The 197,336-nt window shown below is 41.2% G+C and carries 188 protein-coding genes, 4 pseudogenes, 1 CRISPR repeat array and 3 riboswitches; of the genes and pseudogenes, 159 read left to right on the top strand and 33 right to left on the bottom strand.

Translation table 11 applies throughout. From position 1 onward, the window contains the following. Positions 1 to 170 precede the first annotated feature (170 nt). Positions 171 to 1,034, bottom strand: a complete 864-nt coding sequence (locus tag V6C27_05180; GenBank protein MEG6615820.1) for an AraC family transcriptional regulator — start codon at positions 1,032 to 1,034, stop codon at positions 171 to 173. 139 nt (positions 1,035 to 1,173) lie between these two features. Here V6C27_05180 and V6C27_05185 point away from each other — a divergent pair, with 139 nt between their 5' ends. Further along, positions 1,174 to 1,398 (top strand): hypothetical protein, encoded by a 225-nt coding sequence (locus tag V6C27_05185; GenBank protein MEG6615821.1) that lies wholly within the window; start codon positions 1,174 to 1,176, stop codon positions 1,396 to 1,398. A 265-nt stretch (positions 1,399 to 1,663) separates the two neighbouring features. Here V6C27_05185 and V6C27_05190 read toward each other — a convergent pair. Both V6C27_05190 and V6C27_05195 read right to left on the bottom strand, forming a co-directional pair. Next, positions 1,664 to 2,077 (bottom strand): annotated as a pseudogene (locus V6C27_05190) (cupin domain-containing protein). Positions 2,078 to 2,133: 56 nt separating this feature from the next. Next, complete coding sequence (locus V6C27_05195) at positions 2,134 to 3,036, bottom strand: DUF2935 domain-containing protein (GenBank protein ID MEG6615822.1); 903 nt, start codon at positions 3,034 to 3,036, stop codon at positions 2,134 to 2,136. A gap of 173 nt (positions 3,037 to 3,209) precedes the next feature. Here V6C27_05195 and V6C27_05200 point away from each other — a divergent pair, with 173 nt between their 5' ends. The 12 genes from V6C27_05200 to cas2 all read left to right on the top strand — a co-directional run bounded on the left by V6C27_05200 (position 3,210) and on the right by cas2 (position 15,480). After that, on the top strand, positions 3,210 to 3,971 hold the full coding sequence (locus tag V6C27_05200; GenBank protein ID MEG6615823.1) for a sulfite exporter TauE/SafE family protein: 762 nt from the start codon (positions 3,210 to 3,212) through the stop codon (positions 3,969 to 3,971). 43 nt (positions 3,972 to 4,014) lie between these two features. Next, positions 4,015 to 4,686 carry a tRNA (N6-threonylcarbamoyladenosine(37)-N6)-methyltransferase TrmO gene (tsaA, locus tag V6C27_05205; GenBank protein ID MEG6615824.1) on the top strand — a complete coding sequence of 224 codons (672 nt, stop codon included), beginning with the start codon at positions 4,015 to 4,017 and terminating at the stop codon, positions 4,684 to 4,686. 275 nt (positions 4,687 to 4,961) lie between these two features. Further along, positions 4,962 to 5,354: a desulfoferrodoxin family protein gene (locus V6C27_05210; GenBank protein MEG6615825.1), complete on the top strand. Its 393-nt coding sequence runs from the start codon at positions 4,962 to 4,964 to the stop codon at positions 5,352 to 5,354. A 204-nt stretch (positions 5,355 to 5,558) separates the two neighbouring features. Further along, on the top strand, positions 5,559 to 6,317 hold the full coding sequence (locus V6C27_05215) for a DUF3298 and DUF4163 domain-containing protein (protein MEG6615826.1): 759 nt from the start codon (positions 5,559 to 5,561) through the stop codon (positions 6,315 to 6,317). Between the two features lie 63 nt (positions 6,318 to 6,380). Beyond that, positions 6,381 to 7,553, top strand: coding sequence for a TraB/GumN family protein (locus V6C27_05220; GenBank protein ID MEG6615827.1), 1,173 nt, complete (start codon positions 6,381 to 6,383; stop codon positions 7,551 to 7,553). 234 nt (positions 7,554 to 7,787) lie between these two features. Further along, complete coding sequence (gene cas3, locus V6C27_05225; GenBank protein MEG6615828.1) at positions 7,788 to 9,995, top strand: CRISPR-associated helicase Cas3'; 2,208 nt, start codon at positions 7,788 to 7,790, stop codon at positions 9,993 to 9,995. A 17-nt stretch (positions 9,996 to 10,012) separates the two neighbouring features. Beyond that, positions 10,013 to 10,750, top strand: coding sequence for a type I-C CRISPR-associated protein Cas5c (cas5c, locus tag V6C27_05230; protein ID MEG6615829.1), 738 nt, complete (start codon positions 10,013 to 10,015; stop codon positions 10,748 to 10,750). Then, the gene (gene cas8c, locus V6C27_05235; GenBank protein ID MEG6615830.1) at positions 10,747 to 12,489 is read left to right on the top strand and encodes a type I-C CRISPR-associated protein Cas8c/Csd1; all 1,743 of its coding nucleotides are present in this window, start codon (positions 10,747 to 10,749) and stop codon (positions 12,487 to 12,489) included. Before cas5c ends, cas8c begins: the two co-directional genes overlap by 4 nt. Positions 12,490 to 12,529: 40 nt before the next feature. Further along, entirely contained in the window at positions 12,530 to 13,438 is a 909-nt protein-coding gene (cas7c, locus tag V6C27_05240; protein ID MEG6615831.1) for a type I-C CRISPR-associated protein Cas7/Csd2, read from the top strand. A 5-nt stretch (positions 13,439 to 13,443) separates the two neighbouring features. After that, a complete protein-coding gene (gene cas4 / locus V6C27_05245) occupies positions 13,444 to 14,139 on the top strand; it encodes a CRISPR-associated protein Cas4 (protein ID MEG6615832.1) in 696 nt (231 codons plus the stop codon). After that, positions 14,136 to 15,167, top strand: a complete 1,032-nt coding sequence (gene cas1c, locus V6C27_05250) for a type I-C CRISPR-associated endonuclease Cas1c (GenBank protein ID MEG6615833.1) — start codon at positions 14,136 to 14,138, stop codon at positions 15,165 to 15,167. Before cas4 ends, cas1c begins: the two co-directional genes overlap by 4 nt. 10 nt (positions 15,168 to 15,177) lie before the next feature. Next, entirely contained in the window at positions 15,178 to 15,480 is a 303-nt protein-coding gene (cas2, locus tag V6C27_05255; GenBank protein MEG6615834.1) for a CRISPR-associated endonuclease Cas2, read from the top strand. Positions 15,481 to 15,634: 154 nt separating this feature from the next. After that, positions 15,635 to 17,121: a CRISPR direct-repeat array (repeat unit 32 nt; unit sequence GTCGCACCCCATGCGGGTGCGTGGATTGAAAC). A 43-nt stretch (positions 17,122 to 17,164) separates the two neighbouring features. On the opposite strand, the gene V6C27_05260 is transcribed toward cas2, so the two are convergent. Continuing rightward, the gene (locus V6C27_05260) at positions 17,165 to 18,679 is read right to left on the bottom strand and encodes a PLP-dependent aminotransferase family protein (protein MEG6615835.1); all 1,515 of its coding nucleotides are present in this window, start codon (positions 18,677 to 18,679) and stop codon (positions 17,165 to 17,167) included. 119 nt (positions 18,680 to 18,798) lie between these two features. On the opposite strand from V6C27_05260, the gene V6C27_05265 reads away from it, so the two are divergent. From V6C27_05265 to V6C27_05275, 3 genes are read left to right on the top strand one after another with little or no spacing between them, the layout of a single operon-like run. After that, positions 18,799 to 19,536 carry an AzlC family ABC transporter permease gene (locus V6C27_05265; GenBank protein ID MEG6615836.1) on the top strand — a complete coding sequence of 246 codons (738 nt, stop codon included), beginning with the start codon at positions 18,799 to 18,801 and terminating at the stop codon, positions 19,534 to 19,536. Next, on the top strand, positions 19,520 to 19,849 hold the full coding sequence (locus tag V6C27_05270) for an AzlD domain-containing protein (GenBank protein ID MEG6615837.1): 330 nt from the start codon (positions 19,520 to 19,522) through the stop codon (positions 19,847 to 19,849). Before V6C27_05265 ends, V6C27_05270 begins: the two co-directional genes overlap by 17 nt. Before the next feature lie 27 nt (positions 19,850 to 19,876). After that, a complete protein-coding gene (locus V6C27_05275; GenBank protein ID MEG6615838.1) occupies positions 19,877 to 20,701 on the top strand; it encodes a transcriptional regulator in 825 nt (274 codons plus the stop codon). Positions 20,702 to 20,717: 16 nt separating this feature from the next. On the opposite strand, the gene V6C27_05280 is transcribed toward V6C27_05275, so the two are convergent. Continuing rightward, positions 20,718 to 22,082, bottom strand: a complete 1,365-nt coding sequence (locus V6C27_05280; GenBank protein MEG6615839.1) for an RsmB/NOP family class I SAM-dependent RNA methyltransferase — start codon at positions 22,080 to 22,082, stop codon at positions 20,718 to 20,720. Between the two features lie 43 nt (positions 22,083 to 22,125). Further along, the gene (locus V6C27_05285) at positions 22,126 to 22,497 is read right to left on the bottom strand and encodes a DnaJ family domain-containing protein (protein MEG6615840.1); all 372 of its coding nucleotides are present in this window, start codon (positions 22,495 to 22,497) and stop codon (positions 22,126 to 22,128) included. Between the two features lie 213 nt (positions 22,498 to 22,710). Between V6C27_05285 and V6C27_05290 the strand changes: the two genes are divergently transcribed. Further along, positions 22,711 to 22,833, top strand: a complete 123-nt coding sequence (locus tag V6C27_05290; protein ID MEG6615841.1) for a hypothetical protein — start codon at positions 22,711 to 22,713, stop codon at positions 22,831 to 22,833. Between the two features lie 64 nt (positions 22,834 to 22,897). On the opposite strand, the gene V6C27_05295 is transcribed toward V6C27_05290, so the two are convergent. Beyond that, complete coding sequence (locus V6C27_05295) at positions 22,898 to 23,620, bottom strand: lysophospholipid acyltransferase family protein (GenBank protein MEG6615842.1); 723 nt, start codon at positions 23,618 to 23,620, stop codon at positions 22,898 to 22,900. 78 nt (positions 23,621 to 23,698) lie between these two features. After that, positions 23,699 to 24,442 carry a YkgJ family cysteine cluster protein gene (locus V6C27_05300; GenBank protein ID MEG6615843.1) on the bottom strand — a complete coding sequence of 248 codons (744 nt, stop codon included), beginning with the start codon at positions 24,440 to 24,442 and terminating at the stop codon, positions 23,699 to 23,701. Between the two features lie 167 nt (positions 24,443 to 24,609). Here V6C27_05300 and V6C27_05305 point away from each other — a divergent pair, with 167 nt between their 5' ends. Both V6C27_05305 and V6C27_05310 read left to right on the top strand, forming a co-directional pair. Next, positions 24,610 to 26,298, top strand: a complete 1,689-nt coding sequence (locus V6C27_05305; protein ID MEG6615844.1) for a Na/Pi cotransporter family protein — start codon at positions 24,610 to 24,612, stop codon at positions 26,296 to 26,298. A 99-nt stretch (positions 26,299 to 26,397) separates the two neighbouring features. Next, positions 26,398 to 26,952, top strand: coding sequence for a PsbP-related protein (locus V6C27_05310; protein ID MEG6615845.1), 555 nt, complete (start codon positions 26,398 to 26,400; stop codon positions 26,950 to 26,952). Positions 26,953 to 27,023: 71 nt separating this feature from the next. Here the strand turns inward: V6C27_05310 and V6C27_05315 are convergent, their stop codons facing one another. Continuing rightward, positions 27,024 to 29,015 (bottom strand): S-layer homology domain-containing protein, encoded by a 1,992-nt coding sequence (locus V6C27_05315; GenBank protein MEG6615846.1) that lies wholly within the window; start codon positions 29,013 to 29,015, stop codon positions 27,024 to 27,026. A 176-nt stretch (positions 29,016 to 29,191) separates the two neighbouring features. Here V6C27_05315 and V6C27_05320 point away from each other — a divergent pair, with 176 nt between their 5' ends. The 12 genes from V6C27_05320 to V6C27_05375 all read left to right on the top strand — a co-directional run bounded on the left by V6C27_05320 (position 29,192) and on the right by V6C27_05375 (position 40,382). Further along, positions 29,192 to 30,664 carry an S-layer homology domain-containing protein gene (locus V6C27_05320; protein ID MEG6615847.1) on the top strand — a complete coding sequence of 491 codons (1,473 nt, stop codon included), beginning with the start codon at positions 29,192 to 29,194 and terminating at the stop codon, positions 30,662 to 30,664. Between the two features lie 103 nt (positions 30,665 to 30,767). Further along, on the top strand, positions 30,768 to 31,505 hold the full coding sequence (locus V6C27_05325; protein ID MEG6615848.1) for a hypothetical protein: 738 nt from the start codon (positions 30,768 to 30,770) through the stop codon (positions 31,503 to 31,505). An 80-nt stretch (positions 31,506 to 31,585) separates the two neighbouring features. After that, positions 31,586 to 31,698: riboswitch (SAM riboswitch) on the top strand. Between the two features lie 86 nt (positions 31,699 to 31,784). Beyond that, positions 31,785 to 32,798: a methionine ABC transporter ATP-binding protein gene (locus tag V6C27_05330; GenBank protein MEG6615849.1), complete on the top strand. Its 1,014-nt coding sequence runs from the start codon at positions 31,785 to 31,787 to the stop codon at positions 32,796 to 32,798. 1 nt (position 32,799) lies between these two features. Further along, positions 32,800 to 33,471: a methionine ABC transporter permease gene (locus tag V6C27_05335; protein ID MEG6615850.1), complete on the top strand. Its 672-nt coding sequence runs from the start codon at positions 32,800 to 32,802 to the stop codon at positions 33,469 to 33,471. Positions 33,472 to 33,497: 26 nt separating this feature from the next. Further along, on the top strand, positions 33,498 to 34,310 hold the full coding sequence (locus V6C27_05340) for a MetQ/NlpA family ABC transporter substrate-binding protein (protein MEG6615851.1): 813 nt from the start codon (positions 33,498 to 33,500) through the stop codon (positions 34,308 to 34,310). Between the two features lie 137 nt (positions 34,311 to 34,447). Then, on the top strand, positions 34,448 to 35,479 hold the full coding sequence (mltG, locus tag V6C27_05345) for an endolytic transglycosylase MltG (protein ID MEG6615852.1): 1,032 nt from the start codon (positions 34,448 to 34,450) through the stop codon (positions 35,477 to 35,479). An 18-nt stretch (positions 35,480 to 35,497) separates the two neighbouring features. Next, complete coding sequence (locus tag V6C27_05350) at positions 35,498 to 36,721, top strand: U32 family peptidase (GenBank protein MEG6615853.1); 1,224 nt, start codon at positions 35,498 to 35,500, stop codon at positions 36,719 to 36,721. Between the two features lie 97 nt (positions 36,722 to 36,818). Further along, entirely contained in the window at positions 36,819 to 38,525 is a 1,707-nt protein-coding gene (locus V6C27_05355) for a penicillin-binding transpeptidase domain-containing protein (protein ID MEG6615854.1), read from the top strand. 66 nt (positions 38,526 to 38,591) lie between these two features. Beyond that, the gene (locus tag V6C27_05360; protein MEG6615855.1) at positions 38,592 to 39,359 is read left to right on the top strand and encodes a helix-turn-helix transcriptional regulator; all 768 of its coding nucleotides are present in this window, start codon (positions 38,592 to 38,594) and stop codon (positions 39,357 to 39,359) included. 164 nt (positions 39,360 to 39,523) lie between these two features. After that, positions 39,524 to 39,844, top strand: a complete 321-nt coding sequence (trxA, locus tag V6C27_05365; GenBank protein ID MEG6615856.1) for a thioredoxin — start codon at positions 39,524 to 39,526, stop codon at positions 39,842 to 39,844. A 94-nt stretch (positions 39,845 to 39,938) separates the two neighbouring features. After that, positions 39,939 to 40,196 carry a DUF3243 domain-containing protein gene (locus V6C27_05370; GenBank protein ID MEG6615857.1) on the top strand — a complete coding sequence of 86 codons (258 nt, stop codon included), beginning with the start codon at positions 39,939 to 39,941 and terminating at the stop codon, positions 40,194 to 40,196. Between the two features lie 24 nt (positions 40,197 to 40,220). Beyond that, positions 40,221 to 40,382 (top strand): DUF1540 domain-containing protein, encoded by a 162-nt coding sequence (locus V6C27_05375; GenBank protein ID MEG6615858.1) that lies wholly within the window; start codon positions 40,221 to 40,223, stop codon positions 40,380 to 40,382. 37 nt (positions 40,383 to 40,419) lie between these two features. On the opposite strand, the gene V6C27_05380 is transcribed toward V6C27_05375, so the two are convergent. Both V6C27_05380 and V6C27_05385 read right to left on the bottom strand, forming a co-directional pair. Beyond that, positions 40,420 to 40,779 (bottom strand): flagellar biosynthesis protein FliA, encoded by a 360-nt coding sequence (locus tag V6C27_05380; protein MEG6615859.1) that lies wholly within the window; start codon positions 40,777 to 40,779, stop codon positions 40,420 to 40,422. Positions 40,780 to 40,857: 78 nt separating this feature from the next. Beyond that, positions 40,858 to 41,964, bottom strand: coding sequence for an iron-containing alcohol dehydrogenase family protein (locus V6C27_05385; GenBank protein MEG6615860.1), 1,107 nt, complete (start codon positions 41,962 to 41,964; stop codon positions 40,858 to 40,860). A 154-nt stretch (positions 41,965 to 42,118) separates the two neighbouring features. On the opposite strand from V6C27_05385, the gene V6C27_05390 reads away from it, so the two are divergent. From V6C27_05390 to V6C27_05470, 17 genes and pseudogenes are all read left to right on the top strand, one after another. Next, positions 42,119 to 42,715 (top strand): molybdenum cofactor guanylyltransferase, encoded by a 597-nt coding sequence (locus V6C27_05390; protein ID MEG6615861.1) that lies wholly within the window; start codon positions 42,119 to 42,121, stop codon positions 42,713 to 42,715. 13 nt (positions 42,716 to 42,728) lie between these two features. Beyond that, on the top strand, positions 42,729 to 43,229 hold the full coding sequence (locus V6C27_05395) for a YqeG family HAD IIIA-type phosphatase (protein MEG6615862.1): 501 nt from the start codon (positions 42,729 to 42,731) through the stop codon (positions 43,227 to 43,229). Positions 43,230 to 43,238: 9 nt separating this feature from the next. Continuing rightward, complete coding sequence (locus V6C27_05400; GenBank protein MEG6615863.1) at positions 43,239 to 44,105, top strand: shikimate dehydrogenase; 867 nt, start codon at positions 43,239 to 43,241, stop codon at positions 44,103 to 44,105. A 70-nt stretch (positions 44,106 to 44,175) separates the two neighbouring features. Then, on the top strand, positions 44,176 to 44,694 hold the full coding sequence (locus V6C27_05405; GenBank protein ID MEG6615864.1) for a shikimate kinase: 519 nt from the start codon (positions 44,176 to 44,178) through the stop codon (positions 44,692 to 44,694). Between the two features lie 13 nt (positions 44,695 to 44,707). After that, positions 44,708 to 44,962, top strand: a pseudogene (locus V6C27_05410) (prepilin peptidase). Positions 44,963 to 44,965: 3 nt separating this feature from the next. Beyond that, positions 44,966 to 45,445: an A24 family peptidase gene (locus tag V6C27_05415; protein MEG6615865.1), complete on the top strand. Its 480-nt coding sequence runs from the start codon at positions 44,966 to 44,968 to the stop codon at positions 45,443 to 45,445. 36 nt (positions 45,446 to 45,481) lie between these two features. Next, positions 45,482 to 46,576 (top strand): type IV pilus twitching motility protein PilT, encoded by a 1,095-nt coding sequence (locus V6C27_05420; protein MEG6615866.1) that lies wholly within the window; start codon positions 45,482 to 45,484, stop codon positions 46,574 to 46,576. Between the two features lie 143 nt (positions 46,577 to 46,719). Continuing rightward, a complete protein-coding gene (locus V6C27_05425; GenBank protein ID MEG6615867.1) occupies positions 46,720 to 47,925 on the top strand; it encodes a type II secretion system F family protein in 1,206 nt (401 codons plus the stop codon). A gap of 17 nt (positions 47,926 to 47,942) precedes the next feature. Beyond that, on the top strand, positions 47,943 to 48,437 hold the full coding sequence (locus tag V6C27_05430) for a type II secretion system protein GspG (protein MEG6615868.1): 495 nt from the start codon (positions 47,943 to 47,945) through the stop codon (positions 48,435 to 48,437). 4 nt (positions 48,438 to 48,441) lie between these two features. Beyond that, positions 48,442 to 48,915 carry a prepilin-type N-terminal cleavage/methylation domain-containing protein gene (locus tag V6C27_05435; GenBank protein MEG6615869.1) on the top strand — a complete coding sequence of 158 codons (474 nt, stop codon included), beginning with the start codon at positions 48,442 to 48,444 and terminating at the stop codon, positions 48,913 to 48,915. Between the two features lie 18 nt (positions 48,916 to 48,933). Beyond that, positions 48,934 to 49,287 (top strand): hypothetical protein, encoded by a 354-nt coding sequence (locus V6C27_05440; protein MEG6615870.1) that lies wholly within the window; start codon positions 48,934 to 48,936, stop codon positions 49,285 to 49,287. Between the two features lie 4 nt (positions 49,288 to 49,291). Next, a complete protein-coding gene (locus V6C27_05445) occupies positions 49,292 to 49,822 on the top strand; it encodes a prepilin-type N-terminal cleavage/methylation domain-containing protein (protein ID MEG6615871.1) in 531 nt (176 codons plus the stop codon). 21 nt (positions 49,823 to 49,843) lie between these two features. Beyond that, positions 49,844 to 50,335: a hypothetical protein gene (locus tag V6C27_05450; protein ID MEG6615872.1), complete on the top strand. Its 492-nt coding sequence runs from the start codon at positions 49,844 to 49,846 to the stop codon at positions 50,333 to 50,335. Between the two features lie 11 nt (positions 50,336 to 50,346). Next, positions 50,347 to 51,246, top strand: a complete 900-nt coding sequence (gene pilM / locus V6C27_05455) for a pilus assembly protein PilM (GenBank protein MEG6615873.1) — start codon at positions 50,347 to 50,349, stop codon at positions 51,244 to 51,246. Further along, positions 51,246 to 51,830: a PilN domain-containing protein gene (locus V6C27_05460; GenBank protein MEG6615874.1), complete on the top strand. Its 585-nt coding sequence runs from the start codon at positions 51,246 to 51,248 to the stop codon at positions 51,828 to 51,830. The genes pilM and V6C27_05460 overlap by 1 nt, the downstream gene beginning before the upstream one ends. Then, on the top strand, positions 51,823 to 52,488 hold the full coding sequence (gene pilO / locus V6C27_05465) for a type 4a pilus biogenesis protein PilO (GenBank protein MEG6615875.1): 666 nt from the start codon (positions 51,823 to 51,825) through the stop codon (positions 52,486 to 52,488). The genes V6C27_05460 and pilO overlap by 8 nt, the downstream gene beginning before the upstream one ends. Positions 52,489 to 52,547: 59 nt before the next feature. Next, a complete protein-coding gene (locus tag V6C27_05470; GenBank protein MEG6615876.1) occupies positions 52,548 to 53,972 on the top strand; it encodes a TldD/PmbA family protein in 1,425 nt (474 codons plus the stop codon). 235 nt (positions 53,973 to 54,207) lie between these two features. On the opposite strand, the gene V6C27_05475 is transcribed toward V6C27_05470, so the two are convergent. Beyond that, positions 54,208 to 54,339, bottom strand: coding sequence for a hypothetical protein (locus tag V6C27_05475; GenBank protein MEG6615877.1), 132 nt, complete (start codon positions 54,337 to 54,339; stop codon positions 54,208 to 54,210). Positions 54,340 to 54,603: 264 nt separating this feature from the next. On the opposite strand from V6C27_05475, the gene V6C27_05480 reads away from it, so the two are divergent. The 8 genes from V6C27_05480 to V6C27_05515 all read left to right on the top strand — a co-directional run bounded on the left by V6C27_05480 (position 54,604) and on the right by V6C27_05515 (position 61,282). Then, a complete protein-coding gene (locus V6C27_05480; GenBank protein ID MEG6615878.1) occupies positions 54,604 to 54,816 on the top strand; it encodes a sporulation peptidase YabG in 213 nt (70 codons plus the stop codon). A 107-nt stretch (positions 54,817 to 54,923) separates the two neighbouring features. Beyond that, positions 54,924 to 56,267, top strand: a complete 1,344-nt coding sequence (locus V6C27_05485) for a TldD/PmbA family protein (protein MEG6615879.1) — start codon at positions 54,924 to 54,926, stop codon at positions 56,265 to 56,267. Positions 56,268 to 56,487: 220 nt separating this feature from the next. After that, positions 56,488 to 56,934 (top strand): type II 3-dehydroquinate dehydratase, encoded by a 447-nt coding sequence (gene aroQ, locus V6C27_05490; protein MEG6615880.1) that lies wholly within the window; start codon positions 56,488 to 56,490, stop codon positions 56,932 to 56,934. Then, the gene (locus tag V6C27_05495; protein MEG6615881.1) at positions 56,934 to 58,004 is read left to right on the top strand and encodes a Xaa-Pro peptidase family protein; all 1,071 of its coding nucleotides are present in this window, start codon (positions 56,934 to 56,936) and stop codon (positions 58,002 to 58,004) included. The genes aroQ and V6C27_05495 overlap by 1 nt, the downstream gene beginning before the upstream one ends. A 31-nt stretch (positions 58,005 to 58,035) precedes the next feature. Further along, complete coding sequence (gene efp, locus V6C27_05500; GenBank protein MEG6615882.1) at positions 58,036 to 58,593, top strand: elongation factor P; 558 nt, start codon at positions 58,036 to 58,038, stop codon at positions 58,591 to 58,593. 90 nt (positions 58,594 to 58,683) lie between these two features. After that, a complete protein-coding gene (locus tag V6C27_05505; GenBank protein MEG6615883.1) occupies positions 58,684 to 59,142 on the top strand; it encodes a CD1247 N-terminal domain-containing protein in 459 nt (152 codons plus the stop codon). A 225-nt stretch (positions 59,143 to 59,367) separates the two neighbouring features. After that, entirely contained in the window at positions 59,368 to 61,077 is a 1,710-nt protein-coding gene (locus V6C27_05510; protein ID MEG6615884.1) for an FAD-dependent oxidoreductase, read from the top strand. Positions 61,078 to 61,123: 46 nt separating this feature from the next. Beyond that, positions 61,124 to 61,282, top strand: coding sequence for a small, acid-soluble spore protein, alpha/beta type (locus V6C27_05515; protein ID MEG6615885.1), 159 nt, complete (start codon positions 61,124 to 61,126; stop codon positions 61,280 to 61,282). Positions 61,283 to 61,467: 185 nt separating this feature from the next. Here V6C27_05515 and V6C27_05520 read toward each other — a convergent pair whose 3' ends face one another. The 3 genes from V6C27_05520 to V6C27_05530 are packed head-to-tail and all read right to left on the bottom strand — an operon-like array spanning position 61,468 to position 63,337. After that, positions 61,468 to 62,166, bottom strand: coding sequence for an ABC transporter ATP-binding protein (locus V6C27_05520; protein ID MEG6615886.1), 699 nt, complete (start codon positions 62,164 to 62,166; stop codon positions 61,468 to 61,470). A gap of 16 nt (positions 62,167 to 62,182) precedes the next feature. Continuing rightward, entirely contained in the window at positions 62,183 to 62,548 is a 366-nt protein-coding gene (locus V6C27_05525; protein MEG6615887.1) for a GntR family transcriptional regulator, read from the bottom strand. Between the two features lie 3 nt (positions 62,549 to 62,551). After that, positions 62,552 to 63,337, bottom strand: coding sequence for a hypothetical protein (locus tag V6C27_05530; GenBank protein ID MEG6615888.1), 786 nt, complete (start codon positions 63,335 to 63,337; stop codon positions 62,552 to 62,554). A gap of 152 nt (positions 63,338 to 63,489) precedes the next feature. Between V6C27_05530 and spoIIIAA the strand changes: the two genes are divergently transcribed. The 8 genes from spoIIIAA to V6C27_05570 are packed head-to-tail and all read left to right on the top strand — an operon-like array spanning position 63,490 to position 68,653. Then, entirely contained in the window at positions 63,490 to 64,494 is a 1,005-nt protein-coding gene (gene spoIIIAA / locus V6C27_05535) for a stage III sporulation protein AA (protein MEG6615889.1), read from the top strand. Then, complete coding sequence (gene spoIIIAB, locus V6C27_05540) at positions 64,488 to 65,006, top strand: stage III sporulation protein SpoIIIAB (protein ID MEG6615890.1); 519 nt, start codon at positions 64,488 to 64,490, stop codon at positions 65,004 to 65,006. Before spoIIIAA ends, spoIIIAB begins: the two co-directional genes overlap by 7 nt. A gap of 13 nt (positions 65,007 to 65,019) precedes the next feature. After that, positions 65,020 to 65,220 (top strand): stage III sporulation protein AC, encoded by a 201-nt coding sequence (gene spoIIIAC / locus V6C27_05545; protein ID MEG6615891.1) that lies wholly within the window; start codon positions 65,020 to 65,022, stop codon positions 65,218 to 65,220. Positions 65,221 to 65,242: 22 nt separating this feature from the next. Further along, entirely contained in the window at positions 65,243 to 65,632 is a 390-nt protein-coding gene (spoIIIAD, locus tag V6C27_05550; GenBank protein MEG6615892.1) for a stage III sporulation protein AD, read from the top strand. Positions 65,633 to 65,641: 9 nt separating this feature from the next. Then, positions 65,642 to 66,811 carry a stage III sporulation protein AE gene (gene spoIIIAE, locus V6C27_05555; GenBank protein MEG6615893.1) on the top strand — a complete coding sequence of 390 codons (1,170 nt, stop codon included), beginning with the start codon at positions 65,642 to 65,644 and terminating at the stop codon, positions 66,809 to 66,811. Between the two features lie 14 nt (positions 66,812 to 66,825). After that, positions 66,826 to 67,446 carry a stage III sporulation protein AF gene (gene spoIIIAF, locus V6C27_05560; protein ID MEG6615894.1) on the top strand — a complete coding sequence of 207 codons (621 nt, stop codon included), beginning with the start codon at positions 66,826 to 66,828 and terminating at the stop codon, positions 67,444 to 67,446. 21 nt (positions 67,447 to 67,467) lie between these two features. Then, positions 67,468 to 68,082, top strand: coding sequence for a hypothetical protein (locus V6C27_05565; GenBank protein MEG6615895.1), 615 nt, complete (start codon positions 67,468 to 67,470; stop codon positions 68,080 to 68,082). 16 nt (positions 68,083 to 68,098) lie between these two features. Further along, a complete protein-coding gene (locus V6C27_05570) occupies positions 68,099 to 68,653 on the top strand; it encodes a SpoIIIAH-like family protein (GenBank protein MEG6615896.1) in 555 nt (184 codons plus the stop codon). Between the two features lie 76 nt (positions 68,654 to 68,729). Here V6C27_05570 and V6C27_05575 read toward each other — a convergent pair whose 3' ends face one another. Next, on the bottom strand, positions 68,730 to 68,873 hold the full coding sequence (locus tag V6C27_05575; protein MEG6615897.1) for a hypothetical protein: 144 nt from the start codon (positions 68,871 to 68,873) through the stop codon (positions 68,730 to 68,732). A 276-nt stretch (positions 68,874 to 69,149) separates the two neighbouring features. Here V6C27_05575 and V6C27_05580 point away from each other — a divergent pair, with 276 nt between their 5' ends. The 22 genes from V6C27_05580 (at position 69,150) to V6C27_05685 (ending at position 88,816) form a co-directional block, all read left to right on the top strand. After that, entirely contained in the window at positions 69,150 to 71,063 is a 1,914-nt protein-coding gene (locus V6C27_05580; protein MEG6615898.1) for an oxaloacetate decarboxylase subunit alpha, read from the top strand. Positions 71,064 to 71,072: 9 nt separating this feature from the next. Further along, entirely contained in the window at positions 71,073 to 72,416 is a 1,344-nt protein-coding gene (gene accC, locus V6C27_05585; protein MEG6615899.1) for an acetyl-CoA carboxylase biotin carboxylase subunit, read from the top strand. Between the two features lie 86 nt (positions 72,417 to 72,502). Continuing rightward, on the top strand, positions 72,503 to 72,916 hold the full coding sequence (locus V6C27_05590; protein ID MEG6615900.1) for an Asp23/Gls24 family envelope stress response protein: 414 nt from the start codon (positions 72,503 to 72,505) through the stop codon (positions 72,914 to 72,916). A 127-nt stretch (positions 72,917 to 73,043) separates the two neighbouring features. Beyond that, positions 73,044 to 73,586, top strand: a complete 543-nt coding sequence (gene amaP, locus V6C27_05595; protein ID MEG6615901.1) for an alkaline shock response membrane anchor protein AmaP — start codon at positions 73,044 to 73,046, stop codon at positions 73,584 to 73,586. 19 nt (positions 73,587 to 73,605) lie between these two features. Further along, positions 73,606 to 73,827 carry a DUF2273 domain-containing protein gene (locus V6C27_05600; GenBank protein MEG6615902.1) on the top strand — a complete coding sequence of 74 codons (222 nt, stop codon included), beginning with the start codon at positions 73,606 to 73,608 and terminating at the stop codon, positions 73,825 to 73,827. Between the two features lie 60 nt (positions 73,828 to 73,887). After that, positions 73,888 to 74,322, top strand: coding sequence for a transcription antitermination factor NusB (nusB, locus tag V6C27_05605; protein MEG6615903.1), 435 nt, complete (start codon positions 73,888 to 73,890; stop codon positions 74,320 to 74,322). 107 nt (positions 74,323 to 74,429) lie between these two features. Continuing rightward, positions 74,430 to 75,644 carry an exodeoxyribonuclease VII large subunit gene (xseA, locus tag V6C27_05610; GenBank protein ID MEG6615904.1) on the top strand — a complete coding sequence of 405 codons (1,215 nt, stop codon included), beginning with the start codon at positions 74,430 to 74,432 and terminating at the stop codon, positions 75,642 to 75,644. A gap of 11 nt (positions 75,645 to 75,655) precedes the next feature. Then, on the top strand, positions 75,656 to 76,525 hold the full coding sequence (locus tag V6C27_05615; GenBank protein MEG6615905.1) for a bifunctional 5,10-methylenetetrahydrofolate dehydrogenase/5,10-methenyltetrahydrofolate cyclohydrolase: 870 nt from the start codon (positions 75,656 to 75,658) through the stop codon (positions 76,523 to 76,525). A 35-nt stretch (positions 76,526 to 76,560) separates the two neighbouring features. Further along, positions 76,561 to 76,812, top strand: coding sequence for an exodeoxyribonuclease VII small subunit (gene xseB, locus V6C27_05620; protein ID MEG6615906.1), 252 nt, complete (start codon positions 76,561 to 76,563; stop codon positions 76,810 to 76,812). Next, on the top strand, positions 76,812 to 77,696 hold the full coding sequence (locus tag V6C27_05625; protein ID MEG6615907.1) for a farnesyl diphosphate synthase: 885 nt from the start codon (positions 76,812 to 76,814) through the stop codon (positions 77,694 to 77,696). The genes xseB and V6C27_05625 overlap by 1 nt, the downstream gene beginning before the upstream one ends. 159 nt (positions 77,697 to 77,855) lie before the next feature. Then, the gene (locus tag V6C27_05630) at positions 77,856 to 78,005 is read left to right on the top strand and encodes a hypothetical protein (GenBank protein MEG6615908.1); all 150 of its coding nucleotides are present in this window, start codon (positions 77,856 to 77,858) and stop codon (positions 78,003 to 78,005) included. 513 nt (positions 78,006 to 78,518) lie between these two features. Next, positions 78,519 to 79,115, top strand: a complete 597-nt coding sequence (locus tag V6C27_05635; protein MEG6615909.1) for a hypothetical protein — start codon at positions 78,519 to 78,521, stop codon at positions 79,113 to 79,115. 26 nt (positions 79,116 to 79,141) lie between these two features. Continuing rightward, positions 79,142 to 81,025 (top strand): 1-deoxy-D-xylulose-5-phosphate synthase, encoded by a 1,884-nt coding sequence (gene dxs / locus V6C27_05640; GenBank protein ID MEG6615910.1) that lies wholly within the window; start codon positions 79,142 to 79,144, stop codon positions 81,023 to 81,025. Between the two features lie 23 nt (positions 81,026 to 81,048). Then, on the top strand, positions 81,049 to 81,864 hold the full coding sequence (locus tag V6C27_05645) for a TlyA family RNA methyltransferase (GenBank protein ID MEG6615911.1): 816 nt from the start codon (positions 81,049 to 81,051) through the stop codon (positions 81,862 to 81,864). Next, positions 81,861 to 82,385, top strand: a complete 525-nt coding sequence (locus V6C27_05650) for a hypothetical protein (GenBank protein ID MEG6615912.1) — start codon at positions 81,861 to 81,863, stop codon at positions 82,383 to 82,385. Before V6C27_05645 ends, V6C27_05650 begins: the two co-directional genes overlap by 4 nt. Next, complete coding sequence (locus V6C27_05655; GenBank protein ID MEG6615913.1) at positions 82,382 to 83,254, top strand: NAD(+)/NADH kinase; 873 nt, start codon at positions 82,382 to 82,384, stop codon at positions 83,252 to 83,254. Before V6C27_05650 ends, V6C27_05655 begins: the two co-directional genes overlap by 4 nt. After that, positions 83,247 to 83,810: a class I SAM-dependent methyltransferase gene (locus V6C27_05660; GenBank protein MEG6615914.1), complete on the top strand. Its 564-nt coding sequence runs from the start codon at positions 83,247 to 83,249 to the stop codon at positions 83,808 to 83,810. The genes V6C27_05655 and V6C27_05660 overlap by 8 nt, the downstream gene beginning before the upstream one ends. Beyond that, positions 83,810 to 84,268, top strand: a complete 459-nt coding sequence (gene argR, locus V6C27_05665) for an arginine repressor (GenBank protein ID MEG6615915.1) — start codon at positions 83,810 to 83,812, stop codon at positions 84,266 to 84,268. Before V6C27_05660 ends, argR begins: the two co-directional genes overlap by 1 nt. A gap of 4 nt (positions 84,269 to 84,272) precedes the next feature. Next, positions 84,273 to 85,949, top strand: coding sequence for a DNA repair protein RecN (gene recN / locus V6C27_05670; protein MEG6615916.1), 1,677 nt, complete (start codon positions 84,273 to 84,275; stop codon positions 85,947 to 85,949). A gap of 267 nt (positions 85,950 to 86,216) precedes the next feature. Continuing rightward, positions 86,217 to 87,569: a SpoIVB peptidase gene (gene spoIVB, locus V6C27_05675; GenBank protein MEG6615917.1), complete on the top strand. Its 1,353-nt coding sequence runs from the start codon at positions 86,217 to 86,219 to the stop codon at positions 87,567 to 87,569. A 171-nt stretch (positions 87,570 to 87,740) separates the two neighbouring features. Further along, the gene (gene spo0A / locus V6C27_05680) at positions 87,741 to 88,508 is read left to right on the top strand and encodes a sporulation transcription factor Spo0A (protein ID MEG6615918.1); all 768 of its coding nucleotides are present in this window, start codon (positions 87,741 to 87,743) and stop codon (positions 88,506 to 88,508) included. 140 nt (positions 88,509 to 88,648) lie between these two features. After that, positions 88,649 to 88,816, top strand: coding sequence for a hypothetical protein (locus V6C27_05685; GenBank protein MEG6615919.1), 168 nt, complete (start codon positions 88,649 to 88,651; stop codon positions 88,814 to 88,816). A gap of 32 nt (positions 88,817 to 88,848) precedes the next feature. Here the strand turns inward: V6C27_05685 and V6C27_05690 are convergent, their stop codons facing one another. Both V6C27_05690 and dut read right to left on the bottom strand, forming a co-directional pair. After that, positions 88,849 to 89,277 carry a YaaR family protein gene (locus tag V6C27_05690; GenBank protein MEG6615920.1) on the bottom strand — a complete coding sequence of 143 codons (429 nt, stop codon included), beginning with the start codon at positions 89,275 to 89,277 and terminating at the stop codon, positions 88,849 to 88,851. A 30-nt stretch (positions 89,278 to 89,307) separates the two neighbouring features. Next, the gene (dut, locus tag V6C27_05695) at positions 89,308 to 89,748 is read right to left on the bottom strand and encodes a dUTP diphosphatase (GenBank protein ID MEG6615921.1); all 441 of its coding nucleotides are present in this window, start codon (positions 89,746 to 89,748) and stop codon (positions 89,308 to 89,310) included. 239 nt (positions 89,749 to 89,987) lie between these two features. Between dut and V6C27_05700 the strand changes: the two genes are divergently transcribed. Together V6C27_05700 and V6C27_05705 are read left to right on the top strand one after the other, a co-directional pair. After that, positions 89,988 to 90,680 (top strand): 4Fe-4S binding protein, encoded by a 693-nt coding sequence (locus tag V6C27_05700; protein ID MEG6615922.1) that lies wholly within the window; start codon positions 89,988 to 89,990, stop codon positions 90,678 to 90,680. Positions 90,681 to 90,738: 58 nt separating this feature from the next. After that, a complete protein-coding gene (locus tag V6C27_05705; GenBank protein MEG6615923.1) occupies positions 90,739 to 91,098 on the top strand; it encodes an arsenate reductase family protein in 360 nt (119 codons plus the stop codon). Between the two features lie 46 nt (positions 91,099 to 91,144). Here the strand turns inward: V6C27_05705 and V6C27_05710 are convergent, their stop codons facing one another. From V6C27_05710 to V6C27_05725, 4 genes are all read right to left on the bottom strand, one after another. Continuing rightward, entirely contained in the window at positions 91,145 to 91,732 is a 588-nt protein-coding gene (locus V6C27_05710) for a hypothetical protein (protein ID MEG6615924.1), read from the bottom strand. Positions 91,733 to 91,923: 191 nt separating this feature from the next. After that, on the bottom strand, positions 91,924 to 93,159 hold the full coding sequence (locus V6C27_05715; protein MEG6615925.1) for an NAD(P)-dependent oxidoreductase: 1,236 nt from the start codon (positions 93,157 to 93,159) through the stop codon (positions 91,924 to 91,926). Positions 93,160 to 93,243: 84 nt separating this feature from the next. After that, positions 93,244 to 94,656 (bottom strand): NAD-dependent malic enzyme, encoded by a 1,413-nt coding sequence (locus tag V6C27_05720; GenBank protein MEG6615926.1) that lies wholly within the window; start codon positions 94,654 to 94,656, stop codon positions 93,244 to 93,246. 313 nt (positions 94,657 to 94,969) lie between these two features. Continuing rightward, positions 94,970 to 96,364 (bottom strand): FAD-dependent oxidoreductase, encoded by a 1,395-nt coding sequence (locus V6C27_05725; protein ID MEG6615927.1) that lies wholly within the window; start codon positions 96,362 to 96,364, stop codon positions 94,970 to 94,972. A 186-nt stretch (positions 96,365 to 96,550) separates the two neighbouring features. On the opposite strand from V6C27_05725, the gene V6C27_05730 reads away from it, so the two are divergent. From V6C27_05730 to V6C27_05780, 11 genes are all read left to right on the top strand, one after another. Continuing rightward, complete coding sequence (locus V6C27_05730) at positions 96,551 to 98,158, top strand: MASE3 domain-containing protein (protein ID MEG6615928.1); 1,608 nt, start codon at positions 96,551 to 96,553, stop codon at positions 98,156 to 98,158. Between the two features lie 13 nt (positions 98,159 to 98,171). Beyond that, positions 98,172 to 98,873: a response regulator transcription factor gene (locus V6C27_05735; GenBank protein ID MEG6615929.1), complete on the top strand. Its 702-nt coding sequence runs from the start codon at positions 98,172 to 98,174 to the stop codon at positions 98,871 to 98,873. Positions 98,874 to 98,903: 30 nt separating this feature from the next. Beyond that, positions 98,904 to 99,821 (top strand): 1,4-dihydroxy-2-naphthoate polyprenyltransferase, encoded by a 918-nt coding sequence (locus V6C27_05740; GenBank protein ID MEG6615930.1) that lies wholly within the window; start codon positions 98,904 to 98,906, stop codon positions 99,819 to 99,821. Positions 99,822 to 99,941: 120 nt separating this feature from the next. Further along, positions 99,942 to 101,207: a hypothetical protein gene (locus tag V6C27_05745; protein MEG6615931.1), complete on the top strand. Its 1,266-nt coding sequence runs from the start codon at positions 99,942 to 99,944 to the stop codon at positions 101,205 to 101,207. Between the two features lie 471 nt (positions 101,208 to 101,678). Beyond that, positions 101,679 to 103,442 carry a methyl-accepting chemotaxis protein gene (locus V6C27_05750; GenBank protein ID MEG6615932.1) on the top strand — a complete coding sequence of 588 codons (1,764 nt, stop codon included), beginning with the start codon at positions 101,679 to 101,681 and terminating at the stop codon, positions 103,440 to 103,442. Positions 103,443 to 103,567: 125 nt separating this feature from the next. Then, positions 103,568 to 104,548: a peptide-methionine (R)-S-oxide reductase MsrB gene (msrB, locus tag V6C27_05755; protein ID MEG6615933.1), complete on the top strand. Its 981-nt coding sequence runs from the start codon at positions 103,568 to 103,570 to the stop codon at positions 104,546 to 104,548. Positions 104,549 to 104,735: 187 nt separating this feature from the next. After that, complete coding sequence (locus tag V6C27_05760) at positions 104,736 to 105,371, top strand: cyclodeaminase/cyclohydrolase family protein (GenBank protein ID MEG6615934.1); 636 nt, start codon at positions 104,736 to 104,738, stop codon at positions 105,369 to 105,371. Between the two features lie 18 nt (positions 105,372 to 105,389). Continuing rightward, the gene (locus tag V6C27_05765; GenBank protein ID MEG6615935.1) at positions 105,390 to 107,150 is read left to right on the top strand and encodes a formate--tetrahydrofolate ligase; all 1,761 of its coding nucleotides are present in this window, start codon (positions 105,390 to 105,392) and stop codon (positions 107,148 to 107,150) included. 187 nt (positions 107,151 to 107,337) lie between these two features. Further along, positions 107,338 to 107,925, top strand: coding sequence for an ANTAR domain-containing protein (locus V6C27_05770; GenBank protein ID MEG6615936.1), 588 nt, complete (start codon positions 107,338 to 107,340; stop codon positions 107,923 to 107,925). A gap of 127 nt (positions 107,926 to 108,052) precedes the next feature. Continuing rightward, positions 108,053 to 109,387: a type I glutamate--ammonia ligase gene (gene glnA, locus V6C27_05775; protein MEG6615937.1), complete on the top strand. Its 1,335-nt coding sequence runs from the start codon at positions 108,053 to 108,055 to the stop codon at positions 109,385 to 109,387. A 115-nt stretch (positions 109,388 to 109,502) separates the two neighbouring features. Beyond that, complete coding sequence (locus V6C27_05780; GenBank protein ID MEG6615938.1) at positions 109,503 to 111,398, top strand: ABC-F family ATP-binding cassette domain-containing protein; 1,896 nt, start codon at positions 109,503 to 109,505, stop codon at positions 111,396 to 111,398. A 130-nt stretch (positions 111,399 to 111,528) separates the two neighbouring features. Here V6C27_05780 and V6C27_05785 read toward each other — a convergent pair whose 3' ends face one another. Further along, on the bottom strand, positions 111,529 to 112,824 hold the full coding sequence (locus V6C27_05785) for a stalk domain-containing protein (protein MEG6615939.1): 1,296 nt from the start codon (positions 112,822 to 112,824) through the stop codon (positions 111,529 to 111,531). A 350-nt stretch (positions 112,825 to 113,174) separates the two neighbouring features. Between V6C27_05785 and V6C27_05790 the strand changes: the two genes are divergently transcribed. Beyond that, on the top strand, positions 113,175 to 114,503 hold the full coding sequence (locus V6C27_05790) for an N-acetylmuramoyl-L-alanine amidase family protein (GenBank protein MEG6615940.1): 1,329 nt from the start codon (positions 113,175 to 113,177) through the stop codon (positions 114,501 to 114,503). A 279-nt stretch (positions 114,504 to 114,782) separates the two neighbouring features. Then, a complete protein-coding gene (locus tag V6C27_05795; protein MEG6615941.1) occupies positions 114,783 to 115,778 on the top strand; it encodes a copper amine oxidase N-terminal domain-containing protein in 996 nt (331 codons plus the stop codon). A gap of 65 nt (positions 115,779 to 115,843) precedes the next feature. Here the strand turns inward: V6C27_05795 and V6C27_05800 are convergent, their stop codons facing one another. Further along, positions 115,844 to 117,430 (bottom strand): ABC-F family ATP-binding cassette domain-containing protein, encoded by a 1,587-nt coding sequence (locus tag V6C27_05800; GenBank protein MEG6615942.1) that lies wholly within the window; start codon positions 117,428 to 117,430, stop codon positions 115,844 to 115,846. A gap of 163 nt (positions 117,431 to 117,593) precedes the next feature. Continuing rightward, a riboswitch (purine riboswitch) is annotated at positions 117,594 to 117,695 on the top strand. A gap of 128 nt (positions 117,696 to 117,823) precedes the next feature. On the opposite strand from V6C27_05800, the gene V6C27_05805 reads away from it, so the two are divergent. From V6C27_05805 to V6C27_05825, 5 genes are all read left to right on the top strand, one after another. Continuing rightward, entirely contained in the window at positions 117,824 to 118,621 is a 798-nt protein-coding gene (locus tag V6C27_05805; protein MEG6615943.1) for an FAD binding domain-containing protein, read from the top strand. Further along, positions 118,612 to 119,061, top strand: a complete 450-nt coding sequence (locus tag V6C27_05810) for a (2Fe-2S)-binding protein (protein ID MEG6615944.1) — start codon at positions 118,612 to 118,614, stop codon at positions 119,059 to 119,061. Before V6C27_05805 ends, V6C27_05810 begins: the two co-directional genes overlap by 10 nt. Next, entirely contained in the window at positions 119,062 to 121,338 is a 2,277-nt protein-coding gene (locus V6C27_05815; GenBank protein ID MEG6615945.1) for a molybdopterin cofactor-binding domain-containing protein, read from the top strand. 46 nt (positions 121,339 to 121,384) lie between these two features. Then, the gene (gene yqeC, locus V6C27_05820; protein ID MEG6615946.1) at positions 121,385 to 122,731 is read left to right on the top strand and encodes a selenium cofactor biosynthesis protein YqeC; all 1,347 of its coding nucleotides are present in this window, start codon (positions 121,385 to 121,387) and stop codon (positions 122,729 to 122,731) included. 165 nt (positions 122,732 to 122,896) lie between these two features. Further along, positions 122,897 to 124,627 (top strand): hypothetical protein, encoded by a 1,731-nt coding sequence (locus V6C27_05825; protein MEG6615947.1) that lies wholly within the window; start codon positions 122,897 to 122,899, stop codon positions 124,625 to 124,627. Positions 124,628 to 124,817: 190 nt separating this feature from the next. Here V6C27_05825 and V6C27_05830 read toward each other — a convergent pair whose 3' ends face one another. After that, complete coding sequence (locus tag V6C27_05830) at positions 124,818 to 125,024, bottom strand: hypothetical protein (GenBank protein ID MEG6615948.1); 207 nt, start codon at positions 125,022 to 125,024, stop codon at positions 124,818 to 124,820. Between the two features lie 166 nt (positions 125,025 to 125,190). On the opposite strand from V6C27_05830, the gene V6C27_05835 reads away from it, so the two are divergent. The 12 genes from V6C27_05835 (at position 125,191) to xdh (ending at position 145,959) form a co-directional block, all read left to right on the top strand. Then, the gene (locus V6C27_05835; protein MEG6615949.1) at positions 125,191 to 126,543 is read left to right on the top strand and encodes a YjgB family protein; all 1,353 of its coding nucleotides are present in this window, start codon (positions 125,191 to 125,193) and stop codon (positions 126,541 to 126,543) included. A 69-nt stretch (positions 126,544 to 126,612) separates the two neighbouring features. Then, the gene (locus V6C27_05840) at positions 126,613 to 127,632 is read left to right on the top strand and encodes an acyltransferase family protein (protein ID MEG6615950.1); all 1,020 of its coding nucleotides are present in this window, start codon (positions 126,613 to 126,615) and stop codon (positions 127,630 to 127,632) included. A gap of 236 nt (positions 127,633 to 127,868) precedes the next feature. Further along, a complete protein-coding gene (gltB, locus tag V6C27_05845; protein ID MEG6615951.1) occupies positions 127,869 to 132,458 on the top strand; it encodes a glutamate synthase large subunit in 4,590 nt (1,529 codons plus the stop codon). Between the two features lie 28 nt (positions 132,459 to 132,486). Further along, positions 132,487 to 133,959, top strand: coding sequence for a glutamate synthase subunit beta (locus tag V6C27_05850; protein MEG6615952.1), 1,473 nt, complete (start codon positions 132,487 to 132,489; stop codon positions 133,957 to 133,959). A gap of 174 nt (positions 133,960 to 134,133) precedes the next feature. Continuing rightward, entirely contained in the window at positions 134,134 to 136,041 is a 1,908-nt protein-coding gene (gene nadE / locus V6C27_05855) for an NAD(+) synthase (protein MEG6615953.1), read from the top strand. Positions 136,042 to 136,044: 3 nt separating this feature from the next. After that, a complete protein-coding gene (locus V6C27_05860; GenBank protein MEG6615954.1) occupies positions 136,045 to 136,455 on the top strand; it encodes a PaaI family thioesterase in 411 nt (136 codons plus the stop codon). Between the two features lie 253 nt (positions 136,456 to 136,708). Continuing rightward, positions 136,709 to 137,920, top strand: coding sequence for a diaminopropionate ammonia-lyase (gene dpaL / locus V6C27_05865; protein ID MEG6615955.1), 1,212 nt, complete (start codon positions 136,709 to 136,711; stop codon positions 137,918 to 137,920). A gap of 20 nt (positions 137,921 to 137,940) precedes the next feature. Next, on the top strand, positions 137,941 to 139,128 hold the full coding sequence (locus V6C27_05870; protein ID MEG6615956.1) for a YgeY family selenium metabolism-linked hydrolase: 1,188 nt from the start codon (positions 137,941 to 137,943) through the stop codon (positions 139,126 to 139,128). A gap of 57 nt (positions 139,129 to 139,185) precedes the next feature. Next, complete coding sequence (ssnA, locus tag V6C27_05875; protein MEG6615957.1) at positions 139,186 to 140,514, top strand: putative aminohydrolase SsnA; 1,329 nt, start codon at positions 139,186 to 139,188, stop codon at positions 140,512 to 140,514. Between the two features lie 26 nt (positions 140,515 to 140,540). Next, complete coding sequence (locus tag V6C27_05880) at positions 140,541 to 141,899, top strand: nucleobase:cation symporter-2 family protein (protein MEG6615958.1); 1,359 nt, start codon at positions 140,541 to 140,543, stop codon at positions 141,897 to 141,899. 39 nt (positions 141,900 to 141,938) lie between these two features. After that, positions 141,939 to 143,390 carry a dihydropyrimidinase gene (hydA, locus tag V6C27_05885; GenBank protein MEG6615959.1) on the top strand — a complete coding sequence of 484 codons (1,452 nt, stop codon included), beginning with the start codon at positions 141,939 to 141,941 and terminating at the stop codon, positions 143,388 to 143,390. 1 nt (position 143,391) lies between these two features. Continuing rightward, positions 143,392 to 145,959: a selenium-dependent xanthine dehydrogenase gene (gene xdh / locus V6C27_05890; GenBank protein MEG6615960.1), complete on the top strand. Its 2,568-nt coding sequence runs from the start codon at positions 143,392 to 143,394 to the stop codon at positions 145,957 to 145,959. A gap of 57 nt (positions 145,960 to 146,016) precedes the next feature. Here xdh and V6C27_05895 read toward each other — a convergent pair whose 3' ends face one another. Beyond that, positions 146,017 to 147,231 carry a DUF438 domain-containing protein gene (locus V6C27_05895; protein MEG6615961.1) on the bottom strand — a complete coding sequence of 405 codons (1,215 nt, stop codon included), beginning with the start codon at positions 147,229 to 147,231 and terminating at the stop codon, positions 146,017 to 146,019. A 457-nt stretch (positions 147,232 to 147,688) separates the two neighbouring features. Between V6C27_05895 and V6C27_05900 the strand changes: the two genes are divergently transcribed. The 15 genes and pseudogenes from V6C27_05900 to V6C27_05970 all read left to right on the top strand — a co-directional run bounded on the left by V6C27_05900 (position 147,689) and on the right by V6C27_05970 (position 161,527). Then, entirely contained in the window at positions 147,689 to 149,059 is a 1,371-nt protein-coding gene (locus tag V6C27_05900) for a hypothetical protein (protein ID MEG6615962.1), read from the top strand. A 3-nt stretch (positions 149,060 to 149,062) separates the two neighbouring features. Beyond that, positions 149,063 to 151,174 (top strand): AAA family ATPase, encoded by a 2,112-nt coding sequence (locus tag V6C27_05905; GenBank protein MEG6615963.1) that lies wholly within the window; start codon positions 149,063 to 149,065, stop codon positions 151,172 to 151,174. After that, positions 151,158 to 153,065, top strand: coding sequence for a hypothetical protein (locus V6C27_05910; protein ID MEG6615964.1), 1,908 nt, complete (start codon positions 151,158 to 151,160; stop codon positions 153,063 to 153,065). The genes V6C27_05905 and V6C27_05910 overlap by 17 nt, the downstream gene beginning before the upstream one ends. Positions 153,066 to 153,135: 70 nt before the next feature. Further along, positions 153,136 to 153,378: pseudogene (locus tag V6C27_05915) on the top strand (transposase). 179 nt (positions 153,379 to 153,557) lie between these two features. Continuing rightward, positions 153,558 to 154,514 (top strand): NAD(P)-dependent oxidoreductase, encoded by a 957-nt coding sequence (locus V6C27_05920; GenBank protein MEG6615965.1) that lies wholly within the window; start codon positions 153,558 to 153,560, stop codon positions 154,512 to 154,514. Positions 154,515 to 154,674: 160 nt separating this feature from the next. Continuing rightward, positions 154,675 to 155,214 carry a TIGR01440 family protein gene (locus V6C27_05925; GenBank protein ID MEG6615966.1) on the top strand — a complete coding sequence of 180 codons (540 nt, stop codon included), beginning with the start codon at positions 154,675 to 154,677 and terminating at the stop codon, positions 155,212 to 155,214. 84 nt (positions 155,215 to 155,298) lie between these two features. Beyond that, a complete protein-coding gene (locus V6C27_05930) occupies positions 155,299 to 155,865 on the top strand; it encodes a pyruvate kinase alpha/beta domain-containing protein (GenBank protein ID MEG6615967.1) in 567 nt (188 codons plus the stop codon). A 279-nt stretch (positions 155,866 to 156,144) separates the two neighbouring features. Then, a complete protein-coding gene (locus V6C27_05935; GenBank protein MEG6615968.1) occupies positions 156,145 to 156,618 on the top strand; it encodes a hypothetical protein in 474 nt (157 codons plus the stop codon). Positions 156,619 to 156,622: 4 nt separating this feature from the next. After that, a complete protein-coding gene (locus tag V6C27_05940) occupies positions 156,623 to 157,465 on the top strand; it encodes a GHKL domain-containing protein (protein MEG6615969.1) in 843 nt (280 codons plus the stop codon). Next, positions 157,459 to 158,076, top strand: a complete 618-nt coding sequence (locus V6C27_05945) for an accessory gene regulator B family protein (GenBank protein MEG6615970.1) — start codon at positions 157,459 to 157,461, stop codon at positions 158,074 to 158,076. Before V6C27_05940 ends, V6C27_05945 begins: the two co-directional genes overlap by 7 nt. Before the next feature lie 3 nt (positions 158,077 to 158,079). Then, positions 158,080 to 158,214, top strand: a complete 135-nt coding sequence (locus tag V6C27_05950) for a cyclic lactone autoinducer peptide (GenBank protein ID MEG6615971.1) — start codon at positions 158,080 to 158,082, stop codon at positions 158,212 to 158,214. An 11-nt stretch (positions 158,215 to 158,225) separates the two neighbouring features. Continuing rightward, positions 158,226 to 158,951, top strand: a complete 726-nt coding sequence (locus V6C27_05955) for a LytTR family DNA-binding domain-containing protein (GenBank protein ID MEG6615972.1) — start codon at positions 158,226 to 158,228, stop codon at positions 158,949 to 158,951. A 164-nt stretch (positions 158,952 to 159,115) separates the two neighbouring features. Continuing rightward, entirely contained in the window at positions 159,116 to 159,712 is a 597-nt protein-coding gene (locus V6C27_05960; GenBank protein ID MEG6615973.1) for an HD domain-containing phosphohydrolase, read from the top strand. A 36-nt stretch (positions 159,713 to 159,748) separates the two neighbouring features. Next, positions 159,749 to 160,495 (top strand): HAMP domain-containing sensor histidine kinase, encoded by a 747-nt coding sequence (locus V6C27_05965; GenBank protein ID MEG6615974.1) that lies wholly within the window; start codon positions 159,749 to 159,751, stop codon positions 160,493 to 160,495. A 339-nt stretch (positions 160,496 to 160,834) separates the two neighbouring features. Beyond that, entirely contained in the window at positions 160,835 to 161,527 is a 693-nt protein-coding gene (locus V6C27_05970) for a hypothetical protein (protein MEG6615975.1), read from the top strand. A 47-nt stretch (positions 161,528 to 161,574) separates the two neighbouring features. Here V6C27_05970 and V6C27_05975 read toward each other — a convergent pair whose 3' ends face one another. Continuing rightward, positions 161,575 to 163,362, bottom strand: a complete 1,788-nt coding sequence (locus V6C27_05975) for a PrpR N-terminal domain-containing protein (protein MEG6615976.1) — start codon at positions 163,360 to 163,362, stop codon at positions 161,575 to 161,577. A 208-nt stretch (positions 163,363 to 163,570) separates the two neighbouring features. Here V6C27_05975 and V6C27_05980 point away from each other — a divergent pair, with 208 nt between their 5' ends. From V6C27_05980 to V6C27_06020, 9 genes are all read left to right on the top strand, one after another. Next, positions 163,571 to 164,599 carry an alcohol dehydrogenase catalytic domain-containing protein gene (locus V6C27_05980; protein MEG6615977.1) on the top strand — a complete coding sequence of 343 codons (1,029 nt, stop codon included), beginning with the start codon at positions 163,571 to 163,573 and terminating at the stop codon, positions 164,597 to 164,599. A 25-nt stretch (positions 164,600 to 164,624) separates the two neighbouring features. Then, positions 164,625 to 165,623, top strand: a complete 999-nt coding sequence (locus tag V6C27_05985; GenBank protein ID MEG6615978.1) for a TRAP transporter substrate-binding protein — start codon at positions 164,625 to 164,627, stop codon at positions 165,621 to 165,623. 140 nt (positions 165,624 to 165,763) lie between these two features. After that, on the top strand, positions 165,764 to 166,240 hold the full coding sequence (locus tag V6C27_05990; protein MEG6615979.1) for a TRAP transporter small permease: 477 nt from the start codon (positions 165,764 to 165,766) through the stop codon (positions 166,238 to 166,240). After that, entirely contained in the window at positions 166,240 to 167,502 is a 1,263-nt protein-coding gene (locus V6C27_05995) for a TRAP transporter large permease (GenBank protein MEG6615980.1), read from the top strand. The genes V6C27_05990 and V6C27_05995 overlap by 1 nt, the downstream gene beginning before the upstream one ends. 10 nt (positions 167,503 to 167,512) lie before the next feature. Next, entirely contained in the window at positions 167,513 to 168,796 is a 1,284-nt protein-coding gene (otnK, locus tag V6C27_06000) for a 3-oxo-tetronate kinase (protein MEG6615981.1), read from the top strand. Further along, the gene (locus V6C27_06005; GenBank protein ID MEG6615982.1) at positions 168,783 to 169,376 is read left to right on the top strand and encodes a class II aldolase/adducin family protein; all 594 of its coding nucleotides are present in this window, start codon (positions 168,783 to 168,785) and stop codon (positions 169,374 to 169,376) included. Before otnK ends, V6C27_06005 begins: the two co-directional genes overlap by 14 nt. Positions 169,377 to 169,517: 141 nt before the next feature. Further along, the gene (locus V6C27_06010) at positions 169,518 to 170,009 is read left to right on the top strand and encodes a hypothetical protein (protein MEG6615983.1); all 492 of its coding nucleotides are present in this window, start codon (positions 169,518 to 169,520) and stop codon (positions 170,007 to 170,009) included. Positions 170,010 to 170,041: 32 nt separating this feature from the next. Continuing rightward, positions 170,042 to 172,612 (top strand): hypothetical protein, encoded by a 2,571-nt coding sequence (locus V6C27_06015; GenBank protein MEG6615984.1) that lies wholly within the window; start codon positions 170,042 to 170,044, stop codon positions 172,610 to 172,612. Positions 172,613 to 172,717: 105 nt separating this feature from the next. Next, complete coding sequence (locus tag V6C27_06020; GenBank protein MEG6615985.1) at positions 172,718 to 174,301, top strand: D-aminoacylase; 1,584 nt, start codon at positions 172,718 to 172,720, stop codon at positions 174,299 to 174,301. A 95-nt stretch (positions 174,302 to 174,396) separates the two neighbouring features. Here V6C27_06020 and V6C27_06025 read toward each other — a convergent pair whose 3' ends face one another. Together V6C27_06025 and V6C27_06030 are read right to left on the bottom strand one after the other, a co-directional pair. Beyond that, positions 174,397 to 175,917 (bottom strand): UDP-N-acetylmuramoyl-L-alanyl-D-glutamate--2,6-diaminopimelate ligase, encoded by a 1,521-nt coding sequence (locus tag V6C27_06025; GenBank protein MEG6615986.1) that lies wholly within the window; start codon positions 175,915 to 175,917, stop codon positions 174,397 to 174,399. A gap of 102 nt (positions 175,918 to 176,019) precedes the next feature. After that, on the bottom strand, positions 176,020 to 176,196 hold the full coding sequence (locus tag V6C27_06030; protein MEG6615987.1) for a S1C family serine protease: 177 nt from the start codon (positions 176,194 to 176,196) through the stop codon (positions 176,020 to 176,022). Positions 176,197 to 176,512: 316 nt separating this feature from the next. Here V6C27_06030 and V6C27_06035 point away from each other — a divergent pair. The 6 genes and pseudogenes from V6C27_06035 to V6C27_06060 all read left to right on the top strand — a co-directional run bounded on the left by V6C27_06035 (position 176,513) and on the right by V6C27_06060 (position 180,510). Further along, positions 176,513 to 177,059, top strand: a pseudogene (locus V6C27_06035) (response regulator transcription factor). Beyond that, a complete protein-coding gene (locus tag V6C27_06040) occupies positions 177,056 to 178,792 on the top strand; it encodes a HAMP domain-containing sensor histidine kinase (protein MEG6615988.1) in 1,737 nt (578 codons plus the stop codon). The pseudogene V6C27_06035 and the gene V6C27_06040 overlap by 4 nt, the downstream one beginning before the upstream one ends. Positions 178,793 to 178,903: 111 nt before the next feature. Beyond that, the gene (locus tag V6C27_06045; protein ID MEG6615989.1) at positions 178,904 to 179,509 is read left to right on the top strand and encodes a GDSL-type esterase/lipase family protein; all 606 of its coding nucleotides are present in this window, start codon (positions 178,904 to 178,906) and stop codon (positions 179,507 to 179,509) included. 130 nt (positions 179,510 to 179,639) lie between these two features. Further along, positions 179,640 to 179,966 (top strand): hypothetical protein, encoded by a 327-nt coding sequence (locus V6C27_06050; GenBank protein MEG6615990.1) that lies wholly within the window; start codon positions 179,640 to 179,642, stop codon positions 179,964 to 179,966. Positions 179,967 to 179,980: 14 nt separating this feature from the next. Next, positions 179,981 to 180,265, top strand: coding sequence for a DHHW family protein (locus V6C27_06055; protein MEG6615991.1), 285 nt, complete (start codon positions 179,981 to 179,983; stop codon positions 180,263 to 180,265). After that, complete coding sequence (locus V6C27_06060) at positions 180,265 to 180,510, top strand: DUF86 domain-containing protein (GenBank protein MEG6615992.1); 246 nt, start codon at positions 180,265 to 180,267, stop codon at positions 180,508 to 180,510. The genes V6C27_06055 and V6C27_06060 overlap by 1 nt, the downstream gene beginning before the upstream one ends. Positions 180,511 to 180,927: 417 nt before the next feature. Here the strand turns inward: V6C27_06060 and V6C27_06065 are convergent, their stop codons facing one another. From V6C27_06065 to norA, 3 genes are all read right to left on the bottom strand, one after another. Next, positions 180,928 to 181,467 (bottom strand): class I SAM-dependent methyltransferase, encoded by a 540-nt coding sequence (locus tag V6C27_06065; protein ID MEG6615993.1) that lies wholly within the window; start codon positions 181,465 to 181,467, stop codon positions 180,928 to 180,930. Next, the gene (locus V6C27_06070; GenBank protein ID MEG6615994.1) at positions 181,416 to 181,592 is read right to left on the bottom strand and encodes a hypothetical protein; all 177 of its coding nucleotides are present in this window, start codon (positions 181,590 to 181,592) and stop codon (positions 181,416 to 181,418) included. The genes V6C27_06065 and V6C27_06070 overlap by 52 nt, the downstream gene beginning before the upstream one ends. A gap of 467 nt (positions 181,593 to 182,059) precedes the next feature. Further along, positions 182,060 to 183,250: a multidrug efflux MFS transporter NorA gene (gene norA / locus V6C27_06075; protein ID MEG6615995.1), complete on the bottom strand. Its 1,191-nt coding sequence runs from the start codon at positions 183,248 to 183,250 to the stop codon at positions 182,060 to 182,062. Positions 183,251 to 183,367: 117 nt separating this feature from the next. Between norA and V6C27_06080 the strand changes: the two genes are divergently transcribed. Continuing rightward, positions 183,368 to 184,219, top strand: a complete 852-nt coding sequence (locus tag V6C27_06080; protein MEG6615996.1) for a MerR family transcriptional regulator — start codon at positions 183,368 to 183,370, stop codon at positions 184,217 to 184,219. A 737-nt stretch (positions 184,220 to 184,956) separates the two neighbouring features. Here the strand turns inward: V6C27_06080 and V6C27_06085 are convergent. Beyond that, positions 184,957 to 185,343 carry an HIT family protein gene (locus V6C27_06085; GenBank protein ID MEG6615997.1) on the bottom strand — a complete coding sequence of 129 codons (387 nt, stop codon included), beginning with the start codon at positions 185,341 to 185,343 and terminating at the stop codon, positions 184,957 to 184,959. A gap of 682 nt (positions 185,344 to 186,025) precedes the next feature. Here V6C27_06085 and V6C27_06090 point away from each other — a divergent pair. From V6C27_06090 to V6C27_06135, 10 genes are all read left to right on the top strand, one after another. Then, the gene (locus V6C27_06090; GenBank protein MEG6615998.1) at positions 186,026 to 186,283 is read left to right on the top strand and encodes a hypothetical protein; all 258 of its coding nucleotides are present in this window, start codon (positions 186,026 to 186,028) and stop codon (positions 186,281 to 186,283) included. A 269-nt stretch (positions 186,284 to 186,552) separates the two neighbouring features. Next, positions 186,553 to 186,654: riboswitch (purine riboswitch) on the top strand. Positions 186,655 to 186,801: 147 nt separating this feature from the next. Beyond that, positions 186,802 to 188,562 (top strand): adenine deaminase, encoded by a 1,761-nt coding sequence (gene ade, locus V6C27_06095; protein MEG6615999.1) that lies wholly within the window; start codon positions 186,802 to 186,804, stop codon positions 188,560 to 188,562. A gap of 11 nt (positions 188,563 to 188,573) precedes the next feature. Beyond that, positions 188,574 to 190,694: a xanthine dehydrogenase family protein molybdopterin-binding subunit gene (locus V6C27_06100; GenBank protein MEG6616000.1), complete on the top strand. Its 2,121-nt coding sequence runs from the start codon at positions 188,574 to 188,576 to the stop codon at positions 190,692 to 190,694. A gap of 48 nt (positions 190,695 to 190,742) precedes the next feature. Next, on the top strand, positions 190,743 to 191,768 hold the full coding sequence (locus V6C27_06105) for a BMP family protein (protein ID MEG6616001.1): 1,026 nt from the start codon (positions 190,743 to 190,745) through the stop codon (positions 191,766 to 191,768). Between the two features lie 55 nt (positions 191,769 to 191,823). Then, entirely contained in the window at positions 191,824 to 193,365 is a 1,542-nt protein-coding gene (locus tag V6C27_06110; GenBank protein ID MEG6616002.1) for an ABC transporter ATP-binding protein, read from the top strand. After that, the gene (locus V6C27_06115; protein MEG6616003.1) at positions 193,343 to 194,377 is read left to right on the top strand and encodes an ABC transporter permease; all 1,035 of its coding nucleotides are present in this window, start codon (positions 193,343 to 193,345) and stop codon (positions 194,375 to 194,377) included. Before V6C27_06110 ends, V6C27_06115 begins: the two co-directional genes overlap by 23 nt. Further along, positions 194,371 to 195,315: an ABC transporter permease gene (locus V6C27_06120; protein MEG6616004.1), complete on the top strand. Its 945-nt coding sequence runs from the start codon at positions 194,371 to 194,373 to the stop codon at positions 195,313 to 195,315. The genes V6C27_06115 and V6C27_06120 overlap by 7 nt, the downstream gene beginning before the upstream one ends. 83 nt (positions 195,316 to 195,398) lie before the next feature. Further along, the gene (locus tag V6C27_06125) at positions 195,399 to 195,761 is read left to right on the top strand and encodes a hypothetical protein (protein MEG6616005.1); all 363 of its coding nucleotides are present in this window, start codon (positions 195,399 to 195,401) and stop codon (positions 195,759 to 195,761) included. An 18-nt stretch (positions 195,762 to 195,779) separates the two neighbouring features. Next, positions 195,780 to 196,256, top strand: coding sequence for a (2Fe-2S)-binding protein (locus V6C27_06130; protein MEG6616006.1), 477 nt, complete (start codon positions 195,780 to 195,782; stop codon positions 196,254 to 196,256). 2 nt (positions 196,257 to 196,258) lie between these two features. Further along, the gene (locus tag V6C27_06135) at positions 196,259 to 197,089 is read left to right on the top strand and encodes an FAD binding domain-containing protein (GenBank protein ID MEG6616007.1); all 831 of its coding nucleotides are present in this window, start codon (positions 196,259 to 196,261) and stop codon (positions 197,087 to 197,089) included. Positions 197,090 to 197,336 lie beyond the last annotated feature (247 nt).

The raw sequence follows: 197,336 nt of genomic DNA on the forward strand, positions 1-197,336 counted from the left end.
TTGAATTTCCTCAACTGAGCGGCAGCCTTTCGCCAGTTCCTTCGCTAATGAAGAAGAGTTTCGCATAAAATGATCATCCTCCCTTGTTGGTAAGTTTAACCATTTACACGAAACTCTTTACATTCTCCCACAAGATACCAAAACGGTTATCAGCCCCTGTATTTTAATTATTATTTTTTCCGAACTGGCACCCAAACCTCGCTATAAGCATAATCCTTTTTATGTTCATCCATTTTAGTAAAAGAAAAAGCAGGGGCATTGATTACTTCGTAATTGGAAGAAGGAAGCCATTCCGAATATATCCTTGCCATTGTTTGTTGTAACGTAGAAGGAAATGGTCCTTCATTTGGAAATACTGCCCAAGTATAGGCTGGGACAGGTACTTTGTCTAACCGATCGCTTACTTGATCTTTAGTCGTTAAAACACCTATCAAGTGCGTTAAATCTCCTTCTTCTTTTAAGAAATTAGCATCGGCATCATAAGAAGCATTGACAATCTCATAAGGCGCTATATTTTGCAAAGAATGCATCTCTTCTTTTTGTTCGTCAGTTATGCTTTGGGCAAGCTTTACAATCTCGTTATTAACACCTTCAAATTGCATAGGGACACGTTTACTTACACCAACTAAATTAAAGGCTGGTTTGTCTTCAATTCTAAATTCCATAGGAATTCCTCCCTTAACGGTTATTATAAATGAAAGCTTGGGAAACGATTTGCTGATTCCTTTTTTTATTACATCTGAGGGTAAAAAACCACCCCATTTTTTAAATGCTCGTGTAAAGCCGTCTATGGACTGGTAACCATATTTAAAAGCAACATCCGTTACCTTTTCTCCATTTAATAAATCCTTATTTGCTTCCGACAATTTTCTGTTTTTGATATATTCACTAAGAGTCAACCCTGAAAGATAAAAGAATATCTTTCTAAAGTGATAGTCAGAAACCCCAGCATATTGAGAAATTATTTCAAGGGATAGGTCATCGGTTAAATGATCTTCAATATAGTCAATCACATGATTTAGTTCCTTTAGCATTATTTCACCCCGTTTCACATTTACATAATACCAAAGCTACTTTAACGATGCTCGACTTTTTTAACTTAAAAATATCGAATCGTTGCCTACAAGGTTTGTTTGAAATATTGCCTTAAATTATGAACAAATTCAAGAATGAATGATAAGAATCATTCTCACAGCAGACCGCCCCATAAATGAGTTTAAAGATATCGTTACTTCAATAGTTAAAGAGGGGCAGGGAAAAGGAGAGTTTAAAACCGATATCCCTGTGGAAATAATTGTTGAAATGTTTAAAGGGTCACTTAAAACCGCTATGACAAGTAAAGCGGATATTCCCTTCCTCTTTAAGAGCGATAATTACTTTTACCCCAATAACCTTTGATATTTAGTGAACCTATTTCAAAAGATAATAATAAGGTGTTTATTAAGATCTAACACTTTGCCTAAACAAGAGAAAGGTAGCCTCAGTGAAGGCTACCTTTCTCAGATATATTTTTGCAATACTGTCATTAGTATTCTTCGCCACTTTAAATTGTGCCACTGCCAGTTGCATTTGGTTTATAAATTTTTAATTGAATTCGCTACCATGTCAGTAGAACTCGCGATGGCGTTTATTTTTGTTACCGTTTGTTTAACATGCTTTTTATCTACGGCAGCGATGGCATATGATTTATGGCATCCTCTTTAGTTTCGTGAACAGTGCCCCAGGGATGCTCGGGGGGCGCATAAATAGAGTATAATTTAAGCGGTTTAGAACCAGTATTGATTAGATTATGCCATTTACCAGCGGGTATAAATATTGCGTAGTTATCATATACTCTTCTTTGAAAATCTAAATTATATCTACTATCTCCCATCATAACAAGGCCTTCACCTTGCTCAATGCGTATAAACTGATCAACGTCGGTATGAAGTTCTAAACCGATGTCTTCTCCAACATCGATGCTCATCAAGGTAAGCTGCAGGTATCCCCCTGTCCATAAAGCAGTACGAAAAGTATTATTTTGTAGAGTGGCCTTCTCAATATTAACTACAAAGGGGCGTGCCCCATAATCCCTCAACGGAATATACTGTTGCAAATTTTTTTTGCAGTAGGGACATTTATAGGATATATTGCTCACTCCTTTCTCATTACTCTTAATAGTCTTAAATAATGATTCGCCTCACGCAATACATGGTCTGCCAATAGTGGAGGAATAATGGATTTAATTTCACATTTTAAGATACCTTCTGTGGAGGCTCTTTTAAAATCCCTAATTCTCTTGGTAGAATCTAAACTATTTTGGACAATTTGCCGTTCAGCCGTTTCAATACATTCTTCCACTAACCTTTCAAATCTCTCTGCAAAAGTTTCAGCGGTTTCTTTAAGTTGTTCCTCAGTTGGGTCCAACATTCCATCAATAAATTGGGCATGCTCTGCCATTATATTATTCCAGAAGTTAAGCTCTTCACATAGAGTTGTGTCTGGCAGTTCTCTATCTTGGAGGGATTCTAATAATTCTCGGTAATATTCTGCTTCACGGGTATCGTGCTCTAACATTTCGTGATATAAGGTAATAAATATCTCACAATCTAACGCCAGATCTAATAGTCTGTTTTGAAATGCAATTACTTCTAAAAGCAGATTATATGATCGATCATTTAAAGTACTTACCTCGTTCTCTAGCCATTCTCCATAATCACAATTGGGATTACTTACTAAATCAAGTTCAGCCTTGGTGATACCGATGTTAAGACTTGCTCCTGTTAACCTGGAGTTTACTTGCTCTGCTCTTAAAGTATAAGGCGTAACGATTTCGTTTGATCTAATTGCATCTTCAGATATAACCCCGTTAGCATAGCGTACAGTTTCTTCCAAAAGTTGTTCAAAACTATGTTTTAACACATTAGCTTCCTCAATCAAGTCAGCTTCAACTGGTTGTAAATTGGTTTGTATAAAAAATAAATGTTCCTTCATGATTCTTTGAAAAAAAAGATTTATTTCTAGTGAAACTCTAATAAATTCTTGTCTTGATAACAAAAAAGTTCACTCCTTTCAATACTATTTAATATATAATATTAAGAAAGAGGAAAAATGTACCTACTTTAGCACAACATTTGTTTATGTATGAAATTGCGTATATGAACAGGGTATAATATGGGTGTATTTTATCGGACAAGGTAAATTAATAACTATTATAGGAGAAAACGAAAATGAGATTTTTAATAGGTATTGTAGCAGGTTTCTTTGGTGGACTTGTTGGTATTGGTGGCGGAGTAATCATGATTCCGCTCATGGTTGGTGTTCTTAAAATGAATCAGCACATGGCCCATGGTACCAGCTTGGTGGCAGTGGTTTTCACAGGTATATCCGGGGCGATTACATATTCAATAAATGGTTCTGTTGATTTATTGGCTGCAGTAATTTTGGCGTCTACGGCAATTTTTACTGCCCGTGCCGGGGCCAAATTTGCTAATGCTCTTCCCGAATGGAAGCTTAAAAGGTATTTTGGTGGCTTTTTAATTTTTATGGCGGTGCTGCTACTTATTAAACCTTATTTGCCTCAGGCAGATGAAACTGTCGTTGGCTGGTTAAAGATACTGATCTTTTTATTGGCAGGCGGCTTTACTGGTTTTCTTTCTGGTATGATGGGAGTGGGAGGTGGCACCATAATGGTACCTGCAATGGTGCTGCTTGCAGGTTTTACCCAGTACACAGCCCAAGGATCCTCTCTTCTCGCCATGGTTCCGGTTGGAATAGTTGGAGCCTATACACATTGGAGTTTAGGAAATGTCAGCACTAACATTTTACCTGGCCTGATTTTAGGCATTCTTGTGGGTTCATATCTTGGCGGTTCCTTTGCTCATATGTTACCTGAAGTGGCTTTGCGGGTGATATTTGCAGTTGTACTGGTTAGAACAGGGGTGAAAAATTTGAGAACACCCAAGCCCGAACCCGAAGAGCAAGCTCAATAATTTAACATTAGATTGCCAGTACTTTGATAAGGAGCGTACTTTCATGAAAATCATTGCCCGTATCCGTACAGATTTCCCAACCAAGTTTGGTATTCCTCGTCAAAGTGGCATCATCGAGGCCTTGAAAGCGGTGATCGTGTTTGAGCCGGAATACCGCAATTCTGACGCTCTGCGCGGACTGGAAGAATTCTCGCACATCTGGCTCATCTGGGGATTCTCCGAAGCGAAGCGCGACAAATGGTCTCCGACGGTGCGACCTCCGCGTCTGGGCGGTAACAGGCGGATGGGGGTTTTTGCCACTCGTTCGCCCTTCCGTCCCAATGCCATTGGACTTTCCTCTGTTAAACTGGACTGCATTGAGATGCATCCCGACCTAGGCCCGGTGTTGCACGTTTTGGGAGCAGACCTGATGGATAACACTCCCATCTACGACATTAAGCCTTACCTTCCCTTTACCGACAGTCATCCGGATGCAGTGGGTGGGTTCGCCGACCCGCTCAAGGACTATGGACTGGAGGTGGACTTCCCTGAACAATGGCTCCGGCTTATTCCCGAGGAACAGCATCAAGCACTACTAGGTGTACTGGCTCATGACCCAAGGCCGTCATATCAGAACGACCCTAAGCGCATCTATGGCCTAAGGTTTGGGAAATTCGACATCAGGTTCACGGTGCAGGGCACCGTGCTTTCCGTTTGCGCCGTTGTGCCACTCTAGTATTGGGTTATAAGTAAATCCATTTTATGCTTTATTAATATTACCAGGGTTATATGCCTTGGAAGCAATAATCTTGTTTTACAGGAACAAAAAATTTGATTGTTTAATAATTAATTAATAATTTTATTAATACAGTTAAGGTTTATTCATGGTAATATATAAACTATAATTAAGAAAAATAAAAAAATATCCAGCATAGAAATAAAAATATTTTTAACATAGCATCCTTAGGAATAGCCTGGTGAAGCCAGGAGATGATAAAGGAGGTTTCAGAAATGAAACAAGAAAGACAAAAGTTTTATATTTGCAAGCACTGTGGTAATATTATCGGGCTGATCAACAATGCAGGGGTCCCTTTAATTTGTTGTGGGGAAGAAATGACCGAGCTGGTGGCTAACACAACCGATGCTGCAGCTGAAAAGCATGTACCTGTTATTACCGTTGAAGGAAATAAAGTAACTATCGACATTGGTTCAGCACCCCATCCAATGACAGAGCAACACAATATCAGTTGGGTATATATTCAGACTGAAAAAGGTGGCCAACGTAAAACACTTATGGCAAATGATGAGCCCACAGTTGAGTTTGCCCTTACAGATGATGATAAATTGGAAATTGCCTTTGCTTACTGCAATCTTCATGGACTTTGGAAAGCGGATTTAGCATAGGCAGAACTGAAGTCAAAGAGGGTTGCGCCATGAGGAAATTCGTATGCGCTAAGGCGCATCGAAAGCCGACTTAAACGATTGAAAAAGGTGATAATTTATTTCCTAAGGATATAAATTATCACCTTTTATTTTCTTTTGCAAAAAAGGGATAACCCTGTAAGTACCGAAAAGAATACTAGGAGATTTTAATAAAAGGGTGATTACATGAGAAAAATAGCGATGATAGTGTTATTAGCAGTTTTAATAACCACTGCTGGTTGTGGTGCTAAAGCAGGAGAAAATGTACAAAATGTAACCTCGGAAGAGGTAATAACGCAAAAGCAGCATCAAGTAACTATTGTGGCCAAGGAAGAAAACCTTAAGAACGAGTTTATCGAAGTGAAACTAAGAATACCACAAATTAGCGATATGCAAAATGAAGCCGCCCAAAAGCAGCTTAATAACCAATTTAACTCGGTGTACCAACTGAGGGATTCCATGCAAAAGGAAGCAGAACAAACTGCCGAAGATCTAAAACAAAGTGGTTTTCCCTTTAGGCCCTATGAATTGATTGCCGATTATGATATTTCTTATAATCAGCAAGGTATTTTAAGCTTGACCACAACTGTGTACACATATACCGGTGGTGCCCATGGTGGAACGGCCAAAACAACTTATAACGTGGACATAAATTCCGGAGAGCAAATTTCCCTCAAATCTATGTTTAAAGAGGGGGTTAATTATAAAGACTTAATTAACCAAGAAATTAGTAATCAAATTGCCAAAGAACCTGAAATTTATTTTTCTGGTGATATGGGCTTTAAAACCATTGCCGATGATCAAAATTTCTATATAACGGAAGGTAAAATTGTTGTCTATTTTTCACAGTATGAAATTGCACCCTATGCATCGGGAATTCCCGAATTCGAGCTGCAACTAAGTCAGTTTAAAGACAGCTTAAAACCTGAATATCAGGCGATTTAACCAAAGTGGCAAGGAATTAATTTTTAATAAAGATAGTTCAGTCAATGTAAAGGAAGGTAATAGATGTTCGCAGAAAATGAAAACATTACAAGAATAGCCCTAGATGATAAAGAATTTATACTAATTGGTACTGCCCATGTATCAAAGCGTAGTGCTGAATTGGTAAAGGAAGTTATTGAATATGAAAAGCCAGATTCTGTTTGCATAGAATTGGACGAACAACGCTATAAGACAGTAACCGAAGGAAACAAGTGGCAAGATACAGATATTTTTAAGATTATTAAAGAAAAAAAGGCCACGCTGCTATTAATTAATCTTGTGATGTCTTCATTTCAAAAGCGGATAGCAAAACAATTCGGTATTAATGCTGGACAAGAAATGATTCAGGGGATTAATTCAGCCAAAGAAATTGGTGCTAACTTGGTACTGGCCGACAGAAATATTCAAATAACCTTTGCTCGTATTTGGCATAGTGTAGGTTTTTGGGGAAAAGTAAAGCTCATGGTAGAAATCATTTTTAGTATTTTTAACGATGAAAGCATTACCGAAGAGGAATTGGAGAAACTGAAATCCCAAGATATGCTTAACTCAATACTTAATGATTTTACAAAATCCTTTCCTAAATTAAAGACCCCTTTAGTTGATGAGCGGGACCAATATTTAGCACAAAAGATCAGAGAGGCCCCAGGAAACAAAATTGTTGCTGTTCTGGGAGCGGCCCATGTTCCTGGTATTAAAGAAGAAATTAAAAAGGACCATGATTTAAGCCAGTTATCGCAAGTGCCTGTTAAATCAAATGCAACCAAAATCATTGGCTGGTCAATTCCCATCCTGATTATAGCGCTTATCGCTTACACCTTTATTACCAATCCCACAGTGGGTGCCCAGCAATCAATAAGTTGGGTGTTATGGACTGGTTCGCTGGCAGCCCTCGGCACTGCCATTGCCTTTGGACATCCCCTTGCTATACTTACCGCTTTTTTGGTGGCACCAATAACTACCCTACACCCTTTAATAGCGGCAGGGTGGTTTGCCGGGCTCGCCCAAGCCTATATTCGACGCCCCAGCGTAAGGGATTTTGAAAACCTGGCGGAGGATATTTTTAGTATTAAAGGCTTTTGGAATAACAAGGTGACCAGAATTTTGCTTATCGTTACGTTGGCAAACGTAGGCGGCTCAATAGGCACATTTATTGGTGGCGCCGATGTAATTCGTTTATTTATTGAAAACCTCTAGCAAAAAGCTAACAAGCTCTGGTATATAGAGCTTGTTAGCTTTTTTAATAGTTGTAATATATAGATATTTATAACTAATTAATTACACCGTTTTACAATAAATCTAGAAGGAAAAAGAAAACGCTTATGGAATATGCTATAAAATGAGAAAATTTGTATTATTAATTACTGGCTAAAGAAAATAACTAGAGGAAGGTAGATATAATAAAAAATGTGTAAGGAATTAATTGCACATGTGCGCAAGAAAGATGATGGCAGTTGGGCAACTCCTCATAAATTATCAGATCATTTAGAAAACACAGCTAAATTAGCAGAAATATATGCATCTAAATTCCAATCCGGAGCATGGGGAAAAGCAATTGGTTTAGCTCATGATGCTGGTAAAGGCAGGTTGATGTGGCAAAAATATCTGCAACTAAAAAGTGGCTATGATGAAGAGGCACATCTGGAAGGTAAAAAAGGTAAAGTTCCGCATGCTATACATGGTGCTGAATTAGCAGAGCGTTTGTATGGCAAAGGGATAGGAAGAATAATGAGCTACTGTATTGCTGGTCATCATACAGGACTACCGGATTGGTCCAGTTCAGAAGGGGCAGGACAAGGGTCGCTCCAATTCCAGAAAAGCCAAGTTAAAGATCTGGCAGATATAGATCCAACTATTATTAATAGTATCCGACAAGCAAAACCAACTTCTCCTCCATGGAAATTTGATAGAGGGTTAGATTTAGCTTTATGGATAAGAATGCTATATTCAAGTCTGGTGGATGCAGACTTTTTAGACACCGAACAGTATATGGATAGCGATAAAGCACTTATTAGAGGCGGTTATTGCTCCATGTCGGAACTGCTAGATCGATTTAACATGTTTAGAAAGCGGCTAGATGAGAAATCTGATGATACAAAAGTAAATAAAATCAGAAGGAATATTCAAGCTAAGTGTGTGCAAATGGCCAAAGAGGATCAAGGGGTCTTTTCACTTTCAGTACCAACTGGGGGTGGAAAAACATTATCCAGCCTTGCTTTTGCCCTTGAACATGCCAAAGTGCACCAACTTAAGCGCATTATCTATGTGATACCATACACCAGTATCATTGAACAAAATGCTGATGTTTTTCGTTCGGTGCTGGGAGAAAATCAAGTTGTCGAACACCATGCAAGTATAGATGAGGATGATATTAGCACCAAATTACGATTGGCTGCGGAAAATTGGGATGCCCCAGTAATTGTGACCACTTCTGTACAATTTTTTGAGTCGTTATTCGCAGCAAAACCTAGTCGTTGTCGCAAGTTACATAATATTGTGGGTTCTGTGATTATATTAGATGAAGCCCAATTAGTTCCGATCGAATTCCTAGCACCAATTCTTGAAACAATGCAATTACTAGTTGACCACTATCATGTGACTTTTGTAATTTCTACCGCAACCCAACCTGCATTTAAAGAGCGTGTTGTTGATGGGCAACCATTTAAAGGGTTAAAAAATATCAAAGAGATTATGGGTGATGAAGAAGAAGTTAAATTACTTTATCAATCACTAATTCGTTATCAAGTGCAATTCCCCAAGGATTCCCAAACCATATCAAGTTGGGAGCAAATTTCCGAAGAGTTAATACATTATGAACAAGTACTATGTATTGTTTCTGATCGAAAAAGCTGTCGCGAATTACACAAGTTGATGCCTAAAGGGACATATCATCTATCTGCTCTGATGTGTGGACAGCATCGCAGTGAAATAATCGAAGAAATCAAACAAAGGTTAAAGAGCGGTGAGCCGGTTCGGGTAATTAGCACGCAACTTGTTGAGGCCGGGGTGGATTTGGATTTTCCGGTAGTATATAGGGCCCTTGCTGGTCTAGATTCCATTGCACAAGCCGCGGGCCGTTGTAATAGAGAAGGCAAATTGTCCGAACTGGGCAAAGTAGTCGTTTTTAATCCCCCTAGAAAAGCACCCCAGGGAATTCTTCGTAAAGCTGCAGACACTACCAGTAGCATGGTTTTGTCAAATGATAAGGATCCATTAGGATATGATTATTTTGAGCCATATTTTGCTGAGTTGTATTGGAAGGCTAATTCATTGGATACTTACGAAATTGTTTCTCTGTTAAGTCCCCAAGATGACTGTAGTATTTATTTTCGCACTGCTGCTAAAAAATTTAAGATTATTGATGACACTATGCAAAAAACAATTTTTGTTCGCTACGGAGAAGGAGAAAAGCTTATCGATTTATTACACTCAATGGGACCTGATCGTTGGTTATTAAGAAAATTACAGAGATATACAGTCAACGTTTATAACCATGAATTTAATGAATTAAGGCATCGTGGCGCTATAGAAGAAGTATATCCCCAGATTTTTGCCTTATCATCAAATCTGGATTATTCAGAGGAAGTTGGCCTTATCATTGAAGAAACCGTGTATGATCCAGAGCAATTTATTTTCTAGAAAGGAGTTGTTAAGAAGTGCATAATTGGTGTTTGGAAGTATGGGGTGACTATGCCTGTTTTACTCGTCCAGAGATGAAAGTTGAACGCGTAAGCTATGATGTAATCACTCCATCCGCAGCCAGAGCAATTTTCGAGTCAATTCTATGGAAGCCTGCAATTCGCTGGAATATCACGAAAATAGAAGTGCTTAACCCAATCAAATGGATTTCTGTCCGCAGAAATGAGGTTGGTAAAGTAATGCCTATTCCTACAGCAAAACAAATGACAGGTGCGCTTGGAGCCCCGATGGGCATTTTCATCGAAGATGAACGTCAGCAACGGGCTGGGCTTTTTTTAAGAGATGTCAGGTACCGTATTCACGGGTATTTTGACTTTTTATCACCTCAACAACGAAAGAATAACCGTTCAATGCACCCAGTAGTTTGGGCAGACAAATATGAGAGTAATGATGTTTTAAGGCTAGATGAAACTGAGGCAAAATACGCGGCTATGTTTGAACGGCGAGCAAAAAAGGGTCAATGTTTCCACAGACCCTATTTGGGTTGTCGAGAATTCGCCTGTGATTTTCGGTTAATTAAGAATCCAGATAAAGAACCAGCGAAGACAATCAGTGATACGCGGGACTTAGGATTTATGTTGTATGATATGGATTTTGAACGTGACGAAAGAGAACCAATCCCTTTGTTTTTCCGTGCCCAAATGGATAAAGGGGTTGTGAATACCGACCGAAGGGTGGTGGAGGTGAGAGGATGATCTTACTCGCCTTGAAAGAGTACTATGATCGAAAGGCGGCTGAAGGTTTAATAGCACAGGATGGTTGGATAAAAGGAGGAATAGACTTTCTAATAGAGCTTGACTATGAAGGAACTCCACTAAATGTTATTGATTTACGAGAGCCTGTTGGAAGAAAGAAAATTCCACATCCATTTGATCTACCTAACATTGGTAATCAGGCATTGAAACATTCTAATAGTGGCAAAGACGCTAATTTGCTTTGGGATAATTCAGGATTTGTCTTCGGATTGGGTGATAAAGGAAATATAAGGCTTCAGAGCATGATTGAAGCAATTGACAAATGGATTGGTCAAACAACTGATATAGGTGTTAACGCAGTACGCAATTTTCTTCAAAAAGGTTTAGAGAATAGAGACCATTTTAATCCAGTTCTAAATCATTCTGAATATGGTGAGTTATTTAAAGAGGGCAAAGTAAAAGTTAGTTTTAGAGTGCTTCAAACAGATTATAAAATAATTTTTAATTCTCCAACTGTGGTAAATGCGTTGAAAAAAATGATTAATCAAAATGCACCAGATTCAGTGGTCGGAACATGTCTAGTTACAGGAGAAGAAAAGGTCGCCATTGAAGCGACACATCCGGTTACTAAAGGGGTTTGGGGAGCACAGACTGCGGGGGCATGTATTGTAAGCTTTAATAAAGATGCTTTTAATTCTTATGCCAAAACACAAAGCTACAATGCTCCTATTAGCAAAGTTGTAGCTTCCCAATATGGCAAAGCCCTTAATGCTTTACTTGATTCGTCAAGACAGTGTATACATATCGGCGATGCATCAACGGTTTTCTGGTCAAAGAAAGAGTCTGCTTTTGAATCCGATTTTTCCTTCTTTTTTAAAGAACCAGAAAAAGATAACCCAGACGCGGGAACTGAAAGAATAAAGGCTTTATTTGATTCGGTCAATACAGGATCTTATATGGAAGACGATGGAGATGATCAATTTTATATTCTAGGGCTGGCACCCAATGCTGCACGAATATCTATTCGTTTTTGGCAAGTGGGTACAATATCTGAGTTTGCCTCTCGCATAAGACAGTATTTCGATGACTTTACCATAGTTAAATCACAAAATGAACCAGAATATTACTCGATTTGGCGTATTTTGGTTAATATTGCCACTCAGGACAAAAGTGAAAACATTCCTCCTAATCTTGCTGGTGATTTTATGCGCTCAATCCTGAATGGTACACCCTACCCAACTACATTAATGCAGGCTGTCCTTCGACGTATTCGTAGCGATACTGAAAAAAGAGTAAAGCCTGTTCGTGCAGCCCTGATTAAAGCATATTTAAATCGCTATTATCGGTTTTATCCAAATAAAAATTATAAGGAGGTAAGGATGGAGTTGGATGCAAGTCAAACATCGGTTGGTTATCAATTAGGAAGGTTATTTGCTGCCCTGGAGAAAATACAAGAAGAGGCAAATCCTGGCATAAATGCTACCATTAGAGAACGCTTTTATGGGTCGGCCTGTGCGGCACCGGTAACTGTCTATCCCAATTTACTGCGACTTAAAAATCATCATTTGGCTAAAATTGAAAACAAAGGACGGGTGGTAAATTTTGAGCGTTTATTGGGTGAAATTATGGGTAATCTAAACGGTTTTCCTGCACACCTTAATTTACATGAACAAGGGCTCTTTGCAATTGGGTATTATCATCAGAGACAAGATTTTTTTGCCACAAAAAACAATGACTAGTTAAAAGAATAATAAATAATTAAGAAAGGGTGTAAAACTTATGGGAAATATTGAAAAACGTTATGATTTTATTATTTTGTTTGATGTTAAAGATGGCAACCCTAACGGTGATCCTGATGCAGGAAATTTACCACGGATTGATGCAGAAACTGGGCATGGGCTGATAACCGATGTTTGTTTGAAAAGGAAGGTAAGAAATTATATAGGGCTAAAAATGTCTGAACAACCCCCATATGGAATTTTTGTTAAAGAAAAAGCTATATTAAACAATACTATTGAACAAGCATACATTAGCTTAAACATTAATTTAAACGAACCTCCAACTGACCCGGCAGATGGGAAAAAACGAAATAAAGTTGGCCAGGGTCAAGGCAAAGAAATAGATCGTGCTAAGCAGTTCATGTGTCAGAACTTTTTTGACATAAGAACCTTTGGGGCAGTTTTAACAACAGGCGCAAACGCTGGCCAAGTTCGTGGTCCTGTACAGCTCACCTTTGGGCGCTCAATAGACCCAATTGTTTCGCTTGAGCATAGTATTACACGAATGGCTGTGACCACAGCAACGGAAGCGGAAAAACAAGGCGGTGATAATCGAACAATGGGTCGAAAATTTACTGTCCCTTACGGACTTTATCGCGCCCATGGTTTTGTTTCTGCACCACTGGCCAATCAGACTGGCTTTTCTGAAAATGATCTAGAACTCTTATGGGAAGCGTTGGAAAATATGTTTGAACATGATCGTTCAGCTGCTCGTGGACTTATGGGAACAAGAAAACTAATAATTTTTGAGCACTCGTCAAAGATGGGAGATATCTCTGTACAGAAACTCTTTGATGCCGTTACAGTTAATCGAATAGATGCAAATAAACCAGCTAGAGATTTTAGTGACTACATTGTATCAATAGACAAAGAAGAGATTCCCCCAAGCGTAAAGTTAATTGAGAGATAAAATATATGGAGAAACGTCACTTAGAAGAAGACTATCTTCTTCTTTCTGGAATCCAACATATGGCATTTTGCGAGCGGCAATGGGCACTTATTCATATTGAACAAGCCTGGGCAGAAAATGCCCGCACAATGGAAGGAAAGTACCTCCATGAGCGGGCCGATAATCCCTTTGAAAATGAAACTCGTAAAGACGTCAGGGTGGTTAGGGCGATGCCAGTGGTAAGCAAAAAACTTGGTCTTCGTGGTGTAGCAGATATTGTTGAATTTTACAGAACAGGCGATGTATTGGAAGAAGTTACAGTGCGTCTAAAAAATCGAAAAGGTTGGTGGCGTCCGTGCCCTGTGGAATACAAACGGGGACGCCCTAAACGGGACGATCGTGATGCGGTACAACTTTGCGCCCAAGCGATGGCATTGGAGGAAATGTTGGGGGTGAAGATTGAATTTGGGTTTCTATATTACGCTCAAACAAAACGTAGGGTAGAAATAGCCATTAACCAACAATTACGCACACGTGTTGAAGAACTTTCAAGCAAGATGCATCAGATGTTCGCAGACGGGAAGACACCTAAAGCCCAAAAAGGTAAACATTGTTCTCTATGTTCATTAAAAGAAATATGTCAACCCAGTCTCACCATTCGTCATCGTTCAGTTAAGGAGTATTTGGCTCAAATGGTTGATTTGGAGGTGAAGGATTATTGAGAAAACTTCTAAACACCCTTTATGTAACCATGCCAAATGCGTACTTAGCTCGTGACGGAGAAAATGTGTTAATTAAAATTGACAATGAGATTAGGTTTCGTATTCCAGTGCATAATTTGGAGGGGATAGTTTGTTTTGGTTTTGCTGGAGCAAGTCCCGGGCTGATGCATTTATGTTGTGAAAGGGGCGTGACACTTTCTTTCTTAACAGAGTACGGGAAATTCAAAGGGCGTGTAACCGGTAAAGTATCTGGCAATATTCTTTTGAGAAAAAATCAGTATCGCTGGACGGAAAATGAGATCATTACGCTTAGAATGGCAACCCGCTTTATTTCAGCTAAAATTATGAACAGCAGAGCAGTATTGCATCGTGCAGTGCGGGACCACCCCCAAGTTGTCGATACAACGCTACTTACCGATACGATGAAGAATTTAGCTAGTTTGGCAAAGCAATTACAAAAAGTAAAAGATCTACATACTCTAAGAGGGGTGGAGGGACAAGCTGCATACTTGTATTTTTCTGCTTTTAACCAGCTAATACTTAGCCAGAAAGAAGACTTCAGTATGAGTGAAAGAAATCGCCGTCCACCATTAGATCGAATAAATTGTTTGTTATCCTTTTTGTATACTTTGCTAACCCACGAGGTTGTGGCTGCACTTGAAAGTATTGGTCTTGACCCGCAGGCAGGTTTTTTACATCGGGATAGGCCTGGAAGACCAAGCCTTGCACTCGATGTAATGGAAGAATTAAGGCCCCATTTTGCAGATAGGCTTGCAGCGACACTTATAAACCGTAATCAAATTAACGCCAATGGATTTGTCGTTAAAGAAAATGGTGCAGTTATAATGGATGAAAAAACAAGAAAGGAAGTGCTTGTAGCCTGGCAAAAACGCAAGCAAGAAGAGATAATTCACCCTTTTTTAGAAGAAAAAGTTCCATTGGGGCTTGTACCTTACATTCAGGCTATGCTATTAGCCAGACATGTTAGGGGAGATATTGAAGACTACCCGCCGTTTTTCTGGAAATGAGGTGTTTGTTATGATGGTACTGATAACTTACGATGTTAATGTAACCACTGCCGCAGGTAAGAAACGTTTGCGCCAAGTTGCTAAACAATGTCAAAATTTTGGGCAAAGGGTACAAAATTCAGTATTTGAATGCCTAGTTGATCCAACACAATTTACCGATCTTAAACATCGTTTAGAAAGCATAGTAAATCCAGAAACCGATAGCTTGCGTTATTATTTTCTTGGGTCTAGTTGGAAAAGACGTGTTGAGCATTATGGAAATAAAGAAATTTATGATCCTGAAGGCATCCTTATAATTGATGCGAACCCATAGCTCTCATTAATTACCGTGTGCTTTCGCACTGCTGATATAATAAAGGGTAGCTGTGTTTTTGGTTCTACAATTCTAATAAAAAAGACATACCTAAAATAGTTTCGCAAAAGCAGTGCCTATAAAGCCTTTGTTAACAACGTTTTTTACTTTGACTGTCGCACCCCATGCGGGTGCGTGGATTGAAACCCGCTACCGATTGAGGCGGACAAAGAAGTAGGCTGTCGCACCCCATGCGGGTGCGTGGATTGAAACTTCTACCTGCATGTCAGTCGATACGCGGCGATACAGTCGCACCCCATGCGGGTGCGTGGATTGAAACTGTTAATTCTGCGCTTGTTAATCCATCAATATAGTCGCACCCCATGCGGGTGCGTGGATTGAAACCAACTAGGATTCCAATTGCCGTAACAACTGCAGGTCGCACCCCATGCGGGTGCGTGGATTGAAACATAGAGAGCTTTGTAGTCAGTTTCTGGTACCGGGTCGCACCCCATGCGGGTGCGTGGATTGAAACGTGGAAGTGGCCGGCCGTTTTACAGCTGCTAGGGTCGCACCCCATGCGGGTGCGTGGATTGAAACACCGAAACGGCAGGACACCAGCTTAAATATAACTGTCGCACCCCATGCGGGTGCGTGGATTGAAACCATTTATTAAAGGCCGGGCTAAGACCTTCGAAGAACGTCGCACCCCATGCGGGTGCGTGGATTGAAACCAGCATTATAAGGTTTAGCTGCCCGCCGGTTACGTCGCACCCCATGCGGGTGCGTGGATTGAAACTATTGTATTAAGACAAATAACTACCTATAATAGTGTCGCACCCCATGCGGGTGCGTGGATTGAAACAAGTGTAGTGTCCTGTACTGTCCCGCTAGAAGCTTGTCGCACCCCATGCGGGTGCGTGGATTGAAACATGCTTAGCCTGGTTAATAAAACATTCGGTCGTGTCGCACCCCATGCGGGTGCGTGGATTGAAACACTAGCTATGTGCGCCAATTGTTGCTCTACAGTGGTCGCACCCCATGCGGGTGCGTGGATTGAAACATCAGGTACCCTGGTTTCGTCTAGTATATAAACGTCGCACCCCATGCGGGTGCGTGGATTGAAACACACACAATCACAATTCAAGTCAGTGATAATGATGGTCGCACCCCATGCGGGTGCGTGGATTGAAACACCTGTACTGATAGTTCTAGTTATTGGTACATGACCGTCGCACCCCATGCGGGTGCGTGGATTGAAACCACCGCCACCGGATCTGACAGTATCTGAATGGGCGTCGCACCCCATGCGGGTGCGTGGATTGAAACTCGGTTATTGTCATTTGTTGCGTATATACTAGAGCGTCGCACCCCATGCGGGTGCGTGGATTGAAACACCAGTGTTTTTATTTAAGTGGTAGCATATCCAGTCGCACCCCATGCGGGTGCGTGGATTGAAACTGATATACTTCTTAGACCAAACACTCAGCCAGGATTGTCGCACCCCATGCGGGTGCGTGGATTGAAACACTCACAAATCGTAGCGGTACCATAGTGTTACCGTCGCACCCCATGCGGGTGCGTGGATTGAAACTCTCCCAAAGTATGTCCAAGGTGCTCATGTTCTCAAGTCGCACCCCATGTGGGGAAAGAATATCTTTGAAAACGTCAACATAGTTTTGTTTGGGTTTACTAGAAGCTGAAGTCATACAATCGGCCTTGTAACCCTGATGGAGTTTTGCTTTTGATAACTTTTGTTAACGGTCTCAAAGGCGCAGTAAAGTCTTTCTATACCCTCTATCAATATATTTTCCGGATGTGTTGCGAAACTTAGGCGGAATTCCTTGTTTTCATTGGGAAGTGTGTAAAAGGCTTCGCCGGGAACAAAGAAGACGCCTTTTTTTATTGCTTGCTGTAATAGCTTGGAGGTAGTCATAAAGTTTTCTAGTCTGCACCAAATATAAAAGCCACCCTCTGGCACTGTAAACTGCAGCTGGTTACCAAAGTGGTCTTTAATGGCGGTAATCATAGCATCTCTTCTTTTTTTATACTCTTGCCTTACAAGTGAAAGGTGGTCTTCTAAAAGTCCAGCATCTAGATACAATTGAATCAGTAGTTGTGAAAAGTTGCTGCTGTGAAGATCAATATACTGTTTTTCTAAAGCCAGGCGCTGAATTAAAGCCGGGTGTCCGGCAATATAACCCAGACGCAGACCGGGAGAAAGGATTTTTGAAAAGGTTCCCATATATATAACCACGTCATAATTGTCCAAAGACTTAAGGGCTAATGGGGGTTTTTCACCATAGTATAAATCTCCATAGGGGTCATCCTCAACAACAACTAAACGGTGCCGAGACGCCAAATTTAACAATTGGTGTCGGTCATACTCAGATAAAACACTGCCAGTGGGATTTTGAAAGGTAGGGATTGTATAAAACATTTTGGGGCGGTAGCGGATTAAGTAATCTTCCAAAATCTCCAATGGAAAGCTGTCTGCAACCGGCAACACTAATATTTTGGCACCAATTGCTTGAAAAATTTGAATGGCACCGATATAAGTTGGTGATTCCACAATGACATAATCACCAGGTTCTAACATAACCTTGCTAATTAAATATAATCCTTGTTGTGATCCTGAAAGGATCATTGTTTTGTCCCAGGTGCTATTAATACCTTTTGTTTTGAGCAAACTGGCAATTGAATGGCGTAATGGTGTATAGCCTTCGGTGGGAATATAACCAAAATCCGAAAGGTCCACTTGATCTATGTGTTTGGCCAGTAGGTTCTTAAAAGTGTTAATAGGATATAAAGTTGGGTCAGGCATACCGGTGGCTAAGGATATTAATTCACCAGAGCCAGTGGTTGATACCATTTCTTTTAATATTGAGGACATGGGATTTTGGGGGTAAGGAACAAATAATTGAGACCACGGTACCCGGGGTGAGATGCTATGGTTTGCAGTAATATCATTAACATAGGTTCCACTGCCCACTTTAGTAACTACTAATTCCTGTTGTTCTAACCACCGATAAGCATTTATTGCGGTGGTTCGACTAATGTTAAAAAGGGAAACAAGCTCGCGCTCTGGGGGTAATTTGGTTCCCGGCATCAGCGAGCGATCAATAATTTTATCTTTAATTGATTTTGCAATTTGTAAATATAGTGGCTCTTTACTGGTTGCAGATAATTTGCTGCTATGCAGATATTTGGATATATCCATTTATCAAAAACCCCCTATAATAATAGCCAATTAATTTATTATTATAGAAATTGGATATTTACGATATTTTTCCTGCAGGGTAATATGTTAAAAACAATAATTAGTTGGGTGGTTAGCAAATGAATCAAGTTAGATTATCTTTGGCAACTGATGAATGTTCAAAAATGTTAGAAGTGCGCCAGTCAATTCGAGATACTATACCGGTAATGTTGGGAGTAATACCCTTTGGAATTACCTGTGGCATTATGGGCAATACCGCTGGATTAACTAATCTAGAGACCATAATGATGTCTTTACTAGTGTTTGCCGGAGCATCGCAATTTGTTGCTATTACAATGTTGAGTGCGGGTATTACCGGTTGGGGCATTATTATTTTAACTACGTTGTTAATAAATTTAAGACACTTAATCATGGGAGCCTCTTTAGCACCTTATATGATGAAATTGCCCGTTCGCTTACAGGCTATATTGTCCTTCGGTTTGGTGGATGAATCCTATGCCCTTACAGCCAGTCGGATTAATAGTTCTGGTTATAGTGCCTATTATCAACTTGCTTGCAGTGTAGTTCTATACATAGCCTGGGCAATAAGCACCACTATTGGTGTGATAGCTGGAAGCTATATTAATGATCCCCTTCAGTGGGGGTTAGATATTGCCATGCCGGCTACTTTTTTAGTTTTATTGATGCCGCGCCTAGTGGATAAACAAAGTGTAGTTGTGTGTGTTATTGCTGCCGTTACTGCTGTTTTGGGGGCGCTGTATTTGCCTGGAAAATGGTATATCATTTTAGCATGCCTTTTGGGCACTGTTATAGGTGGTATGATGGAGAGGGGAGAGGCTAATGACCATGCGGAGTGAAGTGTTATTAATTATACTTGGTATGGCTGCGGTAACATACTTTACTAGGTTTGGTTGTTTAGTATTGTTTCGTTATACCGGGATACCGGCAGGTTTAAATAGGTGGCTAAAGCACATTCCCACAGCGATATTAACAGCTTTAATTGTGCCCAGTTTGTTGTTGCCAAAGGGCTACTTGGATATAACCATTCATAACCATTACTTGATAGCCGGTATTCTAGCTGCTTTAATTGCCTATAAGAGTAGAAGCATTACTGCAACGGTAGGACTAGGCATAATGGCTATGGTATCATTAAACTGGTTGTTTAATTAAATTGTATAGAATACAGGGGGTGCTAAGATGATAAATAAACATAATATTGCCATATTTTTGGGTGTGTTATTGATGATGGCCGCGGTTAGCTTTTTTTCAACCGTTGGCACTGACAGTGTGGTTAAAGGTCAGTTTGCAATTAATAATATAGATAACGCTGTGGGAGAGGCCATTAAGGATCAGGGAAATGGCTATGCCGATGGTGAGTGTATTGCCGAAGGCCATATCATTCTGGACATAGAAGATAAGGGTGAATGGGTTAAAGTTTATACAATCTCCAGTGTGGGCTGGTTTGGCTTTGAAAACGGTGTCTTTACTAAGATCAGTGGCAGTGGGGCAATTCCAACAGTGATCACATTTTCTATAAACAAAGATGGTGAATACTCATTGCATGAATATAAAGTGCCTATGGATGGAGCGGGTTATTTAGAATCAATCAAAAAGATGTTTCCCCGTAAACTACACAATAGTGTACTTAATGCCCAGGATTATTATGCAGATCTAGCAAAGCAGCAGGAAGCCCAGGCAACAGAGTACTTAAAAGTTATCGGCAGAACAGCCAAGGTTAGTGCAGATCATGTGGAAAAGCAATTGGCAAATATTAATGTAGAAGCTTCCAATAAGCTATTTGCAGAGTTTACTAAGTATGATTCGCTACTTAATAATTGTCCCTATTGGTTGGGAACTAAAGAAATGGTTGAGAACGGAGTTAGATATATTTATGAAACGGCACAGCGTAAATCAGAGGATGGTTATGATATTATTACTTTTAAAAAATCCAAAGAAGATGGAACCGTTGTGGAGGAAAGGTGCTATAAAATAGTGGGGAATGAAATCCAACTTATAAAATAAGGCTTACAATAAGGGGTTAACCCTTACGCAAGCCTTTGGGATAAAAGTTTTTTACCGTTCCCTTTACCTCTTTGCCCCAGCCAAGGCTAAAGCCTGCCATTGTCACCACTATCCAACCTCTGTCGTCGTCGGCTGGCAGGGTTTCACCCTTTATATATTTTTTCCACAAGTCTTCCTCCATTGAAAGATCAAAAGTATTTTTAATCTCCTGTTGCTTTAAGGCCATAGCCAATGCATGGTTTGGTTCAAAGCGATTTTTCTTTAATGTGCCCAAGTGCAGGCCACTGCGGACAATTTTTAACCCGACTAACGGTGGACAATCGTTGGGCAAAGCATAAAGTTGATCTTTAAAGGCAATAATTGGTTGGTCAATGGTTATATTTAAAAACTTAGTCTCAAATTCTTGGTAGAATTTTATTTGCTCTTTAGTGGCATTGGCTGTGGCTGGTTTTCCCTGCCATGTGGGGGTTGCGCCGGTTTTGAGCATTTTAGCCACAAAATGACCTTCACCCTTTAGCCTATGGGGCCACAGCCGTGCTGTATTAACAATTGTTTCGGTATGGTGTTTTGTCCATTGAACCATTCCTGGTTCAATGCCAAAATTTTTCTCTATTGGTAACAACTTAAAATCTGGGTGCCTTTCTAAGAAGGCTTCAATACTTTGCTCGTTTTCCTCAGGAGAAAATGTGCAAGTAGAATAAACCAAAATACCGCCTTCTTTTAGCATTAGGTAAGCAGATTCTAAAATATCCCTTTGCATGCTGGCGCAGTGACTGACATAGTCACAGTTCCAGTACTGCATGGCTTCTGGGTCCTTGCGGAACATACCCTCTCCAGAGCAGGGGGCATCCACTAGGATTTTGTCAAAGTACCCCGGAAATTTAACAGCTAACCGTTCAGGGGATTCGTTGGTGACAACGCAGTTGGTAACTCCTAAACGTTCAATGTTTTCTGAAAGGGCCTTTACCCTTTTAGGGTGAATTTCGTTTGATATTAGTAACCCACTGTTGTTCATTAAAGCGGCTAAATGGGTTGATTTGCCTCCTGGGGCGGCACATAGATCTAGCACCTTTTCATCGGATTTAGGAGCCACCACCTCAGCCACTAGCATAGCACTTGGTTCTTGAATATAATATAATCCGGCATGATGAAAGGGGTGTTTGCCTGGTTGATCCTCAGCGTGATAATAAAAACCAGTGGGGCAGAAGGGTACCGATTCGAGGTCCCAGGGGGCTATGTTAAGGAACTTATCTTTGAAGATTTTCAGCGGGTTAATTCGTAAACCGCTAACCTTCCCCTCTTTATATGATGAAAAAAATTTTTCTGCATCCTGTTGCAACAGATCATTTATTTTATTTACAAAGTCCAGTGGTAAGTTCACCAATTGTGCTCCTTTCAGAGAATATCTCTCATGGTTATATTAATTATTTATCTTCTAGCTTGTCATAAATCTTATCTTTATAATAATCAATGTTACAGTTTATTTGTCTCTTTTCCATTAACATATTAAACCGCAATACCTTTTCATTTAATCTTTTCTTTAGGCCATTCTTTTTTTCGTTATCATAACAGCAGTTAATGAGATCTTGCAGCGTTACTATATCTTTTTTTAATTGAATTTCTTCCGGCAAAACATTGGAGTTTTTTAGTATTTTATAGCCAGCTCGTAAATCTGCGGGTACATGGGATAAGTCTTCTAATATTAATGGTTGGCCTTTATTGGGCAGGTTGTCTAACTCACCTTTTTCCATCGCTTCACGAATTTTACTTTCCGCAATCATGGTAATTACGTCCACTTTAAATCACCTTCCAATTACTAATAAATATTCATTTGTTATGGACTAATTCCTCCTTAGTTTCGCTCAGTATAGTTATTATTTGTTATTAAGAAAATTTAGATTTCACTCAAAATTACTAATCGTGGAACTTTGGGTGAAAGTATTTACTTTCACAAGCCTAAGTAATATTATAAGTTTAATAAATAACTGATTAATCAAGGGGGTTATATTATGAATAAAAAGGGACTTTGGTATCCGATACAAACACTGCCACTGAAAAAAGAGCTTAATGCTAAGGACGACAACAAAACGGGAAAATGGTATCCCATACAAACCCTAGGTTCTAAGAAGTGATTATTATACAGATACCTCCTCTATAAATTACAGCCTTGGCAGATGCCAAGGCTGTAATTTTAGATTAAAGATCATGTTGTAAATTAGCAGCAATTTTATCTCTTATTATTGTAGATAAACCAGCTTGCTCCTCTTTGGATAGATTATATACATAAATTGGTTCACCAACCACAATTTTTACATGGGTTGGTTTCATAATGAAACCGTTTTGTTCTAAAATTTTATAAGAACCATTTATTGTTACTGGAACAATGGGCACTTGAGACTTCAGGGCTAGTTTCATGCTACCGGGCTTAAACTGTCCCATGGTGGGCCCTTTGCTTCTTGTTCCTTCGGGAAATAGTACCATGCTTTTACCATTTTTTAAGTGCTCAATCCCTTTTTGAATTGCTTTCATCGATTGGCGAACGTTACTGCGATCCATAAAAACGCAATTTATTTTATCCATCCAGAGGTTAACAATGGGTAATTTTTTCAATTCAACCTTGGCAATAAAACCTTTGGGTTTATTTATGTAACCAATTAATAAAGGAATATCGAAATTTCCCTGATGGTTGCTGATAAATAACACGTTGCGTTGGGGTATGTTCTCCAGGCCATGAATTTCTACTGTTGAACCTGTCAATTTAATTAATGATTTGGCCCAATGGGTGGCAATTTTTGTAGTCCTTTGTTCAGCCAGTTGATACTGGTTGGTTTTTATTAATCGGTTAACCCTTAACAGCGGTCCCAAAGAGTAGAGCATGTATAACACAAAATAAATAAACCAGATTACTGTGCGAAACATCCAATCAACTCCTTAAGCAGATAATTGTATTTTATCATAAAAAAACCTCCTTCAGCGAAGGAGGCGTTCACATTTTTATTAAAATTCGTAACTGCTGGCTTTGGTCACTATTGGGGCCAACAGTTCTTTAGTGCCTTGATCGGCAAATTCTTTCATAATTTTTAGCTTCCGTGCCCTTGAACCATCGCCCAAAACGGTATTCATCAAGTGAACGGGATAGGGCAACATGGTGCCTTCACTATCAACTAATTGTTCTGGAAAAAATCTAGCGTCAAGCTTACCCACTTGGCTGGCAACACCTGCCAAGGTGTCCTTTTTAATTCGTTTTCTGGTTTGGTTTCGTACGTTACCGCACCATGGCAAAACTCCATTGGCAATTTCTTCCGGGACCTTAATTTGATAATCGTCCCACAGTTTTTGGGCCAGAAGATTTAAGCCACGGTTGCGGTCGCCTATTTCAAATTCTTTTTTGCTTACTAAACCGTAAAAACGGCAGGTTAAAGGACGCACCTCATATATCATGCATTTATTGTCTTGTCCAATAAAGGGGCATGTTTGATTTTGGTCTACCAGTTCTAAATAAAAATATTCTGCAGAGCGGGTTAAAAATTCTGACCAATAATCTTTTAAATTGTCCCGAACATATTTGTACATATTTAAATATTCTATGAAAAAGGCCGGTGGACTGCCCCAATTACAACAGGAGGCACAATTTTTACAAGAGGTTTTAGGCAGTTGATCGTATGTTTTTTGCAATTCGGTAAATAAATTGTTTTGTTCAGCTACTCTGAGGGCGTTGTAAAGTTCTATTGTAGGTAGCATTGGTTTCAGCTCCTTTGTTAATATTTTCACTTGCCTTCATTATAACAAATAATACTAATAATGGCGATGGTTTCGGATGAGAATTGTTTTGTTTAGTATTGTTGGATTTAGTGAAATACATTACAATATACTATATCAACCTGGGTAGGAAAGAGGGGTGACATTTAATGTGGGGAAATATTGCCCTTAACTTGGTTGGCGGCATGGGCCTGTTGCTCTATGGTATGTACATTATGAGTGAAGGCCTACAAAAAATAGCAGGACTAAAACTGCGGACAGTATTAAGCACATTAACTCAAAACAGGTTAGTTGGTTTATTAATTGGTGCCATTGTGACTATTATATTTCAAAGTAGTACAGCAACCACTGTTATTTTAGTGGGTTTGACCAGTGCTTCTATTATTTCATTGCGACAAACATTACCAGTGATTCTTGGCTCAGATATCGGCACTACGGTAACAGCCCAGTTAATTGCGTTAAAGGTGACGGAGATTGCCTTGCCCATTGTTGGTATTGGTGCAACCATAATTTTCTTTTGTAAACGGGAAAAGTACAAAAGAATTGGTCAGGTATTAATTGGCTTTGGTTTGTTGTTTTTAGGTCTGAAAATTATGTCAGATACAATGTACCCGCTACGGGATGATCCTTTCTTTAAAGATATGTTAATGCAAATGAGTAATTGGCCACTGTTGGCAATGGTGCTGGCAGCTATTTTTACCTTTTTAATGCACAGCAGCGCCGCCACCATTGGTATCATTATGGTTTTGGCCATGCAGGGTTTAGTGTCGATACACTCAGCAGTTTATCTATTGTTTGGTGCCAATATCGGTACATCTTTTACTGCAGTACTCTCCAGCTTAGGCTCTACCAGAGAAGCCCAGCGGGTGGCTTTGGCCCACTTTATGTTTAAATTTGCCGGTGTATTGTTATTTTTACCCTTTGTGAGCTTATTTGCAGATTTGGTTACATGGATTACCCCTAATTCTCCGGGCTTTCAAGTGGCCAACGTGCACACAATTTTTAATATCAGTGTGGCGCTGATCTTTTTACCGTTCACTGCCAAATTTGCTAAGTTGCTGGAGTTTATTGTGCCAGAAAAACAAACAACTTCCCAGGAAATCAGGCCAAAGTACTTGGATGAGTCATTAATAACAACTCCATCAATAGCCATTGGTATGGCCCAGAAAGAAATAATGCGCATCACCGATCTAGTTACGGATATGGTAATGCGGTGTGACAATTTATTTAAGCAGTATACCGAAACCTTAGCCGAAGAGGTGTTAGATAAAGAGGACAAGGTAGATATGTTATCTGAGGCCACCAATGTTTATCTTACAAAATTAATGCGTCAACCGCTATCTAAAGAAGAATTTAACCAATGTATGGGTTTTGTCAACATTGTTAAAGATTACGAGCATATTGGTGATGTGATTGAGAAAAACATTATTTACTTGGCTGAAAGCAAGCATGCAAACAATAGCGAATTCTCACCGGATGGTCATCGCGAGATCACCGTCATGTTGCATAAATTGATTGAGATGTTACAGGTGGTAAATACAGCCATTGTTACTAACAATTGTTACTTAACAGAGCGGGCTAAAGAGCTGCACGAGGAAATTGTGGACATGGAATTTAGATTTAGAATGAGCCACTTTGCCAGGATGCAAATGGGTGGTAAAGAGAGTGAAAACACCAGCTCGATTTTTCTAGATTTAATTAACTCTTACCTAAGGATTGCTGATCACTTAAACAATGTAACCATTTCCCTTGCCGATGAAGTATCTTGTACTTGGCAAGATGAGGTAGAACTTATCTATGGTCCCAACAGTTGTCCAGTTAAACAACCTGAAGATTAAATTAGTTTTAAAAGGGCTGTTGCAAAACTTTGCAACAGCCCCTTTTCTTTGTACTTTTAACCAAGTCGTTGTCATAGTTTTTTACTGGAGGGATGAATTTTGATAAAAAGGTATAGTAGCGTATGCTTATTAATTTTGTTACTGGGTGGATTCCTTTGGTACTATCATTCACATAGCGCTTTAACAACCACAGCATACTATAATCTTTCCTTTACAAACCAAGAGCAATACAGTGATCACATGGTGGAGTTTACTTATCCTGCCAACTGGCAACTGGAACAGCAAAGGGTTGACGGGGATGAAATTTTGCATCATGTCAGTTATCGTGAACTTAATAAGCAGGTGATGGGGTATGTACAGGTATGGGCGGCAATAAAACCGCTGCCGCAATTTTTGCAAGAGAGTCGCCATAGCCCTGCTGACACCACAGACTACATTGATTTTTCAATGAAACAGTTAAAGGACAACCAATATCAAGGCTATTTGCTAGCTTACCAAAGAGATGGGGTGCAAAATAGTTTTGTGGCCCGCGAGTATTTTTTTGAGCATAACCAGCGAATTTATCGAATCAGTTTATTTGTGGCTAAAGATGCTTGGGGCGATTATTATCAACAGGTATTTGATCAAATGATTACATCTTTTAAAATCTATTAAGTTTTATATTAGTTTCCTATCTTTGATTAAAAAAATGGCTGTTGCGAAAAGCAACAGCCATTTTTAGTTCATTATTTATTGGTTACAATGATGTCTTCAACTACACCATCTTCCAGTTCCAGAATCACATCCCATCCCTTTTTAAGGTCATCGAAATCTAAATCGTCATCGTCTTCTTCATCATCGATGTTTACCTTTTTATCTACGTCAAAGGTAAACTTGTTACCACTGGCTTGTTTGATGGTAATTTCTAAATCGTCATCGTCGATGCTGTAAATTTCACCCGGAACTTCAATGCCGTCATAATCCTCGATCACTTCGATGGCCATAACTTCACCATCATGTATATATACCTTAACTTTACTACCAATGATATATTGGTCAATGTCGATGTCCAAATCGTAGTAATCACGATCCACTTTAATCTCATCGTCATCCAAGTCGTCTATAATGCCTTCTTTAACTTTCGCCAGTAGTATTTTTTCTACTCGCTCTTTTTTATCAAGGTAAAGTATAACCTCGTCGCGATCACTTTGGTCTAATTCGTAAAATTCCATTCTCTTGCCATCTTCATCATATACGTCCACATCTTCATCAACTTCATATTCAACCCGGTCACCGTAAACATTTAGTATTTCCAGCTCCCAGTCATCTTCATCTTTTTTGTTGTTGGACAATTTGTAAATGGTGCCGGTGATGGCACCGATTTTTTCACTTAGTAATTTAATTTTAAGTGCATCTTTGTCGGTATAGGTTACTTCAACGGTATAACCTATTTTTAAATCATCATAATCAATGGCATCGTCGTCTTCGTCTACCACTTTAATGGTATCTTCATCTACGTCAAAGTCTTTATCTGTTGAAATGCTTCTGGCCACGGTAATTTCATCATCATCTATGTCAATAATTGTGCCAGTATAGGTACTGATATCTTCCATAACTTCATATTTTGTTACCACGTTACCTTTTAATTTTAAGGTTACAAAATCGTCTTTAGTTATTTTCAATAACGAAATGTCATTTGATAACTCATACTTTTTAGTTTTGCCGTCTAAAGTTTTGATTTCAATTTGATTGGTGGTTAAGTCCTTAACATAGCCCACCACCTCTGAAACTTTATTATCATTTGTTTGATCGTTACTACCGGTGCTAGGGGCAGGGATATTATTGCCACTGTTAACTATGTTGCTGATGGTTTTAATGTAAGTGACTTTGTTGTTGTTGTCTAGATAAATCCGCACCGGATCAGTTGTTTTTATATCTGAAAGCGATGCAATGGCATCACCTTTATAAACCGGTGTATCGTCATTAAGTGGATAGGTATAGGTTAAGCCACCGTTCCCTTTGCGGACGATAATTTGCTTATAATTGGTCTCCACATCGGTAATGTACCCTTCAATTTTTTTATTGGGATTTGGGTTGGCTATACCTTGATCAACCATTCTGCTAAATACCGCAGCCAACTCTGAACGTTTTACCGGTGATTGTGGGTCAAAGGTGGTTGCAGTTCTGCCAGTCATAATGCCTTTTTCATAAACACCGGCAATATAGCTTAACAAACCCGGTGTAATTTCATTTTTATCGGTAAAGGGTAATTTGCTTTCATTGCCTCTGATATTAAATGCAATGGCTACTAAACTGGCCACTTCCTGCCGGGTGGCATTTGCTTTCGGTCCAAAAACCTTTAAACCATCGGCCAATAACCAACCTTCATCCACTGCCACAGCTAAATGCTTTTTCTGTGTTTCATCGGTGATTTCCGGTGGAAATGTATAGTTGCAGGAACTTAAGTCATAGGAGTTCACTTTACTTTCCAAGTTCTTAACCCTTACCAACATAAAAATTGTATGCAAGCGCGAGATGGAGTCATTTGGTTTAAAGGAGCCATCTGGATAACCACCAATAACCCCTGCCGCATTCATTTCTTCGATGCTTTGCCGTGCCCAATGATTTTCAGTTATATCGTTAAATTTTGGTTCTGATGCCCAAGCGGAGCTGATACTAGTCAGCAACACCAACGATGCTAAAATTATTATCGGTAACCATTTTTTTCTTTTAATCATAATTACCCCCCAGTGAAATTGTGATATTATCTAACTAAAATAATATTAGTCATTATGCATGGAAAATCCTGCGTGATATGGTAAATTTAATATTGGATATTTTGTCTTTAGCAATAAAGAAAAAGAGAAATAAGTCGATTATTAATTATGACAGATTATTTTAGGGGGTAAGTTTGATGTTGTTTTCAAGGAAGACCTTATTAACACTGACATTGTTGTTAGTATTCACTGCTTTTTTTGTACAACCATCATTAGCTGCCATGTTTGATAATGTTGACGCCAATGACATTGATATCAGTCCTGGTTATCAAAGAGACACTGATGATGAGGTAGAGAATGAATTTGTTACCACTGCCAATTTAGTTGATATAGAACTGGATAATGTTACTGCCGATAAAGTCACTTTTAATGGTCAAGCAGCCAAAGAAAAGGGACATGATTGGGAAATCGAAAACTTTGTTTTGAAACCTGGAAATAATGAAATTAGGGTTAGAATTGAAAAAACCGATGACACCACTGGAACCACCGAGAGCAAGGAATTTGTAATCATCATTAAATACATCGATGCCGGTGCTCCAGGAGCAAGTTATGTAGTTAATGACGTCACCGAAGTAACAGAAATAACCGCCTTTGAAGATGAAGTGGTGCTAAATTTAGGTGAGAAAAATGTTATTTTGGACAGAGGTCGTGTAGCGGAGGAACAAAACTTAGAAATTGAGGTCTATGATAGTGAAGTAAGATACCGCCATCCTTATGTGCAGGCCAGCAAGTTATATCGCATAACAGCAGAAGATGATGATTACAAGTTACTAAAGGATGGTACGTTAACACTAAAATATGATGCCGAAAGTTTTGGCCACGGGGTAGAAACCCTTACTGTATTGTGGTTTAAAGATTATTCCGGTGACCCCAACAGATCTGTTTTTCAAAATTTAGGGGGTAAAGTTGATACAGCAAATAAAACCATAACAGTGCCCTTTAGAGAAGATGGGTTTGGCTTTTATGGGGTATACAATGTCACTTCCAGCTTTAACGACATCTACTATGGTGGTCAAAATCGAAATTGGTCTAACACATATATTATGTCATTGTACGCCAAAGGAATTATGAACCCGCTAAATGCACAATCCGGGAGTTTTGGGTTAACCACTTGGAATGGCACTGAGCAGCCAATAACCCAGGGCGAACTGGCCACCATGTTGGCCAAAGCATTAGCTTTGCCGGTAAGTGAATTTAATGAATACAACTATGATTACAACTATGGCAATAACAACCGTTACCTTAATAATATTGATGATAATTATGTGGCTGCAGCGGCCCGACATGGATTGCTGGATGGAATTAACATATCACCGCTTAGTTATGTCAATCGCGAACAGGCGGCGGTTATGATTGCAAGGGCGGCAAATCTTAAATTGTATAATGACCCAGAAACCATTGAACGGATCGCCAGCAAATTGTTTATTGATGCCGATACCATTTCCCCTTGGATGCAGCCATACGTCTACGCTGCTTATCGCGCCAAATACATCAGCAGTATTAAAGCTGCCAATGAAAAGTATCGCTATGTATTTCAGCCCAAACAATATTTGACCAGGACCCAGGCTGCAGAAATGGTATATAAGCTGTTGGAGAACAGAGAGAGCTAAGAGAGGACATTTATAATGTTCTCTTTTTTTACCCATAAATAAGGAGATGGTGGCATATAAATTAGAAACAATACTGTGGATAAAGGGTTGAGGAGGGACCGCTTTGAAAAAGATAGTTATCGCGGGGAGAAATGATGCGGGGAAAAGTACACTGTTGGGAGAGATTTATAAAGGATTAAAGAATAGGGGTTATCAACCGTTAGCGGTTGGTTCTGGGGTGCAGGATGAAAAGCCGTATTTGCATAAAGGAATTGAACTTAATTATTTAACAATAGCGGTACCGGAGCCAGGATGGGACGTGGTGGAAGATATTCAACGGGTAATCAGCAACGCCATCAATAAATTGGAGGAGAAAAACAAACTTATTATCCATGCCCGTAAGGCGTTGGAAGAGCTGAACAAAGTGCGGTCAGTGTTGGAACTGGGACAGTTATCCCAGCGTGATATTCCCCAAACAGCAGAAATGCCTAATGTGGTACTGGTGGAAGCGGTGGGCATAAATGACGGTTATAAATCGGTGGAAACCAGAAAGCTGGCTGATATATTAGTGACAATTATTCCGGCTGGAATCAAAAATGAAATCATTATGGAATCAAGTAATGTATTGTTGGATGAAGCAGATGTGCTGGTAATCACTAAAATAGATGAAACCCCAAGGGATGTAACCACCACCACTGTGAAAATGTTGCAACGTATTTACCCATACAAACCAATTATTCCCGTGGTGGCCACCCAGGGGGTTCACGTTGATTTACTCATTGATGAAATTCTAAAACATATGATTGATCCACTAATACTAATAGAAAAAAGCGATCAACGATCGGATATTAAGAGACATTAATGGTTGTAATAAATAATTGTTGACATACCGAGAAATAAGTAGTACATTAATAGTGCTAAGTAAATATTGAGTACATAGTACTCTTATCCAGAGAGGTGGAGGGACTGGCCCAATGAAACCCGGCAACCTTCCTGTGTTTTCAGGAAAGGTGCCAATTCCTACAGGAGTTAATGAAACTTCTGAGAGATAAGAGAGGTGGTTATAAAAGTGTGCCTCTTCTGTCTGTCAGAAGGGGCTTAAGTTTTTTATAGGCATTTACTTGAAAGGCTGGTGGCATTAATGATTAAAATCGAGAACTTAAGAAAAGTATACAGCAGTGGAAACAAACCAGTGGTGGCATTGGATAATATCAGCCTACACATTCAAAAGGGAGAAATATTTGGCATTATTGGCTACAGTGGCGCTGGTAAAAGTAGCTTGGTGCGCTGTTTAAACATGTTGGAAAAGCCCACGTCAGGTACCATTAATATTGGTAATTTAGAAATAACCTCGTTAAGCGAGGATAAATTGATGCATGCCCGGCGGGAAATTGCTATGGTGTTTCAACACTTTAACTTACTTTCTTCCCGTACAGTATTTGGTAACGTGGCGTTTCCGTTGGAAATTGCCGGGGTGCCAAAGGATGAAATAAAAAGGCGTGTCAATGAATTACTGTCTTTGGTGGGTCTGGCAGATAAATCTGCAGTTTATCCGGCACAGCTTTCCGGGGGTCAAAAACAACGGGTGGGCATTGCCCGGGCGCTGGCCAATAATCCTAAGGTGTTGTTGTGTGATGAGGCCACTTCAGCCTTGGACCCAGAAACCACCAAGTCAATATTGAAATTATTAAAAGATATTAACCGCAAACTGGATTTAACTATTTTAATTATTACCCACGAGATGAAAGTGATTACTGAAATTTGTGATACGGTGGCAGTATTGGAAGCTGGAAACATTATAGAAATGGGTTCAGTGGTAGATGTATTTATTAAGCCGCAGCATCCCACCACCCGGGCCTTTGTCCAAACTGTAATCAACACCACCGTACCAGAAACGGTACAAAAGCGAATTGGTCAATCTACCAATTATGTTGCCCGGATATCCTTTATTGGTGATTGCACAGAACAACCCATTATTACTGCAATGGTGAGAAAATTTGACGTAGATGCTAACATTTTATACGGCAACATCGACCACCTGCAGGACACGCCCTTTGGTGTGCTAATTATTGAATTAAGTGGTCAGCAAGAAAATATAGCGGCGGCAGTAAAATATTTAGTATCCCAAGGGCTAAAAATAGAGGTGATCAAATAGTATGGAAAGTATTATCGCACATTTAATTGAAATGGCTCCAGAACTATGGAAGGCTACCTATCAAACAATCATTATGGTGGGCGCCACCATGATATTTGCGTCAATTATCGGCATCCCTTTGGGTGTGTTGTTGGTTACCACTGAGAAGGGAAGTATTTTAGAAAACCAACCTATCTGCAGCGTTTTGGGTTGGTTCACCAACGTCTTTCGCTCACTGCCATTTATTATTTTACTGATAGCTTTGTTTCCCTTTACCAGACTAATCGTTGGTACCACAGTGGGTACAGCGGCAGCCACAGTACCGCTGGTGGTAGGCTCGGCCCCTTTTGTAGCCCGAATAGTGGAAACGTCCCTTAAAGAGATTGATCGCGGGGTGATAGAAGCAGCCATATCCATGGGTGCAAGGCCTTGGCAAATTATCACCAAGGTGTTATTGCCCGAAGCACTGCCTGGCATTATTTTAGGTCTAACCATTACCACAGTGACCGTTATCGGTTATACAGCCATGGCAGGAGTTGTGGGCGGTGGCGGCTTGGGAGACTTAGCTTATCGTTATGGTTTCCAGCGATTTGATACAATCACCACTTGGGCTGTGGTGGTAATATTGGTGGTTATGGTGCAATTGGTGCAATCATTCGGTAGTTGGTTATCCAACACCGTTAATAAGAAATAAATATAAACAATAAAGGGGGAAAAACATTGAAAAAAATACTTGCTGTTGTAACTTTACTGTTGGCTCTAGTGTTGGCGGGTTGTGGTGGTAACACCGAAACACCTGCTGAGGAAGGCAAAACTGCCATCAAAGTAGGAGCTACACCGCTACCACACGCTGAGATCTTAAAAGTTGCTCAACCTATTTTGGCCGAAGATGGTATTGAGTTGGAAATTGTAGAGTTTACAGACTACACTACCCCAAACTTGAGCTTAAATGATGGTAGCATTGATGCTAACTTCTTTCAACATCAGCCATATTTAGATGACTTTAATGCTAAACAAGGTAGCAACTTAACTTCAATTGCAAAAATCCACTTTGAGCCAATGGGCTTATACTCCAAGAAGGTACAGAGCGTAGAAGAGCTTAAAGAGGGGGCTACCATTGGTATCCCTGGTGATGCTACCAACGGTGGTCGGGCGCTGGTGGTTTTAGAAAACGCTGGCTTAATTAAGCTAAAAGAAGGCGTAGGTATTACAGCAACGGTTCGCGATATTGTAGAAAAGAAAGTCGAAGTAATGGAAATGGAAGCTGCTCAGTTACCCCGTTCGCTAGAGGACTTGGATGGTGCTGTGATTAATGGCAACTATGCGGTGGAAGCTGATTTAACCCCAGCAGACGCTTTGGTGTCCGAGGATGCACAATCCGAAGCAGCTGAAACCTTTGGTAACGTGCTAGTGGTTAAAGAAGGTGGCGAAGAACGGGAAGAACTGAAGAAACTGGCAGAAGTACTGCAATCAGATGATGTTAAAAAGTTTATTGAAGAAACTTATCAAGGTGCAGTAATTCCTACATTTTAATTTAATCAATACTATAAGGGTACAGCCCATGGCGGCTGTACCCTTTTAACATTGCACCGGCTTATTCAAAAAGCCTTTTAATAATATGTAGTAAGGTGGTATAATGTAGCGATAAGTTGATATGGGAGAGGTTATCTTTGAATAAGTCGAGTTCTGTTATGAAACAAATACCAATCATCATTCTATTGGTGTTGTCACTGCTGGTGATGTCGGTGGTGGGAGTATTGATATATTTTAATACTCTATTAAATCCCGTGGCTAATAATGCCCAACCGCCGGTGATAGTTGAAGTGCCAGCCAACAGCACCAGTAGCTCAGTGGCGGCATTGTTGGAGAAAAAAGGTTTAATCAAAAGTGCAACGGCCTTTCGGGTTTATTCTCGTTATAAAGGGTTAGATTCCCAAATTCAAACCGGTGAATACCAACTAACTGCCAGCATGTCTACTCCAGAAATATTAAACACTATTATTGAAGGTAATCAAGTGTTTTACAGTTTTACCGTTCCCGAGGGCTATACCGTTGAAGAAATAGCGCAATTATTAGATAACAAAGGTTATGCCGACAAAGACGAGTTTTTAGAGCTATGCCAAAAAGGTGATTTTGACTATCCATTCCTTAAAGAACAAGCCAATACCAAATATGTTTTAGAGGGCTACTTGTTTCCGGACACATATAAAATAACTAAGCAAATGAACGAGCAAGACATTATATTAATGATGTTAAACCGTTTTGTGGCGGAAGCGGAAAAATTAAATCTTGCTGCAAAAGCAAAAAAACTTAACTTTAGCTTGCACCAAGCGGTTACAGTGGCGGCGATGATTGAACGGGAGGCCATTTTTGATAAAGAACGCCCCCGGATTTCTGGTGTTATTCAAAATCGATTAAAAATTGGCATGCCGTTGCAAATTGATGCCACAGTGTTGTATGCTTTAGGTCAACATAAAGAAGTTGTTCTTTATAAAGATTTGGAAGTGGATTCACCTTACAACACTTACCGCGTACAGCAGCTCCCTCCTGGGCCGATAGCCTGTCCGGGTTCAGCGTCGTTAAAAGCAGCTGTAGAACCGGAAGAAACCGATTATCTGTATTACTTGGCCAAGCCAGATGGTACCCATGTCTTTACCAATACATTGGCCGAACATCAGCATTATAAAGAAAAGTACTTGTAACTGGGAGTGAAAAAGTTAATGCAGAAACCAGAACTGCTTGCCCCGGCAGGGGATTTAGAAAAATTAAAATCAGCCATTATTTATGGTGCCGATGCGGTCTACCTTGGTGGTAAACAATTTGGATTGCGTGCCAGCGCCAACAATTTTGGCGCCGAGGATTTAGCCCTAGGGGTAGAGTTTGCTCACCAACATGGTGCCAAAGTTTACGTTACAGTAAATATATTTGCCCACAACCATGATCTTCAGTTGTTGCCCAATTATTTAAATTTTTTGCAAGACACCGGCGTTGACGCCATTATTGTCTCTGATCCCGGCGTAATCGCCACAGCCCGCAGTGTAACCCCCAAACTACCCATCCATTTAAGCACCCAAGCCAATACCACCAACTGGGCCAGTGTACAATTTTGGCAACAGCAAGGGGTGGAAAGGGTTGTGCTGGCAAGGGAATTGTCTTTGAACGAAATTAAAGATATATCTGATAAGGTGGATATTGAATTAGAAGCATTTATTCATGGGGCGATGTGCATGTCCTATTCGGGACGCTGCCTGCTTAGCAATCATTTAACGGGACGGGATGCCAACCGTGGTGACTGTGCCCAAGCCTGCCGCTGGAAGTATTACTTGATGGAGGAAAAGCGACCGGGGCAGTATTTCCCGGTGGAGGAGGACAATCGTGGCACCTATTTTATGAGTTCCCGGGATTTAAGCTTAATAGAATATGTGCCCCAACTAATTGAAGCTGGTGTAAAAAGTTTTAAGATTGAAGGCCGCATGAAAAGCGTTCATTATGTTGCCACAGTGGTAAAATGCTATCGCCAAGCTATAGATAATTACTTCAATAATCGAGAGCATTATCGTATTGACCCAAGGTGGCTTGATGAAATAGCTAAGGTCAGTCATCGCGAGTATACCACTGGTTTTCTGTTGGGGCAACCAGGTGGTGAGGCGCAATCAAAAAATGCTCCCCACGCTAACCGCAACTATCGATTTGTTGGTGTGGTCCGTGATTACGATGTAAACAGTGGCCTAGCTTTGGTGGAGCAACGCAACCACTTTGCAGTGGGTGATGCCGTTGAAATTTTTCAACCCCAGGGCGATAATATGACGATGACCATTGAGAAAATATATGATCAGAAGGGCAATTTGCAGCTCAATGCTCCCCATGCCCAGCAGTTGGTAAAATTGCCAATGCCAGAAATTAAACAATGGAGTATGCTCAGACAAGTGGTGAAGAAGGACTAAAGACCATTAATATACAGGGCACAGCCAGTGGCAGTGGCCTGTATATTTTTTTCTTCCAGTGTATAAGCTAAAGGTAATAACTGGAAGGTGGTTACCTGTGGAGTTTTTAAGGAAAAAACGCATTGTTCAAACCTTTTATTTGTTTTTAATCCTATTAATACCGATAATGGCTAAGTTGATTGATGTACAGATTTATCATGGATCAGAATATGCTCATAAAGCATTGGAACAAAGATCCATTAAAGTAGTGTTGGAGGACATACCCCGGGGGGATATTTTAGATCGCAATTTAAAATCGCTGACCGGCAGCGGGTTGCAAAATAAAATAGTTGTTTTTCCCACCATTATGGATAACCCACAACAGGTGGCAGATCAACTGGCTGCTGTGTTAAAGGTTAGTGCCAGTGAAGTGTTAAAGGAGTTTGCCAACGGCAGTGGCATTCTTCCATACAACCCCAACATCGAACAGATTAGTACAATTACAGCGCAACAGTGGGATGGTGTTATGGTACTGCCGGTACAGTATCGCTATCAAAGGGAACCTATGGCTGCGCATTTAATTGGTCATTTAGGGAGTATACCGTCCCAAGAAGTGCTGGAACAATTGGCGGTGGAGACAAATAAATCTTACCAATTGGGCGATTTAATTGGTAAAATGGGTTTAGAGAAGTATTATGAAACCGAGCTTAAGTCCACTAAACCTGAGCGTCTGATACGCACTTTCACAGACGCTGCTGGCACAATGTTAGCCGGTATGGGTATGAAATTGGAAATAAACCAACCGGACCCAGGCCGACAGCATTTAGTGACCACCATTGATTACAACATTCAAAGCACTGTGGAAAAAGTAATGGATAAGCATATCCAACAGGGTGCAGTGGTGGTGATGGACGTTAATACCGGGGATGTGGTGGCTATGGCCAGTAGGCCTAATTACAATCCAGCAAATGTATCCAACGTGTTGGCCACAGCCTCTGCCGATACATTTATTGATCACTGCACCTCCCTTTATCAACCGGGATCAATATTTAAGTTGGTGGTGGCGGCAGCGGCATTGGAGGAGGGCATCGTCAGTTTAGACAGTACCTTTGTTTGTTTAGGGGAACATGCAGAACTAGTTAATTGTTGGCACCATTCCGGTCACGGTCCCATAACCTTTGATCAAGCCTTTGCACAATCCTGTAACCCGGTTTTTGCCGAGCTGGCCTTAAAGTTAGGGCCAGAGAAAATTATTGAATATGCTAAAAAATTGGGATTAGATAAACAAATAATTATTGGTTACCCAATACCACCAGACAGAAGGCAAAATTTAAAATTAATTGCCGAACCATATAATCTGGTTAACAGTAGCATCGGCCAGGGCCCGGTTTTAGCAACACCAATGCAATTAACGGCCATGATGAATTGTATTGTGAACGATGGCGCATACATCCCCCCCAGAGTGGTGATAGGGCTGCAACAGACCGACGGCACCATCACAAAACGTTTTGCTCCTGGTAACAGTCATCGGGCTATTTCACCCCAAACTGTGGTGCAGATCAAACAACTTTTGACGCTGGTGGTTAAAGATGGAGTTGGCAAAAAAGCAGCGATTGCCGATATCGGCAGTGCTGGCAAAACCGGTTCCGCTGAAGTGGCGGGACAACAGCAGGTTAATGCTTGGTTTTGTGGCTATGCCCCGGTTAACAACCCACGTTATGTGGTAACGGTATTGGTGGAACATGGTGAGAGTGGGGGTGAAACGGCAGCCCCTGTGTTTAAAGAAATAATGGAGAAAACATTAGCGCCTGCTTCCGTTGACTAGATAGTAGGATTATTGTAGAATAATAGCATGACTTTAGAGAAAACTTTCACTAAATGAGGTGGGAAAATGATTGTTAAGGGAGAAAGTATTCGTGCGTTACGGGAAGAACGGGGATATACATTACAAGATTTGGCTAAACGGGCTAAGTTGTCGTTATCATACCTAAGCGAAATTGAAAGGGGATCAAAACGTCCATCACTAAAAACCATAGATAAACTTGCCACCGCCCTTAATGTACCCAAAACCCAGTTGATTGAAGGAGAAATCACTGACACCGGCTTGGCACTGGGCGAAAAAATCAGAATTATTCGCAACGAAAAGGCCATGTCCCTGCAGGATTTGGCAGATAAAGTAGGAATATCATTATCTTATTTGAGTGAAATTGAACGGGGCACAGTTTATCCGGCACTAAATACTTTAAAAAGGGTGGCTGATGGGCTAGGTGTGCCGGCTACATCTTTAATGGGACATGAAGGGACACTGGGACATAAATTGAAATCTCTACGGGAGGAATATGGTTTAACCCAAGCCCAGTTGGCAAACTTAGCTGGTGTAACCGCAGGTTTAATTGGTCAAATTGAACAAGGGAAAGTACAACCATCCTTAAAAACTCTGGAAAAATTAGCAGAGGTTATGGGGGTTTCTCCTTGTTACTTTATCATGGAACCTGGCGCTGTGGATCAAATGCTAAATTTAATGAGTCCTGAACTTCGTGAATTGCTGGTCCATCCCAATGTTCAGTCGGTGCTGAGCATGATTGGAAACCTAAGTGAAAAGGAATTGCAATTTGTTCTAAACTTTATTCAATTATTTAAACGCTCAGAAATTAGTTAGTATATGAATGTTAAAAATATAATCGACTGATTTAATTGATGTATTTGTATTTATTTTAAGAAAATTAAAAAATAACTTAATTTAACTGGCCTCTGGTAAAAAATTCTGCTAATATATTGCATATAGAAAATTAGTAAATAACATAATAGGAGGCTGGTTGTCGGATGGCACTAGAATTAAATGAAGTAGATTTTGAAGTGGAAGTACTGAAGTCTGATATACCTGTGTTAGTAGACTTTTGGGCACCATGGTGTGGTCCTTGTAAAAGCATGGCCCCAGTATTAGAAGAGTTATCCCAAGAATTTGCCGGTAAAGTAAAAATTGCCAAGGTAAATGTAGATAATAATCAGTCATTGGCCGGACAGTATCAAGTAATGAGTATACCTAACTTAGTCTTTTTTAAAGACGGTAAAAAGGTCGATCAGCAAATTGGTTTTACCCCCAAAGTTGAATTAACTAAAAAGCTAAATGAGTTGTTAAAGTAGTTTTTTAAACCCATCGAAAGGATGGGTTTTTTTGTTTTATTTATGTAGAATATCGTTGCAGATATCAGAAATAATATTTTTAGGAGGTGAGTAAATGGAGCTAGGCAGGAATTGGCATAAGTGGAAAGATGTATTAGGCTCTGCGGTACAACTTGGAGAAAGATTAGGTTTATCCCATGACAACATTGACGACACCGCCTATCGCTTGGGACAATTTTTTGCCAACACCTTAGATCCTGGCAACAAAGAACAGCGTTTGTTAAAGGAATTATGGGAAAATGGCACCGAAGAGGAACGACGGGATTTGGCTTCGATGATGGCTAAGATGAGTAAACGTGATTCCCTTAACTAAATATGAGCCAAAGGAGGTAATATTATGCAATGTTCCTCAGGGGTATCTAAATGTATGGTGGAAGAATGTAAATATAACAACAACCACCAATGTTATGCCGAAGGTATCGAAGTGAGATCCAGCGGCACCATGTCCGTTAGTGATAGCCAAAGCACCTGCTGTCAAACCTTTGAACCTAGAGAATAACTGCGTAAAGTGACAGGGGCAGAATAACTGCCCCTGTCTATAGTTTTTTCTTCAATTCTTTTTCAATACAATCTGATGCATATATGTTAAAAGGTAGTTCATTAATATCATAGGTTTGTATTGCTTTAATTAAACCAATGGTACCAACGGTAATTAAATCGTCTTCATCAAAATTATAAGCGGCAAATTTTTTGATTACCGAGTCAACGATAGCCAAATTTCGTTCCATTAATATGGAAAAGGCTTCTTCATTACCTTGTTTAAACAAGTAAAAGTATTTAAGTTCCTCTTGTTTTGATAGAGGTTGAGGTAGTGCACTGCTGGCAACACAAGAAACCAGCAAAAAGATTCCATTGAGAACAAAGAATGCTGTAATAGCTCCTAGGGCAGTGGACATAAATAATATACCCCCATAAATGTTTGTAGTACAATTTATGGGGGAGATTGTTTAAGTGTGAATGTAGAAATATTGTTTTTAAACCAAGTTACTGTTATTGAGAATATCATACAGATCTTGCTCAGATGGTGTGGCAGGACAATTAGCAATATTTTTAGTGGCTAATGTTTTTTGCACAAACAGTTGCTGTTCTTCAATGGTGAGTTTTAAATCACCTGCTGGTTGCACCTTTGTCAACAACTGGCCAAACTCTTCTATATTAGTGCAATCCATAGCATGTAACAAGCTTTCTACCTTCTCCGGGCTTTCCTTACTCATAAATATTAATGCGGCTTTTAAAAGGACACCGTTAGCCAATCCATGGGGTAGCTTTTTATAATAAGTTAGTGGGTACCCAAGGGAATGAATAACATTGGTGCCGGTTTGTGCAATGACAATTCCAGCCAGCATAGAGGCGTAAAGCAGTTCTTCACGCTCAGATAAAGATACGTTATCTTCATTCATTGTTTGTAGCAACTGGCCAATGATAGAGATGCTTTCCAGTGCCAATAGGTCTGAAAATACGGTGGCTCTTTTACTGATAAACCCTTCTATACTGTGGGAAAGGGCATCAATTGCAGTGTTAATGGTAATGTGCCACGGCAGATTAATGGTGTAACGAGGATCTAAAAATGCTATTGCCGGGAATAATTCATCACCACTGATGGACATTTTAGTTTCTGCCCAGTCTACAGTAAGCACTGCATAGGGAGTAACTTCACTGCCGGTACCGGCAGTGGTGGGCACTGCCACAATTGGCAGTGGTTGGGTTACCCATTTTTTGGCCATTAAATCCTGTTGGCTGAGGTCGTTAGTTGCCAATACCGCCACCGCTTTAGCGGCATCCAGCGGACTACCGCCACCAATACCAATGATAAAATCGGCACCAAATTCACTGGCTATTTTAGCGCCGGCATAAACCGTTGATAAACTAGGATTTTGCTCCACTTGATCGAATACTTTATAGTCTATTCCTTCACTGTTGAGGGCGGACATCATGTCCTCTAAAGACTTGTTAACCTTAGAGGACGAACCTCCAGTAACAATGATGGCTTTTTGCCCCATTTTTGATAGTGCACTTTTATTAGTATTTATTGCTCCGAGCCCGAAGAAAATTTTAGTTGGACAGTGAAAGTTAAATTGCAAAAGGAAAACCTCCCAAAACTATTTAAATTTTACCATAGTTATTTTACCACAGAATTTATTGTTACACACGCATAGAAAAAAAGCGGCTTTTGCAGGATAATAATAATATTAAAGGAATAATTTAAATAACTAACTAGGCACCAGGGGGATAATTATGATGAATTTATCTGCAGCAATTTTGGCTGGAGGCAAAAGTTCTCGTATGGGTACAACTAAAGCCTTTGTTGAAGTGCACAGTTGTCGGATTATTGATCATGCCATAGATGAACTAAAACAAGTTTCCAATGACATTATGATAGTAACTAATTCTGTGGAGGAATACAGTCACTTAGGGATCCGGTTGGTCAAGGATATAGTACCGGGATTAGGACCCCTTTCCGGTATTCATTCGGCACTGGTACATGCTGAAATGCCCCAGGTACTGATAGTAGCCTGTGATATGCCCTTTATTGAAGCGCAGTTGGCGAATTTGTTGGCTAAATACTCTTTACATTACGATGTGGTTATTCCCCGGGTAGAAGGGTATTTTGAGCCACTATTTGCGGTTTATAACAAGAGTTGTATTCAACACATAGAAAAGTGTATTGGTCAGGGAGGGAAGTTGCGGGTTGTTGACTTTTTTTCTTATGTAAAGGTAAAATATGTAAACGAGGATGAGATCAGTCAAGTGGCTGATTTAGAAAGGGTTTTCTACAATGTAAACACGCCAAAGGAATTGGCTTTAGCTAAAAAACTAGCAGAGGGAAAATAGGAGGCAAAATTTGTTGCGTATTTTTTATCCGAATATGTATGTAAGTTCATTAACAAACATAAATATAGACAAGCTAAAAAAAATAGGTATTAAAGCAATATTGTTTGATTTGGACAATACTTTGGTTCCTTGGAATAGCAATGATTTGGCCAAAGAAACTGCAGAATGGTTTGCGAGTTTGCAACGGGCAGGTTTTAAGACCTGTATTTTAAGTAATAACAGCCAACAAAGGGTTGCGGGGATGTGTGATGTGTTGGCAATACCCGGTTTGCACAAAGCCTCTAAGCCCCGTCGCAGAGCTTTTTGCCGGGCCATGCAGATGTTGAACGTAAAACCCGAAGAGACAGCGATGGTTGGGGACCAAGTTTTCACCGATGTGTTGGGCGGCAATCGGTTGGGGTTATTTACCATACTGGTAGTACCCATGAGCAGTCATGAATTTATTGGTACCCGAATTAATCGTCAATTTGAAAAAATAGTGTTGCGTCGCATAAAGCACCAACTGATACAGTAGAGGTGGATAATGGTTATTGATGGTAACACCATCCTTTGTGGATTATTTGGTCACCCGGTGGCCCATTCCTTTTCACCGGCTATGCATAATGCCGCCTTTAATGCATTAAAAATGAATTGGGTCTATTTGCCCTTTAATGTGGAGCCACAACACTTACAGCAGGCGGTGGCTGCTATAAAATCGCTGCATTTGGCGGGGGTTAACGTTACTATTCCCCACAAAGAAGCGGTAATATCCTTATTAGACGAATTAACCCCAGCGGCTCAGAATATTGGAGCTGTTAATACCATTGTTAATCAAAATGGGCGGTTGCTTGGCCACAACACTGATGGCGCTGGTTTTACTAAGGCATTGGTTGCAGAATTTCAATTTGCGGCGGCGGGAAAAAGCGTTGTTATTTTAGGGGCTGGCGGTGCAGCCAAGGCAGTGGCGGTGCAATTGGCTTTAGAAGGGGTAAAAAACATCACTATTGTTAACCGTGCCCTATCAAAGGCCGAAGCAATAGCCAGTAATTTAAGTAAGTTTCCTGTTAATGTTCAATTGTTAACTTGGGATCAGCAGGAGATTTTGGCGAGGAAAATGTCCAATGCCGATTTAATTGTGCAGACCACCAATATTGGTATGCACCCCCATGTTGACCAATGTGTTCCTGTGCCTAAAGGTGTTCTCCATAGCAATCAGGTTGTCTGTGACCTAATATATAATCCAGTAGAAACGGTTTTTCTAAAGCAAGCGATGATGGCAGGGGCAAAGGCAACCAATGGTTTAGGCATGTTATTATATCAAGGAGCAATGGCCTTTGAGGCTTGGACAGGGGCAACTGCCCCGGTAAATGTGATGCGCCAGGTATTGTTAAATAAATTGGGGGATTACTGATTATGTTAAGATTTCTTGACGCAGGTTTCCCGACGATGATTTACACGAGTTTAAAAAGGCAGGTGTAACGATGCGCAACATTGTATTAATTGGGTTTATGGGTTGCGGAAAAAGTGCTGTCGGTAGAAAACTTGCTTCCAGATTAAAATTGAAGCATTTAGATACTGATAATGAAATTGAGAAAGTTGCTGGTAAAACAGTGGCACAAATATTTGCTAAGGACGGGCCCATTAGGTTTAGATCGGAAGAGACTTTGTTATTAAAAAAACTGGTTGGCAAGCAAAATTTAGTAATTTCCACCGGCGGTGGAATAATGCTGGTACCAGAAAATGTAGAGTTATTACAGCGAGATGGTATTTTAATTCATTTATATGCTGATGAAGAGGTGATTTACAAACGGGTTAAAGGCAAGCGTAACCGGCCGTTATTAAATAAGGGAGACTTGAAACAAAGAATTAAAGAATTGCTGCAGGAACGACGGAATGCCTATGATGTCGCTGAATTGACCATTGATACCGGCAAATATACATTGGATGAGATAACAGAACAAATAGTTGAGTATCTAAAGGAAAGGAAATATTTGGGTTAATAATATGTACTTTATGTGCCTGTCCTTTATATTGGGATTAGTAATCGGTAGCTTTTTAAATGTCTGCATATTTAGGATACCCCAGGGTATTTCGATTGTTGCCCCACCATCCTACTGTCCCAAATGTAACCGTCGCCTGGGAGTACTTGACCTGGTGCCGTTACTGAGTTACTTATTTCTGAAAGGACAGTGTCGTTATTGTGGTGATAAAATTTCACCTCGCTATTTTCTGGTGGAATTATTTTGCGGGGTGGGGTTTTTTGTTTTATTTTTGCAGTTTGGTTTCACTCTCCAATATTTATTGGCAACCCTTTTGTTTAGTGGGTTGTTGGCGATTTCTCTCATTGACTATGACCATCAACTTATCCCTGATCAGATTAACTTGGTACTGTTATTGGCTGGCATTTCTCTGTTAGCTTTACAGTCTAGGGCGGTGTTGGTAAACGGGCTGTTAGGGGCGCTGGTTGGCTTTGGAGCACTGTTTGTTGTGGCGGTGGTTTCTAAAGGCGGCATGGGCGGCGGTGATGTAAAACTGGCCGGGGTATTGGGGCTATACTTGGGATGGCCCAATATTTTAATGGCGCTGTTTTTGTCCTTTATAATTGGTTCAGTTATTGGCTTGACATGGGCTGCCGTTAAACAAAAAAGCTTGAAAACAGCTTTACCCTTTGGGCCGTTCCTTAGTGTGGCTGCTATGCTGGTACTACTTTGGGGACAGGAAATTATTAGTTGGTACTGGAATTTGTTTTAACATGATCTTAAGTAGCAGAAGTGGGGGAATGAAAATATGTGGCAGATTGATGAATTGCTGACCCTGGCCATGAAAAACCAGGTTTCTGATGTGCACATTACTGTAGGTGTTGCCCCGATATTTAGGTTAAATGGGATATTAATGCCTTTGGATGGGCTGGAAATGGCCAACATGCTGGGCTTGGACACAAATAGTGTTGCTAAACTATCCCCAGAAGACACTGAACAGCTGGCTAAACAAATTATGAATCAGCATCAGTATAAAAAATTTATTGAAACCGGTGACATAGATTTTCCCTATGAGATCCCCGGTGGCGGTAGATTTCGCGTAAATGCTTTTAAACAGCGGGGCAGTGCCGCTTTGGCCATTAGATTGATAAATGCCGATATCCTTTCCTTTCAGCAGTTGGGGTTACCCGATACTTTGGCCCATTTATGCCAGAAACCACGGGGATTGGTGCTGGTGACCGGGCCCACCGGTAGCGGTAAATCCACCACATTGGCAACCATGATCGATTATATTAATAATCATTATTGTCAACACATCATCACACTGGAAGATCCAATTGAATATGTGCATACTCACAAAAGGAGCATCGTCAATCAGCGGGAGGTGGGGAGAGATACCAAGGGTTTTGCCCACGCCCTGCGGTCGGCAATGCGAGAAGATCCCGATGTTATTCTGGTGGGAGAAATGAGGGACTTGGAAACCATTAGCATTGCCATCACCGCGGCTGAAACCGGCCACTTGGTTTTTGGTACGTTGCACACATCCAGTGCAGCCCAGACCATCGACCGGATTATTGATGTGTTTCCACCGCATCAACAACCACAAATTCGCGCGCAGTTGGCCAATACCGTCCTAGGGGTGCTGGCACAACAACTAATTCCCCGCATAGATAAACCCGGTCGGGTGGCGGCGTTAGAAGTGATGGTGGCAACACCCGCCATACGCAATCTAATTAGAGAGGGAAAAACCTATCAAATAATTTCTCAAATCCAGACCGGAGCCAAACACGGCATGCAATCACTGGATGCTTGTTTGCGGCAGTTGGCTATAAACCAAATAATTTCCCGGGAAGAAGCGATTAATCGAGCTGCTGACCCAGGGTCGTTGGAAAAAATGTTGTAAAGGGGCCGCAGGGCCTCTTTTTATTTACCCAAGTCATTCAATTTCTGATTAAACAATTTTTTGAATAATTTCAAGATTAAAGGAAGGAATAACACGCAATAGATAGAATGTTAGCAATATTTATTTAACTGTGGTGTTGATAGATGAAACGGACTTTTATTTATCGAGCTAAGGATATTAACGGCAATGTCCATGAAGGTACCATAGAGGCCGATAAAATGACCACGGCAGTTAGTCAGTTGAGACAACAACAGTTATATATCACCAAGTTAAAGACTGTAACCCGGGGGATGTCACCGGCCGGTAAGGTATCCACCGGAGAGCTGGCGGCATTTTGTCGCCAATTGGCCACATTATTGCAGGCGGGAGTGCCGATTATCAGTGCTTTAAATGTCCTTGAAAGCCAGTTAATTAGTAAACCATTACAAAGGGGCATCAGCACAGTAAGGGACAGCATTAGTAACGGTCAGCCAATGGCCACCGCCATGAAGCATTTACCGGATATTTTCCCCAATATTGTGGTCAGCATGGTGCAGGCAGGGGAACACAGTGGCCGGTTAGATAATGTATTGTACAATTTGGCTGATTATTTGGATCGGGAACAGGAAATCAAAGGGAAAGTTAAATCAGCAATTGTTTACCCATTGTTTATTGTTGTGTTGGCCGCCATGATGGTGATGTTTGTGCTGACCTTTGTGCTGCCCAATTATGTGCACATGCTCAATCAATTTAATTTGGAATTGCCATTAATTACCCGGGTATTGATTAAAACCAGCAGTTTTATGGTGGGTTATTGGTACCTGTTGTTTTTGCTGATTGCTGCAGCACTATTATGCGGTTTCAAAGTCTATAATAATGGCCAGCTGCTAAAGGAAATCAAAGACAGGTACCTACTGCAATTGCCTATAGTTGGTAGGATTTACCACAAAATGTTGATTGCCAGATTTTGCCATACTCTGGCACTGTTGCTCCGTTCGGGAGTGCCACTTATACAGGCATTAACTTTGGTAAGGAATGTGGTGGACAATGTGATGTTTGCCCAAGCTGTGGATAGCGCCCTAATGGCACTGCAACGTGGTGACACGCTGGCAGGTTCGCTGGGCAAGAGTAATCTATTCCATCAAACGGTTGTTCAAATGATTGCCATTGGTGAACAGAGTGGTCAACTGGATCAACAGTTGGCCCTGATTGCCACGGTGGAGGAACGGGATGTCAGTGCCGCCATATCTAAAATTTCGCCATTAATGGAGCCAATTTTACTGCTCATTACCAGCGTGATTGTCGGCATTATTTTAATAGCTATCATGCTGCCAATATTTAAAAGTCTGGGAGCAGCGGCAAGTTTTTGATTTAGAGGTGAGGAGAGATGTTGGAAAAGCTACTGGGCATTAGAAAAAACCAACAGGGTTTTACTATGGTGGAATTGATGGTGGTAATAGTGATCATTGGCATTTTGTCCGCCATTGCCATTCCCAATTTTTCCGGACAAATTGAGCGGGCTAAAATTGGTAGAGCGGTGGCAGATTTAAAATCTGTTAAAAATTTGGTGGAACTTTATAAGTTGGAAAATGGTAAGTACCCCACAACCAATGATTTTAAAGAACTAATGGAGGATAATGGGCTAACGGGATGGGGTAATTCTGATAACCCTATGAAAGACCCTTGGGACAGAGCATATTATTACTGTGTAAATGAGGGTTTTAGCGAATATTATTTGTGGTCAGAGGGTCCAGAAGAAGGGGCTAATGATGCTGACAACATAGTGGCATCGGAGGCTAGTCAAGAGCCATTAAAGGATCAAGCTAAACCGGTCACAAACGGTATGAAGCAATCATCTTCGCTAACCGGCACAACACCATAAACTCATGAAAAGAATGATTAATTGCCACCAGGGCTTTTCACTGATCGAATTAACCACCACTATGGCCATCGTTGCTATTTTGTTGATGTTGGCGGCCCCCACTTATCATAATCACCTACATGAAAAGCGTTTAGAATCTGCGGCGGTTCAGATTGCCAGTGATATTAGGCATGTACAGCAATTGGCACTGGCAACCGAAAGCCCTTCATATCAAATTAGATTTTATCTCAATAATGGCTATTATCAAACGGTGTTGGGTACCAAAGTGTTGAACACAGGTTATGTGCCAAATGGGGTGAAAATTTCCTATGTCTATTTTAACAATGATTCTTCATATAGACATACATTGCGCATTAATGCCAGGGGACTTCCCACTCCCATAGGTGGTCACATCTTACTGTCTTCGGGTGATAAAATAAAGTATGTTATTGTGGCCAGTGTCACTGGTCGGGTGCGGGTTAGTGATAAACTTGAATAGCGAGGTGTTAATAATAAAGTGTTTGCTGACAAAAGGGGCATGACGCTGTTGGAAACAGTGGTGACAATGACAGTAATTATTGTGGTACTGGTGCCGTTAACTAACCTTTACTTGCAAACTAAACACCTATCAAAGGCCAGTTTATCCGAAACCCAGGGACTGTATAGGGCTCAAAGTATTTTAGAAGAGCAGAAGGCCGTGGATTTTAATGCGGTTACTGCCACCAATTGGATAGAGGTGGAGGACGGGCGGTATAGAATTTTGGTAACCGCTAATGACGATGTTCTTAAAGTAGTGACAATTAATTTTCAGTATCCCCCAGCGGTATATAACGAAGAAATTTTCCTAACTATGTACAAAGCAAACAGGTGATTGTATGAACAGGTATTGTCACCAGCAAGGTTTTACGTTATTAGAAATAATGACGGCAACCACCATCGCGGCGGTATTAATGGGTTGTATTCTTACCTTTATGATTCAAGGAAATATCATGCTACAAACCAGCAAGCAAGAAAATGAGCTACAGCAAAGTTTAGCCATTGGCATGGACAAGATTACCCGGGAGCTTTTAACCGGTGATCAACTAAGGTTTGCTGATAATCAGTTGGGGTATCAGCCCGATAAGGATGACAGAGTGCTCACCTTTATCTGTGATAAAAATTTGGTTCGGTACTATGTTGATCAACAACGTGAATTGAGCAGAAGTTATAGAGGGGTAGGTTTGCCCATTGCTAGCCATGTTAAATATTTAAGGATAGAATATTTTGATGTCAACGGCGAACAAATCAGCGCTGGCACACCTGCTGGGTCAGTGGTGAGAGTTAAAATACAGCTCATTGGCAGCATGCCGGGGATAAAGGATACAACTTTAACCAGTGCGGTGACGTTGCGTACTGCAAACCCTTAAAAATAGAATGTGGGTGGGATTATGTATGTAAATAACCAACGTGGTCATTTGTTGTTGTTAACCATGGTGGTAATGGCAGTTGTTTCTATATCCGCCACCACTGGTTTATATATATCCTTCAATGCTCGCACAGACAGTTTGTTAGTTAAAGAAAAAATACAAGCCTATTACATTGCCGATGGAGGAATTGAATTAGCATTGACAAAACTGCAACAGGATGTTGACTGGAGCAAGTGGGTGCCAGGAACCACCCAGTGGCTGATAACAGAACCAATGCTTTTTTCAGATAAAGTTAAAGATGGAGTTATAGAAAGTATAAAGATTAAAACGCTAACTAAAACAGAGATTGAAACTGAAGTAAAGCTTAGGGTAGAGATAACGTCCAAAGGAGTTTATCGACAAGCTCAAAAAACCTTGGTGGTGACGGCGGAACTGATAAGAGTAGGGCCATTAACCGAGGTTAAAATAACCGGTTGGAAAGAATTATATCCGGTTTTTGTTTCTAATACTTAGGGGTGAGTATTTTGAAACTTTCATGGCTTTTTAAGGGTGATAGCTTAATTGGAGTGGATATCGGGCTACATAGCGTTAAGATAACCCAACTAAAGTTAAAACGTGGGTATCCGGAAATTATTGGCTTAGCCAGCGTAACTGCTGATATAAATGAAATGGATACAGAAGCATTAGCGGTGGCACTGGCTGAGGTTTTTAGCCAAATTAACTATCAAGGCCAACCTGTTACTGCCACCTTAAATGGGGAACAACTGATTACCAGAATTGTGATGGTACCTCAAATGAGTGACAGTGAATTGCAAACCAACATGTTTTATGAAGCTGCCGAATTGTTACCGAATGAGACAGCGGATTGGGTTATTCGCCATACGGTTTTGAATAACCAGGCAGATAAGCAGGGCTTAATGCAAGTTTTATTAATTGCCGCACCTCGCCAGCAGGTGCTTTTATTTTATCAGGCCTTTAAAATGGCCGGTATAAAATTGACGGTCATTGATATCCCCTATTATGCCCTATGGCGCCTGTATGGTAATTTGCCAATCAACCCCAATGATAGTGTTCTTATTATCAACCTAGAAGTTGACCACGCCCAATTGGTTGTGGTGCGGCAGAACATTATTCAACATGTCCGTTCTATCCGGTTTAGTAAAGAAAACTTAATCAACGAACTGGAACGTTATTTAGCAATCTACCAGGTACAACAAAGTAACTATCCAATAAAACAGATTATTCTTACTGGCGAGATCAGTGGAATGTCAGACATAGCACAGGTTGTAAACCAAGGGTTGAACATCAAGGTTGAAATTGGCCGACCGAACTTACCGATGGGTGAACAAGCAAATAATAAAAATATCGACCTGGCCAGCTATTCCATTGCCATTGGCTCGGCATTGAGAGGGGTTGGGCATTGATGTATAAAACAAATTTACTGCCTCGAGATTTGCAACCCCAACCGGCAATTAATAAGCAGCGGCTGATGCGGATGCTAACGGTGGCTTTATTAGGGTGTTTCATTGCTGGTAGTTATATTTTTCTGGTCATTGACATTCACCTTAAGCAACAAATGCTAACTTCGTTGCGGCAGGAGGCCAGCACCGGGGAGCTGGCCACAAAAAAATTAGTCCAAATCCAAAAAGAGCGGCAGCAAAATGAAGAAGTTATCAATAAACTGCAGCAAATAATTAGCAATAATATTAACTGGCATGACTTGCTTAACGATGTCAACCAATGTTTGCCTACCGATACATGGTTTACGGCCATTAGCTTATCAACCATTGAAGCAAAGGATGATGAGTTGCCAAATCAGTTGCTGGTTTTTAACGGCAACAGTACCAATCTATCATCCATTGGAGTTTTTATCTATAATTTACAACAGCTAACCTATTTCAGCGGGGTTTACCTTGATTATGCTAAAGAATTGGATTCACCAGCAACACCCCCATTGTTAACCTTTAAGATCTCGGTTACTTTCTCTGGGGGTGATAACATTGAATAGGTTTACCACCAGAGAAAAATCACTATTGGCTATCCTTGGGGGTTTAATACTTTTAACATTGCTTTATTATCTATTAGTGCCTCAGATCAATGAGTATCGGCGACTTTGTGATGATATTGAACAGACTATCAAAAGGTGTGACCAACTAACAAAAATTAATGAAGAATTAATAGTGGAACAAAATAAACTGTTTGCAAGCCGATATCAATTGCAGAATTTGCAGCGGTCCTTTAATATGGAACTAATTGATGGCGGATTATATGTTAAATTGGCAGAGGGGGCCAACAACCACCGAGTGACAATCAAAGAAATAGTGGCCCAAAAGGTGATAGATTGTGATATTTACCTACAGTTACCGATAACCATCGGTGTGAGCGGTGATTTTTCTGATATATTGGCATACATACAGTGGTTAGAGAATATCAATGAATTGGCAAATTTCAGTGAAATAACTCAATTTACAATTGAACCGGACCAAAATATAGTAGAAAGTGGTGGGAGAGTAAACACTAGGCTGACACTCTCGCTATACTCTAATGTTAACCCCGAGGTTCGGATGCAGATTGAAACAAACGGACCGGTAGGCAGAAGTAATGGATTTGTTCCAGCAACGGAGTACCATTATTTGCATAATAACCAGCAAAACGGTGGACAATAAACTAGCATCGGTCTAATATATTAATTAAGGCTCCGAGAGGTAGGTGTTCATTTAAATATATGGATAAAAAAACAGTACAAGAAATTTTAGAAGCGGCTTTAGCCAATGGCGGTGACTTTGCTGATGTTTTTATCGAGTATAAAAGAGTAACTGGTGTCGGCATGGAAGCTGGACGGATTGAACGGGTACAGTCTGGTTACGAGGCGGGCGCAGGCATTAGAGTACTTTCCGGGGAGAACACATCATATGGTTACACCAATGATTTAAGCAAAGAAAGTTTACTGGCGGCAGCTCAGTTGGTCAGCCACGCTGCTAAGGGTGGAAAAAGAGACTATAATTTTGATTTAACTAAATTACAACCCACTGTGGATTTTAAGATTACTAAACGGCCTGAAGATGTAACCACCGATCAAAAGGTAGCGGTGGTAAAGGCTGCAGAGAAGGCTGCCCGCTCAGTGGATCAACAAAAGATCAAACAAGTCATTGTGGGGTATGGCGACACTGTACAACAAGTAATTATCGCCAATAGTAATGGTGACTATGTAGAGGATGAACGGATCCGGACTAGATTGATGATTAATGCGGTTGCTGCCGATGGTGACACCATTCAAACAGGTTATGATGCCGTGGGCAGCATGGCGGGTTTTGAGTTATTTGATAAATTTGATCCAGAAGAATTTGCCCAGACCGCTGCCAGTCGGGCGGTTAAAATGTTGGATGCCAAACCTGCCCCCGCAGGGAAAATGGCCTGTGTCATGGCCGGAGAAGCTGGAGGAACAATGGTGCACGAAGCCTGCGGCCATGGTTTAGAAGCGGACTTGGTGCAAAGGGGACTATCGGTCTATGGCGGTAAAAAGGGTCAACTGGTGGCTTCGCCAGTGGTGACGGTGAAGGATGATGCCACCATACCGGATAAATATGGTTCATACCGATTTGATGATGAAGGGGTAGCTTCTCGACCAGTGGAGCTAATTAAGGATGGTGTGTTGACAGATTTTATTTACGACCGCCTGACTGCCAGTAAAGAGGGCTGTAAGCCCAATGGCCACGGACGTAGACAGTCATATCAAGATAAGCCCATCCCCAGAATGGCCAATACATACATAGCTCCCGGCAAAGATGATCCCAATCAGATCATTAAAGAGACTCAGAGTGGTCTGCTGGTAAAAAAGATGGGTGGCGGTCAAGTTAACACCACCACCGGCGATTTTGTGTTCGATGTTGCCGAAGGTTATCTGATTCAAAATGGTGAAATTGGTGATATGGTACGGGGTGCCACGTTAACTGGTAACGGACCAGAAGTTTTAAAAATTGTAGACATGGTTGGCACAGACATTGGCTTTGCCATAGGCACCTGTGGCAAAGACGGTCAAGGTGTGCCGGTGTCGGATGCACAGCCAACCATGCGGATACCGGAAATAGTGGTGGGCGGCACCGCCCATGATGATGGCAATGCCCAAATAAAACGGATTCGGCGAATTTAAGTCCAATAAGCTCTTGGCCGCTGACTTATTTAGTGGCAAAGGGCTTATTCTTTGTTGTTGTTTATTCTGACTGCAAAAAAAAACTGGACCGTGGTCCAGTAAAATAAAGGGTGGATATGTTCAAGTGGGAAATTAATCTTGGTAAAATGATACCCCAAAACTCTTTTTTATATTCTCTGGTGTAAAAAGAAAAATCCCTCCGTAAATTTTGGAGGGATTTTAACTTAAGACATCATTAACCGCGCAATGTGCGACCTTCCCGTAGGCCGTCTGCACTGTTGCTGTAACCGTTTTTTGTCCAACCTAAAAAGAAAGCAAGTAGTCCTAGTCCACCAATGACACCGGAAAAAATAGCAAAACTTAACATTATCATTCACCTCTACAAACTATATTTTAATTATCATATCTTATTATAATTAAAGAGAGCAATATGCCGGTAATACCAAGATGAGTAAATATGTTCTAAATTAATGAATATAACTCATATAGCGCCAATAATCTCAATTATATATAAATTCCTCCAATTTCATCCCCGGGGAATTCAAAGTAATACCATACACACCTGCCTCTATTGGGGCATATTGTACATTAAAGACCAGATGGTGGCCGTCGCCATTTAGGGGGGTTATGGGTGAAGATAGGCGATATCGTAATGAAAAAATTGTACGGTGAAGATATGCAGTTTTGTGTTCTGGGTTTTTACACCAATCAGGATTCAGGCGAGCGGGTGGCGATTTTAGCCTTGTTGGATCCCAACTTAATTGTCGAGTCATCTGTTAAGGATTTATGCCCCGTCACTGCTCGTAAACTATTTGCTTTAACAACCGAAAAGATGGTTCATTAGTTCACCCGGCATTTTGGGTGAATTTTTTTATCTGATTAAAAAGGAATATTTTGTCTGCTATTGAATTATACTTATGTGTATACTGGGAAAGGAGAGGTACCAGCATAATGGAAGATAAATATTTAGCTATTGTAGAAAATGTAGTGTCAAATGCAGCAAAGCTAGGTGCAGCTATGGCTGAAGCTTATATGGTGCGCTCTAAAGAATTGTCAATTGAAGTTCGTGATGGTGCGGTTGAAACAATGAAGTTGGCAGAGGATAGGGGTATTGGATTAAGGTTAATTAATAACGGAAGAGTTGGATTTGCCTTTAGTACTGATTTGTCAGATAACGGTGTTGCAGAATTGACAAAGGAGGCCTTGGCAAATGCCAGCAATACTGAACAAGATGAGTATTATACACTGCCAGAGTTGGCCACCCAGTATCCCCAGCTAGATTTATATGATCCAGATATAAATAGCGCCACTGTGGAGCAAAAAATCCAACTGGCCATTGATATGGAGCAGGCAGCTAAAAACTATGATCCACGGGTTAAAATAATTGAAAGTTCATCTTATTCTGATGGCGAAGTTGAAGTTTCTATAGTAAATTCCAAGGGTTTATCAACATCCTATAGAGGGGCCTATAGTGGAATTTATGTGGCTCTGGTGGCCGGAGAGGGTGAAGACAGCCAAACTGGCTTCGCCATTGACTACAATCTAAAATATAAGGAGTTAGATCCGGTTAAAGTGGGTAAAAAGGCCGCGGAACGGGCGGTGCGCATGTTGGGTGCTAAACCTATTCCCACTCAACGGATGGCCGTCGTGCTTGACCCCTATGTGGCCACCAGCTTTCTGGGATTGTTAGCACCGGCATTAACCGGTGATGCTGTACAAAAGGGCAGGTCGTTGTTTGCTGGTAAAGTTGGTAAAGAAGTGGCTGCAAAACATATTACCATTACTGATGATGGTTCCCTACCGGGTGGGATTGCATCGGCTCCCTTTGATGGCGAAGGTGTGCCCACATCGAAAACAGTGCTTATCCAAAATGGAGTGCTGCAGGGTTATTTGCACAATACATATACCGCAGCCAAGGAAGGTGCTAAATCCACCGGCAACGGAGTGCGCAGTTCCTTTAAGTCTACACCGGAAGTGGGCACAACTAACTTTTTCATTGAGCCGGGCCAAACCAGTGCAGGCCAAATTATTCAAGAAATTAGCAAAGGGATATATATTACAGAAGTAATGGGTATGCATACTGCCAACCCCATTTCGGGAGATTTTTCCCTAGGGGCCGCTGGCATATTAATTGAAAATGGCGAACTTACTAAGCCAGTGCGTGGTGTAGCCATTGCCGGTAACGTCATGGAATTGCTCGGTGCCGTTGATGCTGTGGGCAGTGATCTACAATTTTTTGGTGGCAGAGGTGCACCCACAATACGCATAGCGCAAATGACGGTAAGCGGGAAATAAAGACAATTATGAATTAGGAATTTTGAATTGTTTTTTTAAAACTAGCCATGCAGAATTCATCATTCAGAATTCAAAATTTGAATTGCATTTTTTAAGTGGTAACATAAATTTACTACTAATTATAGCTTTGTGCTCAAACTAATATGAAAATGCCTTCAATAGTAATTGAAGGCATTTTCATATTATGGTAGAATAATTTCGGTTTAGGAAGGTGTAAAAAATGAAAGTATTGGTATTACATGGCCCAAATATGAATATGTTGGGCAAAAGAGAGCCAGATGTATACGGTTTACTGACGTTGGCAGATATTAATAAAAAACTGCAGCAATTGGCCGATGAACTTAACATTAAATTGGAATGCTTTCAATCCAATCATGAGGGAATACTAATAGACAAATTGCATCAAGCAATTGACGACTGTGATGCAGTGGTGTTTAACCCAGGTGCTTACACCCATTATAGTTACGCCATTAGAGATGCGGTGGCAGCCATAAAGTTGCCGGTAATTGAGGTTCACTTATCCAATGTTCACCGGCGGGAGGAATTTCGTAGTCATTCAGTCATTGCGCCAGTGGCATCCGGCCAAATAATGGGTCTGGGGGTAGATAGTTACTTACTGGGCTTAAGGGCGGCAGTGACCTTGGCACAACAATGGAGGCAAAATTAATGAACGACAAACTGATCAGATTGAGAGCTGCTTTTACACAGCATAATATTGATGCCCTGATTGTCAGCAGGCCTGAAAATCGCAGGTATTTAAGTGGCTTTACCGGTACTACCGCCAATTTGATGATTGATAACCAAAATGCTTACATTTATACAGATTTCCGCTATATAGAACAAGCCAAAGAGCAATGTCCGGATTTTAAAGTAATTCAAATTGGTAATGATTATTACCAAAAGTTGCTGCAATCCCTTCAACAGGCCGGTGCTACCCGGGTAGGTTTTGAAACAGATTTTGTTACCTACGAAAGTTATGCTAAACTGGCGGCCAAACTTGCTGGTATTAATCTAATTGCAGTAAAAAGTATTACCGAAGATTTAAGAATGATTAAAGACCAGAGTGAATTGCAGTTAATAGAAAGGGCTGTGGAAATTGCTGACCAAGGTTGGGCGCAACTTACGCAACAAGTTAAACCCGGCATGACCGAAGAACAAGTATCGTTGGAGTTGGAATTTGCCATGCGTCGACTGGGGGCTGAAAATAGAGCCTTTGATTTCATTGTGGCCTCTGGCCCGCGGGGAGCCTTACCCCATGGAGTGGCCACCGATAAAACCTTACAGCCGGGGGAAATGGTGACCATCGATTTTGGTGCGGTATATCAAGGTTATTATTCCGATATCACCAGAAACTTTGTTTTGGGTCAGCCCAATCAAAAACAATTGGACATATATAACATTGTACTGGAGGCACAATTAACAGCCCTGGATGCAGTTAAACCAGGAGTTCCCGCCTCGGTGGTGGATTTGGCTGCCAGAAATGTAATTGAGCACTATGGTTACGGGGAGTATTTTGGTCATGGCACTGGTCATGGTATCGGATTGGCCATCCACGAAGGGCCCAGAGTATCTTTTCAAAGCGAAGAAATCCTACAGCCCGGTATGATGATTACCATTGAACCAGGAATTTACTTACCGGGTTGGGGTGGTGTTAGAATTGAAGACAGTGTTTTGGTAACGGAGAACGGTTATCGTATATTAACCCAGACTCCTAAGGACCATTTACTAATTATATAAAAATACAATATTTCTAAAAGGAGGAGAACTCATGATTTCAACTAACGATTTTAAAACAGGTTTAACCGTTGAGATAGACGGTGATGTTTATCAAGTGGTGGAATTTCAACATGTAAAACCAGGTAAAGGGGCAGCTTTTGTGCGTTCAAAATTAAGAAATTTACGTACAGGTGCTGTAGTAGATAAAACCTTTAATGCTGGCGAAAAATTACCTAAGGCGCGGGTGGAACGCAAAGAGGTTCAATATATGTACAATGACGGTACAGACTATTACTTTATGGATATGGAAACCTATGATCAGTTCGGCATGTCTAAAGAACAATTGGGTGATGCCATTAAATACCTAAAGGAAAATATGACCATCACCAATCTAACATTTAAAGGGGAATCAATTGGTGTAGATCTGCCCAACTATGTGGAACTAGAGGTGGTGGAAACATCACCTGGTATTAAAGGTGACACCGCTTCTGGTGGTGGTAAGCCAGCAACTTTAGAAACAGGTGCAGTGGTAAACGTTCCTTTCTTTATTAATGTTGGCGATGTGCTACAAATTGACACCCGTTCCGGTCAATATATTAAGAGAGCTTAATATCAAAAGAATATTGTTTAAAAAGCCCCCCATGGAGGCATAATATACTAGCATTTGCTATAGATGGTATTAAATTAAGGGGGTTAAGCAATGAGTGATTTAAGGGCACGGGTGTCTTACCTTCAGGGCCTAGCTGATGGATTGGATTTACATGAGAACGGCAAAGAGGGTAAGTTGCTACAGGGAATTATTGATGTATTAACTGATTTTGCCGAAGAAATTGAAGAACTGCAAATTGGCCAAGATCAGTTGGAAGACTATATTGAAACAGTAGACGAAGATCTGTATGCACTGGAAGATGAGGTATATGAAGAGTATGACGACGAAGACGAGGGTTTCTGTGACTGTGGGGAAGAATGTGATGAATTTGTGGAGGTTGATTGCCCCAACTGTGGTGAAACGGTAATGTTTGATTCAGATATACTGGAAGATTCAGATACAATCGAAGTTATTTGCCCAAACTGTGATGACGTGGTTTTTATTAATGATGATTGCTATACATCGGCAGATGAGGGCGAAGAGTTAATCAGTGCTTACCAAGAGGACTAGTTTTTAAAATTAATTAAAGTTAAAGGGGTGGGAGATCAGTATCTTTCACCCCTTTTTGCTATGCATAAAGTATTACTAGTTTTTTAGTTCAGAAAATTATAAAGTATTTGTAGTAAAAGCTCTTGAATAAGTTGTGATGATCAAATAAAATAGTACATGTATTGGATATATGTTTAAATTTTGGGGTTATATCCAAATGTTATTAATAGAAATGGGGGAACAAAGATGAGTTCACAGCAAAAAATTGTTATTATCGGTGGCGTTGCTGCTGGTCCTAAGGCTGCTGCCCGTGCGCGTCGTCGTGATCCACATGCCGAAATTGTAATGTTAGAACGCGGTGAAGTTACCTCCTACGCTGGTTGTGGTATGCCGTTTTTTATTTCTGGTATGATCCAGGACTACAGTCATTTAGTTAGCACTGCATATGGTGTAAAACGTGATGCTCAATACTTTGGCAGAGAAAAGGGTGTAAAACTCTATACCAGCACAGAAGCAGTGGCCATTGACCGGACTAAAAAAGAAGTTAAAGCGGTTAATTTGAAAACCGGTGAAGAAATGGTATTTCCATACGATCAATTGGTGCTGGCCACCGGTGCCGAATCATTTGTGCCACCAATCGAAGGCCGTGATCTAAAGGGTGTATACAAGCTCAGTCATCCAAGCGATGCTGTAGCAATTCGGGATCTGGTGGATAAAGGTGAAATTGAAAAAGCAGTTTGCATTGGTGCCGGCCTTATCGGCTTGGAAGGTGCAGATGCACTATTTAATAAGATGGTGGATGTAACCATTGTAGAAGCACAACCACATATTTTGCCTGGTATGCTTGATGCTGACGTTGCTGAAAAAGTAGAGCAGCATATGAGAAGTGAAGATGTGGACCTGGCCCTTGGCGACAAAGTACTAAGAATTGAAGGCGATGAAGAAGGCAATGTTAAGGGTGTAGTTACCGAACAGCGGGGCTTAATCGAATGTCAAATGGTATTGATGGCGGTAGGTGTTCGCCCTAACGTTAAATTGGCTCAAGATGCTGGTTTGGAAATAGGCGAGACCCGGGCCATTGTAGTAAACGAATCCTTACAAACCAGTGATCCCTATATTTATGCTTGCGGTGACTGCGTAGAAAATACCCATCTGGTTTCCGGTAAAAAAGTATATACCCCAATGGCTACATATGCTAACCGTCAAGGCCGGGTGGTTGGTGACAACCTTACTGGCGGCACTAGTAAATTTAAAGGTGTATTGGGCACTGGCGTGGCAGAATTGTTTGAAATGAACGTTGCTCGCACTGGTCTGGGAGAAGTACAAGCTAAAAACCTAGGCTATAACGTAATTACTGCTTTACATGCCGCCTTTGACCGTACCCACTATCACCCAGCCCATGGCATGATGTTCATGAAGGTAATTGCCGATGCCGACAGCAAGCGTATTCTGGGTGCCCAAGCCATTGGTAAAGCGGAAGTTGCCAAACGTATTGATGTGGTGGCCACTGCCATTAACTTTGGTGCCAAAGTAGACGATCTGTTTGATTTAGACTTAGGCTATGCACCACCCTTTAACGCACCCATTGACCCAGTTGTGCATACCGCCAACTTTATCGGCAACAAGCTGGAAGGCTTGGCTGAAACCATCACAGCTAAAGAATTAAAAGATAGATTAGAAAATGGTGACGACCTGTTGTTATTGGATGTGCGTACTCCAGAACAGTATCAGGCTAAGCATTTTGAGGATGACCGGATAATGCAAGTGACCCTAGGGGATATCCGCGAACGGATTAGTGAGATTCCAAGGGATAAAGAAGTGATTTCTATTTGTGCAATGGGTTCCCGTGCCTATGAAGCATCTAGAATTCTTAAAGGCGCAGGCTTTGAAAAGGTTCTAATTCTAGAGGGTGGCTATAACGCTTGGCCATATGAATTGGAATTCGAGAAAAAATAATAAAGTAGACTATAGAAGGTCATTCTATAGTTAAGGGGGGTTGTTCATGGCAAAGTTGATGAGTGACGCTCTAAAGTATGAATTGGCCCAAGAGATGGGTGTGGCCCATAAAATCAAAGGGAACGACTACGGTGAATTATCTTCCCGACAGTGCGGTAACTTTGTGAAATTAGCCATTCAGAAAGCAGAGCAAAGCATGGTATAACTTCCCTCAAAAAGAGCCTCTATCGTTTTATAACGGTAGAGGCTTCTTTAATTTAAAAATTCGCCATCCATGACTCAGTTGCCAGCCGCGCACGTCCTATGCACGGCCCGCCTCCGCCAGCACCCTTCGCTTAGTTTGGCACTGCTCATCCATACATCGCTCACTATTGCAAAATCACCACCTTTTTACATAATCTCCTTCATCCAATCCACCAAATTTTTACCATAGGTGCTGCGAATATCATCAACTTCAGCCATCCCTTTTACATGACCATCATGAATAGCCACCACTATGTCTAATATAGGTTCAACTTCAGCTATCTCATGGGTAGTCATTACAACGGTCTGTTTATCCAAATCTAAATAAGAAATTAGCGATTTAATGATTGAATCCCGCACCAAAGGGTCCAATCCCGACAGAGGCTCATCCATTAAGATTAACGGTACATTTCTTGACAATACTAAAATAATTTTTAACCGACCACGATTACCCTTGGATAAACTTTTAACTTTTTTATTGGCATCTAATTGCATAAATTTGAGCATTTCGTTGGCTTTAGCTATATCAAAGTCAGTAAACATGCCGGCGTAATACTGGATGGTTTCTGCCACTGTGTAAAAGTTGTAAAGTACGTCTAGTTCAGATAGGTAGGCCACGTCTGACGCGATCATTCTATTAGCTTTTTTGCCCATCACCTTCACTTGGCCCTTGGTGGGATGGGAAAGTCCGGTAATTAGCTTTAACATCGTTGATTTACCACTGCCATTAGGGCCCACTAGGCCAATAATTTTACCACTGGGTAAGTTAATGCTGACGTTATCTAAAGCCAACTGGCGTGAGTATTTCTTAGTGACATTATTTAATTCTACAATATGTTCAGACATCTTTAGGCACCTCTTTCTAATTTTGTTCAAGGGCTTTGCGCACACCGGCCACTATTTCCGTCGGTGTAAAGCCCATTTCCTTCATATCGGTTATAAAGTTGTTAATTTGTTCCTTCATTAATTCTTCGCGCAATTGCTTTAACCGTTCTTCATTTTCAGTGATAAAAGTACCCAATCCCCGACGGGTTTCAGCCACAGACATCCTCTCTAATTCCGCGTAAACCCGTTGGGCGGTGTTGGGGTTGACGCCCATTTGAACCGCCAGTTCTCGCACCGATGGCAGTTTATCCCCTGCCCCCATCTCACCACGGGTTATTTGATGGCAAAGGCGTTGGATAATTTGCAGATATATTGGTTGAGTGGTATTAAATGGTTGACTCATTGACTACACCTCAACTTTGTTGTCCAGTAGCCATGCGGATAGGGCATACACAGCAATGGTTACAACAACTGCAAAGACAATTTGTCCAGTATAAATAGGTACCCCATTAAAAAGGTGAGCTTCCGCTGGCATCAATTGGCCTAGGGTGCGAATCGGTATGGTAAATGCCCCCCATTCAGTCAGCATTTGAAATAGTATTGATTCCTGAAATTTGGCCATGCCCCAGGTGGCGATAATGAAAACTGCTATACCGGCCAACCATTTGAGACGTCCCAGTATATTGCGGGCGGTGGCGGTTGCCACTGCGATCAATGTCGCCCAGGACGACATGTAGATGCTGATGGCAATGACACCCAAAGCCACATAGGCACCAACCTCAGTAATAAACATAAATGCCGTTTGTTTATCTACACCTGCCGGTGTTAGGTTATCAATACTGAACAGAGCCCAATAAATAAAGGCAGCCTCTATCAATAATAACAGGGCTGTTGCCATTATGCTGACAATCAACTTGGCTGAGATTAGCATCCAAGCCGGTTGGGGGCAATGAAGCCAAAGGTTGGGCGTGTGTTTTAATTCTTGGTCTACGCTGTACAACATAAAACCGGCTGGTAAAAATGCTGCAACCCATAATGACAGCACTACTGGGGCCAAAATAACTGCAACACTATGTTTTTGTGATAGGTACATCAACCAAAGTCCAATGATGATTAGCGCTCCCAATGTCACCAACAGAGAAGCTCTAGTCATGCGGAATTCCTTTTTGATTAAATTTAACCACGCATCCATGTAATAAATTCCCCCTACAGTGTATTATTGTATCAGTGTTATAGTCAAATAGTACACTACGATTACAAAGCTGTCAACACCGGGTTTGCTAAATAATATGGGAATATTTTACTTGCTGTAGCCATAAATATATACCTGAGGAGGGAAGCCCTATGTGCGCAATTAGTACCGCTTTATCTACAATTAGGAAATCCCAACTAAACCAAATAAGTGGTTCAGTGTCTGGGGCGCTGGCTGTATTGCCAGTACACCTGCGCTCAGCGATCCAACGGTTGCCGGAGGTATTGTTAAATCAATTGGAAGAAATTCGTTTGCGGCAGGGCAGACCAATGATGTTAGGGTTTCATAACCAAGATTGCTTTTTAAATCATCAAGGTGCATTAACCACAAACCATGAAGAGGGTTATTTGATCAACGAGGACGATATTAATCGTACCACTCAATTGGTCAGTAATTCTTCAATATACGCGCTGGAGGAAGAACTGAAAAACGGTTATATTACGCTACCGGGTGGTCACCGGGTGGGTATTACCGGCCGGGTGGTTTCAGAACGGGGACAAGTAAAAACCCTTAAATACCTCACTGGATTTAACATCAGGGTGTCTCGCCAGGTGCTGGGTGCCGCTGATAAATTAATTAAACATTTAATTTCCCCCAAGGGTAATGTTTATCATACCATTCTGGTTTCGCCACCCCGGTGTGGCAAAACCACCATGTTAAGGGACATCATTAGGCAATTATCCAATGGCATACCCAGTGTAAATTTTGCCGGAACCACTGTAGGTGTGGTGGACGAGCGCTCGGAAATAGCTGGTTGTTACCGAGGGGTGCCACAGCATGATATTGGAATCCGGACCGACGTGTTGGATGCCTGTCCCAAAGCTGCTGGCATGATGATGTTATTGCGGTCCATGTCGCCACAAATTATAGCTACCGATGAAATTGGCCGTATGGAAGATGTGGAGGCTTTAGAAGAACTCTTTAATGCCGGAGTTAAAATTTTAACTACGGTACACGGTTCCACATTAGAAGAATTAAATCGCCGACCGGCATTGCAACAGTTAATGAAAATGCAGGTGATAGAGCGGCTGGTTTTTTTGGGGCGCAGTAATGGTGTGGGAACGGTGGAGCAAGTAATTGAGGTGAAAAAATGCTGAAACTCATTGGTGCCATCTTAATATTATTAGCCTGTGGCTATGCCGGTTTTTCTGTGGCCCGCAGGTATCAACAACGACCTAAAGACTTGCGGTATCTGCAATCTGCGTTACAAATGTTAGAAACTGAAATAACCTATGGTGCCACCCCGCTTCCCGAAGCGCTGGAAACGGTGGGCCTGCGCTGCCAAAAAAGTGTGGCCCCACTATTTAAGACTACCCAGGCTCACTTGTTAAATGGTGAGGGCATAACCGCCCGGGAAGCATGGGAAGATGCGGTGGGGCAGTATTACCGCAACAGTGCCATTAATAACAGTGATCTGACGGTGCTGAAAAACCTGGGGGCCAATTTGGGTATTTCAGATCGTGAAGATCAGGTCAAACATCTCCACTTGGCTATGGAACAGTTGAAAATTGAGGCTGCTAAGGCTGAGGAAGAAGCAGTAAAAAATGTTAAGCTGTACAACTACCTTGGCTTTTTAGGTGGTTTGACCATAATTATTATTTTTATTTAAAGGGGGCCTGGCCATGGGTGGCATTGACATCATTTTTAAAATAGCGGGTATTGGTATTATTTTGGCAGCGTTGCACACAGTGTTAAAGGGTGCTGGTAAAGAAGAGGTTGCCACTTGGACCGCTGTGGGTGGTGTGGTAGCAATACTTTTTATGGTGGTGCAGTTCCTAGGTTCGTTCTTAACAGAAGTTAAATCAGTGTTTAATTTATTTTAATTGATTTTTGAGGGTGGATCCGATGGAGATTTTGCAAATTGTTGGGATAGCCCTGGTAGCCACCATACTGGCCAGCATTGTCAAATTTGGCTATAAGGAAATAGGAGTGTTGCTCAGTTTAACTGCTGGCTTGTTAATTTTTTTTATGGTGTTGGGCCACATTGGCTCAGTGTTTCAAGTCCTCAAGGACTTGGCCTCCCAAGCCAATATCAGCATGGCTTATCTGGGAACAATCCTTAAAATTGTTGGTATCGCTTACATAGCAGATTTCGGGGCCCAAATCTGCCGCGATTCCGGCGAAGGGGCGCTGGCTACCAAAGTGGAGTTTGCTGCCAAAATTCTGGTATTGGTATTGGCAGTACCAATTATTGTCGCGGTGTTGCAGGCTTTAATGAAGATTGTACCAGCGTAGGAGGGATTAATGTTAAATAAAATATTTCTTATTTGTACTTTGTTGTGGGGGCTGTGGTTTCCTATAACTGCCATGGCAGAGGAGCCCAATCACGCCGGACAACCCATTGACACTTCAATATTGGATATGGGTGCCATTGAACAAGCGGTGCAACAGCTAGATGAAGAAATTCAGCAAGCAGTGCCGGAAATAGATTTTCGCAGTTTGGTAGAAAAGTTTGCCCGGGGAGAATTAGAGTGGAGCACCAGTGAATTGTTTAATGGATTAGTTAAATATATTTTCAACGAAGTACTGGCCAACGTATCTTTATTAGGTAAGTTGGTGGTATTGGCCATTATTACTGCGGTGCTGCAAAATCTAATGGGTGCCTTTGAAAAAGCCACCACTGGCAAACTGGCATATTTTGTTTGTTATCTGGTGTTGATAACGTTGGCTGTGGGCACCTTTGGTTTAGCCATTAATATCGGTCGGGAAGCCGTTGACCATATGGTTGTCTTTATGCAGGCTTTATTGCCGTTGCTTCTGACCCTGTTAGCCGCCATGGGCGGGATTGCGTCAGCCACCATATTTCAACCAGTGATAATAGGATCAATAACAGTCATTGGCACCGTGATTAAAAACATAGTGTTGCCGTTGATATTTCTAGCCACTGCCCTCAGCATTTTAAGTGGCATCTCAACAAAATTTAACGTTTCTAAAATGGCTGACTTGCTGAAAACCATCAGTATGGTGGTTTTAGGTCTTTGCTCCACAGTATTTCTTGGGGTGTTAGCAGTGCAGGGGGTGGCAGGTTCCATCAGTGACGGCGTGGCATTAAGAACAGCAAAATATACCACCGATGCCTTTGTGCCGGTGATTGGTGGCACAATATCAGATGCGTTGGAAGCGGTGTTGGGTTCAGCGCTGTTGATAAAAAATGCTGTGGGCTTGGCTGGGGCAGTGATCATTATATTGATAACGGTATTACCTTTGGTAAAAATATTTGCCATTGCCTTTGTTTTTCGCTTGGCCGGTGCATTGGTGCAACCCGTTGGCGATGGGCAAATGGCCAATTGCTTAACTGCTTTGGGCAATAATTTATTTACAGTATTTGGTGCTGTGGGCACAGTGGGGTTAATGTTTTTCTTTGCCATTACCATTGTTGTGGGTATGGGCAATCTGACGGTGATGCTTAGGTAAAGGGGTGACAAGTGGTGCAAGAAATTAGCCAACTGGTGCAAAGTTTAATCATTATTGTCATGTTGGCAGTTTTTTTGGAACTGCTGTTGCCATCCAATGCCATGCACGATTATGTAAAGATGATAATGGGATTATTGGTGATTATAGCAGTGCTACAGGCAATCTTTAAATTTATCGATTATGACTTTCACCTACAGGTGCCGGAAATATCTACCATAGCCGAAGTTTCCACTGAACAGGTACAAGCCAATGCCCAGAGCCTGTCGGAACACTATAAAAGTCGGGCTATGGAGGAGTATAAACAGGGTATAGCCAAACAAGTGCTGGCATTGGCCAGTTTAAACCAAGATGTGTCGGTAATCGATGCCCAGGTGGAGTTGGACAGTGGCGAAGTTGGTAGCTTAGGTAAATTACAATGGATACAGTTAACCGTTTCTGATAAAGAGCGGTCTGTATCTGGGGTTCAATCGGTGCAACCGGTAGAGATAGCGGTGGGCACAAAGCACCCCCAAAGCAGTGATCTAGAAGATAAAATTCCACAAACGGTGCAAAGGGCCATAGCTAATATTTCCAGTACAGTGGCAGATTTTTATAACCTGTCCCCTGATCAGGTGCAGGTTATTTATAAAAAATAGATTTTAAAGGGGGCTAATAAGGTGAGCGATAAGGGCAACTCATTTTTAGAGAAATTTAAACTAAAGAAAACCGAAACATTGATACTACTATTTGCTTTTATTGTTGGCTTTGTCTTGTTAATTGGTGGCAGTCCGCTGGATATGATGGAGAATGAACCCCCAGAACCAGTAAAGGCTGGCCCGCAGGACAGTCAGGATAAAGAGATTAATACCACCATTTCACAGCCAAACATGATGGCGGAAGAAAAATATTTGGCTGATAAATTACAACAAATGTTGGCAATGGTGGAAGGGGCAGGGGATGTACAAGTAACCGTTCGCTTGGCCAGTTCGTCTCGATCGGAATATGCCATCAATACTTCTACCGGTACTAAAACCACTGAAGAAAAAGACCAGGCTGGCGGAACCAGGGTGCAAACCGAGGGTAATGATACCGGACAACTGGTATTAATTAAAGATAATGACGGCAAAGAAATACCGGTCTTACAGCAGGAAACCGCACCGAATGTATCGGGAGTGTTGGTGGTGGCAACCGGGGCCAGTGATCCCGCCATTAAAACCGAATTATTTAGAGCGGTGCGGGTAGCTTTAGGAGTAGAGCCCCAAAAGATTTTGGTTTTGCCTAAATCCCAATGAATAAGAGGTGAAGAAAGTGAAGATAATTGCACCTAAACGTGGCCATATTCTAATAGCCCTGACAATGGTGGCTGTGGCCCTTCTCTCCATAGGCTATTTAGGCATTGGCCAAGATATATTGGCTAAAACCACCACCGCCACCATTATCGAACATCAAACACATCAACCAACGGAGGAAAATGTGGAGGTTGTTAATCAACAGGGGCAGGCTGATAAAAATAGTGCAGAATTCTTTATTGAATATCGTTTGGAGCGAGAGCGCACCAGAGGTCAACAGGTTGAATGGTTAAGAGAAATCATCAACAACGAGAATGCCGATGCTGAAACCAGAAAAAAAGCCCAAGAGCAATTGTATACCATTAGCCAGAACATCGGCAAAGAAATGGAAATAGAAAATCTAATTCGTGCCAAGGGCTACCAAGATGCGGTGGTGTTGCTCCAAGACAAAGTGGCCACCGTGGTGGTCAGATCTAAAGCATTGGCCACTGATGATGTGGCAAAAATTGCCGAACTGGTGTCTCGCAACACTGGTATTTCACTACAAAATATTGTTATCATTCCTAAGCAATAAATGAATGTCACGGGCAGGCGTGGAAACCTGCCCCTTATTGCTTTTTACAACAACTTCACGTGTATAATGGCTAAAGTTAGAAAATATCTAAATGAGGGTAGTTGCGATAATCAAATTCTTCTTCTTGATCTTCTAATGATTCGCTTTCAAATTCTGCAGTAGTTTTTTCATCGCTATCTTCTATATCAATTATTGGCAATTCTTTTTCTTTACAAACCATAAACATCCCTCCTTTGGTTGTCGATTTATTTATTAATGTGCTGAAATTTTATTAAATATGTATTGGTCAATTCTGGTGATTGTACAAAATAGAACAATAAAGCATTATGTATACTTGAAAGTTAACTGTTCCCAATTATAACGGGTTGTAATATAATGAGTTGTAAACAATTTTAATTTATATAGAAGAGCAAACGAATTCTGATAATTGCAAAAATGCTCAGGGGTAAATTGCTAGAACCTGAGTTTTTCTATTGTTAAATAGGAGGGACTGATCATGCAACACCACCGTGTAAAAATAACTGATACCACACTGCGTGACGGACACCAAAGTTTGTGGGCAACCCGTATGCGTACTGAAGATATGTTACCCATATTAGAAAAGTTAGACCAGATCGGCTACCATTCCCTAGAGGTATGGGGTGGCGCTACCTTTGATGTGTGTATGCGTTATTTATATGAAGACCCGTGGGAAAGGTTACGAAAAATTAAAAGGGTGGTTAAGAATACACCTTTGCAAATGTTGCTGCGGGGACAATCGTTGGTTGGTTATACTCATTATCCAGACGATATTGTGGAATCCTTTGTCCATAAATCTGTGGAAAACGGTATAGATATTATTCGGATTTTTGATGCTTTAAATGATGTGCGCAACATGGAAACCGCCATTAAGGCCACTAAGGCCGCCGGTGGTCATGCCCAGGCCACTGTGTCCTACACACTAAGCCCGGTACATACAGCGGAGCAGTACTTGCAAACCGCCCAACAGTTGGCTGAAATGGGTGCCGATTCTATTTGTATTAAAGATATGGCCGGTTTGTTAGCGCCATACAGAGCTTATGAGCTGGTTAAAATGTTTAAACAACAAATAGGGTTACCGGTGCAACTACACTGTCACTATATTGGTGGTATGGCGGTGGGTGCTTATTTGAAAGCTACCGAAGCAGGGGTAGATGTGATTGACACCGCTTCGGTGCCGTTGGCCTTCGGCGCTTCCCAGCCACCAGTGGAAACAGTGGTGCGGGCTTTAAAAGCAACTCCTTACGATACTGGTTTGTCACTGCACCTATTATTTGAAGCAGCTGAATATTTTGAAGAACTGCGCAAAAAGCTGGGCTACGAACGGGGCGTTACCAGAATTAATGACATGAGAGTATTTGAACACCAAGTTCCCGGTGGAATGATTACCAACCTAGTCAGCCAGCTACAGGAACAAAAGGCATTACATCGTTTGGATGAGGTGCTAAAAGAGATTCCACGGGTTAGGGAAGAACTGGGTTTCCCTCCGTTGGTTACACCCACCAGTCAAATAGTAGGTACCCAGGCGGTGCTTAATGTACTAACTGGTAAAAGGTATAAACTGATACCCGGTGAGGTCAGGGCTTATGTACAGGGATTATATGGAGAACCTCCGGCACCCATTGATCCTGCCATTAGTCGCAAAGTGCTGGGAGATAAAGAAATGATCACCTGTCGTCCTGCCGACTTATTAGAACCAAAAATGGATAAACTAAGAGAAGAAATAAAAGATTTGGCAAAATCGGAAGAAGATGTGATATCATATGCATTGTTCCCCCAAATTGCCAGAAGATTTTTCCAAGCCCGTCAGCGGGGTGAATTAGAGGTTAAAGCCAAAGCTGAAATACAGAAAATTAAGCAAAGAAACAAAGTAGAAAAAGCTAGTGGGCAACCTAATAGTTCCAAGGAGGCTAAAAAAGTGAATATTAATGAACTGAAAGAACTGATTAAAATTATAAATGATACCGAAGTATCAGAAATTTCTTTGGAAAGTGATGGCATGAAAATAGCCATTAAAAAAGGTGGTAACCGCGAAACATTGGCTGTCAGTGGACCTGAAATTACCGATGCACCGGTTAAGGAAGTTTCTGGAACCGTTTCATCAACTCCCGTTGCCACCCCAGTGGTCAAAGAAGAAACAAAGCCTGTGGATGCTGAAACTGTCAGTGCTCCGATGGTGGGAACATTCTATCGTGCACCGGCACCAGATGCTGCGGCCTTTGTGGAAGTTGGCCAAACGGTAGCAAAGGGCCAGACCCTTTGCATCATTGAGGCCATGAAACTGATGAATGAAATCGAAGCCGAGGTATCAGGAGAAATTGTTGATATTCTAGTGGAAAACGGTCAACCAGTTGAATACGGACAGCCACTGTTTTTAATCAAAAAGAAGTAGGAGGCCGTAATGTTTAAAAAGATATTAATCGCCAACCGGGGGGAAATCGCCCTTAGAATTTTGCGAGCTTGTCGGGAAATGGGGATCAAGACAGTAATAGTTTATTCAGAAGCAGACCGAGACAGCCTACCGGTACGTTTGGCTGACGAAGCCTTTTGTATTGGCCCAGCACAATCCGATAAAAGCTATTTAAACTTTACCAATATTATTAGTGTTGCTGAAATTTCCGGGGCGGAGGCCATCCATCCCGGATATGGCTTTTTGTCCGAAAATGTAAATTTTGCCGATATTTGTGAAAGTTGCGGTATCACCTTTATTGGCCCATCAATGGATGCCATTGAAAGAATGGGTAACAAGTCTTTGGCCAGAAAGACCATGATTGATGCCGGTGTGCCGGTGGTGCCTGGCTCTGAGGGCATAATCAAAGATATGGGCGAGGCAGTAAAGATTGCCGAAGAAATTAGTTACCCGGTACTCATTAAAGCCTCTGCAGGCGGTGGCGGTCGAGGCATGCGGGTGGCTCACAACCGCGAAGACTTATTGAAAAACATCACTGCGGCGCAAAATGAAGCTCAAGCTGCCTTTGGTGACGGTGGTGTTTACTTGGAAAAATATGTGGAACAGCCGCGCCATATTGAATTTCAAATTTTGGGCGATAAGCATGGCAATATTGTCAACCTTGGGGAGCGGGATTGTTCGGTACAAAGAAGAAATCAGAAGCTGTTGGAAGAGGCACCTTCCACTGCGTTAACACCTGAATTGAGACAACAGATGGGTGAAGTGGCCATCCGTGCGGCCCAAGCAGTAAATTATTACAATGCTGGCACAATCGAGTTCTTGCTGGATAAGGATAATAAATTTTATTTTATCGAAATGAACACCAGAATCCAGGTGGAGCATCCGGTAACAGAGATGGTTACAGGCATTGATTTGATTAAAGAACAACTGCGTATTGCGGCGGGAGAACCGTTGGGTTACACGCAACAGGATATAAAAATTAATGGTTGGGCAATTGAGTGTCGCATCAATGCTGAGGATTCAACCAAGAACTTTATGCCGATGCCCGGAACCATTAGCACTTATCTAGCTCCGGGTGGCCCTGGCGTAAGAATGGATAGTGCTGTTTATCAAGGGTATAAAGTGCCACCTTACTATGATTCCATGATCGGCAAACTGATCGTTTGGGGTGCTGACAGGGCCCAGGCAATAGCCCGTATGGAAAGGGCGCTGGATGAATTGATTGTGGAAGGGGTACCCACTACGGCGCCTTTTCATAAAAAAATCCTCAGCAATGCCTTTTACCGTCGGGGAGAAGTATATACAAACTTTATTCAACGTCGTTTGTCTGAATAACTATACAAGTTGCAGCAATTGGTATACTTTGGTATAATATAACCTACATACCAGTAAAATGGTAATTTGTATTCGGAGGTGTACCCGTGGAACATAGAAAAGAAATTTTTGTTCACGATGAACAAAATACATTGGGAACAATTCGTATTGCCGATGAAGTGGTGGGCATAATCGCTGGACTGGCTGCCACTGAAGTACCTGGTGTAGCCGGTATGAGCGGTGGCATTGGTGGCGGCATCGCTGAAATGTTGGGACGGAAAAATCTGTCCAAAGGGGTTAAAGTTGAGGTGGGCGAAAAAGAAGCCGCCGTAGACCTGCATGTAATTGTTGAATTTGGGGTACCCATTCCAGCCGTTGCCACCAATATTCAGAGCAATGTTAAGCAAGCTATAGAAGGTATGACTGGCCTGAATGTTGTGGAAGTAAACGTTCATGTCCAGGGCGTAGAATTTCCAAAGGAAGAAAAGGTAGAAGAAGAATTTGTAGCTCGGGTAAGATAGAACAAAGTTAAATGAAAAATAGAAGTGGGGAGCATTAAACCCACTTCTATCTCTGTTTAGACATATTACAACAGTTTATAACCTAAATATTAAACGGTTAGTTAACACTTGAAAAGGGCGGTGTAAAATGAGTTTATTTGACCGCAGTTTGTTGGCAATTTATAGCTTAGTAATAACAATCCTTTTGCTGGTGTCGATACCAGTTATTTACGGTTATTGGCCGGAACCATTAAAATTACTGCTAAAGGCAGGCCACACGCCAGAAATCAGTCCTATTTTGTGGACAGTTATTGGTTTGCTAATAATAATTGGTCTGCGGCTGTTTTTTATTAGCCTTCATGCTAAGTCAGAAAAAAGGGCTAAGGCAGTGGTGCACGATTACAAGTTAGGTCAAGTTCATATCACACTGCCGGCTATCGAGAGTTTAGTTAAAAAGGCAGCATACAAAGTTGACGGTGTTAAAGAGGTAAAACCTGAAATAATGCCCGCACCGGAGGGCGTTAGTATTGTAATTAAAGCTACCATTACACCAGATATTAGTATACCAGAAACATCTAAGCAATTGCAGCAGCAGGTGAAAGATTATATTTTTCAAATAACAGGAATATCGACACAAAATGTCAAAGTAATGATCGAGAATATCGCCACTAATAAACCACGGGTTGAATAGCTCAAAAGGGGTGACTCCTTTGGATTTTAGGCGTATCCTACAGGAAATTTTAGAGAACCACCGGGGTAAAACACTGGGTGTTTTGCTAGGTTTGATTTTTGGCTGGTTTGCCATTTCATACGGTTTTTTCAAAGCTGTTTTTGTCTCAATATGTATTATTGTCGGTTACATAATTGGCAAGCGGGTAGACGAAATTGGGGATGTCAAGAAGGTATTTAATCGCCTTTTTGGTCAGCGGTAATACAAGTGGCAACGAAGGGTTAAAATACTTTCAGTTATACAATCATCAGGAGGTATTCAATTGAGCAGGAGACAGGCCAGAGAAACCGCTTTGCAGGTGCTTTTTGCTGTAGATGTTGGTAAAATTGAACTTGACCAAGCTTTTAATTATGTAGTGGAGGAATTTAATACTTCATTAAATGCTCGGCAATTTGCTCGGGAATTGCTGGAAGGCGCTATCAAGTACAAGGATGAACTGGACGCGATAATTGCTCGCTTGTCCAAAGGCTGGGAAATGAAACGACTGGCTTCGGTTGATCGTAATATTATGCGCCTAGCTCTATACGAATTAATTTATCGTGATGATATACCACCTGCAGTGTCTGTAAATGAGGCGGTGGAAATGGCCAAGCTTTTTGGAGGTGAAAAATCCGGCAAGTTTGTCAACGGTATCCTGGGACAAGTGGTGGAAAAGTTGGCAGAATTTAAGTTGGATAAAGAACCTTTTGGTACATAAAATAATGATGACAGAACACTCGTTCCTTGAGAGGTTGGGGTGTTCTTACTTTTTAATATTATCAGACCGCAGTTTTGTTATTAAATATAAGTTTGGGGTTAATTATAATGCAAATTTTAACAGTAAGTCAGTTAAATCGTTATATCAAAGATAAACTGGACAACGATTATTTACTAACCAATGTATGGATTAAGGGTGAAATATCCAACTGTAAAAAACATACCTCTGGACACATTTACCTGACATTAAAGGATGACGCCAGTTGCATTCGGGTAGTAATGTTTCGTTCCCGTGCCTGTCGGTTGTTGTTTAGTCCCGAGAATGGTGCCACAGTGACCATCAGGGGTTACGTTTCAGTTTACGAACGTGACGGCAGCTATCAACTTTACGCTGAGGAAATGGAACCAGCAGGAATTGGAGCCCTTTATCTGGCCTTTGAACAATTAAAACAAAAGCTGCAACAAGAGGGACTTTTTGATCAAAGCAGAAAAAGGAAATTGCCTAAAATCCCCACCACTATCGGTATTATCACGTCGCCTACCGGAGCTGCTGTCAAGGATATGATTAAAATAATCGGCAATCGCTGGCCGGCGGCACAATTGGTCATTGTCCCAGTGCTGGTACAGGGTGAAAATGCCCCCCAAGACATCAGTCGTGGGATAGAGGAAATTAATCAAGTTCCTGACGTTGATGTGATAATTGTAGGAAGGGGTGGTGGTTCGCTGGAAGAGCTGTGGGCCTTTAATACCGAAGCGGTGGCACGGGCCATTGCCGCGTCCAAAGTGCCAGTGATTTCTGCGGTGGGCCATGAAACCGATACCACTATTTGTGACTATGTAGCAGATATTAGGGCTGCTACCCCGTCAGCCGCGGCTGAAATGGCGGTACCGGATCAACGTGAGGTAAAAAGATATTTGCAAATGTTGGCTATACGTTCTGAACGTGCCATTAGGCAATATATTGAACAAAATCATTTAAAACTAAAACGGATTCAACAATCCAATGTGTTACTAAATCCTCAACGCATGATAATTGACACCAGACAGCAACATGTGGATATGCTGTTGCGAGAGCTGTTACATAAAGAGAAATATTTAATTTCCCAAAAGGGTAAACTTTTAGGTGAATTGGCTGCAGCGTTACAAAGTTTAAGTCCATTGGCTACCCTAGCAAGGGGTTACAGCCTGTGTATTGGTCCAGATGACCAGATAATAAAGGCAACGGAACAGGTAAGGATTGGCAGTAAAGTGCAGGTGATACTACATCAAGGTAGTTTGTCCTGTACTGTAAATGCAAAGCAAGACAACAATAATCTAATATGAGGTGATCGTCCATGGCTAATATTTTGGATGGCAAAGCAATTGCGGTAACACTCAAAGATGAAATAAAGCAAGAAGTTCTAGAATGGCAAGCTAAAGACATTAATCCTTGTTTAGGTGTTTTGTTGGTGGGGGATGATCCAGCATCTCTAGCATATGCCAAATTTTTAGAAAAAGTGTCCAGCAGTGTAGGAGTAAAGTTTTATCTGCAGCATTTGCCTAAGGATACTGATGAAGATAGCGTAATTGCAAATTTAGATGAAATGAATCGCAATAAAGATGTTCATGGTATTCTGTTACTGTTGCCAATGCCTAAGCACATTGACAAACAGCGGGTAATGGATGCTATTTTGCCAGCCAAAGATGTGGACGGTGTTCATCCAATTAACCGGGGCTATATTTTGAGCGGTGGCCAGTGCATTTATCCTGCTACCCCCTTATCATGCTTAGAAATTTTAAAGCGTTCAGGAATTAGTCTGGCTGGAAAAAATGTAGTAATTGTTGGTCGGGGAGAAACAGTGGGTAAACCACTGATATATATGACATTGGCTGAAAATGCCACTGTAACGGTTTGTCATACCGGCACAGCTGATCTAAAGGCCCATACAAAGCAGGCGGAAATACTATTCACTGCAGTGGGCAAACCAGGCCTAATTACAGCGGATATGGTTAAACCCGGTGTGGTGGTGGTTGATGCCGGTATTAGTGAAGTGAATGGAAAAATCTGCGGTGATGTAGACTATGATGCGGTGGCAGAAGTGGCAGGTGCCATCACGCCGGTACCGGGTGGTGTTGGTAGTATTACCACTGCCATGATGCTGAAAAACTTGCTAAAAGGTTTAAAGATGCAGCAAGCCTTTAGCGGTTTGAAAATGAAAAAATAAGCTGCTTGCAGATCAAGAAATTAGGGGGATTTAATATGGAAGTCAAAGAGCGGAACTTTGAAGAAGCACTGACCCGTCTAGAAGAGGTAGTTAAGCAGTTAGAAGATGGACAACTGCCGTTAGAAAAGGCATTGCACCTGTTTAGTGAGGGTGTAGAATTGGCCAATATTTGTAACAGCAAATTGGAAGAGGCCGAGCAACGTGTCAATATGCTGGTCACCAGAACCAGTGGTGACATCGTCTTAAAAGAGTTAAAAGTAGAAATAAATGTCGAGGGACAGGCTTAATGAATTATTTGCAAAAATTGAAAGAACGCTCTAGTTTAGTGGAACAGGCATTGGAGAAAATGCTGCCATTGGCAACCACTTATCCCTCAGTAATACATCAGTCCATGCGCTATAGTTTATTGGCTGGGGGAAAAAGGCTTAGACCGTCCCTAGTAATTGGTGCTGCCGAGGCGCTGGGTTGTAATGCTGAGCGGGTACTGCCAACTGCCTGTGCTTTGGAAATAATTCATACTTATTCGCTGGTGCATGACGATTTACCGGCCATGGATAACGATGACCTAAGGCGTGGTAAGCCAACCAATCACAAGGTTTATGGCGAAGCTATGGCTATTTTAGCTGGTGACGCCCTGTTGACACTGGCTTTTCAGTTGATTGCTGAAAATGTAAAATATGCTCCGGCCGAACTGGTGGTTCAAGTGATCAAAGAAATTGCTGAGGCATCTGGTTCGCTAGGAATGATCGGTGGTCAAGTGGTAGATACCATCTCAGCAAATGAAGAAATTGACAGTAGCACCTTGGACTATATCCATCGCCATAAAACAGGGGCTTTATTTAGGGCATCTGTCCGTTCAGGAGCGATATTAGCCGATGCCACCGAAGCACAACTGCAAGCTTTAACAAATTATGCGGAAAATTTAGGACTGGCCTTTCAGATTGTTGATGACATTTTAGATGTGAAAGGTGATACCGATAAAATTGGCAAGCCGGTGGGCAGCGATGAAAAGAATAAAAAAGCTACTTATCCCGGCCTTTATGGCATAGACAGTGCATATCAAAAAGCAAATGAGGCGGCCGAAAACGCCATAAATGCATTGAAATTTTTGGGTCCTGAAGCAGATTTTTTGCGTCAGACGGTGTATTTCATTATTAATCGTGATTATTAATAAAGCAAATTGTTCACATAATATATTAAAGTTGTTTGTGGCCCATTGTGAACAAGAAATATTAAAATACTGTAAAAACTAAGTCATTCCCGCTTCAAACTGGAGTTTAGCGGTTGATAGTTGACTTTGTCAGTATATTTTTCTTATGATATAATTCTAATGACCAAATTGAGAAATACAGGTGTGATGCAGTATCCTAGTCAGAATTGCTCTTTTGAAGGCGGGGCTAAAAATCCGTCAAAGGGCACATCGATGAAGTTCCTGGTGCTGGCTTTTGACGCCCAGTTGGGGGCTGGTACTGGGAGTTAAGGTGAGAGGGCAACTTGCAACGGCATGTGAGATTTGACCCTGTTACCGTGGAGGCCCAAGTGCGTGGGGGACCATAATGAGGTAACCTATGGCTTGGTGAAAACCTGCATGTGGGAGCGAAACTGCGTGCAGTGTAGCCTGCCTTGAGTGGTGGGGGTGAATACCGTATAGTACTTTGCTAAGTTCGGGCCCGTTCTTAGTAAGGTTGGTTGAAACCTTTATTGCAAAAGAGGCTAGAAAGAGTTAATTCTGTCGAGGAAAACTCCTAGGCTGTCTGGGCAACCAGGGCTTGCTGGGGATTAAAGTGCGGACTAAGTGGTAATCTAGCCCCGTAACCGGAAACGGACGGAAAGGGCTTTGAAGGGAAACCGCCAGCTTGGCGACAACTGGTAGTCCTTTGGGAAAACCTGCTAGACCTAAGCCGCAATATTTACTTAGCAAGCTATCACAGAGTATTTGAATAAATTTGACCTAATATGGGCTGCTGAAAAGCAGCCCATATCACATATTTACATGGGGTGGTTATTTTTGGGCAATAATAAGTCCAGCGTTTCCCTTACTTACATATCATTAATTGCAGTGGGTTCTTTTTCATTGGCCATTGCATTTTCAATTATTTCTGAACTTTTGGTGCGAAATTTAGATAATTTAGCACTAACTTTTATCATGTTGCTAATCATAATATTTACTGGCGTTATTTTTGATATGTTAGGTACCGCTGTTACTGCGGCCAATGAATCACCGTTACACGCTAAAGCCACCAAACGGGTTTTGGGTGCCCAACAGGGAATAGTGCTAGTTCGTAATGCTGACCGGGTGGCTAATATTAGTAACGATGTCATTGGGGATATTGCGGGTACGGTATCAGGAGCATTGGGTATCTCCATTGTGGCTCGGGTGGCTTTACAATATCCTGGTATGGATGCTTTGGTTTTGAATATTTTAATCACAGCCTGCGTGGCCGCCCTGACCATTACCGGAAAAGCGTTGGGTAAAAAATTTGCTTTGGATAATTGCGATAAAATTATATTTTTTGTAGGTAAACTGATGGCCCATGTAGAAAAAATTATAGGGTGTGATCCCTATCGGAAGTGTCGTCGTCAAAAGTAATAGTAATAAAAGGTGGTTTCATTGATTTGAATCTGTTAGACAGTATTTATTCACCGCTTGACGTGCGTGCTTTATCCAATAGCCAGCTAAAACAGTTGGCAGCAGAGCTACGTCAACAAATAATTAAAACTGTTTCTGAAAATGGTGGCCATTTGGCTCCCAACCTAGGTGTTGTTGAACTTACACTGGCAATACATAAAGTGTTTGATACCACAGTGGACAAAGTGATCTTTGATGTTGGTCATCAGTGTTATGTGCATAAGCTACTTACTGGTCGTAGGAAAGAATTTCATACTTTGCGTCAATATCAGGGTATTTCGGGCTTTCCCCGCTGTTCGGAAAGTATTCATGATGCCTTTGGTACTGGTCACAGCAGTACTTCCATTTCAGCAGCATTAGGCATGGCCATTGCTAATCAACTACACCAAGAGAACCATTCTGTGGTGGCAGTGATCGGGGATGGTGCTATGACCGGTGGTATGGCCTTTGAGGCACTAAATTATGCGGGGTCATTGGGCACCAATTTAATAGTTATTTTAAATGATAACGAGATGAGTATCAGTGAAAATGTTGGTGGACTTGCTAAGTATTTAACCCGTATCAGAACTGACCCCAAGTATACTAAAGGCAAAGATGAACTGGAGAATATAATTAAAAGACTACCTGTTGGTAAACAGGTGCTTAAAGTGGCAGAACGCCTGAAGGATAGCTTTAAATATTTAGTTGTTCCTGGAATGCTCTTTGAAGAATTGGGTTTTACCTATTTAGGTCCCATTGATGGTCATAACACCCATGATCTCACCGACACATTAACCCAAGCCAAGGCCATGAAGGGTCCGGTGTTGGTGCATGCCATTACACAGAAGGGTAAAGGTTATAAGCCAGCAGAGGAAACACCGGACAAGTTTCATGGCGTTGGTCCCTTTGATATTGCCACCGGTGAAATATTAAAAAAGGACGGAGCACCTACCTATACCCAAATATTTAGCGATACTATAGTTAAGCTGGCTGATCAAGATGACAAAATTTTAGCCATCACCGCCGCCATGGCCGGGGGGACAGGTTTATCTGAATTTGCCAACCTTTATCCCCAACGGTTTTTTGATGTGGGCATTGCTGAACAACATGCGGTAACAATGGCTGCTGGGTTAGCTAACAGTGGTTTTAAACCGGTGGTGGCAATTTATTCAACCTTTATGCAACGGGCCTATGATCAAGTATTGCATGATGTTTGTCTGCAGAAACTACCAGTGGTGTTTGCCATCGATAGAGCGGGCATAGTTGGTGATGATGGGGCTACTCACCAAGGTGTATTTGATATTACGTTTATGCGTTCTATACCTAACATTATTTTCATGGCCCCTAAAGATGAAAATGAAATGCAGCATATGCTTAAAACAGCAATGGATTATTCGGGGCCAGCCGCCATTCGTTACCCCCGGGGTAGTGGTCTCGGAGTGGAAATGGATGCTACCCCAACGGCTTTGCCCATTGGAAAGGCAGAAGTTATCAGAGAGGGCAAAGATATTACATTGCTGGCCATTGGCAATATGGTTGCGGTGGTGGAAGAAGCTGCCAAAGAACTGAACAAACTAGGAGTACAAGCTACAGTAATCAATGCTAGATTTATTAAACCACTGGATGCAACCTGTATTAGCCATTATGCAGAAAAAACTGGTTGTCTGATTACCATAGAAGAACACGTTTTAACAGGTGGTTTTGGCAGTGCAATTCTGGAATTACTGGAGGCAAAAAGGTTAAATAACATAAAAGTGACCAGGTTGGGAATTCCAGATGAGTTTGTTGAACATGCCCATCCGTCAATTATGCGTAAAAAATACCGATTAACTGTGGCAGGGGTAGTGGAACAGGCTTTAACTATGTTGGGCAAACGTCCTAAGTTGTCTTAACGCGGGACTAACTGGAGGTAAATATGGCAGCAAAAGAAAGATTGGATAAGGTGCTGGTATCCCGCGGAGACTTTGCCAGTAGAGAAAAGGCCCGCTCCGCGGTAATGGCAGGATTGGTGTTTGTAAACGATCAACGGGTGGACAAGCCGGGGTACCAAGTGAACGCAGATGTGAAAATTGAAATTAAAGGTAAAGTATTACCATACGTTAGCAGAGGCGGATTAAAATTAGAAAAGGCAATAACCGCCTTTAATATAGATTTGAAGGGCAAAGTGGTGATGGACATTGGTGCCTCCACCGGCGGTTTTACCGACTGCGCGCTGCAAAATGGAGCAGTTAAGGTCTATTCTGTGGATGTAGGCTATGGACAACTTGCCTGGTCGCTACGGCAGGATCCGCGGGTGGTGGTGATGGAACGGACAAATATTCGCCATCTCACCAGTGATAAATTAAAGGAGTTACCTAATTTTTTTTCAATAGATGTTTCCTTTATATCGCTGGCTAAGGTCTTGCCTAAGTTAGAAGAATTGACTGATCCGGAGGCCAGTGGGGTAGCGCTAATTAAGCCTCAGTTTGAGGCCGGCCCTGAAAAGGTAGGCAAAAAAGGAGTAGTACGGGATGCCAATGTCCATAAAGAAGTAATCGGTAATGTCATCGCTGTGGGGAAAGAACTTGGCTATTCGGTGCTGGGTTTAGATTACTCACCGATTAAAGGGCCTGAAGGAAATATTGAATACTTGCTTTATTTTACCAAAGCAAGGGTTTCAGATAATGGAAATGCTATAGACGAGCAAATAATAGATAAAATTGTTGACAGCGCTCACGGGGCGGAGCTATGAAACCGGCAGATCTGTTGATTTTGGGCATTGTATTTGGTGCCCTTTTCATTTACTATTTAATCAAGTTAATACATACTTATAAGTTAAAACGACAAGCAAAAACCTCCAAGCGGGCTGAGAGGGTCGCTCAGAAATATTTAGAGCAACAGGGGTACACTATATTGTCTATTCAGCAAAGGGTACCGATTATTACCAAAGTGGATGGACGTAGTTACCAAAACCATGTCAAAGCAGATTTTATCGTCAAAAAGGGTGAGCAAAAATATGTGGCGGATGTCAAAACCGGTGCCCAGGTGCAACGCCCCACCAGTGCTGACATTAGAAGACAACTGCTGGAGTATTATCTGATTTACCAAACCGATGGTGTGTTGCTGGTGGATATGGAAAACAAAAAAATACACACAATTGAATTTCAGCTAAAATTGCCGGACAGTAGAAAAAAGTTATTAAGTTATCTGATCGCGATGGCATTTGGTGCATTATTGGTGTTGATACTGGTTAAGGGAGGACTGATTGCTTGAAAACCATCGGAATAGTTTTAAATAAGCAGAAGTACAAAGTGGCTCCGGTGGTGGAAGAAGTTTGTCGTTGGCTGGAAAATAGAGGTATTAGAGTGCTGTTAAACGACGAATGTGCGGAAAGTCTTGGAGTTACCAATAAAGGTTTAACGTTGGAACAACTGGCAAAATTCTCCGATTGCATTATGGTGTGGGGTGGAGACGGCACTATTCTTAATAGTACTCGGATAGCTGCGCCGCTGGGTACCCCCCTTTATGGAGTTAATGCAGGTAGGCTGGGCTTTTTGACAGAAGTTGATATTCCCGATCTAATACCAGATTTAGAGAAACTTTTGGTGGGAGACTATACCATAGAAGAGCGGATGATGATTGAAGCCAGGGTTAATCGTCAAGGGCAAGTGATACAAACATCCCACGGCTTAAATGATGCGGTCATTTCCAAGGGTGCACTGGCAAGGATGATTTGGCTACGCATTTATTCTGATGGGGAGTTGGTTAACAGTTATCCTGCCGATGGGGTAATAGTTGCCAGTCCCACCGGCTCAACTGCCTATTCATTATCAGCAGGTGGACCGATAGTGGGACCAAACTTGGATTTAATGGTGATTAGCCCCATCTGTCCCCATACATTATCTGCCCGGCCGTTGGTAATTTCACCGGAAGACGTTATTTCAGTGGTGCCTGATATACCCCATGGCGAAAGTGAAATCATGTTGACTTTAGACGGACAGTATGGCTATAAGCTGCAACCGAAGGATGACGTGCAAATTCGCCGAGCACCCTATGCAGCTAAATTTATTAGAACCCATAAATCTAATTTTTACAGTGTATTGCGGGAAAAACTGGAGGAATGGAGCAGTTTTCATGAATAGGGGACATAAGAGTGCAGTGGCTTTGGCTCACCAATTTATCGCCAATGCTTTGCCAGAGAATGGCGTGGCGGTGGATGCCACTGCTGGAAATGGCAACGATACAGTTTTTTTGGCAGAAAAAATGCCCAAAGGGACAGTTTACTCCTTTGACATTCAACCAGAGGCGTTGGCACAAACCAAAGTTTTATTAGAAAAACAAGGGCTATCTAATGTAAAATTAATACATGATGGGCATCAAAATATAGATAGCCACTTAAGTGGTCCGGTGGATGCGGCGATGTTTAACTTGGGCTACCTCCCTAAAGGTGATCACAGCATCACCACTAAGCCGGACAACACCGTAGTGGCGCTGGATAAAGTGACTAAAATGTTAAAGGTGGGTGGCCGGATTAGTTTAATCGTCTATACTGGACACCCGGGTGGTTTAGACGAACTGATGGCGGTGGAAAACTACCTCAGCGGGTTAGACTCTCTGTCTTATTGGGTAACGGGCTTAAAATTTATTAACCGGCCGCCCACAGCACCAGTATCATTTTTTGTAGAAAGGGTGATTTAATGACCAAGGCCAGGCGTCAATTAAAAATACAAGAGATCGTAAGGGATCACCCAATAGAAACCCAGGAAGAACTTGTGTATGAATTGAGAAAAGCTGGCTATGATGTTACCCAAGCCACGGTATCGAGAGATATTAAAGAACTGGGTTTAATTAAAATACCTGGGGACAATAATGTTTCCAGATATGCCATGCCCAATCAACCAATTGTCAGACGTAATGATGAACGTCTAAAGCGACTGTGTAAGACATCGGTCATTACATTGGATTACAGTGAAAATTTAATAGTTATCAAAACCATGCCTGGTGAAGCAATGGGTGTGGCCTCTGCCATTGATCAATCCAATTGGCCAGAAATTATTGGTACCATTGGCGGTGATGACAACATTTTGGTAATTGTAAAGCCCAAAAAGGCAGCCGCTATGTTGGTGGACAGATTTAATGAGATGATCAAGGGGTGATGGTATGCTGCGCTCACTCTACATTAAAAATTTTGCTTTGATTGATGATATAACAGTGGAATTTGGACCAGGTCTAAATATTTTGACTGGTGAAACCGGTGCTGGTAAATCCATTTTATTGGATGCTTTGCAGGTGGCTTTGGGAGGCCGGGCATCGGCTGAGTACATTCGGGCTGGAGAAGAAAAAGCAGTAATTCAGGCAGCCTTCGAGGTGGAAACCGAAAGTTTACTCAGCCGTTTAGAAGATTTAGGTATTGCCCCTCCAGAGGATGGAGTGTTAGTGCTTTCCCGGGAAATTACCCGCAATGGTCGCAACCTGTGCCGGGTTAACGGACAAATGATCGCGTTAACTATGTATAGACAAGCTGGTGGTGGTTTGGCTGACTTACACAGCCAGCATCAACAACAGTCACTGTTGGATACTGAACGGCATTTGGATTTATTAGATAGTTATGGTGGGTTAGTGGGTCAAAGGGAAAAGGTGAATCAGTTTTACCATCAGTGGCACCGACTGCAAAATAAATTAGAACAGCTGCAGACTAACGCCCGAGAAACCGCACGGCAGATGGAGATGCTAACGTTTCAACTAAAGGAGATTGAGGTTGCCAATCTTAGCCCCGATGAAGATGAACTGCTGGTTAACGAACGCAACCTGTTGGTTAACGCGGAAAAAATATCGACTTTAGCCAATTTAATTAATCAGGCGTTGTATAACGGCGGTGGCAAATATCAGGCGGCAGCAGTGGAGTTGATTGGCGAAGCGTTAAACTCAGTCAGAGAACTAAGCCAATACGATCCAAAGGTTGAAAGCCATTTAGAAAGTTTGGAATCCGCAATGTACGCCATTGAAGATGTGGCTAGAGAAATGTCTGGCTATCTGGATAACGTTGATTTTGACCCCCAACGTCTGGATTATATAGAAAGACGGATAGATGAGATTAATCGCCTAAAGAGAAAGTACGGCGAAACGGTTTCAGATATTTTGTCTTACTATAACAACATTGCCACTCAGTTAAATGAATTATCCAATTCTGAAGAACAATATGAGCAGTTACAGACCCAGGCTGATGAATACAGAAAACTGTATCAGCAAGAGGCGGATAAATTAAGCCAGTTGCGCCAACATGCTGCCAGAAAATTACAAGGGGATGTGGCAGCTGAACTGGCTCAGTTGGAAATGGAAAAGGTGAAATTTAAAATAGCGTTCCTTCCCTTGGACAAACCATCAGCCAAAGGAAATGACGACGTAGAATTTTTGATTGCTCCTAACCCCGGCGAACCATTAAAGCCATTACATAAAACAGCTTCCGGCGGGGAACTGTCCCGGTTTATGTTGGCGATAAAGACCCTGTTGGCTGAGGTGGATGCAGTGGGCACACTGGTATTTGATGAAGTGGATACCGGGATAGGTGGCCGGGCATTACAATCAGTGGGTGAAAAAATGGCCCAAATTGGTAAGTCGAGACAGGTAATAACTGTTACCCATGCACCCCAAGTGGCCTGTTTTGCAAAAAATCATTATTTAATTAAAAAAGAAGTGACAAACAACCGCACCTTTACCAAAATTACTAAATTGGATTACGATGGACGTCTGCATGAACTGGCAAGAATGCTGGGAGGAAAAGATACCAGCAATGTCGTTATGACCCATGCAGAAGAATTACTAAAATTAAGTTCATAAAATTACCAAAAGCGCACTTTTAATGGCGCTTTTTTTGTTTGCTCTTTACACATTTATTTGCTGGTAGAAAAACAAAAAGTTACATAACGGCCAACTCTCTGATAAACATTGACTTTGGAAAAATGAGACACAATTACAATTAATAAATGACATTTTTATAGGTTACTTTAATATTACGCTCAAACATCTAAAAGTGTTATTTGGGCCAAAAGTTAATGTTTTATTAAGTCCGGAGGTGAGATTAAAAAACAAAGGGGGATTTGGCCGTTGAACCGTGACAAAATAAAATTTACCGCATTTATCACGATAATCTTATTGACCATGGTTTGTTTTAACACCCAAGTGATGCATTTGGGTACCCTTCCTTTAACTCAAAAAATCACCGTTGGTGAATCATTGGATTTAGGCTTTAAAGCCACTGGCCGATTTCTTAATGCCCTACAGGTAGATATTAATGACAGCAGTACCTTTACCTTTACCCTTACCAGCACTGCACCCATTGTTACTACTCCCGGCGAACTAAATATGACTGTCAAGTTGTTTGGTATCATACCATTGCGTCAAGTAACAATTGACGTAGTGCCACAAACCAAAGTGGTTCCAGGTGGCCACTCGGTGGGAGTGATGGTCCATTCCCGTGGTGTAATGGTGGTGGGCATGTCCACTGTGGAAAACGCAGAGGGAAAACAATTTAACCCGGCCCAAAATGCTGGGATAAAGGTTGGTGACGTCCTCTTAAAGATTAATGGTAATGCTGTCAAAACAGAGAGCCAAGTGCGCAGCATTATAAATCAAGCCAGCAAAAGTAAGAAAGTATTAATTTTTGAGTTAGAAAGACATGGTCGAACCTATACCACTGAAGTTAACCCAGTCTATAACCATAATACCAAACAATATATGGTTGGTTTATTTATTCGGGACAGTGCTGCTGGTGTAGGTACTTTAACCTTTTATGACCCCAAAACCAAATCATATGGTGCTTTGGGACATATCATCACAGATATTGATACCGGTAAAAAGGTTGATATGTCCAATGGCCGGATTATCGGTGCCTATATTCAGGGAATTCACCCTGGGCAAAAAGGGCAACCAGGAGAAAAAGTGGGTATAATCGAAACTAATAATAGTATGTCCGGTACGATAAATAGCAATACTCCCTATGGCATTTTTGGTCAATTATCTCAGCCTATCAAAAATCCATTTTTTAATGACCCGATAGCCATTGCCTTAACAAATCAGATTGAAGAAGGTCCGGCAGAGATTTTTACAGTGCTGGAAGGAAATAAAATAGAAAGATTTAAAATAGAAATAGAAAAGGTTGCCAGACAGTCACATCCTGAGGGAAAAGGAATGATAATAAAAATTACTGATCCAAAATTGCTTAAAACAACAGGCGGAATAATACAAGGAATGAGTGGTAGTCCAATAATTCAATATAAAAATGATCAGCCTTTATTAGTGGGAGCAGTAACTCACGTTTTTATCAATGATCCTACCCGGGGCTATGGAGTACTGGCTGAGTGGATGCTGCAACAAACAAAAACTATGTCAAAAATTAACAAAAATAACATGACGAATGATGATGTTATTTCAAGGCAAACGACGAACAATGCAGCATAAATAAGCTAAATAATTTAATTTGTCAATTACGGGGTTTTTTAATGAAATTGATAATTTTTTACAGTTGAAAGAGGAGTTTATAATCCGGTTGTCGAATGTTTATGCACATAGATAAAAATTACCAACCGATGGTAAAAATAAACAAATAATGGGAGGCGGGGTTTTAATAAAATGGCGATTAAGGTGCTAGTTGCGGACGACAACCGAGATTTTTGTGAATTATTAAAGGAGTTTATCGATTCCCAAGAAGATTTAGTGTTGTCAGGTTTGGCGTACAATGGTTTGGAGGCATTAGAATTAATCGAACAACAAAAACCTGATGTAATTGTCCTTGATGTAATTATGCCACATTTAGACGGCATTGGGGTGCTGGAGAAGATTTCTTCTAATTTAACATCCATTAAACCTAAAGTTATTATGCTTACAGCCTTTGGCCAGGAAAATATAACCCAAAGGGCTGTTGAACTTGGGGCTGATTACTATATTTTAAAACCATTTGATTTCACAGTTCTGGCCACTCGCATTAGGCAATTGTTTAAGGGAGTAGCGGGTGGTGGTTCAGAATATATTTCACCAGTTAAAACCAAAAACTTGGACGTGGCAGTAACTAATATTATACATGAAATGGGTGTGCCGGCACATATTAAGGGTTATCATTATTTACGGGATGCTATTTTGATGGTGATAGATGATGTTGGTCTTTTGGGTGCCGTTACCAAGGAATTATACCCAATGATTGCTCAAAAATATAACACAACACCCAGTAGGGTAGAGCGGGCAATTCGCCATGCCATAGAATTGGCTTGGGATAGAGGCAACATTGAAATGATGACCAAGTTCTTTGGCTACACTATTAATCTTGATCGCGGTAAACCCACCAACAGCGAATTTATTGCCATGGTGGCAGACAAATTGCGGATTGAAATTAAGGCTGGTTAATGGGTTGGGTTTAATGTTTAATGCGGAATTATAAATTTTTATTACTAACACCTCTTATAAAATAAGAGGTGTTATATTTTGTATATATTTACTAATTTTGTGAAATAATATTATAAACTTATATAGGGAGGAACTTGCTTATGGACGTTGATATGAGTGTTGATGAAGTATTGGCTCAAATTAGGCAACTTCGTAATGATGGTCAGTCACTTAGTAAGAAAAAAATAAAGCAATCTCACCCAGAATTGATGAGAAGTGCTTTGTATTATTTTCCCAGTTGGGAGCATGCTATTGATAATATTAAATAGATCTCATAAACACCCATTATGGGTGTTTGTTTTTACTGATAAATATCTAAAAGTAATCCAGCAATTTTATCTACTTTAGCGATTACTTCTAGCGTGTCCTGTTGCTCGCTTAAAAAGTGATTAGTTAATTGTTCTACCTCTTGATCAATAATTTCAATCCTTAGATATAGATTACTGTAATCAACACTTCTTACCCGTTTAATTTTATGATAATTTTTTAGCACATAAGCAAGATATTCTCTAATTTGTTCCTTATATTCCATCACATTTTCAGGTGTAATCTGTTGCTTAAGTTTATTGCCTAAATCTTTAATTTTATCTAGCATTTCTTTAAGTTGCTGTTTGGTATGGTCTTTGTTAGCCATATCCATAAAATTCGAAAATGATTTTTGATTTTTGGCATCCACTCTCTTGGTATCTTTAGTCCATAGAGACTGTTTATTGATGTTAGATATTTTCATACTTACCCCGCCCTAAATTTTCCCCAATGTTTAGTTTCCTGTGCTGCCAAACCCGCCGGAACCCCTAGCGGTATGGTTTAACTCCTCACATTCCACAATCTCAATGGCTGGTAACCGATGAATGATGGCCTGGGCAATTCTATCCCCCGGTTGAAATGTTACTGCATGATTTCCAGCATTGTATAATAGAACCTTTACCTCACCGCGGTAATCGGAATCCACTACGCCCACAGCATTACTTAAAGTGATACCATGCTTTTTGGCATTACCACTGCGAGGATAGATTAGCATTGCGTAACCCGGTGGCAACTCAAAGGCCAGACCGGTGCTAGCAGCGCGATGTTCGCCTGGTTTTAGGTAAATTTCTTCAACGGTATGTAAGTCGAAACCAGCACTTCCCAGTGTGGCTTTAATTGGTACTTGTGCGTCGGGGGATAACTTTTTTACCTTTATCTTTGCCTGATATTCCATGTTAAGCTCACTCCTAAATTATCTGTTGACCCCTACATTATAATATTTTTTCTTCCCCTTGGCTAGGATTGACATAATATTACCTAGGTAGGTATAGAGCAAAAAATACACAAGCCCTAGTGTTGACTAGATAGAACTCACATGTTAACATATACCCATGGGGGTAGGGGTAGTGGTTAAAAAGTAATTAACATTGAATTAAACTATGAGATTAAGAGAAATATAGGGAGGTCAATAAAATGAGAAAGAATGATTTGCAAATCAGCAGATTTCGTAAACAGGCAATTACATGGGTAGTGCTACCTGGGGTGCTTATTGCCGGATGGCTTTACCCACCGGTGGGTTTTGCATTATTGCTTTGCATGATCGGCGCCGTTGGCTTATCTTTCTTCAGAGGCAGAGCATGGTGTGACTGGATGTGCCCCCGAGGGGCGTTCTTTGATATCTTTTTTTACCGACCCCACCAAAGCAAGCCGATACCGGCATGGCTGCGTGCTAAAAAATTGCGTTATTTCATGTTAGGGTTGATTGTAGTGGTGTTGGGTGGGCAATTATACTTTGCTTGGGGAGATCTTTATGGCATGGGTATGGCATTCACCCGGTTGCTTACAACCACAACTGTGATTGGTATAGCACTTGCTTTGTTTGCCCACCCCAGGGGCTGGTGTCATATTTGCCCAATGGGAACACTGGCCAGTATTTTTGGTAAAGGTAAGATGCCTTTATTTGTTAACGGCAGTAAATGTACCGAGTGTGGTAGGTGTTCTTCAGCTTGTCCGATGGGATTAACTCCCAATGGAGATAAGGAAAGTGGAATGCTACTTGACCCTGATTGTATCAAGTGTGGTAGTTGCACCGCAGTCTGTGCCAGAAAAGTCCCCAGTTTTGAAGAGTTAAACCAAGGGATGCTTGTAGAAAGAAAGGGTGCTTAACAATCAGATATATGCTAAAATATTGGGCAAAATCTTTTTAGTTATGGAGGTTCTTTCTATGGAATGGATTTTATTTGATTATCCCAGATGAAGTACTGTTAAAAAGGCCAAGGAGTGGCTTAATCAAAAGGGCATTAAATTCAACACCCGTCATATAGTTGACCAAAATCCTACCAAGGATGAAATTAAGGATTTACATGTTAAAAGTGGTTTAGAAATTAAAAAAATGTTTAATACCAGTGGTAAAAAATATAAAGAGTTAAGAGTTAAAGATCAATTAAAAACTGCCAGTGCAGATGAATTGTATGAGTTACTAGCATCCGATGGTATGTTGGTGAAACGGCCAATTTTAACCAACGGACAAAAGGTGTTAGTGGGCTTTAAAGAAACAGAGTGGGCGCAACTACTGGGAGTATAACGTAAAGCAGGTTTCCTTGTTTAAAGGAAACCTGCTTTTCTAATTATTAAGCGTTGTTAATACCGGCTGTCACTTCATTTTCCAGCTGATTTAATTCTTCTTCAGTTAGTTTTCGCTTTAAGAATTTTTCTAAGGCATTGATGGAGGCCACCAAGGCCACCCTTTCTACGTTTACCCGGGGTTTAGGTTCAAAGTAACTGGGTTCAGGTATTTTGGCTGATGGTAGCCCTGGACTCAATTGATCAGCCATTTGATCTAGGGAAGGGGGTTCCTTTTCATTGTATGTTAACTCAATGTTTTCATCATCTGCTATATTTCCCATGGTGGACCTGATGAATTCCTCAGCTTGTTCTTGTAGTTCTTTTTGTCTGCGTCTTTCTTCGGCCTTTTGTTTTCTTTCCAGTTGTTTAATTTTAGCCAGCTCAATATTTTCTAATACGTTGACTAATTCTTCTTTATGCCCTTCAATAAATTCTTTATCCACCTCGGGATTGTTTTCAGCTAATTCAATCAAGCCTTCTTGATTGCGGATCACTACCTGAAGGGAAGGGTAGTATTTTAATGGCAGTTTAGACCATTCTTTATTATATTCTTGTCCAGAGACGGTAAAAAGTGACTCATTCTTTTTTGCCATTGGCCTCATTCCTTTCCTGTTTTTAGTCACCAGCTAATTATACAACATTATTAATGATAATGGGTTTTTCAATTAACCTTTTGTCTGAATAAAAAGACACCTGGGCTGCGTTATTAACAATACATAAAGGGGCCGTTGCAAGTTTTGCAACAGCCCCAGCATATCAATATCTCAGGTTTGCTTAATTAACATTAAGAATTACTTATATACTGGTCTATGGCTTCTGCCACTCTTTTGGAAACCCTTACCGCTTCCACTACGGTTTTGGCCCCTGTGACCACATCTCCCGAAGCGAATACACCTTCACGGGTGGTTCTGCCGCAGTCATCAGTAATTATTAACCCCCAATTGTTAATTTCAATTCCCTTTGTGTTGGCTACGATGTTTGCCCGTGGACCTTGGCTAATGGCGATAATTACCGAATCCGCTGCAAAAACTGCTTCCGAATCAGCCACTTCCACCAGTTTGTTGTCTCCGTCATCAGTAACCATTGCTTTGGCTTCCACATATTTAACACCGTCATCAATTATTTCAATTGGTTGCTTATAAAACTCAAATTTGACGCCATCTATTTTAGCATATTTTACTTCGTAATCTCGGGCTGTGATGTCGTCAGGTCCCTTTCGGTACATAATAGTGACTTCTTCAGCACCTTGCCGCAGCGCAGTTCTCGCCACATCCATGGCCACGTTGCCAGCGCCCACAACACACACTTTTTTACCTAAATTGTAAACTTCTGGATTTTTTAAATAGTCAATGGCGAAATGGACATGCCCCAGACTTTCTCCTTTGATGCCCATGGCTTTTGGCTTCCAAACCCCGGTGCCAATAAAAATAGCCTTGTAACCATCCCGAAATAAATCATCGATGGTGATATTAGGACCAATTAAGGTATTAGGTCTAATTTTTATGCCCATGGCCAACAGCTTATCCTTTAATCTGGTGAGAATGGATTTTGGTAGCCTAAACTCAGGAATGCCGTATCTTAAAACACCACCAATTTTGTCATGGGCTTCAAAAATGGTAATGTCATATCCTTTGGTGGCCAGCATAAAGGCGATGGTAATACCGGCTGGTCCAGAACCAACGATGGCAACTTTTTTGGTTTTGTCGATCTGGTTATCCGGCTTAAATTTATCGAGAAAATAATCAGAAATATAGTTCTCTATAGAGCTTATTTGGACGTTGGTACTTTTTTTACCTAATATGCAGTGACCTTCGCATTGGGCTTCGTGTGGACAGACCAATGAACAAACAACGGATAGGGGATTATTTTTAAAGAGCATTTCCCCCGCCTGATCTATTTCACCTGCTAATAACAGCTTAATTACTTCATTAATTGGTGTGTTAACGGGGCAACCTTTTTTACACTGCGGCTTTTTACACTGCAAACATCTGCTGGCTTCTTCCAATATATGTTTTCCCATTATGTCAACTCCCTGTTGAGAATACTATGATTATCTCAACATTTTATCAGTGGGTCAAGTCAATAAATAAATAATCTACACCACTTATATTATTCCTACCGCCTCTTGAGAAAATTTCATGCAAACGCCGGTTTGTTCGGCAGCAGTGACCACTGCTTTGGCCACCGCAGGCACTACACCTTCGTTAAATACAGAAGGGATAATATTTTCTGCTGACAATTCATTTTCCTTGATTGTGCCGGCTAAGGCGTGGGCGGCTGCAATACACATTTCATTGTTAATTTTTCTGGCATGACAGTCTAAAGCCCCACGAAAAATACCCGGAAATGCCAACGCGTTATTAATTTGATTGGGGAAATCGGATCTGCCGGTTGCTATCACTGCACAAATGTCTTGGATTTCTTCAGGTTTAACTTCAGGCTCAGGGTTTGCTAGGGCAAACACAATGGGCTTTTCGGCCATGTTAGCAACATCTTGTTTGGTTAATAAACCCGGAGCCGAAACACCGATAAAAACATCCGCATCTTTGATTACTTCAGTTAAATTACCTTGCAATCCATGGTGATTGGTGTTTTCGGCAATCCAAACTTTGATGGAGGACAAATTGGGACGGCTTTTAGTAATGGCACCATTTCGATCACATACAATGATGTTTTTAACACCGGCGCCAATGAGTATCTTGGTAATGGCTACCCCAGCAGCACCAGCGCCACTTAATACAACTTTAATATTTGTCAACCCTTTGCCCACAACCTTCAAAGCATTGATCAAACCTGCCAGAGTTACTACCGCTGTGCCATGTTGGTCATCGTGAAATACCGGGATGTCCAGCATTTTAGATAACTTGTCTTCTATTTCAAAACATTTAGGGGCGGCAATATCTTCGAGATTGATACCGCCAAAGACCGGGGCACAGGCTGCTGCCACTGCAATAATCTGTTCGGTGTCATGTACATTTACGCAAAGGGGAATTGCATCCACATTGGCAAATTGTTTAAATAGTGCTGCCTTACCCTCCATTACCGGTAAAGCTGCCTCTGGCCCCAGGTTGCCTAATCCTAATATGGCTGATCCGTCAGTAACAATAGCCACGGTATTACCCTTCATAGTCAAATTGTATGCTCGGTATGGATCGTTAGCTATAGCTTGAGACACTTTGGCCACGCCGGGAGTATAAACAATGGACAGGTCTTCCCAGTTGTTGATGACACGTTTAGAATTTACTTCAATTTTTCCGCCCAAGTGACTGTTAAAAACCCGATCTATAATACTTACCACTTCTACATCGGGCATGTTTTTCAAAATATGTACCAGTTCATCTAATTTACCTTGGTCGTAAAGCCTTACCATTAATTGTCTAGTAGTGTGAGTGGGGGAGGCCGAAACTAAGTCTATCGCTCCCAGGCTACCACCCTCATCGCTAATTATTGTCAGTATTTGGGCTAACTTACCAGGGCGGTTCGGTAGTTTAATAGTAATTAATATATTAGTAGACATATAACTGCACCTCTCTTAGTGTAGTTTGAATACTTAATATTTATATTAAACATTGTATATTGTATACAATTAAATATTAAAATTTTTAACTTAATATGTCAACAAAAAAAGGAACTGTTGCAAAACTTTGCAACAGCCCCTTTATGAATTGTTAATAACGAAACCTAGGTGTCTTTTACCTTTGCTTTTTAGATAAAAGGTCAATTAAAAAACCAGCACCTGCTGCCGGAGACAGCCGGATGAGCTTAGTTCGGTCTGCGCAACTATCCTCAAAGTGAGCAGTGCAGCAGGCGCTGGGTTTAGTTTCTTTTTACTAACCTATTTTATTTAAAATATCTCGGGCAGCTAATACGCCAGAAACTGAAGCTTGCATTAGGCCTCTGGTTATGCCTGCACCATCACCGATGGCGTATAAACCGTTAATGGCGGTTTCCAGTTGTGGACTTACCGACACTCTGGAGGAATAAAATTTCACTTCTACACCGTAAAGCAATGTGTTTTTGCCATACATTCCGGGGCAGATGTTATCCAATGCCTTTAAGGTTTCCATGATTGGCACCAGATGCCTGTGGGGCAGTACATATGAGAGATCCCCTGGTACCGCGTCTTTAAGGGTGGGTTTCAGTGCCAGCTTTTTCATGCGATCAACATCAGTTCTGCGTCCCATTTTCAAATCTTCCAGTCGTTGTACCATAATGCTGCCGCCAGTGAGCATGTTACCTAACTGGGCAATGTACTTCCCGTATCTAATGGGGTCATCAAAGGGATCGGTAAATCTAGATGACACCAGCAATGCAAAGTTAGTGTTTTCAGATTTGACGGAACTATAGCAATGGCCGTTAACTACTGCCAGGCCTTCATCATAGTTTTCTTGGGCTACAAAACCGCCGGGGTTCATGCAAAAAGTTCTGACCTTGTTTTCAAAGGTATCACTATAATAAAGAAACTTAAATTCATATAGGCGATCAGTAATTTTATCGGTTACACAGCGTGGAACTTCAACCCGCACACCAATGTCCACCTGATTGCTGGTGGTTTGAATGCCCAATTGTTTGCATTCATTATGAAACCAATCGGCACCATTTCTACCAACGCTGACCACAACATAATCAGCGTAGAATTTTTCATTATTGGTTTCGACACCGATTACTTGCATGGTGTTTTTATCGTGAAGCACATGCTGAACTATGGTCATGTCGCGAATATCGACATTTGGATAGGCCTTAATGGTTTGGTACATCTCATCCATTATGCGGGCACTATCTTCAGTACCTAAGTGCCGCACCGGGCACCTAACCAAGTTTAAGCCATAACATTTGGCTTTATAGCTCACTTGGTCGGCAAATTCGCTGTCGTAATATATCTTTTCATTACCGCCATAACCTAAATATATACTGTCAACGTAATTGATTAATTCACTTACCTTTTCTTCGCCCCAAAATTCACTCAGAACCTCTCCGCCTACTTCTGGAGATAAACTAAGTTTGCCGTCACTAAATGCACCGGCACCACCCCAACCAGAAGTGATGGAACAGGGAGTACAATTGGTACAATTAAAGGTTTTGCGTTTTGGGCATTTCCGGTTCTTAATAATTCTTCCTTTTTCTAGTATTAATAGCTTAGTGTCTGGTTTTTCTTTTAATAATTCCAAGGCTGTAAAAATTCCTGCTGGCCCAGCTCCAATGACAATGACATCGTATTTGCTCATCGGTTTTCACCTCATATAGTACATATTTTAACCAATAGATTATACCACGTTAAAGATTAAAAAGAAATATTAATCCATGTTAAACTTTTTAAAATACTTCTGGTATGATAAAAAAGGTATCTATATTTAAATACAGAATTAATTTTATAAAAAAATATTATAGAATGGGTGAGTCTCTAAGTAACAATGGATGATAAACGTTATAATAAATCATTTGCTATAGATACCGTTGCGATGATTTGCTTGTTAATGATATTTATATTGAGCATGTTTGCCTACAATAATTACCTATTGTTTCATACGTTAGTTGAGGGCTTTTGTATCATTGTGGCTTCTTTAATGTATGTAATGGCAACTAAAACCTATAGACACTCCAATAATGATTTTCTATTATTTTTAGGAACAGCTTACTTATTTATTGCCTATTGGGATTTTCTTCATTTAATTACCTATGAAGGTATTGACATCATTATAATAGAAGGTGCTGATATACCTACGCAGTTATGGGTGATAGCTAGGTATTTAGAGGCCTGTACACTGTTTATTGCACCATTCTTTATAGAAAAGTCTGTTAAATATAGAAATATTTTTTTGGTCTACGCCAGTATAACTGTTGTTTTTACAGCCATGGTTTTTCATACGGACATTTTTCCTGTTTGTTATATTGACGGTGATGGCCTGACATACTTTAAAATTGTTAGTGAGTATGTGATTTGTATACTGACCCTTGGTGGGGCGCTCTTATTGTTTCGGAAAAGGAACAGTTTAAATAGAATCACCTATATCTTTTTGGAATCGGCAATGGTAATTTTTATTTTGTCTGAATTATGCTTTACTCTATATGTAGATGTTTATGGAATATTTAATTTTATTGGACATGTGTTGAAGTTAGCGGCTTATTATTTGATTTATCAAGGTATTATTCGGCTAGGTCTGGAAGCTCCTTATGATACCATATTTAATAAATTAAATAGTACCATGAATGAGTTATATGAAATTAATGAAAAGTTGGCACAGCAACAGAAAAAGTTGGAGCAGGCAAATCAACAGTTAAGGAAGAACGATCGGTTAAGAAACGAAATGTTAAATAACATCAACCATGAGTTAAAGTCGCCACTGGCGGCAATTGTTGCCTTTACCGAGTTACTGGCTGATGAAAAAACTGGACCGCTAAATGACATGCAGCGGGACTATTTGTCCGAAATAGCCGATAGTAGTAAAGAGTTAAATAACCGAGTAAATGAAATTATGCGTATTTCCAAGGTTAAGGCAGGGAAGGTCGTCCTACATATGGAGCCTTTAGATATTAACGAGCTTGTCACCAGCATGGTGCGGAGAATAAAACCACAATTTGATAAAAAAGGAATTACCATTGCAGTAAAATCAGAGACCGAGCTGAGTTGCGTCATGGGTGATAAAGAGAAAACTGGTCAGATTATTACCAATTTACTTTCCAATGCCCTTAAATTTACACCTGCCGGCGGTGCTGTTAACGTGCAAATAAATGAAGATGCAGTTTTCAAAATGATGGGTATAACCATAGAGGATAACGGCATCGGAATTGCTTCTGAACATCACCAAGCGGTATTTCAATTGTTTTTTCAAGTGGATGGTACCGATGCAAAGGAATATGATGGTAGCGGAATTGGATTAGCTCTGGTTAAAAGTTTGGTGGAGTTACAGGGGGGAACAGTATATTTAGAAAGCACGCTTGGTAAAGGCAGCAAATTTTCCTTTACGTTACCCCTTTACCAGCCGGAGATAGGTACGCTGCAGCGGAAGCAAATAATGTAGAGAGGTGGATATTATGGTGCAAAAAATATTAGTGGTGGATGATGACCCCAAAATACTAAAAATACTTAAACATACCCTGGCCAGAGAGGGGTTTGAAGTAATTTGTGCCTCCGGAGGTATCGAGGCAATAGAAATTATTCAAGGCAGTTGTCCCAACCTAGTGGTGTTAGATATTATGATGCCTGGTTTAGATGGTTTTGAGACGCTAAAAGAAATCAAAAAAATTAGCGATGTACCAATAATTATTTTGTCTGCCCGGGATGACGAAATAGATAAAGTTGTGGGTTTTCGGATGGGAGTGGATGATTATCAAACAAAGCCCTTTAGCCCAGTGGAGTTAGCATTAAGGGTTAAGGCGGTGTTAAAACGCAGTGAAACCTTCAGTTCACCCAATAGGGAAATAATAAAATACAATGGACTAAATATTAATTATGAACGCAGAGAAGTGATTAAAAGGGGTAGGGAGACCAGCCTAACCCCAAAGGAATTTGAGTTGTTGTGGCTATTGGCCTCTAATCCCAATAAAGTATTCACTAAGGCCCAATTGCTTAATCGGGTTTGGGGCATTACATATGAAGGTGACGACAACACAGTAAATGTTCATATTCGACGCTTGCGGGAAAAGATAGAAGATAATGCCGCTGTGCCCAAATACATTAAAACCGTTTGGGGTATCGGGTATAAATTTGATGTTAATGAAGAAAATCAATTCTAAACGTAAGTTGTAACAAAGGGAGATTGTACCATGCAAAATAACAAAAGAAAAGATCAAAAACCATCGTGGCAGGTATGGTGGCGACTTTTAAGGCCCCACACCCTGACCGCTTCTTTCATACCGGTTTCGATTGGCACTGCTTTAGCAATCCAGTACGCCAAAATTGACCTGTTACTTTTTGGAGCTATGTTGTTGGCCTGTATTTTAATTCAAGCAGCAACCAATATGTTCAACGAGTATTATGACTATGTAAGGGGATTAGATACAGCTGAATCAGTGGGAATTGGCGGTACCATTGTAAGGGATGGCGTGCATCCCAAAGTAGTTTTGCGTTTAGCCATGGCGTTTTTGGTTTTAGCTACATTATTTGGGGGATATATCTGTTATCAAAGTAGTTGGTGGATAGCTTTAATCGGATTAGTTTCTATGGCCGTTGGTTACCTTTATACCGGTGGTCCGTATCCAATAGCATATACCCCCTTAGGTGAATTGGTTTCAGGTTTTTTAATGGGCACTGTTATTACAATGATTTCTTTCTTTATCCAGACGGGTATTGTTTCTTGGCAGAGTTTTATTATTTCGGTACCGATTTTAGTATTGGTGGGCGCAATCATGATGTCTAACAATATTCGTGACCTGGAGGGGGATAAAGCAAAGGGCCGCAGAACCCTGGCCATCCTGCTGGGTAAAGAGAGTGCCATTAAATTTATGGCCGGAATGTTTATATTTTCATATCTATGGGTGTTAATACTTGTGGTTATTAACTATCTCTCTCCATGGTTGTTACTGGTATTACTCAGTGTGCCCAAACCCATTAAAGCAATTGGCGGCTTTAAAAATAACAATTTGCCAATAAAGATGATGCCAGCCATGAGGGCAACAGCCCAAACAAATACTTTTTTTGGTTTTTTACTGGTTATGGGGCTGTTGATTAGCAATATGTTTTAATATTAATAAGGTCTGTAATATGAGACCAAAGTTCTATGTGGTTAAAGCTAGATTTCACTATTGTCAATTGACTAACTGTGATATAATTAACTAGAATTTTTTTAAAAGGGAGGTAGTTTTTTGAAAAGGAAAAATCTATTAATTGTTTTATTGACGTTAGCTTTGTGCTTTAGCATTGTCTTTGCTACCAATGCTACTCAACCAACTGCAAAGGACTTAGTTTTAGCAAAAGTTAAGAACTTTGAATTGGGTTATGATAAAGGATTCTATGACAAGTCCGAAGGTACAACCCAATTTAATATTCAAAAATTTGATGGTACCATCAAGGATGAGCTGGGTGACTTCGCAGGAACAAAATTTGAAATGTTGGCCCAGTTAGATAGTGCCAGCAACAGCATCAAAATTAACTATAATACTGACGTAAAAGGCAACAAAGCCAGTGGCGACATCTTTTTAAAAGATGACATGGTGATTTTTACCAAAGACCTTCTTGATGTGCTACAAAGCTTTGGCATTGATGTTGAACCGGAAATGCTTGGTTTAACGGGCAAAGTACCCCAATACCTATATGTTAAGGATCAGCAATTAAGTAGTGTTTGGGAACAAATGGTAACTTACCAGAACCAACAATTGCCTGATGAATATAAGGAATTACTTTTGTTCTTAATTGAAGCTGTGCCCGACAAATATTTCAGTATGTCCGCCAGCACAGTAACAGTACAGATAGATCAAGCGGCATTTGAAGATGTAATATACAATCTATTAACTAAAGTGCAAAATGAGAAGGAACGGTTTACCGATATCTTTGTAGCAATGAACCAATATAACCTAACCACCATGGGTGTTACAGCGGAGGAAATGCGGGAGCAAATAATTACCGGCATTGCCAATAGCCAAATGCCCAGCAAAGAAGAGATAAAAATGATTGGCGCCTTTGTGGATGTAAACATGACCTATCAAGCGGCAATTTTTCCCGGAGGAGTAAAGTCATTTGATATGAGTATTAAGTTTAATGCACCGGATAATTCAGTAACCGGAGTGTTGAATGTAAAAACAGAATCAAAAGGTAAGAGTGGTAACATAGACGGCAAATACAATATCACCGGCAATGTAGTTGTTGTTGATGGCCCAAAAGTAGATGTACAAATTTTAAGCGACTATCAGTATGTTGGTACCAAAGCTGAATCTGATACCGTTATTAACGTTAAAGCTGAGGATACCGCCACCGGTGAATTGTTCTGTGATTTCAGTGCCATAGGCGGCTCAACAACTACTGTTGAAAAGGATGTTGTTATTAAAGTGCCAGCATTAACCACCAACAATAGTGTTGACCTTTCTCAGTACCATAACGTGACACCGGTTACTGAAATCCAAGCAATTGAGTAAAGGTGTTATTATTGGAACTTGTGGGTATAGCGGTGACAATAATAAAATAAACATTTTAACGATTAAGCTCGGTCGTAGGACCGGGCTTATTTTTTTAGGGTTTTTCAAAGGGGCTTAACCGAAGAATAGTTTACATAAAATGACACAAAAAGTTCATAATGTCTTAAACACGACAAAGTTTTAGGTAATTAACTAGACTGATGTTAAAATCTGTGGTATTTTTGATTGTGACAATGTTAACAATATTTGACTTATACTATTTAAATAAAGATTAATGCCTATTTAGGCTATATGCGATAAACTATGTGACTAAAGGTGCAAGGGGTATATATTAAGTTATATTGGGATTGAAAGGAGTGTTTAAAAATAAAAACACAGAGCATTAAAACCAAACTTCTAACCACCTTTATATTAATTGCCTTAGTACCATTAATTTGTTATGCACTATTTAGTGTACAAAAGTCTCAAAACCTGCTAGTAAATCAATTTGAGACCCAAACACAACAACAATTAAATACTAATTTAGCAGATATTTTAAAAGCCCAACAGGATGTAATGATAGAGTTATCACATAATCCTATCATTAAGTCGATGGATTATAATCAGGTGGAACCATATTTTATACGTTTTGTCAAAGACAACCCCCAGTATTCTCACCTGTTAATCTGTGACCCAGATGGCACAGAAATTGCCCACTCAGAAGGTGCGGAGCATCACGGCAAAAATATTGCAGATAAGGAATACTTTTATGCACCGTGGGAATCTGGCAAACCAGTAATTGCCGATGCTACCTTTTCCACCAGTACCGGGCGCAAGATAATCGGGTTAGGGGTACCAATTTTTAATGATGCCAATGAAAAAATTGGTGTGTTGGTCGGTTTTATATATTTAGAATACATATCAGATAGTATCGCAAGCCAAGCTGTTACCGAAACTGGTTATTCTATCATGCTGAATAAAAATGGTGATTACATTAGTCACCCCGACAAATCCAAGCTATTGGAAGTAAATGTGCTTAAAGATGAGAGTATCAGTGAAGAATTTAAAGCCATTGCTCAAAAAATGATTAATCAGGAAAGTGGTTCCGGTCAAAATGTGACGTTAGATGGTCAAAAAATTATCATCAACTATAAGCCAGCGGGTCTAAACAGTTGGTCAATAGCCATGATTAGCCCTGAAAATGAAGTATTTACAGTGGTTGATGCGTTAAAATCAGATATTATCGTGGCAGTGATTGTAATTGCCGTCATTGTTCTAGTTTTAGGTTATTACACAATTAATCGCTTTATTAAGCCAATCAATCAACTGGTTACTGTGGCAGAAGCGGCGGCATCAGGAGATTTGACAACCAATGCTGATATTAATAGTGGCGATGAAATTGGGACGTTAGCAAATTCAGTGAATAAACTGATAGATAATTTGAAGTTAATGATTGGCGATCTAAAAATCACAGCCAATGAATTAACATCCCATAGCCAAGAACTGGCTTCCACCAGTGAAGAAGCCAATGCCACCATGGAACAAACTGCCAGCAGTACTTATGAAATGGCAGCAAATTCAGCTCAAGAAGCAGAAAATGCCGAACTGGCTGTAAAAGAATCAGAAATGGTGCAAAATGTTGCTGAGCAAGGCAGTAATGCAGTGAAACAAACCATAGAAAAAATAAATGCCATCGCTTTGGGGACTGATAATGCCTCTAAGGCGGTATATGAACTGGGCAAGCAATCGGAACAAATAGGACAAATTATTGTAACCATTACTAATATTGCTGAACAAACCAACCTTTTAGCTTTAAATGCTGCCATTGAGGCTGCCCGGGCGGGAGAACATGGCCGAGGGTTTGCTGTGGTGGCCGAAGAAGTGCGCAAGTTAGCAGAGCAATCGGCAAATGCTGCCAGTGAAATCACCAATTTGGTTAAAGAAATTCAAACTGGTGTGGGAACAGCAATTAATGCTATGGAGCGAGGCAACAATGAAGTAACTGAAGGGGTAGATATTGCCAATAACGCCGGAGCAGCACTGGCACAAATTATTAATGCAGTGGCTAAAAACACAGCGGCCATTCAAGACATTGCATCAGGTGCTAAACAAGTAAATGATGGGGTGCAGCAATTATCAGCTGCCAACGAACAAATTACATCAACGATGCAACAAGTATCAGGCTCTGCCCAAGAGCTGGCCAATATATCATTAAAACTGCAAAACCTAGTGACAAATTTTAAAACCGATAAATAAGTAAGAGTGTATCAAAATAAACCTCCGATTGGTATAATTTGTAATATACAATTGGAGGTTTTATTTTGTTTGGGTAAATATATTTGGACATACTATTAAAGAATTATAAATTGGAGGTTGCCTAAATGAAGTCAAGCGTGGATGAAGTCAACAAAGAACAATACCAACTGGCGACGTTTGCCGGTGGGTGTTTTTGGTGTATGGTGGCACCCTTTGAAAAGCTGCTGGGGGTAATTAAAGTGGTATCTGGTTATACTGGGGGGGATGTTGCAAACCCAACGTATCAAGAGGTGTGTGCCGATAAAACAGGACACTATGAGGCGATACAAATAACCTACAATCCTGAAGTCTGCTCTTATCAAAGGTTACTGCAAATATATTGGCAACAGATTGATCCCACAGATGAAGGAGGACAGTTCCACGACCGTGGCTCCTCATATCGCACCGCCATTTTTTATCATAATGAGGAGCAAAGGATTGAAGCGGAGCAATCCAAAAGAGATTTGGCTGCTAGCGGTAGGTTTAATCAGGACATTGTAACAAAGATTTTACCGGCAACTGAATTTTACCCCGCAGAGGATTACCATCAAGATTACCACAAAAAGAATCCGGAGCATTATGCTTTATACCGTAGAGGTTCAGGCAGAGAAACCTTCATTACTGAACACTGGAACCCCGAAACTGATTTAGCGTTGCGATTAAATGAGTTGACAAAGCTTCAGTATGATGTCACACAAAATAATCATACTGAACCACCCTTTGCCAATGAATATTGGGATAACAAGCGGGAAGGTATTTATGTTGATATTGTCTCTGGGGAGCCATTATTTAGCTCATTAGATAAATTTGATTCGGGATGTGGCTGGCCCAGTTTTACTAAACCTTTGCAACCAGAAAATATAAAAGAAAAGACCGATCGCAGTTTTAATATGTTGCGTACAGAAGTAAGGAGTGAAGGGGCTGATTCACACTTGGGCCATGTGTTTGATGATGGACCCAAACCAACTGGTCAGCGCTATTGTATTAATTCTGCAGCTCTGCGTTTTATTGCCAAGGAAGATTTAAAAAAGGAAGGTTATGAACAATACCTTAAATTATTCGATTGATGTTTTTATTATGCAGTGGCTTCGTCTAGTAAAGGGCGGAATATACCAACAAATGGTATGATTCTGCCTTATTTTATTTTATAATTGGTAATTATATCAAAATGTGTTATAACATTAGAGTAGTTAGATAATAACAACGCAAAAACTGGAGTAGTTCAATAGAGTAGTTAGCAAAGGAGGAGAAGTTATGAATGATATCTTTGATCAATCCTTTAGGAAGATATTGTATTGGTCTGCCTCTGATTCACCCACCCCCGGAGGGGGCAGTGTGTCAGCGATGATTGGCGCACTGGGTACTGCCATGGCGATTATGGTGGGGAACCTGACCATTGGCAAAAAGAAATACGCCGCTGTGGAAGCTGAAACAAAGGAAATAACAGGCCAAGCATATTACATACTTACTCGTTTAGAGAAATTAGTTGCCGCCGATGTGGAAGTGTTTAATCACTTTATGCAGTGTTATCAGATGCCTAAAAATAGCGAGGAGCAAAAGGCTATCCGGCAAGAAGAGTTGCAAAAGGCTTTGAAAAATGCAACGGAGGTACCCTTGCAAATTGCGGCACTGTTGTTGGAATCGTTAGCCATTGCTGAAAAAATAGCAAGGATTGGCAATAAAATGGCCATTAGTGATGCCGGTGTGGCAGCCTATACCTGTGAAGCGGCATTAAATGCGGTTTTGCTTAATGTGGATATTAATACACCAATGATCAGTGATCAGGACTTTGTTTCTGAGGTTAAGACAGAAAAAATAAAAATTATTGAAGAGGCTAAAAAATTAAAAGAGCTTACCATAGCAACCGTTAATCAAAGAATAAATGAATAAAACAAGGAGGGACTTTAAATGGCTTACGATGCCACTAAGTTAAAGGATTATCAAATTGCAGAATTGGCAGAGCCCAACATGCCCACTCCCGAGCAATGGCGGGAAAAACTGGCATTGGAAAAGGACGAAGTTATTCCCTATGGTAGAATTTGTAAATTGGATTTTATGAAAATTTTTGCTCGCCTAAAGGATCGGCCCGATGGCAATTATATCAATGTTACTGCCATTACCCCCACTCCCCTTGGGGAAGGGAAAACCACCACTACGTTGGGCTTGGTGGAAGGCTTGGGCAAAAGGGGCATGAATGTCGGCGCTGCCATTCGCCAACCTTCCGGTGGACCCACCATGAACGTTAAGGGCACTGCCGCCGGCGGTGGTAATGCCTTAGCCATTCCGATGACAGAGTTTTCTTTAGGGCTGACCGGTGACATTAATGATATCATGAATGCCCACAACCTCGGTATGGTGGCCCTTAATGCCCGCATGCAACATGAGCGGAACTATGATGACGAGGTGTTAGCCAAGAAAAACTTGAAACGGCTTGATATTGACCCCACCAACGTGCAATTTAAATGGATTATCGATTTCTGTGCCCAGGGCCTGCGCAATATTATTATGGGCATTGGTGGCCGAACCGATGGCTATATGATGAAGTCTGGCTTTAACATCGCCGTCAGTTCAGAATTAATGGCTATTTTAGCTGTTGCCAGGGACTTAAAGGACTTGCGGGAGCGCATCGGTAAAATTATTGTTGCCTATGACAAAAAAGGCAACCCAGTAACCACCGAAGACTTGGAAGTGGCTGGGGCCATGACTGCCTTTATGCGCAACACCATTAACCCAACATTGATGAGCACTGCGGAATATCAACCGGTTTTGGTTCATGCCGGACCCTTTGCCAACATCGCCATTGGCCAGTCCTCAATTATTGCCGATAGAATTGCTCTTAAAATGTTTGATTATCATGTCACCGAGAGTGGTTTTGCTTCCGACATTGGATTTGAAAAGTTTTGGAATGTTAAGTGTCGCTTTAGCGGTTTGAAACCTAATGTTTCGGTAATTACCACCACCATTAGGGCATTGAAGATGCACGGCGGTGGCCCCAAAGTAGCTCCTGGTCAGCCGTTACCCGAAGCATATACCAACCAGAATTTAGAATTACTGGAGAAAGGGATTGCTAACCTGTTACACCATATTTCCATCGTGAAGAAATCCGGAGTAATACCGGTTGTGTGTATCAATGCCTTTTACACTGACACCAAAGAAGAGATTGCTTTGGTACGCCACTACGCAGAGCAGGCCGGTGCCCGCTGTGCTCTCTCTGAGCATTGGCTAAAGGGTGGGGACGGCGCTTTGGAATTGGCTGATGCAGTAATGGATGCTTGTAAAGAAAAGGTGGATTTTAAATATCTCTATCCGTTGGATATGCCACTGAGACAAAGGGTGGAACTAATTGCCAAAGAAGTATACGGTGCCGATGGGGTTGCTTGGACACCGGAGGCGGAGGCGAAGGCTGCGAGATTTGAATCTGATCCGGCCTTTGCAGACTTTGCCACTATGATGGTGAAAACTCACCTGAGTTTATCCCATGATCCTAACCTCAAAGGAGTGCCTAAGGGGTGGGTGCTGCCAATCCGTGATGTGTTGGTCTTCGCCGGTGCCAAGTTCCTCTGCCCAATGGCCGGATCAATTATGATGATGCCCGGCACCGCCTCTGACCCGGCCTATCGCAAAATTGATGTGGACACCACCACCGGTAAAGTGCTGGGGCTATTTTAAAGGAATATCTTCACCTTTATTTGTAAAAAAATTGCTTAAAATGGTATTGACTAATTAGATGGTCATGACTATAATTTAAATAAGTTAATACTTATTGATACAAAGGTGTATCATAACGGCAATGAAGCCCGCGTAGGATTATAATGTTCTACGGGGGCTTTTATGTTTATATAGGTGAGGTGATTCCTTGAGTGCGTATAGAGTAATTTTAATCGATGCCAATGACACCGATCGCAAAAACCTAAAGGCTATCTTGAGTAAATATGGATATTTGTTAATCGGAGAAGCCACCGATGGAATCACTGCCATCAAAATGTTGCGATCCCGACAACCTGATTTAATAATTATAGACACTGCATTAAACGGCATGAATGGACTAGAGGTGGCTCAAATATTGAGTGAAGATAGAATCGCACCAATATTTTTAACTTCTAGTGATTATAAGCAGGAATTGCTGAATAAAGCATTGGAAGCTAAGGTTCAGGGATTATTGATTAAACCCATTGAAGAGAGCCACCTAATATCAACCTTGGAAGTGGCACTGCTTAATTATAATGAAATGATTAAACTGGAACAACGGGTCAAAGAGATGCAGGACAAATTAGAAAGTCGTAAAATCATTGAAAAGGCCAAGGGGATTTTGATGAAAACAATGGGACTTAATGAAGAACAAGCATTTAAGAAATTGCAAAAACAGAGCATGAATAAGCGTATCAGCATGAAGGCGATGGCCGAAGCGGTAATTATGGCCGAAAATTTAAAGGGTGGCATCTAATTTTATGAAGTGAACACAATGGGGTGTTCTGGTATAGGCAAAGAGGCCTTTGCAGATGAGTATTCTCTATCTGCAAAGGTTTTTTGTTTATCAATCCAAACTTATTATAGAGAAAGGTGGATTATTAATGAATAAAGAAGTTAAGCAAGCGGTTATGGAAAAGGCGAGGGAAGCAGGGGTAAAGTTTATCAGGCTGCAGTTCACCGATATTAACGGAGAACTTAAAAACGTGGCCATCACTGTGGAGCAGTTGGAGAAGGCTTTGGATGGAGAAATGATGTTTGACGGTTCATCAATCAATGGTTTTGTGCGGATTGAAGAATCTGATATGTACTTGCGCCCCGACCCTGACACATTTGTAGTATTTCCCTGGAGACCCAGAGAAGGTGCGGTGGCTCGGTTAATTTGCGACGTTTACAATCCAGATGGCACACCCTTTGCAGGATGTCCGAGAAATACATTAAAAAGAGTGTTAGAAGAAGCTAAAGAAATGGGTTATACCATGGCGGTGGGACCGGAACTGGAGTTTTTCTTGTTCCATGTGGATGAAAATGGGGTTCCAACATTAAAAACCCATGATAGTGCCGGTTACTTCGATATGTCGCCGGTGGATATGGGTGAAAACGCTCGCCGTAATATGGTGCTGACTTTAGAAGAGATGGGCTTTGAAATTGAAGCCTCTCACCATGAGGTGGCACCGGGGCAGCATGAAATTGATTTTAAGTACTCCGATGCCCTTGATGTGGCAGACAAAATTATGACCTTTAGGTTTGTGGTCAGAACAATTGCCCAAAGACATGGTTTACATGCTACCTTTATGCCAAAGCCTATCTTCGGCATTAATGGTTCAGGAATGCACGCCAACCAGTCATTAATCACATTGGCAGGGGAAAATGCTTTTTATCATCCCGAGACACCCAATCAGTTGAGTGAAACGGCCATGCATTACCTAGCTGGTTTATTAAAACATGCCAGAGGTTTCACTGCCATCACTAACCCCACTGTAAACTCCTATAAGCGCTTGGTGCCCGGCTATGAAGCTCCGGTGTACTTGGCTTGGTCTTGTCGCAATCGCAGTCCGTTAATTCGCATTCCAGCCAAGCGTGGTATGTCCACAAGAATTGAGTTGCGCAGTCCGGATCCGTCTTGCAACCCTTACTTGGCCATTGCCGTCATGTTGCAGGCTGGGCTAGATGGTATTAAAAATAAACTGACACCGCCAGCGGCCACCGACCGCAACATTTACCACATGACTACAGTAGATCGAGCAGAATCTGGTATTGGTAGCTTGCCCGCAAATTTGAAGGAAGCGGTAGATGAGTTATGTAAAGATGAAGTTGTCCAACAGGCCCTTGGTAGTCATATTTGTGAAAATTTTGTGGCCACAAAGACTAAAGAATGGAACGATTATCGCACATATGTAAGCCCTTGGGAAGTGGAACACTATTTGACAAAATTTTAATCCCAGCTTTGATTTAGAATGAACCATCAGATCTTTCCTTTGCTTGGTTTCCTTTGGATTTGTTATGCACTATAATAATATGGACGACATCAGAGACTAAGGAAGGTATTAAGTGATGAGTATTGTTACGGTGGAAAATGTCACCAGAACCTATGGGGATAAAACATTATTTGACCATATTTCATTTACCATTGAAGAAAAACAGCGGATAGGTTTAATTGGGGTTAATGGCACCGGGAAATCTACTCTACTAAAAGTTATCGCCGGCATTGAATCGGCTGAGGATGGAAGGGTTGTTCATGCCAATCAATTTCATATCGAATATCTGCCCCAGTATCCAGTGTTTAATGAGAAATTAACAGTTTTAGAACAAATTTATTATGGTGATTTGCCATTAATGAGGCTGATGAGGGATTATGAACGGGCTGTTAGTGAATTGTCCACCGATCCCACTGATGAGGGCAAACAAAAGCGGTTAACGGCCATGCAGCAGCAGATGGATCAACTAAACGCCTGGGAAGCCAGTACCATTGCAAAAACTGTGCTCACTCGGCTGGGGATACAAGATTTTAATCAACCGGTAAAGGAATTATCCGGCGGTCAAAAGAAAAGGGTGGCCATTGCTAAAGCACTAATCCATCCTGCCGATTTACTGATTTTAGATGAGCCCACCAACCATTTGGATAATGAAGTTATTGAGTGGTTAGAGGAGTTTCTAGCTAAATATAGAGGGGCTCTGTTAGTGGTCACCCACGATCGCTATTTTTTAAATCGGGTTACTAACCGTATTTTAGAGTTGGACCAAGGCAAGCTGTACAGCTACGATGGCAATTACCAAGCTTTTCTGGAAGCCAAGGCCGAGCGAGAAGAACAAGCAATTGTCGATGAAAGAAAACGGCAAAATATTCTGCGTAACGAATTGGCCTGGTTGAGACGGGGGGCTAGGGCTAGATCCACCAAGCAAAAAGCCCGGATACAAAGAATTGAAGACCTGCAGGCCCAAAAGGCCAACATAGCCAATGATAAGGTGGACATTGCCATTGGGTCCAGCCGCCTGGGTAAAAAAGTAATGGAGTTAAAAGGTGTAACCAAAGGCTATGGCTCCCAATTATTTATTAATGATTTTAGCTACCTGGTGGAACCAGGGGAAAGACTGGGCATTATCGGCCCCAATGGTTCAGGAAAGACCACTCTGCTAAACATTATGGCTGGGCGGATTAAGCCTGATGCCGGCGAGGTGGAAATTGGGCAAACGGTAAAGATTGGTTACTATACGCAGGATTATGTGGATATGAACAGTGACCTGCGGGTAATTGAGTACATCAGAGAAGGGGCAGAAGTGGTTAGAACCAGCGATGGCCAAACAATAACAGCGGAACAAATGTTGGAGAGGTTTTTGTTTTCCCGCAGTGTTCAATGGACATATATTCATAAATTATCCGGAGGCGAGCGCCGGCGTCTTTATTTGCTGCGCACGTTAATGGAAGAGCCCAATGTGCTGCTGTTGGATGAACCCACCAATGACTTGGATACCCAGACGCTGACCATTTTAGAAGACTACCTAGAGCATTTTCCCGGTGTAGTAATCACAGTTTCCCACGATCGCTATTTTTTAGATCGAGTGGTGGACAAATTAATTGCCTTCGGGGCCAAAGGGGATATATGCTGCTTTTATGGTAATTATTCCCAGTACTTAGCTGTCGTCAAAGAGCAGCAACAAACTAACCATCCAGAAAAGACGATAACTAAAGAGGCTCCGCCCAAAAAAGAACGCCCCAAGAAGTTATCTTATAAAGAACAGCGGGAATGGGAGGGTATTGAAGAGCGCATTGCCGATTTAGAAAGTCGCAATGCCAAATTAAAAAAGGAAATTGAAGAGGCTGCCAGCGACTTTATTAGGGTGCAGCAATTATATACCGAGCAGCAACAGGTTGAAAAAGAGTTAGAACAGGCAATTGATCGCTGGACCGAATTGTCCCTTTTGATCGAAGAGATTGAGCAAAGTAAATAGCAAAAAGGCTGTTGCGAAACCTAGTGTAGGGGGCGGTTTCCACGCCGACCCGCCTAAGCAACATGGATTTGTGCTGGCGGGCAGGCATGGAAACCTGCCCCTTTACTTTTTGCAACAGCCCGCTTTTTTATTAGCTGTTCAAGGCATATAGCCAATAATCTTGGATAATGCTTTGGCCATAGGTTGTTCCCGGAACCGCCCATCTGGCGTTTAAGCCAACCCAGGTGGGAGCAATACCTCTAGATACTAAAGTATATCTAGGGTCATATAGCACTGTGCCAGCTGGCAGTGGCTTATCGGTGGCGTAGGCATATAAATGTTGGATATGTGCTTCTACACCAACTTCGGGGGTGGCAAATATTGCTCCATGAACACCCTTTTCAAAATAGACGCTGTCGGGATCAGCCCCATTTAATGACTCATTGCCAGTATTGGCTGTTCCAGTGGCTGACAGACCGCAATAATTGTTTTGATAGGGTTGCACGCTGCCGGTAAATTGGAAATAATGGGTTTCTTTAGCAGCTTGGGCAAAGGCCAAATCACCTCTGATGCCATATTTTTTACCAATGCTGATATATAACTCAGCCAGCTCTTTATCCACCGGAATGAACTCCCGGCCAAGATTTGCCATTTTGGCTTTAATTCTTGGGGTTTCTCTGGCAATCCAATCATTTAGTTGATCGGCAGTGGCCATGGCCGAACCCATAATTGTTAACTCTGACGTTCTGATCTGACTGCCATTTGGCAGTTGAATGGTTGGTTTATATTGATCCAACAGCTTTTCAATGGAACGAAGATGATTAATTTCAGTACTGGTAAAATCAGCCGGTGCCATGGTCAGTAGTTGGGCAGTATTAATTAAAGTACCATTGGATAATCGAATATTAGTTTTATAGCTGGCTAGTTTATTAATCAGGTTCCGTTCATCGTTGGTCAAAACTGGTTCCGGTTGGTCTGATGAATTATCATCTGATGAGTTACCCGGTGTGGGTATATATGAGATACCGTCATCTGCATTTTGCTTTTTGCTTTTAATTTCAACAGTCCGTTCGTTGCTGAGCCATTCCACTTGGCAACCCAGCGATTCTCCAATAATCCTCAAGGGTACCATTGTTCTACCATTGTCTGTTAGGAATGGCGCCCCATAACTGAGGGGGATTTCTAAAGGCTCTTCATCAATAACGATTTGAATTTTGTTCGGGTCTTCCGGTGTAGGCACTTGTTTGTATTTGGTATCGGTCATAATTACCACTTGTTTGGTTGCTGGTAACCAATTAACTTGACTGCCTAGGTTTTCGCTGATTATGCGCAGTGGCACATAAACTCTGTTGGCTTTAATCACTGGTGGCTGGTCCCCTTGGGGAATGGCTATTTTTTGATCATTAATCACTAAGCTCAGATTGTCATTATAAGCTTCGGCAGCCATTGAGCTGGTTAAAATTATGCCAGCGCATAAAGCAGCTGTAGTAAATTTACGAAAACTGTTCAAACTGATTCAACATCCCTTCCAACGTATTGTAGATTGCATATGCTTAATTCGACATTTTAAATATATTTCCTTTATAATCCTTTACGGAAGTACAACGATATTTGTGGCCGTATGTCTTTGCCGACCATCCGATGGATGATTAAGGATTTCCCCTCATAATAATCTAAAATAATAAAATAAATAATAAATTCCTTAAAAAGACAAAGTAGAAAAATTTATCAAAGTTTATCGAAATGTTACAGTTAATCTGGTACAATTAAAACATAATATTTTGTGGGGGGGTAAAGATGAAACGATCACTGACACTACTAATCTTTTTAGGCATAATTATGCTACTATTGCCGGTACAGGCTTTTGCTGGCAATATCGACGTTTATGTCGATGGCAACCAACTAACCTTTGATTCGCCACCAATTATTGATAACAATCGTACATTGGTACCCTTTAGATATATTTTTGAAGCCCTTGGGGCAGAAGTTAGTTTTGATGCCGCCACCAGAACGGCTATCGGCACTAAGGACAACCTTACCATTAGGCTGCCAATTAATCAAAACAAGGGTTATATCAACAACGAGGCTGTCCAGTTAGATGTGGCGTCGCAGTTAATTAAAGGTCGCACCCTAGTACCCCTACGCTTTATTGGTGAAAGTATGGGATGTGAAGTGGAGGCAAAAAATTCAGCCAGTGGCATGGTGATCAACATCACCAGTAAAACCGATAATGACCACAGCTCTTCTGACCCAATTCCGGTGGCAGCCCGGTCACTGAGCGATTTAGAGGTGGAAGCAGATGAAGAGCAGTTTGTTTTAGAACTGGAAGTTGAAGAGGGTGTAAATAATAGCTTTACCCTCAGTAACCCCTACCGATTGGTGCTAGACTTAGAAAATACTGCTTGGCAAAAGGCTGATATTCCCAGTTTTGATTGTGATTTTGTTGCCGGCATTCGGGTGGCGCAAAATCAAGAAACCAAAACCCGGGTGGTGTTGGATTTAAATCAGCCAGTGACATTCCATCTAGATCAACAGGAGGACAAGTTGATCGTTACTGTCAAGCCTAAGCATGTATGGAAACCCGATTACAATGTAGTGGTCCTTGATGCCGGACATGGTGGTGGTGATGTGGGAGCCATTGGTTACTCCGGTGCCTATGAGAAAAACTTGGTCATTGACATTACTCAACTGGTTGAAAAGAAATTGGCAGACAAAGGGTTTAAAGTGGTCATGACCCGGCCCGGAGATCAAACCCGTTCCTTAGCTGAAAGAGTAGAAATTGCCAATCAAACCAATGCCTTTGCCTTTGTCAGTATTCATGCCAATACCGCTGCCAGTCGACAAGCTACCGGGCTGGAAGTCTATACCAAACGTGGTTCCGATCACACCTTTGCTAAAATTATGGTGGATTCAATTTTAGCCCAAACGGGACAAAACAATCGTGGCGATAGGGAAGCGGATTTTTATGTAATTAAAAACACTGTCATGCCAGCTATTTTAATTGAAACCGGCTTTATCAGTAACCCTCAGGAAGAACAATTCCTGTGGAACAAGGCAAATCAAGAAAAGATAGCAGAGGGCATAGTGAACGGAATAATTAATTTCAGAAGCAAATTTGTAAGGTAGAGTAGTCTAAATAACCATGCGCATTAAGTATTCGCATGGTTATTTATTTTATAAACAGACCGCAGAATTGGTAAAATGTCACAGCAGGGAAAGGTATGCTACACATTGAATAATTAATTGAATAGCTATATACAATTTAGGAGGTATGACATCTTGGGACGACCGCTTCTAGTTGCCTCACCCCTGCACAGGTACAAGGTATTAACTTTTTTTGTTTTACTGGCACTTGTACTTTTTTTGCCCTTCCAGGCCCACGCAAATACTGGGGTAAAGGTTTATGTGGAAGGAGAACAAATCAACTTTGATGCCCAGCCGGTAATAGATGGAGGAAGAACATTGGTTCCTTTTCGCCAAATATTTGAGGCTTTGGGAGCAGAAGTGGATTATGACAGCCACTCAAAGGTTGCTTTAGGCACTAAAGATGATGTGACCATTGAACTGCCAATTAATCAAGCGCTGGCCTATATCAATGATGAAAAATTAGAGTTGGATGTGGCTACCCAGGTGTTAAAAGGCCGCACCATGGTACCCCTGCGGTTCATTGGTGAATCGTTGGGTTATGAAGTGGAAGCAAAACAAACGGCGTCAGGTTTGAAAATTTACATTGGCGAGGATTTGCAAAGTATAGATACAGCCGGCCAAGAGTTAAACAGTTATGTGTTAGATATTATCGATACTTATGAAATTGGTAAATACCCTTATTTGATGAATGGTGATTACAATAATTACAACGGGGTGACCACCAATTTAGTTTATCAGGATAAAATTATTGCCAAAGCTAATCCCCGTGGCGATCTGGCCTCCCACTGTGTGGGTATCACCTTTGAAGTGTTCTTTAAAGCCATGCAGCAGCGAAATGAAGATTTGGGAATATCTGTTGATAACTTTAATGACATGACATGGCAAGAGTTACAGGACTTTATGCTTACTTGGTATGTGGCTAAAGGCGATAAATCTATCAGTAACGTTGCGGTGGCGGTGGAAAAGTATGGCCTGGGTAAACGGATTGGAAATATAGCCGATGCTCAACCCGGAGATTTTGTGGACATCTCCAGGGAAAACAATACCGGCCATACCGTGATATTTATTGATGCCATTAAAAAAGACGGCCAGATCGTTGGTTTTAAGTATTGGTCATCCCAAGAGTCAACCAACGGCATTGCTTATAAAACTGAGTATTTTAATCTTAAGGATCAGAATGGTAACAAATATGGCAATGTGATGGCTGATAAAGTTTACATTGCCCGGGTGTCTGCGGTGGCGGATTACCAATAGGGCATAAATATTAAAAAAGGGTTGTTGCTAAACGTTTTGCAACAACCCTTTTAAATACCAGTTTATTAACTAATATACTCTAGATACTCATCGTAGGTCATCTGCTTATCAATCACTCCAGTGGGAGTAATTTCGATAATGCGGTTGGCAATGGTTTGGATAAACTGATGGTCATGGGAGGTAAACAGTATATTGCTACTGTAATCCCTCAGACCGTTGTTTAAAGCGGTGATAGATTCCAAATCTAAGTGGTTGGTGGGTTGGTCTAGAATTAACAGGTTGGCGTTGCTGAGCATCATCCGCGAAAGCATGCATCTAACCCGTTCACCACCAGACAATACATTCACCTGCTTCAGGGCCTCTTCCCCCGAGAATAGCATTCTGCCCAAGAACCCACGCAAATAACTTTCCGTTTGATCTGTTGAGAATTGACGCAACCAGTCTACCAAACTGCAATTTTGATCATTAAAATAGTGAGAGTTATCTTTGGGGAAATAAGCTTTGGTAATGGTGACACCCCATTTATAATGACCACCATCGGGCTCCATTTCTCCCATTAAAATTTTAAACAGCGTGGTGTTGACAATTTCATCAGCCCCCACAAAGGCAATTTTATCTCCCTTGTTAACGGTGAAGCTGACATTGTCCAGGATTTTTTCGCCGTCGATGGTTTTGGTCAGACCCTCAACGGTGAGAATTTCATTACCCACTTCCCGCTCCGGTTTAAACCCGACGTAAGGGTATTTCCGGTTGGATGGCTGAATGTCATCCAAGGTAATCTTTTCTAACATTCTTTTGCGGGAGGTGGCCTGTTTAGATTTAGAGGCATTGGCACTAAATCGCGCAATGAACTCTTGCAATTGTTTAATTTGCTCTTCTTTTTTGCTGTTTTGGTCTTTCATCATTTGTAATGCCAATTGACTGGATTCATACCAGAAATCATAGTTGCCAACAAATAGCTTGATTTTTCCAAAATCCACATCGGCGATGTGGGTACAGACTTTATTTAAAAAGTGCCGGTCGTGGGATACCACAATGACGGTGCCGGCAAAGTTAATAAGAAACTCCTCTAACCAACTAATGGACTTAATGTCCAAGTGGTTGGTGGGCTCATCCAGAATTAAAATGCCGGGTTTACCAAAAAGGGCTTGGGCCAGCAACACTTTGACTTTCTCGGCACCTTGCAGTTCAGCCATCTTTTTGTGGTGCAAATCGGAACCAATGCCCAAACCCCGCAATAAAGCAGCGGCATCGGTTTCGGCATCCCAGCCGTCCAATTCGGCAAACTCACCCTCAAGTTCAGCTGCTCTCATGCCGTCCTCTTCGGTAAGTTCTGTCTTTGAATAGATGGCTTCCTTTTCTTTAATAATTTCAATGAGCCTTGGATTACCCATGATAACTGTTTCCAAGACTTCATTTTCATCATACTGATAATGATCTTGCTTTAAAACAGATATTCTACTGCCTTTGGCTACGCTAATTTCACCGGTGTTTGCTTCGATTTCCCCTGCTAAAATTTTCAAAAAAGTACTTTTGCCGGCCCCATTGGCGCCAATAACACCGTAGCAGTTACCGGGAGTAAATTTTAAATTGACATTTTCAAATAGTTTGCGGTCACCAAACCTTAAACTGACATTTGTTACAGTGATCAATTTTTTAATTACCTTCCTTGTTGTTTTTTGTCGACATTCCGCGCTATTATATCATAATTGAGCTATATTTCCTACCGTCAGAATTGCTTATTAACAAATTGCACTTGGGAACCCACTATATAAATAGTATTGCTTGTTTGAAAAATGTTTGTTAACATAAACTTAAGTAAATATCTGTTTTTCACGTATATCCTTAGGAATATGGCCTAAAAGTCTCTACCGGGTAACCGTAAATTACCCGACTACGTGGGAAGTTTACCATTGGGTGGGTAGTTGAACTTTGTTTAACCCGTTACTATTTTAGGTTGTTTAAAGCCCGGACGGTAAGTTTCGCACATAGGACTGCGGAACCTGCTGTCCGGTTTTTTTTGATTATGATTATGGAGGTTTAAAATGTTTACTATTCAAAACTTAGTACAACCACCAACACTGGCGGAAGCCTACTCGGTGCTAACCAGTAATAAAAAGAGTACCGTTCTGGGTGGCTGTGCCTTTTTAAAACTGGGTTCTAAAAAAATTGATACCGCCATTGATTTGAGTAAATTGAGTTTAAACTACATTAAAGAACTAGATGACTTTATTGAGATTGGTGCCATGACCACCTTTAGGGACATTGAAACCAACCCTCTACTAAATAAGCTTTTTAACGGAGTAGTACCCCAGTCAGTTAGCAAAATAATTGGGGTACAATTTAGGCAAGTGGTGACAGTGGGGGCCAGTGTATATTCCAAGTATGGATTTTCGGACTTGATTACAGCACTGTTGGCTTTGGATACCGAAGTGGAGTTATACCAGGCTGGCAGAATGCCACTACAAACCTTTTTAGATGGCAGTTACCCCAGGGATATATTAACCAAAATATTTATTGCCAAAAACGAACGGCAAGCATGCTACCACGACTTAAGAAATTCGGCCAGCGATTTTCCGATACTAAATGTTGCTGTTTCTCTGTTAGCCGGAGATTGGCGCATTGTAGTGGGTGCCAGACCCACCCGGGCCACCATTGCCTTGGGGGCCTCGGCACAATTGGCAGTTGGTGATTTTACCCCAGAGAAGATTGAACAGGTCGCCAGTTTGGCGGCAACAGAAGTATCTTTTGGTAGCAATATTAGCGGTTCAGCGGAGTACCGCCGGGCCATTTGTCCAGTGTTGGTAAAAAGAGCAATCATGGAGGTGGCACAATGCAAATAACCACAACAATTAATAATAAACCGGTTACTTTAACAGTGACACCGGATGAAATGTTAGCCGATGCCCTAAGGACCCAAGGATATTTAAGTGTCAAAAAAGGTTGCGATACATCCTGCTGTGGGCTTTGTACCGTTTGGCTCGATGGTAAACCAACACTATCTTGCAACGTGTTGGCCTTTCGGGCAGAAGGTAAACAGATTACCACCATTGAAGGGGTGCAGCAACAGGCCACTGAATTTGCCAACGTTTTGGTGGCAGAGGGGGCCGAACAGTGCGGCTTTTGCAGCCCGGGGTTTATTATGACAGTGTTGGCCATGAAAAATGAACTAAAAAATCCCAGCGAACAAGATATCATCCATTATTTAACCGGTAACCTGTGTCGTTGTACAGGCTACATGGGTCAGTTAAGAGCAATTAAAAAATACTTGGGGGTGGCATAGATGAATTTTGTCGGTAAAGGGATACCCAAAATAGATGGCATTACTATCGCCACCGGTAAACCCGTGTATACCGAAGATTTAGCGGCGGCCGATGCACTGGTAGTTAAAATACTGCGCAGTCCCCATGCCTTTGCTAAGATTAAAGCCATTGATGTGTCAGAAGCAGAAAAAATGCCTGGCGTGGAGTGTGTTTTAACTTATCAAGATGTGCCTAACACCAGATTCGCCATGTCCGGACAATCTTACCCCGAGCCGTCCCCCTATGATCGGCTGATTTTAGATCAAATTGTTAGATATGTTGGGGACGAAGTGGCCATTGTGGCTGCGGTGGATGAAAAAACGGCGCTGCGGGCGCTGGAATTAATCAAAGTTGATTATGAAGTTTATGAACCGGTGTTAGATTTTGAGCAGGCCATTGGTCATCAATCGGTAGTACACCCCGAGGATGACTGGTTTTGTAACTTTGATACCGGTCACGATCAAGATAGAAACATTGTCTCCACCGAGAATTTGCAAATTGGCGATGTGGAGGCGGAATTGGCAAACTGTGCGGTGGTGGTGGAAGAAACTTACTACACCCAACCCCAAGCCCATGCCATGATGGAAACCTACCGGACCTTTAGTTACCTTGATTATACCGGCCGGTTGGTGGTGGTTAGTTCCACTCAAATCCCATTCCATGTTAGAAGGCAGTTGTCCAGGGCGTTGGAAATACCAGCCAGCAAAATTAGAGTGATTAAACCCAGAATCGGCGGCGGTTTTGGTGGCAAACAAACCAGTGTCACCGAGATATTTGCTGCCATTGTTACGCTCAAAACCGGTAAGCCGGCAAAAATAGTTTATGATCGCAAAGAAACTTTTTGCTGCAGCACCAGTCGCCATGCCATGAAAATAAAGGTGACAATGGGTGCCGATATAGAGGGATACATCAGGGTGATCGATATTGACGGTCTATCGGATACCGGCGCTTACGGCGACCATGGTTCCACGGTATTTGGTTTGGTGGCGGAAAAAACGCTGCCTTTATATAATAAAACTAAGGCCATTCGTTTTACCGGACACGCTGTTTATACCAACAAAATGCCTGGTGGGGCGCTGCGGGGCTTTGGTGCCACCCAAGGTACCTTTGCGGTGGAATCCACTGTTAATAAACTGGCAGCAGAATTAAACATCGATCCGGCGGAATTTAGATTAAAAAACCTGATCAAGGCCGGAGAAACCTGCCTTTATCATGGTGATGAACAGTTAGGTAGTTCCACTTTGCACCGATGCATTGAAAAGGGTAAAGAAATGATTGGGTGGAATGAGAAATACCCCAGCAAAGAAATCGGCAACGGCCGAGTGCGGGCAGTGGGCATGGCGGTGACGATGCAGGGTTCCGGTATCGCGGGCATCGATACCGCTTCGGCAGAAATCAGGCTGAATGATCGGGGTAGCTATACTTTGTTAATTGGTTCCACTGATATGGGTACCGGCAGCGACACTATCTTAGCCCAGATGGCGGCAGATGTTTTAGAAACCACTGTGGATAACATCATTGTCAATGCTGCAGATACAGATATTTCACCCTTTGACCCCGGTTCCTATGCTTCCAGCACCACCTATGTCACCGGCATGGCGGTGGTTAAAGCGGCAGAGGATTTAACCAAACAAATACTGCAAACCGGTGCCAAAATGTTAGCGGTGCCGGTGGCAGAAGTGGAATTTGACGGTCAGCAAGTTAAAACCTTGGCCGGAGATAAAATAATTAGTTTGGCAAAAATAGCTGAGGTCACTTTGGTGGGCCCGGACCACCGGCAGTTGGTGGGCACCGCCTCCCACGGTAGCCCGGTGTCACCGCCACCATTCATTGCTGGCTTTGCTGAGGTGGAAGTGGATAAACTAACTGGCAAGGTGGACTTAATAGATTATGTGGCGGTGGTGGACTGTGGTACTGTAATTAACCCCAATTTGGCAAGAATACAGGTAGAGGGCGGTATAGTACAGGGAATAGGTTATGCGCTATATGAAGACGCTCGGTTTGATAAGAACGGCGGGGTGCAAACCAATTCCTTTATGACTTACAAAATTCCAAGCCGCAAAGATGTCGGCAATATTAGAGTGGCCTTTGAACAAAGTTATGAACCAACCGGGCCCTTTGGCGCTAAGTCCATCGGAGAAGTGGTGATTAATACTCCGGCGCCGGCCATTGCCCACGCTATATATAATGCCATTGGCTTTAGGGGTACCAAGTTGCCAATCACTCCAGAAAAGGTTTTTATGGGCATCAATAAGTAGGTTTTGGGGGTGCTTTAAAATCGAACAAATATGGCAGCAACTGCTGATGAAGCTACCTTTACCGAGGGTAATAACCTTAATTGGCGGCGGGGGAAAGACCAACCTGATGTATTACCTGATGGCGGCAATAAAATCTTTGCACATATCGGCAGTTGCCACCAGCACCACCAAATTGGCCAATCAAAGGCCGCCGGGTGTTGATGTCGTTGAGATTAACAGTGTGGCAACGGCTTGTCAAGCTGTGGAACGGGCTGGGCTGGCTCAACGGCATTTGACACTGGTAAGGGGGCAAGATAAAAGTAATCCTGAAAAATTAGCGGGCATTCCCGCTGAGTGGATAGATCAGTTGGCGGCAAAGTTCCCAGAGGTGGCCTTTGTGGTGGAAGGGGACGGCTCGGCCGGTCGGTCACTGAAAGGGCACCTGGCCCATGAACCAGTGATCCCCGCCAGCAGTAACTTGGTGATTCCGGTGATCGGTATTGATGTACTGGAGGCAAACTTAGATGCCACTGCAGTACATCGGCCAGAAAGAGTCCGTGAACTGACCGGGGCATCACTGGGGGCGGTGATTGATGAAGAACTAATTGTTAAAATATTGTTCCATCCTGCGGGCTATCTGCGCAATTGCTTGCCGGGACAACAGATGATACCCTTCATCAATAAAGTGGAAACTGCAATAGAAAAGAAACAAGCCCAGATTTTAGCCAACCAAATACTGGCGCAGAAAAAACAGCGGGTACAATCTGTAGTAATCGGTAGTATTAAACAGAACCGGGCGCAGATGATAACCAGAAACGTTTCTGCGGTGATTTTGGCGGCAGGGCAGGCAAGTAGAATGGGACAACCTAAACAACTATTAACCCTAGGCGGTAGACCAATGATTTGGCATGTGGCCAATCAGGTTTGCCAAGGACGGTTTGGGGAAGTGGTGGTGGTTACCGGTGCCTATAATGAAGAGATACGGCAGGCGTTGACAGGGCTGCCAGTGAAATTTGTGCACAACAAAAATTGGGCTGCCGGCCAAGCTACCAGTGTTAAAAAGGCAGTTCAATCACTGAACAGTTCAGCCCAGGCAGTGTTGTTTGCACTGGCTGATCAACCACTGATAGATGTTGAGTTACTCAACAATCTTGTCAGCGCATACCAGGATGCCGGCGCCAGCATAGTGATCCCTCGCTGTCAAGGACGCCGTGGTAACCCGGTATTATTTGATTTAAACATTTGGCGTCAACAATTGTTAAATTTGACTGGTGATCAGGGAGCCAGATCAATTATTCAAGCTAACCCCCAAGCAGTTAAACATCTGGAACTGACCAGTAGACATTATTTTATTGACGTAGATACACCGGATGACTACCAAAAAATGAAGTTAAGATGGCAGAGCGGTGGTTGATATATGCGTAAGAGGAAGTAGACAATAATTAAAAAGTGAATTAAGTAGCAGCCTGAGTTCTATATTTATAAGGACTCAGGTTTTTTAATTTTTGCCTGCATGTTAATTGGGAAATAAGGGAATTAATTATATAAACAAAACTTACTTTAGGAAAGGTGGGGCAACATGAGTGAAGTAATGACACCGACATCCTTTGAAAAAATTCTTGATCTAACCCTTCAAGACTATTACACAAAGGGAAAAATATTTCACATAGAGGATTTTCATAAAGATATTGATAACAGTATTGAGATGGAGTTTTGCGGGGAATACTTGAGATACCCGCTAGGCCCTGCTGCCGGCCCACATACACAATTAACACAAAACTTTATATCAGCTTACCTAGTGGGTTGCAGGTATTTTGAACCTAAGACTGTGCAAGTAATAGATGGAGATAAAATGAAGGAAATGATAGCAAGACCATGTATCGATGTTAAAAATGTCGGCTACAACGTTGAGTGGTCAACAGAATTAACAGTTGAAGAAGCAAGAGATGAATATATAAAAGCCTCGGTATTAATGCAAGTTTTGGGTATTGAACTTGGACTGTCGGATGTTAAGGATTTTATACTTAATATCAGTGTAGGCTATGACCTGGAAGGAATTCAATCTAAAAAGATCTCTAACTTTATAGATGACCTTAAAGATGCCAAGGATACAGCAATATTTAAAGAGTGCCTAGAAGTATTAAAGAAAAATATAAATAGATTCAAGAGATTTAAACTGGAAGACATAGATAAGATTAGCTCTCAAATTTCAAATATAATTACTCTCTCTACAATGCACGGCAGTAAAGCCAGTGAAACCTTAGATATAGCAACTCACTTAATAGCAAATAAAAAGATGAATATGTTATTAAAATGCAACTCAACCTTATTAGGATATGACGCTGTAAGAGAAATTTTAGACAACTTAGGTTACAATGATATTGTACTAAAAAGAGAAGACTTCGAAAACGATTTACAATTCGATATGGCTAAAGAAATAATAGCTAAGTTATTAGAAACAGCCAAGCAAAACAATTTAACCTTCGGAGTTAAGTTGACAAATACCCTGCCTGTAGTTAATCACAGAAAGTTTATGCCGGGCGAAGCCATGTACCTGTCCGGAAAACCACTTTATCCAATTGCCATCAATGTGGCTAAAAATATTGCCAACGAGTTTAAAGACATACCCATGTCTATGTCTGGTGGCATAGATAAAAACAATGTATTAGATGTATTTAAGACCGGCATTGCTCCGATTACGATATCAACATTGTACTTACAACCAAGGGGATATATAAACAACATTTCTGTATTAAATGCAATGAAAAAAGCAGGACAAGCACCCAAGGGATTAAACCTGGAAGCTTTAAATGCCTTAGCTGATAAAGCAAAGGGCGATGTCAACTATAGAAACAAAGGTGATGGAAAAATTAAAGAGGGCAAACTAGAAACCTTTGACTGCCTAAAGAGCTGCGGAATCTGTGTTGACGTATGTCCAAACAGAGCAAATATGAGAGTTCCTGTTGAAGGACTGGCAGCTAATTACCAAATTATCCACATAGAAAACATGTGCAATGAGTGTGGCAACTGCCATGTGTTCTGTCCAAAGAACGGTTACCCATATTTTATAAAAACAACTATTTTTAGAGATCTAGAAGAATACAAGGATTCAAAAAATCCTGGCTTATTAAGAATTGGAGAAAATAAATTCTTAATCAGAGATTATAAAAAAGAATATATCTATCAGGTTGATTCAAAAGAAGATAAGAGCAAAATGGAAATTACTGTTGAAACAATTTTGAGAGATTATCCTTATTATATTGACAACATAGATGTTTTAAGCGAAGAAGAAATGAAAAATTATGTATAAAATATGTTTAAATTCCCAACTGCAGAAAGAAACAAAGTATTGGCTGAGAAATTGGCTAATAATAACGGGTAAAATGTATATATGATTAAACGAGCCACAGTGTTGTTAACATTGTGGCTCAGCTTTTCTGATTTGATTATTAACGGCAAAGTGCTGTTTTACTGATTGCTAAATCATCGGGTACCTTAGATTAATTAGAACATCGAGAAAGGAAAAACAACATTCCAATAATTATAACCGCAGTGATAATTTTGCTAAGGCAGCCTCCCTTGGTTAACCCACCTAAGTCACCTATCATTGAACGGTTTATTGAATCCGCCAAATTAATCATAGAATTTCCTTTATACTCTTCCATTTTGTGCTTATCTTCTTTATTTATTTCATTCCTTTTATCCATAAGTTCCCCTTCCCCTGTTTACTAACTGATTAACAATTACCATACAATGATTATAGCAATTTCTACCAAACGAAAGCCACTGAGTGCATCAATTATTTAAAAATATGCAACGTTTTGGGGCTTAAATTAGTCTTAAAGAATAGAGTGGTTTTTGAGGAGGCATAAAATGTTAAAAAAAGTTATTGTTATGATTTTATGTTTAAGTTTAATTGTCATTGGCTGCACTAATTCAGAAAAAGATGCAAAAGCCGATTCTGGATTGATTGATTTCAAAGCTCTTATTCAAAGCAATGCCAGTGCAGAGGAAGTTGCCGGCTTTATAAACACAACAATTAAGGGCGTTTCTAAAGAAGATGCTTCAGAAATGGTCAATGATTTTGAAAGATTTCAAAAAGATAAGATCGTTGAATTTGAAAAAATAATATTTGAAAATGAAACACAAACTAAATTATTTGAGTGTTTTAAAACTCATGGTGTCATTAATCAAGCAAATATTCCGGATGATGCTGAGCTAAAAGAAATGTTAAGTAAAATAGAAAACAGTGGCTATAAAATAGAAACTGCCGAAGGAATGTTTTTCCCGGTTATTGACTATCAATTTTATAAAAATTTCAGTACCTATGTAACTGATGACATGAAAGAATATATTGAAATAATGGCAGAAGAATCAACTGAAGTGCCGGCAAAGGATGGAGCCTTGGTTATTGGATGGGACCAGTTGTTAAATAGGGCAATCAGTCAAGAACGTTTTTTAACTACTTATACTAATTCTATCAAAATTAACGAAGTTCAGCAATTGCATAACAACTATATTTTGTTTACCTTTTACGGCTTAAATAACACGCCGCTTTTTGACTATCATTCCCAAATTATAAACGCTGATGCCAAAGAAGTATATTTAAATGCGGTGAAGGATATCGGCAGTAGTGAGCATTTAAAGGCTTTAAAAGGATTTGTAGCTGTGCTTAAAGATAATGACTACAAATTAACCGATGAGGTTAACCGGTATCGGGACAAAGTTACAGCATCCCTTACCAAGAACAAGACGGATACAGCACTTTTGGATCAAATTATTGAAACGGCCCATCAAGGACAGATTTTTAACTGTGAATTTCCGGTAGAAACCACTGTGATAGAAGATGTCAAAGCAAAGTGGGGAGAAGCCGATAAAGAAGAATATATTGCAGAGGCTAAAGGCACATATGCCACTTACGATGAGCAAAATGTAGTCTTTGGTTTCAATAAAGGTTCTCAAATTTTTGATGTAAGGAGCTATGATGACAGCATTAAAGAAATCGCCATGTCTCAAGTAAGGGAAGTTTTGGGTTCTCCGGACAATGCCCACTATTATGACACCGAGGATATGCTAGTCTATCAAATTGGAGAGAAATATCAACTGCTATTTATTTTTCCCAAGGCCACTCCAGAAAACCCTGATCCTAAACTAGACCATTACAATGTTTTTTATCCCCATGGTACAGTTAATCTTATGGCTGACGACCCTGGTATAAAATATTAGCGTTTTTTGGCAATATTTTTAAATTGTCAAACAGTTTTTTAGCTGTTATCCTTGTACAGGGTGATAGTGTTGAGCGTAAGAATAGAATGGTTGGATTCTTTAAAGGGTCTAGCCATTATATTAGTAGTTTGGGGACATCTTAATATTCCAATAGAGGCTGAAACTATTATTTACTCATTCCACATGCCGCTGTTTTTCTTTATTTCTGGTTATTTGTTTAAACAGAACAATCGGACATTAAAACAATATGTGCAAAGAAAAGTAAATAGTTTATTGATTCCCTATTTTTTCTTTGCGGTAATGTCGATACCTTTTGGTATTTTATTAGACTTTGTTTATCAAAATGAAATCAATCCGTTGTTAATGTTTATGCACTTTTTCTTTTTAAGTGGCTCGGTGGGGTGGAATGCACCGCTTTGGTTTTTAATTGTTCTGTTTTTAATTGAAGTTATTTACTTTGTGGTAAACAGCTCTAAAATTAACAACGGCCTGTTCATCATTTTATCTTTTGTATTGGGATATGCCTTGGCGTTATCAGGCATGCGCTATCCATTAGGGCTACATTTAATTTCATGGGGATTGGTTTTTTATTACCTGGGAAATGTGGCTAGAGAAAGATTAGTCATTGAAAAAATGGCCACAACAATAGCCAAAACCTTGATATTTCTTATACCGTTGGCGATAATAAATATAGTTTTTGGTTTAATGATGAATGTCAAGGTTAGTATGTATGTCAATCAACTGGGTAATTACCTGTATTTCTACATCGCTGCCATAGCGGGCATATTATTTATGTGTTGCTTGATGAGTAAGTTGCCATCCTTTAAAATATTAAATTTTTTCGGTAACAACACGCTATTAGTATTGGCTACACATTACGGTGCTCTTTACGTTTATAAACTGATTGACCAACCGGTGTTTGGCCATGCTTTTATGGATGATAATTCTTATTTTATATCCATATTACTTACCGTGGTGACATTAATTGTTAGCGTTCCATTAGCTCATTTTGTTAATAAATATTTACCTTTTGTGGTGGGCAAAGGTCACAATAGCAAACTAAAAATGTCGCAAAACGCCGGAGGCTAAATACCAAGCAAAGTAATCATAGGTAGGGTGGTGAAAACTACCCTGCCTTTTAGCATGTATACATAATTCTTATAAAAAAAGAGGACGAATATTTGATTTTTATATTATAATAAGTAATAACTTAATTCGGCACAACGATGTGCCGACCAATGAAGGCGACGAAGCCTACACCAGTTAACAATTTTTTGTTAGCTGGGTGTAGGCTTTTTTGTTTTTACCAAAGGAGGTAGCTAATCATGGCACACAGATTGCCCCCAAAACAAGGTTTGTACCATCCTGCCTTTGAGCATGATGCCTGTGGTATTGGGTTTGTGGCCAACATTAAAGGAAAAAAATCTAACAAAATTTTGCACCAGGCATTAACCACTTTAATCAATCTAGATCACCGTGGTGGTCAAGGGGCAGAGACCAATACTGGTGATGGCGCTGGTATTTTAATGCAAATTCCGGATGGTTTCTTTAGAAAAGAGTGCGCAAAATTAGGCGTAGAATTACCGAGTGCGGGTAAGTACGGAATCGGTATGCTCTTTTTACCCAATGATTGCAGTAGGTTGGAAGATATTCAACAAATGCTGGGTCAGCTGATAGAAGAAGAAGGGCAAACATTATTGGGCTGGCGGGAAGTGCCGGTTGACAACGCCATGCTGGGAGAAACGGCTAAAAAGGCCCAGCCTTTTATTATGCAAGTGTTTATAGGTGCCAGCACAGATATAACCGACAATATGGAATTTGAACGCAAACTTTATGTAATTAGAAAACGGGCTAAAAAAGAAGTGCACCGGCAATTACTTAATTCTGGTGATACCTTTTACTTTGCCAGCTTGTCCTCCCGAACGATAGTTTACAAAGGGATGCTGACCCCGGAACAGATGGATCGTTTTTACCTGGATTTGCAGCATCCCGCTGTAGAAATTGCCCTGGCATTGGTGCATTCGCGATTTAGTACCAATACATTCCCCAGTTGGGAACGGGCCCATCCATACCACTATATCATTCACAATGGTGAGTTTAACACGCTGCGGGGTAATGTCAACTGGATGCGTGCCCGTGAGGCGCTGTGTCATTCCGAAGAGTTTTTTGCCGAGGATATGAAAAAGATTTTGCCGGTCATTGATCAAAATGGTAGCGATTCGGCAATATTTGATAATTGCTTGGAATTTCTTTTTCTAACCGGCCGTTCGCTACCCCATGCAGTGATGATGATGATTCCTGAGCCTTGGCAACATCATGAAAGCATGGCCGCTGATAAAAAAGCCTTTTATCAATATCACAGTTGTTTGATGGAACCCTGGGATGGCCCTGCTGCCATTGCTTTTACAGACGGCAAAATTATTGGAGCCTCTTTGGATAGAAATGGATTGAGGCCTTCTCGTTATTACGTCACTAAGGATGACATGATTGTCCTGGCATCGGAAGTGGGTGTGCTAGATATCGCTCCGGAAAACATAGCCCATAAGGGACGTTTGCAACCAGGAAGAATGCTGCTGGTTGATACCGAAGCGGGACGGATTGTTACCGATGAAGAGCTCAAACAACAAATAGTGTCTGAACATCCTTATCGCCAGTGGTTGGATCGATATCTAATAAACCTGGAAGATTTGCCTACAGCCAGCCCAGTACCGGCATTAGAAAACATTACCCAAAAGCAAAAGGCCTTTGGTTATACCCATGAGGAACTGGTGAAAACGTTAGAACCAATGGCTAAAAACGCCATTGACCCCATCGGGGCGATGGGCAATGATGCCTCTTTGGCGGTGCTGTCTGAACGGCCACAGCTGTTATACAATTATTTTAAGCAACTGTTCGCTCAGGTTACTAATCCACCGATTGATGCCACTAAGGAAGAAATAGTAACGGCCATTGATACCACCCTTGGTGCGGAAAAGAATTTAATCAAACCAGAACCGGATAGTTGTCAGCGCATTCGGATTAAGACCCCAATTTTAAGTAATGAAGAATTGGCCCAATTGCGCGGCGTTGAAGAAGCAGGCTTTAAATCAGTAACCATTCCGATATTGTATCCGGTTAATGAAGGTGCCCCAGGGTTGGAGCGGGCTTTAGCAGATATTTTTGCTGCAGCAGACCGGGCTATAATTGATGGTGCCAACCTGTTGATTTTGTCTGATCGAGACATTAACCAAGAAAATGCTGCTATACCGGCGCTGCTGGCTGTATCCGGTCTCCATCATCACTTGATTAGACAAGGCAGTCGGACTAAGGCCAGTTTGATATTGGAATCAGGGGAGCCCCGGGAGGTACATCATTTTGCTGTCTTGTTGGGCCATGGTGTCAATGCCATTAACCCCTATCTGGCACTGGAAAGCCTAAATGATTTGATTAACCGGGGCTACATTGCTGAACTTAGCTATGAACAAGCGGCGGAAAACTATATTAAAGCTGCCACCAAGGGCGTTGTAAAAGTGATGTCTAAAATGGGTATTTCTACAGTGCAAAGCTACTGCGGTGCCCAGATATTTGAAGCCATCGGTATTGATCAAGGGGTTATTGATCAGTACTTTACCTGGACCCCTTCCCGTGTTGGCGGCATAGACATGGCCATCATAGCCAAAGAAGCAGAAATGCGTCATCAACAGGCCTTCTCGGCTCAAGCGAGAGCTAATGATCCGTTAGATTCCGGATCTACGTATCAATGGCGGCATGACGGAGAACAACATATGTATAATCCGGAAAGTATTTACTATTTACAACAGGCCTGCCGAAATAATGATTACCGATTATTTAAAGAATACTCCCAGCGCATCAACAAAGAAGCGGGTAGCAAATGTACCTTGCGCGGCTTACTGGACTTTAAACCAAGACAGCCGATCCCCATTGATGAGGTGGAAGCGGTGGATTCCATTTGTCGCCGCTTTAAAACCGGGGCCATGTCCTATGGGTCCATCAGTAAAGAAGCCCATGAATGCTTGGCCATTGCCATGAACCGCATTGGCGGTAAGAGCAACACCGGTGAAGGCGGTGAGGACCCCAATCGTTTTACTCCCGATGCTAACGGTGATTCCAGGCGCAGTGCCATCAAACAAGTGGCCTCGGGTCGCTTTGGGGTGACCAGCAACTACCTGGTTAATGCCGACGAAATTCAAATAAAGATGGCCCAAGGGGCTAAACCTGGCGAGGGGGGCCAATTGCCCGGTAAAAAAGTTTACCCCTGGGTGGCAAAGGTGCGGGGCACCACCGCCGGCGTCGGACTGATTTCGCCTCCGCCACACCATGATATTTATTCCATCGAAGATTTGGCGGAGTTAATTCACGATCTGAAGAACGCCAATCCCCGAGCTAGAATTAATGTTAAGTTAGTTTCTGAAATTGGTGTTGGCACCATCGCTGCCGGGGTGGCCAAAGGGCGGGCCGATGCGGTACTGATCAGTGGTTACGATGGCGGCACCGGGGCTTCCCCCCGGACCAGCATTAGTCATGCCGGTCTGCCATGGGAGTTAGGATTGGCTGAAACCCACCAAACCCTAGTGCTGAATAAACTGCGGGATAGAATTGTGGTGGAGACCGACGGTAAGCTGATGACTGGGCGCGATGTGGTCATTGCCACGCTACTTGGTGCCGAAGAATACGGCTTTGCCACCGCACCACTGGTGGCCATCGGCTGTGTAATGATGCGGGTTTGCCACCTAGACACCTGCCCGGTGGGCATTGCCACCCAGAACCCAGAACTGCGCAAGCGGTTCCAGGGTAAACCAGAGTATGTAATTAATCTAATGCATTTTATCGCCCAAGAAATGCGCGAGCTGATGGCTCAATTGGGCTTTCGAAGTGTCAATGAAATGGTTGGCCGTACCGACGTACTGGAAGTAAGTGATGCTGTTAACCATTGGAAGAGAAAAGGCTTGAACTTATCACCAATTCTTTACCAGCCGGAAGTTCCAGAGAATGTAGGCAGATATCACCAGATTGATCAAGATCATCGCTTAGATAATTCTCTTGATAGGTTAAAATTACTAACCCTTTGCCAACCAGCATTGGAGCATGGTGAAGCTGTAGAGGCCCGGTTACCGATTCGCAATATTAATCGGGTAGTTGGTACTATTTTGGGTAGCGAAGTTACCAGACGTTATGGTGCGGAGGGGTTGCCGGCAGATACCATCAAATTAACCTTTGAGGGTACTGCCGGACAGAGCTTTGGTGCTTTTATACCGAACGGCATTACTCTCCGCCTGGAAGGTGATGCTAACGACTATATGGGCAAAGGTCTTTCCGGTGGCAAAATTGTCGTATATCCACCTGCTCAGTCCACTTTTGCGGCGGAAGAAAATATTATAATTGGCAACGTAGCCTTCTATGGGGCTACATCAGGTGAAGCCTATATTCGGGGCATAGCCGGCGAAAGATTTTGTGTTAGAAACAGTGGTGTGCAGGCAGTGGTGGAAGGTGTTGGTGACCACGGTTGTGAGTACATGACTGGTGGTCGGGTGGTGATACTGGGATCCACCGGTCGCAACTTTGCTGCTGGTATGTCCGGTGGCATTGCCTATGTGTTAGATGAAGCCGGCACCTTTGCTGATCTATGCAACCAAGAAATGGTGTTGCTGGAAAGGGTGGTGGCCCCAAAGGAAATAGCTGAATTAAAAAATTTAATTACCAAGCATCAAAAACATACCCAAAGTACTGTGGCCGAAAGGGTACTAACTAATTGGGATAAATTGTTGCCGAAGTTTGTCCGGGTGATACCAAAGGATTATAAACGGATGTTAGCATCTCTGGAACGTGCCCACCAGATGGGTTTAAGCGGTGAAGAAGCCATTATGACAGCATTTAAAGAAAACACAATGGATCAGTTTCGGGTCAGTGGAAATTAACCCCATCCGGTTAGAAGGAGATGATACTATGGGTAAACCTAGTGGTTTTTTGGAATATAACAGAGAAGTGGCCGTCAATCGTCAGCCTAAAGAGCGGGTAAACGATTGGCAGGAGTTGTACAATCATTTGCCAGAAGAAAAAATAATGACCCAAGCCGCCCGCTGTATGGAATGCGGTACCCCCTTTTGTCACAGTGGCATGGTGCTTAATGGGGCTACCACCGGCTGTCCGAACCATAATTTGCCCCCGGAGTGGAATGATCTGGTTTATCGGGGTTTATGGCAGGAAGCCTATCAACGTTTGATTAAAACCAATAATTTCCCAGAGTTTACCGGTCGGGTATGTCCAGCCCTTTGCGAAGGGGCTTGTACCGTAGGATTTAATGGCCAGGCAGTGGCGGTAAAAACTATTGAATATGCCATTATTGAAAAGGCCTATGCCGAAGGCTGGGTAGTGCCACAGCCACCAACCAATCGCACTGGTAAAAAGGTAGCTGTGGTTGGTTCCGGCCCGGCGGGATTGGCCTGTGCCGATGAACTGAACAAATTTGGCCATTTGGTGACGGTGTTTGAACGGGCAGACAGGTTCGGTGGCCTATTGATGTACGGTATTCCCAACATGAAACTGGATAAACGCTATGTGCAAAGACGAATTGATTTAATGGCCGCCGAGGGAGTTAGGTTTGTGCCCAATACCGAGGTGGGAACAGATTATCCAGCAGAGCAATTGCTAAAGGAATTTGATGCGGTGGTGTTGTGCGGTGGCGCTAGAAAACCTCGAGACATGCAGGTGGAAGGTAGAGATTTAAAAGGGATTGAATATGCGGTGGATTTTTTGACAGCCAGTACCAAAAGCTTGTTGCATTGCAATTATCAGCATGATAATTACATCTCCGCCGCCGGCAAAGATGTAATTATCATCGGTGGTGGTGATACCGGCACCGACTGCGTGGGAACTGCTTGGCGACACAAATGTAAAAGCGTGGTGCAGTTTGAAATTATGCCACCGCCACCTAAGGAACGGGCTGCCCATAACCCTTGGCCGCAATATCCCAGAACCTTAAAGATTGATTACAGTCAACAGGAGGTCATCGCCATTAATGGTGCGGATCCCCGTCAGTACTGCATTATGACCAAAAAGATGGTGGGTGATGAACAGGGAAATGTTAAAGCAGTGCACACTGTCAATGTCCAGTGGGTTAAAAATGAGCGTGGCCAGTTAATTCCCAAAGAAATTGACGGCACCCAAAGGGTGTGGCCTGCGCAACTGGTGCTGTTGGCCATGGGCTTCCTTGGCCCTGAAGACCATTTGCTGGATCAGTTGGATATTGGGCGCGATCAAAGAGGCAATGCCAAAGCTACCTATGGTGACTTTGCCACCAATGTGACTGGGGTCTTTGTTGCTGGGGATATGCGCCGGGGACAAAGCTTGGTGATTTGGGCAATCAATGAAGGGCGTGGTGCCGCCAAGGCTTGTAACCAGTACCTGATGGGCGATTAAAAAGCGTTGCAAATTTGAGTTCCTACATCAGTTGCTGTTGAATATATTTTTATCGCTTTTTAAGGGGGAACGTTATCACCTTTTCCGACCTTAAATGCAGGATTCTGGTCCCAGGTGGTTAAATTATGATTAAAGAAATAAATTTCTCAGCATTAAAGAAAGTGGTGGTAGTTGTTGAATCTTAATATTGCCATCTGCCAAATGACAGTGGTACCGGGAAGACCGGATGTTAATACTAAAACTATGTTAGCCATGATTGCCGAGGCCAGAGCCAAGCAAACGGAAGTGGTCATTTTTCCAGAAATGTGTATTCCGGGTTATTTGCTGGGAGACACTTGGGAGCAGACCGCCTTTTTAAAGGATTGCGAGAGCTTTGGCCAACAAATTATTGCTGCTTCAGAAGATTTGATCATAATCTTTGGCAACGTGGCTATGGATTGGGACAAAATTGGCGATGATGGACGGGTGCGCAAATATAACGCTTGCTTTGTGGCCCATAACGGCAAACTTTTAGGTGGTGACAATTTTCCCTATCCCTTTAGAATTAAAACCTTACTTCCCAACTACCGGGAATTTGACGATAAACGGTATTTTTATAGTCTGCGCAAGCTGGCGGGAGAATTGGGTGTTAAGGTAGAGCAACTGATGCAGCCTGTTTACTTAAACTACAAAGGTGAGCGACTTGGTTTGGGCTGTGTTTTGTGTGAAGATGGTTGGAATGAAAATTATTCCATTAACCCCATAGAAATGATCTGTGGCCAAGGGGGCGTTGGTTTAGTTGTAAATATTTCTTCGTCGCCTTTTACTTTGGGCAAAACCGGTGAACGCAATGGCATTTTTTCGGAGCAAGCTCGGGAAAACAAAGTGCCATTGGTCTATGTTAATAGTGTCGGCATCCAAAACAACGGCAAAACCATCTATTCCTTCGACGGTTCCAGTGCTGTCTATAACAGCGTCGGCGAGGTAATTCATTTTTGTGATCGTCCCTTTGCCCAGAACGTTGACGTCATTAAGTTAAACCTGGCGGATGGTGGTAATAGCATGCCGCCGGTTAAAGTGTCAGTTAAGTCTGATGCGGAAGAAATTTATCAAACATTATTCTACGGGGTGAAAGAATTTACCCAGGCCATTGGCATTAATAAAGTGGTCATTGGCATTTCTGGTGGCATAGATTCTGCTGTGGCCGCCGCGTTATATGCCCAAGCCCTGGGGCCGGAAAACATTTTATTGGTGAATATGCCCAGTAAATATAATTCAGACACCACCAAAAACTTGGCCGCCACTTTGGCCGAGCGACTGGGTGCCTTTTACACCGTGCTGCCGATTCAACAGGCGGTGGATTTGACCATCAATCAAATTGAAAATATACCCATTACTAAAGCGCAGGGTAATGAACAAATTCAGCTAAAAATTAACCAGCCTGTGGCTGAAAATATTCAAGCCCGGGATCGCTCCGCCAGAATATTGGCAGCATTGGCCGCTGCCTTTGGTGGCGGATTTACCTGTAACGCCAATAAAACTGAAATGACGGTGGGCTACTCCACCCTTTACGGTGACCAGGCTGGTTTTTTGGCTGCCTTGGGTGATTTGTGGAAACACCAGGTTTATCAACTGGCCACTTATCTCAATGAACAAGTATACCGGCGGGAAGTCATCCCCCAAGGGATTATCGATATCGTGCCCAGTGCCGAGTTGAGCTTTGATCAGGCGGTGGATGAAGGTAAGGGTGACCCGCTGATTTACAATTACCATGATTACCTATTCCGGGCCTTTATTGAACCTTGGGCCAGGACAACCCCGGAAGATATATTAAAATGGTACAGCGCTGGCGTTTTAGAAGAGCAGATTGGCTGTGAGTCCGGGTTAGTGAGTAAGATATTTGCCAGCCCAGCAGAGTTTATCAATGACCTAGAACGCTGGTGGCGTCAATTTAATGGCATAGGGTTAGCAAAAAGAATTCAAGCACCACCGCTACTGGCCGTTAGTCGCCGTGCCTATGGGTTTGACTACCGTGAATCCCAAAACGGCATTTATTATACTCAGGAATACCACCGCTTAAAAGAGAAAATATTAGGGAGATAGCTTATGGAAGACAAGATAAAAGAATTTTTTAAAGGCGACAGATTTGCAGACTATGTGGGTATTAAACTGGTCAAGGTGGAGCCGGGATATGCGGTGACAGAAATGGATATTGCCGAGCATCACCTCAATGGCGTCAATATCATCCAGGGTGGGGCAATATTTACTTTAGCGGACTTTGCCTTTGCGGCGGCTTCCAATGCCGGTGGGCAAGTTACGGTGGGCATGACCGGTAATATATCTTATTTTAAAGCCGCCCAAGGACAGAAGTTAGTGGCAGAGGCTAAAGAAATTTTTGCTTCCCATAAAACTGCCAGTTATAGTGTTGATGTTTTTGATGATAACAAAACTTTAATAGCCAGGTTGACTGTTACTGGGTATAAAAAAGGACAAAGAATTGATTTCGACAACATTTAGGCAAATATATTATTTTTGATTTTGGCGGCTGATGATATAATCCTAACTAAGATCGGGTGTCGTTGGCTCAACAGGTTGATACAATTATTTAAATTTAAGATGGTGGTATAAAAACTAAGGCAGAAGCCAAAATGTTGGCTTCTGCCTTAGTTTTTTATTTTATTACTACAGGCTTAAATTGGCAGAATATCAAAAAACACAAAGGTTATGATAATCATAATAGTGCATTTTTACCATAGAAGAGAGGTGCCGTATGGAAAAGGTTCAATGGAAAGCCAATGAAATGTTGGGCAAGCAAAAAACGTCAACGGATTTTCTCAGTGAGCAAGAAATAGAAAAGGCCAAGCAGTTCCACCAAAGTTTTCCCGAGTACAGCATCACCCCACTACGCAGTTTGGATCATTTAGCTAAATACTTGGGGGTGGCTGGTATTTATGTTAAGGATGAATCCTATCGTTTTGGATTAAATGCCTTTAAGGTGTTGGGTGGCTCCTTTGCCATGGGCAAATATTTAGCCCAAAAACTGGGTAAGGACATTGGAGAAATGGATTACCATACCCTGACTTCGGAAGAAACCCGGCGTCAGTTGGGGGAGATCACCTTTGCCACCACCACCGATGGCAATCACGGTCGCGGTGTCGCTTGGACAGCCAACCGCTTGAAGCAAAAATCAGTGGTTTATATGCCCAAGGGTTCTACCACCGCCCGGTTGGAAAATATTCGGGCAGAGGGGGCCGAGGCCTCAATTGTTGATATGAACTATGATGATGCGGTGCGCATGACCGCAGAAAATGCCCAAAAATATGGTTGGGTCATTGTGCAAGACACCGCTTGGGAAGGGTACCAAGAGATTCCCACTTGGATTATGCAAGGCTATGGCACCATGGCGGCAGAAGCACTGGAGCAACTGCGGGAATTACAAGTGGAAAGACCAACCCACATCTTTGTTCAGGCCGGTGTGGGCTCACTGGCCGGTGCGGTGCAGGGTTACTTTGCCTCGGTATTTGGCGATAACTGTCCCAAGACAGCCATTGTGGAAGCAGACGCCGCCGCTTGTCTCTATAAATCGGCGGTGGCCAACGATGGTAAACCCAGAGTGGTAGGCGGCGATTTGGATACCATTATGGCCGGTTTAGCCTGTGGCGAACCCAATATTATTGGCTGGAATGTGCTAAGGGATTACAGCGAAATGTTTTTCTCCTGTCCCAACTGGGTGGCCGCCAAGGGCATGCGGGTGTTGGGCAACCCACTGATGGAAGACCTGCGGGTTATCTCCGGCGAATCTGGTGCGGTCACCGCTGGTTTGGTGTTTGAACTGATGACCAGTCCGGATTTGGAGGAGGCCAAGGCCAAGCTGGGCCTCAATCAGCATTCCCAAATTCTGTTGTTTAACACCGAAGGAGATACCGATCCGGAGAATTACCGCAGCGTTGTGTGGGATGGTGAACATCCCAGCTATCAATAAAACGACAGGATGGTGGGAAAATGCTTAATGAGCAAAGAAAGCAAACACTAATCGAACTGTGTCAAGAATTACTCCGCCAACGAAGTTACTCTGGCGAAGAGGACAAGGTTGTCAAAAGTATAACCCAAGCCTTTAAAAAGTTGGGGTTTGATGATTTTTTTGTGGATGGCTATGGTAACGTTATTGGGCAAATAAAAGGCAACAAACCCGGCAAAAGTATTTTATTTGATGGTCATATTGATACCGTAACGGTACCCGATGAAACCAAATGGTCGCATCCGCCCTTTGGGGGCCAATTGGTTGATGGCAAGATCTATGGACGCGGGGCCTCAGACATGAAAGGGGCGGTCAGCGCCATGATTGCGGCTGCAGCATTTTTTGCCGAAGATACCAAGCGGGATTTTGCCGGTAACATTTATGTGGCCGGAGTGGTGCATGAAGAAATCTTTGAAGGTGTTTCCGCCAGAAAAATCAGTGAAGCGATCAAACCCGATTATGTGGTGATTGGTGAAGCCTCTGAACTTAACCTAAAGCGGGGTCAAAGGGGGCGGGCAGAAATTGTGGTGGAAACCTTTGGTAAGCCAGCCCATTCAGCCAACCCCGAAAAGGGTATTAATGCCGTTTATCAGATGTCCAAGCTTATTGATCATATTCAGCAGTTGCCCGCTCCGGAACAAACGGTTTTGGGTAAAGGCATTTTAGTACTGACTGACATTAAATCTTCACCCTATCCGGGAGCATCTGTGGTTCCCGACCACTGCCGAGCAACCTATGACCGGCGACTGTTGGTGGGTGAAACACCTGAATCGGTGCTGGCCCCCATTGAAGAAATCATTGCTGAAATGGAAAAACAAGACCCCGATTTTAAAGCTAAAGCTTCCTATGCTGTAGGTAAAGAAAAGTGCTACACCGGAGAGACTATCGAAGGAGAACGCTTTTTCCCCGGTTGGCTTTACGATGAACAGGATGAATTTGTCCAAGCAGCACTTAAAGGCTTGCGAGAAGCAGGTCTAGACCCCGGGGTAACTCACTATTCCTTCTGCACCAACGGTAGTCACTATGCCGGCGAAAAGGGGATTAAAACCATTGGCTTCGGTCCATCCCAAGAAAACCTAGCCCATACCATTGATGAATACATTGAAGTGGATCAACTTTGTAAAGGTGCCGAAGGCTACTATGCCATTATGAAATCGGTGCTGATCAAGTAGTGAGAAATCTATATCAGGAAAGTACTGAGAATACTTCGGAAATAAAGGGGTGGCGACATGCTACTAGTTGGTAATGGGCAAGTTATTACAAGGGATGATGCTCAACCCTATTTACCCCATGGTTGTGTGGCGATAAAAGATAATTTAATTGCCGAAGTGGGCACCACCGAAGACTTAAAGCAAAAATACCCCGATGCCCAGTTTATCGATGCCGTTGGCAAGTTTATTATGCCGGGGATGATTAACACTCATATGCATTTATACAGTACCTTTGCCCGGGGCATGGCCGCCAAAGATGCGCCACCGGAGGACTTTGTACAAATTCTGGAGCGGCTTTGGTGGAAGTTGGACAAGACACTGACTTTGGAAGATGTCTATTATAGTGCGCTGGCGCCGCTGATTGACTGTGTTAAACACGGCACCACCACCATCTTCGATCATCACGCCAGTCCCAATGCGGTGCGAGAAAGTTTGTTTGCTCTGGCCCGGGCCACCAAAGAAATTGGTGTTCGCAGTTGTCTGTGCTATGAAGTTTCAGACCGGGATGGACAGTTAGTGATGGAAGAGGGCATCAAAGAAAATGTGGACTTTATTAAGCATGCCAACCAACCAGAGGAAGAAATGGTTAAAGGGATGTTTGGTTTGCACGCCTCGATGACTTTGAGTGATGACACTTTGAACCGCTGTGTCGCTGCCAATGAAGGCAACAATGCGGGATTCCATGTTCACACCGCCGAAGGCAAGGCAGATGTGGAACACTCCTTGCAAAACTTTGGCAAAAGGGTGGTGGAACGGTTAGCCAGTTTTAACATTCTCGGCCCCAAAACCATCACTGCCCATTGTGTGCATGTGGACGACAGCGATATTGAACTGTTAAAAAAACACCGTTGTCGGGTGGTGCACAATCCTGAATCCAATATGGGCAACGCTGTTGGTGCCGCGCCGGTAATTAAAATGATGCAACGGGGTGTAACGGTGGGTTTGGGGACCGATGGTTACACCAGTGACATGTTTGAATCCTTTAAGGTGGCCAATGTGTTGCATAAACACACACTGCAACATCCCAGCGCCGCTTGGGTGGAAGTGCCGACAATGTTGTTTAACACCAACCCGGAAATTTGCCGGGAGTACTTTGATCGTCCGCTGGGGGTGTTGGCACCAGGGGCCTATGCCGATGTGATTGTGGTGGACTACAACCCACCCACACCAATAGGTGAAGATAATATTAACAGTCATGTTTTATTTGGCATGTCCGGCCGGGCTGTGGATACCACCATTATAAACGGTAAAGTAATTATGCAAGACCGCCTTTTAGTAGGGATAGATGAAGAAGCAATTCTGGCCAAATCAAGGGAACTGGCAACTAAAGTTTGGCAAAGGGTATAACAATAGAGGAAAGAAGGTGGTAGTAAATGGAAAATAAAACTGTTCCCGCAGTTGACGAAATGTTACCCACCGGAAGGCTATTTGTATTAGGATTACAACATGTGATGGCTATGTATGCCGGTGCGGTGGCTGTGCCGATAATTATTGCTAACTCTTTAGGACTATCAAATGAAGAATTAATTTATTTAATTAATGCCGACCTGTTGGTAGGTGGGATTGCTACAATAATTCAGGCTTTGGGTGTTTGGAAATTGGGTATTAGAAGCCCAATTATGCAAGGGGTTTCCTTTGCTGCTGTGACACCAATGGTGATGGTGGGGGCACAGCATGGATTGCGAGGTATCTTTGGTGCCACCATAGCAGCCGGTGTGATTGGATTTATAATTAGTCCTTACTTTAGTCGACTAATTCGTTTTTTCCCGCCAGTGGTAACCGGCACTATCATTACTCTAATTGGTGTTTCTTTGTTGCCGGTGGCAGTGCGTTGGGCTGGTGGTGGCAACACTGCCGATCCCAATTTCGGCAATTTACAAGCTGTTGGCTTGGCCTTTGCGGTATTACTGTTTGTTATATTAGTGTTCCGGTTTTTTACAGGCTTTTTTCAGAGTATTGCAGTGCTTTTGGGTTTAATTGTAGGTACTATTGTTGCAATACCCTTAGGAATGACCAATTTTTCTCAGGTGGCTACTGCTTCTTGGTTCGGCCTGATTCTGCCTTTTAATTTTGGTTTGCCAATCTTTGATTTAGCGTCAATCTTGGCAATGACACTGGCGATGTTGGTTATTATGACAGAGACCACAGGCGATATGATTGCGGTAGGCGAAATCGTTGAAAAGCCGGTGGATAGAGAAGGTTTAACTAGGGGTTTGCGGGCGGATTGTTTTTCCACCATACTGGGTGGAGTTATGAACACCTTCCCCCACTCGGCCTTTGCGCAAAACGTTGGCCTGTTAGCTCTCACAGGGATTAGAAGTCGTTTTGTGGTGGTGGCTGCTGGTATTATATTAGGTGCTCTGGGGCTATTTCCCAAAGCGGCGGCTGTGGTTGCTGCCATTCCTCAACCGGTGCTTGGTGGCGCAGGGATTGCCCTGTTTGGCATGGTGGCGGCCAGTGGTATCCGGACTTTAAGTAAAGTAAAATTTGATGGCAACAATAACTCTATGATAGTGGCTATTAGCTTGGGTCTTGGTCTAATTCCTTTGGCTGCGCCTGATTTCTATCATTATATGCCTGATTGGGCACAGCTAATTTTGCACAGTGGCATTACCGCTGGTAGTATAGCTGCAATTATACTAAATTACTTCTTCAATGAGACCGGCAAAAAGGATGAAGATGCCGGGGAATCCGGAGAAAGAGTTGATGGTGAGCTTGGTTTTGAACATTAATACCGTTTGAAAAGGAGAAGTTAACTATGGCAAACACTAGTGTTAACGTATGTGGTCTTTGTGTCACCCGCTGCCCCAGAAGCCCGTTATCGCTGTAGAATCATGGGTGTAGTACTAACTGGCGGCATCGTAGTAACCGCAGTGGACAGTTATCTGGCCGATGTGCGCATGGAAGGAGAAAAAATTGTAGCCGTCGGCAATGGCATTGCGCGCCCAGAGGATCAAGCGATTTCTGTGGAAGGCTGCTATCTGCTGCCCGGCGCCATTGATCCCCACACTCACTTTGATATGCCCGCCGGTGACATTACCACCGCCGATGACTTTGCCAGCGGCACCGCTGCGGCGGTGGTGGGAGGTACCACCACCATTATTGACCATGTCACTCAGCAAAAGGGCGAGAGCCTCCTTGATGCGCTGGCTAAATGGCATGCTAAGGCTGAGGGTAAAAGCTTTGCCGATTATGGCTTTCACATGGGCATTAACGATTACCATCAGCAAGTGCCTGAGGAAATGGGTGTCTTAGTGGAACGGGAAGGGGTTAGTTCCTTTAAGTTATACACCGCATACCAGCATTTGCGAGTTAATGATGGCGATATTTTGCAAGCGCTGCAACGCTGTCAGCAAATTGATGCGTTGGCCTGTTTCCACTGTGAAAACGGTGATGTCATTGATGTGCTAATCAAACAGGCTAAAGAGCTGGGCTGTACCGGTCCCCACTGTCACCCCCTCACCAGGCCTGATATCACCGAAAGGGAAGCCACCGCTCGGGTATTGATGTTGGCGGAACTGGCCGAGGTGCCGGTCTATATCGTCCACCTCAGTTGTGCCAGCGCCTTAAGTGAAGTGATGCTGGCTAAAGCCAAAGGAATGGAAGTATATGTGGAAACCTGCCCCCAGTATCTACTGCTAGATGACTCCTATTATCTGGCCGAGGATTTTAATGGTGCCAAGTATGTAATGTCACCGCCATTAAGAAAACGAGAAGATCAAAGGGCTTTGTGGCGGGGGTTGCAGACCGGTGCCATTGATACCATCGGTACTGACCATTGCTCCTTTAATTTTCGGGGACAAAAGGAGCGGGGCATCGATGATTTTAGTATGATACCTGGTGGCGCCCCTGGGGTGGAACATCGCTTGGGTTTGTTATACACCTATGGGGTACAAAGGGGCGCAATCAGTATGTCCCAGTTGGTGGCACTTTCCGCCACCAACCCAGCCAAATGCTTTGGCTTATACCCTCGCAAAGGTACGTTGGCGGTGGGCAGTGACGCTGATATTGTGGTCTGGGATCCTCAACAGTCCTTTGAAATTAGCGCCGTTACCCATCAGCAACGGGTGGATTACACTCCTTATGAAGGTTGGCAGCAGCAGGGCAGAGCTAAACATGTGTTTATTCGCGGTCAACAGGTGGTTGCTGAAGGTGTATTGCAACCCAAGCCCTTGGGAAGTTACCTGTATCGTAAACCATTTCTGCCAAGAAAGGTAGGGTAGCATGTATACAATAAATCTTAATGGTCAAGATGTTAACGTTGATAAAAATGTTAAACTGATCGATTACCTACGGGAAGAAGCCCGACTGACATCCGTTAAAAACGGCTGTGGCGAAGGGGCCTGTGGCGCTTGCATGGTGCTGGTGGACGGTAAAGCCATGAAGGCCTGTGTTTTAACAATGGAAAGAGTAAATGGCAAAAAGATAGTAACGGTGGAGGGTCTCAGTGAAAGGGAGAAGGATGTTTATAGTTGGGCCTTTGCCGAGGCTGGAGCGGTGCAGTGCGGTTTTTGTATCCCGGGGATGGTGATCAGTGCTAAGGGGTTAATAGATAAGAACCCCGATCCCACATCCGATGAAATCAAAAAAGCACTACAGGGAAATATTTGTCGCTGTACCGGCTACGTAAAAATTGAAAAGGCAATAACCATGGTGGCCAAGGCTTTGCGGGAAGGCTATCAACCCGAGGTTACAAAATTTGATTACCGAGTGGGGGACCGCATGCCCCGGGTGGATGCCAAAGCTAAAGTTTTGGGCACCGCTGAATATGTAGATGATATGCACGTTGAAGGAATGTTGCACGGGGCGGCATTAAGAAGCAAATATGCCCGGGCGTTGGTAAAACGCATTGATATTTCTAAGGCCAAAGCTTACCCAGGTGTAGAGGCGGTATTACTGGCGAAGGATGTGCCTGGGGAGCGTCACTTGGGTCACATCATCCATGACTGGCCAGTGATGATCGCCGAAGGAGAGACCACCCGCTATGTGGGTGATGCCCTGGCGATAGTGGCCGCCACCACCCGCCAGACTGCCAAAGAGGCTTTGGATTTAATTGAAGTGGAATATCAACCGTTAAAACCGGTGCTCAGCATCCAAGAAGCGATGGCTGATGGCGCGCCACAAATTCACAAAGATGTGGAGCGTAACATTTTGCGCACCACCGTGGTTAAACGGGGCAATGTGGATGAGGCCATTGCCAATGCGAAGTATGTGGTTACCCAAAAATATTTTACGCCCTTTACTGAACATGCTTATTTAGAGCCGGAAAGTGCGCTGGGGATGCTCAATGAAGATGGTACCATCACGGTATATGTGGGTAGCCAAAATGTTTATGACGATCATGCGGGCATTGTGCAAATGTTCGGTGTAAACGAAGAACAGGTGCGGGTAATCAGTAAGACGGTGGGCGGTGCCTTTGGCGGCAAAGAAGATTTAACGGTGCAACACCATGCCGCTTTATTGGCCTGGCACACTAAAAAGCCGGTTAAAATGACCTGGGATCGGAGCGAGAGTATCAGGACTTCTGTTAAAAGACATCCCGCTGAAATGGAATACACCGTCGCCTGTGATGAAAATGGTAAAATAACGGCCACTAAGGCGGTAATTATCACTGATACCGGGGCTTACGCTTCCTTAGGTGGGCCGGTTACTGAGCGAGCCTGTACCCATGCGGCAGGACCCTACCAGATTCCCAATGTCGATCTTACCGGCATTGCAGTCTATACCAATAATCCCCCTGCCGGCGCTTTTCGCGGTTTTGGGGTACCGCAATCTTGTTTTGCGATGGAATGTACCCTTAATCTATTGGCTGAAAAGGTGGGTATTTCACCGTGGGAAATCCGCTATCGCAACGCCATTGAACCGGGCAAGGTACTGCCTAACGGACAAATTGCCGATGAAGGCACTGCCCTCAAAGAAACACTGTTGGCGGTGAAAGATGTCTTTGAAAGTGACCCCCATGCCGGCATTGCCTGTGCCATGAAAAACAGTGGTATTGGGGTTGGTTTAGAAGATGTCGGTCGGATGAGACTACTGGTGAAAGACGGCAAAGTATGGCTTTTAACCGGTGCTGCCAGTGTTGGTCAAGGGATGACCACTGTATTAACGCAAATGGTGGCCGAGGCCACCGGGCTTAGTACCGAACTACTGCAAACCGGTCCGCCGGATACTTACACCACTCCGGACGGCGGTACCACCACCGCCTCTCGGCAAACATTGTTTACCGGTGAAGCTACCCGCAAGGCGGCTTTAAAGCTGAAGAAAGACTTAGAAACTCATAGCTTGGAGGAATTAGAAGGCCGGGAATATTACGACGAGTTTTCCGGTGTTACCGACCCCATCGGTACAGATAAGCCCCATCCGGTGAGCCATGTGGCCTATAGCTATGCCACTCATGTGGTGCTATTAAACGAAGAAAACAAGGTGGCGAAAGTGATAGCGGCCCATGATATTGGACGCGCCATCAACCCCACCGGTATCGAAGGGCAAGTTGATGGTGGCGTGCTGATGAGTATGGGTTATGCGTTAACTGAAGATTTTCCTTTAGAAGAAGGGATGCCCAAGGCCAAATTTGGTACGCTGGGGTTACTCCGGGCTACCAATCGACCGGAGATTGAAACGATTATCATTGAGAAAAACGATGTGCCTTTAGCTTATGGGGCCAAGGGTATCGGAGAAATTGCCACCATTCCAACCGCACCGGCGGTGGCCTGTGCTTACTATCGGCGGGATGGCAAATTTAGAACCAGTCTGCCTCTGGAAGAAACCCCGTACAGCAGAAGGAAAAAATAAAAACACTAAAAAGATCTTACCGCTGCAGGTAAGATCTTTTTAGCAATAATAAGTGATTTACCAATCCAAAAGGCGTTTTTGACCCTGTAGCGATCTGATGTCCGTTACATCTTGGGTCACTTCCACCACACCCCGATATTTACTGGTTTTATCCCGAATGGCAAAATAGCGGATATGTACAAAACGGCCGTTTAATTCTAGCCAAAATTCAGCCGCATCCCGGGTGCCATTTTTAAACTCGCTGACAATTTTTTCAACAACGTGGACGCTGGATGAGGGGTGACAGTTTTTCACATCCCGACCGATAATGCCCGGGCTGCGGGGGAAAATCCGCTCGGGACCTTGGGAGTAATATCGTACCCGATCATTTTCGTCCACATAGGTAATGTCCACCGGCAAATTGGTCAGTATCAGATTAATCTGTTCTGGAGTGAGCACACCGGTATCCAGCTTGATGTCATCCTGATTTTGCCCGGTGTTATCCTTTTCCAAATCCACCAAGGCTTCTGCCGAGGGTTTCCAATCGGTGCCCGGTGTCACCAGAGTATAACCAATCTCCTCTTCGCCTTGCCGTACCCTGACCCATTCTTTTTCATTCAATGTTTCTAACGCCATCGGGAATAGAATGTTTTCTTCCTTGTATATTAAGTCGTTGATTGTTTTAATTAATTCTTCACCCGTGGCCACCACTGTTTTGGCATTATTGTTTTCCACTGCCTGTTTTATTTCTTTGAGCATTTTACGCACATCGTCGTGGAACTGCCACATCACTTTGGTGGGCCCTTGGACACCTTTACCCTCTAATAAAGGAAACAGTTGGTTTTCTTTGCGTAGATAATGCTTTTCTATTTCTGAAAGTACCTCTAGATCGTTTTTGATTGCCCCTTTGTAATCATTCAACGCCTCATTCTTACCTTTTTTTAATTGGCTAAGCATTTTTTGCAGCGACGCGGTGGCTTTTTCAATTTCCCGGTTTTCCATTTTAAAAGTATGTACTGGGTGTCCCGGTGGCGGTTCCTTTGGCACCACCGCGTCTAAAGCTTCCTTAAATACTGATACGTGAACGTCACACAATCGCTTCACTTCATTTTCCGGTATGCCTTCAGTTATTAAACTGCTTTCCATCTGGGAGATTTCTTTAGCACTCACGTTCTTAATCAATTTGGCAAAGCGGTCTTTGACTTCATCGGGAGACTTGCCGTTGTGCAGCTCTTTAATGATATCTTTGAGGACTTCTTGGCGTTGACCTTTGCCATCAATTAGCTCACTCATAAATCCACATCCTTATTGTTAATGGTCATTTAATTTTATATATTGCCCGTGAAAACCTATAATATGCCGTTAATTGGCTATAACTGAATCTCATCTCATTAATCCAGAAAGAATAAGAAATCTGATATATTGGTAACAGCAGCTTTTAGGCTTTTAATGTGCTTAAAATATTATAAAAGCAGGATTTGCAACAAAAAAGTAGAATGTTTTTATAAATTTATTAGGAAATAAGTCCTGAAATATAAAAATAATGGCATTTGCCTGCCCGCACCTTTATATAGTATTACTTATGAAAAAGAGTAAACCCGCTGTGTTTTCAGAAGCGATATCGGCGGGTTTCATAATTTTTGTGTCTTTATCAGATATTTGGTTAGATACAGTTATTTAAGTACCCTATGATATAGGGTGGTTTAAGGTGTGACTATTATATTTACCATAAAAGAAAGGGGAGACGCCAGTGTTAGAGCATGACTTATTTCTAAGTCTACTAAGCGACAGAGAAATTAATTCACTAGCAAATTCAATGAAAATCAAACCCAATGGTTTTGCTAAAAGGGGAAGAGTTAAAATTCCAACTCCATTGTTAAAAAAGGAATTAAAGGATGTATACGCTTACGGATTTAAAAATCCTAACAAGGGGAGCAACCTTTATGAAACCTATAAAAAACTAGGTAATGAATTTATAAAACATGAAAAAACTCCTAAATTAAAGGGTGAAGAGCTACTAAGAGAATGTGGAAACAGGGTTGACGTCCCAGATGCAATACTTTTAAGTTATCTCTACATTTGTGATAAGGATTTGTATCACGATAAAATTAAAGAGTGGTGTAAAAATAAACCCGAAGGAAGACTTTTTCAAAACTATGCAACTTCAACCCCAGATGAACAATTAACTGTAATATTTACTCCTGAAAAATTCTCTAAAGAATTAGTAAAAGAACGTGTAGAAATTTTTCTTAAAGATGTAGAGTTGCCCGATGATATACCCGAAAAAATAACAGCAGATTTCATCATTAACTTTAGAGGCAAAGCAAGCCAAGCAATTAAACTGCTCTATATCTACCTAACAGATGATGAAAATAAAGATAATCCTCAAGCACCAAAATTATGGAATACTATTAATACTTGGGTAGCGACAAAAGAAATAGAGTTAGCCGATTCCACCCAAGAAATGTATAAAAAGAGAATCGAGGAATTAGAGAAAGAGTATAGTAAAAAGGAAAAAGACTATAGAAGAACACAGGAAAAACTTGAAAAACTAACCGAAGGATGTAACAAACTTAAGCTTAACAACAAAAAAGTTAGTACAGAACTAAGTGAAGTTAAAAAACAATTAAATAAAAAAATAAGTACCGCAAAAACATTTTATGGGCAAATTAGTAAGTTGATTGAAGAGAAAGAACAATTGACAAAAACCATAACCAAATTCGAACAACAACTTCAGGATTTATGGGATGTTTTCAATACTAAGTCAGTTGATAAAATTAATTGTAAATATAAGGATGCACATTATAAAGCGGAATTATTAATTTCAATATTGCCGGAAACAGACTCGTATATAATTGCAACTAGAAAGAATTTGGCAAAACAATTACCTTCGTTCATCCCTGAAAAATGTCTAACCGACATCAACTCCTGTTTAAATAAACAATGGTGTGAAAATCATACGGGCAAGACCCTTTATTTACATAGACATGCATTTGGCACCATAAAGAACTTTGATGAAACAATGACGTTTGCAAGACAAAACAATCTAAACGTTGTGGAAGTAACTGCCCTTGATGAATCCGAATGGTTAAAAGAACTAATTAGAAAGGAAGTTGATTAATAAATGAGTATAGGTATAGCAGAAATGCTGAGTATTAATGATTTAGAAGCAATAAAGAAAAATATTATGCTCTTCAAAGTAGCGCCAGATGATATGGCATACCACTTTAAGCTTGCAATGAACGGACAAGCAATTGATGTTGCTTATAGCCATTCCAACGATATTGTGATTTACCTTAAAGCACTTTCAAATTTGCCAAAGGCTATAGCACACATTAATCAACCCTTTGTATCATTTTCTGAGAGAAATATGAAGGCATTAAATACAATTAACTTTACTGAATTTGAAGGATTAGACCGATTGGAGACTCTGCGCGAAGCTTTAAAAGATAAATTAATACTTGCTGTCCCAAAGCTACACATAGATAACAGAAGAAAGGAATTTAACGAACCAGATCCTTACTACTATAATTACGAAATGATATATATATCAGAAGAAAAACCAGTATCTGAAATATATAACACCATACCATCTGTTATTAGTAACATTGACCGCAGAAGATTTGAGTACATGCTAAAAAATGAAGAGTATGTTCAGTTTAGAAATTATAATTCTATGATGCCAAGTCCGGAGTTTGTAATTTGTGAGGACACGCTTTTCTACTTTCCAGATATGAAAACAACGTCATTAACACCTAATATAAAAAACATCTCAACTTTCCATTGCGAAGACTACAAGGAAATCAAAAGACTTAAGTTACCTTATGAGTTTAAAGATAATTGTCAGTGTACCTATCAAGGATTACATTTTATTCCTTTTGAATACACGGCACAACTAAGGGATTTAATGGATGAAAAAGGCGCATCTTTAGATATGCCGTTAGAATCTGAACCTTTTATTGTGAATACTGAAACCAAAAAGGATAAAGAAATTAAGCCTGAACCTAAAGAACAAGTTCTCGCAGAACTGATTTCTACAAAAGAGGAAACTATAACAACTAAAAACTTGCCAGATGAAAATTACGTTGAAGAATATGAATTTTTAACAGCTCTTAAAAACAAAATGATTTTATCTGAACTTTATTATGATGGTACTGATATTGACAGTTTCCATACTGCTGTTAAGACTAATTTTATTACCATTGTTGGCGGTATGTCTGGAACGGGCAAATCTCAGTTGGCAATGAAATACTGTGATACCCTGGGCTTGAGAAAAGGTGACGATCTATTGGTAATTCCAATCAGTCCATCCTATACTGAACCCTCTGATATTTTAGGGTACTTACATCCGCAAACAGGTGCATATGTTGAAAGTGAAACTGGTCTAGTGAGTTTTTTACTGAAAGCCAGCAAAAACCCGGAAAAATTACATGTTTGTATTTTCGAAGAAATGAACTTATCTCAAGTAGAACACTGGTTTAGCCCATTCATTTCCCTATTAGAACTTGAAGGAGAACACCGCATGTTACATCTGGTAAGTGAAAAACAGCATTGCCTGCAAGAAGAATATAGTAAACCTATTCATATTGGAAACAATGTAATATTTATTGGTACTGTGAATCTTGATGAAACCACTAAGGAATTCTCTAACCGTCTGTTAGATAGAACTAACCTGGTACAACTAAAAAAACAATCATTCTTGGATGCAAAACACTATACCAATAAGCATATTGAGGTTAGGAGTTTTGATAAAATTTCAGCAGTTAACTTCCGTAGATGGGTTAAAACAACAAATAACCACCTGACTATAATGAGCGATGAAGAATTAAGATTATTGGATAGAATTCACCAAGAATTAAGAAAAGTTGATGCCCAAAACGGTGTAAGCTTTAGAATTGTAAAGGCAATGGCACACTTTATCAATAATATTCCCGAAGATAAAGATGGCAATAAACTAATTAATCGTAAGAAAGCCTTCGATATTCAGATTTGCCAACGCATATTGACAAAGATTAAAGGTCACAGGGAAATGTTGCAAGATTTATTAGGTGTCTACAAAATAGATACTGGTGAAATCAAAGGTGGCCATTTAAGAGAACAGCTTAAAGCGTTTGAGATAGAAAATGAATTGGATGATAAAACAAGCGAAGAACAAATGTACAACAACTTTGGTATGTCGGCAGAAGTATTGGATCAAAAAGCAAAGGATTTGGTAATTAATGGCTATACTATGTAACTCAAAGAAACTGCCTATAAACGTTGTAGTAAAGGTTGGTTATGACAACGACAAATATATAACTGATTTCACTTCGGACCCACCCATATTTAACGTTGATGGCCCTAATAGAGAGTTTGTTATTAGAGAAAACATAAATTTAACCATAGGTTTCTATCCTGATACCAGGAATGACCATGATGAAAACAGTTATTTGAAAATCGAAACCCATAGTGATAATGAACAGCAGGAAAACGGTTTTACTATTCCTTTAGGAAATTCAATGAGTGTTTTCAATGTCAGTGGTAATCTAGCCTTTCCTTTTCGTTTGGGCTATACAATAATGAAGCTGATCTATAAGGATGAAGTTTACCTTACTAAAGTGCCTGTTATCCCTATTCACTATTCCTATGAGCAAGTAATAGGCATACACAATTTCTTAGAGCAACAAATACAAAATATTTGTTATGACCACATCGTAAATGAGGGTTTGGCAGAACAATTTGACAGAGTTGAATTACACTGGTATAGAGAATATGGTAAATTTCATTACCAAAAAGAATCCGAAATAGTAGGTTTATTCTCTCGGATTAATCAAGATGAACTAAGAAAAATGGTTAAAAGATATGTCACCCAACCCTTTCCTGCAAAAATGGATGCCAAAGGATTCCGTAAAACGCTAACCAAAGGTGTACAAAATCAGGGAAAACCTTACTTTAACCAAAAGACTCAGTTAATTGTTGATGAAAAAAACAGCATGTGGCTTAAGTACACTCTCTATCGATGGTTTCACAAGATTGAAGATGCCATTGTTGCCATTGAAAAAGAAGTACACACGTTAAGAAAGGATATAAAGCAACACGAGCAAAAAATTGATAAAATCATACTTAAAAAATACCAAATTAATGATCCCAATGTTTCTAAGATATACTCCCGGGCTCTGCCTACTGAAATCGGTGTATTAAGGCAAAAAATTGAAAAACGGTGTAAATATAAGCATGACCGTGATCTATGGCTTAAGTCCTTGTATTTTATAAAACACCGCATATTATACCTGATGCATGAAACAGAACTAAAGGATGTACTGTTAAGACCACCTAAAGGAGACATCCGTCTCCAAGGTCAGGTGTTAAAACGGATACAAAGATTGTACAAGGAAAGCGAATTGTTCGCAAAACCACATGGCAATAATTCAAGATTAATACAGGTGCCTAAACACACCTGGCAGGTATTCGAATATTTTGTTGTATCTAAGACTATTGATATCTTAAGTTCTATGGAATATGGTTTTAACGTTACCCAAGGCCTAGATAACAATATTATAGAAAACATAATAATTAACGGTATTCCAGAGAGTTCCGTTTTCACTTTGGAAAATGACACACATACAATTAAAGTGGTTTATGATGATCCGTTACCCCGCAGTGAAGAAGATGCAAAAGAACATAACCATTCTTTTTACACATATAGTACCCACAACCGACCTGATATAAGATTGGAGTTGTATGAAAAAGAAGAAGATCAATTAGGCAAGTTCCTAGGACTGGCAGTAATCGAAGTTAAGTTTAGGAAGTTTGATGCGCTCTACAATAGAACCCCTACCGACACAATGGTAGCGCTCACAGACTATAATAACATTATGTATTGTGCTGAAACCACTGATATATTCTATCACCGACATACATACGTAGACAGAGTTATATGTGTTTATGCTGGCAGTACAAGTGGAAAGAAAAATCTAGAATTTAAAGACTGTAAATATTATATCAGGCTGTTCCCTCATGTTGATGATAGTAACCAGATTACCAAACTCATTGGTGAATCTGAAATTAGGCAAGTACTAGAACATTGGTTGCAAGAAAAAATACAAGTTACAACTCGTTATCAAAACCCAATGCCTGCTAGTGGATAGGTTACACTTAGCTAGACAGATTTTTTAAGGTCAAGTAGACTATTAATAATAAACCTAAGGAGAGGCTACTATGACCAAACGAGAAAGAAGAACCTATACAGACGAATTCAAACAACAGATGGTGCAATTATATAATAACGGTAAGCCTAGAAAAGATATTATTCGTGAATACTAATTAACGCCATCAGCTTTAGACAAATGGATTAAACAAAGCCAAAAAACAGGTTCATTTAAAGAAAAAGATAACCTAACACCAGAGCAGATCAAGTTAGCCAAGCTACGTAAAGAAAATAAGCAATTGCTAATGGAGCATGTGGATACCATGGCCGCAATACCAAACTAAGACGCAGTCTTAGTTGGTATAAGGTTTTCTATCCATAATTATACAATGTTGAAAAATATACCCATAATGCTTGTTTTTGAAAATGTGTAATTCTAAGAAATACAGAGATATTTTAAGAAAACGTTAGATTATAGAGGGAGGTAGGTAATTTGAAAAACGCTGTCTTTCTTAATGTGGCTAGGTTAGACTTTGACCACAAGCTAGATCTTTCACCAATCGATGAACTGGCCAATGTAACCAAGTACGATGCCAGCAGCCCCGAGGAAATATTAGAACGAGTTAAAGACCAGCATGTTGTCATTACTAAAGAACTGCCCTTAGGCAGAGATTTAATATCTCAGTTTCCGCCTTCGGTGGAATTGATCTGTGAAGCCGGTACTGGTTTTAACAACATAGACATTGAGGCCGCCAAAGAGAAGAATATAACTGTGTGCAATGTGCCGGGCTATAGCACCGAGGCGGTGGCTCAATTGGCCACCGCATTGATGCTAAATTTTGCATCCTCATTGCATTTACAAAGATTGATGATTGAAAGGGGTAACTTTGATAACTTTACCAAAGATGTTCAGGTGCCCCACTTTGAAGTCCAGGGTAAAACTTTAGGTATCATTTGTAGTGGTGCCATTGGCCGAAAGCTGATGGAGAATGCCTTAACCTTGGGCATGAACATTTTAGTCTATAATCGCACCCCCAGACAGTGGGATGACCCTGGTATACAAAATGCCAGTCTGGAAGAAGTGTTAAAACAAAGTGACTTTGTCAGCATTCATTGTCCGCTAAACGCTGGTACCAAACATCTGATTAATAAAGACACGTTAAAGTTGATGAAACCGACGGCTTACATAATTAACACTTCCAGGGGGGAAGTGATTAAAGAGGCAGATATTATTGAAGCGTTGCAAAACGGTGTTATTGCCGGAGCGGCGCTGGATGTGCAAGAACAAGAACCGCCGGCGTTGGATAATCCTTTATTTAAGATGGATAACGTCATCTTAACGCCGCATATTGGCTGGAAGACATTAGAATCAAGGCAAAGATTGATTAATTTGATGGCCAATAACATAAAAGCATATATCGGTGGTAAACCCTCTAACGTAATAAGTTAATACTGCTTTTATCCTATATCTAACAAAAAACCTCCGAGGGCTACCTTGGAGGTTTTTTGTTAGAAATTAATGAAGTCATCTCTATAAAAGTTTATAATAAGTAATGGTGATGATAAGGTTAATGGTATTTTGACAATATATTTTATAAGGAAGTGATCTTTTGGTTAACAAAATTTCTGGACAGGCCAAAGAAGCGCTACAGGAATTGTTGTCGGTGGCTAATTTAGAGGCCGGAGAGATAGTGGTGATTGGCTGTAGCACCAGTGAGGTAATGGGCGAAAAGATTGGTTCGGCGTCCAGCGTTGATACTGCTAAGGCCATAATGGAAGGACTGCTGCCGGTGATTAAAGACAATGATCTTTTTTTGGCGGTTCAATGTTGCGAACATTTAAACCGGGCTTTGGTGGTGGAAAGGGAATGTGCTAAAACATATGGTTTGGAAATTGTGTCGGTGGTGCCCAAACCCAAAGCCGGCGGTTCGTTAGCTTCGATGGCGATGGAAAGGTTTAACGAGCCGGTGGTGGTGGAGACCATCACTGCCCATGCCGGGTTAGATATCGGTGATACCTTTATTGGTATGCATTTAAAAAGGGTGGCGGTGCCGGTGCGTCTAAAGGTAAAAGCAATTGGCCAAGCCCATTTGACCGCGGCCCGTCATCGGCCAAAGCTTATCGGCGGCGAAAGGGCTCAATATAAGTAACCAGGTGCCTAGGAATGATTACTTGATTTCAAATAAAATTTTATATATTGTTTAAAGAAATCAGAAAAGGTGGTGGTAAAAATTATGTATTTTAATTCAATCGGTAAAATAAACACCTATGACACTGCCAAGTTAGCGCTAAAAGCGGCCACAGAAAAAAATATTAAACACATTGTGGTGGCCTCTAACCAAGGTGATACAGCTAAAGCCTTTATCAACTCAGAGGGCTCAGAAGGTATTAATTTTATTTGTGTTACCCATGCCCACGGTTACCCAGAACCGGGTAAAAGTGAGATGTCCCCTGAAACCCGTGAGGAACTGATTAATTGGGGAATCAAAGTATTAACTACCACCCATGTGCTCAGTGGTGCCGAAAGAGGCATTAGCAATGCCTTTGGTGGGGCATATCCTGTGGAAATAATTGCCCATACCTTAAGAATGTTGGGTCAAGGCACCAAAGTATGTGTTGAGGTGGCGATAATGGCCCTTGATGCCGGTTTAATCCCCTATGGCGAACCCATTATTGCAGTTGGCGGCTCAGCCCGCGGGGCTGATACCGCGGTAATCATTACTCCGTCCCATGCCAGTAGTATATTTAAAACCAAAATCCATGAGATCATTTGTAAGCCTGCCTGTTATGTTAGTAAGTAGTGGGATGAGATGATTTTTTAATAACGAAAGGGGTTCAGTTATTTGCTGAATCCCTTTCGTTATTTAATATGGTTAAACTCAATGAATGGTCAGTAAAGTTATTGTATGTGGTTATTAAGGTCGAGATTTTGGCTATTGGGCAGAGGTGAAAGGATTTAAAAATAATTTTTAGTAATAAAGTAGATATAATGCAAAATAGTTACAAAAAAGGAATTGTGTATTTTATGTCAAACTTCTTATCAGAGAAAAATACCCAAATTCTGATAAGGAGGAGACCACATGTATCCTTTACCATGGTATGTAATTTTATTTCAGAGTTTTCCGGAAACATTTTTGATGATAATACTAGGGTTTAAACTATTCAATCTAAATATAGAACTTAAAAAAGTTACAATTATTTCTTTAATAGTTTGTGTGTTTGCATATTTTGTAAGGCATCTTCCACTTGCATTTGGCGTGCACACTTTGATTCTCGTACTAATTGATGCAATATTATGTAGGGCTATAGGTAATATTAAACTTGTATATGGGTTAATAGGCATCACGGTGGGGGCGTTAATAAATGGTGTTTTACAGAGTTTATTAGTACCAATTATGCTTTCTATAGGTGGTATGGGTATAAGTGCATTATCTTCTGAACCTGTATTGAATATAGTGTTGTTTTTACCTATAGGAATTATTATGTTGGCTTTATGCATGGTAATCAAAAAATGTAACTTTGTATTATATGATTTGAGCATACATGGGAAATAATGTTATGTTTAAAGGCAATTATTTAATAGTGGTCATAACTATATTGGTAGAAACAATGTTCATTATAATTATTAATCAACAGATATATATATATCAAGATATTGATAGAATGAAGCCGTATCTACCTTTAGTTAATATTTTGGTGTTTGTATTAAGTGCTTTGGTTATTTTTTGTATTAAAAAGATAGAGCAGAATGCCAAAAAGGATTATGAGGTAAAAATTTTAAAATCACATTTAGATCAGGTTGAGAACTTATCTAAAATTTTACAAACACAGCGGCATGAACATACCAGACATATTCAAACCATTCAGGCCATGATACATTTAGATGAAGTGCAAGAGGCCAAAGAATATATTGAAGGCATTGTAGACCGCTACTGGCATATGGGGGATATAATTTACGTTGGTAATCCTGCGCTCACAGGTTTAATCAATAGTAAACGGGGAGTGGCAGAATCAAAAGGCATTGATTTTGCCATTGCAGTAAAATGTGAAATAGATAAAATTGCTATTGAACCATGGGATTTGTGCAGTATAATTGGTAATCTGATAGATAATGCCATCGAAGCAGTTATTCAAGAAAATAATAATCGTCGGATCGCCATTGAGTTTAAGTATGAAAATAGTTGTTATAAAATATATGTTCATAATTCCGGTCCCAAAATTGAAAACAAAGTTAATATTTTCAAAGCAGGTTATACAACTAAGGGGTCGGAAGCGAGAGGATATGGTTTATATCTAGTTAATAAACTTGTTAATAAGTATCATGGAAAGATTGAGGTATATTCTAGCCACAAGACAACTTTTATAATATCGATACCAGATAAGGAAGCGGTGTTATGTTAAAGAAGGTTTCCGACAAAATTGCTTTAAGTATAGGGACACAGTTGCAGGTCGACGATGACCAAGTGGAAATATATTCATATGGGTTGCAGGTTTTTATTGGTGCCACTTTAAAATTATTGGTAATACTATCCCTTTCGCTTATTTTAGGCATATTTAAAGAAGTTGCGGTATATTTGACATTTTTTATATTACTTCGTAAATGTGGCGGTGGTGTTCACTTAAGCACATACGCAAAGTGTCTTAGCATAGGGACGGTAATGATTTTAGGTTTTGCTAAGTTGGCCACATTAAACATATCTACTGATTTGTTAATAGTTTTAATCACCATTGTATTCCTTGGTGGTTGCTTTTGTACTGTTAAGTGGGTACCTGCTGGCACTGAAAAGAAAACAGTTACAGATGTGATCAGCAGAAAGAAACAAAAAGCTCAAGTTTTTATATTATTAATTGTTTGGTTAATCTGTGTTGTTTTTTTGAACAGTAATCAACAAATACAGTATGCTTTGGCCGCAACCCTTGGGGTAGCCTGCAGTTTCTTTTTTATATCACCACTGGGTTACAGGATAATTAAATTATTGGATAAAACTTTAACTATTAGAAAGGAGGTGTAAGGTATGTTTAAGGGATTAAAAACAATGGCATTATCAAGCTTGGCTGCTGCGTTAATGTTTGTTGCGCAAACAGGTATAACTCCATATAGCCATTGGGTTTTCTTTGAACCAGATGTTCCTAAGAGTCTAAAGAAATAAGGTTAGGTTAAATGACCAAGATATTGTTACTAGAAGATGAAGATTATACCAGAAGGTTTCTAAAAAAAATAATTTTAGAAAGCACGCTGGTAGATGAAGTTCTTGATACCCCCGGTGGGAGTGAGGCAATAACCCTTGCAAGGGAATACAAACCACAGATTGTACTGCTAGATATTGAACTGGCCCCTGAAGAGGAAATTAACGGCATTGATGTGGGTAGAATCATTTATAATGATAACCCCAACACCTATTTCGTTTTTATAACGGGATATTCCAAATATGCTGTAGATTCCTTTTCGGTGCATCCATATGATTATATTTTAAAGCCAATTAAAAAGGCGCGGGTATTAGAAGTGATCAATTCCCTTGCAAGTAAAGTTGCCAAAGATGCTAACTTCCCAAAAAATGAGAGAATATTAATCAAATCAAAAAATGAAATAATTTTTGTATCACTCCAAGATATCTTATTCGTGGAAAAATTAGATAAGAAGTCCTTTATACACACCTGTAATAATGTCATCGAAGCAAATGACACCCTTACTGAGCTGGAAAACACTTTAAGGGACGGTTATCTTCGGGTACACAAGTCTTATATTGTGAACCTAGCCAAAGTTAAAAAAATTAAAGACATTGGCAATAGGTCCTACGTTATTCAGTTTGATGGTACCGATAAGGTTGCCTACATGAGTAGATATAAGTTTGAAGAGTATAAAGATAAATTTTTTACACCCCTTTAAGGGGTAATTTTTTTACAAATAAGTGGCAGGGCTAAGTTTAAAAAACAGCATGGCTATTCACGCTTTATAATGGCTATTAAGCTGTTATATCTAGAAAAATATAATGATTTCCTTCATAATTAATATTATTAGATATTAACAATTATAAGTTCGGGGTGTGCCACTTGTTTAATGACGTGAGAAAAATATTTAAATTACTCCCGTTGGACCTCCAAGTCCATTCCCAAAATGTTGCTTTTTTAAGTAGCCTATTTGCCCACAGCATTGACTTAAACCAAAATGAAATACATAAGGTGTGGTTTGGCGGATTAGTGCATGATATAGGTAAAATTTGTGTGGACAAAGCTATTATTTATAAAAGTGGCCGGCTCACTGAAAATGAATATGATGATATTAAAAGACACTGTTATTATGGTGAACAAATGTTGTTGGAATGTGATAACTTAGCAAGTTTAATACCAGTGGTAAAATATCATCACGAGAAATGGGATGGTAGCGGCTACTATGGTTTAATAAAAGACGATATACCTTTAGAGGCGCGAATTATTTGCATTGCCGATTGTTTTGATGCTATGACCTCTGAAAGATCATATAAAGAAGAAATGCCTATTAATAATGCGATAAAGGAATTGGTTAAGTGCTCTGGAACACAGTTTGACCCAGACCTGGCATTGCATTTTATTAAATATTTGGGAGAGTTAGTAAATTTCAACAATGAGCTTTGTACTTTAAGTAAAAACAACAAATATAAAATATCCTAAGCGAGACTTTAAATATATTAAGTGGAGGTGTTTTATATGGCAGAGGTAGTAAAAGAGTTACTGCCGAAACGATGGAATAGTGGGCATTTGAATATACATAGTTTTGGTAAGGCCGAAGGTGTTTTCATTAAAAGTCAAGTACAAAGCAATATGACTGCTATGGTGAGTCACGAATTAAAAAATTCAATAGCATCAGTGCGGGGTTTGTTGGAAATATTAGCTAAAAGGGATGGCAAGTGTGAATGTAAGGAACATTTTAATATAATGGTAACGGAACTGGATCGGGCAAAGTTAATGTTAGATGAATATAGCGAACTTGTTAGTAAAAGACCAGTTAAAATGTGTCTCAACGACCTCAACGAAATTTTGCGTACCTTTTATCCGTTGGTGGACGCCAAGGCTATTCAAACAGATAAAAAGGTTTGGCTTGAATTGGGGGATATTCCCAAAGTATATGTTAACGATAGGGATATTTTTAAGTTAATAACCAATCTTGCCAATAATGGACTGGAATCAATGGAACCAGGGGGGCAATTATTTATCAAGACATATCTAGATGGTGACGATGTGGTATTGATGGTAAAGGATCAAGGTAAGGGAATAGAACAGCGAGTGCTAGATAATTTAGGTACTCCTTTTTTAACAACGAAACAGGAGGGAACAGGACTAGGACTATTGGTGTGTATGAATATTATTGAACGACAAAGTGCCACGTTTAAGATAGAAACCGGTTCTAACGGAACCACATTTTTTGTCTATTTTAAATCCACAGAACATTATTAAGAAACCAACAATTAACTGTTCTATATAGATAAAATTTAGTGAATGGAAAAAGTAGTTGGGCGGAAAAGTCTCTCTAAAATGTCCATGATATAGGATATTTAGGGGCGCCAAACTACTTTTTTGATGTACATAACAAAGCCCCTAAGTATTCAAATTATTGCTAGCCTTGGCTATAATGGTAAATTAAGAAAGGAAAAAGTTCTCTTGTTGTCGAAAAAATAATATAACCGTTTTTAATACTATTTTAATTGGGTTAACAGAGTTTTTTGGTAGTAAACAAATAGCAATTAGAAAGGAGAACCAGGATATCTGTTCTGTTTGGTATTCTGTACGATTTTGATGAAAAACAAAGAAAAAAATATACTTACCGAAACCTGTCCGGATATATTAAATTATTTAAAGTCTTATCCGGCCCAAAATATCCGTTCTAGAACATTGTTAATGATACTGCTAATTGATTTAATTTTGGGATGGCCATTGGTACTGCACTCCACTGATAATATCTTTATATACTTACTGATTCCAATAGCAGTGATAAATATATGGGGCTTTACTCTGATATTTAAACCCTATAGAAAGCAGCTGCAGTATATGTTGTTTTTGGGAGTGGCTGGCCTGGTCACATCCCTTTGCTCCATAACTTTAACTCAAAAGATGGCTTATTTAATGTTAGGTATAAAAACGCCCCTATATTGCGCATTAACCTTTGCCGGTTATGTCATTATTTTAATTTCATATATAAACCACCATTTAAATACCACAGAAAAAGAGTTGGGCAAAAAATTTTACAAAAAATTAAACACCCAAAACATCGGACCAATAACATTGTGCTCATCGGTGATATATTTATTAGCAAACCTCAGTATGAGTTTTATGGTGAACAATAATTTCCTTGTTTTTCTAATGACGTTATATCTTTTGTTCTCTTTGATATTTATGTACTTTATACTATATATTCACAACTACTTTTTCATCCGTAACAACATCAACTTGGTGGATTATAGTAGTAACAATAGAAATATCAACGCTTAAGAAAACCCCTGTCATCGGAACCGTGCGGTGACAGGGGTGTCTTTGCTTTAGTTGAAGTCTTTAATCTTTCGCCAGAGGGTGCTGCGACTGATACCCAGTCTTTCTGCGGCTTTGGATTGATTAAAATTTTCTTCTGCCAGCACCAAATTAATAATATCTTTATTAATGTCATCCAAGGACTTATTTAAATCTAAAAAGTGCTTATAAGATTGGGACTGCGGTGGTTTTTCATTGGCCAGCACTTTGCGCACTGTGTCGGCGTTGATATAAAAGGTGTCGGTGAGAATCACCAACTGCTCCATTACCCGTTTTAACTGATCAATGTTATCTGTCCAACTAAAATCTTGTAGCAACTGCAGGGCCTCACTGTCCAGCCCAATTACCTCCTTGCCGTACTTTATGAACAGATCGCCTAAAAACAGGCTGGCTAGGCTCGGTATATCTTCTTTTCTTTGGTTTAAATTAGGAATCACCAAAGGTATTGCCTTTACTTCATTCCTAATAAAATCCAGCAATAAACTTTGATCAAAGGCCTGGGAATAGCCACTAACGCAAGAGAAGATGAACCGATTCCTTTTATGCACATAAGTGTTGATAAAATAAGCAACAAAGGTTTTTTGACTGGCATCATCCATAAATTGTAGGTTCTTAATATAAATAGTAATATCGCTATGAGAAAAGATCGAGTTCTTCGCTTCAAAAAGAGAGGACCAGGATTTTTCATGCATATATTTGGTATCAATAATTACTAACGGGTTTTTATAATAATTGCTATGGTAATAAATAGCATGGGCCAAGGTATCCTTGCCCACACCTTGATCGCCAAAGAGAATTATAGGATTAGGTGTGGTGGCATAGGCCTTAGCGCTGTCAATCAGAGCTTTAGATAGCGCACATTGACTAGAAAATGTTTCAAAATTAATTTTGGGCATGTCAGTGATATTTTTATATGTAATGGCGTTTTCCAAAGGTTTTAACGGTGCTTTTCGGTTATTAATATAAAAAGTGGGATAGACTTCATTGTTAAGTTGCTGTACAATACCGCGGATAACAACAATACCACTGCTCAACTTTTTCATTACCTTCAAAGTATCTTCCGCCATTAATAAATCAATTAAGCAGTTGGCTTCTTTAATTACCAGTTTATATTCCTCTGAATCAGCACTGATGTTGGAGTAAACTATTTTTTTTTGCTGATTAAAACACATAACCCCCAGGTGAGCATTGTCCAGAGTGCTTTTAATTAATAAATTCTTCCGTTCTTTTATGGCTAATAATTTAATTAAGTTGACCGCCTCTTCAAAGGAGTTGGTAACACTCTCCTTGCCCGAAGTGACCAGAATGGTATTAAAACCAAGTCTTTTAGCATGACTAATGGTGATTACGTCACCCACAATTAGGCTGATACCTTGTTGTTTTAGTTTAACCAAACAACTATCTATTTGTGAAATGTCATATATGGTTTCTATTTCAGTATCATACTTATTTAGTTGACAAATAATATTGGCGGCATCTGTAATTACTTTGTAACCTGCAATGGCAAATTTTCCCGAGTAGTTTTTGGCCAGATTAATAGCTCGTACCATGTCAATGATGGAAAGTTTAATATCAATCACCGGTAGTTCAGACACATCCCGCAGCAGCTCGGCGGTACCCGCCCGGGATATAATGGCATCATAACTTTTATCCGGCATTGATTTAACTAACTTCACCGCTTCTAACATATCTGCCACATAGGTATGTACAATTATATCGTCACGTTCGCGGGCTACATCCACAATAATATCTCGTAATCCAGTATATGGTGCTATCGCCAAAATTTTAATTTTGCTCATAGCGTCAAACCTCAACTTAAAAAATTATTCGATAAGATTGTAACATATGTTCTAGAAAAAAACAGTTAAAATTCATAAAATAGATTATAAAACATTTAAGCGTATTTTGTTGCAAATTGAAACAATAATAGCTAAATGTGGTATTGAAAGTGTTTTATTTTGACTATACAATAAATTACGAAATATTTAAACAATAGGAGGTAAAATTGTGAAAGCAGCTTACGTGGTAGAAACAGAAAAAGTTGAGGTAAAAGACATCGAAATTCCTGCGATAGCTGATGACGAGGTACTAATTGAAGTTAAAACTGTTGGCGTCTGTGGCTCCGATTTATGTCTGTTTAAAGGTATTCACCCCTTTAGAAGTGCTCCGGCAATTTTAGGTCATGAAATCGCCGGTCAAATTGTTAAAGTGGGCAAAGACGTAAAAAAATTTAAAGTGGGCGATCGCGTCACAGTGGAACCACAAATTGGCTGTGGAGAGTGTGAACTATGCAAAAATGATCTCATCAACTTGTGTACTGGTGGCAAAAAAGCCCCTGGCACCCCGGGCTGGTACGGTACCTTTGTGGAGTACTTTAATGCCCCGGAAAAGACCCTTTACAAACTAAATGATGAAGTGAGTTATGAGATCGGTACACTGGTAGAGCCATTGGCTGTGGGTGTACATACCATTGATAGAATTACCGTTAAGGAAAAAGATTACATCGCCATTTTAGGCTCTGGCACCATCGGCCTCATGACCATGGTGGCAGCCAGAGAAGCCGGTTACAAAAACATCATCTGCACAGATACTCAAGACTTTAACCTTGAGATGGCTAAAAAGCAAGGGGCCGCTCTCACCATAAACCCCCTAAAGGATGATGTGGTAGCCCTGGTAAAAGAGTTTACCGGTGGCAGAGGTGTAGATGTAGCTATAGTGGCAGCCGATGCAGCAGTGCTGGTGGATCAAGCTTCCTCCATTACCAGAAAAAGGGGCGAAGTGGGCATTGTAGCCATGATTCCGCAGCAAATTCCGGTACACACTTATAACTTCGTTTTTAACGAGTTGACAATGTTTGGTGCTATGACATATGAAACCAAAGACTTTGTAAAAGCAAGCGAAATGATCAACAATGGACTGGATTTAACCGACTTTATCACGCAAAAAGTTTCTCTTGATGAAGCACAAAAAGGACTAGACATCCTAAACGACAAGAAAGAAAATGTGGTTAAAGTTATTGTAGAGGTTAATTGTTAACTGAATATTAAAAAGAGGTGAAGAAATGAAAAAATTATTGTTAGCACTGACATCTGTAATGCTGTTAAGTTTAGTGCTGGTTGGTTGTGGTGGCGATAAAGCAGCCAGTGACGGAGATGTAGTGGAATTAAAATTAGGCCATATTCAATCTGAAAACGACCTGTGGCACGAGGGTGCGCTAAAGTTTAAAGAAGAAGTGGAAAAGAGATCAAACGGTGAAATTAAAATCTCAATATATCCAAACTCCACTTTAGGTGGCGATAGAGATATGGCTGAAGGAATGCAAATTGGTACCGTTGACTTTGCGCTCATCGCTGGTGTGCTAGGTAACTTTGAACAGTCCATCCAACTATTGGAACTGCCTTATCTGTTCAATAGCGAAGAAGAGTACAACAGAGTCATTCACGGCGAAGTGGGTAAGGAAATTCAAGACCGTGTGTTGCAAGCTTCTGACATCAGAATTTTAAACTTCTGGGATAGAGGCCCCAGACACGTTACTGCTAATAAACCAATTAATACCTTAGAAGATATTAAAGGCTTAAAAATTAGATTGCCAGAAATCAAAGCAATGGAAGACACTTGGAAGGCCATGGGTGCCGCTCCCACCACCATGGCTTGGAGTGAAGTTTACACCGGTCTGGAGCAAAATGTAATTGAAGCTCAGGAAAACCCAATTCCATTTATTTATGGCGGCAGAATTCACGAAGTGCAGGACTATCTTGCGCTAACCGCCCACAAGTATGAATATGTTACTTTATCCATGAGTGAGAACACTTGGTCTAAGCTGACTCCGGAGCAACAAGAAATCATTACCGAAGCAGCAAATGTGGCCACTGAATACGAAAACCAGTTAGTTAAAGAACAGACAAATGAAATTCTGGAAAAAATGAAGAGTGAAGGTCTGCAAGTAATAACCCCTGATACTGAAGAGTTTGCTGCTGCAGCTAAAAAGGCCCATGCAGATTTTGCTAAAACTGTAGACTATGAACTGTATGAAAGAATTCTTGAAGCGATTAACCAGTAGATAATGGTAATTGGTGGGAGCGAGCCTAACCTTGCATTAGAAAAAACAAATAGAACATGAAAAACTAGGCATTCGCCCAAAGCTTTGACGAATGCCAAGTTTTTCTTAATTCCACCGAGTTTTAATTTAGGGGGATAAACATGGACAAATTGGACAACTTAATCGCTAAAATTTTATACTACATCTGTGCTTTGCTCATGTTGGTGATGGCAGTGGTCATTACTTCGCAAGTTATCTCGCGATATGTCTTTGGCAGTCCTTTTACTTGGTCAGAAGAGCTAGGCAGATATACCTTTGTCTGGCTATCTTTTTTGGGTATGGCCATTGCCGTTAAACAGGGTTCACATATCGCACTGGATATTCTAGTTAATAAGTTAACTGGTGTAAAACGCCGGACATTGATGGTTATTAATAATTTATTTGTGATGGTATTTTCACTGGTTTTAACCTATGGTGGTTATAATTTAGTGGCAGTGGGGGCGAGACAAAGTAGCCCTTCATTAAATTTACCAATGGACTTAGTTTATAGCGTTATCCCTGTGTCCGGTATCTTATTATTTTATTTTGCATTAAGGGAAACAATGAAGGTTCTACAACGAAAGGAGGAGGGGATATAATGGGTCCAATTTTATTTGGCTTGTTTGCAATATTTTTGGTGCTGGGCATTCCGGTAGCCTTTGTATTGGCGCTGGCATCAATTGGTGCTATGGTTTACGCAGATTACCCAATGGTGGTAATGGGCCAAAGGTTTTTTACCGCCCTTGACTCCTTTCCTTTTATGGCTATTCCGTTATTTATGCTTGCCGGTTCCATCATGGGACATGGTGGTATTACCCGCAGAATTATTGACTTTGCCCTATCCATTGTAGGCAACATCAGAGGCGCACTGGCTCATGTGGTGGCCATCAGTGGTATTATGATGGGTGGCATTTCTGGTTCTGGGGTGGCGGATACCGCAGCCCTCGGTTCTATCATGGTTCCAGAGATGAAGAGAAGAAATTACGATGCCGGGTTTGCGGCAGCCCTGGTGGCGGCTTCCGGCAGTATTGGTTTAATCATTCCACCCAGTATTGCGTTAATTATTTATGGAGTTACCACCCAAACATCCATTGGTGATTTATTTGTGGCCGGCATTGTACCAGGCCTGTTAATTGGTGCTTGTTTTTTTATTTACTCCTATATTGTTGCCAAACGCAACAACTATCCCAAAGAAGGAGCAGTAACCGTTAAAGGAATTTGGACTAGTTTTAAAGATGCCATTTGGGCGTTAGCCATGCCTGTGATCATTATTGTTGGCATTAGAGGTGGTGCGTTTACCGCCACAGAGGGTGGGGCAATTATTTCTGCCTATGCTTTGATCATCAGTGCCTTTATCTACAAAGAAATAAAATTAAAAGATTTGCCACAGATTTTTTATGATGCAGCCATTAGTACCGCCATTATCTCAGCTATTCTGGCATCCACGTCTTTATTTAGTTGGCTATTGTCCAGTGAGCAAATTCCGCAGCAAATAACCACCGCTCTTTTGGGAGTGACGGATAACCCAATTATTTTATTGCTGATCATTAACGCCATTCTGTTAGCCGTCGGTATGTTCTTAGACAGCGGCCCCGCCATTATGTTGCTGGCTCCTATTTTGGCCCCTGTTGCCGCCAGTTTGGGTGTCGACATGGTACAGTTTGGTTTAATGATGGTGGTTAACTTGACCATTGGTTTATTAACACCGCCGGTGGGTACCGCAATGTATGTGGCCAGCAATGTTTCTGGGGTACCCATTGCTCAGCTTTCTAAAAAGCTGGTTCCATTTTGGTTAATCATGATATCAATATTAATGGTAATTACCTTCGTGCCTGGATTTACAACATTTTTTATCAGATAGGATGTTGATAATGAGTAAAATTCTGATCGGAATTGTAGCAGACGATTTCTCCGGTGGCAGTGACGCTGCATCGTTTTTTGTTAAAGAAGGCATTGAAACTTACTTATTCAATGGCATACCAGAGGATAGCGTGCTGCAAGCAGTCGGCGAAAATATTGCGGTGGTGGTGGCGTTAAAAACCCGCACCGCAGAAACTTCAAAAGCGGTGGCTGAATCGCTACAAGCCTTTGAGTGGTTGAAGAAAAATGGTGCCCAGCAACTGTTTGTTAAATACTGCTCCACCTTTGACTCCACCCCCAAAGGCAATATTGGACCCATTATTGACAGCGTGCTGAAAAAATACAACATTAAGTACACTGTTTTAGCGCCGGCACTGCCGGTGAACGGCCGCATTGTAAAAGACGGACACTTAATTGTTAATGGGGTGCCATTACATCAAACCCATATGAAGAATCACCCCTTAACCCCAATGTGGGATTCCGACATCGCTAAACTGATGGAGCCCCAGGGTGAGTATCCCAGCTTAAAAATTAACCACCAACTGCTGGAGCGCAGTAATGAAGAAATTTTAAAGGTAATTGATGATTTCGGCCAAGATAAAGAGCATTTCTATGTCATTCCGGACTACATTGAAGAAAGACATGCCGCTAAAATTGTGCAACTATTTGGTGGCTTGCCGCTGTTAACTGGCGGTTCTGGTTTGATGACTGAGTTGGGCCGGAAATATAATGCCGAAATAAATGTGACATCGGAAATTGTGGCCGATGGCACCAACGGCAAGGCCATTATTTTAGCCGGCAGCTGCTCGACGGCCACACTGCAGCAAATTGAAGAGTTTAAGGGTGTTAGCAGTAACCATTACCGCATTGACCCCTTAAAACTAATGGATGGCACACAAACCAAAGAAGAAATTTGGGCTAAAGTATCAGCCACCACAGAGGATGCGGTATTGGTGTATAGTTCCGACAAACCGGAAGGTATTAAAGAGGCGCAAAAACTAGGAGCTGATTTAGTGTCTGCCCGGTTGGAACAAACCACGGCGTTCTTAGCTAAAAAAGCGGTGGAAAACGGCTATAACAGAATTATCGTGGCCGGTGGAGAAACCTCTGGTGCGGTGACAAAAATTTTAGGTTACCACTCCTATCTGGTGGGCAATAGCATTGCCCCCGGAGTGCCCATTATGGTGCCTTTAGAGAATACGAGCTTACGGTTGGTGCTTAAATCCGGTAACTTTGGTCAACCAGATTTCTTTACCAAAGCGGTAGAAATGACGAAGGAGGATAGTAATGAGTAGTCTAGAGCAAAAATTTGCCGAAGCAACTTGGGTGGCCCACACGCTGTTTAACCGGGGGAAGGTGAGTGGCTCATCAGCCAATATGAGTTTTCTTCATCAGGACAGGTTATATATATCCGGCAGTGGTACCTGCTTTGGCAGTCTGCGGTCTGAAGACTTCTCTATTGTTAACCTGCAGGGGGACCATATTGGTGGGCTAAAGCCCAGTAAGGAGTTGCCATTGCACTTAACCCTTTATGCCAAAAGTTCAGATGTTCAGGCGGTAATCCATACCCACAGCTTTTACGCTACACTATGGTCTTGCCTTGAACACCAAAATGTGAAAGACGTTATTCCGTCCCATACTCCTTATCTAAAGATGAAACTGGGCACTGTAGGCTTAGTACCCTTTGCCCAACCAGGATCGCAACAGCTATTTGATTTTTTTACCCAGCGCGTTAACGATAGTGACGGTTATTTACTACAAAATCATGGCCCCATCGTTGGGGGCAAAGACCTACTGGATGCTTTCTACATTCTTGAAGAATTGGAAGAGAGCGCAAGAATCGCTTGGGAACTTAAAAATTATCGCAGCAAATAATTCAATATATAATTAGCCCTGCTGAACATTGCCATGTTTAGCCGGGCTTTTTTACCTTTTCCGCTGAGAATTCATATAAAAGATGGTAAAATTATTATAAAATAACCTTATATTGAAGAATAAAAGAAGTGGGGAATGGGATTGAAACAAAAATTAATTGAAAAGAAAAAGTATACTTTCGAAGATCTTAACTCGTTAATTAATAATAGCGGGACAATCCTCTTACAAGATTTATTAGAAACAGATTTGAAAGATTGTCTCAGTACTATATTTGTTAACCATACCCTGGTTGTTCGGGATGTGGTGGACATCTCCTTTATTACTTATCAAGATAAAGCTGACTACCCATTTATTCATGGCATTGTGGATGTGTACGACCGTGTTCTGCGTGAAAATTTATATAACTCTAAAGAAGATACCAGTCCCAAATTTATTGCCAACGATCACCTTGCTGATATTGCCATTCGCTCCAATCTGGTGATTAATGTACTGGAATTAAATGTTTTAAATTTTATTCAACAGGATAATGGAAATACCTTAGCCCTTAAAAACAAATATCTTATTGAGTTGTATACCGATTGGCATACCCAAATGCACCATAAAGATAATGAATTTTTCAGGTTGTTTTTTTAACAGAGGTTTAAAAAGCAAAAAGGGGGACAAGCATGTTAGATAAATTACGCAAACTATTTAATTTAAGTGGTGGCTCTGATCAATGGGTGGATGCCAATGAAATATTTGATATTTTTTCCGGTAAAGTTGAGTTCCCAGACACAAATCAAAAAATACATAAAGTGGACAGGGGTGAACGTGAAGGTGCGTTATGCTTCTTATATAATTTAGTTTACAACATGGATTTAAGATTATCCCTTGAAGATATTTGTACATTAATAGCTGTGTATGGTAATAATCTCAGAACCATTGCCAATAAGAAAAAATTTATCAGTGGAGATAACAAACTTGACGTTAACAGCAGTGAGCGTAAGCTAATTGCATACCTTTTAGAGGAAATAATTTTACCTAACTACAAGTTCATTAAATCCATTAATGATAAAAGAAAGCAATTTGATCATTTAATGGAGATTAGAAAATGGACTTCGATGGTTTACTCCACTATCCACAATAAAGTATTAAAAACAAAGCCGGAGAAATTTAATATCACAGCATGTGTTGATGAAGCCTTTATCACTCGCATTGTTATCGTCACAGAAGAAAGTGATCAAAAAGACGAAATGACCTTTACTTGGCATCGAATAAACAGTGACGATGTTGATGATAAATTGGCGGAAATTAGTAAAACACTAGTTAAACAAAAACAAGGCCGGTCTGTTCAAAATAAAAATGAAGCCAAATATCAAGACTATTATGACAAAGCCCAGGAGTATGTTACCTTGGGGAAATATCAGCAAGCAGAAAAGCTGTTCAATAGAATTATTAACAGCAAAGAAACCTTTGGCTTTACAAGTGGCGCCTATGTAACGTTAGCAACGATTAAATTGAATAACAGTAATATTAATAATCAAAAAAATAAAGGGAAAATTGTCAAGCTATTAAACAAGGCCTTAGAAATTAACCCCAACAACACTATAGCACCGGCAGTTTTTGTCACCTTACATGTGGTAACGGGGGCATATGACCAAGCGCGGCATTGGTTGGGCAAATGTCACCATGAGAGAACCAGAGAGCAGTTGGAACAAAATTTAGAGCAGCTAAATCAGTTTTTTCAGTTTGCATTTTTACCCGGACTAGCAAACGACGTTGTAAACAATGATGATGCGATCGGTTTTTTTGAAGATGCATTGGCGCTCTTTCCAGATAACATTTTTGTGCGGCTAAATGCCGCTAAGCTGTACGCCAATAGGGAAGAAGAATATTTATTAAAGGCATACGATCTTTACAAGTCCTTAATCAATGATCTGCCAGATTTTTATTTAATCTATCAACTGATGGGAGATCTATGTGGTGCCGGTTATTTGGAACGTCCCAAAGAGCAGGAACAATACTACCTGAAAGCTTTAGAATTATTAGAGGAAGACAATTTGGATGCAGAATTACAGCAACAGCATCGGTTTGTGATAGAGGGCAACCTAATATCAGCTTGGTTGATGTTAGAAAAGTACCAACAAGTACTGGATTTAACAACCGAAAGAATCAAAAAAAATCCCAACAATACCGACATTCACAATCATGCGGCAGCTTTGTACTTTTTGGAAAGGTATCAGGAATCCATTGCCTATTGTCAGCGGGAGCTTTTTGTGGGGGAGGACGAATCAACTTACATATTGCTGGGTAAAAACTTTTATGCCCTTGAAGACTTCCCCAATGCCATCACAAGTTTGCGAAAAGCTTTAGCCTTTATTGACCAGGAACCCCTTGCTACCTATTATCAAGATGAAAACGACCGGGGACTACTTTCTTACGCCAAGGATAGTTGGCAAAGGAATAAGCTTAAAGAGATCTACACGCTGCTATTAATCAGCTATTATCGCCAAGAGGATTATCTCAATGCCAAAGCAATATGGAAACTTGCCAACTCAATATATAAACAGGACGAAACCATTAAAGCATGGGGTCACACCATAGACAGCATGCTTACAACAAAAAATCAGTTAGAGCTGGCCAATGAGCGATATGAAAAAATTAAAATGGAACTGGCCCAAGAAAAGGAAATGCAGGCCTCTAAACAGCAGATAGTTAGACAATGGGCATTGGAGTTAATGAAGATTCAAGGGGAAGGATCAGCAACAGAAAGTATAGATGATGCCGATTGGATAACCTTTGAGCAACAAATTAATGCAATCATAATAAAAATGCGCAAGGAAGTTAAAGACAAACAGGGCTATGGGGCAAGCAAAAAAGCCTTTACTCAGAAGTACCCTAAATTAGCTCATAAATCTATTGACTTTTTGACAACAGCCGAGTATTTGTACCAGCATAATAAAGATGCCCAAATTGATTTTGCTCCCATTATGGTAGAATTTTGCAAAGTGATAGAAAACGAACTGCGTATAGTATTAAAACAAAATAAACTGACCCTGGGCCAGGCCATTTACTTTATTGAAAACAATAAAGTTTACCCACTATTTAGCAGAATAGCTAGTTTTAAAGAAATTTACCTTTGTAGAAACGGCAGTGCCCATACCGGGGTCTCTACAAGAGAGAAAGTGGAAAGGATTAGGAAACTGATCACCGGTCCCGATGGCGCATTAAACATCATCTGTGAAATGAAAATATAATATTATATATTTTTCGCATAAATAAATATTAAAAATCAACAAATACTACTTAAGGACAGTGTATTTTCATAACCGTTGCGTATATGGCTATCGGAGGGGTACTTAATGAAATTATTGATCAAAAATGGTAAAATTGTTGATGGCACCGGTCAAAGGGCCTATCAAGGTAATGTTGCAATCGTTGGAGATAAAATTGTGGCGTTGGGTGAAGTGGACGATCTGGGATTTGACAATTTAATTGATGCCGAAGGACTTGTTGTGGCACCAGGTTTTATTGATACCCATAGCCATTCGGATTTAAAGATTTTAGTTGATCCCTTTGTAGAACCAAAGGTGCGACAAGGGGTGACAACGGAAATCTTAGGACAAGACGGAATTTCTATGGCTCCCTTGCCTAAAGAATATATTAGTCCCTGGCGGAAAAATTTGGCTGGCTTAGACGGAGATAGCGATGCCATAGATTGGACCTATGAAACCACCGCTGGCTATTTTAAGCTGTTGGAAAAATCCGGGGTAGGGCTGAATGTGGCATACTTAGTACCCCATGGCAATATCCGCATGGAAGCCTTAGGTTTAGGTAACAAGGACCCCAATGCCGCCGAATTACAAAAGATGAAGGATATCACCAGAAGAGAGTTGGAAGCGGGGGCGGCGGGGCTATCCACCGGCCTAATATATATGCCCTGCGCCTATGGTGAAACCAGCGAAGTTATTGAGATGTGTAAGGTTGTGGCCGAGTTTGACAGAGTTTTTGTCATTCACCAACGCAGTGAAGCCGATGATATTCTGGAATCGATGAAGGAAGTCATCAGTATTGGACGGGAATCGGGAGTTAAAGTCCATTTTTCTCATTTTAAAGTTTGTGGCAAAAAGAATTGGGATAAAATAGATCAGGTCATCGAATTGTTGGAGCAGGCTAAAGCTGAGGGAATTAGGGTATCCTTTGACCAATATCCCTATGTGGCCGGGAGCACCATGCTGGGGGTGATTCTACCTCCTTGGGCCCATGATGGCGGAACAGACAAGCTATTGGAGAGATTGCGAGATCCAGAGCTTAGAAAACGGATGATTAAAGACATTGAGTCGGGAATTCCTGGTTGGGATAACTTTGTGGAGTTTGCCGGCCTAGATCAAATTTTTGTAACCAGTGTCAAGACGAAGAAAAATGAAGATGTGATTGGTAAAAACTTAGTTGAAATTGGCAAACTTAGGGGAAAAGATCCCTATGAGGCCACATTTGATTTATTGCTTGAAGAGGAAAATGCGGTGGGGATGGTTGATTTCTATGGTCTCGAGGAGCATGTGTGCACTTTTTTGAAACGCCCGGAGCAAAATGTATGTACGGATGGTCTTTTGGCAGGAAAACCACATCCCCGGGTTTATGGCTCCTTTCCAAGGGTTTTAGGTAAATATGTGCGGGAAGACAAAACGTTGACATTGGAAGAAGCCATTAGAAAAATGACCTTAAAGCCGGCAGAAGTATTTCAGCTGAAAAATAGAGGGGCGTTGAAAGCAGGCTACTTCGCTGATATCGTTATTTTCAATCCGGATACTATCAGTGATAAAGGAACCTTTGTGGACCCTGCGCAATATCCTGTCGGCATTGAGTATGTGTTAGTCAACGGCCAAGTGGTTCTAAATAAAGGCACCCATACTAAAGTGGTGGCAGGTCAAGTATTAAGACAATAAGGAACCGGCCACAACAATTGCAAAGGCAAGGCAAATCCCCCCTTGGTTGATTCCGAATAGGGGGGATTTTTGTGCTAAAAGCAATTATACTTCCCCTAGCGATGGGGCCAAGCATAATTCCACACCATGTCCGGAGATGGTATGTAGAAACTTTCAGGAAGCTCGTCCAGTGCCTTGGTTACTATTTCCCTTTCATTAAAATACATCACATCGCTGCCGATGATTTGGCACTTTTCATGACCTTTGCCGGTAATTATTATTGTATCGTTTTCCTTACTGGTTAAAATTGCGTGTCTAATGGCCTCTGCTCGATCGAGGATTTCAATATAAGAATTGGCTTTTTTAAACCCTTTCTTAATTTCATTAATAATGTCCCGGGGTTGTTCTGAGCGGCAATTATCTGTAGTAAGTACACATAAGTCGCAATAACGCTCGGCAATTTCCCCCATTTTACATCTTTTAGTATGATCCCTTTCACCGACACAGCCAAATACAATTATTTTTCTTCCTTTAGCGAACTTGCTAATTGTACCCAATAATTTTTCAAAACCATCAGGGGTATGGGCGTAGTCAATAATAACGGTTCGGTTTTTATCTGACCGAATAACCTCAAATCTTCCCGGCACAGCGCTAACAGCCTCTAAGCCCGCTTTAATGTGTGCCAAGTCTATACCCAATGCGTAGCCACAGGTTGCTGCTGCTAGGCTGTTATAAATGTTATACATGCCGGGGATTTTTATCTGCACATTTATTTTCTCTTCGGGGGTATTAATGGTAAATGCACTGTATTTTTCATTAATAGTGATATCTTTAGCGGTAATGTCGGCATGGTGATTAATCCCATAGGTTAATAATTTCGCTTTGTTATTGGCTATTTCTTTAGCTAGTCTGTCTCCAAAGGGATCATCTATATTGACAATGTTAAAATTATTGGCTTTGTGAAACAATTGCTTTTTTGCATTGTAGTAGTTTTCCATATTGCCATGAAAGTCCAAATGTTCATGGGTTAAGTTGGTAAATATTGCTATATTAAAATCACAGTCATGGACCCGTGACAACTGTATAGAATGAGAAGAAACTTCCATAACACAGTCAGTGACACCCTGTTGGATCATAGATTTAAACATTTTTTGCAGTTCTAAAGATTCAGGGGTTGTGTGTGTGGTTGTATGGGAGTTACCATTAATAATTATTTCTACAGTACTTATTAATGAGTTCTTTCTTTTATCACTATCTAAAATTGATTTTGTAAAGTAAGCAGTTGTGGTTTTACCATTGGTACCAGTGATGCCGATTAATTCTAAATCTTGAGAAGGGTAGCCGTAGAAAGATGCTGCAAGGGCGCTCAATGCTGCCCGGGTATCCTTTACTTTGATAATGGTAATCCCTTCGGCAACATTTATGTCTTTACTGATTACAATGGTCTTTGCCCCTTTGGAAATGGCATCATTTATAAACCGATGTCCATCTACCTTGAATCCTTCCACTGCCACAAAGAGATAATTATTTCTCACTGAATTTGAGTTATAGGCGATGCCTTCAATGTTTATTTTAGTACTGCCCCTGATATCCGTTACCTCTAGGTTTTTAATAATGCTATCAAGTTCTATGTTGATTCTCCCCTTTCGGGTCCATTTAACAGATTATTAAACCTTTACCTAGTTTTTCACTGTAAGAAATAAATAATCCCCGGGGCTGGTTATTAAGTGCTATCTTTATTAGTGTGCTTCAATAAAGTTTTGTGCAAATTGATATATTTCTTGAGAAGGTACTGCCAGATTAAGATTTTGTCCATTATCAAAACCTGCAGTAATCAGGCCCACTAGGCGTCCAAACATATCAAGCAGCGCACCGCCAGAACTGCCATTGGAAATGGGAGCAGTGAACTGAATCATGGTTAAACTATTATATCACTATAAAATCCTCAAGAGGATGCTGGGTTGTTTTAAGTTTGACCTTTGGTGGCTTAGTAAACACTATCATAGACCATTCCTCCAAAGTAAAACAATTCATCTAATGTGATTATAGATAATTATTAAATCATTTTATCACAATAAAATCAGGGCTGGTCAACTTTTGTGTTGTCAAAATCACTTTATGGGAAGGAAAAGTGTATCACAAAGGCTTATAATGTTATAAGCGGACGCTACAGCATGCGGTGACTGATAGAGTTCATTAAGTTTGTATGGAAACCACAGGTGGAGGTATGGGATGTACAAAATATTGGTTGTTGAAGATGAAGATATTTTACGAGAAGTGATAATGGACTATTTAATTGAGGAAGGACATCAGGTATTAGAGGCTGCTGATGGAGAAAAAGCTTTAGAACTGTTTCAATTAAATGCTGTTGATTTAGTTATACTGGACATTGTTTTGCCAAAGGTTGATGGCTGGTCGGTATGCCGCAGAATAAGGAAAAATTCCAGTATTCCTATCATCATTTTAACCGCCCGTTCAGATGAGGATGATTCCCTGCTGGGGTATGACCTGGGAGCTGATGATTATCTGATCAAGCCATATAGTCCCCGGGTTCTAATGGCAAAGGTGAAACGGTTTCTGGAAAAATACTCAGGTACCGTGGATGGAATGCTGATATCAGCCGGGGGTATTGTTATAAATATGGGGATATGATTTTTATGGCGATGAAAAGACAGTGAATAGTCATATCAGAAACCTGCGTGCCAAGCTGGGCAGTAAAGGCAGCTGCATTGTTACGGTTATCCGTACAGGATATAAATTCACCGAGGAACAGCGATGAAAAAAAGTATAGTTTTTAAATGGTTTGTGCTGACAGCTTTATTATTCTCAACGATGTTTTTATTCATTGGCATCACGCAAAATTACTTTTTTGAGAAATATTATATTGATAAGAAAGCGGATGCTCTCCAACAGAATATGAACGAGTATTCAGATCTGGCAGCGAAAAAGGGAACGGAGGCCGCATCAGAAGAACTTTATAAAAATAACCATGTCTGGATTACAAAGCTGGATGAGTATGGACGTATTTGGAATGTGGAGAATTACTATATCGAAGTGAAGTTGAAGGATGAATCCCAGGGTAATTTGCAAATACCCATGTACTCCTTTGAAGGAAAATTTTTTTCTGATATACTCTCTTCATTAAAAGTCGGCGATGAGGTAATTATTGACACCGTTAATATAGCAGGTGAAAGGATACCTTATCAGATATCGACTGATTCGACGGGAGTTGTAAATTTAAACATTGCCAACAAGCTGCATGGGCGCAATGCCGATAAAGCTTATAGTCATCTGACAACTGGTCTATTCAGAGGGACGATAACCAAAACTGCATTTCCGGAACGAATGGAGTATATTGCCTTTCCTTACCAGGAACGTTATTTTTTGCAACAGGTAAAAGAATTTCAAGCCGGTCTGCTGGCTAATAATGCGAACCCTCTTCAGCGAACAGAAGAACTTAGTGCAACAGAAAATTTTGCCCAATATAAGATAATCATTAAACCGGTAGTTGAAAACGGGGTAACGAGATATATTTTTGCCATGACCTCTCTGCAGCCTGTGAATGAAGCAATAGCGGTTATACGGCAATTCTATCCTTACTTTTTTGGGCTTAGCCTTTTGTGTATTATAGTTTTGGCATTTATTTTTTCCAAGTGGCTGGCCAAGCCACTGCTATCCATCAACCGGATCACAGGGCAAATAGCGAACCTGGATTTTACCGAAAAACTGCCGGTGCGTTCTGAGGATGAAATTGGTCAGTTGTCCCAAAGTATCAATGAACTGTCCAGCCGGATAGAAGCGTATATTGGTAAGTTGAAGCAGGATCTTGATAAAGAGAAACAGTTGGAAAATACACGGAAGGAATTTATTGCCGGGGTATCCCATGAATTGAAAACGCCCCTGGCGGTGATGAAAAGTTGTCTATCTATTTTAAAAGACGGCATTGCAGCTGAAAAAAGAGACCATTACTTTCAGGCAATGGAAGATGAAATAGAGCGGATGGACTTGCTGGTTGTTAATATGCTGGATCTAGCTAAGTTCCAATCCGGTACCTATAAGCCTGAAATGGCTCCTTTTGAAATAGATAAAGTGATTACCGAAGTATGCTGGTCACTGGCTGAGCAAATACAGCAGAAAAATCTCTCGCTTACATTGAACCTTTGTACTCTAAGGGTAGTGGGGCATAAAGGGCTAATCAGTCGCGTGATTACTAATTTTCTGAGTAATGCAATTTGGCATGCAAACAATGGACATGCCATTGTAGTTGCTGTAAAAGGCAACGGGCAGACAGCAGAAACCAGCGTAGAAAATCAGGGAAAGCCGATATCAGAAACAGACCGGGGAAAGATATGGGACCAATTCTACCGTGTGGAGGCGATGACATCCAAAGCTGGTACCGGTTTGGGACTTTCTATATCCAAGGAAATACTGGAACTTCACCAAGCGGCTTATGGTGTGGAAAATACTAAAGATGGCGTCTGCTTTTTCTTTTCACTGCCGGTACAGTCATAAAGCATAGAAAAGCTATGAAGGAAACTTCATGGCTTTTTTATTTTATCTGCACCTGTTCTGCATTTTGTTGCTGTAATATCTGTGTATCAAATAAAGAAAAGAGGTATTTTTATGAGAATACTAGTGATGTGTTTGCTGATAGGCATTCTTCTGCTTGGTACGACTGCCTGCGGAAATACAACTGCTGAAGAAGATGTTACAACTGAGTTTGAGAACAGTGTATTTGTGGGAGATTCCATTACCGCAGGTTTTGCAGTTAATGAAATCCTGCCGGAAGAACGTGTAATAGCCGGGGCAGGAGCCACCGCTGGGTTTATTTATGATGACGTTGATGATTTGGTTGCCAAGAACCCTGATAACGTCTTTATCATGTTGGGCTCATTGGATGTCCTCATGCCTGTGGATAATCCTAAAGAATTATTCAGAAATGATTTAGCGAAACTGGTTGACAAAATAAAGGAAGAGTTGCCAGACAGTAAAATATATCTGCAATCCATAACACCTGTGACACAGGGGGCTTTAGATCAGTACCCTCGCTATAAAGAAATAGGGGAATATAATGAGATTATAAAGGAACTAGCGGACCAATTGTCAGTTAATTATGTAGACATTGGAGTATTGGTAAATGAAAACACCGATTTATTTGCTGAAGATGGAGTTCATTTCAAGAAAGAATTTTACCACTTGTGGCTGAATAAACTTTCTAAATCATTATAACGACTTAATTCGTTAGAGCAGAGGGACATATGGTTTTCAGTAGCTTGTTTTTTACATTTGCTTTTCTGCCGCTCACAATAATTCTCTATTATTTGTTAGCAAAGCATTTGAGAAATATCATATCTATTTATTGCTGCTGGTTGTTATAGGCTGGGTGTTTTTTGAATTTACCAACCTGGCGGATGGGTTGAGTTTTCTGCGGGTCATGTTTGGAGTGGAAGGCAACGGGTTTATTGATAACCAAGCAATTGGGCAGCTAAAAACCTATGCCGTTTTATATATTGTTTGTATCATCGCCGCTTCATCTTGGCCGAACAAATTGGCATTATCATTTAAAAGGGTGCATGGCAATATTTACAGAGTAGCAGTAAACGTGTACTATTGTGTACTATTGTTTTTTTCAACTGCATATATGGTTGGTGCAACCTACAACCCATTTATATATTTTAGATTTTAACCTGGGGGATTGATATGCGGATAAATGATAATAGGAACTTTGCTATGATACAGAATATCGTGGGTCTGTTACCCATTTTATTTATACTTACTATGTTTGTATTGCATCTTGCCCTACCGGATAAAACTTTTTCGCAACAGGAGCGACGTTACTTAGCACAACGGCCTGTTTTTCGGATTGAAGAAGTATTAAATGGCAGTTATGCGACTAAGGTTGAATCATACTTTTCAGATCAGTTCCCCTTTCGAAACTTTTGGGTTGATATTCAGGAAGGCACCGATCAAGAGACAATGCCTTGATGCCTTGTTTTGCAGGGTACTTTTATTTTATTACAAACACATGCATTGATTTAGCTATGCACATGGTGGCCGAGAACAAATTAGGTATTCCACATTTGGCCAAGAAATTAAAAGCAATGGTTGGTTTTCGCAACATTGCTGTTCATGACTACCAGAAACTTAATCTAGACATTATCCAGAAAATAATTAAAGATCATTTGGTAGATTTTAAAAAATTTGCCACAGCAATGTTACGTCAGGTTTAAATGGTTGAACTGTGCCTTAATCAGCACAGTTCAACCATTATAAACTTATTTAACCACCTCAAAAACCTCATCCATGCTTTTTTCTCCCGATTGAACCCTTCTATTGGTGTGTAATCAATACCCAACATGGTCTATAAGCAGATTGTTCACAGTGTTTTGCTGAATTTGGCAAATAAACATAATAACAACCCTACCAAGTTATGGATGATGGTTGCATCTGACAAATTTAAATTTGAGTGGTACGATATATTAGACAACGGTGGTACCGTTGAGTTTAACCAAGGAAATGTACGCAGAAATTTTAAAGTGGCTAAAAAAGGTGATTTAGTACTATGTTACCGTGGTGGCACAGGTGAAAAAGGCTTTGTTGGCTTAGCAGAAATTAAATCTGAGTACAATGAAAAGAAAGATGTAATTTTAGTTAAGGGCCTGCGCAAATTTAAAAAAGTAATTCCTTATGATACCATCAAAAACATTTATTTGCTGATGTTCAATAACTTCATCAAAACCTGCTTCTTTAATAATTTCCGGGAGTAATCCTTTTACATTGTCAGAAGTATTGGCAAAACCATCAAAGAATTGGATGGGTAAAAACATTCCCCGCATAAAGATATTGCTTGCTTTACCAAAGTCGGCGATATGCAGTTCTCCACCAACCTTTAATATCCTATATATTTCTTCTAACGCCTTTACCTTTTGGCTTCTAGTCAAATGATGAAACACAAGGCTGGATAATACTTTGTCGAACATTTCATTATTATAGGGCAGGGTAATACCATCATAGGTATTTAAAAATATTTCATAGTCACTATTTTTCACTTTGTTTTGAGCAATTTCAAGTATTTTGGGGTCAATGTCCACGCCGTAAGTGATAGCCTGTGGAACTTCTTTTTTTGTCATTATCGTTAACGTACCGGTACCGCAGCCAAAATCAAGAATAGTATCAGTATCTTTAATATCAGCTTGGAGTAATAAAGCTTGCTTAAGTTTTTTTCCGACTTTGTAAGCTTCATTAGAGGGTCAAATAAACGGGTAAGCCAGTCAAATTTCAATGCTGGGATAAATCCTGCATTTTTTTTCATATTTAAATCTCCTCGTAAAATATATCATACCTATCAACAAGGTTTCCTAAAGCCTCAGATATTATGTTGGTAAGGATAAAAGTAATAGATCAAAAATAATTGAAGGTGAGAATGAGGCTCTTATTCGACACGGCATCGCAGCTGAAGCGGTAATGCGCTATTTTGCTGCAGAAGCGGGAGAAGATGCAGAATATTGAGGTGCCGTTGGCCTTTTGCATGATGTAGACTATGAAATGTATCCAGATGTCACTGCAAAAAAGCGCCTGAATTATTAAAGGCGGCAGGTTATGACGATGCATTTATATATTCAGTCATTAGCCATGGACACGGCTTGGTAGTAGATGCAGAACCAAAACTGTACATGGAAAAGTTCTTTATACAATAGATGAGGATTATAACTCTTAATTCAAAAAGGTTGAACTGTGCATTAATGAGCACAGTTCAACTATCACACTTCTCTTGCTTGTTTAACTTGCTACACTAACCTTCACTTCTTTAATAGGCGCTGCTTGCTTCTTCCAGAATAAAGTTAAAATAACCCCTAAAGCTAATACTACAGTTGCAAAATAGTAAGGATAATTAATATCTATATCAAATAATATCCCCCCAACAATTGGTCCGCTAATGTTCGCTAAACTTGTAAACATAGAATTCATTCCACCAACAAAACCTTGTTCATTCTTAGCGATATTCGAAAGATAAGTAGTAACAGCTGGTCGGAATAAATCGAAACCTACAAAAACCACAAAAGTAACCAGTAAAATAGAGAAATATGAATGAACAACGGTCATTAGAAAGACAAGTATTGCCGATAAAAATAAGCTGTACCGAATCAGTTTAATTTCACCCCAAATTTTGGTTAACCTATCAAAAAGTATAACTTGTGCAACTGCACCAACAATTGCACCACCTGTAATAACAATTGCTATATCCGCTGGTGTAAATTTAAATTTGTGGTCCACAAATAAACTAAAGAACGATTCAAAAGCGGCCAAACCAAAGGAGGCAATAAAGATTAAAATAAAGGCAACAAAATATTTGGGTTCAATAACACGTCTGAAACCATTCTTGCCTTCTGCGGATTGTTCAATCTCTTCTATTGCACGATCTGGCTCAGATATATAAATAATAGTTAGTATTGCAGCTATTGTGCCAAGTGCACCTGCAAAGAAGAATGGTGTACGTGTGCCAAATTCCGCTAAAAACCCACCGATACCTGGGCCAATAATAAATCCTGTACTAATTGCAGCTGACATATAACCCAGTGCTTTAGGGCGAGTTTCTAAGGTTGTAACATCTGCAATAAAAGCAGTAACTCCCGGCATAATAAAGGCAGCACTTACTCCCCCTAAAATACGAGAAATAAATAATACTTCGATTTCTTTGCCAAGTCCAAATAATAATTCTGATAGACCAAAAATAAATAAACCAAGTACAATCATAATCTTTCTACCCAATCTATCCACAGCCTTCCCGGCAAATGGCGAAACAACCAATTGCGCAATGGCAAAGGCAGCTGTTAGATAACCAACTGTCTTTCCGTTTATTCCTAATTCATTCATCAGCGTAGGTAAGACTGGAATGACAAGAGCAATTCCCAAAAAGGCTATAAATAAATTCAATAATAATAATCTTAAAGTAATTTTATTAGTCTTCAATTTATAGATTCTCCTTAACAAAACAAGTTACTAAAACTAAATTATTAGCTTGATTTCTTTACAGCTTTTATCCTAGTATATATAGTAACTATATAGTCAAGGGCGGTGCTGTAAAAAATGAATGAAAAAAATGTAAAGTATTTAACCACAGGTGAATTTGCCAAGCTTTGCAAAGTTAACAAACAGACACTCTTTTATTACGATCAAATTGGTCTGTTGTCTCCGGTATTTAAAAATGAAAAAGGGTACCGCTTTTATTCTATCAATCAAATAGAGTTATTATATGTTATTGATTTATTAAAAGATCTTGGTATGTCGCTAAGTGATATTAAACAATACACGCAAAATAAATCTCCTGAAAGTTTCTTAACTTTAATGTACCAGAAAAAAGAAGAGATTGTGAAAAAACGCCAGGAAATTGAAATGAAAGAAAAACTTATTGAGACAAAAATAGCATTAATGGAAAAAGCCTCGCAACTTGACTTTAATCGAATTACGCTTGAACATTTACCAGAAGCCACACTATATTTAAGCAGAAACATTGAAAATATTACTGATGAAGAATTTGTAGAAGTTCTTTCAGAATTTATTGATGAATTGAACGAATCGCAGCTTGATACAGGATACCCTATAGGCGGTATAATAAAACGAGAGCAAATTTTAAAGGGCGAATTCTCTAAATATAGCTACTTATACATTGAACAACCACATCCCAAGGACGGATATCCATATTTCCAGGCTGTAAAGGGTGATTTTCTCATTGGATATCATATTGGGGATGATACATCAATACACAATACATATAAGAGACTTTTATCAGAGATGGAACCTTTAGACTTAGCCTTAGGGGATTATGTTTTTGAAGAGTATATTTATGATACCGTTGTAAAGAATCAAAAGGAGCACCACGTTACCAAAATTATGATACAGGTAATTGGAAATAACTACCAAAAAAATTCTCATTTATAATACTTAACTTTCCATATTATGGGGTGAATTTTTTAATATTGTTTTTTAGCCACTAACCCCCAGCGTGCCGGTCCCATCGGCGTGTCGAACATTTGCCAATCCACAGTCACAACCCTGCCACAGCCTAGGGACAAAAAATCAACTGTTAGTTGAAATTAATAGATTTTGGAACAACCAGCGTTCAATGGATTCCCATAATGATAAACCCGAACAAAGGCAAAAGCATTTCGAAAAATATAAACGGCAAACATGCATTGGCGGAATAAATGCACATCTGGTCTTTGTAGAAAAGCCTTTTATTAAGGTAGCGCCGGACTGGCAAAGAAATGAGCTCTTCTATATGTCTGGCGACTTGGCCAGATATTACCATGATTGGGAAATTACTCTGTGCGAGGAACGAATTATTGATTGTAATTCGGCTAATATACCGCACAAACATGCAGTGAATTATATTATTGCAAAGAGAATTAATTAGTTGATGTTCACAACTTTTTGTATTTGTTATGGACTATCTTTAACAATTTTATATGTGTTGGTGACAGGAGTGTGCCAAAACCAACTCCTGTTGCCAACATATACCACATTTATTTACTGTTACCTAACCACCTTCTCCAAAATCCCCCCATCCTGAAAGCCACCACGTTTCAGCTCTTTTTTGAAACGAATATTATCAATATCCTCCAAACTAAGATTATGCAGGTTCGCAGCCAAGGCACGCACAACATCTAAAATATCTCTTATTCTCCTTCAGCAGCGTAGGGTACAACGCTCTTTTTAATTTTTCTGATGCCACCCCTGGGGTCGGCGACGTCGCCTTTAAACCTTGGTATTAAACGATAGCGTAAGTGGAATATAGTTTGTCCACCTGCCCAGCCGACATTCACCTCGATGTTGTAGCCATCGGGGTTAAATTTTTCAGCCAGTACTTCTTTAGCCTTAAACAGCAACTGGTTGATAGCTGCCAGCTCTTCTTTGTTGGCATCAAAAAGTGTTTCTATGTGTCTTTTTGGCACTATTAGAACATGACCGTAGTTAATTGGAAATTTATCGTAAAAAGCTCTGGCGAGTTTGTTTTCGGCTATAATTTCAGTTTCCGGGGGATGGCAAAAGATACAATCGGTCAATGGTTATTCCTCCTCTGCATATTTATGTTAAACTTATTAACTAGTTATACTTAATCTATCCAGATACCTTTTTTGCTTTACTAATCACCTGATCATTTTAAAGGAACATATAAACATATGTAGAACACAAATGTAAGTCAAATACAAACTGAAGCGGGTAACAGGAGGTAGCCTAATGGCTAAAAGCAAAAGAAGTTGGACTAAGGATGATAATATACCTGGGTTAATTGCATACCTTAGATGACCCTAAATGGCATAAGCTACACTTGGTGCTGGATGCAAAATATCGCATTGATGCTTCGGCTAAGTACCTTGGATTATATTTTACGCTGATTTGCTGCAGAAAATCGAATTGACTTTTGGCGCCCCTTCTCAATTAAAATGGCGGGTGTGGTTTTTGCTAGAGGACGGAGTTAAGATACGGTATGCAGGTGCTTCTGGGTATATTATAAAGCACAACACATGGGAGAAATGTTTTATGAGGCTGGAAGATGTGTTGGGGTGTGTTGCTGCGGAAGGTGAGTAATTAGTGATGGGTAACAATGTGCGTATTTGTAAATGCCTAATGCAATAGCATTTAAAATTTTTTTTTACGTTGGCGACAAACAGTAGTCTTATAATGTCTTTATAATTATGTATAGATTTTGTGAGATATAAAGGAATTTGTTGCTCCATGACGAAAATGGAAATAATGGTAAAAATAACCAATGCGGGAGGACCTGAAAATATGTTTGAGAACTTTAATTTTGCTAAATTTGATGTTTTGTTGAAAACAGGAGAAGAAGGATTATATTTACCACCATATAAAGGTTCTACTTTGCGTGGAGGTTTTGGTTCAGTATTTAAAAGAATAGCATGTGCACAAAGAGGCAGTGAATGTCAGACATGCATGCACCCTAAGTTCATCGCCACCAGCCACGGTCCGTGCGTGAGGCTTTAACTAAAGAATATATAATTGTGTTATACTAAATTCGGGACAAGGGTCAAGCCCCTTTATTATCTGATGATAACCGGAAATGCGCCACTAACCGCTTAATCGGTCTGGCGCATTTTTGTGTATATCGTAAAGATTTCTTCGTTATCCGGTTTCTATGGGATGTACAAGATTGTTACGAAGTTTATAAAATATTGTACGAAATATGTAGAAATAAATTGAAATAACTCCATAATTGTGTTATATTACAATTAAATTGTCGAAAATTAAAAATCTAATAGTATTTTAGAGTGTCTCATATAATCCCGGTAATATGGTCTGGGAGTCTCTACAGAATAACCGCAAATTATTCTACTATGGATGGTGATGCTTCATATACCTCTATGCTTTTTAGGGGTATAGGTTGTTATGGGTATTTGTATACTTTTGTCACTAAACCTAGAGATCTTGTGGGAGATTTCTAGGTTTTTTTGTTGTTTAATTAGTTGTTTTACATACTTAAACATGCAACGGGAGGATGCACAATGACATTAAATATTGACGACTTAGTGGTTCAGTTACAAGCAGCCCAAGGAAAGGTTGCAGTAGATTTGCTAATTACCAACGTAAAGATAGTTAATGTTTACACTGAACAGATTATTGAAGGCTCCATTGCCATTAAAAATGGAAAAGTAGTTGCCTTAAACCCACAGCAACAATTAACTGCCGAAAAGGTTTACGATGCCCAGGGACAATATGCCATCCCCGGATTAATGGATGCCCACGTTCATATTGAACCGACCTTGCTTACCCCGGAGGCGCTGGCATCTCTGATTGTTCCCCATGGTACCACCACCATGTTTGTTGATGCCATGGAAATTGCCAATGTTGCCGGTGTGGATGGACTGCGGGCACTGCTTAGCAGTAACGATCGCCTGCCTTACCGTATTTATCTGGAGGTGCCTTCCAGGGTGCCTACCGCCCCTGGTTTAGAGACAACGGGTGGAGTTTTAGGCCTGGCGGAAGTTGAGGAACTTTTACAAGAAGATGTGGCAGTTAGTCTGGGTGAGCTTGATCCCTCCAAAATTTTAAATCTAAAGGAAGAGTACCTGCAAAAGGTTTTAAGTGCTCAAAAGCATGGTAAAGTGGCCAATGGGCATGCCATTGGATTGACCTGGGATGAATTAAACGTTTACGCCACCGCCGGTCTTAACGATGACCACGAATGCGTTGAATATGAAGAGTTGTTGGAGAGGGTAGCCCTGGGAATAACCGTGATGATTAGAGAGGGCAGCACCGAGCGCAACGTAGAAAAGCTGGTTAAAGGTGTGGTGGACAACCAACTAAACACCGAGTATCTGATTTTCTGTACCGACGACAAGCATGCCAACGATATCAGTAAAGAGGGGCATATCAACTACAACGTTAATAAGGCCATCACCCTTGGGCTAAACCCGATCAAAGCGATTAAAATTGCTACTCTCAACTGCGCCAGGCATTTTCGCATGGATCATATGCTGGGATCAATCACCCCCGGCAGACTGGCAGATATCATTCTGACCAAAGAACTGGATAACATTCAACCCACAGCTGTATTTAAAGAAGGAAACCTAGTTAGTGAAGCAGGCAAATTACTGCAAAATGTACCTTTAGACAGTTATCCGGAGTTTTTAAATAATACTGTCATACTGTCGCCTGATTTTAATCCTCAACAATTTGTAGTTCACTATCAGGGAACGGAATGTAAGGTTAAAACAATAAACATTTACACCGATCAAATAATTAATTACGCCACCGAAGAAGTACTACCGGTGCAAAATAACTGTGTGGTTCCAGACCCAACAAGGGATATTTTAAAGCTGGCAGTGGTGGAACGCTATGGCAAAAATGGTGATGTTGGGGTTGCTTTCGTCAAAGGTTTTGGCTTAAAGCAAGGTGCGCTGGCCATATCGGTATCCCATGATCACCATAACATCGTCACAGTGGGTTGCAACGATCAAGATATGTATGCGGCCGCTAAAGAGATAGAAAAACACGGTGGTGGATTGGTTGTGGCCAACCAAGGACAAGTGGTGGATGTATTCCCATTACCCATTGCCGGCTTAATGAGCAACTTATCAGCCGAAGAGGTGTTAGCCATCATGGAACGCCTAAATGGTGAAGCTAAGGCTTTAGGCTGTGAACTGCCGGCACCGTTTATGACGTTATCCTTTATCTCACTGCCCACAGTGCCGGAATTGGGCCTAACAGATAAGGGTTTGATAGATGTGCGGGGACATAAAGTAATTCCTCTGATAGTGGAATAGGGGGAGATGACATGAAGGAGATAGTGGGCACATCTATAAATCGTGTTGACGGTTGGGATAAGGCCACCGGTAAGTTGAAATACCCCAGTGATATTTATTTGCCAGACATGCTTTATTTAAAGTTGGTGCGGGCGGAGTGCCCCCATGGAATCATTAAAGCTATAGATACCACCGCTGCCCAGGAGATTGATGGCGTTTACGTTTTTACAGCGGTAGACGTTAAAAAGAACCGCTTTGGTAATATCATCAAAGATCAACCAGTATTTTGCCATCAAGTGGTGCGGTTTTATGGCGAACCGGTGGCCATGGTGGCGGCACCAACTAAAGAGTTGGCAGAAGCCGTTGCTAAAAAAATTAAGATTGATTACCAATCATTACCGCTGGTGCATGATCCCGAAGAGGCGCTAAATGAAAACGCAATAAAACTCCACCCCGATGGCAATTTGCTGCAACAGATAAATTATGAGAAGGCAGACATTGCTAAAGGGTTTGCAGATTCAGCACTGGTTTTATCCGATACCTTTACAGTGCCGATGGTGGACCATGCCTATATGGAACCGGAAGCGGGGGTTTCCTATATAGATGATAATGGCAAACTGACTGTGTTAGCTGGCACTCAAAACCCCTTTCACGACCGGCGGGAGATTTGTGAAACCCTGGACATTCCTTTGGAGCGGGTTACTGTAAAGGCTTTACTAACCGGTGGTGGATTTGGTGGCAAGGATGGCGTCACCGTGCAGATATATCTTGCTTTGGCAACGCTGTTAACCGGACGCCCGGCTAAATTAACCTTTAGTCGTGAAGAATCGTTAATTACTTCATATAAACGTCACCCAGCAAAGGTTAAGGTAAAAATGGGTTTTGCACCGGATGGCAAGATAAAAGCCTTTGCCGGCACAGTGTATTTTGATACCGGTGCCTATGCAGCGCTGGGTCCGGCGGTGTTGGGTTTGGGAATTGAACATTTCCACGGGCCATACCAAATTGAAAACGTAAAGTTGGATGGCTATTTGGTATATACCAACAAACCCCCAGCCAGTGCCATGCGAGGTTTTGGGGCGCCCCAGGTACTGTTTGCCACCGAAAGTTTGATAAACCGGGCCGCAAAGCAACTGGGTATCGATCCGATAGATATCAGGTTAAAGAACGCGTTGGAAGTGGGTGCAGAGGGGCCCTTTGGCCAAACCATGGAGCATTCGGTGGGGCTCAAGGAAGCCTTGAAGATGGCCAAAAAGTCATCCCTTTGGCAAGAAAAAAGCAATAACAGCGACCCATGTGTGGCCTACGGCATGGCAGCGGGCTTTTTAAGTTGCGGCATGGGCGCCGGCATACCGGATAACGCCAAAGTGGAAATTGAAAAGAAAAATGACCAATACATAGTTAAGGTGGGCACGGTGGAAATTGGTCAAGGTAATTTGACCGGTTTTACCCAAATTGCTGCCCAAGCGTTGGGAGTTACCATCGACAAAATTAAAATTGTTTCAGCCGATACCGATAACACCTATGATTGTGGCTCCACCGCTGCTTCCAGATCTACTTACATAACAGGCAATGCCATCATTGAAGCAGCCAAAGATTTAACAACAAAGGGTGGCCATGTTGGCACCGGTCAAGCCACTTTTCCCGAATCCTCCAGAAAGGATATCGGCATTGGATTGCCCCACGTTATGTACACTTTTTTGGTTAACTTGGTTAAGCTGCGCCTTAATCCCTTAACCGGGGAAATTAAGCTGCTAGATATGGTGGCAGTTACCGAAGCAGGTAAAATAATTAACCCTTGCTCACTGGCCGGGCAGATCCAAGGTGGAGTAGTGCAAGGCATTGGCTATGCTTTAATGGAAAACATGGTTTTTGATCAGGGTGTTTTGAGACAGAAGGATTTTAGCACTTACCTACTGCCAACGGCAAAGGATGTATGTGACATAAAAAGCCTAACGGTGGATGCCTACGAGCATACCGGGCCCTTTGGAGCTAAGGGCGCGGCAGAGGTGGGAACAGTGGCGGTAACTCCGGCGATAACTGGTTGTTTAACTGATAAGTGGGATCTGGTTATCAACCAACTGCCTATTTCCAGAGAGGAAATTGTAAACCAGTTACAAAAAAGCGGGGTGATTAATCAGTACATTAGCTGATGGTAGTGGCAATAATTCTATAACTAAAATAAGAGGAGAAATGATTAAATGAAAAAATCCATTTGGGTATTAATCGCTTTAGTGATTATGGTTGGTGCCATCGCCGTTGGTTGTGGCGGCCAAGATGCTTCCACCGGCGGCGAAACCTCCGGAGAAGAAAAGCTAAAGGTAGCGCTACTGCTACCAGGAAAAGTTGACGATGTTTCCTTTAACCAAGCCATGTATGAAGGCATGAAGGCAGTAGAGGAAGAACTGGGCGATCAAATTGAAGTCAATTATGTAGAGGAAGTATATGAAGTGGCAGACATTGAACCGGCACTGCGGGACTTTGCCTCTGAGGGTTACGACTTGATCTTTGGCCATGGCTTCCAGTTCATGGAGCCAATTATTAAAGTGGCAACGGAGTTTCCCGATGTGAATTTTGCCCTTGGTACAGGCTACAAAACTCTGCCCAACACTTGCGTTTACGACATTAAGTTAGAAGAGGGCGGCTACTTAATGGGTACCATCGCCGGCATGATGACAGAAACTAACAAAATTGGTGTTGTGGGCGGTGCTGATGTGGTAGAGATTTACCGTGGCCATGAAGCATTTAAGTATGCTGCTAAACAAGTGAATGCAGATTTGGAAATTCAAGAATTATATACTGGCGACTGGCGTGACATTGCCAAGGCAAAAGAGGGCGCCATTTCGATGTACGATTCTGGTGTGGACATCATTTGGCACTCCGGTGATGGCATCGGTCTTGGCGTAGTGGATGCCGGTAAAGAAAAGGGTAAAACTGTTTTAGGTAACGTAGCGGATCAAGAAGTGCTGGCCCCAGATGCAGTGTTGAGCGGTGTGGTTTATAATTTTGCTCCTATCATTAAAAACATTATCGAAGACGTGCAAAAAGACAATTATACCAACAGAGAAGATAAGTTTTACTGGTTGACAGTAGAAAACGAAGGTATTAACATAGCACCTTTCTATGAGCAGGATGCCGATGTACCCCAAGAGGTAAAGGACAAGCTGGCAGAGGTGGAGGAAGCCCTGGCAGCAGGTACTGTGGAAATGCCTCACTTTGATAAATAATGTTAAATTAAGGCCCGATTTTTATCGGGCCCGCACATTTTAAGGAGCTGTAGGTATGACAGATGCAGTTGTTACTTTAAAAGATATTACCAAAACCTTTGGCACTAACATTGCTAATGAAAATGTGACTTTAAACCTTAAAAAAGGCTCAATTCACGGGTTGCTGGGCGAAAATGGTGCCGGTAAAACAACGTTAATGAACGTGCTCTACGGTTTGTACAAACCCACCGCCGGCGAAATATTTGTAAAGGGTAAAAAAGTAGAAATAGATAATCCGTCCCAAGCGTTAGAACTTGGCATTGGTATGGTGCACCAGCACTTTATGCTGGTGAAGAATTTTACTGTGATAGAAAACATAGTTTTGGGGCCGGAAACCCGGAAATTAAGTATGCTGGATTTAGATTCGGCCACCAAGAAGATAGAGGATTTGTGTGAAAAATATAAAATCAAGATTGAACCCACCGCCAAGATTTCTCAGCTTTCGGTGGGAGAACAACAGCGGGTGGAGATTTTATCGGCAATTTATAGCGGGGCCGATATCCTGATTTTAGACGAGCCCACCGCAGTTTTAACTCCCCAGGAGGTGCAGGATCTGTTTCAAATACTGCGCCTAATGCGGGATAGTGGTAAATCAGTTATTTTTATCACCCATAAATTGGAGGAGATTCTCGAAATAGGGGATGAGATATCAGTTTTAAGAGACGGCAAATTAGTTGATACCGTGCAAGCTAAAGAAACCACCAAACAACAGCTAACTAATATGATGGTTGGCCGGGAAGTGCTATTTCAATTTTCCAAGGCAGAGGTTAAATCGGATAGAACAATCCTTAAAATTGAAAATTTACAGGCCAATAATGACAAAGGTTTACCGGCTTTGCAAGGTATTGATTTAGAGATAAATAATTACGAAATTCTCGGTATAGCCGGTGTGGACGGCAACGGTCAAAAGGAATTATGCGAAGTAATAACGGGTATCAGACCTGCAACCAAAGGCTCTATTTGGGTTTCTGAACAGTCAATGACAGGTAAAAATCCCAAGGAGTTCATTCAAAGCGGCGTTGCCCACATACCGGAAGATAGGCATAAAACCGGACTGGTGATGAATTTTAGTGTAATGAAAAATTGTATCCTTAAAGAATTTGATACTGGTAAGTTTTCAAAGGGCGGCTTTTTAAACTTTAAAGCCATTAAGGAAACCGCAGAGAAAATTGTTGCAGATTATAGCGTAAAAACCAGCTCCATTGATGCCAAGGTAAGGGAACTTTCTGGCGGTAATCAGCAAAAAATTATTTTAGGCAGAGAGATTAATTGTGCCCCTAAGGTGTTAATAGCAAACCAACCCACCCGGGGGCTTGATATTGGGGCAACGGAGTATGTTCGTCAGCGACTGATTGATCAAAAGGAGCAGGGGGTAGCAGTACTGTTGATCTCTGCTGATTTGGAAGAACTGATGCAAATTTCTGACCGCATTGCAGTTATATATGAAGGAAAAATCATGGGTATATTGGGACGAGATGAAATAGATATTGAAAACATAGGACTGATGATGGCCGGCGTAAAAGGAGGAGCAGCAAGTGAAAAAGATATTGCAGAATAGTATTAAAGGCATTGTTTCTCCTCTGGTGGCCGTGTTGTTGGCGTTTTTGGTGGGGGCGCTGCTGATGAAGGCAGCAGGTAATAACCCCATTGCAGCCTATGCCAGTCTTTTTAAAGGGGCCTTTGGCTCCAACCATCGCATTGCCGAAACGGTAGTGAGGGCAATACCGCTAATAATTTTAGCTTTAGGCATCTCCATTGCTTTTAAAGCGCAACTTTGGAATATCGGGGGCGATGGGCAATTCACCGTGGGGGCAATATTTGCTGTGTTTGTGGCCCTTACATTCCCCCTTTCCAATGCGATGTTATTGCCGCTCACCCTGATTGCCGCCTTTATCGGTGGGGCATGCTGGGGTGGCATAGCCGGTTTCTTTAAGGCTAAATTTAATGCCAATGAAGTAATTACTACGCTAATGCTAAACTATATTGCTCTTTATTTACTTGAATGGTTGGTTAAAGGGCCAATGATGGACCCCAAAGGGCATGGTTTTCCCCAAACAGAACTGATCAACGAAGGTTTAAGGTTACCGATACTGCTAGAGGGAACCAGGTTACATATGGGCTTATTTGTGGCCCTAGTGCTGGTGATGGGGGTCTATATGTTTTGGAGAACAACGCTGGGCTTTAAAACAGAAGTTGTGGGTCAAAGCCGCGAAGTGGCCCGGTACAGTGGGATAAAAGTAAATAAAATAATTATTATCACCATGTTTATTTCTGCAGGTTTAGCGGGATTGGCAGGGTGGACCGAGGTCTTTGGCGTTCATTATCGCTTATTGGAAAATGTCTCTGGGGGATTTGGCAATTTGGCGATAGTGGTGGCGCTGCTGGCAAATTTAAACCCCTGGGGGATAGTTGTTTCCGGGTTCTTTTTTGCGGCATTGGTTACCGGTGGTAATACTATGCAGCGCATGGAGGGCGTACCCTTTGCCTTAGTGGATGTTATTTTAGGGTTGACCATTATTTTTGTTATCAGCCGAGTTGTTTACAGGAGATGGAGGGATAAGCAGTGCTAGAACAAATATTGACAACAGGGTTCTTGGTAAGCTTGTTAGCAGGCGCGGTAAGAATGAGCGTGCCAATTCTTCTGCCAGCAATCGGCGAGATATTTACCCAACGGGCCGGGATTCTCAACCTAGGTTTAGAAGGCATAATGCTAATGGGGGCGCTGGGCGGCTTTGTGGGCGCATTTTTTACAGGCAGCCTTTGGATTGGTGTAGCGCTGGCGGTGGTTGTGGGTATGTTGTTTTCAGTTATCATGGCTGTTTTAAGTGTGACCATTAGGGCAGACCAGGTAATTGCCGGTGTGGCGCTAACTATATTGGGGACTGGTTTATCCACTTTCTTATTTAGAGTAATTTTTGGCATTCAAAAGTTGCCCCCTGCAATTGAGCCCTTTGAGGCCATATCAATACCCGTATTATCTAACATTCCTATCTTGGGGCCGGTGTTGTTCCAGCATAATATTTTAGTTTACCTTACCTTTATCTTGGTGGTGCTTAGCGCCATTGTCCTGAAGAGAACAACCTTTGGCCTTAAAGTGCGGGCGGTGGGGGAACATCCCCAGGCTGCCGACTCTAAAGGCATTAATGTTTATTTAATACGTTATATTTGTGTGGTTATCGGCGGAGCCTTTGCCGGTTTAGGCGGAGCATTTCTTTCCATTGGCTACATGAATACTTTTTTAGACCAAATGAGCGCCGGCAGAGGTTTTATTGCAGTGGCGGTGGTGATATTTGCCAGATGGAATCCCTATCGGGCGGTTGGCGGAGCCTTTGTGTTTGGTTTAGCCAGTGCGTTACAACTGAGATTACAGGCATTGGGCGTACCGATACCGCACCAGTTTTTATTGGCACTCCCTTATGTTTTAACCATCTTGGTGTTAATCAGTGTTTCTAAAAAGGCGGACTTTCCCAGTGCATTTACGTTACCCTATAACAGAGGTGAACGTTAGTGCGAAAAGGGCTAATTATATTAAGCGTCACCATAGCAATGGTGCTAGTGGTTAGCGTATTTAGTAACGCACGCCCAAAACCAATGACAGAGGAGAACGCAATCAAGCAGGTGGAAGGCTTTATTCAAGCGGTAAATGATAATAATCCTGCTGAAGTTTATAAATACTTGTCCCCTGATATTAAAGAGTTAATTGATCAGCAGGGTTTTGAGCGGAACTTTGCCAAAGAACGGTCGTATCCGTACCTCACGCCTTTATTTCTGTATTTGGATAAGCTGGAACTCAGTGAAGATAAACAGTCCGGCACTGTAGAGTGCATAGTGGCAGCCAGACTGCCGGGGCAACGGATGAACTTTACAGTTGTTTATGTTAAAGATAACTACTATCTGGTTGCCTTCCGAGATATTGCAGACGGAAGTTTTATAGAGAAATTTGATAAATTGTAGCAATGGGAGGTGTTCGCAGTGAAAAGGGATTATCAACTGCGGGTTAATGGCAAAGAGGTAACGGTTAATGTGTCTGCTACCACCACATTAATTGAAATACTAAGAGACCACCTGCAGCTAACGGGAACTAAAGAGGGATGCGGTAAGGGTGAATGCGGTGCTTGTACCGTGCTATTAAACGGCGAACCGGTTAATTCCTGTTTGGTATTGGCAGCCCAGGCAGATGGCCAAGATGTTATTACTATAGAAGGTTTAGAATCCGACAGAAAAGCCAATAAATTGCAGCAAGCTTTTGTAGATGTGGGTGCTGTCCAATGTGGTTACTGTACGCCGGGAATGATTATATCTTCTAAAGCGCTATTGGATAAAAATCCACAACCCTCCAGAGAAATAATTAGAGAAGCACTATCCGGCAATATATGCCGCTGCACAGGTTACACCAAGATTATTGATGCGGTGGAAAAGGCTTCAGTAAAGGCTTTAAAGGAGGAGTAGGTGTGAATATATATTCTGCTAAAAGCATTGCTGAGGTAACAAACTTCCTGCAAAGCTACGGAGGTGAGTCGCTGATCTTAGCCGGTGGCACCGATGTGGTGATGAAGTATAAGAACGGGTTACTAAAAAAAAGAGAAGTATGTAATACCTATGGCATTAGGGATTTAAGGTATATTAAAGAAACCGCAGATTCTCTGGCAATTGGCCCCCTAACAACCCACCATGATCTGGCGGAATCTAAGCTAGTACATAAATATGCCCCACCACTGGCCCAAGCCGCTGTTTCTGTGGGGTCGCCCCAAATCAGAAACCGTGGCACCATCGGCGGCAATATCGGCACCGCATCGCCGGCGGGGGACACGCTACCGGCGCTAATGGTGTTGGGGGCAGATATCAAGTTGCTTAGTTCCACCGGTGAAAGAACTGTCAACATCAGAGACTGCTTCACCGGCCCAGGTAAAACGGTAATAAAACCGGATGAACTTATTTTTGAAATTAACATCCCCAAACTGGTGGAGGGGGAGCAATCATTCTTTACCAAACTGGGTGCCCGCAGCGCCCTGGCCATTTCAATAGCCAGTGCCGCAGCGAAAGTCAGGCTGGAAAGAGGTGTGTTTACCAGCGTAGAGGTTTCATTAGGTTCGCTAGCCCCAACGGTGTTGTACCAGAGATTAACAATGCTAGAAGGGGAAAGGTTGCCGAATAAAGAACTTTGGCATAGGTTACAGTTTATTAAAGACCAGGTTAGCCCCATCAGTGATGTTAGGGCCAGCGCTGAATACAGAAAACAAATGGCAGTGGCTTTACTATTTGAGGGACTAAAGGATTTGTAACTGATTGCCTATTTTAAAAAGGAGGGTTTCGTATAAACTGGCACCCGTGTCAAGGACAATATAAAAAAAGAGATTAAGCAACTAAGAGATGATTCCTATATTGAATAGGGGTCATCTTTTGAGAATGTAAAGAGTTTCGTGTAAATGGTTAAACTTACCAACAAGGGAGGATGATCATTTTATGCGAAACTCTTCTTCATTAGCGAAGGAACTGGCGAAAGGCTGCCGCTCAGTTGAGGAAATTCAA

The sequence above is a fragment of the Peptococcaceae bacterium 1198_IL3148 genome (assembly GCA_036763105.1).
In the GTDB taxonomy this organism is placed as follows: Bacteria; Bacillota; Desulfotomaculia; order Desulfotomaculales; family Desulfohalotomaculaceae; genus JBAIYS01.

Coding starts and splice junctions, on each gene's coding strand:
- V6C27_05180 (MEG6615820.1), bottom strand. CDS start 1,034: ATGCTAAAGGAACTAAATCATGTGATTGACTATATTGAAGATCATTTA.
- V6C27_05185 (MEG6615821.1), top strand. CDS start 1,174: ATGATAAGAATCATTCTCACAGCAGACCGCCCCATAAATGAGTTTAAA.
- V6C27_05200 (MEG6615823.1), top strand. CDS start 3,210: ATGAGATTTTTAATAGGTATTGTAGCAGGTTTCTTTGGTGGACTTGTT.
- tsaA (MEG6615824.1), top strand. CDS start 4,015: ATGAAAATCATTGCCCGTATCCGTACAGATTTCCCAACCAAGTTTGGT.
- V6C27_05210 (MEG6615825.1), top strand. CDS start 4,962: ATGAAACAAGAAAGACAAAAGTTTTATATTTGCAAGCACTGTGGTAAT.
- V6C27_05215 (MEG6615826.1), top strand. CDS start 5,559: ATGAGAAAAATAGCGATGATAGTGTTATTAGCAGTTTTAATAACCACT.
- V6C27_05220 (MEG6615827.1), top strand. CDS start 6,381: ATGTTCGCAGAAAATGAAAACATTACAAGAATAGCCCTAGATGATAAA.
- cas8c (MEG6615830.1), top strand. CDS start 10,747: ATGATCTTACTCGCCTTGAAAGAGTACTATGATCGAAAGGCGGCTGAA.
- cas7c (MEG6615831.1), top strand. CDS start 12,530: ATGGGAAATATTGAAAAACGTTATGATTTTATTATTTTGTTTGATGTT.
- cas4 (MEG6615832.1), top strand. CDS start 13,444: ATGGAGAAACGTCACTTAGAAGAAGACTATCTTCTTCTTTCTGGAATC.
- cas2 (MEG6615834.1), top strand. CDS start 15,178: ATGATGGTACTGATAACTTACGATGTTAATGTAACCACTGCCGCAGGT.
- V6C27_05260 (MEG6615835.1), bottom strand. CDS start 18,679: ATGGATATATCCAAATATCTGCATAGCAGCAAATTATCTGCAACCAGT.
- V6C27_05265 (MEG6615836.1), top strand. CDS start 18,799: ATGAATCAAGTTAGATTATCTTTGGCAACTGATGAATGTTCAAAAATG.
- V6C27_05270 (MEG6615837.1), top strand. CDS start 19,520: ATGACCATGCGGAGTGAAGTGTTATTAATTATACTTGGTATGGCTGCG.
- V6C27_05275 (MEG6615838.1), top strand. CDS start 19,877: ATGATAAATAAACATAATATTGCCATATTTTTGGGTGTGTTATTGATG.
- V6C27_05290 (MEG6615841.1), top strand. CDS start 22,711: ATGAATAAAAAGGGACTTTGGTATCCGATACAAACACTGCCACTGAAA.
- V6C27_05295 (MEG6615842.1), bottom strand. CDS start 23,620: ATGTTTCGCACAGTAATCTGGTTTATTTATTTTGTGTTATACATGCTC.
- V6C27_05300 (MEG6615843.1), bottom strand. CDS start 24,442: ATGCTACCTACAATAGAACTTTACAACGCCCTCAGAGTAGCTGAACAA.
- V6C27_05305 (MEG6615844.1), top strand. CDS start 24,610: ATGTGGGGAAATATTGCCCTTAACTTGGTTGGCGGCATGGGCCTGTTG.
- V6C27_05315 (MEG6615846.1), bottom strand. CDS start 29,015: ATGATTAAAAGAAAAAAATGGTTACCGATAATAATTTTAGCATCGTTG.
- V6C27_05320 (MEG6615847.1), top strand. CDS start 29,192: ATGTTGTTTTCAAGGAAGACCTTATTAACACTGACATTGTTGTTAGTA.
- V6C27_05330 (MEG6615849.1), top strand. CDS start 31,785: ATGATTAAAATCGAGAACTTAAGAAAAGTATACAGCAGTGGAAACAAA.
- V6C27_05335 (MEG6615850.1), top strand. CDS start 32,800: ATGGAAAGTATTATCGCACATTTAATTGAAATGGCTCCAGAACTATGG.
- V6C27_05350 (MEG6615853.1), top strand. CDS start 35,498: ATGCAGAAACCAGAACTGCTTGCCCCGGCAGGGGATTTAGAAAAATTA.
- V6C27_05360 (MEG6615855.1), top strand. CDS start 38,592: ATGATTGTTAAGGGAGAAAGTATTCGTGCGTTACGGGAAGAACGGGGA.
- trxA (MEG6615856.1), top strand. CDS start 39,524: ATGGCACTAGAATTAAATGAAGTAGATTTTGAAGTGGAAGTACTGAAG.
- V6C27_05370 (MEG6615857.1), top strand. CDS start 39,939: ATGGAGCTAGGCAGGAATTGGCATAAGTGGAAAGATGTATTAGGCTCT.
- V6C27_05375 (MEG6615858.1), top strand. CDS start 40,221: ATGCAATGTTCCTCAGGGGTATCTAAATGTATGGTGGAAGAATGTAAA.
- V6C27_05380 (MEG6615859.1), bottom strand. CDS start 40,779: ATGTCCACTGCCCTAGGAGCTATTACAGCATTCTTTGTTCTCAATGGA.
- V6C27_05390 (MEG6615861.1), top strand. CDS start 42,119: ATGATGAATTTATCTGCAGCAATTTTGGCTGGAGGCAAAAGTTCTCGT.
- V6C27_05400 (MEG6615863.1), top strand. CDS start 43,239: ATGGTTATTGATGGTAACACCATCCTTTGTGGATTATTTGGTCACCCG.
- V6C27_05405 (MEG6615864.1), top strand. CDS start 44,176: ATGCGCAACATTGTATTAATTGGGTTTATGGGTTGCGGAAAAAGTGCT.
- V6C27_05420 (MEG6615866.1), top strand. CDS start 45,482: ATGTGGCAGATTGATGAATTGCTGACCCTGGCCATGAAAAACCAGGTT.
- V6C27_05425 (MEG6615867.1), top strand. CDS start 46,720: ATGAAACGGACTTTTATTTATCGAGCTAAGGATATTAACGGCAATGTC.
- V6C27_05430 (MEG6615868.1), top strand. CDS start 47,943: ATGTTGGAAAAGCTACTGGGCATTAGAAAAAACCAACAGGGTTTTACT.
- V6C27_05435 (MEG6615869.1), top strand. CDS start 48,442: ATGAAAAGAATGATTAATTGCCACCAGGGCTTTTCACTGATCGAATTA.
- V6C27_05445 (MEG6615871.1), top strand. CDS start 49,292: ATGAACAGGTATTGTCACCAGCAAGGTTTTACGTTATTAGAAATAATG.
- V6C27_05450 (MEG6615872.1), top strand. CDS start 49,844: ATGTATGTAAATAACCAACGTGGTCATTTGTTGTTGTTAACCATGGTG.
- V6C27_05460 (MEG6615874.1), top strand. CDS start 51,246: ATGTATAAAACAAATTTACTGCCTCGAGATTTGCAACCCCAACCGGCA.
- V6C27_05470 (MEG6615876.1), top strand. CDS start 52,548: ATGGATAAAAAAACAGTACAAGAAATTTTAGAAGCGGCTTTAGCCAAT.
- V6C27_05475 (MEG6615877.1), bottom strand. CDS start 54,339: ATGTTAAGTTTTGCTATTTTTTCCGGTGTCATTGGTGGACTAGGACTA.
- V6C27_05485 (MEG6615879.1), top strand. CDS start 54,924: ATGGAAGATAAATATTTAGCTATTGTAGAAAATGTAGTGTCAAATGCA.
- aroQ (MEG6615880.1), top strand. CDS start 56,488: ATGAAAGTATTGGTATTACATGGCCCAAATATGAATATGTTGGGCAAA.
- V6C27_05495 (MEG6615881.1), top strand. CDS start 56,934: ATGAACGACAAACTGATCAGATTGAGAGCTGCTTTTACACAGCATAAT.
- efp (MEG6615882.1), top strand. CDS start 58,036: ATGATTTCAACTAACGATTTTAAAACAGGTTTAACCGTTGAGATAGAC.
- V6C27_05505 (MEG6615883.1), top strand. CDS start 58,684: ATGAGTGATTTAAGGGCACGGGTGTCTTACCTTCAGGGCCTAGCTGAT.
- V6C27_05510 (MEG6615884.1), top strand. CDS start 59,368: ATGAGTTCACAGCAAAAAATTGTTATTATCGGTGGCGTTGCTGCTGGT.
- V6C27_05515 (MEG6615885.1), top strand. CDS start 61,124: ATGGCAAAGTTGATGAGTGACGCTCTAAAGTATGAATTGGCCCAAGAG.
- V6C27_05520 (MEG6615886.1), bottom strand. CDS start 62,166: ATGTCTGAACATATTGTAGAATTAAATAATGTCACTAAGAAATACTCA.
- V6C27_05525 (MEG6615887.1), bottom strand. CDS start 62,548: ATGAGTCAACCATTTAATACCACTCAACCAATATATCTGCAAATTATC.
- V6C27_05530 (MEG6615888.1), bottom strand. CDS start 63,337: ATGGATGCGTGGTTAAATTTAATCAAAAAGGAATTCCGCATGACTAGA.
- spoIIIAA (MEG6615889.1), top strand. CDS start 63,490: ATGTGCGCAATTAGTACCGCTTTATCTACAATTAGGAAATCCCAACTA.
- spoIIIAB (MEG6615890.1), top strand. CDS start 64,488: ATGCTGAAACTCATTGGTGCCATCTTAATATTATTAGCCTGTGGCTAT.
- spoIIIAC (MEG6615891.1), top strand. CDS start 65,020: ATGGGTGGCATTGACATCATTTTTAAAATAGCGGGTATTGGTATTATT.
- spoIIIAD (MEG6615892.1), top strand. CDS start 65,243: ATGGAGATTTTGCAAATTGTTGGGATAGCCCTGGTAGCCACCATACTG.
- spoIIIAE (MEG6615893.1), top strand. CDS start 65,642: ATGTTAAATAAAATATTTCTTATTTGTACTTTGTTGTGGGGGCTGTGG.
- V6C27_05575 (MEG6615897.1), bottom strand. CDS start 68,873: ATGGTTTGTAAAGAAAAAGAATTGCCAATAATTGATATAGAAGATAGC.
- V6C27_05580 (MEG6615898.1), top strand. CDS start 69,150: ATGCAACACCACCGTGTAAAAATAACTGATACCACACTGCGTGACGGA.
- accC (MEG6615899.1), top strand. CDS start 71,073: ATGTTTAAAAAGATATTAATCGCCAACCGGGGGGAAATCGCCCTTAGA.
- amaP (MEG6615901.1), top strand. CDS start 73,044: ATGAGTTTATTTGACCGCAGTTTGTTGGCAATTTATAGCTTAGTAATA.
- xseA (MEG6615904.1), top strand. CDS start 74,430: ATGCAAATTTTAACAGTAAGTCAGTTAAATCGTTATATCAAAGATAAA.
- V6C27_05615 (MEG6615905.1), top strand. CDS start 75,656: ATGGCTAATATTTTGGATGGCAAAGCAATTGCGGTAACACTCAAAGAT.
- xseB (MEG6615906.1), top strand. CDS start 76,561: ATGGAAGTCAAAGAGCGGAACTTTGAAGAAGCACTGACCCGTCTAGAA.
- V6C27_05625 (MEG6615907.1), top strand. CDS start 76,812: ATGAATTATTTGCAAAAATTGAAAGAACGCTCTAGTTTAGTGGAACAG.
- V6C27_05630 (MEG6615908.1), top strand. CDS start 77,856: ATGACCAAATTGAGAAATACAGGTGTGATGCAGTATCCTAGTCAGAAT.
- V6C27_05635 (MEG6615909.1), top strand. CDS start 78,519: ATGGGGTGGTTATTTTTGGGCAATAATAAGTCCAGCGTTTCCCTTACT.
- V6C27_05645 (MEG6615911.1), top strand. CDS start 81,049: ATGGCAGCAAAAGAAAGATTGGATAAGGTGCTGGTATCCCGCGGAGAC.
- V6C27_05650 (MEG6615912.1), top strand. CDS start 81,861: ATGAAACCGGCAGATCTGTTGATTTTGGGCATTGTATTTGGTGCCCTT.
- V6C27_05660 (MEG6615914.1), top strand. CDS start 83,247: ATGAATAGGGGACATAAGAGTGCAGTGGCTTTGGCTCACCAATTTATC.
- argR (MEG6615915.1), top strand. CDS start 83,810: ATGACCAAGGCCAGGCGTCAATTAAAAATACAAGAGATCGTAAGGGAT.
- recN (MEG6615916.1), top strand. CDS start 84,273: ATGCTGCGCTCACTCTACATTAAAAATTTTGCTTTGATTGATGATATA.
- spo0A (MEG6615918.1), top strand. CDS start 87,741: ATGGCGATTAAGGTGCTAGTTGCGGACGACAACCGAGATTTTTGTGAA.
- V6C27_05685 (MEG6615919.1), top strand. CDS start 88,649: ATGGACGTTGATATGAGTGTTGATGAAGTATTGGCTCAAATTAGGCAA.
- V6C27_05690 (MEG6615920.1), bottom strand. CDS start 89,277: ATGAAAATATCTAACATCAATAAACAGTCTCTATGGACTAAAGATACC.
- dut (MEG6615921.1), bottom strand. CDS start 89,748: ATGGAATATCAGGCAAAGATAAAGGTAAAAAAGTTATCCCCCGACGCA.
- V6C27_05700 (MEG6615922.1), top strand. CDS start 89,988: ATGAGAAAGAATGATTTGCAAATCAGCAGATTTCGTAAACAGGCAATT.
- V6C27_05710 (MEG6615924.1), bottom strand. CDS start 91,732: ATGGCAAAAAAGAATGAGTCACTTTTTACCGTCTCTGGACAAGAATAT.
- V6C27_05715 (MEG6615925.1), bottom strand. CDS start 93,159: ATGGGAAAACATATATTGGAAGAAGCCAGCAGATGTTTGCAGTGTAAA.
- V6C27_05720 (MEG6615926.1), bottom strand. CDS start 94,656: ATGTCTACTAATATATTAATTACTATTAAACTACCGAACCGCCCTGGT.
- V6C27_05725 (MEG6615927.1), bottom strand. CDS start 96,364: ATGAGCAAATACGATGTCATTGTCATTGGAGCTGGGCCAGCAGGAATT.
- V6C27_05730 (MEG6615928.1), top strand. CDS start 96,551: ATGGATGATAAACGTTATAATAAATCATTTGCTATAGATACCGTTGCG.
- V6C27_05735 (MEG6615929.1), top strand. CDS start 98,172: ATGGTGCAAAAAATATTAGTGGTGGATGATGACCCCAAAATACTAAAA.
- V6C27_05740 (MEG6615930.1), top strand. CDS start 98,904: ATGCAAAATAACAAAAGAAAAGATCAAAAACCATCGTGGCAGGTATGG.
- msrB (MEG6615933.1), top strand. CDS start 103,568: ATGAAGTCAAGCGTGGATGAAGTCAACAAAGAACAATACCAACTGGCG.
- V6C27_05760 (MEG6615934.1), top strand. CDS start 104,736: ATGAATGATATCTTTGATCAATCCTTTAGGAAGATATTGTATTGGTCT.
- V6C27_05765 (MEG6615935.1), top strand. CDS start 105,390: ATGGCTTACGATGCCACTAAGTTAAAGGATTATCAAATTGCAGAATTG.
- glnA (MEG6615937.1), top strand. CDS start 108,053: ATGAATAAAGAAGTTAAGCAAGCGGTTATGGAAAAGGCGAGGGAAGCA.
- V6C27_05780 (MEG6615938.1), top strand. CDS start 109,503: ATGAGTATTGTTACGGTGGAAAATGTCACCAGAACCTATGGGGATAAA.
- V6C27_05785 (MEG6615939.1), bottom strand. CDS start 112,824: ATGGCTGCCGAAGCTTATAATGACAATCTGAGCTTAGTGATTAATGAT.
- V6C27_05790 (MEG6615940.1), top strand. CDS start 113,175: ATGAAACGATCACTGACACTACTAATCTTTTTAGGCATAATTATGCTA.
- V6C27_05805 (MEG6615943.1), top strand. CDS start 117,824: ATGTTTACTATTCAAAACTTAGTACAACCACCAACACTGGCGGAAGCC.
- V6C27_05810 (MEG6615944.1), top strand. CDS start 118,612: ATGCAAATAACCACAACAATTAATAATAAACCGGTTACTTTAACAGTG.
- V6C27_05815 (MEG6615945.1), top strand. CDS start 119,062: ATGAATTTTGTCGGTAAAGGGATACCCAAAATAGATGGCATTACTATC.
- yqeC (MEG6615946.1), top strand. CDS start 121,385: ATGAAGCTACCTTTACCGAGGGTAATAACCTTAATTGGCGGCGGGGGA.
- V6C27_05825 (MEG6615947.1), top strand. CDS start 122,897: ATGAGTGAAGTAATGACACCGACATCCTTTGAAAAAATTCTTGATCTA.
- V6C27_05830 (MEG6615948.1), bottom strand. CDS start 125,024: ATGGATAAAAGGAATGAAATAAATAAAGAAGATAAGCACAAAATGGAA.
- V6C27_05835 (MEG6615949.1), top strand. CDS start 125,191: ATGTTAAAAAAAGTTATTGTTATGATTTTATGTTTAAGTTTAATTGTC.
- gltB (MEG6615951.1), top strand. CDS start 127,869: ATGGCACACAGATTGCCCCCAAAACAAGGTTTGTACCATCCTGCCTTT.
- V6C27_05850 (MEG6615952.1), top strand. CDS start 132,487: ATGGGTAAACCTAGTGGTTTTTTGGAATATAACAGAGAAGTGGCCGTC.
- V6C27_05860 (MEG6615954.1), top strand. CDS start 136,045: ATGGAAGACAAGATAAAAGAATTTTTTAAAGGCGACAGATTTGCAGAC.
- dpaL (MEG6615955.1), top strand. CDS start 136,709: ATGGAAAAGGTTCAATGGAAAGCCAATGAAATGTTGGGCAAGCAAAAA.
- V6C27_05870 (MEG6615956.1), top strand. CDS start 137,941: ATGCTTAATGAGCAAAGAAAGCAAACACTAATCGAACTGTGTCAAGAA.
- ssnA (MEG6615957.1), top strand. CDS start 139,186: ATGCTACTAGTTGGTAATGGGCAAGTTATTACAAGGGATGATGCTCAA.
- V6C27_05880 (MEG6615958.1), top strand. CDS start 140,541: ATGGAAAATAAAACTGTTCCCGCAGTTGACGAAATGTTACCCACCGGA.
- xdh (MEG6615960.1), top strand. CDS start 143,392: ATGTATACAATAAATCTTAATGGTCAAGATGTTAACGTTGATAAAAAT.
- V6C27_05895 (MEG6615961.1), bottom strand. CDS start 147,231: ATGAGTGAGCTAATTGATGGCAAAGGTCAACGCCAAGAAGTCCTCAAA.
- V6C27_05905 (MEG6615963.1), top strand. CDS start 149,063: ATGAGTATAGGTATAGCAGAAATGCTGAGTATTAATGATTTAGAAGCA.
- V6C27_05910 (MEG6615964.1), top strand. CDS start 151,158: ATGGCTATACTATGTAACTCAAAGAAACTGCCTATAAACGTTGTAGTA.
- V6C27_05930 (MEG6615967.1), top strand. CDS start 155,299: ATGTATTTTAATTCAATCGGTAAAATAAACACCTATGACACTGCCAAG.
- V6C27_05935 (MEG6615968.1), top strand. CDS start 156,145: ATGTATCCTTTACCATGGTATGTAATTTTATTTCAGAGTTTTCCGGAA.
- V6C27_05940 (MEG6615969.1), top strand. CDS start 156,623: ATGTTTAAAGGCAATTATTTAATAGTGGTCATAACTATATTGGTAGAA.
- V6C27_05945 (MEG6615970.1), top strand. CDS start 157,459: ATGTTAAAGAAGGTTTCCGACAAAATTGCTTTAAGTATAGGGACACAG.
- V6C27_05950 (MEG6615971.1), top strand. CDS start 158,080: ATGTTTAAGGGATTAAAAACAATGGCATTATCAAGCTTGGCTGCTGCG.
- V6C27_05955 (MEG6615972.1), top strand. CDS start 158,226: ATGACCAAGATATTGTTACTAGAAGATGAAGATTATACCAGAAGGTTT.
- V6C27_05965 (MEG6615974.1), top strand. CDS start 159,749: ATGGCAGAGGTAGTAAAAGAGTTACTGCCGAAACGATGGAATAGTGGG.
- V6C27_05970 (MEG6615975.1), top strand. CDS start 160,835: ATGAAAAACAAAGAAAAAAATATACTTACCGAAACCTGTCCGGATATA.
- V6C27_05975 (MEG6615976.1), bottom strand. CDS start 163,362: ATGAGCAAAATTAAAATTTTGGCGATAGCACCATATACTGGATTACGA.
- V6C27_05985 (MEG6615978.1), top strand. CDS start 164,625: ATGAAAAAATTATTGTTAGCACTGACATCTGTAATGCTGTTAAGTTTA.
- V6C27_05990 (MEG6615979.1), top strand. CDS start 165,764: ATGGACAAATTGGACAACTTAATCGCTAAAATTTTATACTACATCTGT.
- V6C27_05995 (MEG6615980.1), top strand. CDS start 166,240: ATGGGTCCAATTTTATTTGGCTTGTTTGCAATATTTTTGGTGCTGGGC.
- otnK (MEG6615981.1), top strand. CDS start 167,513: ATGAGTAAAATTCTGATCGGAATTGTAGCAGACGATTTCTCCGGTGGC.
- V6C27_06015 (MEG6615984.1), top strand. CDS start 170,042: ATGTTAGATAAATTACGCAAACTATTTAATTTAAGTGGTGGCTCTGAT.
- V6C27_06020 (MEG6615985.1), top strand. CDS start 172,718: ATGAAATTATTGATCAAAAATGGTAAAATTGTTGATGGCACCGGTCAA.
- V6C27_06030 (MEG6615987.1), bottom strand. CDS start 176,196: ATGATTCAGTTCACTGCTCCCATTTCCAATGGCAGTTCTGGCGGTGCG.
- V6C27_06040 (MEG6615988.1), top strand. CDS start 177,056: ATGAAAAAAAGTATAGTTTTTAAATGGTTTGTGCTGACAGCTTTATTA.
- V6C27_06045 (MEG6615989.1), top strand. CDS start 178,904: ATGAGAATACTAGTGATGTGTTTGCTGATAGGCATTCTTCTGCTTGGT.
- V6C27_06055 (MEG6615991.1), top strand. CDS start 179,981: ATGCGGATAAATGATAATAGGAACTTTGCTATGATACAGAATATCGTG.
- V6C27_06060 (MEG6615992.1), top strand. CDS start 180,265: ATGCCTTGTTTTGCAGGGTACTTTTATTTTATTACAAACACATGCATT.
- V6C27_06070 (MEG6615994.1), bottom strand. CDS start 181,592: ATGAAAAAAAATGCAGGATTTATCCCAGCATTGAAATTTGACTGGCTT.
- V6C27_06080 (MEG6615996.1), top strand. CDS start 183,368: ATGAATGAAAAAAATGTAAAGTATTTAACCACAGGTGAATTTGCCAAG.
- V6C27_06090 (MEG6615998.1), top strand. CDS start 186,026: ATGGAAATAATGGTAAAAATAACCAATGCGGGAGGACCTGAAAATATG.
- ade (MEG6615999.1), top strand. CDS start 186,802: ATGACATTAAATATTGACGACTTAGTGGTTCAGTTACAAGCAGCCCAA.
- V6C27_06100 (MEG6616000.1), top strand. CDS start 188,574: ATGAAGGAGATAGTGGGCACATCTATAAATCGTGTTGACGGTTGGGAT.
- V6C27_06105 (MEG6616001.1), top strand. CDS start 190,743: ATGAAAAAATCCATTTGGGTATTAATCGCTTTAGTGATTATGGTTGGT.
- V6C27_06110 (MEG6616002.1), top strand. CDS start 191,824: ATGACAGATGCAGTTGTTACTTTAAAAGATATTACCAAAACCTTTGGC.
- V6C27_06125 (MEG6616005.1), top strand. CDS start 195,399: ATGACAGAGGAGAACGCAATCAAGCAGGTGGAAGGCTTTATTCAAGCG.